General features: G+C 68.2%; 172 protein-coding genes, 1 tRNA gene and 4 pseudogenes. 125 read left to right on the top strand and 52 right to left on the bottom strand.

Going from position 1 to position 174,540, the window contains the following annotated elements; genetic code table 11:
* The coding region (locus tag ACSF8R_RS09885; protein WP_434811712.1) for a helix-turn-helix domain-containing protein at nucleotides 1–720 on the bottom strand (720 nt) is incomplete at its 3' end.
* On the opposite strand from ACSF8R_RS09885, the gene ACSF8R_RS09880 reads away from it, so the two are divergent.
* Nucleotides 617–2,242: a hypothetical protein gene (locus ACSF8R_RS09880; RefSeq protein WP_434811713.1), complete on the top strand. Its 1,626-nt coding sequence runs from the start codon at nucleotides 617–619 to the stop codon at nucleotides 2,240–2,242. The two genes, ACSF8R_RS09885 and ACSF8R_RS09880, sit on opposite strands and share 104 nt — an antisense overlap.
* A 105-nt stretch (nucleotides 2,243–2,347) precedes the next feature.
* A complete protein-coding gene (locus tag ACSF8R_RS09875) occupies nucleotides 2,348–3,598 on the top strand; it encodes an IS256 family transposase (protein ID WP_434811707.1) in 1,251 nt (416 codons plus the stop codon).
* Between the two features lie 420 nt (nucleotides 3,599–4,018).
* Here the strand turns inward: ACSF8R_RS09875 and ACSF8R_RS09870 are convergent, their stop codons facing one another.
* Entirely contained in the window at nucleotides 4,019–4,258 is a 240-nt protein-coding gene (locus ACSF8R_RS09870) for a TIR domain-containing protein (protein WP_434811706.1), read from the bottom strand.
* 14 nt (nucleotides 4,259–4,272) lie between these two features.
* Between ACSF8R_RS09870 and ACSF8R_RS09865 the strand changes: the two genes are divergently transcribed.
* The 3 genes and pseudogenes from ACSF8R_RS09865 to ACSF8R_RS09855 all read left to right on the top strand — a co-directional run bounded on the left by ACSF8R_RS09865 (nucleotide 4,273) and on the right by ACSF8R_RS09855 (nucleotide 5,510).
* Nucleotides 4,273–4,449 (top strand): 5-deoxy-glucuronate isomerase, encoded by a 177-nt coding sequence (locus ACSF8R_RS09865; RefSeq protein ID WP_434811711.1) that lies wholly within the window; start codon nucleotides 4,273–4,275, stop codon nucleotides 4,447–4,449.
* Nucleotides 4,450–4,490: 41 nt separating this feature from the next.
* Nucleotides 4,491–4,948: pseudogene (locus ACSF8R_RS09860) on the top strand (gluconokinase).
* A 137-nt stretch (nucleotides 4,949–5,085) separates the two neighbouring features.
* Nucleotides 5,086–5,510 (top strand): annotated as a pseudogene (locus tag ACSF8R_RS09855) (SDR family NAD(P)-dependent oxidoreductase).
* Between the two features lie 17 nt (nucleotides 5,511–5,527).
* Here ACSF8R_RS09855 and ACSF8R_RS09850 read toward each other — a convergent pair.
* On the bottom strand, nucleotides 5,528–5,845 hold the full coding sequence (locus ACSF8R_RS09850) for an ArsR/SmtB family transcription factor (protein WP_434811705.1): 318 nt from the start codon (nucleotides 5,843–5,845) through the stop codon (nucleotides 5,528–5,530).
* Between the two features lie 98 nt (nucleotides 5,846–5,943).
* On the opposite strand from ACSF8R_RS09850, the gene ACSF8R_RS09845 reads away from it, so the two are divergent.
* From ACSF8R_RS09845 to ACSF8R_RS09820, 6 genes are all read left to right on the top strand, one after another.
* Nucleotides 5,944–6,756, top strand: a complete 813-nt coding sequence (locus ACSF8R_RS09845; RefSeq protein ID WP_434811704.1) for a phytanoyl-CoA dioxygenase family protein — start codon at nucleotides 5,944–5,946, stop codon at nucleotides 6,754–6,756.
* Nucleotides 6,753–8,063, top strand: coding sequence for an ABC transporter substrate-binding protein (locus ACSF8R_RS09840; protein ID WP_434811703.1), 1,311 nt, complete (start codon nucleotides 6,753–6,755; stop codon nucleotides 8,061–8,063). The genes ACSF8R_RS09845 and ACSF8R_RS09840 overlap by 4 nt, the downstream gene beginning before the upstream one ends.
* A 152-nt stretch (nucleotides 8,064–8,215) precedes the next feature.
* The gene (locus ACSF8R_RS09835) at nucleotides 8,216–9,106 is read left to right on the top strand and encodes a carbohydrate ABC transporter permease (protein ID WP_434811702.1); all 891 of its coding nucleotides are present in this window, start codon (nucleotides 8,216–8,218) and stop codon (nucleotides 9,104–9,106) included.
* A complete protein-coding gene (locus ACSF8R_RS09830) occupies nucleotides 9,099–9,968 on the top strand; it encodes a carbohydrate ABC transporter permease (RefSeq protein ID WP_434811701.1) in 870 nt (289 codons plus the stop codon). Before ACSF8R_RS09835 ends, ACSF8R_RS09830 begins: the two co-directional genes overlap by 8 nt.
* 46 nt (nucleotides 9,969–10,014) lie before the next feature.
* Nucleotides 10,015–11,007 (top strand): Gfo/Idh/MocA family protein, encoded by a 993-nt coding sequence (locus tag ACSF8R_RS09825; protein WP_434811700.1) that lies wholly within the window; start codon nucleotides 10,015–10,017, stop codon nucleotides 11,005–11,007.
* 233 nt (nucleotides 11,008–11,240) lie between these two features.
* On the top strand, nucleotides 11,241–12,365 hold the full coding sequence (locus ACSF8R_RS09820) for an ROK family protein (RefSeq protein ID WP_434811699.1): 1,125 nt from the start codon (nucleotides 11,241–11,243) through the stop codon (nucleotides 12,363–12,365).
* Nucleotides 12,366–12,388: 23 nt separating this feature from the next.
* Here the strand turns inward: ACSF8R_RS09820 and ACSF8R_RS09815 are convergent, their stop codons facing one another.
* Complete coding sequence (locus tag ACSF8R_RS09815) at nucleotides 12,389–12,640, bottom strand: hypothetical protein (protein ID WP_434811698.1); 252 nt, start codon at nucleotides 12,638–12,640, stop codon at nucleotides 12,389–12,391.
* Between the two features lie 140 nt (nucleotides 12,641–12,780).
* Here ACSF8R_RS09815 and ACSF8R_RS09810 point away from each other — a divergent pair, with 140 nt between their 5' ends.
* The 9 genes from ACSF8R_RS09810 (at nucleotide 12,781) to ACSF8R_RS09770 (ending at nucleotide 22,683) form a co-directional block, all read left to right on the top strand.
* Nucleotides 12,781–13,125 (top strand): DUF1304 domain-containing protein, encoded by a 345-nt coding sequence (locus ACSF8R_RS09810; RefSeq protein ID WP_434811697.1) that lies wholly within the window; start codon nucleotides 12,781–12,783, stop codon nucleotides 13,123–13,125.
* Between the two features lie 261 nt (nucleotides 13,126–13,386).
* Nucleotides 13,387–14,418, top strand: coding sequence for a LacI family DNA-binding transcriptional regulator (locus ACSF8R_RS09805; protein WP_434811710.1), 1,032 nt, complete (start codon nucleotides 13,387–13,389; stop codon nucleotides 14,416–14,418).
* Between the two features lie 366 nt (nucleotides 14,419–14,784).
* A complete protein-coding gene (locus ACSF8R_RS09800; RefSeq protein WP_434811696.1) occupies nucleotides 14,785–15,609 on the top strand; it encodes a sugar phosphate isomerase/epimerase family protein in 825 nt (274 codons plus the stop codon).
* Nucleotides 15,610–15,642: 33 nt separating this feature from the next.
* Complete coding sequence (locus ACSF8R_RS09795) at nucleotides 15,643–16,800, top strand: substrate-binding domain-containing protein (protein WP_434811695.1); 1,158 nt, start codon at nucleotides 15,643–15,645, stop codon at nucleotides 16,798–16,800.
* Between the two features lie 89 nt (nucleotides 16,801–16,889).
* On the top strand, nucleotides 16,890–18,062 hold the full coding sequence (locus tag ACSF8R_RS09790; protein ID WP_434811694.1) for a Gfo/Idh/MocA family protein: 1,173 nt from the start codon (nucleotides 16,890–16,892) through the stop codon (nucleotides 18,060–18,062).
* A 19-nt stretch (nucleotides 18,063–18,081) separates the two neighbouring features.
* Nucleotides 18,082–19,593 carry a sugar ABC transporter ATP-binding protein gene (locus ACSF8R_RS09785; protein ID WP_434811693.1) on the top strand — a complete coding sequence of 504 codons (1,512 nt, stop codon included), beginning with the start codon at nucleotides 18,082–18,084 and terminating at the stop codon, nucleotides 19,591–19,593.
* Nucleotides 19,590–20,561 carry an ABC transporter permease gene (locus tag ACSF8R_RS09780; protein WP_434811692.1) on the top strand — a complete coding sequence of 324 codons (972 nt, stop codon included), beginning with the start codon at nucleotides 19,590–19,592 and terminating at the stop codon, nucleotides 20,559–20,561. The genes ACSF8R_RS09785 and ACSF8R_RS09780 overlap by 4 nt, the downstream gene beginning before the upstream one ends.
* A complete protein-coding gene (locus tag ACSF8R_RS09775; RefSeq protein WP_434811691.1) occupies nucleotides 20,561–21,673 on the top strand; it encodes a Gfo/Idh/MocA family protein in 1,113 nt (370 codons plus the stop codon). The genes ACSF8R_RS09780 and ACSF8R_RS09775 overlap by 1 nt, the downstream gene beginning before the upstream one ends.
* Nucleotides 21,670–22,683, top strand: coding sequence for a sugar phosphate isomerase/epimerase family protein (locus ACSF8R_RS09770; protein ID WP_434811690.1), 1,014 nt, complete (start codon nucleotides 21,670–21,672; stop codon nucleotides 22,681–22,683). The genes ACSF8R_RS09775 and ACSF8R_RS09770 overlap by 4 nt, the downstream gene beginning before the upstream one ends.
* Nucleotides 22,684–22,753: 70 nt before the next feature.
* Here the strand turns inward: ACSF8R_RS09770 and ACSF8R_RS09765 are convergent.
* A pseudogene (locus ACSF8R_RS09765) lies at nucleotides 22,754–22,929 on the bottom strand (transposase); the annotation flags it as partial.
* Nucleotides 22,930–22,935: 6 nt separating this feature from the next.
* Here ACSF8R_RS09765 and ACSF8R_RS09760 point away from each other — a divergent pair.
* A tRNA-OTHER gene (locus ACSF8R_RS09760) sits at nucleotides 22,936–23,020 on the top strand.
* A 214-nt stretch (nucleotides 23,021–23,234) separates the two neighbouring features.
* On the opposite strand, the gene ACSF8R_RS09755 is transcribed toward ACSF8R_RS09760, so the two are convergent.
* Entirely contained in the window at nucleotides 23,235–23,546 is a 312-nt protein-coding gene (locus ACSF8R_RS09755) for a putative quinol monooxygenase (protein WP_200116581.1), read from the bottom strand.
* 108 nt (nucleotides 23,547–23,654) lie between these two features.
* On the opposite strand from ACSF8R_RS09755, the gene ACSF8R_RS09750 reads away from it, so the two are divergent.
* Entirely contained in the window at nucleotides 23,655–24,596 is a 942-nt protein-coding gene (locus ACSF8R_RS09750) for a GlxA family transcriptional regulator (RefSeq protein WP_434811689.1), read from the top strand.
* A 552-nt stretch (nucleotides 24,597–25,148) separates the two neighbouring features.
* On the opposite strand, the gene ACSF8R_RS09745 is transcribed toward ACSF8R_RS09750, so the two are convergent.
* Nucleotides 25,149–25,349, bottom strand: a complete 201-nt coding sequence (locus tag ACSF8R_RS09745) for a hypothetical protein (protein ID WP_434811688.1) — start codon at nucleotides 25,347–25,349, stop codon at nucleotides 25,149–25,151.
* Nucleotides 25,350–25,516: 167 nt separating this feature from the next.
* Between ACSF8R_RS09745 and ACSF8R_RS09740 the strand changes: the two genes are divergently transcribed.
* The 3 genes from ACSF8R_RS09740 (at nucleotide 25,517) to ACSF8R_RS09730 (ending at nucleotide 27,390) form a co-directional block, all read left to right on the top strand.
* On the top strand, nucleotides 25,517–26,002 hold the full coding sequence (locus ACSF8R_RS09740; RefSeq protein ID WP_434811687.1) for an ASCH domain-containing protein: 486 nt from the start codon (nucleotides 25,517–25,519) through the stop codon (nucleotides 26,000–26,002).
* 148 nt (nucleotides 26,003–26,150) lie between these two features.
* On the top strand, nucleotides 26,151–27,035 hold the full coding sequence (locus ACSF8R_RS09735; protein WP_434811686.1) for an SDR family oxidoreductase: 885 nt from the start codon (nucleotides 26,151–26,153) through the stop codon (nucleotides 27,033–27,035).
* 82 nt (nucleotides 27,036–27,117) lie between these two features.
* A complete protein-coding gene (locus tag ACSF8R_RS09730) occupies nucleotides 27,118–27,390 on the top strand; it encodes a DUF7218 family protein (protein WP_434811685.1) in 273 nt (90 codons plus the stop codon).
* A gap of 12 nt (nucleotides 27,391–27,402) precedes the next feature.
* On the opposite strand, the gene ACSF8R_RS09725 is transcribed toward ACSF8R_RS09730, so the two are convergent.
* Nucleotides 27,403–27,846 carry a hypothetical protein gene (locus ACSF8R_RS09725; RefSeq protein WP_434811684.1) on the bottom strand — a complete coding sequence of 148 codons (444 nt, stop codon included), beginning with the start codon at nucleotides 27,844–27,846 and terminating at the stop codon, nucleotides 27,403–27,405.
* A 113-nt stretch (nucleotides 27,847–27,959) separates the two neighbouring features.
* Nucleotides 27,960–28,331, bottom strand: a pseudogene (locus ACSF8R_RS09720) (serine hydrolase); the annotation flags it as partial.
* Between the two features lie 283 nt (nucleotides 28,332–28,614).
* Between ACSF8R_RS09720 and ACSF8R_RS09715 the strand changes: the two are divergent.
* The 11 genes from ACSF8R_RS09715 (at nucleotide 28,615) to ACSF8R_RS09665 (ending at nucleotide 39,050) form a co-directional block, all read left to right on the top strand.
* Nucleotides 28,615–29,001 carry a type II secretion system protein gene (locus ACSF8R_RS09715; protein ID WP_434811683.1) on the top strand — a complete coding sequence of 129 codons (387 nt, stop codon included), beginning with the start codon at nucleotides 28,615–28,617 and terminating at the stop codon, nucleotides 28,999–29,001.
* Between the two features lie 92 nt (nucleotides 29,002–29,093).
* Nucleotides 29,094–29,522 carry a type IV pilus modification PilV family protein gene (locus ACSF8R_RS09710; protein WP_434811682.1) on the top strand — a complete coding sequence of 143 codons (429 nt, stop codon included), beginning with the start codon at nucleotides 29,094–29,096 and terminating at the stop codon, nucleotides 29,520–29,522.
* Nucleotides 29,519–30,049 (top strand): prepilin-type N-terminal cleavage/methylation domain-containing protein, encoded by a 531-nt coding sequence (locus ACSF8R_RS09705; RefSeq protein WP_434811681.1) that lies wholly within the window; start codon nucleotides 29,519–29,521, stop codon nucleotides 30,047–30,049. The genes ACSF8R_RS09710 and ACSF8R_RS09705 overlap by 4 nt, the downstream gene beginning before the upstream one ends.
* Nucleotides 30,040–31,617: a type IV pilus modification PilV family protein gene (locus tag ACSF8R_RS09700; RefSeq protein WP_434811680.1), complete on the top strand. Its 1,578-nt coding sequence runs from the start codon at nucleotides 30,040–30,042 to the stop codon at nucleotides 31,615–31,617. Before ACSF8R_RS09705 ends, ACSF8R_RS09700 begins: the two co-directional genes overlap by 10 nt.
* Nucleotides 31,614–32,447: a prepilin peptidase gene (locus ACSF8R_RS09695; protein WP_434811679.1), complete on the top strand. Its 834-nt coding sequence runs from the start codon at nucleotides 31,614–31,616 to the stop codon at nucleotides 32,445–32,447. The genes ACSF8R_RS09700 and ACSF8R_RS09695 overlap by 4 nt, the downstream gene beginning before the upstream one ends.
* Nucleotides 32,448–32,480: 33 nt before the next feature.
* Nucleotides 32,481–33,551, top strand: a complete 1,071-nt coding sequence (gene pilM, locus ACSF8R_RS09690; RefSeq protein WP_434811678.1) for a type IV pilus biogenesis protein PilM — start codon at nucleotides 32,481–32,483, stop codon at nucleotides 33,549–33,551.
* Nucleotides 33,551–34,189 (top strand): hypothetical protein, encoded by a 639-nt coding sequence (locus ACSF8R_RS09685; protein WP_434811677.1) that lies wholly within the window; start codon nucleotides 33,551–33,553, stop codon nucleotides 34,187–34,189. Before pilM ends, ACSF8R_RS09685 begins: the two co-directional genes overlap by 1 nt.
* Nucleotides 34,186–34,833 (top strand): hypothetical protein, encoded by a 648-nt coding sequence (locus tag ACSF8R_RS09680; protein ID WP_434811676.1) that lies wholly within the window; start codon nucleotides 34,186–34,188, stop codon nucleotides 34,831–34,833. The genes ACSF8R_RS09685 and ACSF8R_RS09680 overlap by 4 nt, the downstream gene beginning before the upstream one ends.
* 1 nt (nucleotide 34,834) lies before the next feature.
* The gene (locus ACSF8R_RS09675) at nucleotides 34,835–35,980 is read left to right on the top strand and encodes a type IV pilus twitching motility protein PilT (protein ID WP_434811675.1); all 1,146 of its coding nucleotides are present in this window, start codon (nucleotides 34,835–34,837) and stop codon (nucleotides 35,978–35,980) included.
* Nucleotides 35,980–37,215 carry a type II secretion system F family protein gene (locus ACSF8R_RS09670; RefSeq protein WP_434811674.1) on the top strand — a complete coding sequence of 412 codons (1,236 nt, stop codon included), beginning with the start codon at nucleotides 35,980–35,982 and terminating at the stop codon, nucleotides 37,213–37,215. Before ACSF8R_RS09675 ends, ACSF8R_RS09670 begins: the two co-directional genes overlap by 1 nt.
* Before the next feature lie 428 nt (nucleotides 37,216–37,643).
* A complete protein-coding gene (locus tag ACSF8R_RS09665) occupies nucleotides 37,644–39,050 on the top strand; it encodes a DUF222 domain-containing protein (protein WP_434811673.1) in 1,407 nt (468 codons plus the stop codon).
* 43 nt (nucleotides 39,051–39,093) lie between these two features.
* Here the strand turns inward: ACSF8R_RS09665 and ACSF8R_RS09660 are convergent, their stop codons facing one another.
* Nucleotides 39,094–40,764 (bottom strand): GspE/PulE family protein, encoded by a 1,671-nt coding sequence (locus tag ACSF8R_RS09660; protein WP_434811672.1) that lies wholly within the window; start codon nucleotides 40,762–40,764, stop codon nucleotides 39,094–39,096.
* Between the two features lie 104 nt (nucleotides 40,765–40,868).
* Between ACSF8R_RS09660 and ACSF8R_RS09655 the strand changes: the two genes are divergently transcribed.
* The 3 genes from ACSF8R_RS09655 to ACSF8R_RS09645 all read left to right on the top strand — a co-directional run bounded on the left by ACSF8R_RS09655 (nucleotide 40,869) and on the right by ACSF8R_RS09645 (nucleotide 45,454).
* Nucleotides 40,869–41,849, top strand: a complete 981-nt coding sequence (locus ACSF8R_RS09655) for a YihY/virulence factor BrkB family protein (RefSeq protein ID WP_434811671.1) — start codon at nucleotides 40,869–40,871, stop codon at nucleotides 41,847–41,849.
* A 179-nt stretch (nucleotides 41,850–42,028) separates the two neighbouring features.
* A complete protein-coding gene (locus ACSF8R_RS09650; RefSeq protein ID WP_434811709.1) occupies nucleotides 42,029–44,470 on the top strand; it encodes a glycogen/starch/alpha-glucan phosphorylase in 2,442 nt (813 codons plus the stop codon).
* Nucleotides 44,471–44,545: 75 nt separating this feature from the next.
* On the top strand, nucleotides 44,546–45,454 hold the full coding sequence (locus ACSF8R_RS09645; protein WP_434811670.1) for a sulfotransferase: 909 nt from the start codon (nucleotides 44,546–44,548) through the stop codon (nucleotides 45,452–45,454).
* A 20-nt stretch (nucleotides 45,455–45,474) separates the two neighbouring features.
* Here the strand turns inward: ACSF8R_RS09645 and ACSF8R_RS09640 are convergent, their stop codons facing one another.
* Nucleotides 45,475–46,206 carry a glutamine amidotransferase gene (locus ACSF8R_RS09640; protein WP_434811669.1) on the bottom strand — a complete coding sequence of 244 codons (732 nt, stop codon included), beginning with the start codon at nucleotides 46,204–46,206 and terminating at the stop codon, nucleotides 45,475–45,477.
* A gap of 132 nt (nucleotides 46,207–46,338) precedes the next feature.
* Between ACSF8R_RS09640 and ACSF8R_RS09635 the strand changes: the two genes are divergently transcribed.
* The 4 genes from ACSF8R_RS09635 to ACSF8R_RS09620 are packed head-to-tail and all read left to right on the top strand — an operon-like array spanning nucleotide 46,339 to nucleotide 49,712.
* Complete coding sequence (locus tag ACSF8R_RS09635) at nucleotides 46,339–47,259, top strand: NAD(P)-dependent oxidoreductase (protein ID WP_434811668.1); 921 nt, start codon at nucleotides 46,339–46,341, stop codon at nucleotides 47,257–47,259.
* Nucleotides 47,260–47,284: 25 nt separating this feature from the next.
* Complete coding sequence (locus tag ACSF8R_RS09630; protein WP_434811667.1) at nucleotides 47,285–48,802, top strand: CoA-acylating methylmalonate-semialdehyde dehydrogenase; 1,518 nt, start codon at nucleotides 47,285–47,287, stop codon at nucleotides 48,800–48,802.
* A 53-nt stretch (nucleotides 48,803–48,855) separates the two neighbouring features.
* The gene (locus ACSF8R_RS09625) at nucleotides 48,856–49,083 is read left to right on the top strand and encodes a response regulator (protein WP_434811666.1); all 228 of its coding nucleotides are present in this window, start codon (nucleotides 48,856–48,858) and stop codon (nucleotides 49,081–49,083) included.
* Nucleotides 49,080–49,712 (top strand): CYTH domain-containing protein, encoded by a 633-nt coding sequence (locus tag ACSF8R_RS09620; RefSeq protein WP_434811665.1) that lies wholly within the window; start codon nucleotides 49,080–49,082, stop codon nucleotides 49,710–49,712. Before ACSF8R_RS09625 ends, ACSF8R_RS09620 begins: the two co-directional genes overlap by 4 nt.
* Before the next feature lie 149 nt (nucleotides 49,713–49,861).
* On the opposite strand, the gene lpdA is transcribed toward ACSF8R_RS09620, so the two are convergent.
* A complete protein-coding gene (gene lpdA / locus ACSF8R_RS09615) occupies nucleotides 49,862–51,262 on the bottom strand; it encodes a dihydrolipoyl dehydrogenase (RefSeq protein ID WP_434811664.1) in 1,401 nt (466 codons plus the stop codon).
* Between the two features lie 9 nt (nucleotides 51,263–51,271).
* Nucleotides 51,272–51,829 (bottom strand): copper resistance CopC family protein, encoded by a 558-nt coding sequence (locus ACSF8R_RS09610; protein ID WP_434811663.1) that lies wholly within the window; start codon nucleotides 51,827–51,829, stop codon nucleotides 51,272–51,274.
* A 104-nt stretch (nucleotides 51,830–51,933) separates the two neighbouring features.
* On the opposite strand from ACSF8R_RS09610, the gene ACSF8R_RS09605 reads away from it, so the two are divergent.
* On the top strand, nucleotides 51,934–52,356 hold the full coding sequence (locus ACSF8R_RS09605) for a hypothetical protein (RefSeq protein ID WP_434811662.1): 423 nt from the start codon (nucleotides 51,934–51,936) through the stop codon (nucleotides 52,354–52,356).
* Nucleotides 52,357–52,375: 19 nt separating this feature from the next.
* On the opposite strand, the gene ACSF8R_RS09600 is transcribed toward ACSF8R_RS09605, so the two are convergent.
* Complete coding sequence (locus tag ACSF8R_RS09600; protein WP_434811661.1) at nucleotides 52,376–52,717, bottom strand: hypothetical protein; 342 nt, start codon at nucleotides 52,715–52,717, stop codon at nucleotides 52,376–52,378.
* A gap of 166 nt (nucleotides 52,718–52,883) precedes the next feature.
* Here ACSF8R_RS09600 and ACSF8R_RS09595 point away from each other — a divergent pair, with 166 nt between their 5' ends.
* From ACSF8R_RS09595 to ACSF8R_RS09585, 3 genes are all read left to right on the top strand, one after another.
* Complete coding sequence (locus ACSF8R_RS09595) at nucleotides 52,884–53,345, top strand: FHA domain-containing protein (protein ID WP_434811660.1); 462 nt, start codon at nucleotides 52,884–52,886, stop codon at nucleotides 53,343–53,345.
* On the top strand, nucleotides 53,342–54,028 hold the full coding sequence (gene ftsR / locus ACSF8R_RS09590; protein WP_434811659.1) for a transcriptional regulator FtsR: 687 nt from the start codon (nucleotides 53,342–53,344) through the stop codon (nucleotides 54,026–54,028). Before ACSF8R_RS09595 ends, ftsR begins: the two co-directional genes overlap by 4 nt.
* A gap of 122 nt (nucleotides 54,029–54,150) precedes the next feature.
* Complete coding sequence (locus ACSF8R_RS09585) at nucleotides 54,151–54,696, top strand: MerR family transcriptional regulator (protein WP_434811658.1); 546 nt, start codon at nucleotides 54,151–54,153, stop codon at nucleotides 54,694–54,696.
* A 51-nt stretch (nucleotides 54,697–54,747) separates the two neighbouring features.
* On the opposite strand, the gene ACSF8R_RS09580 is transcribed toward ACSF8R_RS09585, so the two are convergent.
* Nucleotides 54,748–55,557: a ParA family protein gene (locus ACSF8R_RS09580; protein ID WP_434811657.1), complete on the bottom strand. Its 810-nt coding sequence runs from the start codon at nucleotides 55,555–55,557 to the stop codon at nucleotides 54,748–54,750.
* A gap of 107 nt (nucleotides 55,558–55,664) precedes the next feature.
* Between ACSF8R_RS09580 and ACSF8R_RS09575 the strand changes: the two genes are divergently transcribed.
* From ACSF8R_RS09575 to def, 3 genes are all read left to right on the top strand, one after another.
* On the top strand, nucleotides 55,665–59,072 hold the full coding sequence (locus tag ACSF8R_RS09575) for a pyruvate carboxylase (protein WP_434811656.1): 3,408 nt from the start codon (nucleotides 55,665–55,667) through the stop codon (nucleotides 59,070–59,072).
* A gap of 96 nt (nucleotides 59,073–59,168) precedes the next feature.
* A complete protein-coding gene (locus tag ACSF8R_RS09570; protein ID WP_434811655.1) occupies nucleotides 59,169–60,530 on the top strand; it encodes a MinD/ParA family ATP-binding protein in 1,362 nt (453 codons plus the stop codon).
* Nucleotides 60,530–61,021, top strand: a complete 492-nt coding sequence (def, locus tag ACSF8R_RS09565) for a peptide deformylase (protein WP_434811654.1) — start codon at nucleotides 60,530–60,532, stop codon at nucleotides 61,019–61,021. The genes ACSF8R_RS09570 and def overlap by 1 nt, the downstream gene beginning before the upstream one ends.
* Before the next feature lie 117 nt (nucleotides 61,022–61,138).
* Here the strand turns inward: def and ACSF8R_RS09560 are convergent, their stop codons facing one another.
* Nucleotides 61,139–62,974 carry an AMP-dependent synthetase/ligase gene (locus ACSF8R_RS09560; protein ID WP_434811653.1) on the bottom strand — a complete coding sequence of 612 codons (1,836 nt, stop codon included), beginning with the start codon at nucleotides 62,972–62,974 and terminating at the stop codon, nucleotides 61,139–61,141.
* Nucleotides 62,975–63,132: 158 nt separating this feature from the next.
* On the opposite strand from ACSF8R_RS09560, the gene ACSF8R_RS09555 reads away from it, so the two are divergent.
* Genes ACSF8R_RS09555 through ACSF8R_RS09545 form a run of 3 tightly spaced genes read left to right on the top strand, consistent with a single transcriptional unit; the run spans nucleotide 63,133 to nucleotide 66,136 of the window.
* On the top strand, nucleotides 63,133–64,068 hold the full coding sequence (locus ACSF8R_RS09555) for an ROK family protein (protein WP_434811652.1): 936 nt from the start codon (nucleotides 63,133–63,135) through the stop codon (nucleotides 64,066–64,068).
* A 2-nt stretch (nucleotides 64,069–64,070) separates the two neighbouring features.
* The gene (locus tag ACSF8R_RS09550; protein WP_434811651.1) at nucleotides 64,071–64,751 is read left to right on the top strand and encodes a lysophospholipid acyltransferase family protein; all 681 of its coding nucleotides are present in this window, start codon (nucleotides 64,071–64,073) and stop codon (nucleotides 64,749–64,751) included.
* Nucleotides 64,752–64,801: 50 nt separating this feature from the next.
* Nucleotides 64,802–66,136 (top strand): class II 3-deoxy-7-phosphoheptulonate synthase, encoded by a 1,335-nt coding sequence (locus ACSF8R_RS09545; RefSeq protein WP_434811650.1) that lies wholly within the window; start codon nucleotides 64,802–64,804, stop codon nucleotides 66,134–66,136.
* A 121-nt stretch (nucleotides 66,137–66,257) separates the two neighbouring features.
* Here ACSF8R_RS09545 and pknB read toward each other — a convergent pair whose 3' ends face one another.
* Both pknB and ACSF8R_RS09535 read right to left on the bottom strand, forming a co-directional pair.
* The gene (gene pknB, locus ACSF8R_RS09540) at nucleotides 66,258–68,198 is read right to left on the bottom strand and encodes a Stk1 family PASTA domain-containing Ser/Thr kinase (protein WP_434811649.1); all 1,941 of its coding nucleotides are present in this window, start codon (nucleotides 68,196–68,198) and stop codon (nucleotides 66,258–66,260) included.
* A 60-nt stretch (nucleotides 68,199–68,258) separates the two neighbouring features.
* Nucleotides 68,259–69,449 (bottom strand): LysM peptidoglycan-binding domain-containing protein, encoded by a 1,191-nt coding sequence (locus tag ACSF8R_RS09535; RefSeq protein ID WP_434811648.1) that lies wholly within the window; start codon nucleotides 69,447–69,449, stop codon nucleotides 68,259–68,261.
* 152 nt (nucleotides 69,450–69,601) lie between these two features.
* Between ACSF8R_RS09535 and ACSF8R_RS09530 the strand changes: the two genes are divergently transcribed.
* Complete coding sequence (locus ACSF8R_RS09530; RefSeq protein WP_434811647.1) at nucleotides 69,602–69,937, top strand: Rv2175c family DNA-binding protein; 336 nt, start codon at nucleotides 69,602–69,604, stop codon at nucleotides 69,935–69,937.
* A 29-nt stretch (nucleotides 69,938–69,966) separates the two neighbouring features.
* Here ACSF8R_RS09530 and ACSF8R_RS09525 read toward each other — a convergent pair whose 3' ends face one another.
* Complete coding sequence (locus ACSF8R_RS09525) at nucleotides 69,967–71,055, bottom strand: polyprenyl synthetase family protein (RefSeq protein WP_434811646.1); 1,089 nt, start codon at nucleotides 71,053–71,055, stop codon at nucleotides 69,967–69,969.
* A 69-nt stretch (nucleotides 71,056–71,124) separates the two neighbouring features.
* Here ACSF8R_RS09525 and ACSF8R_RS09520 point away from each other — a divergent pair, with 69 nt between their 5' ends.
* The 21 genes from ACSF8R_RS09520 (at nucleotide 71,125) to ACSF8R_RS09420 (ending at nucleotide 90,660) form a co-directional block, all read left to right on the top strand.
* Nucleotides 71,125–71,499 carry a DUF3040 domain-containing protein gene (locus ACSF8R_RS09520; RefSeq protein WP_434811645.1) on the top strand — a complete coding sequence of 125 codons (375 nt, stop codon included), beginning with the start codon at nucleotides 71,125–71,127 and terminating at the stop codon, nucleotides 71,497–71,499.
* Between the two features lie 164 nt (nucleotides 71,500–71,663).
* Nucleotides 71,664–72,095: a division/cell wall cluster transcriptional repressor MraZ gene (mraZ, locus tag ACSF8R_RS09515; protein ID WP_434811644.1), complete on the top strand. Its 432-nt coding sequence runs from the start codon at nucleotides 71,664–71,666 to the stop codon at nucleotides 72,093–72,095.
* A gap of 100 nt (nucleotides 72,096–72,195) precedes the next feature.
* Nucleotides 72,196–73,155: a 16S rRNA (cytosine(1402)-N(4))-methyltransferase RsmH gene (gene rsmH, locus ACSF8R_RS09510; RefSeq protein WP_434811643.1), complete on the top strand. Its 960-nt coding sequence runs from the start codon at nucleotides 72,196–72,198 to the stop codon at nucleotides 73,153–73,155.
* The gene (locus ACSF8R_RS09505; RefSeq protein ID WP_434811642.1) at nucleotides 73,152–73,736 is read left to right on the top strand and encodes a hypothetical protein; all 585 of its coding nucleotides are present in this window, start codon (nucleotides 73,152–73,154) and stop codon (nucleotides 73,734–73,736) included. Before rsmH ends, ACSF8R_RS09505 begins: the two co-directional genes overlap by 4 nt.
* Before the next feature lie 5 nt (nucleotides 73,737–73,741).
* A complete protein-coding gene (locus ACSF8R_RS09500) occupies nucleotides 73,742–75,553 on the top strand; it encodes a peptidoglycan D,D-transpeptidase FtsI family protein (protein WP_434811641.1) in 1,812 nt (603 codons plus the stop codon).
* A gap of 46 nt (nucleotides 75,554–75,599) precedes the next feature.
* The gene (locus tag ACSF8R_RS09495) at nucleotides 75,600–77,012 is read left to right on the top strand and encodes a UDP-N-acetylmuramoyl-tripeptide--D-alanyl-D-alanine ligase (protein ID WP_434811640.1); all 1,413 of its coding nucleotides are present in this window, start codon (nucleotides 75,600–75,602) and stop codon (nucleotides 77,010–77,012) included.
* Entirely contained in the window at nucleotides 77,009–78,118 is a 1,110-nt protein-coding gene (mraY, locus tag ACSF8R_RS09490) for a phospho-N-acetylmuramoyl-pentapeptide-transferase (protein WP_434811639.1), read from the top strand. Before ACSF8R_RS09495 ends, mraY begins: the two co-directional genes overlap by 4 nt.
* Nucleotides 78,100–79,629 (top strand): UDP-N-acetylmuramoyl-L-alanine--D-glutamate ligase, encoded by a 1,530-nt coding sequence (gene murD / locus ACSF8R_RS09485; RefSeq protein WP_434811708.1) that lies wholly within the window; start codon nucleotides 78,100–78,102, stop codon nucleotides 79,627–79,629. Before mraY ends, murD begins: the two co-directional genes overlap by 19 nt.
* A 25-nt stretch (nucleotides 79,630–79,654) precedes the next feature.
* Entirely contained in the window at nucleotides 79,655–80,908 is a 1,254-nt protein-coding gene (gene ftsW / locus ACSF8R_RS09480; protein WP_434811638.1) for a putative lipid II flippase FtsW, read from the top strand.
* Between the two features lie 10 nt (nucleotides 80,909–80,918).
* Nucleotides 80,919–81,992: a UDP-N-acetylglucosamine--N-acetylmuramyl-(pentapeptide) pyrophosphoryl-undecaprenol N-acetylglucosamine transferase gene (locus ACSF8R_RS09475; protein ID WP_434811637.1), complete on the top strand. Its 1,074-nt coding sequence runs from the start codon at nucleotides 80,919–80,921 to the stop codon at nucleotides 81,990–81,992.
* A gap of 61 nt (nucleotides 81,993–82,053) precedes the next feature.
* On the top strand, nucleotides 82,054–83,454 hold the full coding sequence (gene murC / locus ACSF8R_RS09470) for a UDP-N-acetylmuramate--L-alanine ligase (protein ID WP_434811636.1): 1,401 nt from the start codon (nucleotides 82,054–82,056) through the stop codon (nucleotides 83,452–83,454).
* Between the two features lie 5 nt (nucleotides 83,455–83,459).
* Entirely contained in the window at nucleotides 83,460–84,485 is a 1,026-nt protein-coding gene (locus ACSF8R_RS09465) for an FtsQ-type POTRA domain-containing protein (protein ID WP_434811635.1), read from the top strand.
* A 177-nt stretch (nucleotides 84,486–84,662) separates the two neighbouring features.
* Nucleotides 84,663–85,805, top strand: a complete 1,143-nt coding sequence (gene ftsZ, locus ACSF8R_RS09460; RefSeq protein ID WP_434811634.1) for a cell division protein FtsZ — start codon at nucleotides 84,663–84,665, stop codon at nucleotides 85,803–85,805.
* Nucleotides 85,806–85,824: 19 nt separating this feature from the next.
* Complete coding sequence (locus ACSF8R_RS09455) at nucleotides 85,825–86,508, top strand: YggS family pyridoxal phosphate-dependent enzyme (protein ID WP_434811633.1); 684 nt, start codon at nucleotides 85,825–85,827, stop codon at nucleotides 86,506–86,508.
* A 32-nt stretch (nucleotides 86,509–86,540) separates the two neighbouring features.
* Entirely contained in the window at nucleotides 86,541–86,996 is a 456-nt protein-coding gene (locus ACSF8R_RS09450; protein WP_434811632.1) for a cell division protein SepF, read from the top strand.
* Between the two features lie 3 nt (nucleotides 86,997–86,999).
* Nucleotides 87,000–87,302, top strand: a complete 303-nt coding sequence (locus ACSF8R_RS09445) for a YggT family protein (protein WP_434811631.1) — start codon at nucleotides 87,000–87,002, stop codon at nucleotides 87,300–87,302.
* 109 nt (nucleotides 87,303–87,411) lie between these two features.
* Entirely contained in the window at nucleotides 87,412–88,050 is a 639-nt protein-coding gene (locus ACSF8R_RS09440; RefSeq protein WP_434811630.1) for a DivIVA domain-containing protein, read from the top strand.
* Between the two features lie 10 nt (nucleotides 88,051–88,060).
* Nucleotides 88,061–88,645, top strand: a complete 585-nt coding sequence (gene lspA / locus ACSF8R_RS09435; protein WP_434811629.1) for a signal peptidase II — start codon at nucleotides 88,061–88,063, stop codon at nucleotides 88,643–88,645.
* A 1-nt stretch (nucleotide 88,646) separates the two neighbouring features.
* Nucleotides 88,647–89,567 carry an RluA family pseudouridine synthase gene (locus ACSF8R_RS09430; protein ID WP_434811628.1) on the top strand — a complete coding sequence of 307 codons (921 nt, stop codon included), beginning with the start codon at nucleotides 88,647–88,649 and terminating at the stop codon, nucleotides 89,565–89,567.
* Nucleotides 89,568–89,638: 71 nt separating this feature from the next.
* On the top strand, nucleotides 89,639–90,217 hold the full coding sequence (locus ACSF8R_RS09425) for a GNAT family N-acetyltransferase (protein WP_434811627.1): 579 nt from the start codon (nucleotides 89,639–89,641) through the stop codon (nucleotides 90,215–90,217).
* Nucleotides 90,214–90,660 carry a DinB family protein gene (locus ACSF8R_RS09420; RefSeq protein WP_434811626.1) on the top strand — a complete coding sequence of 149 codons (447 nt, stop codon included), beginning with the start codon at nucleotides 90,214–90,216 and terminating at the stop codon, nucleotides 90,658–90,660. The genes ACSF8R_RS09425 and ACSF8R_RS09420 overlap by 4 nt, the downstream gene beginning before the upstream one ends.
* Nucleotides 90,661–90,666: 6 nt before the next feature.
* Here the strand turns inward: ACSF8R_RS09420 and ACSF8R_RS09415 are convergent, their stop codons facing one another.
* Nucleotides 90,667–91,140, bottom strand: a complete 474-nt coding sequence (locus ACSF8R_RS09415; protein ID WP_434811625.1) for an NUDIX hydrolase — start codon at nucleotides 91,138–91,140, stop codon at nucleotides 90,667–90,669.
* Nucleotides 91,141–91,252: 112 nt separating this feature from the next.
* Here ACSF8R_RS09415 and dnaE point away from each other — a divergent pair, with 112 nt between their 5' ends.
* From dnaE to ACSF8R_RS09390, 5 genes are all read left to right on the top strand, one after another.
* On the top strand, nucleotides 91,253–94,771 hold the full coding sequence (gene dnaE, locus ACSF8R_RS09410) for a DNA polymerase III subunit alpha (protein ID WP_434811624.1): 3,519 nt from the start codon (nucleotides 91,253–91,255) through the stop codon (nucleotides 94,769–94,771).
* Between the two features lie 68 nt (nucleotides 94,772–94,839).
* A complete protein-coding gene (locus ACSF8R_RS09405) occupies nucleotides 94,840–95,862 on the top strand; it encodes a hypothetical protein (protein WP_434811623.1) in 1,023 nt (340 codons plus the stop codon).
* Nucleotides 95,863–95,892: 30 nt separating this feature from the next.
* Nucleotides 95,893–97,194 (top strand): histidinol dehydrogenase, encoded by a 1,302-nt coding sequence (gene hisD / locus ACSF8R_RS09400; RefSeq protein WP_434811622.1) that lies wholly within the window; start codon nucleotides 95,893–95,895, stop codon nucleotides 97,192–97,194.
* Between the two features lie 11 nt (nucleotides 97,195–97,205).
* Nucleotides 97,206–97,676 (top strand): transcriptional regulator NrdR, encoded by a 471-nt coding sequence (nrdR, locus tag ACSF8R_RS09395; RefSeq protein ID WP_434811621.1) that lies wholly within the window; start codon nucleotides 97,206–97,208, stop codon nucleotides 97,674–97,676.
* A 57-nt stretch (nucleotides 97,677–97,733) separates the two neighbouring features.
* Nucleotides 97,734–98,759 carry a quinone-dependent dihydroorotate dehydrogenase gene (locus ACSF8R_RS09390; protein ID WP_434811620.1) on the top strand — a complete coding sequence of 342 codons (1,026 nt, stop codon included), beginning with the start codon at nucleotides 97,734–97,736 and terminating at the stop codon, nucleotides 98,757–98,759.
* Nucleotides 98,760–98,766: 7 nt separating this feature from the next.
* On the opposite strand, the gene ACSF8R_RS09385 is transcribed toward ACSF8R_RS09390, so the two are convergent.
* Complete coding sequence (locus tag ACSF8R_RS09385) at nucleotides 98,767–99,336, bottom strand: DUF3043 domain-containing protein (RefSeq protein ID WP_434811619.1); 570 nt, start codon at nucleotides 99,334–99,336, stop codon at nucleotides 98,767–98,769.
* A gap of 48 nt (nucleotides 99,337–99,384) precedes the next feature.
* On the opposite strand from ACSF8R_RS09385, the gene ACSF8R_RS09380 reads away from it, so the two are divergent.
* The 6 genes from ACSF8R_RS09380 to ACSF8R_RS09355 all read left to right on the top strand — a co-directional run bounded on the left by ACSF8R_RS09380 (nucleotide 99,385) and on the right by ACSF8R_RS09355 (nucleotide 105,263).
* Nucleotides 99,385–100,776, top strand: coding sequence for a dipeptidase (locus ACSF8R_RS09380; protein WP_434811618.1), 1,392 nt, complete (start codon nucleotides 99,385–99,387; stop codon nucleotides 100,774–100,776).
* A gap of 96 nt (nucleotides 100,777–100,872) precedes the next feature.
* Nucleotides 100,873–101,235, top strand: coding sequence for an iron-sulfur cluster insertion protein ErpA (gene erpA / locus ACSF8R_RS09375; RefSeq protein ID WP_434811617.1), 363 nt, complete (start codon nucleotides 100,873–100,875; stop codon nucleotides 101,233–101,235).
* 114 nt (nucleotides 101,236–101,349) lie between these two features.
* Nucleotides 101,350–102,249, top strand: a complete 900-nt coding sequence (gene ctaC / locus ACSF8R_RS09370) for an aa3-type cytochrome oxidase subunit II (RefSeq protein WP_434811616.1) — start codon at nucleotides 101,350–101,352, stop codon at nucleotides 102,247–102,249.
* Nucleotides 102,249–104,012, top strand: a complete 1,764-nt coding sequence (ctaD, locus tag ACSF8R_RS09365; RefSeq protein ID WP_434811615.1) for an aa3-type cytochrome oxidase subunit I — start codon at nucleotides 102,249–102,251, stop codon at nucleotides 104,010–104,012. The genes ctaC and ctaD overlap by 1 nt, the downstream gene beginning before the upstream one ends.
* A complete protein-coding gene (locus tag ACSF8R_RS09360) occupies nucleotides 104,013–104,447 on the top strand; it encodes a cytochrome c oxidase subunit 4 (protein WP_434811614.1) in 435 nt (144 codons plus the stop codon).
* Nucleotides 104,448–104,450: 3 nt separating this feature from the next.
* A complete protein-coding gene (locus ACSF8R_RS09355) occupies nucleotides 104,451–105,263 on the top strand; it encodes a PP2C family protein-serine/threonine phosphatase (protein ID WP_434811613.1) in 813 nt (270 codons plus the stop codon).
* A 49-nt stretch (nucleotides 105,264–105,312) separates the two neighbouring features.
* Here the strand turns inward: ACSF8R_RS09355 and ACSF8R_RS09350 are convergent, their stop codons facing one another.
* The 5 genes from ACSF8R_RS09350 to ctaE all read right to left on the bottom strand — a co-directional run bounded on the left by ACSF8R_RS09350 (nucleotide 105,313) and on the right by ctaE (nucleotide 110,214).
* Nucleotides 105,313–105,720, bottom strand: a complete 408-nt coding sequence (locus ACSF8R_RS09350) for a rhodanese-like domain-containing protein (RefSeq protein ID WP_434811612.1) — start codon at nucleotides 105,718–105,720, stop codon at nucleotides 105,313–105,315.
* An 83-nt stretch (nucleotides 105,721–105,803) separates the two neighbouring features.
* Nucleotides 105,804–107,630 carry a cytochrome bc1 complex cytochrome b subunit gene (qcrB, locus tag ACSF8R_RS09345; RefSeq protein WP_434811611.1) on the bottom strand — a complete coding sequence of 609 codons (1,827 nt, stop codon included), beginning with the start codon at nucleotides 107,628–107,630 and terminating at the stop codon, nucleotides 105,804–105,806.
* Nucleotides 107,627–108,706 carry a cytochrome bc1 complex Rieske iron-sulfur subunit gene (gene qcrA / locus ACSF8R_RS09340; protein ID WP_434811610.1) on the bottom strand — a complete coding sequence of 360 codons (1,080 nt, stop codon included), beginning with the start codon at nucleotides 108,704–108,706 and terminating at the stop codon, nucleotides 107,627–107,629. Before qcrA ends, qcrB begins: the two co-directional genes overlap by 4 nt.
* Before the next feature lie 36 nt (nucleotides 108,707–108,742).
* Nucleotides 108,743–109,546: a cytochrome bc1 complex diheme cytochrome c subunit gene (gene qcrC / locus ACSF8R_RS09335; protein ID WP_434811609.1), complete on the bottom strand. Its 804-nt coding sequence runs from the start codon at nucleotides 109,544–109,546 to the stop codon at nucleotides 108,743–108,745.
* Nucleotides 109,547–109,569: 23 nt separating this feature from the next.
* The gene (gene ctaE / locus ACSF8R_RS09330; protein ID WP_434811608.1) at nucleotides 109,570–110,214 is read right to left on the bottom strand and encodes an aa3-type cytochrome oxidase subunit III; all 645 of its coding nucleotides are present in this window, start codon (nucleotides 110,212–110,214) and stop codon (nucleotides 109,570–109,572) included.
* 121 nt (nucleotides 110,215–110,335) lie between these two features.
* Here ctaE and trpD point away from each other — a divergent pair, with 121 nt between their 5' ends.
* Entirely contained in the window at nucleotides 110,336–111,388 is a 1,053-nt protein-coding gene (gene trpD, locus ACSF8R_RS09325) for an anthranilate phosphoribosyltransferase (RefSeq protein ID WP_434811607.1), read from the top strand.
* Nucleotides 111,389–111,439: 51 nt separating this feature from the next.
* Nucleotides 111,440–112,429, top strand: coding sequence for a PHP domain-containing protein (locus tag ACSF8R_RS09320; RefSeq protein ID WP_434811605.1), 990 nt, complete (start codon nucleotides 111,440–111,442; stop codon nucleotides 112,427–112,429).
* A 6-nt stretch (nucleotides 112,430–112,435) separates the two neighbouring features.
* Here the strand turns inward: ACSF8R_RS09320 and ACSF8R_RS09315 are convergent, their stop codons facing one another.
* Complete coding sequence (locus ACSF8R_RS09315; protein WP_434811603.1) at nucleotides 112,436–113,353, bottom strand: 5'-3' exonuclease; 918 nt, start codon at nucleotides 113,351–113,353, stop codon at nucleotides 112,436–112,438.
* A 155-nt stretch (nucleotides 113,354–113,508) separates the two neighbouring features.
* On the opposite strand from ACSF8R_RS09315, the gene ACSF8R_RS09310 reads away from it, so the two are divergent.
* Nucleotides 113,509–113,937 (top strand): YchJ family protein, encoded by a 429-nt coding sequence (locus ACSF8R_RS09310; RefSeq protein WP_434811602.1) that lies wholly within the window; start codon nucleotides 113,509–113,511, stop codon nucleotides 113,935–113,937.
* Between the two features lie 2 nt (nucleotides 113,938–113,939).
* Here the strand turns inward: ACSF8R_RS09310 and ACSF8R_RS09305 are convergent, their stop codons facing one another.
* Nucleotides 113,940–114,155, bottom strand: a complete 216-nt coding sequence (locus tag ACSF8R_RS09305) for a DUF1653 domain-containing protein (RefSeq protein WP_434811600.1) — start codon at nucleotides 114,153–114,155, stop codon at nucleotides 113,940–113,942.
* A 181-nt stretch (nucleotides 114,156–114,336) separates the two neighbouring features.
* On the opposite strand from ACSF8R_RS09305, the gene rpsA reads away from it, so the two are divergent.
* Nucleotides 114,337–115,788: a 30S ribosomal protein S1 gene (gene rpsA / locus ACSF8R_RS09300; RefSeq protein ID WP_434811598.1), complete on the top strand. Its 1,452-nt coding sequence runs from the start codon at nucleotides 114,337–114,339 to the stop codon at nucleotides 115,786–115,788.
* A 118-nt stretch (nucleotides 115,789–115,906) separates the two neighbouring features.
* Nucleotides 115,907–116,521 carry a dephospho-CoA kinase gene (gene coaE / locus ACSF8R_RS09295; RefSeq protein WP_434811597.1) on the top strand — a complete coding sequence of 205 codons (615 nt, stop codon included), beginning with the start codon at nucleotides 115,907–115,909 and terminating at the stop codon, nucleotides 116,519–116,521.
* Between the two features lies 1 nt (nucleotide 116,522).
* Here the strand turns inward: coaE and ACSF8R_RS09290 are convergent, their stop codons facing one another.
* Complete coding sequence (locus ACSF8R_RS09290) at nucleotides 116,523–117,140, bottom strand: DUF4126 domain-containing protein (RefSeq protein WP_434811596.1); 618 nt, start codon at nucleotides 117,138–117,140, stop codon at nucleotides 116,523–116,525.
* Nucleotides 117,141–117,227: 87 nt separating this feature from the next.
* Between ACSF8R_RS09290 and uvrB the strand changes: the two genes are divergently transcribed.
* Nucleotides 117,228–119,297, top strand: a complete 2,070-nt coding sequence (uvrB, locus tag ACSF8R_RS09285; RefSeq protein ID WP_434811594.1) for an excinuclease ABC subunit UvrB — start codon at nucleotides 117,228–117,230, stop codon at nucleotides 119,295–119,297.
* 76 nt (nucleotides 119,298–119,373) lie between these two features.
* Here uvrB and ACSF8R_RS09280 read toward each other — a convergent pair whose 3' ends face one another.
* Nucleotides 119,374–119,604 carry a hypothetical protein gene (locus tag ACSF8R_RS09280; RefSeq protein ID WP_434811593.1) on the bottom strand — a complete coding sequence of 77 codons (231 nt, stop codon included), beginning with the start codon at nucleotides 119,602–119,604 and terminating at the stop codon, nucleotides 119,374–119,376.
* Nucleotides 119,605–119,638: 34 nt separating this feature from the next.
* Between ACSF8R_RS09280 and ACSF8R_RS09275 the strand changes: the two genes are divergently transcribed.
* The 11 genes from ACSF8R_RS09275 to ACSF8R_RS09225 all read left to right on the top strand — a co-directional run bounded on the left by ACSF8R_RS09275 (nucleotide 119,639) and on the right by ACSF8R_RS09225 (nucleotide 131,526).
* A complete protein-coding gene (locus ACSF8R_RS09275; protein ID WP_434811592.1) occupies nucleotides 119,639–120,079 on the top strand; it encodes a MarR family winged helix-turn-helix transcriptional regulator in 441 nt (146 codons plus the stop codon).
* Between the two features lie 69 nt (nucleotides 120,080–120,148).
* Complete coding sequence (gene uvrA, locus ACSF8R_RS09270) at nucleotides 120,149–123,037, top strand: excinuclease ABC subunit UvrA (protein WP_434811591.1); 2,889 nt, start codon at nucleotides 120,149–120,151, stop codon at nucleotides 123,035–123,037.
* Between the two features lies 1 nt (nucleotide 123,038).
* Nucleotides 123,039–124,970: an excinuclease ABC subunit UvrC gene (gene uvrC / locus ACSF8R_RS09265; RefSeq protein WP_434811590.1), complete on the top strand. Its 1,932-nt coding sequence runs from the start codon at nucleotides 123,039–123,041 to the stop codon at nucleotides 124,968–124,970.
* 28 nt (nucleotides 124,971–124,998) lie between these two features.
* Nucleotides 124,999–125,874, top strand: coding sequence for an RNase adapter RapZ (gene rapZ, locus ACSF8R_RS09260; RefSeq protein WP_434811589.1), 876 nt, complete (start codon nucleotides 124,999–125,001; stop codon nucleotides 125,872–125,874).
* A gap of 65 nt (nucleotides 125,875–125,939) precedes the next feature.
* Nucleotides 125,940–126,917, top strand: coding sequence for a DNA-binding protein WhiA (whiA, locus tag ACSF8R_RS09255; RefSeq protein ID WP_434811587.1), 978 nt, complete (start codon nucleotides 125,940–125,942; stop codon nucleotides 126,915–126,917).
* 118 nt (nucleotides 126,918–127,035) lie between these two features.
* Nucleotides 127,036–127,662: a superoxide dismutase gene (locus ACSF8R_RS09250; protein WP_434811585.1), complete on the top strand. Its 627-nt coding sequence runs from the start codon at nucleotides 127,036–127,038 to the stop codon at nucleotides 127,660–127,662.
* Between the two features lie 138 nt (nucleotides 127,663–127,800).
* On the top strand, nucleotides 127,801–128,811 hold the full coding sequence (gap, locus tag ACSF8R_RS09245) for a type I glyceraldehyde-3-phosphate dehydrogenase (RefSeq protein WP_434811584.1): 1,011 nt from the start codon (nucleotides 127,801–127,803) through the stop codon (nucleotides 128,809–128,811).
* Between the two features lie 5 nt (nucleotides 128,812–128,816).
* The gene (locus tag ACSF8R_RS09240; RefSeq protein WP_434811583.1) at nucleotides 128,817–130,034 is read left to right on the top strand and encodes a phosphoglycerate kinase; all 1,218 of its coding nucleotides are present in this window, start codon (nucleotides 128,817–128,819) and stop codon (nucleotides 130,032–130,034) included.
* Nucleotides 130,034–130,816 (top strand): triose-phosphate isomerase, encoded by a 783-nt coding sequence (gene tpiA / locus ACSF8R_RS09235; protein ID WP_434811582.1) that lies wholly within the window; start codon nucleotides 130,034–130,036, stop codon nucleotides 130,814–130,816. The genes ACSF8R_RS09240 and tpiA overlap by 1 nt, the downstream gene beginning before the upstream one ends.
* 105 nt (nucleotides 130,817–130,921) lie before the next feature.
* On the top strand, nucleotides 130,922–131,170 hold the full coding sequence (secG, locus tag ACSF8R_RS09230) for a preprotein translocase subunit SecG (RefSeq protein ID WP_215486355.1): 249 nt from the start codon (nucleotides 130,922–130,924) through the stop codon (nucleotides 131,168–131,170).
* The gene (locus ACSF8R_RS09225) at nucleotides 131,170–131,526 is read left to right on the top strand and encodes an RNA polymerase-binding protein RbpA (protein WP_434811581.1); all 357 of its coding nucleotides are present in this window, start codon (nucleotides 131,170–131,172) and stop codon (nucleotides 131,524–131,526) included. The genes secG and ACSF8R_RS09225 overlap by 1 nt, the downstream gene beginning before the upstream one ends.
* Before the next feature lie 60 nt (nucleotides 131,527–131,586).
* On the opposite strand, the gene pgl is transcribed toward ACSF8R_RS09225, so the two are convergent.
* From pgl to tkt, 6 genes are read right to left on the bottom strand one after another with little or no spacing between them, the layout of a single operon-like run.
* Complete coding sequence (gene pgl, locus ACSF8R_RS09220) at nucleotides 131,587–132,366, bottom strand: 6-phosphogluconolactonase (protein ID WP_434811580.1); 780 nt, start codon at nucleotides 132,364–132,366, stop codon at nucleotides 131,587–131,589.
* Between the two features lie 8 nt (nucleotides 132,367–132,374).
* Nucleotides 132,375–133,310, bottom strand: coding sequence for a glucose-6-phosphate dehydrogenase assembly protein OpcA (locus ACSF8R_RS09215; protein ID WP_434811579.1), 936 nt, complete (start codon nucleotides 133,308–133,310; stop codon nucleotides 132,375–132,377).
* The gene (gene zwf / locus ACSF8R_RS09210) at nucleotides 133,307–134,851 is read right to left on the bottom strand and encodes a glucose-6-phosphate dehydrogenase (protein ID WP_434811578.1); all 1,545 of its coding nucleotides are present in this window, start codon (nucleotides 134,849–134,851) and stop codon (nucleotides 133,307–133,309) included. Before zwf ends, ACSF8R_RS09215 begins: the two co-directional genes overlap by 4 nt.
* Nucleotides 134,852–134,881: 30 nt before the next feature.
* A complete protein-coding gene (locus tag ACSF8R_RS09205) occupies nucleotides 134,882–136,498 on the bottom strand; it encodes a glucose-6-phosphate isomerase (RefSeq protein WP_434811577.1) in 1,617 nt (538 codons plus the stop codon).
* On the bottom strand, nucleotides 136,495–137,616 hold the full coding sequence (gene tal, locus ACSF8R_RS09200; RefSeq protein ID WP_434811576.1) for a transaldolase: 1,122 nt from the start codon (nucleotides 137,614–137,616) through the stop codon (nucleotides 136,495–136,497). The genes ACSF8R_RS09205 and tal overlap by 4 nt, the downstream gene beginning before the upstream one ends.
* Entirely contained in the window at nucleotides 137,613–139,709 is a 2,097-nt protein-coding gene (gene tkt, locus ACSF8R_RS09195; protein WP_434811575.1) for a transketolase, read from the bottom strand. Before tkt ends, tal begins: the two co-directional genes overlap by 4 nt.
* A 317-nt stretch (nucleotides 139,710–140,026) precedes the next feature.
* Between tkt and ACSF8R_RS09190 the strand changes: the two genes are divergently transcribed.
* The 3 genes from ACSF8R_RS09190 to ACSF8R_RS09180 all read left to right on the top strand — a co-directional run bounded on the left by ACSF8R_RS09190 (nucleotide 140,027) and on the right by ACSF8R_RS09180 (nucleotide 142,017).
* Nucleotides 140,027–140,941: a heme o synthase gene (locus ACSF8R_RS09190; protein ID WP_434811574.1), complete on the top strand. Its 915-nt coding sequence runs from the start codon at nucleotides 140,027–140,029 to the stop codon at nucleotides 140,939–140,941.
* Nucleotides 140,942–141,174: 233 nt separating this feature from the next.
* Nucleotides 141,175–141,423 carry a hypothetical protein gene (locus tag ACSF8R_RS09185; protein ID WP_434811572.1) on the top strand — a complete coding sequence of 83 codons (249 nt, stop codon included), beginning with the start codon at nucleotides 141,175–141,177 and terminating at the stop codon, nucleotides 141,421–141,423.
* A gap of 3 nt (nucleotides 141,424–141,426) precedes the next feature.
* Nucleotides 141,427–142,017: an endonuclease domain-containing protein gene (locus ACSF8R_RS09180; RefSeq protein WP_434811571.1), complete on the top strand. Its 591-nt coding sequence runs from the start codon at nucleotides 141,427–141,429 to the stop codon at nucleotides 142,015–142,017.
* Nucleotides 142,018–142,103: 86 nt separating this feature from the next.
* On the opposite strand, the gene ACSF8R_RS09175 is transcribed toward ACSF8R_RS09180, so the two are convergent.
* Complete coding sequence (locus tag ACSF8R_RS09175; RefSeq protein WP_434811570.1) at nucleotides 142,104–142,556, bottom strand: dinucleotide-utilizing enzyme; 453 nt, start codon at nucleotides 142,554–142,556, stop codon at nucleotides 142,104–142,106.
* Between the two features lie 82 nt (nucleotides 142,557–142,638).
* Complete coding sequence (locus tag ACSF8R_RS09170) at nucleotides 142,639–143,619, bottom strand: COX15/CtaA family protein (protein WP_434811569.1); 981 nt, start codon at nucleotides 143,617–143,619, stop codon at nucleotides 142,639–142,641.
* A 257-nt stretch (nucleotides 143,620–143,876) separates the two neighbouring features.
* On the opposite strand from ACSF8R_RS09170, the gene sufB reads away from it, so the two are divergent.
* The 7 genes from sufB to ACSF8R_RS09135 all read left to right on the top strand — a co-directional run bounded on the left by sufB (nucleotide 143,877) and on the right by ACSF8R_RS09135 (nucleotide 150,585).
* Nucleotides 143,877–145,295: a Fe-S cluster assembly protein SufB gene (sufB, locus tag ACSF8R_RS09165; RefSeq protein WP_434811568.1), complete on the top strand. Its 1,419-nt coding sequence runs from the start codon at nucleotides 143,877–143,879 to the stop codon at nucleotides 145,293–145,295.
* Nucleotides 145,295–146,476: a Fe-S cluster assembly protein SufD gene (sufD, locus tag ACSF8R_RS09160; protein ID WP_434811566.1), complete on the top strand. Its 1,182-nt coding sequence runs from the start codon at nucleotides 145,295–145,297 to the stop codon at nucleotides 146,474–146,476. Before sufB ends, sufD begins: the two co-directional genes overlap by 1 nt.
* Nucleotides 146,473–146,802: a non-heme iron oxygenase ferredoxin subunit gene (locus tag ACSF8R_RS09155; protein WP_434811565.1), complete on the top strand. Its 330-nt coding sequence runs from the start codon at nucleotides 146,473–146,475 to the stop codon at nucleotides 146,800–146,802. The genes sufD and ACSF8R_RS09155 overlap by 4 nt, the downstream gene beginning before the upstream one ends.
* 18 nt (nucleotides 146,803–146,820) lie before the next feature.
* Nucleotides 146,821–147,600: a Fe-S cluster assembly ATPase SufC gene (sufC, locus tag ACSF8R_RS09150; RefSeq protein WP_434811563.1), complete on the top strand. Its 780-nt coding sequence runs from the start codon at nucleotides 146,821–146,823 to the stop codon at nucleotides 147,598–147,600.
* A 9-nt stretch (nucleotides 147,601–147,609) separates the two neighbouring features.
* Nucleotides 147,610–147,939, top strand: coding sequence for a metal-sulfur cluster assembly factor (locus ACSF8R_RS09145; protein ID WP_434811562.1), 330 nt, complete (start codon nucleotides 147,610–147,612; stop codon nucleotides 147,937–147,939).
* 142 nt (nucleotides 147,940–148,081) lie between these two features.
* A complete protein-coding gene (locus tag ACSF8R_RS09140; RefSeq protein WP_434811561.1) occupies nucleotides 148,082–149,242 on the top strand; it encodes a MalY/PatB family protein in 1,161 nt (386 codons plus the stop codon).
* The gene (locus ACSF8R_RS09135; RefSeq protein ID WP_434811560.1) at nucleotides 149,239–150,585 is read left to right on the top strand and encodes an MFS transporter; all 1,347 of its coding nucleotides are present in this window, start codon (nucleotides 149,239–149,241) and stop codon (nucleotides 150,583–150,585) included. Before ACSF8R_RS09140 ends, ACSF8R_RS09135 begins: the two co-directional genes overlap by 4 nt.
* A gap of 3 nt (nucleotides 150,586–150,588) precedes the next feature.
* On the opposite strand, the gene ACSF8R_RS09130 is transcribed toward ACSF8R_RS09135, so the two are convergent.
* The 5 genes from ACSF8R_RS09130 to ACSF8R_RS09110 are packed head-to-tail and all read right to left on the bottom strand — an operon-like array spanning nucleotide 150,589 to nucleotide 155,501.
* Entirely contained in the window at nucleotides 150,589–151,506 is a 918-nt protein-coding gene (locus ACSF8R_RS09130) for a siderophore-interacting protein (RefSeq protein WP_434811559.1), read from the bottom strand.
* Nucleotides 151,503–152,363, bottom strand: a complete 861-nt coding sequence (locus tag ACSF8R_RS09125; RefSeq protein ID WP_434811558.1) for an ABC transporter ATP-binding protein — start codon at nucleotides 152,361–152,363, stop codon at nucleotides 151,503–151,505. The genes ACSF8R_RS09130 and ACSF8R_RS09125 overlap by 4 nt, the downstream gene beginning before the upstream one ends.
* The gene (locus tag ACSF8R_RS09120) at nucleotides 152,360–153,409 is read right to left on the bottom strand and encodes a FecCD family ABC transporter permease (protein WP_434811557.1); all 1,050 of its coding nucleotides are present in this window, start codon (nucleotides 153,407–153,409) and stop codon (nucleotides 152,360–152,362) included. Before ACSF8R_RS09120 ends, ACSF8R_RS09125 begins: the two co-directional genes overlap by 4 nt.
* Nucleotides 153,406–154,464 carry a FecCD family ABC transporter permease gene (locus ACSF8R_RS09115; protein ID WP_434811556.1) on the bottom strand — a complete coding sequence of 353 codons (1,059 nt, stop codon included), beginning with the start codon at nucleotides 154,462–154,464 and terminating at the stop codon, nucleotides 153,406–153,408. Before ACSF8R_RS09115 ends, ACSF8R_RS09120 begins: the two co-directional genes overlap by 4 nt.
* Nucleotides 154,461–155,501, bottom strand: a complete 1,041-nt coding sequence (locus ACSF8R_RS09110; RefSeq protein ID WP_434811555.1) for an ABC transporter substrate-binding protein — start codon at nucleotides 155,499–155,501, stop codon at nucleotides 154,461–154,463. The genes ACSF8R_RS09115 and ACSF8R_RS09110 overlap by 4 nt, the downstream gene beginning before the upstream one ends.
* 184 nt (nucleotides 155,502–155,685) lie before the next feature.
* On the opposite strand from ACSF8R_RS09110, the gene ACSF8R_RS09105 reads away from it, so the two are divergent.
* Nucleotides 155,686–157,125: a sugar porter family MFS transporter gene (locus tag ACSF8R_RS09105; RefSeq protein WP_434811554.1), complete on the top strand. Its 1,440-nt coding sequence runs from the start codon at nucleotides 155,686–155,688 to the stop codon at nucleotides 157,123–157,125.
* A 109-nt stretch (nucleotides 157,126–157,234) separates the two neighbouring features.
* Entirely contained in the window at nucleotides 157,235–158,833 is a 1,599-nt protein-coding gene (locus ACSF8R_RS09100; protein ID WP_434811553.1) for an ABC-F family ATP-binding cassette domain-containing protein, read from the top strand.
* A 27-nt stretch (nucleotides 158,834–158,860) separates the two neighbouring features.
* On the opposite strand, the gene ACSF8R_RS09095 is transcribed toward ACSF8R_RS09100, so the two are convergent.
* From ACSF8R_RS09095 to ACSF8R_RS09080, 4 genes are read right to left on the bottom strand one after another with little or no spacing between them, the layout of a single operon-like run.
* Nucleotides 158,861–159,682, bottom strand: coding sequence for an SURF1 family cytochrome oxidase biogenesis protein (locus ACSF8R_RS09095; RefSeq protein WP_434811552.1), 822 nt, complete (start codon nucleotides 159,680–159,682; stop codon nucleotides 158,861–158,863).
* Nucleotides 159,679–159,882 carry a hypothetical protein gene (locus ACSF8R_RS09090; protein WP_434811551.1) on the bottom strand — a complete coding sequence of 68 codons (204 nt, stop codon included), beginning with the start codon at nucleotides 159,880–159,882 and terminating at the stop codon, nucleotides 159,679–159,681. Before ACSF8R_RS09090 ends, ACSF8R_RS09095 begins: the two co-directional genes overlap by 4 nt.
* Nucleotides 159,879–160,271 carry a DUF3099 domain-containing protein gene (locus tag ACSF8R_RS09085; protein WP_434811550.1) on the bottom strand — a complete coding sequence of 131 codons (393 nt, stop codon included), beginning with the start codon at nucleotides 160,269–160,271 and terminating at the stop codon, nucleotides 159,879–159,881. Before ACSF8R_RS09085 ends, ACSF8R_RS09090 begins: the two co-directional genes overlap by 4 nt.
* Nucleotides 160,272–160,311: 40 nt before the next feature.
* Complete coding sequence (locus ACSF8R_RS09080) at nucleotides 160,312–160,839, bottom strand: DUF4190 domain-containing protein (protein WP_434811549.1); 528 nt, start codon at nucleotides 160,837–160,839, stop codon at nucleotides 160,312–160,314.
* Nucleotides 160,840–160,945: 106 nt separating this feature from the next.
* Between ACSF8R_RS09080 and fabG the strand changes: the two genes are divergently transcribed.
* Complete coding sequence (gene fabG / locus ACSF8R_RS09075; RefSeq protein ID WP_434811548.1) at nucleotides 160,946–161,656, top strand: 3-oxoacyl-ACP reductase FabG; 711 nt, start codon at nucleotides 160,946–160,948, stop codon at nucleotides 161,654–161,656.
* Nucleotides 161,657–161,748: 92 nt separating this feature from the next.
* Here the strand turns inward: fabG and serB are convergent, their stop codons facing one another.
* Nucleotides 161,749–162,384, bottom strand: coding sequence for a phosphoserine phosphatase SerB (serB, locus tag ACSF8R_RS09070; protein ID WP_434811547.1), 636 nt, complete (start codon nucleotides 162,382–162,384; stop codon nucleotides 161,749–161,751).
* 21 nt (nucleotides 162,385–162,405) lie between these two features.
* Nucleotides 162,406–163,647, bottom strand: coding sequence for a glucose-1-phosphate adenylyltransferase (glgC, locus tag ACSF8R_RS09065; RefSeq protein WP_434811546.1), 1,242 nt, complete (start codon nucleotides 163,645–163,647; stop codon nucleotides 162,406–162,408).
* A 48-nt stretch (nucleotides 163,648–163,695) separates the two neighbouring features.
* Between glgC and glgA the strand changes: the two genes are divergently transcribed.
* From glgA to ACSF8R_RS09045, 4 genes are all read left to right on the top strand, one after another.
* On the top strand, nucleotides 163,696–164,883 hold the full coding sequence (glgA, locus tag ACSF8R_RS09060) for a glycogen synthase (protein WP_434811545.1): 1,188 nt from the start codon (nucleotides 163,696–163,698) through the stop codon (nucleotides 164,881–164,883).
* A 27-nt stretch (nucleotides 164,884–164,910) separates the two neighbouring features.
* The gene (locus tag ACSF8R_RS09055) at nucleotides 164,911–165,696 is read left to right on the top strand and encodes an ABC transporter ATP-binding protein (protein ID WP_434811544.1); all 786 of its coding nucleotides are present in this window, start codon (nucleotides 164,911–164,913) and stop codon (nucleotides 165,694–165,696) included.
* A gap of 110 nt (nucleotides 165,697–165,806) precedes the next feature.
* On the top strand, nucleotides 165,807–166,058 hold the full coding sequence (locus tag ACSF8R_RS09050; RefSeq protein ID WP_434811543.1) for a type B 50S ribosomal protein L31: 252 nt from the start codon (nucleotides 165,807–165,809) through the stop codon (nucleotides 166,056–166,058).
* 74 nt (nucleotides 166,059–166,132) lie between these two features.
* Complete coding sequence (locus tag ACSF8R_RS09045) at nucleotides 166,133–166,939, top strand: hypothetical protein (protein ID WP_434811542.1); 807 nt, start codon at nucleotides 166,133–166,135, stop codon at nucleotides 166,937–166,939.
* 6 nt (nucleotides 166,940–166,945) lie between these two features.
* Here the strand turns inward: ACSF8R_RS09045 and ACSF8R_RS09040 are convergent, their stop codons facing one another.
* Nucleotides 166,946–167,677 (bottom strand): 3'-5' exonuclease, encoded by a 732-nt coding sequence (locus ACSF8R_RS09040; RefSeq protein WP_434811541.1) that lies wholly within the window; start codon nucleotides 167,675–167,677, stop codon nucleotides 166,946–166,948.
* A 67-nt stretch (nucleotides 167,678–167,744) separates the two neighbouring features.
* On the opposite strand from ACSF8R_RS09040, the gene ACSF8R_RS09035 reads away from it, so the two are divergent.
* Entirely contained in the window at nucleotides 167,745–168,644 is a 900-nt protein-coding gene (locus tag ACSF8R_RS09035; protein WP_434811540.1) for an alpha/beta fold hydrolase, read from the top strand.
* On the opposite strand, the gene ACSF8R_RS09030 is transcribed toward ACSF8R_RS09035, so the two are convergent.
* Nucleotides 168,604–169,164 (bottom strand): CGNR zinc finger domain-containing protein, encoded by a 561-nt coding sequence (locus ACSF8R_RS09030; RefSeq protein ID WP_434811539.1) that lies wholly within the window; start codon nucleotides 169,162–169,164, stop codon nucleotides 168,604–168,606. The two genes, ACSF8R_RS09035 and ACSF8R_RS09030, sit on opposite strands and share 41 nt — an antisense overlap.
* A 112-nt stretch (nucleotides 169,165–169,276) precedes the next feature.
* Between ACSF8R_RS09030 and ACSF8R_RS09025 the strand changes: the two genes are divergently transcribed.
* Nucleotides 169,277–170,272, top strand: coding sequence for an EamA family transporter (locus ACSF8R_RS09025; RefSeq protein ID WP_434811538.1), 996 nt, complete (start codon nucleotides 169,277–169,279; stop codon nucleotides 170,270–170,272).
* Here the strand turns inward: ACSF8R_RS09025 and ACSF8R_RS09020 are convergent.
* Entirely contained in the window at nucleotides 170,220–170,693 is a 474-nt protein-coding gene (locus tag ACSF8R_RS09020; RefSeq protein ID WP_434811537.1) for an Lrp/AsnC family transcriptional regulator, read from the bottom strand. The genes ACSF8R_RS09025 and ACSF8R_RS09020 overlap by 53 nt on opposite strands.
* Before the next feature lie 180 nt (nucleotides 170,694–170,873).
* Here ACSF8R_RS09020 and pdhA point away from each other — a divergent pair, with 180 nt between their 5' ends.
* The 3 genes from pdhA to ACSF8R_RS09005 are packed head-to-tail and all read left to right on the top strand — an operon-like array spanning nucleotide 170,874 to nucleotide 174,378.
* Nucleotides 170,874–171,989: a pyruvate dehydrogenase (acetyl-transferring) E1 component subunit alpha gene (pdhA, locus tag ACSF8R_RS09015; RefSeq protein WP_434811536.1), complete on the top strand. Its 1,116-nt coding sequence runs from the start codon at nucleotides 170,874–170,876 to the stop codon at nucleotides 171,987–171,989.
* The gene (locus ACSF8R_RS09010) at nucleotides 171,986–172,996 is read left to right on the top strand and encodes an alpha-ketoacid dehydrogenase subunit beta (RefSeq protein ID WP_434811535.1); all 1,011 of its coding nucleotides are present in this window, start codon (nucleotides 171,986–171,988) and stop codon (nucleotides 172,994–172,996) included. The genes pdhA and ACSF8R_RS09010 overlap by 4 nt, the downstream gene beginning before the upstream one ends.
* Nucleotides 172,993–174,378: a dihydrolipoamide acetyltransferase family protein gene (locus ACSF8R_RS09005; protein WP_434811534.1), complete on the top strand. Its 1,386-nt coding sequence runs from the start codon at nucleotides 172,993–172,995 to the stop codon at nucleotides 174,376–174,378. The genes ACSF8R_RS09010 and ACSF8R_RS09005 overlap by 4 nt, the downstream gene beginning before the upstream one ends.
* Nucleotides 174,379–174,540: the final 162 nt, after the last annotated feature.

The following is a 174,540-nucleotide window of genomic DNA, read 5'->3' as shown; positions in this document are numbered from 1 at the left end:
GTAGGCGGGGCCGTTGTCGGACAACACTCGCTCGACGGTGACGCCCCTTTCAGCGAACCAAGCGACCGCGCGGCGCAGGACAGCGATCGCGGTGTCGGATCGTTCGTCGGCGTGCATCTCGACGTAGGCGACGCGGGAGTGGTCGTCGACGACGGTGTGGAGGTGGCCGATCCCGAGCCGTGGCTGATGGTCTTCGTTACGGTTCACGCCGTTCATCGCGTGCCGGTTCCGGGTGCCTTGCGCGCGGCCGAGGAAGCGGTGTCCGCCGCCGTCGGGGATGTTGCCGAACTTGGTGACGTCGACGTGGATCAGCGAGCCGGGATGGTCGTGCTCGTAGCGTCGGATCGGTTCCCCGGTGACCCGGTCGATCCGCGACAGCCGGTTGATCCGGCAGCGCACCAGAACGGCGTGAACGGTCGATGGCGCCAGGCCGAGCTCGCCGGCGATCTGGGCGGGCCCGAGCCGGCGCCGCCAGCGCGCTTTGACGATCCGCTTGACGACGGGCAACGGCGTCTTCGACGGCATTGAGCGCGGACGACTAGACCGGTCCTGCATCCCTGACACGCCCTCGGCGCGGAACCGGGCCGCCCACTTCCGGGCCGTGACGGTCGAGACCATGAACATCTTCGCCGCAACGGACGGCGGCCAGCCGTCATCGACGATCAGGCGCGCCAGCCGAAGACGAGCGCGCGGAGTCGGAGCAGCGTTAGCGTGGGACACGAAGGCCTCCTGGTTCGTGAAGCGGTTCCTTGAACAGCTCCACTTCACAACCGGAGGCCTTCGCCAGTCAGTAGCTCACGGACGTGTCGCCGAAACAACGTCCATGGACATCACACCTAGGGAGTCCGACTTACCGATCAGTCCAGAGATTGAGCGCGTATTCGACCTGATCCCTGAGGCCGGTGAGGGCTATCGCTGGTACGACTACCCCTACCGTTTCCTGTCATGGTTGCTGTTCGGCTGGAGACGGAGGCTGTTCCCGAATTCGGTGCGCACATGGCTCAATGACCGTCTAAATGATCTTCTTCAATTCAACGAACATGAGCGGCACAAGGTAATGGGCCGGGACTCTGTTCTGGAGAACCTGCTCGTTCCGCCTGATGAGCACGTCCGGGTCGGCGGACTGTGGGTCGTCGAGTTGTTCCCGCCCACCGAGTTGCCAGCGCTTGAGCGTGCGATGAAGCGCAACGGTTGGAGCAAACCAAGGGCAGTACCACCACACGAATCTGACAATCTCGCAACCCTCGAACGCTCGCGCTCGCAATGGGGCTCCAGGTGGTGGCGTCTGGCGGACGTGCTTCCTCCAAAGTCAAATCGGTTCTACTCGTTCCATGCCCACAAGATGCGGCTTCCCGAGTCCTTCGACATGGTCGAGATTCGCGCCGTCCAGATCGGCCAGGGGCTGACGGCGGCAGTCGCCTACTTCACGCCCACCGACGAAGCGAGGAAATCGCTCGACGCTGTTTGGCACGCCGCCCATGAGCCCATGCTTGTTTGGGAGAACGGTCGATTGATCCCACTCGACCGGAAGTACGCGGCAATCCGGCGGATTCAGGCTCAACGGCGAATGCTCCGCACGGAGGCACGTGATTGGCTGGCTGGGAAGCTGCCCGGGTCATTCGCGGCGAATAACGAGCAGCAGTTGGTGTTGGAACTGCTGCTTCTAGACGAATTCGATCCCACCACTGTTGTTTTCGCGGAGGGGAATGAACGGGACGTGCGGTTCGCAAGAGCGAACCAAATGGACGTGTACCGCGCCGTCGGGATCGACATTCACGACTTCGAAGAGATCAAAGCCAAATCCCTGCCCGGATTGATCCTGTCGCAACCGGACCGGCGGGGACGTGACATTCTGGCGGACGACCCAACATGGACTCTGTGGGGCAACACCGCGACAGTCGCTGCCGGGTTCGAAAGGGAGCGAGAATTGTTTGGAGGCACAGTAGCCGCGGTGGGCCACAAGGTCGATAACTTCTACGAACTCCTCCCGATGCTGGCGATCGTCGAGTACCTGGGTAACGCAGACGCGAGGTATGCCCGGCTTCGAGACCGTGCGAGCACACGCCATGGGAAGTTCAGAGGTCGCGCGCTCCGCAACCTTCGGCGAAGTTTCCTGACGCTCAGTCTCAACATCACGTCCATTCACCGCGACGTGAATGAGTTCTGGCAGTCGCATGGCCCAGTGGTGATTTCGGACTTTAGGATTCATGAATCGCGTCAGCGGAAGTTGAGTCCCGCATAGTGGTGTAGCGCACGGTGGCCCGGCTCGTCGTTCATGACGTGAGCGCGGTCACCGTGTGATCCTTCGAGAAAGCTCTCTACTTCTCACTCGAATGGAGTCATCACGATGACCGCTCCTCATATTGTCGACCCTGCCGGCCTGCTCGGCGAAGCCCTGGCGGATGCGTCGCCGGATCTGATGCGCAGTCTGCTGCAGACCATGATCAACGCGCTGCTGTCCGCCGACGCGGACGCGGTCGTCGGCGCCGAATGGGGGCAGCGAAGCCCCGACCGCACGACCCAGCGCAACGGGTACCGGCACCGCGACCTCGATACCCGGGTTGGGACGATCGACGTCGCGATCCCGAAGCTCCGGCAGGGGACGTACTTCCCGGAATGGCTGCTCGAGCGTCGCAAACGCGCCGAGACCGCGCTGATCACCGTCGTTGCGGACTGCTACCTCGCCGGCGTGAGCACGCGTCGCATGGACAAGCTGGTCAAGACCCTCGGGATCCACTCGCTGTCGAAGTCGCAGGTGTCGCGGATGGCGGCCGACCTCGACGAGCACGTCGACCAGTTCCGACACCGCCCGCTCGACGACGCCGGTCCGTTCACGTTCGTCGCCGCTGACGCGCTCACCATGAAGGTCCGTGAGGGCGGCCGCGTCATCAACGCCGTGGTGCTGGTCGCGACCGGCGTGAACGGCGACGGGCGCCGCGAGGTCCTCGGGCTCCGTGTCGCGACCAGCGAAACGGGCGCTGCATGGAACTCGTTCTTCGCCGACCTCGTCGCCCGCGGCCTCGGCGGGGTCCGCCTGGTCACCTCCGACGCGCACGCCGGGCTGGTGGAGGCCATCGCGGCGAATCTGCCCGGCGCGGTCTGGCAGCGCTGCCGCACCCACTACGCGGCCAACCTGATGTCGGTGACGCCGAAGACCATGTGGCCCGCGGTCAAAGCGATGCTGCACTCGGTCTACGACCAGCCCGACGCGAAGTCGGTGCACGCCCAGTTCGACCGGCTGCTGGACTACGTCGACGGGAAGCTCCCCGACGCGCACGAGCACCTCGACAACGCGAGGGCGGACATCCTCGCGTTCACCGGGTTCCCCGAGGGCCTCTGGCAGCAGATCTGGTCCAACAACCCCAACGAGCGCCTCAACCGGGAGATCCGTCGCCGCACTGACTCCGTCGGGATCTTCCCCAACCGGGACGCGATCATCCGCCTCGTCGGCGCCGTCCTCGCCGAGATCACCGACGAGTGGGCCGAAGGCCGCCGCTACCTCGGCCTCGAGATCCTCGCGAAGTCCCGCCTGACCCTCGTCGACAACACCGTCACGGAGGAGGTGAACACCGACAGCACCCTCGAGCTCACCGCCTGAACCATCAAATCGAAGGACACAGCGCTACACCACTACTCGGGACTTGACCTCAGCGGAAGACGTGGCGCCGGGCTCGTGGAGATCGCAAAAGCAAGCCTGTGAGGCTCGACGAGTCAATTAGGAAGCGGCTAGATCGGCAGATCACACGTCTTACCGAGGCCGACAGCGACTACAGGGACATCCTTTCGACCGTCGCCTCGTTGGGTGCATCTGCTGATGCGTTCAAGGTCGGGCGGTGGGCGCTGTGGGTCGCGATCGCCTCTCTGGCCGTTGCTACTGTAACCACGCTCGTGGCCGATGTCGGCTGCTCGAGTGTCCTGCAGCACCTGCTTATCTGGAACGATCCCGCGACGTGCGGTCCGTGAGATGAGTGCGGGTTTTCGTCGGGCACGCGTGGGGTCGGTAATTGGCCTGTTCGATTTAGCTGCGTCCGATGGCCGTCCAGTCGACGTCAATCTGTGCGTGGCTCATTTCGGCCGCGAGCTTGCCCTTCCAGGCGCCAGCTGAATCCAGGGGGATGTAGACGAGACCGGTAATGTCGCTCGGTAGCTCCACCCCCTCGTCGTAGAGGACTGCAACACGGCTACGTCCAATCAAGCCGATGAAGAATCCCAACTCGAACACGACGTTCTGCCTAGCTCGCGGTTTGTCGTCTTCCACATCGAGAAGACACGATCCTCGTGCCCTTCGGGTGGCACGGCCCCGTGCTCGCCGCCCCAGGCCACGCCCTGTACCAGCTGAACGCGATGGCCGGGCCGCACCGGCGAGCGTGGAAGGTCACCGACGATCCCGGCCAGGCGTGGGTGCGCGAGCTCTGGCCCGACCTCCCGGTCGACGAAAGGCTGCTGTGACCTCGGATGAGACGGCTGCCCCGCTCCGATCCGTTGTGGTGATGGGGGTGTCAGGGTCAGGGAAGTCGACGATCGGCGAGGCGCTCGCCGCGACGCTGCAGCTTTCGTTCGTCGACGCCGACGGCCTGCACCCGCCCGCCAACGTCCCGCTGATGGCGGCCGGGACCCCCTGCGGGACGAGGACCGGTGGCCGTGGCTTGACGCGGTCGGCGCGGTGCTCGCGCGGGCCCGTGGTCGTCGCCTGCTCCGCACTGCGGCGGGTCTATCGTGACCGGCTCCGCGAGTTCGCCCCGACGTCGCGTTCGTGCATCTCGACGGTCCCGCGGCGCTCCTCTCGTCGCGGGTCGCGCACCGGGTCGGTCACTTCATGCCGGCGGCGCTCCTGGAGTCGCAGCTGGCGACACTCGAACCGCCCGCTCCCGACGAGCACGCCCTCGTCTTCACGATCGCCGACTCTCCCGAGTCGATCGTCGAGGTCGCTGCCCGCGCCCTCGGCTGAGGGGCGACGGAGTCCGGCGCCGTCGCAGTGAAGTCCGTCTCCCACGTCACGCGATCCGGATGAACCTCGGGCCTTCATAGCCGTCTGTGGAGCGCTCCGAGTGGGATCGGGTGCTCGCGGTCAATGTGACCGGCGCGATGCTCGGCACTCAGGCGCTGCTGCCGTTCATGCGAGCGGGTTCGTCCATCGTCAACATCGGGTCCGCTGCCGGACTCACCGGGCACTACACGGCTGCGTACACGACCAGCAAGTGGGCGTTGCGAGGACTGACCCACGCCTGTGTGACAGAGCTCGGTCCCCGAGGCATCCGCGTGAACATCGTCCATCCCGGTACATCCGCACCGAGATGACCGCGAGCGCACCCGCTGCCTTCCGCCACGCCAACATGGCGGTCATCCCCCTTCACCGGGGTGGCGAGCCCGAGGACGTCGCCGGCGTGGTCGCCTTCCTCCTGTCGGATGCCGCCGCCTACGTCACGGGCGCCGAGTTCGGCGTCGACGGCGGCCAGTTCCTGTCGGGTGCGGCGACGTTCCTCTCGGACGCGGTGCGGCCGGTGCCGTGATCTCCGCCGCGCTCGACTCAGGCCTTCGTGAGCGCGCCGAGTCGTCCGAAAAGCAGATCGCGGAGTCGTGCGTCCTTCATACGGAAGAGGCGTACCCGCCCGTATAGGGTTCCGCGCACCAGGTCGAGCTCCTCGAAGTCGTCGAGACACTTCTGCACGTCGTGCGGAGCGAGTTCGAGAACGTCGGCCAGATGATTCACGGACACTTCATCGTCCCCGAGCGCGAGTAGCACTCGCAGGTTCCCGGTATCCCCGAGGGGCACGAACAACCGGGCGAGATGGGCCGCATACCTGGCCTCGGCGTACTCCCCGCACATGACACGTTCACCTTCCACGCCGTCAGTTTTGCATCATTTGACGAGTAAGTAAAGCAAGTGTATAAAGGCTTCAGACGACGCGCAGTCGCTCGTCGCCCTAGACAAGGAGGTACTAGATGAAGGTGACAACCACAGAGTGGGAAAACGGTCAGTTGGACCCCGAGAACCTGCTCCTGGCCCAGTTGAACCTGAAGATCAAGGGTTACGTCGTCATCGAGAACGTCTTCGGTGAGGCGCAACTGGAGGAGCTCAAGAGCCGCTTCCACGAACTGCTGTCGGACTACATCGCCCAGACGGATCCCAACCGCGGCGCCAGCCGGTACGGCATGCCTCTGCCCTTCGAAGCCCCGTTCGCCAGCACGACACTCGTCGCGAACCCGCTCCTGCTGCAGGTCATCAAGTCGATCCTCGGCGACGACGTGGTGTGCTCGTTCTTCGCCTCGGACACGGCGCTCTCGGGCTCGCAGTATCAGCAGGCTCACTCCGACGTCGAGCCGCTGTTCCCCTCCGACAACATCAGCCTTCCCCCCTTCTGCTACGTCGTGAACATTCCGCTGGTCGACTTCCGTCCCGACAACGGGCCGACGGAGATCTGGCCCTTCGGCACCCATCTCGTGGGCGACCCCGCGGTGATTCCCGTGCCCGACTTCACGCGCATCGAGGAGCTTCGGAATTCCCCCGTGGGCAAGTTCACCGAAGAGGAGATGCTCCCCCAGCAGGTGATCACGCCGGCCGGCTCCGTTGTGATCCGCGACATCCGCATGTGGCATCGTGGGACGCCGAATCGATCCAACGAGCCCCGGCCGATGATGGCGATGGTCTACAACCGTCCGTGGTACAACCACGGCGTGGTCGAGATCGACGAGAACGAGTTCCAGGAACTCCCCGCCGAGGTCAAGCAGGTCTTCCGCAAGGCGGTGCTGCGATGAGGTCTGCCTACGGGAGGCTGCGGCGGCCGGTCGCCGTGGCACTCGCCGCCGGAGTCGCGCTCTCCCTGACCGCCTGCGCCGGCGGAAGCGGCGGGAATGCCGACCGTGTGACGCTCGAGTGGTACGTGCAGCCGCTGAACTCGACGAACATCTGGCCCGACCTCGTCGCCGCTTTCAACAAGAGCCAGTCCGACATCGAGGTGAAACTGACCGTCGGACCCACCAACGTCGACACCGTCAGAGGCACGCTGTCCACCCAGATCGGCAGCGGTTCGTCTACCCCGGACGTGTATGAGGGAGACATCACCTGGCCCGCTCAGTTCGCGGAAGCCGGTCTCGCCGTCAACCTCACCGAGGTCTTCCCGGAGAGCTTCTGGGACCGATTCTCGCCCGGGTCGATTCAGTTCGCCCAGTACGAGGGCCAGTCGTACAGCGTGCCGTCATGGACCGAGGCGGCGTTCCTGTACTACCGCGAGGACCTGCTCGAAGAAGCGGGATTGCCCGTTCCCGAGACCTGGGAAGAGCTGATGGAGACCTCGAAGGCCATTCAGGAGAGCGGGGCGGTGAAGACCGGCTACACCTGGCAGGGCGCCGGCTACGAGGGCCTCACCTGCGTGTGGAACGAGCTGGTCGCCGACGCCGGCGGAAGCATCACCACCGCTGACTTCGACGCAGGAACCCTCGACACGGCGGAGTCGGAGCGGGCCCTCGACTTCCTGAAGGAGACGATCTCCAGCGGAGTGAGCCCGGAGGCGACGGTCACCTTCCAGGAGCCCGAAACCCTCAACGAGTTCACGGCCGGGAACGCATTGTTCATGAGGAACTGGTCTTACGCGTGGGCCATCACCCAGGACCCTGCTCAGTCGCAGGTGGTGGGCAAGGTGGGGATGGCGCCGCTACCGACCTTCGACGGACAGCCATACCCCGGCGCATCCACCAACGGAGGCGGGGGCATGTACATCAACCCCCACTCCGAGCACGTGGAGGAGGCGGCGGCGTTCCTCGACTGGTTGACCGACACCGAGGCGCAGAGCCTCTTCGCGTCGGTCGGGAAGGTGCTGCCGGCCAACCTCGACGCCCAGACTCCCGAAGCTCAAGAGCAGGTCGGCCCCGTGGGCACGGTCCTCGCGGAGCTGCAGCTGGTGGGGCGCCCCGTGGGTACGCCCGCCTACTCCGAAGTCTCGCGAGCGGTGTTCCAGAACATCAACGCCGCACTGACGGGTAACGCGAGCGTCGAAGACGCGCTCGCAACGGCGCAAGAGGAAGTCGACCGCGCTCTGAACTCCGGCCGTCACTCCGGAGACTGATCGGGTCGAGCGGGCGCGCACCCGGGCTGGCGACAGGTCAGGCCGGGTGCGCGCATCCGCACCAGCGACAAAACTTGTTGAACGATGGGGATCAATTGAGCCTTCGCACCACCACTTTCCATGAAACGGGGTTCCAACCCCGCCGGACTCGTATGACTCGCAGCGACCGCGCGCGGCGCACGGGGGCTCTCCTGACCGCCCCAGCTATCGCCGTTGTGGCGCTCGTCACGCTGGTTCCGATCGCATTCTCCGTATTCCTCAGCCTCTCCACGGTCAGACCGGGGGTGGAGGGCTTCGACTTCGAGTTCGTCGGTCTGGCGAACTACATGAACGCGATCGAGACGCCGGCGCTGTGGCAGGCATTCCTCTTCACGGGGACCTACACCGTTGTCAGCGTCACGGTGCAGATCGCTCTCGGGCTCGCTGTCGCTCTGGTGATCGACCGGATGACCCGGTGGGCCGGAATCACGCTGGCGATGTTGCTGGTGCCCTGGGCGATGATCACCGTCGTCTCGGCGCAGCTGTGGTCCTACATCTTCAACGGGGTCTACGGCATCGCGAACTACCTGCTGGAGCTGATCGGGGTCATCTCCGAACCTGTGACGTTCCTCGCGAGTCCGGTGGGGGCGTTCGTCGCTCTTCTCGTCGCCGACACCTGGAAGACCGTGCCCTTCGTGGCGCTGATACTTTTCGGCGGACTGCGGTCGATCGACAAGGAACTGTATTCAGCCGCGAAACTCGACGGGGCAGGGCCGGCGCGAATACTCGGGCAGATCACCATCCCGCTCCTGCGTCAGTCGATCATCACCGCTGTCGTCTTTCGAGTGCTGCAGGCGTTCGGCCTGTTTGATCTGCCCTTCGTCCTCACCAACGGGGGTCCCGGCACCTCCACGCAGTCCATCGCGATGCTGGCCTACAACGCGCTTTTCCAGGACCTCAACATCGGGTACGGCGCGGCCATCGCCTTCCTGATGACGCTGACGGTTGCTCTGTTCGCAGTCGTCTTCCTTCGGGCTTTCAAGGTGGATGAGTCACATGGATAACACTGTTCGACGTACCCAGGCGAAGGCACGGCCGTCGCAGACCCGTCCCCGGCTGCGGGCCGCCGACATCATCGGGGCCCTCATCGGAGCTGTCTTCCTGGCACCCGTGGTGTGGCTGACGGTCTCGGCATTCAAGCCCGTGAGCGAACTCGGCGCCTATCCGCCGTCGCTCTTGCCGATCCCCCCGACCTTGGCGAACTTCCAAGCCGCGTTCGTCGACGGCGACTTCGGAGCCTTCCTCGCGAACAGCCTCATCGTCTCGGTGTTGAGCACGGTGATCGTCGTCTGCCTCGGGGTGCCGGCCGCCTACGGTCTGTCTCGCACGAACATCCGGGGCAGTGCCAGGATCCTGACCGGCCTGCTGATCATCTCCGTCTTCCCGATCGTCGCTGTCATCCCTCCGCTCTACGTGATCTTGCGGGAGATGGGCTGGCTCAACAGCTACCAAGCGCTGATCGTGCCGTACGTCGCCTTCGGGCTGCCTCTGGCTATCTGGGTCGTACGGAACTCCCTCCTGCCGATCTCACAACAGATGGAGGAGGCTGCGGAGGTCGACGGCGCGTCCACGGTCCGCACGATCGTGCAGATCATCGTGCCGCAGGCGTTGCCCGGCATCTTCGTCGCGGCGGTGCTGACGTTCGTGTCGTGCTGGCAGGAGTTCCTGATGGCCCTGAGCTTCAACGCGAATGCGCAGTACCAGACCGCGCCGGTCGGTATCGCGCTGTTCGGAGGGGCCTTCCAACTCCCCTTCGGCACGATCTTCGCGGCCTCGATCGTGGCGCTGTTCCCGGTCTTCCTGCTGGTGATCGCCCTGCGCAAGTGGGTCGTCGACGGACTGAGCACGGGCGCCGTCAAGGGATGAGTGTCCTCTTCATGTCGAGTCATCCGGACTCGGAAAGGAATCGATGATGCACGGAGTCGGAATCGTCGGCGTCTGGCATGTCCATGTCGCTGACTATGTGGGTGAGATCCTCGAACGGGACGACGCGAAGATCATCGGGGTGTGGGACGCGGATGCTGCGGCAGCCGCACGTTTCGCGGAGCCGCTCGGCCTGCCCGTCGTCCCCGACCTCGAGACACTTCTCCTCGACGATCGTGTCGACGTCATCGTGGTCGACACGGCGACGAGTGAACACGTCGAGATCATCTCCCGGGCCCTCGAGGCCGGGAAGCATGTCTTCACCGAGAAGGTGCTCGCCATTTCCACCGACGATGCCATCCACCTGGAGACGCTCGCCGAACGCTGTGATCGAGTTCTCCAGGTGTCTTTCCAGCGTCTCTCGGAGCCGTGGGTCCCCACGATGGGCGCCATCATCGATGCCGGCATCCTCGGCACCCTCACGTCCTCCCGGATCCGGTATCAGCATGCGGGTGCGGTCGAGGGATGGCTCCCCAGCGGATTCTTCTCCCCCTCGGAGGCCGGTGGGGGAGCGGTGATCGATTTGGGGGTTCATGGTCTGTACCTGAGCCAGTTGCTGCACGGCAGCTACCCCGAGACCGTGACCTGCAGGACTTCCGATCTCGCGGGAGTAGGCGTCGAGGACAACGCGGTGGTGATTCTCGAATACGCGGGAGGCGCCTTCAGCGTCCTGGAGACCAGTCTGTCCTCCGCCCCGAACGACGCGAGGTGGGTGGAGGTGCACGGAACACGGGGAACCGCGATGGTGGATTCTCGCGACGGAGGTGTGTACGTCAAGACCGGCGCTGAGGACTGGGTGCGCCATCGCATGCGGGAGCCGAAGGAATCACCGCTGTCGCACTTCTTCGCGGCGATCGACGACGGCGCGGGCTACGAATGGAACCGATCCGAGTCGATCAGGCTGGTGAGCCTGGTTTCGGCCGCCTACGACTCAGAGCGTGAACGGAGCACGGTAGGGGTGATCGACCCGGTCCCGCGATGAAGGCTGGGTGCCGCTCTTAGGACGAACTGGTCCGGCCGATAGACTTTCCAGTCAGTCAGACGGTGCCCAGGCAGCCATTCCCTCGGGCAACTCGGACTGGGAGGGACGACGACGTGCGAAGCCAGCGCAGGCCGCCGATTGCGAGCCGTGACCTCGTGTTGCGTCTCATCCGTGCCCACGGGGCGCTTAGCAGAGTGGAGCTGGCGGCGGCCACCGGTCTCACCGTCGCGGCGATGACCAACATCGCCCGGTCTCTCCTCCTCGACGGGCTCATCGAGGAGGCGGGAAGTTCGGGGAACACCGGGGGAAAGCCGCGGACCCTCCTCAGGATCCGCGGCGACCATGGTTACGCCCTGGGCGTGTCGGTGGACCTTCACCATGTGAGGCTGGCCATTCTCGACTTCGCCGGTCGCGTTCTCGGCACGATGACCCCGGATGGCCCGTTCCGCACGGTCGACGAACTCGCCTCGACGCTGTCGTCCGCGACGGCGGAGATCACAGCGCGGCACTCGATCGACCGCGATGATCTGCTCGGCGTAGGGGTAGCCGGCCCGGGTCCCCAAGACCGGTCTGTCTATGAGCGTCCTCCTGGCCCCTACGCCGACCAGTGGCTCGATGACTCGGTCCCGACCGTCATCGGGAACACGCTGAATCTGCCGGTGCTCATGCTGAACGACGCGAACGCGGTCGCGATGGGCGAGTACGGCCTCAGCCTGGACACGCGATCTTCCGGCAACTTCGCGTGCATCTACATGGGCGAATCCGGTGTGGGATCGGGAATCTTCCTCGATGGGCAGCTCGTGCTCGGGAGCAATTCGTTCGCAGGCGCCGTCGCCCACGTCTCCATGGACGTGAGCGGGCCGGTCTGCTTCTGCGGCAGCAGAGGATGCCTTGAGCTGTACGGTTCCCCGCGCGCCGTGATCGAGGCGGTTCGCAGGTATGACCAGGAGCAGCACGATCCTCTGATCGGGGTCAGCGAGAGCGGCCCGCTCGCTCCCTCGGACATGGAATTGGTCTACGCTGCGGCGAGGAGCGGGCACCCGTTCGCGGTCGAGCACGTTCTGACGGTCGCCGACTACATCGCCTCCGCCGCTGCGACGATGGCCACCATCCTGGACCTGGACCTGATAATCCTGGCCGGAGACACGTTCGCGGGAATGGAAGAGGTCTACCTCGAGTCCATGCAGAAGATGGCCGACCGGATCCGGCAGGCGGGAGTACGCAGCCCGTTCGCCGTGCGGCCCACCGGACTGGCTTCGGGCAACTACGCCCCTGCAGTCGGAGCGGGCCTGGCGGTTCTCGAGCTTCCCCATCTCGCCGAAGCAGGCAAAGACGAAGTGTCGGTCGCCCGCCCGTAGGCGCGTCTTCGGCGGACCTGCTGTCAGGCTGAGCTCTCGTTCGTCTCGCTGGCGACGGTACTCAATTCGAGGATTCGCGCTTCGAGTGCGCGCAGGAGGGGTCCGCGTCTCGCTGTCTTCAGCATCTCGGTGATGTACGACTGCGCGAGCCTTGTCGCCACCAGGCCGGCGTAACCGCTGTCTTCGATCTCGATGACGAGGTGACTGACGGCGTCGACGTCGTCGGCGACCATCGCCCGGAGAAGTCGTGCCGCCAGAAGTTCTGGTCCATCCATCTCGGATCGCTCCTTTCGATCGGGGATTCTAGAAGTCGATGCGGCGCTCCTCAAGGGTGCGATCACGCCCGGGACAGGGCGGGGCCTCCCGCGCATCCGGCCCGACGACGTTACGGTCGTCATCGAGACAGCAGCCGCGCTTGCACGTCTACATCTTCGTCATGGAGTCCATCACCTGGACGTCGGCTCGCACGCGCGCCACCTTCGGCACGAGTGCGCAAGAAGCCGCGGCGACGAAGGAGATGGCCTTCAATCAGGGCTTCTACAACCTCTTCCTGGCGATCGTCGCAGGCGTCAGCATCGTGCTGTCAGCCACCGGATCCACCGCGGTCGGCGCCGCACTGATCTTCGCCGGAGCCGGATCGATGGTCGCGGCCACACTCGTGCTGTTCGTCTCCAGCCCTGACAAGCGCAGCGCCGCGCTCAAGCAGGGCGTCATCCCGGCGTTCGCGGTCATCGCCCTGCTCGGCGCACTGCGCCGCTGAGTTCGAGCAGACGTTCTATGCTGGCCAAACCACGACCACCGAGCTGGCGGGAATCAAAGAGCGCGAGTCTCCACCAGACTCAGGGCGCTTCACTCGGGCGTTTGACCCCCATCGCGTTCACGTCCATCATGAACACGACCGTCGCATGCGCCGCGTGACGACACCCTGTCGGCTATCCGTGCAGCAGTCGCAGGGCAGCTCGGCAGGTGGCAGGAGGAAGGGCGTGAAGTGGAAGCGCCAGCGAGACGAAAGGATACAAAGATGACATCTGCGTCTCCGTCGCGGCCGCGCAGGCCGAACATCACCGACGTCGCCCAGGTTGCCGGTGTTTCCTACCAGACCGTTTCGAGGGTGCTGAACAACGCCCCGGATGTCAGTGACGCCACGCGTGAGCGGATCCAGCAGATCATCAGCGATCTCGGGTACCGCCGTAGCAGGACGGCCACCGCGCTGTCCACGCGCCGGTCGACCGCCATAGGCATCCTCGCCGACGGGTCACCTCGGTTCGGACCGGTGGGGACTCTCATGGCTCTGGAGAAGGTCGCGACGCAGAAGGGCTATTTCACGACGGTGGTCACCGCCGAGGAGCCCTACAGTACTTCGGTTCCGAAGGCGCTGGACATTCTCGACGAGATCGGGGTCGACGGCATCATCGTCATCGCGCCGCTGCTCTCCACGGCTGCCGAAGTTCTGAAGGCGGCGATCAATGTTCCGGTCGAGATGATCGCTGCCGGCGCCTCCTCGACGCCGAATCTCTTCACCTACTCGGAGGACCAGGAGCTGGGTGCGCGGATGGCCACCCAGCACCTCATCGATCTGGGTCATACGGATATTGCGCACTTCGCCGGGTCCATGGACTGGTTCGATGGCCGTGTACGCAAACGCGGTTGGAAGAGTGCGCTGCGTGATGCCGGCCTTGCACCCGGATTGTGCCTAGAAGGAGATTGGAGTGCGGCATGGGCCTACCGGACGGGTCTCCGGCTGGTCGAGGAGGGGACGGTTCCCAGCGCCGTCTTCGCCGCCAGTGACCACACCGCGCTCGGGCTCATCCGCGCCTTGTCGGAATCCGGGATTCGCGTTCCCGAAGATGTGAGCGTCGTGGGGTACGACGATGTGGAGGGTTCGGAGTTCTTCCTGCCGCCGCTCACGACGGTGCGGCAGGATTTCACTGCTCTGGCTCACGCGAGCATCGAGGTGCTGCTCGGTGCCATCGAAGGCCGCGACGTGGACCGCGCGCCGAGCAGGCCGGTGCTCGTGCCCCGCCATAGCGCGGCACGCGCACACCGCGGCTGAAGGTAGTCGCCGCCAGGACAGGTGTTGCTGAGGGCGGGTTTGGCGGTCGCGGGCTTCTTCGCGATGCAGGCGCGCTGATGCGGCGTCCTCGGGGAGTCGTGCTTCCTGATCACCAACTCCGGCCCATACAGCGGCGCCCGCGGCCTTCTCGCATCACCGGCTTCGCAGCGTCGCGCAGCGAGGCACTCGCATCGTCGCGATGCCATCCAACCTGAGGCAACGAACACTAGCACGCGGAGGAATTTGAAAAGCAAACTGGGGTCTTGACAAATACCTCCGTGATCGGTCACGATGATGCCCAACCCCTTCCGTGACCGATCACGGAACCTGCGATGGTAGCGAGCCGGGGCTTACAGAGAGGTAAGAATGGTGAAGCTTGCGTACGAGGCGAACGCGTGGGGAGGAGTCGTCGGGACTGCTGGCGCCGTCACCGATGTCGGCTCGGGGTTCTACGAGACGCCCGGAGACGTTCGTGAGACCTTGCGTGCGATCGCGTCGGCCGGCTATACCGGCGTTGAGCTGTTCGACGGCAATCTGCTGCCGTTCGAGGACTCGATGAGCGACTTTGTGGGGGCCGTGGAGGCCGCCGGGCTCGAGGTGGCGGGGGTGTACAGCGGCGGTCACCTGATCTACCCCGACGCGCACGAGGACGAGCTGGCGCGCTTCGATCGGTCGATTCGCCTCGCTGCGGCTGCGGGCGCGCGCCACTACGTTCTGGGCGGCGGGGCTGTGCGCTCCAGCGGCCGGCGGGCTGCGGACTTCGAGGTGGCGGGCGCATTTCTCGACACGGTCGCCGAGCGCGCGGAGGCGGCCGGGCTCATCGTCAGCTACCACCCGCATCTGGGGAGCCTGGCGCAGTCACCCGAGCAGATCGACGCTCTATTCACGGCGACCTCGATCGGTGTGTGCGCCGACGTCGCGCATATCGCCGCCGGCGGCGGCGACCCTGTCGACTTCATCACCCGCTACGCGGCGCGCCTGAAGTACGTCCACCTCAAAGACGTCGACTTGTCGAGCAACGCGTTCCTGCCGCTCGGGGCGGGCGATCTGGACCTCCGCCGCATCATCGACGCCGTTGCACTCGTCGGATACGACGACTGGATCACCGTCGAACTGGACGGTTATCCGGGAGATCAGGCCGCGGCCGCGGAGCGCAGCCGGCAGTTCCTCAACATCCACCAACCCGACTGACCCCACCCCGTCCCATCCAAAGGAGTATGAGAGATGAAATTTCGAGTAGCAATCGCGCTGACCGCCGCGATCGGTCTTGTCGCCCTGGCCGGCTGCACCCCCGCCGGCGAGCAGACCACGTCCGAGGTCGACCCGGAGATCGCAGCCGAGATCGACGCCGCGCTGGCAGACATCACCGGCCAGGTGCTCAGCACCGGCCCGAATGGCGAGGAGCCGCAGTCGGTCGATGCCACGAAGGTGACCGATGAGCAGGCGGCGGAGATCGCTGACCTCGGGCTGACGGCGGCGATCGTGATGCACTACGGCGGCAACGACTGGGCTAACGCGCAGATCGCCGGACTGAACGCCGAGTTCGAACGGCTCGGCATCGAGGTCATCGCGACCACCGACGCCGACTTCGACCCGGCAACGCAGGTCTCGCAGATCGAGACCGTCCTTACGCAGAACCCCGACATCATCGTCTCGATCCCCACGGACCCGGTTGCCACCGCCGCTGCCTACCGGAAGGCCGCAGACCAGGGCGTGAAGCTGGTGTTCATGGACAACGTTCCCGACGGGTTCCAGGCCGGGACCGACTACGTCTCCATGGTGTCAGCGGACAACTACGGCAACGGGGTCACTTCGGCATACCTGCTCGCCCGTTCGCTGGGTGGCGAGGGCAAGATCGGCATCATCTACCACGAAGCCGACTTCTTCGTGACGAAGCAGCGGTACGAGGGGTTCAAGGACACCATCACCGGGGAGTTCCCGGACATCGAGATCGTCCAGGAGCAGGGGATCGCCGGTCCGGACTTCGCCGGTGACGCGCAAGGGGTCGCCAACGCGATGCTCACCAAGAACGCCGACCTAGATGGCATCTGGGCCGTCTGGGATGTCCCAGCCGAGGGCGTTATGGCTGCGGCCCGGGAGACCGGTCGCACCGACATCAAGATCGCCACGGAGGATCTGGGCACGAACGTCGCCATCGCACTGGCCAAGAATCAGATGATCGTCGGACTGGGCGCTCAGCTACCCTACGACCAGGGCGTCGCCGAGGCAGACCTCGCCGCGTTGAGCATGCTGGGCCAGGAAGTCCCCGCGTACGTCGCTCTCAGCTCCCTGCCTGTCGACCACGACAACGTCCTCGAGGCGTGGAAGACCGTGTACCACACTGATCCGCCCGCATCGGTGTCGGACGCGTACGTCGACTGACCCCAAACCACCCGGGTGGAGTCGACACATCGGCTCCACCCGGCACAAGGCCCCCCAACCGCGCGGGACCCCGCGCTCGAAAGGAAATCATGCAAGACCTCAACATCGCCATGATCGGCGGCGGATTCATGGGCAAGGCGCACTCTCTCGCCTACGCGGCGATGCCGATGTTCTTCTGGCCTGCCCCTGCCCGTCCGGTGAAAAAGGTCGTCGTCGACGTCACCGATGAGCTCGCCCGCTCGGCTGCCGAGCGATACTCGTGGGAGTCGTCATCATCGTCGTGGCGCGATGTCATCGAGGATCCGTCCATCGACGTGATCGACATCGCGACCCCCAACAACCTGCACGCCGAGATCGCCATCGCAGCGGCCGAGGCCGGCAAGCACATCATCTGCGAGAAGCCGCTCGCCCCCACGGCCGAAGAGGCAGGTCGCATGTATGAGGCGGCGAAGAAGGCAGGCGTGGTCACCGCGGTCGCCTTCAACTACCGTCGCACTCCGGCGGTTGCGCTCGCCAAGAAGTACATCGAGGAGGGCGCCATCGGCGAGATCCTCAACTTCCGAGGAACATACCTGCAGGACTGGAGCGCCGACCCGAACTCCCCGCTGAGCTGGCGGTTCCAGAAGGACATCGCCGGCTCCGGTGCCGTCGGGGATATCGGCTCCCATGTCGTGGATCTCGCCCGCTACCTCGTCGGGGACATCTCCGAGGTCACGTCGCTGGTTTCCACGTTCATCACCGACCGCCCGTTGCAGTCCAGCGGGTTCGACTCCCTGGGCGGTTCCATGAAGGCCGACGGACCCCGCGGCGCAGTCGATGTCGATGACGAGGCGATGTCGCTGATCCGCTTCCGCAACGGCGCGGTGGGTTCGATCGAAGCCACGCGCAACGCGTGGGGGCGCAACAACTTCATCACGTTCGAGATCCACGGAACCGAAGGCTCCCTCTTCTTCAACTACGAGAACCGTGATGAGCTGCAGGTGGCCTTCAAGAACGACCCCGCCGACCGCCGCGGCTTCCGCACGGTGTACTCCGGTCCGAACACGCCCTACGGCGATTCGCTCTGGCCCATCCCGGCGCTGGGGGTCGGCTACGGCGAGACGAAGATCATCGAGGCGCATGACTTCTTGAAGGCCGTGGTCGAAGGCGGCACTGTCGAGCCCAACTTCGCTGACGGCTACCAGACCGCGCTCGTCGATGAGGCGATCCTGGAGTCCGGCCGCACAGGCCAGTGGGTCAAGGTGCCCGATGTCGTCGCCTAAAGCCCCTGGGATGGGGGAAGTGCTCCCCGTCGCCCCGGCGGTCCGTATGCGCCAGATCGTCAAGAACTTTGGTCCGGTCGAGGTGCTGAAGTCCGTGGATATGGACATCGTTGCGGGGGAGGTGCATGCCCTCGCCGGCGAGAACGGCGCCGGGAAGTCGACGCTCATGAAGGTGCTGCAGGGCGTGCATCCCATCACCTCGGGCACCATCGAGGTCGATGGCGAGCCCGTCGATATCCGCAGCACTGCCGACGCGGAGCGAGCGGGCATCGGCATGGTCTTCCAGGAGTTCAGCCTCATCCCCTCGATGACGGTGGCTCAGAACATCTTCCTCAACCGTGAGATCAAGGGTGTCGGGGGACTGATCGACGACCGCGCTGCCGAGCGGACAACGAAGGAGCTCTTCGACGAGCTCGGCGTCCGCATTGACCCCAGCGTCCGTGTGGAGGACCTCGGCACCGCGTACTGGCAGCTGGTCGAGATCGCGAAGGCGCTGGCAAAGAACGCCAACGTCCTCGTCATGGACGAGCCGACAGCCAGTCTCGCCAAGCACGAGGTGGAGAACCTCTTCGAGCTGATCCACACCTTGAAGAGTCGCGGGATCGCCATCGTCTACATCTCTCACCGGATGGACGAGATCCGCCGCGTGGCCGACCGCATCACCGTACTCCGCGATGGTCGGGTCGTACTCGCCTCTCCGGTGGCGGAACGAACTGCCGCTGAGATCATCGAGGCCATCATCGGCCGCCGGCTCGCGTCCGAACTCGTGTACCGGGACCGAGGCGTGGACCCCGCCGCCCCGGTCCTGCTGGAAGCCAACGACATCGCCAGCAGCAGCGTCCTCGAATCCGTGAGCCTGACCATCCGCGCGGGCGAGATCGTGGGTCTTGCCGGCCTGATGGGGAGCGGACGCACCGAGTTCGCACGCGTGGTTGCGGGATTGGATCGGCCTACCCAGGGGTCGCTGAGCATCGATGGGAAACCGGTCCGCTTTCCCGACCCTCTCGCTGCCCAGGGCGCCGGCGTGGCCCTGATCCCCGAAGACCGACGCGATCAGGGACTGGTTCTCGAGCACTCGGTGTCCGACAACCTCACGCTGCCCGTCCTTCACCGGGTGAAGTCTGGAGCGCTCCTATCCCCTCGGAAAGTGCGCGAGCTCACCGACCTGCTGGTCGCCCGCTTCGCTGTGAAAGTCGCCGATCCTTACGCGCCCGTCAATCGGCTCTCGGGCGGCAACCAGCAGAAGGTGGTCGTGGCCAAATGGGTCAACACCGACCCGCGCATCCTGGTCATGGACGAGCCTACGGCCGGCGTGGACATTGGAACCAAGACGGAGATCCTCGACATCGTGCGGGACTTCGCCTCACAGGGCAACGCTGTCCTGTTCATCTCATCCGAACTACCCGAACTTCTCGCGGTCGCCGACCGCATCGTCGTCATCCGTCAGGGACGGTCCTACCGCGAACTCGTCCGCGCCGACGTCGAGAGCGAAGAACAGCTTCAACTCATTATCCAAGGAGAGGCAGCATGAGCAGCCCTGCAACGGCCACACGGCCATCCCTTGTCTCCCGCGCCCTGACCCACCTGGACTGGCGGAGCAACATCATCTACATCGCCTTCGCGGTGGTGCTCATCCTGTTCGCCATCTTCCTGGGCAACGACGGCTTCCTCTCGCCGAACAACATGCTCAACATCGTGCGGCAGACCGCAACGATCTCGATCATGGCGGTCGCGATGACATTTGTGATCGCGACCGCGGAGATCGACCTGAGCGTCGGTTCTGTGGCAGGGCTCGCGTCAGTGGTCACCGCCATGACGACCGCCCAGTTCGGTCTGGTGCCCGGCATCATCGCCGGCCTGCTCGCCGGAGCCGCGATCGGAGCGGTCAACGGCGGACTCGTGGCGCTTCTGAAGATCCCGTCGTTCCTTGTCACTCTCGGCATGCTCGGCCTTGCTGCGGGTGTCGCGCAGTGGATCACAGCGTCCGCGCCGCAGCCGATCAGCGACCGTCTGTACGTGCTGATCTTCGGTGGCGGCGACTTCGGCCCGGTTCCCGGTCTGCTCGTCTGGACAGTCGTTGCGGTCGCCGTCGGGTGGCTCGTGATGAACCGGACCGGCTTCGGCCGGAAGGTGCTCGCCACCGGCGGAAACCCCACCGCCGCGGCGTACACCGGAATCAACACAGCCCGCATCAAGTTCACCGTGCTCCTGATCTCCGGAATCGCGGCCGCGGTTGCCGGAATGCTCTATGCCGGCCGGCTGGAGTCAGGGCGGTTCCAGTGGGGACAGGGTGACGAGCTCACCGTCATCGCCGCCGTTATCCTCGGCGGAACCAGCCTGTTTGGCGGACGGGGTGCCATCATCGGAACCCTGTTCGGCTCACTGTTCATGGGCCTGGTCAACAACGGCCTGATCCTGGCGGGTCTGGATGTGGCGCAGCAGCAGGTCGTGCGCGGCGCCATCATCATCGCGGCCGTCGCCCTGTCGAGGAAGAAGTGATGGCTCCCCGGCCGCTCAAGAGCGGCATCATCGGAACCGGCTTCATGGGTGGCGTCCACACCCGCGCAGTGCGCTCGGCGGGGGGTGAGGTGGTCGCCTACGCCGGCCGGGACGTCGAGCATACCCGGTCCGCGGCGGCGGCGGCGAACGTCCCCCTCGCGCTCACCCCCACCGAACTGGTGCGCCACCCAGACGTCGACATCGTCCACATCTGCACGCCTAACTCCCAGCACGTGGAACTCGCCTTCGCAGCCATTGCAGCCGGCAAGCACGTCGTGTGCGAGAAGCCGTTGGCCACGACGGGGGACGACGCACTGCGCCTGGAGAAGGCGGCCGAGGCCGCCGACGTGGTCCACGCGGTGCCCTTCGTCTATAGGTTCTACCCGACCGTCCGTGAGGCGAGGGCGCGCATCGCCGCCTCAGGCGAGCGGATCTGGCTCGCTCACGGGCACTACCTGCAGGACTGGCTGTCGGATCAGTCCGCATACAACTGGCGGGTAGAGGACGGGGAGTCGCGGGCCTTCGCCGATATTGGCGTCCACTGGTGCGACTTGTTCGAGTTCGTGACAGGGCATCGCATCGTCCGCCTGCTCGCACATCAGTCCCGGCTGCACGACACCCGTACATCGAACGGACGCGACGTGCCCGTCTCCACAGAAGACGGCACGACGATGATGTTCCAGACCGACCGCGGCGCCAACGGCACGGTCGCGATCTCCCAGGCCAGCCCCGGACGCAAGAACCGTCTCTGGCTGTCGGTGGACGGCGCCGACCACAGCTACACGTTCGACCAGGAGAACCCGAGCGAGCTGTGGGTCGGCTCCACCAACGAGGTGGTCCTGCTCCCGAAGGGGTATGAGACGCTCACCGCGGACGTCGCCTCCTCATACGTGACAGTCCCCTCGGGCCATCCGCAGGGCTACCAGGATTGCTTCAGCCTCTTCATGCGCGACGTTCATCGCACCATCGAGGGGAAGGCCGTCGACGCCCTCCCGACCTTTGCCGACGGTGCTCGCGCCGCCCGCCTCACGGACGCGGTGATAGCCTCCGCTCAGTCCGGCGGCTGGATCGATGTGGCTGCAGAACGCGATTCGGAATCGAGCGCATCGTGACGGGCTCCGCGCACCCGGTAACCCTGTTCACGGGACAGTGGGCGGATCTGCCGTTCGAGGAGGTCGCCCGGCTGGCGGCAGCGTGGGGATACGACGGACTGGAGATCGCGGCATCCGGCGATCATCTGGATCTCCAGCGCGCCGACGAGGACGACGCGTACGCCGCGTCGCGGCTGGAAATCCTGGAGCGTCACGGGCTGAAAGTGTTCGCGATCTCGAACCACCTCGCCGGTCAAGCGGTGTGCGATGCACCGATCGACTTCCGCCACCAGGCGATTCTCCGCGGCTACGTGTGGGGCGACGGCGACGCGGAAGGAGTGCGGCAGCGCGCCGCCGAGGACATGAAGCGGTCCGCGCGCGTGGCGAGAAAGCTTGGCATAGACACTGTCGTCGGGTTCACTGGTTCGTCGATCTGGCCGTACCTGGCGATGTTCCCGCCGGTGCCGGCAGAGGTCATCGAGGCCGGCTTCGAGGACTTCGCAGACAGGTGGAACCCGATCCTCGACGTGTTCGACGCGGAGGGGGTGCGGTTCGCCCACGAGGTGCACCCGAGTGAGATCGCGTACGACTACTGGTCCAGCGTACGAGCGCTGGAAGCGATCGGGCACCGGGAGGCGTTCGGGTTCAACTGGGATCCGTCGCACATGATGTGGCAGAACATCGACCCCGTCGGATTCATCTGGGACTTCCAAGACCGGATCTACCACGTGGACTGCAAGGACACCCGGATGCGGCCGCGCAACGGCCGCGCCGGGGTGCTGGGCTCGCACCTACCGTGGGGTGATCCCCGCCGCGGATGGGACTTCGTCTCGACCGGGCATGGCGACGTGCCCTGGGAGGACTCCTTCCGCGCCCTGGACGCGATCGGCTACACCGGCCCGATCTCGATCGAGTGGGAGGACGCTGGCATGGACCGACTTCACGGCGCCGCAGAAGCCGTGACGTTCGTGCGGTCGAAGCTCTGGACGCGCCCCACCGAATCCTTCGATGCGGCGTTCTCGAACCAGTAGGAGCGCCGGCGCGATCGTTGCAGAACTGGCTCCGTCAAGCCGACGTCGAGGAAGGCAACCGTCCCGGTTAGTTGGTCAGGTTGCGGAACCCGAGTGCGGAGCCGCGCAGGTGTTCGAGCCGTCCGTTGACCGCCTCGGTCGGCCCGTTGCTGGTGCCGGGTCGTTCGAAGTAGGCGAGCACGTCAGCGGCTCGCTTCTTCAGGGTCCGGCCCAGGGTGTGAGCTCGGTGAGCACCTTGGGGACGCCGGGTCAGCGGCTCGTTCGCCCAGTGGGCGCATCAAGCGGTAGACGTAAAGTCGACGTGATGAGGTCGTCGGTTCGATTCCGACAGGCTGTTCGGTTCTGGTGGTCGCGCGATGCGCTGGCCTCACGGCTCTGCCCGACACTGACGTCGCTCTCCTCTGCGACGGACCCCCTCGCCGGCTGAGCGCTGGCGGCCGGCATCCTGTCCGTGTGCCGATAGGCCTCGCACCGCTGGGCAACGCAGCATGGCGTTGCGTCGCGACCTGGCGACGGCTCGGCGGGGCGCGATCGTCTCGTGCGTTGGCGGACTACGGGAGCTTGGACGCGAGGACGTCGGCCGCCAGGATCTCGGGTGCTGCGCTGAGGAGGTGCTGGTTGGCCATCAGGGCTGCGACGATGGCGCCGTTGGCGTGGGCGTCGCGAGCGGCCTCGTCGGGGAATGCATCGAAGATCCAGAAGGTGTCGGCGTGGGTCCTGACCGCGAACCAGACAATCGTTCCTACTTCTTCGTTGGCGAGTGCGACAGCGCCGGCGAGCAGATCGGCGAGCGCGTCGTGCTGTCCATCGGCCGCGACGATCTTGGCGACGAAGGCATACGGAAGTGATGCGCGTGTGGACATGAGGGACTCTCCTAGGTGTCGAGGTTTCTTGGTGAAGCGAGTTCAGCGTATGACGAGCGAGGGCCGGTGGGGAGTGGCGTATACGGCAGTATTGCTATTGTTTGCGTCATGCGTATCGGACTGATCGCGATCGACGGCTGCTTCGGTTCGGCTATCGCGTCGATCATCGACATCGTGCGGGTGGCCGACGGTGCCCGCGGCGATGTCGACTCGCGGATCGACCCGATCGAACTCGCCATCCTCGGACCGAAACGGCGAGTGACGACGACGGCATCGATGACCCTGTCGGTGGACCACCCGCTGTCGGAGTCCGGAGAGTTCGACGTGGTCGTCGTCCCTGCGCTTGGGACCCTGACGGCCGCCGCTACCAACGACGTCCTCCAGAGCCGAGATGCTCGTTCGGTCATCGCCTCGCTCGGGCGCCTCGACGAGGCGACCACCCGGATCGCCGCGGCGTGCACCGGCGTGTTCGCTGTCGCCGAGACCGGACGGATGCATCATCGGCGCGCGACGACCAGCTGGTTCCTGGGGCCGGAGTTCCTGAAGCGCTATCCGACCGTCGCCCTCGATCTCGACACCATGGTCGTGGTCGACGGGAACCTCGTCACCGCCGGTGCCGCGTTCGCCCACATCGACCTCGCGCTCTCACTCGTGCGATCGATCAGCCCCGACCTGGCCCAACATGTCGCCAAGCTCCTCATCATCGACGAGCGCCCGTCGCAGGCGGCCTTCGTCGCCTACGAACATCTCCGGCACGAGGACCCGATCGTCGTTGAGTTCGAACGCTTCGTGCGCGCCCGCCTGGACGAACCGTTCAACGTCACCTTCGTCGCGCAGTCGCTCGGCACCAGCCGGCGCACCCTCGAACGTCGAATCCGTGCGGCGCTCAACCTCACTCCGCTCGGCTTCGTCCAACGGCTTCGCATCGAACGAGCTCGGCACCTCTCAGCAACCACGGACCTCACCTCCGCCGAGATCGCGCTACGGGTCGGCTACGCGAACGCCGAGACTCTGCGCTCCCTCCTGCGTAGGGAGCGACGCCGTTCTTGACCTATCGCAATGCCTGTAGCCGGTGTGCTAGTGCTCGACTGGAACCACCTCTCAGCACGTCGCGGCGACGCTCCCGCGTCGCCCCTGGACGACACACTCAGCGCGACCGCAGCACAGGCCATGTGACGTGTCCCGGCTTCGCGGACGGTCGGGGTTGGGTGGCTGTGATGTCGCTGCGTTCTCGTCGAGAGGATCAGCAGACCCGATCAGAGCCGATTGGGATAAGACGCGAAGGCGGTCAGGTCAGGGCGGCCGAAGCCGGCCGGCGGTGGGGCGTCGGTCACGTCGAGGTCTTTCGGATGGATGGCGTAGGAACCTCCATCGTCGGGAGATCTCGGCGTCTATCTGCGGACCGACGCGCCCGGCCGACCTACACCCTCATCTGGGAAGAGCCATCAACGCGCTGCATGACGCGCATCACGACGACCCGACGTTCGGATACCGATACCTCACCGACGAAGCCCGCCGCGCGACGGCATCTTCGCCCAGCGGCGCCGGGTCGGTCGTGAAGACCGTCACGTGGTGTGCGTCGCGGCGGCAGAGGGCTCGAGATCAGTCCTGATCTTCTGCACCAGTCGCGAGGCGATCGGCCTCAGCGCTGTCGACGAGGTCGTCGTTGACGTCGGGATCGAGTCGCACGCCGTCATCGTCTTCGTCGTCGATGACGATGTCGGGGTCCGTGGTTGTCGGCTCTTCGACGGGCTCGTCGCCGGTCGGCGGGACGAGGGGCGGTTGCGGATTCATGGCGGTCATCATCGCTCCTTCGAGATGGGTGCGGTCGACGCTAGTCGCGCGAACGTCCCATGCCCACGGGGTTGACGCGGCTTGACCGTGGAGGTAGCAGCGTGGGAGGTGGATGGCGACCGCTGTGGCACGGCAGGATTGGTGGAGTGACATCTCCTGCGCTCTCATCTGCGGCCATGCCCCTCGACATCGCGGCGGCGGATCGGATGTGGGACGACTACCGGCGGGCGCATCCTGACGCCGTCGCCGCGTCGCGTGAGTACAGCGTCGAGCATTTCGGCGACTCGCCGCGACTGGCGGATGAACTCCTCGATGCCGTGACGTCGGGGCGCAAGCGGGCCACCGCCGAGCTGGTCGCCGACTTCATCGCGCGCGGGGACGAGGTGCCGCGCGTCGGGTCGCATTGGATCGCGTGCGACAGCAGCGGGGCGCCGCGCGTTGTCATCCGCAGCGTGGAGCTGCGTATCGGCCCGTTCGCATCCGCCGACGTGGCCTTCGCCGCGGACGAGGGGGAGGATGACGGGACCCTCGCGTCGTGGCAGCGGGAGCATCGTCGCTACTGGGAGCGCACCGCGGCGGCGCGCGGCGCAGTGTGGTCGGAGTCTGACGAGATCGTCTTCGAGCGGTTCGCGGTCGTCTGGCCGCCCGAGCACGCGGACTGATGGTTCACGGTGGGGGAGCCGCCCACTGTCAGGTTGTTCCCTCGCGAGGGATGCGCACCGTCGGGGTAGGACCGGTTTGTCAACCCCGTCTCTTCCCCGCCCTCAAGTCCGTATCGTCTGCCGTGACGCGATCACCTGAGGAGACGTGATGCCCGATTCGAAGCACGATCCGCGCAAGAGTCACCATGACGGAGGGTTCCCCGAGCAGACACAGCAGCAACCGGGACTCACCGGGAGCACCCGGCCCACGCCGGACCACGGTGAGGATTCGTACCGCGGGAGTGGGCGCCTCGCAGACCGGCGCGCCCTCATCACGGGCGGCGACTCGGGTATCGGGCGAGCCGTCGCGATCGCATTCGCGCGCGAAGGAGCCGATGTCGCCATTGCGCATCTGCCCGAAGAACAGGCGGATGCCGATGCGACGCTCGAGCAGGTGAACGATGCCGGCCGTCGCGGCGTTTCACTTGCCGGCGACATTCGTGAAGAGGCTTTCGCCGATTCGATCGTCGACGCCACGGTCACCGCCTTCGGCGGCCTCGACATCCTGGTCTTGAACGCCGCGTATCAGAAGGATCGCGATGGTCTGGAGCGGCTTGAGACCGAGGAGATGGACCGCGTGTTCCGCACCAACCTCTCTGCCATGATGTTCACCGCTCGTGCGGCGATCCCGCATCTGAACCCGGGCGCGTCGATCATCGTCACGTCGTCGATTCAGGCGTTCAATCCGTCGCCCGGGTTGATCGACTATGCGATGACGAAGGCCGCGCAGGTCGCGTTCGTGAAGGCGCTCGCGCAGGATCTCGGTGCACGCGGCATCCGCGTCAATGCTGTGGCACCCGGCCCGATCTGGACGCCGCTGATCCCTGCCACGGGATGGGATGCCGAGCGGTTGGCCTCCTTCGGGCAGGACACGCCACTCGGCCGCGCGGGTCAACCCGCTGAGCTCGCCGGCGCGTACGTCTACCTCGCATCCGGTGATGCCTCATACGTGTCGGGCGCTGTCATCCCTGTCACAGGCGGCAAGGGACTGTAGGGGGCGCGCCAGTGTGCAGGTTGTCAACCGCCTTGCCATGGCGACATGCGCAGCGTTGAGTGAGGACCGAAGGGAGATCACGATGCCACGTGGACAGAACGCGTCACTGAAGGATCCGGAGCTGTATGAGGAGTTGCGGAAGGACGGCGCCTCCAAGGAGAAGGCAGCTCGCATCTCGAATGCGACGGGCGGCACGAAGTCGGGGCGCTCAGACATCGGCCGCAAGGGAGGGGAAGCCGGCAGCTACGACGACTGGACGGTGCCCGAACTCAGGAAGCGTGCGAAGGAACTGGGCCTCACGGGCTACTCGAAGCAGCGCAAGCAAGAGCTCATCCGTTCGCTTCGCAACCACTGAGACGCCTTGAACTCAGGTTCGGTATTCGTCCGTCAGCACCCGGTACACGGCGCGTTCGAACGACTCGAACGCCTCGTTCGCTGCGCGGTCGAAGAAGGGCAGCAGCTGCGTGGCCCAGACGCCCGCGATGCCGGATGCCGGGTCGATCCAGTAGTGCACGTTGCCCAAGCCGGCCCATGAGACCGACCCGGCGCGACGCCTGCCGGGCACGTCGGCCTCGACGCGCAGGAACGTCGTCGCCCACGATGTGGGGATTCCGGGAAAGAACTCCGCGCGATGCGTGAGTGCAGGAATCGCCGATTCGAGTGGGCGCATCGGGATGCCGGGGTCGCTGCGTGCGCGCCGGACTGTCTCGGCGGTGAGGACGCGACCGTGGGTGCCGTTGCCGTCGCCCGACCAGACCTGCAGCAGACGCAGGACATCGGCGACCGTGCCGAACAGGCCTTGCCCGCCCATGTCGAGTTCCGGGTCGCCGATCGCCGGTGGCGGCGTCGCGCGGATGCTGCCGTCACCCGTCCGTCGGTGCAGCGTGGCGAAGCGGGCGTGGGCCGAAGCCAGTCGGTCGACGTGCCGTACGTCCAGCGCTCGCCGGGATCGTGCAGCAACGGGGTGCGCAGGCTGTCGCGCAGGGGAGTGCTCGACGTGGGCCGGGCGCGGGCACGTGCGGCGACGCGCTCGTCGAACATGTCGTAACCGAAGCCGGCGGTGTGATGCAGCAGCATCCGCGACGTGATGCGCCGAGCGGGCGGCCTGGTGCGGGGTTCGTCGGGGTCGCCCGGGTCGACGCTCGTCCCGCCGCGCCGACGTGTACGTCGTCGGCGCCCTCCAGGAGGCCCGCGATGACGAACGGGATGCCGCGGTCGACAGCGCGCACGACGTGGGCGTCGACGACGTCTTGGAGCGACTTCATGAGACCTCTCATGTGCAGATCGAGCGTGCACCGAAGCCTGCGGAGCAGAATTCTCGGGGTCCAGATTCCCCGGAATTCCGCGGTTGTCGGCAGGGAAAGAGATCTTTTATCACACCAATCTCAAGATTCTCATTGACAACAAGATGAGAGGTCTCTCATTATTGGTGACGGACCGGCAGACCGTGCCTCACGCGGAACGTCGGACCTGGTTCACGTCGAGCGGTTACCCGACCAAGGTCCCCCCGGACACATCACCCGAGACGCTGCTTCGTCGTGCGCTGAACCCATCCATTCCTCCCCAAGGAGCTGCACACATGCGCGCCACTTTCCGTAACTACATGGACGCCGTCAAGGCCCGTCGCGAGGAGAACGGCGACGCCGGCTTCTCGCTCATCGAGCTCATCGTCGTCGTCGTCATCCTCGGCATCCTCGCCGCGGTCGCGATTCCCGTCTTCCTCGGCCTGCAGGGCCAGGCGGAGCAGACGGCGCAGGACGCTGTCGCCGCCAACGCGGCCAGCCAGGCTGCAGCAGCCTTCGCTCAGGACGATGAGTACGCGCCTGCGACCGACGACTTTGCCAACCTCGCCGCTGACACCTACACGATCACTCCATCCGGCGACTCGATCGACAACTTCTGCATCACGGTCTCCGACGGCGCCGAGGAGGATTCGGAGTCGGGACCCGGCTGCACCCTTCCGTAAGCCACGGCTTTCAGCGGAGCCGGTCCGACCCGAACGGACCGGCTCCGCTTCCTTCACATCCCGCCCGACACCTCACTCCCCTGGAGGTGCACGTGCAGAAGCGTGCCGGCGATGACGGCTTCAGCCTCGTCGAGGTCATCATCGCCATGTTTCTCTTGATGGTCATCGCGGTGGCCGTCCTGCCGCTCATGATCGGTGCGACGCGCGCGAGCGTCGTCAACCGCGACGTCGTGTCGGCGACGACTTTCGCGAACTCGCAGTTGGCCCCCATCAAGGCGGCGTTCCCGACCGAGTCGACGTCGCCCACGAGCTGCGCCGCGCTGCGGACCCGTGCCGTGCCCGCGGCGAGCGCGGTCTCCGACCCCGCAGGCACCGGTCACACCGCGACGGTCGCCGTCGCCTCGTGCCCGAGCGGGGCGGCGTCGTACCCGACGACGGTCGTCGTGACCGTGACCGTCCGCGCCGCCGACGGTGACGTGCTCGTCACGTTGCCCACCCGCATCCCGGTGGCGAGCGCATGAGCGTCGTCCCGCACGACGACGAGGGGCTGACGCTCGTCGAGCTCATCGTCGTGATCGTCGTCTCCGCGCTCTTTCTGGGGCTCCTCGCCCTGATGTTCATCAACGGCATCACCGCGCAGGAGCGCGCGACGGCACGTGATCACGCGACGGGGGAGTCCAACGTCGTGAGCGCCACCTTGATGTCTTCTGTGCGCAACGCAGAGGACTTCCGCATCAGCGGTTCGGGCACGCGGGTCGATGCACGCGTCGTGACGGCCGACGACAGTCTCGTGTGCCGCGCGTGGGCTGTCGTCGGCGGTGACCTCCGCTACCGGGAGTCGACGACACAGATCGGGGCCGTCACGACGGCTTGGACGACGATCGCCACCGATGCCGTCGGCACGCTCGGCAGCGGCGCCGCCTTCGAACTCGCAGGCGCGAAGAACCTTCGCATCGGCTTCGAGATCTCCACCGGCGACGAGACGGTCGCCTTCCGTGACGGTGTGGCCGCCCAAGCCGAGACACAAGGAACACTCACATGCTGGTGAACATCGTGCGACGCCTCCGCGCCGATGGCGACGGTGGATCCGCCCTCGTCTCCGTGCTCGTGATCATGCTCGTGCTGAGCATCGGCGCCCTCTCCCTCGCCGCGATCGTCACCAACACCTCGGGCGTCGTCGTCGACAGCCGCAGCACGGCGCAGTCCCGTGCCGCCGCCGACGCGGGCCTCGCCGACGTGGTCGCAGGCCTCAAGCGCGGCGACCTGTCGTGCCCCGCTTCCGGTGTGACGCTCTCAGACAGCGACATCACAGTCGACGGCTCCGGATCGCCGGCGTACGACTACGCGGTCACGTGCGGCGCCGGGTTCGCGACCATCACCTCGTACTCCGAGGTCGACGGTGCGCGGACCGGCGTGCAGGCCGTGTACAGCTACAGCGAGGCGCCGGAAGGCGTCGGCGACATGGTCTTCTTCGGCACCGGGAACGTCACCTTCACGCACGAGGTCGATACCGCCGCCACGGGGCGCCTGCTGAACATCGTGGTGCCGCAGGCCTCGTTCACCTGCCAGAACCACATCCCCGCGAACATCACCGCGCGCGGCGACATCTCCGCCAATGGCGGCTGCACGATCGACGGGGCTGCCACCTCGGCGGCAGGCGTGCTCGACATGTGCTGCGGCACCGACACGATCAAGGGGAACGTCACGACGGGCGGCACCGGCACGAGCACAGTGCGCGGCACCCTCGGCGGCAGCCTCCACACCAACGGACGCATCACCTTCGGATGGGAGGGGAAGTCCGTCGCGGGCTCGGTGACGGCGAACGGCAACGTCTCGCTCGGCAACGTCCGCATCCAGGGCACGCTCACCATGCCGACAGCCAGCACCCTCAACACCCAGAGCGGTGTCGTCTCGGGTGGCGTCGTCCGAACCGCGACGGTGGCGGGCCCTGTTGCGCCGACGCTGCCCAGCTGGTTCGAGTACAAGTTCGCTGCCGCCGACTGGCCGGGCTTCACGATCGTGACGCTCGCTGCCTCCGGGAGCGGACCTGGTACGTGCGGGTACTTCAACAGCAGCCCCGGAACAGGGTGGACATCGCTCGCGTCGTACGCGAGCCCGACGATCATCGATGCCCGCAATTGCGGCACGTTCAGCAGCAACAACGGATCGAACCCGAACATCGCGATCAAAACCAATATCGTGCTGCTCGCGAAGGGGTTCGACCTCACGACGCTGCAGGTCAGGGGCGCGACCGGGCTCTCCGCCAAGCCCAAGCTGTGGGTCATGACCGAAGACCCGACGCCCGGTGACAGCAAGCCCACGTGCGGCTCAGGCTACGGCGCGCTGAAGATCAACGGCACCGTCATCGCGACGAGTGTCAAGGCGATCGCGTACTCGCCGTGCAAGATCGACGTCGCCGGTGGCGCCGGCGGCATCGACGACCAGTGGAACGGCACCTTCTACGGCGGTGGATGGAACTACGGTGGCGGCCTCACATTCACCGCCGACCCGATCGGTGTGCCCGGCATGGGCATCGACGAGTCGACCGGCGGCGGCGCGGCGGGGCTGGGGACACTCATCTCGCAGCGTGACGTCGCTTGGGAGGATGTGGGATGAGCACTCTCCCTCCCGGACTCTTCACCTTCGCACTGGTGTTCGCCGGCATCCTGGGCCTCGTCATCGGCTCGTTCCTCAACGTCGTGATCTACCGCGTGCCGGCCGGCATTCCGCTCACGCGCGAAAGTCGCTGCCCGCAGTGCGACACCAAGGTGCGCGCCTGGCAGAACATCCCGGTGCTGTCGTGGCTGCTGCTTCGTGGCCGGTGCGCCGGGTGCAAGGCGCCCATCTCGCCCCGCTACCCGCTGGTCGAACTCGCGACAGGTATCGCCTTCGTCGGGGTCGCGTGGTGGAGCATCGACGCCTGGGCCGGCATCGGGCCGATCGGCGCGTATGCCCTCACCGTCGCCTACCTCTACCTCGCAGCGATCAGCATCGCGCTGGCCCTCATCGACCTCGACGTCCGTCGCCTGCCGAACGCGATCGTGCTGCCGGCGTACCCCGTCATGCTGGGGCTCTTCCTCATCGCCAGCTTGTGCTGCGCGCAGTGGGACGCCATGCTGCGCGCCGTCGTCGGCGGCGCCGCCCTCTACACGTTCTACCTGCTGCTGCGGCTCATCCGCCCCGGCGGCATGGGCGGCGGCGACGTGAAGCTCGCGGGCGTGCTCGGCATCGCGCTCGGCTGGATCGGCTGGGGCGCGCTCATCGTCGGCGCGTTCGCCGGCTTCCTCGTCGGCGGCATCGTCGGCATCGCGCTCATGATCGGCCGCCGCGCCGGTCGCAAGAGCGCCATCCCCTTCGGGCCGTGGATGCTCGTCGGGGCCTGGATCGGCATCTTCGCGGGGCAGGACGTCTCGCGCTGGTACCTCGGCCTGCTCGGCGCCGCCTGAGCAGCCACGGACACACAAGAAAGGAGGACGGGCATGGCAAACACGATCGTCGGCCTGGAGATCACGGAGGAAGGCGTCCGCGCCGCCGAAGTGACCACCGGCCGCACTCCCACCCTCGTGGCCTTCGGCTCCGTCCCACTCCCACCCGAAGCCGCGAAGGATTCCGAGGTCATCGACCGGGATGCCATCGTCCTCGCGCTGCGACAGCTGTGGTCGCGCGCGGGCTTCAAGAGCAAGCACGTCGTGCTGGGCATCGGCAGTCGCCGCATCCTGGTGCGTGAGTACACCACCGCCTCGATGCGACCCGACCTGCTGCGGCAAGCGCTGCCGTTCCAGGTGCAGGACCTGCTGCCGGTGCCCGCCGACCAGGCCGTGCTCGACTTCTACGCCGTCAGCGAGGAGGCCGGGCGGCTGAGCGGCCTGCTCGTCGCGGCCGTCGCCGAGACGGTCGACGACCTCGTCGCAACCGTCGGCAAGGCCAAACTCACCGTCGACACGGTCGACCTTGCGCCCTTCGGCCTCGCCCGCGCCGTCGCGCGCGTCGCTGCGGCCGGCGAGACCGTCGCCGCGTTGCACCTGGGCGACCACACGAGCTATGTCGTCGTGATCCGCGACGGCATCCCGCAGTTCGTGCGCATCATCCCCATCGACATCGCGACCGACGCGGTCCGCACCCGCGAGACCGTGCAAGCGGCGGCCGCCGCGGCCGAGGGCGCCCTGCAGGAGGTACCGGTCATCGAGGAGTTGCTCGAGACCGTGCCGCCGACCGAGGCGCCAGCCCGCCGCCTTCGCGCGGCGGCCCGGGGGACGGCCCGCCCGACGGTCATGTCGGCCTCGGCCATCGCCGATCTTGTGACCCGACTGTCGGGCACCCTGCGCTTCTACACCGACCGCGCGGGCGACCAGCCGATCACGCGCGTGCTGCTCAGCGGTGCGGGTGTCGCGGTGCCGGGGGTCGTCGAGGCGCTCGCGGGCGGCATCCCGATCCCGGTCGATGCGCTCGACGTCGCGCGCATCGTCAAGACCAAGGGCGCGCTCGACAACCGCGACGACGAGCTCAATGCTGTCACCACGGTCGGCCTCGCCCTCGGGGAGGTGCGCTGATGGCCACCGCCGCCGTCTTCTCGCTCGGGGCCGCGCCCCGCGTCAATCTCATGCCGCGCGCCGAGACCGCGCGCCGCGAGCGCGCTTCGCTGATCCGACGATGGATGTGGGGAATCGTGAGCGCGCTGCTCGTCGTCGCGCTCGCCGCGGCAGGCACCTTCTTCCTTCAGGTCACTGCCGCGATGCGGCTGGCTGAGGAGAACGCTCGCACGAACGCGCTGCTCACGCAGGTCGCCGCGCTCACCGACGTGCGAGCGAAGCTGGACTTGGAGGGCGAGCTCGCCGACTTCCGCACCGCCGCGATGGGAACCGATCTCACGTGGGCCCAGCTGCTCGCCACCGTCGACAACGCACTGCCCGAAGATGTCAGTGTCACGGGTTTCAGCCTCGCTCCCGGTGGGCTGGCGCAGGGCGATGATCCTGCCCTCGAGGTGGGAGCCACCGGCACGCTCACGCTGTCGAGTGCATCGCCGGCCGAGATCGTCCCACTCGTCCGCGAGCTGCGCGGCATCGAAAGCGTGCTCGAGGTCGACGGATGGCAGAGCACCGCCGACGACGAATCGTACGAGTACGAGCTGCGCATCAGCTTCGACCAGTCGGTCTACACCGGCGCCTACGCAGCGGAGGTCACGGAATGAACAGCACGAAGCAGCTCATCAATCTGGCCGGACTCGTGCTGGTCGTCGCCATCGTGGTGGCGGGCATCGCGCTGGTCGCACTCCCGATGTACTCCCAATCGCAGACGATCGACGGGCAGACGCGCACGGTCGCCCAGACGAACGTCGTCTACGAGACGCAGGTCGCGCAGTTGTCAGCGGCGAACGACCGCATCGACGAGATCGATGCGAATCTGGCGGAGTTGCGACGTGAGATCGCGACAGCACCGCAGCTGGACGACGTCTTCGAGCTGATCAACGCGGCCGCCGAACGCACTGACGTGATGATCGACAGTGTCGCGGTCGCCGACCCCGAGGACTTCATCGCACGCACCACCGTGGTCGAAGAAGCCGCCGCGACGGCGGTCGCCGCCGAGACCGACGGTGACGGGGCGGACTCGGGCGAAGCCGGTGCGGCCGAGCCGCAGGCCGCTGCGGACGGCCCGAGTCTGCAGCGTCAGGTCATCATCACGATCGACGTCAAGACCGAGGATCCCGAGGCCGCGGCCCGCTTCATCGACGACCTCGGGCGCGGACCGCGGCTGCTCGCACCCATCGACGGCACGTACGTCGGCGGCGAGACCCTCACCGCGACCGTGCTCGCCTTCATCCGGACGGAGGGCTGAGATGGCCATCGCGAACGCCGCCCTGGCATCCATGCTCGCCGTCGCGGGCCGCTCGCGCGCCTCCGACGTGCACCTGACCGCGGGGCACCCGCCGTTCATGCGCGTCGACGGCGACCTCGCGCTCATTCCCGGGCATGAAGAGCCCACCAGCACGAACTGGCTCGAATCCGCCCTCGGCGACATGCTGTCGGGGGAGCAGGTGGCCGAGTTCCGTCAGAAGGGCGAGGTCGACCTCTCGTTCGAAGTGCCCGACGTGGCCCGCTTCCGTGTGAACGTGTTCCGTCAGCTGGGAGCCGTCGCAGTCGCGCTGCGATTCATCCCCGACAAGACGAAGAGCATCGAAGAGCTCGGTGTGCCCAGCGTCGCGCAAGAGCTCGTGCTCAAGCCGCGCGGACTCGTGCTCGTGACCGGTCCGACCGGGTCCGGAAAGTCGACGACCCTGAGCGCCATGATCGACATCGTCAACCGCACGCTGCCGGCCCACATCGTCACGGTCGAAGACCCTGTCGAGTTCCGTCACACCAGCAAACGCGCACTCATCCACCAGCGCGAGATCGGCAGCGACACCGCGTCGTTCTCAGAGGCGCTGCGCCGGGTGCTGCGTCAGGACCCTGACATCATCCTCATCGGTGAGCTCCGCGATCCCGAATCGATCTCGACGGCACTCACGGCCGCCGAGACCGGACACCTCGTCCTGTCGACGCTGCACACGCAGAGCGCTGCGAAGTCGATCAACCGTATCGTCGACGCGTTCCCGCCCGCCCAGCAGCCGCAGGTGCGCACGCAGCTCGGCGACACACTGCAGGGCATCATCACCCAGACGCTGCTGCCGATGGCGCAGAGCGAGGGCCGGGCGATCGCCACCGAGGTGCTCGTGAACACCCCCGCCATCGCCAACCTCATCCGCGAGGGCGAAGTCAGCCAGATCTACTCGATGATCCAGGCCGGCGGCGGGCTCGGCATGCACACGCTCGATCAGGACCTCAAGCGGCTGGTCGGCAACGGCACGATCTCGATGGCCGTCGCGAAGTCGATCGCGAACGATCCTCGCTCGCTCGACGAGGTGCGGGTGCGGCCGGTCGACTTGGATGCCGATGCGTGGAGCGCGCACGGCGCCGAACGCCAAGACGTGGGATGGGGGCACTGATGCCGCTCATCGAGGAGTACACCTACCGTGCGGTCGACGCGACCGGCGGTGGGATCGTCAAGGGCACGATCGAAGCGAGCAGCGAGTCGGCCGTCGCCGGCAAGCTCCGCGCGCAGGGATTGACGCCGCTCGAGGTCGCGCTGACGAGCAAGACCGGGCTCAACCGTGAGATCTCGATCCCCGGCTTCGAGAAGGGCGTCAAGGCCGACACGTTGGCCGTGTTCGCCAAGCAGATGGCGGGCCTCATCAACGCAGGCCTGCCGCTCATGCGCACGCTGTCGATCCTCATCGAGCAGGCCGAAGACAAGAAGCTGCAGGCCGCGCTCGTGCAGGTGCACGCTGCGGTCGAGTCGGGTTCGGCGCTGTCGGCCGCGTTCGCGAAGCACCCGCGGGTGTTCCCGCCGCTCATGGTCAGCATGGTGCGCGTCGGTGAGACCGGCGGCTTTCTCGGGCAGTCGTTGACCTCGGTCGCGGCGACCTACAAGGGTGAGGCCGAACTCAACAACAAGATCAAATCGGCCACGACCTATCCGCTCATTGTGCTCGTGATCGCGATCATCGGCGTCATCGCGATGGTCACCTTCATCGTGCCGATCTTCGCGGGCATGTTCACCAACCTCGGGTCGGAGCTGCCGCTGCCGACGCAGATCCTGGTGACGCTGTCGAACAACATGGTGTGGATCCTGCCCGTGCTGATCCTCGTCGGCATCATCGGGTGGCTCTGGTGGGTGCGCAACAAGAACGAAGAGAACGTCCGCAAGGTCGTCGACCCGCTCAAGCTCAAGCTGCCGGTGTTCGGTCCGCTCTCGACCAAGATCGCGGTCGCCCGCTTCACCCGCGGCCTGTCGATGATGCTGAAGGCCGGTGTGCCGCTCGTGCAGGCGCTCGGTATCGTCGGCGAAGCGTCGAACAACTTCGCGGTCGAGCAGGCGGTGCGTGAGGTGCAGGAGTCGGTCAAGCAGGGCAAGTCGTTCTCGGCACCCCTCGCGAAGGCCGACGTGTTCCCCTCGATGGTGGCGCAGATGGCATCAGTCGGCGAGGAATCGGGCACACTGCCCGACATGCTCGCAAGCATCGCCGACTTCTACGAAGGTGAGGTCGAGACGGCGACCGAGCAGCTCACGGCGTCGATCGAACCCATCCTCATCGTCGGCATCGGCATTCTGATCGGCGGCATGGTCGTGTCGCTCTACATGCCGATCTTCTCGATCTACGGCGAACTGGGCAACCAGTAGTCGCCGTTCTCAGACGGCAGGGCGTGAGGCAGGGGAGGCCTTGCGCCCTGCTCCGTTTCAGGGGCTCGAAAGGGCACGTGACCAGGCGACTTCGCGCTGCAGGGTGTCGGCCAGGACGGATGCCAGGGCATCCCGATTCGCCGGCTCGAAGCCGAGCTGCAGCCAGAACGGGCCGGAGCGCCTACTGAACAGCCACGCCCGCTCACATGCCGGCCGTCGGCGCTCGCTTCGTAGCCTGTGGTTCTGGTGATGGCCCCGTGGTCGTCGCGTTCGATCCAGATGTACACGTCGCCGGCATCCAGTCCGCGCAGCCGCGGTGTCCCTCCCGGTGGTCGAGTGCCGCGGCTTCGCCGCGGTGTATCGAGACCCAAACCCAGACTGTGGAAAGTTTCGAAGCAATGTCGGAGGTGAGGCGTAGTGTTTCGAACATGAAGACGCCAGCCGAGCATCTGCAGACCGCGGTCGACGCGGCCCGTGAGCTGTGGCCGGCCGACGGTGTCGCCGGGCTCGAGGGAGCCCGGCTCGTCGAGCTCAACGATGCGCTCGCTCGGGTGCGCCGACTCACCGACGCGGCCGCTGTGCAGGTCGCGGCCGAGATCTCGCGCCAGTCGCGTCCCGAACTCGGAGCGGACTCGCTCGCGAAGCAGCACGGATTCCGGAACGCGAACACGCTGCTGGCGACGACCCTGGGCACCACGAACGGAGAAGCGGCCCGGCTGGTGCAGGTCGGTGACGCGACCGCACCCCGCATGCAGTTCAGTGGTGAGGCCGCGCCGGCGAAGCATCCGCACGTGGCTGCCGGTGTCGGGACTGGAGATCTCTCGAGTGCCGCGGCCGCCGCGATCGTCGCAGTGCTCGACCGGGTGGAGCCCCGCGCCGGCCGGGCTGCGGTCGACGACGCCGAGCGAGTGCTCGTGAAGCAGGCGCCCGGATTGTCGCTGGACCAGCTCAGCAAGATCCTGGTCCGAGTCGAAGCGCACCTCGACCCTGACGGGGTCGCGCCCCGCGAGGACGACCTGCGCGCTGGGCGCGTCTTGCGTATGCGAGAAGACCGTGACGGGATGCTGCACCTGCACGGCACCCTGGACCCCGAAGCAGCAGCCCCGGTCCGCGCCGCCATCGAAGGCTACGTCACCGCCGAACTCGCCGCCCAGCGGGACCGCGGCCACACCGCCGGTGACGCATCGACCGGCACCGCCGACCCCGTCGACCGGCCTCTCGACGATCTTCCCGACGCACCACACCGCACCATCCCACGCCTGCAAGCCGATGCGCTCGTGGCGCTCTGCGAACACCTCCTCGGCTGCGACCGACGCGACATGCCCCTCCAGGGCGCGACCGTCGTGGTGCGGGTCTCGCTCGACGACCTTCGAGACGGCACCGGCCACGCCAGTATCGACGGCACCGCCGCACCCGTCTCCATCAGCACCGTCCGTCGCATGGCCGCCGACAAAGGCATCATCCCCTGCGTCCTCGGCGGTGACAGCGAGATCCTCGACTGGGGCCGCCAGAAGCGCCTCTTCACGCCCGCACAACGCCTCGCCCTCATCGAACGAGACGGCGGCTGCGCCTTCTGCGGTGCGCCACCCGGGCACGCGAAGGTGCACCACATCCAATGGTGGGCCAGAGACCGCGGGAGAACCGACCTGTCCAATGGCGTCCTGCTCTGCACAAGCTGCCACCACCGCATCCACGACAACGGTTGGGACATCCGTATCGACGGTCCCGGCACGAACGCACGCGTCTGGTTCATCCCGCCGCCATGGGTCGACAGCACCCGCACCCCGAGACTCGGCGCCAGACACCGATTCGACTACGCCCCCGCCGCCGCGTGAACCGGCGCAGCCGCGGTGTATCGAGACCCGGCTGGCGCCCGGCTCAGACCGCGACGCGCAACACCTCTTCGATCGTGGTGATGCCCTGCGCGACCTTGCTGAAGCCGTCTTCTCGCAGCGGCACCATGCCTTCTTCGATCGCCTTCGTGCGCAGCTCGGTACCGGTCGCGTGCCCGACGACCATCTGCTCGAGCGATTCGGAGACCGTCATCACTTCGTGCAGTGCGACGCGCCCGCGGTACCCCGTGCCCGAGCAAGCCGAGCAGCCGACGGCGCGGTACAGCACAGGCGGGTCGAGCGGGTTGTGCGGAAAGCCGATGCTCTCGAGTACATCGGCCGACTCGACGTACGACTCACGGCACTTCAGGCACAGTCGACGCGAGAGGCGCTGGGCGACGACCGCCGACAGTGCCGTGCCGACGAGGAACGGCTCGCAGCCGATCTCGGTGAGCCGTGTCAGAGCGCTCGGTGCGTCGTTGGTGTGAAGCGTCGAGAGCACGAGGTGACCGGTGAGGGCGGCCTCGATGGAGATCGTCGCGGTCTCCTGGTCGCGGATCTCACCGACGAGCACGACGTCGGGGTCCGACCGCAGAATCGAGCGCAGTGCCGCCTGAAAGGTCATGCCGGCGCGGGCGTTCACCTGCACCTGGTTGATGCCCGCCATGCGGTACTCGACCGGGTCTTCGACCGTGATGACGTTGATGCGCGGGTTCGCGACCGTGTTCAGTGCCGTGTACAGCGTCGTCGACTTGCCCGACCCGGTGGGGCCGGTGACGAGCACCATGCCGTGCGGGCGGCTGATCGCGCCGCGGAACCGCTGCTCGTTGATGAGCGAGAAACGCAGGTCCTGCATCGTGAGCGACTGCGCCGAACTGTCGAGGATTCGCATGACGATCTTTTCGCCCCACACCGTCGGCAGCGTCGCGAGGCGCAGGTCGATCTGACGCCCGTCGTGCTGCACCGACAGGCGGCCGTCCTGCGGCTTGCGCTTCTCGGCGATGTCGACCGCGGCCATGATCTTCAGACGCGAGATGACGCCGTCCTGAATTGCACGGTCGGCGCGCTGCATCTCGTGCAGCACCCCGTCGATGCGGTACCGCACCGCGAGGTGCTTCTCGCCGGGTTCGATGTGGATGTCGCTGGCGCGGTCGCTGATGGCCTGCGAGATCAGCAGGTTCACGAAGCGGACGATGGGCGCGTCGTCTGCGGTGTCTTCGAGTGACTCGGTGGCGCCGGGGCCGGCGTCGGCTGCCGCGATCTCACCGATCTGCTCCGACAGGTCGCTCAACTCTTCGTCGGAGCGCAAGAAGCGAGCGAAGGCGGCCTCCAACGCATCGGCCGCGACGACAGCCGGACGCACGTTGAGTTCGGTTGCCGTCGCGACGTCGTCGAGCGCGATGATGTCGCTCGGGTCAACCATGCCGACCGTGATGCTGCGGCGGCCGCGTTCGATGGGAATGAGGCGGTACCGACGGCACAGATTCGCGGGCACGGCGCTGACGGTCTCGGCGCTCAGGGTGAGTGCGGTGAGGTCGACGAACGTGTAGCCGGTCTGCTCGGCGACGCCCTCGGCGATCTGCGACTCGGTGACGAGTTGCATCGCAAGCAGCTGCGCGCGCAACTCCGGGCCGTCGCCCACTTGAGCGACGGCATCCCACATGTCTTGAGCACGAACCGCGCCGGTGCGGATCAATGTCTCCGCGAGTCCCTTCACGGCATATCCTCTCCCCGTGGGTATCCTATTCCGCCGCGACCGGTGGGGGGAATGGGAAGCGCGAGATTGTTGAGGCTGATGTGAATAAAGGTGTTCTCGGATCCGTGGTCGCCTGGATGCTGCGTCGCAGCCTGGTCCGGGCCTATTTCCGCTACTCGATGAACAAGGGCCCGATGCTCGCCGACAGCGTCACCTACCGCACCCTGTTCAGCGTCTTCGCCGGTGTGCTGCTCGGCTTCTCGATCGCCGCGATCTGGCTGACCGGCAACCCCACTGCCTGGCAGGCGCTCGTCGCCGCCGTCGACAGCGCCGTCCCCGGTCTCGTCGGCGACGACGGCCTCATCGACACGTCCGAGATCGCACCGATGGCCGGGTTGACCATCGCCGGTGCCGTCTCACTCCTCGGCCTCATCGGCGCCGCGATCGGCGCGATCGGGTCGCTGCGCCTCGCGATGCGGCAGATCGCCGGCATCGTCGGCGACGACACCCTCTTCATCTGGGTGCTGCTGCGCAACCTGCTGCTCGCCGTCACCGTCGGGGCGGGGCTGCTCGCCTCGGCCGGCGCGACCATGCTCGGCACGGCTGGCCTCGACCTCGTCGCGGGATGGCTCGGTGTCGCCGGCGACGATCCGCTCGTGACGGTCGCCGGTCGCGCGCTGGCGATCGTGGTGACCTTCGTGCTGGATGCCGTCATCATCGCGGCGCTGTTCCGGGTGCTCTCCGGTGTGCGGGCGAAGCCGAAGGCGCTGTGGTCGGGTGCCCTTGTCGGCGCCGTCGGCCTCACGGTGCTGCAGCAGTTGTCGGGCCTGTTCGTGGGCGGAGCGACCTCGAATCCGCTGCTCGCCACGTTCGGATCGCTCATCGCACTGCTCCTCTGGCTCAACCTGTCCGCTCAGGTCATCCTGATCGCGACGGCCTTCATCGTCACGAAGGTCGCCGAAGACGCCGACCGCGTACGCGAAACGCACGGCTCGACCACGATCGCGCAGCTGCGCGTGCACCGGGCGGAGGATGCCGTGGTGGCCGCATCCGCCGAACTGCGCACGGCGCAGGCCGCTGCCCGCAGCGAGCGCGGCGACGCCTGACAGACCCGCCGAACGCGGCGCGCTCTGTGAATACTGCGCAACGACTTGCTGGGAACGGTCACAGTCTGGGCCCTCGGCGGGGTACGGTTCATTCTGTGCTCGACAACAACGCCCCCGCGCTGCACCCGACCGGCGCGACCCACCCGGCAGGCGCCACCCACCCGCTCGCGATCGCCCCGGTGACCTCGCCGCCGCGCACGGTCGACGGATTCGTGCGGCAATTCCTCGAGAACCTCAACCTGGTCCGTGGCGTCCCGCTCTCGGCATCCAGCGACAACGATCGCTATCAAGCGCTCGCGCACACCGTGCGCGACTACCTGATGGCGCGCTGGCTCGAAGACCTGCGTCGCCAGCGCGAGGCGCAGGGCAAGGGCGTTTGCTATCTCTCGGCCGAATATCTGCTCGGCCGACAGCTCGACAACAACCTGCTGGCGACCGGACTCACCGAAATCGCGACCGAGGCGATGGCCTCGTGCGGCATCGACATCGACGAGCTGCGCGGCCACGAGGTCGAACCCGGCCTCGGCAACGGCGGTCTCGGGCGACTGGCCGCGTGCTTCATCGACTCCCTCGCGACGATGGGCGTGCCCAACATCGGCTACGGCATTCGCTACGAGTACGGCATCTTCCGTCAGACCTTCGTCGACGGCCAGCAGGTCGAGCAGCCTGACGCGTGGCTCGCGCTCGGTTCGCCGTGGGAGTTCCCGCACCCCGAGGCCGCACAGACGGTCTCGTTCGGCGGACACACCGAGACCTACGACGATGCAGGCGTCACCCGCACGCGGTGGGTGCCGGGCTGGAACGTGCAGGCCCTGCCCTACAACTACATGGTTCCCGGCTATCACAACGGGCGCGTGAACACCCTGCGCCTGTGGAGCGCACGCGCGACCGACGCCTTCGACCTGCGCATCTTCAACTCGGGCGACTATGCCGAGGCGGTGCGTGCGCAGACCTTCGCCGAGAACATCTCCAAGGTGCTCTACCCCGAAGACTCCACGCCGCAGGGCAAGGAGCTGCGCCTGCAGCAGCAGTACTTCTTCGTCGCGGCATCCATCAAGGACTTCCTCGACACCGTGCTGCCGAAGGACTTCGACCTCACCCGACTGCCCGAGCGCGTCATCTTCCAGCTCAACGACACCCACCCCGTGATCGGCGTGCCCGAGCTCATGCGCGTGCTCGTCGACGAGCGCGGGCTCGAGTGGGATGCCGCGTGGGACATCACGCGCGAATGCTTCGCGTACACGTGCCACACGCTGCTGCCCGAAGCCCTCGAGGAATGGCCCGTCGACCTGCTCGGTCGGCTGCTGCCGCGGCACCTCGAGATCATCTACCGCATCAACGACGACTTCCTCGACGAGGTGCGTGCCCGCTACGGCGACGACGAGATGCGCATCCGCAACATGTCGATCATCGCCGAGCACCCCGAGCGCAGCGTCCGCATGGCGTACCTCGCCACCGTCGCCGGCGCGAAGGTGAACGGCGTCGCCGAGCTGCACTCGCAGCTGCTGCGCGAGAAGGTGCTGCCCGCCTTCAACGAGTTCTTCCCCGGCAAGTTCACGAACGTCACCAACGGCGTGACCCCGCGTCGTTTCGTGCGGCTCGCGAACCCCGAGCTGAGCGAGCTCATCACGAGCGCCCTCGGCACCGGCTGGCTCACCGACCTCGAGCGGCTGCGTGAGCTCGAGGTGTACGCCGAAGATCCCGACTTCCGCACGGCGTTCGGCGAGATCAAGGCCGACAACAAGCGCCGACTGTCGGCGGTGCTCGCGGCGCGCGACGGCGTCGAGGTCAGTGACGGGCACATGCTCGACGTCATGGTCAAGCGCCTCCACGAGTACAAGCGTCAGATGCTGAAACTGCTGCACATCGTGACGCAGTACGAGGCGATCATCTCGGGCAAGGTGGCCGCAGCCGACGTGCAGCCGCGCACCTTCATCTTCGGTGCGAAGGCGGCGCCTGGCTATGCGATGGCCAAGCGCATCATCCACCTCATCAACGCGGTCGGGCAGGTCGTCAACAACGACCCGCGCGTCGAGGGCCGACTGAAGGTGATCTTTCCGCCCAACTACAACGTCACCCTCGCCGAGCGCGTGATTCCCGCCGCCGACCTGTCGGAGCAGATCTCGCTTGCAGGCAAGGAGGCGTCCGGCACCGGCAACATGAAGTTCGCCCTCAACGGTGCGCTCACCATCGGCACCGACGACGGCGCGAACGTCGAGATCCGCGAGCTCGTCGGCGACGACAACTTCTTCCTGTTCGGCATGAGTGAGCCCGAAGTCGAGGCGCTGTGGGCGCGCGGTTACAAGCCGGCTGAGTTCTACCAGCGCGACCCGCAGCTGCGCAGCGCGATCGACCTGATCGCGTCGGGTGCGTTCTCGGGAGGCGACCGCTCGGTCTTCGAGCCCGTCGTGTCGAACCTGCTCTACGACGATCGCTTCATGGTGCTGGCCGACTACGCGACCTACATCGGGGCGCAGGCGAAGGTGGATGCCGCGTACGCCGATCAGGACGCCTGGACGCGTTCCGCGATCCTCAACGTCGCCCGCTGCGGATTCTTCTCGTCCGACCGGTCGATGCGCGACTACATCGACCGCATCTGGCACACCCCGCCCGTCCTCTGACCTAGGTGGTGGGTTGCCGCGCTCCGAGTCCTAACCCACTACACTGATGCCTCAAACTGGGGATCGAGGAGGTCGATGTTGGGGACACGACACGAGAGGCCGGACCGAGCACCGATTCTGGTCACGGGTGTCCCACGCTCCGGAACAACGTGGCTCGCACGGCTTCTCGCGCAGGGCAACGGCCTGGCGCTTGCAGGCCGGGAGCCCATGAATCCCAGGCGCGGCCAGTACGCGCTCGGGGGCACGCTGTCGGGCTGGGCCCGCGTCACAAACCCTACGCCCGCACAGCAGCGCGCGCTCGCACTGGCGTATAGAGGGCTCAACCCGCTGACCTACAGTCGCTACGGCCACCGGCAGTGGGCGGCGCCATGGCCTAGGACGCGCGTCGTGATCAAAGATCCGTTTGCCATGTTGTCCGTGCCGGCAGTGATGGCAGCGACCGGTGCGCGTGCCGTGCTGCTCTATCGTCATCCCGGTGCGGTGCTGGCCAGCTACCGACGGATGGGCTGGTCGCCGGATCTGGCTGAACTCCGCGCGGTGCTCGCCAGCGTTGACGGGAGTGGGCTTCCCGAGCTTCCCGAGCCGGGCGAGGCGAACGAGGTGGAAGCGATGTGTGCGTTCTGGTCGGTGTTGCATGCGCTGACATTGCGCGATGTCGTCTCCGACGGCGTCACCTCCGATGGTGTCCACATTGTGTCGCACCATGAATTGGCCAGTGGGGGTACTCCCGCGGGGCGCACACTTGCCAGCAGGCTCGGTATCGGGTGGAACAGTGCGATGGCGGGTGAGTTGTCGCGGGAGTCCTCCACGGCGGCGGTTGCGACACAGCTACACAATTTCGACAGGTCGCCGGCCGAGGTCGCGGACGCATGGCGGGCGAACGTCTCGACTGACGAGGTAGAGATCCTCGAGCGCGTCGCAAAGCCGGTCTGGGATCGGCTCGAGTCCGCGCGCACCCGGTTGGGTGCGCTGAGGGAGGGGTGACTGCTGTCTCGCGGCGGTTCCTAGCGCGCGTACCGCTCGACGAAGCGGCGCAGGATGCTGCCGGTGTGCGTCACGGGCAGGCGCCGCACCGCCTCGAGGGTGAGGTGCTTCTCGTCGGCCGCGAAGTAGCCGTAGTCGGCGTAGGCGTGGATGCGCGTCGTGATGCCCTCGACATCCAGCTCGGGGTGGAATTGGGTCGCGTACACGTGCTGCCCGACGCGGAACATCTGCACGGGGCACGCGGCCGACGTCGCGAGCAGGGTCGCGGTCGGCGGGAGCACCGTGACGGCCTCCTTATGGCCCACGAACGCCGTGAACTGGTCCGGGAGCCCGGCCAGCAGCGGGTCATCGGCGCCGACGACGGTGCGGCTGACCTCGACGACGCTGATCGGCTCGGCGTGGGTCCGGTCGATCACCGCGCCCTGGTGCACACCGAGGGTGCCTATGCCGTAGCAGGCGCCGAGGAATGGAAAGTCCTCGGCGACGACCCGGTCGAGCAGTGCGCCGAACTCGGCTTCGACCCGGTGCTGCACCGCCGACTTCTTCTCATCCGGGTCGGACGCGTTGAACGGTCCGCCGCCGACGAAGATGCCGGAGTAGTCGTCGAGGTCGATCTCGGGCATGGGCCCTGCCTCGAGCCGCACCCGCACGAGGTCGCGCCGGTCCAACCCGCTGTAGCGGAGGAACAGCTCGTACTCCTCGTCGGCGGGCACGTCTTCGGCGCGGGTGGCCAGCAACAGGAACGGTTTCATCGCGTTGAAGTCTAAGTCGCGCGGGCGGTGTCGCCGTCCGGTCGCGGATGACGTCGCGCGCAACGCCGCATAGGCTGGGGGCGACGACCGCACACCCCGCGGTCGCGACAAGGACGTCGCAGGGAGAACCCCATGTCCACATACGCCTGGATCGGACTCGGCCACATGGGCGGGCCGATGACCGCCAACCTCACCGCAGCAGGTCACACCGTGCGCGGTGTCGACCTCGATGCGTCAGCCCGCGAGGCCGCAGCGGCGCACGGTGTCGAGATCGTCGACTCGATCGCCGCAGCGCTCGACGGCGCCGACGTGTGCATCACGTCACTGCCGAGACCAGAGCATGTGCGCGGCGTCTACGGCGGCGACGAGGGAGTGTTCGCGCTGGCGGATGCCGGTACCCTCCTCATGGACACCTCGACGGTCGACGTCGAGACGTCGCGCTGGTGCCACCGCGAGGCCGAGGCCCGCGGCCTCGCCTTCGTCGACGCCCCGATCTCGGGCGGCACGGCGGGTGCCGCGGCGCACACGCTCACGTTCATGCTGGGCGGGCACCCCGACGACCTCGCCCGCGCGCGTGCGTTCGCAGCGCCCATGGCCGCGACGATCGTCGACTGCGGCGACGCCGGCAGCGGCATCGCCGCGAAGCTCGTGAACAACATGATGCTGTTCATCGGCGTCATGGCCGTCGCCGAGGGCTCGCAGCTGGCGGAGCAGCTCGGCCTCGACCCCGCGGTCATGTACCAGGTCGCCGGCGCCTCGTCCGGCTCGTCGTGGCCGCTGAAGACCTGGTATCCGGTGCCCGGTGTCGTCGACACTGCCGCCGCGAACCGCAACTTCGACGCCACGTTCTCGGTCGACCTCGCCTTCAAGGACTGCGCCCTGGCCGTCGACGCCGGGCACGCCACCGGCGTGCATGTGCCCGCCGCCGAGCTCGCCCTCGGACAACTGCAGCAGCTCGTCGACGAGGGCCTCGGCGGCAAGGACTGCACCCTCGTCACCCGTTTCGCCACCCCCGACGGCACCCTGCGCGGCTACGAACCGCCCGCCGTCTGATCCCACATCCCACAAGGAGCCCCGCATGAGCACGACAACGACATCCACCGCCACCAGCTACGCGCAGATCCCGCACGTCATCGGCGGCCGCAAGGTCGCCGCCGACGGCCGCACCGGCCCGGTCTACAATCCGGCGACGGGGGAGCAGACTGGCGAGGTCGCCCTGGCATCCGCGGCCGTCGTGGCCGAAACCGCCCGCATCGCGGCCGAGGCGCAGGTGGCGTGGCGCGAGACCGGCCTCGTCAAGCGGCAGGCGATCATGTTCAAGCTGCGCGAAGTGATCGCGAACCGCGCCGACGAGCTCGCCGCGATCATCACCGCCGAGCACGGCAAGACCCACGCCGACGCGCTCGGCGAGGTCGCACGCGGACTGGAGAACGTCGAGTTCTGCACGAGCCTCATGCACCACCTCAAGGGCGAGTACGCCGAGCAGGTCGCCAGCGGCGTCGACGTGCACCAGGTGCGCCAGCCGATCGGCGTCGTCGCCTGCATCACCCCGTTCAACTTCCCGGCGATGGTGCCGCTGTGGATGGTCACCACCGCGATCGCCGCCGGCAACGCCGCGATCCTCAAGCCCAGCGAGCGCGACCCTTCGGCCGCGGTGTGGCTTGCGGAGCGGTTCGCTGAGGCGGGCGTGCCCGACGGTATCCTCAACATCGTCCACGGCGACCGCGAGGCCGTGGACGCGATCCTCGACGACCCGACCATCCGCGCCGTCTCGTTCGTCGGCTCGACGCCGGTTGCGCAGCACATCTACACGCGGGCTGCGGCCAACGGCAAGCGCGTGCAGGCCCTCGGCGGGGCGAAGAACCACATGGTCGTGATGCCCGACGCCGATGTGGATGCCGCGGCCGACGCCGCCGTCTCGGCAGCGTACGGGTCGGCGGGGGAGCGGTGCATGGCGATCTCGGTCGCCGCTGTGGTCGGCGAGGTCGCCGACGAGTTCGTCGCGAAGGTCGCCGAGCGCCTCGGCGGACTGACCGTCGGCGACGGCGCCGACCCAGCCACCGACATGGGCCCGCTCATCACGCCCGACGCGCTCGACCGCGTCACCGGATTCGTCGCCGGGGCCGAAGGCGAGGGGGCGACACTCGTCGTCGACGGCCGCGAGGTCACGGTCGACGGCGGTGGCTTCTTCATCGGCCCGTCGCTCGTCGACCACGCCACGCCCGGCATGCGCGTCTACGACGAAGAGATCTTCGGCCCGGTGCTGTCGGTCGTGCGCGTCGCCGACTACGACGAGGCCGTCGCCCTCATCAACGCGAGCCGGTACGCCAACGGGGTCGCCGTGTTCACGCGCGACGGCGGCACGGCGCGGCAGTTCGAATTCGACATCGAGGTGGGCATGGTCGGCGTGAACGTGCCGATCCCGGTCCCGGTGGGTGCGTTCTCGTTCGGCGGGTGGAAGGACTCGCTGTTCGGCGACACCCACATGTACGGCCCGGAGGCGTTCCAGTTCTACACGCGCCGCAAGGTCGTCACGACACGGTGGCCCGACCCGAGTGAGAGTCAGATCAGCCTCGGTTTCCCGACGCACCACTGACACCGACGGCGGCGGCCTGTGGTCAGGGCTAGGCTCAGGGCAGGAGGTCGACCATGGCCATTGCACGACTGCTCGGAGGTCCGCTCGACGGACAGGTTCTGCCGCTGGAGGACCCTGACCTGGAGCGCTACATCGCGCCCTATGGTGAGGGCCAGCTCGTCTACGAGCGCGACGGTGCGCTCGAGCACACCGGCGAGCACGACGGACCCACCGAGGCGACGTTCCGCTACGTCGAGGCCACCGAAGACATCAACCCGGACCCCGACGGCCGCGACGAGTGACCGCTGACGCGGAGCATTCGCTCGAGATCGAGCGCAAGTACGACGTCGACGACACCACACCGCTGCCCGACTGGTCGGCGCTGCCCGGTGTCGCCGCCGTCGACGCCGCGGAGGCGCGGGCACTCGACGCCCGCTACCTCGACACGGCCGACGGTGCGCTGGCGGCGTCGCTGACGGCGCTGCGCCGCCGCACCGGCGGCCCGGACGAGGGCTGGCACATCAAGCGCTCCACCCCCGAGGGTAAGCACGAATCCCGTTGGGCGCTCGGCGCCGCCGACGACGACGAGGCGCCGGTGCCGCCGGATGCCGTGGTCGCAGCGCTCGCGCACGTCGCCGCACCGCCGTTCGACGTGCTCGCCCGCATCCGCAACGCCCGCACCGCCTACGCGCTGCGCGACGCGGCCGGGGGACTGGTCGCCGAGTTCGTCGATGACCGTGTCACCGCGACCGACGTGCGCCGCGGCGTCGAGACGTCGTGGCGCGAATGGGAGCTCGAGCTCGGCCCCGCCGCACCCGCGGACGATGCGTCCCGCGCTGCCCTTTTCGCCGCTGCCGACGAGCTCGTGGCATCCGCCGGCGGCCGCCCCGCGGCATCCGGTTCGAAGCTCGCCCGCGCCCTCGGCCGGTAGCCTGCGTTTCGTCTCGCTCGCTCCGCTCGCTCGCTCAACGACCGGTCGTTGAGCGAGCGCAGCGAGACGAAACGCACCCACAACGCACTGACGCCGCCCCCGGCTTCGTTCGGGGCGGCGTCAGCAGTGTGGTCCAGGGTAGCGGAAACTCACATATTGATCATGTGTCCCGCGAGGCCGTGGAAGGCCTCCTGCAGCGCCTCCGACAGCGTCGGGTGGGTGTGCACGTTGCGGGCGGCCTCGAGTGCGGTGAGGTCCCACTTCTGCGCGAGGGTCAGCTCGGGCAGCAGTTCCGACACGTCGGGGCCGATCATGTGGGCGCCCAGCAGCTCGAGGTGCTCGGCGTCGGCGATGACCTTGACGAAGCCGACCGGCTCGCCCAGGCCGTTGGCCTTGCCGTTGGCGCTGAAGGGGAACTTCGCGACCTTGATCTCGTGGCCCTCGTCGATCGCCTGCTGCTCGGTGAGGCCGAACGAGGCGACCTGCGGCGAGCAGAAGGTGGCGCGGGGCATCATGCGGTAGTCGCCCAGCGTCTGGGTCTCGGCCTTGCCGATGGTCTCGGCGGCGACGACGGCCTGCGCCTCTGCGACGTGCGCCAGCTGCAGCTTCGCGGTCACGTCGCCGATGGCGTAGATGCCCTCGACGTTCGTCCGCATGTGGTCGTCGATCTCGATGGCGCCGCGGTCGGTGAGCTTCACGCCGGTCGCCTCGAGGCCGAAGCCTTCGACGCGCGGGGCGAAGCCGATCGACATGAGCACCTTGTCGGCCTCGATCGATCCCTTTTCGCCGCTCGCGTTGTTCGAGTAGTTGACGGTGACCTTCTCGCCCGAGTCGATGACCTGCTCGACCTTGGTGCCGGTGAGGATCTCGACGCCATACTTCTTGTACTGGCGGGCGATCTCCTTCGACACGTCGGGGTCCTCGTTGGGGAGGGCACGGTCGAGGAACTCGATGATGGTGACCTTGACGCCGTAGTTGCTCAGCACGAAGCCGAACTCCATGCCGATGGCGCCGGCGCCGACGATGACGATCGATTCGGGCAGGTCGCGGGTGAGGATCTGCTCCTCGTAGGTGACGACGTTCTCGCTCAGCTCGACGCCGGGCAGCAGGCGCACGGTGGAGCCGGTCGCGATGATCGCGTTGTCGAAGGTGACCTCTTCGCTCGAGCCGTCGGCCTTGGCGACGGTGATCGCCTTCGGGCCGGTGAAGGTGCCACGACCCTCGTATTCGGTCACCTTGTTCTTCTTCATCAAGAAGTGGATGCCCTTGACGTGGGTGTCGGCGACCTTGCGGCTGCGGTCGAACGCCGCGCCGAAGTCGAACTGCACGTCACCGCGGATGCCGAACAGCTCCGCCTTGTGGTTGAAGGTGTGCGCCAGGTCAGCATTCTTGAGCAGCGCCTTGGAGGGGATGCAGCCGACGTTGAGGCAGACACCGCCCCAGTACTTCTCTTCGATGATGGCGGTGGACAGACCCAGCTGTGCGGAACGGACAGCCGCGACATAGCCGCCGGGGCCGGCACCGAGGATGACGACGTCGTAGTGAGGCATGCCTCCAGCCTAGTCCTCGTCGGGGGCCCGGTTCCGTCCGGTGAAGACGACGATCGCGACGATGACCGCGGCCAGCAGGACCACGCCGCCGAGCACGAGCAGCAGCGTCGGATCGAACGCGCCGCCCGCGCCGTCCGTGGCCGCTTCTTCTTGCGCGCACGGTGTCGCGTCAGGCTCGTCACCGATCGTGAAGGAGTACGACTCCGAGATGGGGTGGCCGTCGCTCGAGACCACGCGCCACGTGACGGTGACGGGGCCGTCGGCGGCGGCCGTGAGCGCCTGTGTCACCCGCACACCGTCGACCACGGGTTCACCGTCGGTGACATCGGCGCACGCCGCGTCGACGACCTGCACGACCGTGCTGCCCTCGTCGTCCAGCAGGATGCCGCTGAAGGTCAGCACGATCTCGCTCGGCGTCTCGGCGACCGTGCTGTCGGCGGCAGGGTCCGTCCCGATCAGCTCATCGTGTGCGAACGCCGGTGTCGAGACCGAGACGAAGCCTGCGACGAGCAGCACGGCAAGGGAGGCCAGCACGCCTCGGCGGCGCGTGTGAATTCCTGATGACATCACCCGATCCAGCCTACCGAGGCCTGTCGCAACGGCCGCCCGAGGCCTAGCATGGCGACACGCGGGCGACCCGCCCGTCACCGACTGCGGAAGAAGGTCACGCGATGGACGCCATGATGATGAACGCCATGTCGAAGGACATGACGGTGATGGACGGCATGCCGGCGATGGACGAGGCGATGATGCAGACCATGCAGGCCTGCATGGACGCGTGTGCCGCGTGCGAGCAGGCGTGCACGATCTGCTCTGTGCAGATGATGGACGGTCACGGTATGGACTGCGCCCCGGCGTGCATGAACTGCGCCGACATGTGCCACGCCATGATGCGCACCATGATGCGGATGCAGGGCATGACGATGACCGCGATGACGGCGATGCTCGACGCCTGCATCGAGATGTGTCGCATGTGCATGGACGCGTGTGCGTCGCACGCCGACATGAGCCCCGTGTGCAAGATGTGCGCAGACGCCTGTCAGGCGTGCATCGACGCGTGCATGGCCATGAAGGGCGCGATGGCTGCGGCCTGACGCGCGAGCGCGGTGGTCGTCAGTCGATGACGGCGACGTTGAAGGTGCGCGTGCCGACCGAGACCGCGTGATAGCGCGGGTGGTACGCGACCGGCTCACCTGCGGCGACGTGCGCGGCGGCCGCGCCGTTCCAGACGTGGATGCGGTCACCGTCGAGCGTGTGCAGTTCGAGCGAGCCGTCGTGTCCGGGCGTCGCGATCGCGTCGACCCACTCGGAGGGCGTCGCAGCGATCAGCCGCGCCTGGATGAGGTGCACGGCGTGTCCGGGTGCGAACGACGAGCACGCGCTGCCGTGCACGCACATGCAGAGCGCGTCCTGACGCACCGGTGCGGGCGTGAGGCGATTCTGCGGCGTGGACACGGTGTGCTCCTGTCGGTTTCGGACGAACAGCGCCAGGCTAGGCGAGCCGATGCCGACACCGCGATCTCGTCGACACACAGGGTCACAGAAGTCGCCGCCGCCGGGTTCCGATTGCGATGTCGTCGGGCCGGTTCGATCAGTTAGGGTGATGTGGGAGGAGGCCACAGTGGAGGACAACGGTCGACGTGACGGCGAGGTCCGTCCGGATACGACACAGACGTTCGGGCACGACTCCGACCTGTCGTTCGTCCCGTTCGGGAGCGAACTGAGCGCAGTCGAGGCGGAGGCGATTTCAGCCCTGCCGACGCGATCGGCGCTGTTGCTGGTCCGCTCCGGGCCCACGGCGGGCGCGCGCTACCTGCTCGACACCGATGTGACGACCGTCGGCCGTCACCCCGAAGCCGACATCTTCTTCGACGATGTGACGGTCTCGCGCCGACACGCAGAGATCACCCGCACCGGCAACGTCTTCGAAATGGTCGATCAGCGCTCACTCAACGGCACGTATGTCAACGGCGAGCGGGTCGACCGCGCCGTGCTCGTCGACGGTGCCGAGGTGCGCATCGGCAAGTTCCGTCTGAACTTCTTCGTCTCGCCCCTCGACCGCAACCAGGTGACCGGCGCGTGACGCCCGCGGCATCACCCCGTGGTCGCTCGTCGGCCGCGGGTTACCTGAGCATCGGTCAGGTCTTGGCGCGCCTGACGCCCGAGTTCCCCTCGCTGACCTCCAGCAAGCTGCGCTTTCTCGAGGTGCAGGGCATCGTGACGCCGATGCGCACGGAGTCGGGCTACCGAAAGTTCTCCTCGGCCGACGTCGCACGGGTGCGCACCGCGCTCACCCTGCAGCGCGACCACTACCTGCCGCTCGCGCGCATCCGCGAGTACCTCGACGAGCACGGCGCCGACGGCGCGTCGGCGGCGGCTGTGCCGACGTCGATCGTGCAGACCGTGCGACGGTATCGCCGTGACGAGCTCACCAAGGCCGCTGACGCGAAGCCGTCGCTGCTGGGCGATGCCGTCTCGGCGGGCCTGCTGCCCGCAGCCGAGACATACGACGAGCGTGCGCTCGCGATGCTGCGTTCGCTCGCGGCGCTCGATGCCCATGGCATCCAGCCGCGCCACCTGCGCGGCGTTCGCCAGGCGGTCGAGCGCGAGATGGCGCTGATCGAAAGCGCCCTGGCGCCGCTGCTGCGTCGCACCGACTCGGGCGCTCGCGGCCGCGCAGGCGAGATCGCCGGCGAGCTCTCCCGTCGCGTCGACGAACTGCGCGCGGGCTTCGTGCAGGCGGCTTTGGAGCGGTTGGCCCCCTGATCTCGGCCGGCTCGATGCCGGTGCGACGCGACACGCCGACACCGCACGAGCCGATGTCGTTGCCGGAGGTCTCCGACTGCTCTAGCGTTGGAAGGACCCGATCTCACATGCAGGAGGCGAAGATGACGGCGCAGGACGCTCAAGGCGACCCGCAGTTCTCTGAGGCGCTCCTGTTCACGGACGGGCTTCCGCAGCGCGACGACGAGGTGGGCTACCGCGGTGCCGAAGCGGCACGAGCGGCAGGCATCACCTACCGCCAGCTCGACTACTGGGCACGCACCGAGTTGGTCGAGCCGACCGTTCGCGGGGCGAGCGGTTCAGGATCGCAGCGTCTCTACGGATTCCGCGACATCCTCGTGCTGAAGCTCGTGAAGCGTCTGCTCGACACCGGAATCTCGTTGCAGCAGATCCGTGTCGCCGTCGAGCAGCTGCGCGCCTCCGGCATCCGCGATCTCGCCGGCACGACGCTCATGAGCGATGGTGCGTCGGTCTACCTGTGCACGTCGAACGATGAGGTCATCGACCTGGTCAGCCGTGGGCAGGGCGTGTTCGGCATCGCCGTCGGCAAGGTGCTGCGCGAGGTCGAGACGACCCTCGTCGAGTTCGACGCGCAGGCGCCCGACGCCATGGACGAGCTGGCCGCTCGCCGCGCCGCGCGCACCGCCTGAGGCTCGGGCCTCGATACACCGCGGCTTCGCCGCGGCACTCGCCCACCGGGGTCAGGCGCGGGCTTCGCCGGCGACCGGGATGCGGCCGGTGCGCATGATGCGATCCAGCAGCGCGTCGAAGTCGCGCGCGAGCTCCTGAGCGGAGTCTCCGGGCCAGATGTGCAGCGGCTTGGCAGCGCCCTGCGCCTGCTGCAGCGACGTGCGCTCCGGCAGCTGCGGCGACAGCACGAGCGGGCCGAACATGTCGCGCAGTTCCTTGATGCGGAACTGGTGCTCGATCGACTGCGGGCGCACGCGGTTCACGACGATGCCCAGCGGCTGCAGGCGGGGGGAGAGGCCTCGGCGGATCTCCTCGATCGCGCGCAGCGCGCGGTCCGCGGCCGCGACCGAGAACAGTCCCGGTTCGGTGACGACGACGACACGGTCGGATGCCGCCCACGCGGTGCGCGTGAGGGCGTTCAGTGACGGGGCGCAGTCGATGAGCACAAGGTCGTACTCGGACTCGATCGTCGCGAGTGCCTCTTCGAGCTTCCAGACGTCGCGCACGCTCGGGTGCGGGCCGTCGAAATTGATGGCGGACGGGCTGCCGATCAGCACGTCGATCGTGCCGGGGTGGACCTTCGCCCACCCGCTGGAGGTGATCGCCTGACGGACGACCTTCTCCTTCGGATTCGCCAGCACGTCGGCGATGTTGAGGCGACCGGCAACTTGGATGTCCATGCCCGTCGACACGTCGGACTGCGGGTCGAGGTCGACGACGAGTGTCCGCACTCCACGGGAGAACGCCGCGGAGGCGAGGCCCAGAGTGACGGTCGTCTTGCCGACACCGCCCTTCAGAGAGCTGACCGAGAGTACGTGCACGAGGCACTACGTTACCGTCCCCTAGGCTGAGAGGACACTCAGGCACTCGCGGTGTCCCACTTGCAGTGTCGAGGACGCACGCCGTCACCCGAATCCGAGAGGTGAGCATGTTCCGCAAGATCCTGGTCGCGAACCGCGGCGAGATCGCAATCCGCGCCTTCCGAGCCGCCTATGAGCTCGGTGCGCGAACCGTCGCGGTGTACCCGTTCGAGGACCGCGGCTCGCTGCACCGGCAGAAGGCCGACGAAGCCTACGAGATCGGCGAGAAGGGGCACCCGGTTCGGGCCTACCTCGACGTCGCCGAGATCGTGCGGGTCGCGAAGGAATCCGGGGCGGATGCCATCTACCCCGGGTACGGGTTCCTCTCCGAGAATCCTGACCTCGCCGCCCAGGCCGCGGCGGCGGGCATCACCTTCATCGGCCCGCCCGCTCGCGCACTCGAGATGGCGGGTAATAAGGTCACAGCGAAGGAGCACGCCATCGCGGCCGGCGTTCCGGTGCTGCGCTCAACGCCGGCATCCGACGACGTCGACGCCCTCATCGGACAAGCCGACGACATCGGGTTCCCCATCTTCGTGAAGGCCGTCGCCGGCGGTGGCGGCCGAGGCATGCGACGTGTCGAGACGCCGGCAGAGCTCGCGCCCGCGCTGGCCGAGGCGATGCGCGAGGCCGGCAGCGCGTTCGGTGACGCGCGCGTGTTCCTCGAGCAGGCTGTGCAGCGGCCGCGGCACGTCGAGGTGCAGATCCTCGCCGACAAGACGGGCCACACGGTGCACCTGTTCGAGCGCGACTGTTCGGTGCAGCGACGCCACCAGAAGGTGATTGAGATCGCTCCGGCACCGAACCTCGACGACGAGGTCCGCAAGGCGCTTCACCGGCACGCGGTGGCGTTCGCCGAGTCGATCGGCTACGAGAACGCCGGCACGGTCGAGTTCTTGCTCGAGACCGCTGGGCCACGCACCGGCGAGGTCGTGTTCATTGAGATGAACCCCCGCATCCAGGTGGAGCACACGGTCACCGAGGAGGTCACCGACGTCGACCTCGTGCAGTCGCAGATGCGGATCGCCGCCGGCGCCACGCTCGACGAGCTCGGCCTGCGCCAGGAGGACATCCACCTGCGCGGCGCCGCCCTGCAGTGCCGCATCACCACCGAGGACCCCTCGCAGGGCTTCCGACCCGACACCGGGCGCATCACGACGTACCGGTCGCCCGGCGGCGCCGGCATCCGTCTCGACGGCGGCACGACAGCGGCCGGCTCGCAGATCAGCCCGCACTTCGATTCGATGCTCGCCAAGCTCACGTGCCGCGGTCGCGACTTCCCGGCCGCGGTCGCGCGCGCGCGCCGTGCCCTGGCCGAGTTCCGCATCCGCGGCGTCTCGACCAACATCCCGTTCCTGCGCGCCGTGCTCGACGACGACGCGTTCGGCGCCGGCGATGTGAGCACGTCGTTCATCGACGAGCGCCCAGAACTGCTCACGAGCCACCCGTCGCGTGACCGGGCGACCAAGCTGCTCAACTGGCTCGCCGACGTCACGGTGAACCGCCCCTACGGCGAGAAGCCGCTGTCGGTGTCGCCGGGCAGCAAGCTGCCGGCGATCGACTTGGCGGCGGAGCCTCCCGCAGGCGCCCTCGCCCGCCTGCGCGAACTGGGCCCCGAGGGGTTCGCGAAGTCGCTGCGTGAGCAGTCGGCACTCGCCGTCACCGAAACGACCTACCGCGACGCCCATCAGTCGCTGCTCGCGACCCGCGTGCGCACGCGTGACCTCGTCCGCGTCGGTCCGCACGTCTCACGCATGACGCCGCAGCTGCTCTCGGTCGAGGCATGGGGCGGTGCGACCTACGACGTGGCGCTGCGGTTCCTGGCCGAAGACCCGTGGGAGCGTCTCGCAGCCCTGCGGACGGCGATGCCGAACATCCCGATCCAGATGCTCCTGCGCGGCCGCAACACCGTGGGCTACACGCCGCGCCCCGTCGAGGTGACCGACGCGTTCGTCACCGAAGCTGCAGCCACCGGTGTCGACATCTTCCGCATCTTCGACGCGCTCAACGACGTCTCGCAGATGCGTCCCGCGATCGACGCGGTGCGCGCGACCGGCACCTCGGTCGCCGAAGTGGCCATGTGCTACACGTCGGATCTGCTCGACCCGAACGAGCAGCTGTACACGCTCGACTACTACCTGCGCATGGCCGAGCAGATCGTCGAGGCGGGGGCCCACATTCTCGCCATCAAGGACATGGCGGGCCTCGTGCGTCCCGCAGCGGCCGCGAAGCTCGTCACGGCCCTGCGTGAGAACTTCGACCTGCCGGTGCACCTGCACACGCACGACACCGCAGGCGGCCAGCTCGCGACGCTGCTCGCCGCGAGTGCCGCCGGTGTGGATGCCGTCGACGCCGCAGCCGCGCCGATGTCGGGCACCACCAGCCAGCCGTCCCTGACGGCGCTGGTGGCTGCCCTCGCGCACACCGATCGCGACACGGGGCTCGACCTGCAGTCCGTCAGCGACCTCGAGCCGTACTGGGAGGGCGTGCGCCAGCTGTACCGTCCCTTCGAGTCGGGTCTTCCCGCGCCGACCGGGCGCGTGTACCACCACGAGATCCCCGGCGGGCAGCTGTCGAACCTGCGCCAGCAGGCGATCGCGCTGGGCCTTGCGGACGACTTCGAGCTCATCGAAGACATGTACGCCGCGGCCGACCGCATCCTCGGTCGCATCCCGAAGGTCACGCCGTCCTCGAAAGTCGTCGGCGACCTCGCCCTCGCGCTCGTCGCGGTGCGAGCCGACCCTGCCGATTTCGAACAGAACCCGCAGAACTACGACATCCCAGACTCGGTCGTGGGATTCATGGCGGGCGAGCTGGGCGACCTGCCGGGCGGCTGGCCGGAGCCGTTCCGCAGCAAGGTGCTCGCGGGTCGTTCGGTCTCGATCGACATCCCGCCGCTGACCGACGACGAGCGCACCGGGCTCGCCGGCGACGCGGCTTCGCGCCGTCAAACGCTGAACCGGCTCATGTTCCCGGCACCGGCGCGAGAGTTCGAGAAGACGCGCGCGACGTACGGCGACCTGTCGACGCTCGGCACGCCCGACTACCTCTACGGGCTCAAGCCGGGGGAGGAGCACGTCGCCGAGATCGATCCCGGCGTGCAGCTCTACGTCGGTCTCGAAGCCATCGGCGAGGCGGATGCGAAGGGCATCCGCACCGTCATGACCACGCTCAACGGACAGTTGCGCCCGGTCTTCGTGCGAGACCGCAGCATCGCGGTGGAGACGAAGGCGGCGGAGAAGGCCGACACGTCGAAGCCGGGGCAGGTCGCGGCGCCGTTCTCGGGCGCGGTGACGCTCAAGGCTGCCGAGGGCGACAAGGTCAAGGCGGGTCAGCCGGTCGCGTCGATCGAAGCCATGAAGATGGAGGCGGCGATCACCGCACCCGTCGACGGCGTCGTGGAGCGGCTGGTGATCAGCGGGACGGCTCCGGTGGAAGCCGGTGACCTTTTGCTGGTCATTCGACCCGCCGAGTAGTCTGGAGCGTCGGACTCCCATCCGGGAACCGCTGGGCCGCGACGAACTGGGGCCGCGCCAGCGCGAGTCCGAGACAGACGTGGAGTGAGTGCAGTGATGTCCGACCGCAACGAGAACGCAGACGACGACCTCGAGAACGGGGTGCTCGACAGCGCCGGCAGCATCGATACGACGGGCATCGGCATCGTCGACGGCTCGACAGCGCAGGTCGATGTCGCCCTGCCCGTGCTGCACGACGAAGACGACGACTATGTCGACGACGTCGCCGAGGGCGAGGCGATCGACGCCGACGCGTTCGAGGAGGCCTCGCGGGCTCTTGCCGCGGGCGAAGCGGCCGGAGACGTCGTCGACGTCGAGCCCGAGCCGGCGCCCGATCCCGCGCCCGCACGGGTGCCCGCCGAGCCTGCGGCGACCGAGACGACGGCCGTCGCCATCCCGCACGAGCGGGTTCGTCCGCGCACCTCCGAGGTGCCGCTGCACTCGCGTCGGCTCGGTGATTTCGAGGCTGACCGAGAGACCAGCGACCTGCTGACGGCCGACCGCCTGCTCGACCCCGCCCGCGTCGTGCGCCCCGAGCCGGAGGGACCGTTCCAGCACTTCCTGTACACGATCTCGGGTCACCGCATCAACCTCGGCGACGGCAAGCGGGCGCGCGCCCGCAAGGACCTCGATCGGCGCATCGCGGCGCCGCTGCACGGTGGCGCGAAGTTCGTGCCGGTGCTCTCCCGCAAGGGCGGCGTCGGCAAGACGACGGTCACGACACTGCTCGGCATGGCCCTCGCCGATGCGCGCGACGACCGTGTCATCGCGATGGATGCCAATCCCGATCGCGGCACGCTGTCGGAGCGCGTCGGGCGCTCCAGCGGCAAGACCGTCCGTGACCTGGTGCGCTCTGCAGACCGCATCCGCGGGTTCAACGACATCTCGGCGATCGTCGCGCGCGACGAAACGCGCTTGGACGTGCTCGCGTCCGACAGTGACCCGCACGTGTCCGAGGCCTTCAGCGACGACGACTACCGACGCGTCGCCGAGATCGCGGCCCACTATTACTCCGTCGTGCTCACCGACACCGGCACCGGCATCGTGCACTCGGTGATGGGGGCGACGCTCGAGGCCGCCGACCAGCTCATCATCGTCGCAGGGCTGAGCGTCGACGAGGCGCGCCTCGCGTCCGAGACCCTGACGTGGCTGGAGTCCAACGGCTTCGCCGAGCAGGTACGCGGCGCGATCGTCGTACTCAACACGTCCCGCCCCGGCGCACAGTTGGTGCGCGCGAGCGAGCTGGAGGCGCATTTCACGACGCGCGTTCGTGCCGTTGTGCGCGTGCCGTACGACGCGCACATCGCCGCGGGCTCGGCAGTCTCGTTCCGCGACCTCCAGCCCGAGACCCGTCAGGCAGCGCGCGAGCTCGCCGCGACGGTGGTCGAAGGCCTGCGCGCCCTGAACCCGGTCGCCTGATGCCGGTCCGCCCCATTCGCCTGTACGGCGACCCGGTGCTTCGTGCGCCGAGCGCACCCATCGAGACCATCGACGACGGCATCCGAGCGCTCGTGCGCGACCTGCTCGACACGGTCGCAGAACCCGGGCGTGCCGGCGTCGCGGCGCCGCAGATCGGTGTCGGGCTGCGCGCGTTCAGCTACAACGTCGACGGCGAGATCGGCTACGTGCTCAATCCCGTGCTCGTCGAGGTCTCGGGCGAGGCGATGCCCACGGGTGAGGGATGCCTGTCGGTTCCCGGGCTCTGGCACGACGCTGTGCGGCATCCGCACGCGAAGGTCGTCGGCGTCGACCTCGACGGCCAGGAGGTCGTGCTCGAAGGCGATGGGCTGTTCGCCCAGGCGCTGCAGCATGAGACCGACCACCTCGACGGCATGGTCTATCTGCAGCGACTCACGCCCGAAGAGCGCCGCGTCGCGATGCGTGAAGTGCGCGAGTCGGACTGGTTCTGACGGGTCTCGATACACCCGCGGGTCTCGATACACCCGCGCTGCGCGCGGGCACTCGACCACCGGAAGCGACTGACCTCGGTGGTTGAGTGCCGCGGCGCAGCCGCGGTGTATCGAAACCTAGCCGCCGAGGGCGACGTTGGTGGTCGAGACCGGTACGTCGTAGATCTCGTCGATCGCGCCCTGGAAGTCCTTCAGGATGATGTTGCGCTTGATGCTCATCTTCGGGGTGAGGTGGCCGCTGGCCTCGGTCCACTCCGTGTCGAGGATCGTGAACTTGCGGATCGACTCGGCGCGCGAGACGCCCTTGTTGGCGCGGTCGACGGCGGTCTGCACCTCGGCGCGCACCTTGTCGTTGTTCGCCGCGTCGGTCAGCGACATGTTCTCGGGCAGGCCGTTGTTGGCCAGCCACGTCGGGAGCATCTCGGGGTCGAGGGTGACGAGTGCGGAGATGAACGGCTTCTGGTCGCCGACGACGACGACCTGACCGACGATCGGGTTGGCGCGGATGGGGTCTTCGAGCGCCGCGGGTGCGACGTTCTTGCCGCCCGCCGTGACGATGATCTCCTTCTTGCGACCCGTGATGGTCAAGAAGCCCTCGGCGTCGAACGAGCCGATGTCGCCGGTCTTGAACCAGCCGTCGTGGAAGGCCTCGGCGGTGGCCTCGGGGTTCTTCCAGTACTCCTTGAAGACGTTGATGCCCTTGACCTCGATCTCGCCGTCATCGGCCAGGCGCAGACCGACACCCGGGAGCGCGGGGCCGACGGTGCCGATCTTCGACTTGTTGGCGAGGTTCACCGTTGCGGGAGCGGTCGTCTCGGTCAGGCCGTAGCCCTCGAGGATGACGACGCCGAGGCTGTGGAAGAAGTGGCCGAGGCGTGCGCCGAGCGGTGCCGAGCCCGAGACCGCGTAGCGGACGTTGCCGCCCATGGCCTCGCGCAGCTTGCTGTAGACGAGCTTGTCGAACACCTTGAACTTCAGGTTCGTGAGGAATCCAGGCTTCGTGCCCTCTTCGAGCGCCTTCGAGTGCTCGATCGCCGTTGCGGCGGCGGCGCGGAAGATCTTGCCCTTGCCGCCCGCTTCAGCCTTCTGCTCGGCGGAGTTGTAGACCTTTTCGAACACGCGCGGGACGGCGAGCAGGAACGTGGGCTTGAACGAGCCGAGTGCGGGCAGCAGCTGCTTCGTGTCGGGCTGGTGGCCGGTGCGCACACCCGCGTGGATGGCGAGGATCGAGATGAAGCGGGCGAACACGTGCGCCGTCGTGATGAACAGCAGAGTCGAGGCACCCGGCATGCTCACGACCTCGTCGAGCGCCTTCGCGGAGTTGCGGGAGAGCTCGACGAAGTTGCTGTGCGTGAGCACGCATCCCTTCGGGCGTCCGGTCGAGCCGGACGTGTAGATGAGGGTGGCGATGTCCGAGCCCACCGCGATGTTGCGGCGACGCTCGATCTCTTCGTCGGTGACGTCGGCGCCCTTGGCACGCAGTGCGTCGAGGTCGCCCGACTGCATCGTCCAGGCCTCGCGGATGAGCGGCAGTTCGCCACGCACTTCGTCGACGCGGGCGGCATGCTCCGCCGATTCGGAGATGACGGCGATCGCGCCCGAGTCCGACAGGATCCAGTGGATCTGCGACGCGGAGCTCGTCTCGTACACCGGCACCATGACAGCGCCCGCGAAGAAGAGGGCGAAGTCGACGAGGGTCCAGTCGTAGGTCGTGCGGGCGATGAAGGCGACCTTGTCGCCGGGCTCGATGCCGGCGGCCGCGAAGCCCTTCGCGAGGGCGATCACTTCGGTCTGGAAGTCGGCGGCGGTGATGTCGCGCCAGCCGTCGCCGTCGGGCACACCGAACAGGGCGAGGGAGGGCGTCGCTTTCACGCGCTCGACGAGGAGGTCGGTCACGTTCGCCTCCGGGTCGGCGGGAACGATCGCGGGGACTTCGAACTGGGCGGCGCTCATGGGCGGCAACTCCTTCGGTACCGGTGCGGCGTCGGGATTGACGGGTTGGGATCGAGTGTAGACCGATGCGGAACCGAGTCCACAGTTCTGCGACGCACCCGTCCCGCGCAATAGACTTCACCGATGCCTGCGTGCCGTGCGCAGCTGAGGGGAGTGGCGTGCTCAACGTCGGAATCGACATCGGTGGAACCAAGATCGCAGGCGGCGTCGTCGCCGAAGACGGAACCATCGTCGAACAGACACGGGTGGCGACGCCCACCGATGCGAGCGAGCTCGCCGACACCGTCGCAGCCATGGTCGCCGACCTGGCGTCGCGCCACGAGGTGCACGCCGTCGGTGTCGCCGCGGCCGGCTTCATCGACGCCGCCCGCGCCGTCATCCTGCACGCGCCGAACATCGACTGGACCAACGAACCGCTGCGCGACGAACTCGAACGTCGCATCGGTCGCCCCGTGACGCTCGAGAACGACGCGAACGCGGCGGGATGGGCCGAGTACCGCTTCGGCGCAGGACGCGGTTCGCGCAACATGGTCATGCTGACCCTCGGCACGGGTGTCGGGGGAGCCGTCGTCACCGACGGTGAACTGCTCGTCGGCGGCAACGGCATCGGCGCTGAACTCGGGCACATCCGGTTCGTGCGCGGCGGCCGTCGCTGCGGCTGCGGACAGTACGGCTGCCTCGAGCAGTACGCGTCGGGCCGGGCCCTGCAGGTCGAAGCCGAGCAGATCGCCGCGACCGGCGGCATCGGTGCCGCACTGGATGCCGCCCGAAGCGAAGACGGTCGCATCCACGGCCCCGCCATCTCTCAGCTCGTGCTGGCCGATGACCCGGGCGCGCTCGAAGCGCTCGGCAAGGTCGCCACCGCGCTCGGTGAATCGTGCGGTGAGTTCCAGGCGATCCTCGACCCCGAACTGTTCGTCATCGGCGGCGGTGTCGCTGCCCTCGGCGATCGCCTGCTCGATCCCGTCAAGGCGGCCTACTCGACGTCGGTCCCCGGCTATGGCGAGCGTCCTGTGGCGACCTTCGCCATCGCCGAGCTCGTCAACGATGCCGGGCTCATCGGCGTCGCCGACCTCGCCGGAGGACGCGTCTGACGATGTTCTACTGGATCATGAAGTACATCGTCATCGGGCCCGTCCTGAAGGCGATCTTCCGGCCCTGGATCGTGGGGCGAAACAACGTGCCCGCGACCGGGGCCGCGATCCTGGCATCCAACCATCTGTCGGTGAGCGACTCCATCTTCCTGCCGCTGATGATCGACCGCCCGATGTCGTTCCTCGCCAAGAGCGACTACTTCACGGGCACGGGCATCAAGGGCTGGGCGACGCGAGTCTTCATGAAGGCGACGGGCCAGATTCCGATCGACCGCACCGGGGGCAGGGCATCGGAGGCGTCGCTGAACACCGGTCTGCAGGTGCTCGGCCGCGGTGACCTGCTCGGCATCTACCCCGAGGGCACCCGCAGCCCCGACGGCAAGCTGTACCGCGGACGCACGGGGCTCGCGCGCATGGCGCTCGAGGCGCACGTGCCCGTCATCCCCGTCGTGATGGTCGACACCGGCAAGATCATGCCCATCGGCCGCAGCATCCCGCGGGTCGGCAGGGTCGGCATGGTCATCGGCGAACCGCTCGACTTCTCGCGCTTTCAGGGCATGGAAGGCGACCGCTACATCCTGCGCTCGGTCACCGACGAGATCATGGTCGCCCTGCAGCGTCTGGGGGAGCAGGAGTACGACGACGTGTACGCGTCGACCGTCAAGGACCGCAAGCCCGCTTGAGTCGCCGTCATCCGGTCCGGGGCATCGGTTCGCGCGACTAGACTTGCCGGGTGCCGACCCCTCTCGACCTCGATTCGTGGCGTGCGCTTCCCATCAAGCAGCAGCCCTCCTGGACCGACCTCGACGCCGTAGCGGCTGTCTCCTCTGAGATCGCCTCGCTGCCGCCGCTGGTCTTCGCCGGCGAGGTCGACATGCTGCGCGACCGCCTGGCCCGTGCCGCGAGCGGCAACGCGTTCCTGCTGCAGGGCGGCGACTGCGCCGAGACGTTCGCCGGCGCCACCGCCGAGCAGATCCGCAACCGCATCAAGACGGTGCTGCAGATGGCGGTCGTCCTGACCTATGGCGCGTCGATGCCGGTCGTGAAGATGGGCCGCATGGCGGGCCAGTTCGCCAAGCCCCGTTCGTCCGACACGGAGACGCGTGGCGACGTGACGCTGCCGGCGTACCGCGGCGACATCGTCAACGGCTACGACTTCACCGAAGCGTCGCGCGCGGCCGACCCGCAGCGCCTGCTGAAGGGGTACCACACCGCGGCGTCGACGCTGAACCTCATCCGTGCGTTCACGCAGGGTGGGTTCGCCGACCTGCGCGAGGTGCACTCGTGGAACAAGGGCTTCGCGGGCAACCCCGCCAACGCCCGCTACGAGCGCCTCGCGACCGAGATCGACCGGGCCATCAAGTTCATGGAGGCCGCCGGCGCCAACTTCGACGAGCTGCGCGGCGTCGAGTTCTACACCGGCCACGAGGGTCTGCTCATGGACTATGAGCGCCCGATGACGCGCATCGACTCGCGCACGGCCACGCCGTACAACACGTCGGCGCACTTCCTGTGGATCGGGGAGCGCACCCGCGAGCTCGACGGTGCGCACGTCGACTACTTCTCGAAGATCCGCAACCCCATCGGGGTGAAGCTCGGTCCGTCCACGACGCCCGAGACGGCGCTGGCGCTGATCGACAAGCTCGACCCCGAGCGCGAGCCCGGCCGCCTGACGTTCATCACGCGCATGGGTGCCGGCAAGATCCGCGACGCACTGCCGCCGCTGCTGCAGGCCGTGAAGGATGCCGGCGCGACGCCGCTGTGGGTCACCGACCCCATGCACGGCAACGGCATCACGACGCCCAACGGCTACAAGACCCGTCGTTTCGACGACGTCGTCGACGAGGTGCGCGGCTTCTTCGAGGCCCACCGCGCCGTCGGCACGTTCCCCGGCGGCATCCACGTCGAGCTGACCGGAGACGACGTCACGGAGTGTCTGGGCGGCTCGGAGCAGATCGACGAGAACACCCTCGCGACCCGCTACGAGAGCCTCTGCGACCCGCGGCTGAACCACATGCAGAGCCTCGAGCTCGCATTCCTCGTCGCCGAAGAGCTCGAAAAGCTCTGACGCCCCGCGCCGGGGGTTTCGATACACCCGCGCTGCGCGCGGACACGCAACCGCCGGAGACGTCCCGCGGCGGATCCCGGTGGTCGAGTGCCGCGGCAACGCCGCGGTGTATCGAGACCGGTCAGAGCGATCCGGTGATCTCGATATTCACCGTCGTGCCGTGGGGCTGCCAGTCGCCGCCGCCTGGGTTCTGGCCCGTCACCTCGGTGAACTCATCGAGGAGTGCGTCCCAGAACGGCGCGTAAGAGAATGCGAAGCCAGCACCATCGAGCGTTGCCTTCGCTTCGTCGCGGGTCATGCCGACGACGTTCGGGATCTCGAAGAGCTGCGGCCCTTTGGAGATCACGAGGGTGACGGTGTCGCCCGGGCGGAAGTTGCCGCCGCCGTCGCGTTCGAGCATGCGGATGACGCGGCCCTGCTCGACCTCGCTGCTGTACTCCTCGGTGGTGGCGACCACCAGGTCGACACCCTCGAGCGTGCTCGTCGCACTGTCGACGGACTCACCGACGACGTCGGGGACGGGGCCGAGTGACAGGCGCAACTGCGCGGTCGAGCCCTGCAGCACGGTGCAGCCCTCGGTGCACTGAACCGGCTCTTCCCCTTCGGCCTGCGTCACATACACGCGCACGACGATGCCGTCGTCGAAGTCGGTGAAGTAGGTGGGCCGATCGACGACTTCGATATTGACGTCGGCGAGGGCCTGCGTGGCCTCGTCCTCAGTCATGCCCTGCATCTTGGGCAGGTCGGCCGATGCCGGGCCCAGCGAGACGATCACCTCGACCGAGCTGTCCTTCTCGACGCGGGTACCCGCTCCGGGGTCGGTGCCGATGACCTCGCCCTGCGGCACCTCGAGGCTGTAATCCTCGCCGGGCGCGGCTCGGAGCGACAGGGCTGAAAGCTCAGCGGCCGCCTCGTCGTAGGTCCCACCCGAGATGCTCGGCACCGCGATGAGTGAGCCGGGACCCGAGCCGAACCACCAGCCGGCGCCGCCGGAAGCGGTCGCCAGCAACAGCACGAGCAGCAGCAGCCAGCCGCCCTTGATCGCGCTGCGGCGGGTGCGAGCGCGCAGGCGCGTCGCGTTGTCGGCGGCCGGGGTGACGGTCGGGGCGGTGAACGTGCCGGGCAGCACCTTGGTGAGCTCGCCAGAATCGACGCCGTCGTCGACTGCGATCACGCCCGTGCCGACGGCGGCCGTGCGCACGACCTGCGGGAACACGCCGAGCTGCTTCTCGATCTCGCGCAGGCGGTCGAGCATGGCCTTCGCGTCCACGGGGCGCTCATCGGGTTCGCGCTCGGTGGCCCAGAGCACGAGCTCGTCGAGCGGCTCGGGGACGCCGGGGTTCTTCGCCGACGGGCGGGGGACCGAGTCCGTCGCGTGCTGGTAGGCGATCTGCATCGGCTGCTCGCCCTTGTAGGGCTGCTCGCCGACGAGCATCTCGTACAGCATGATGCCGAGCGCGTAGATGTCGCTGCGCGCATCCGCGGTGCCCCGGGTGACGAGTTCGGGGGCCAGATACGCGATGGTGCCGAGCAGCATCTGCCCGGTCGCCGTGTTCGCGCTCGTTGCGCGCGCCAGACCGAAGTCGCCGATCTTGATGCGGCCGTCTTCGGCGAGCAGCACGTTCTCGGGTTTGACGTCGCGGTGAACGATCCCGGCGCGGTGTGCGGCGGCGAGACCGGAGAGGACGGCATCCATGATCGTGATCGTCTGCGGGATCGACAGGCGACGCTGTTCGCGCAGCAGTTCTCGCATGGTGATGCCGGGCAGGTACTCCATGACGAGATACGCCATCTCGCCGTCCTGGCCCTGGTCGAACACGTTCACAACGTGCGGGTCGGCCAGGCGTGCCGCAGCGCGCGCCTCTTGGATGAAGCGCCCCTGAAAGACGGTGTCGTCGGAGAGGTGGCCGTGCATCACCTTGAGGGCCACGCGACGCTCGAGGCGAAGGTCGGTGGCCACGTATACGGTGGCCATGCCGCCGCGGGCAATGCGAGCACGCACGCGGTACCGACCGTCGACCAGACGGCCGATCAGCGGGTCGGTCTGCTGGCTCGTGCTCACGTGGAGATTCTACGGAGCGAGGGCCCCGACCCCGGGCAGCGGCTCACCCCTGCTCGCGGATCAGCCCAGGGCTGCGAGCCAGGAGTACGCCTTCTTCTCCCACTGGCCGTAGCGGTCGGGGTAGGCAGACACCTGCACCGCCTGGGCGGCGTCGGTGAAGTCCATCGACTGCCAGCCGGGGATGTCGAGCAGCCCGCGCGTGCGGTCGCCGTTGGGATCGTACGGGCCGCCGTAGAACGCTGCGGCCGCGCGGTGCGGATCCTGCACCTGTGCGTCGGTTCCCCAGCCCGCGCTCGGGCGCTGCTGGAAGAGTCCGAGCGAGTCACGGTCGCCCCAGTCGAGGTTGCGCATCCATGACTCGACCATCGCGGTGGCCAGGGCGATCGCGATGCCACGGTCCGAGACGCCGCGGTCGCGGCCCGCCTGGATGATGATCTGCGCGTTGCGGGTCTGCTCGGCGTCGAGGCCGGTCGCGTTCTTCGCGGGGATCGTGAGCTTCTGGCCGGGATAGATGATCGACGACGGCTGCAGGTCGTTGGCCGCGAGCAGGGTCGAGACGGCGATGCCGTTGGCGTTCGCGATGGCCCACATGGTGTCGCCGGCCTGCACGGTGTGCGTGCGCTTGGCGCTCGACGACGCCGCGGGTGCGGACGGTGCCGTCGACGACGCCGGCGTGGAGGTCGACGCGCCCGACACGGAGCCGGGGATGCTGAGCTTCTGGCCCGGGTGGATGAGCGACGAGGATGTCAGCTTGTTCGCCGACCGCAGTGCGGAGAGGGACACCTTCTTCTTCTGCGCGATCGCCCACAGCGTGTCACCCGAGCGCACCGTGTACGTCGAGGTGGATGCCGCAGGCGCCGTCTTCGAGGTCGTCGAAGCGCTCGTCGTCGAGCCGGTCGCCGACAGCCGCAGCTTCTGGCCGGGGAAGATCGTCGAGCTCCAACCGAGGTCGTTCCACGCGAGGACGTCTGCCGTGCGCAGGCCGTAGCGCGCCGCGATGCTGCTGACCGTGTCACCGGCGGCGACCGTGTGGGAGCGGGCGGCGGGCGCGGTCGCCGCGGCGCGAACGGTGGTGACGACCGGGGTGCGGGTCGCCGCGAGCGGCTGGATGCCGGGGCGCACCGACTCCCGCGGTGCCGCCTCTGCGGCCGGTGCGACCGTGAGTGACAGGGCGATGGACCCGACCACGGCGGCAGGCGCATAGGCGCGGATCCGGGTGGCGGATGTGGCAGCGGTGTGCTGACGGCTCAAGAGCGTCCCCCTCGTTTCGACCTCCGCCACCGTGTCACGGAAGTAAACAGGTGTCAACTGATGATAAAGGAGTGACGAATGAGACTTGTGTCATGTGGCCGCCCTGCGTCGTCGGGTTCTGAGCGGCCGTGCACGGGTGACATCATGGGAGCGTGACGAAGACTGCAACGGACTGGCTCACCCTCGCCGATGTCGTGGAGCGCACGGGGGAGTCCCTCGGGCGTGTGCGGCGTCTCCTTGACGAGCGCCAGCTCATCGGATCACGACGCAACGGCCCGTTCCAGATTCCGGCGGTCTTCCTCGTCGAGGACCACCCCCTCGGATCGCTGCGCGGCACCGTCATCGTGCTGCAAGACGCAGGATTCAGCGATGACGAAGCCATCGACTGGCTGCTCACGCCCGAGGAGTCCATCGGGCTCGCGCCGATCGAGGCGCTGCTGGCTGGACGCAAGAGCGAAGTCCGACGCGTCGCGCAGGCGCTCGCCTGACGCGTCTGCGCACCAGCGACGGCTCGCGACTAGGCCGCGCGCTTCGTCGCCGCCAGCGCCAGGTCTCGCAGGCGACCGACAGCCGAGGAGCCCAGCGGTGCGCCGCGCAGCGCGCGGTCGGCTTCGAGGGAGTACTCGGCGATGTGCGACTCGACCCGTGCGAGGGCGCCGGTGTCGATGATCGTCTGCTGCAGTGACGCGATCTGGCCGGCATCGAGCGCGGGGTCGCCGAGCAGTTCGTCGAGTACGCGCCGCGGGCCGGAGGGCAGTGCCTCGCGCGCGTACGCGATGAGCAGGGTGCGCTTTCCTTCGCGAAGGTCGTCGCCGCTGGGCTTGCCGGTGACCGCTTCGTCGCCGAACACCCCGAGCACGTCGTCGCGTAGCTGGAAGGCGAGGCCGATGGGGTGGCCGAACGCCGACAGTGCGTCGTGCTGTGCCGGCGTGGCACCGGCCAGTGCCGCACCGATCAGCAGCGGCTGCTGCACGCTGTACCGCGCGGACTTCAGTGAGGCGATGCGCAGCGCGCGCGCAGCCTGCTCGGCGTCGTCGGCGGTGAGGTAGGCGGCCTCCTCGGCGATGTCCAAGAACTGCCCCACCGTCACGTCGCGGCGCATGACGCCGTACGCGGTGCGGGCATCGGCGGCATACGTCGCGTCGCGCAGACCCTCTTCGAGCAGGTCGTCGCTCCACGCGACGAGCAGGTCGCCGAGCAGAACGGATGCCGCCCGTCCGAACGCCTCGGCATCGCCCGCCCATCCGGCGGCACGGTGAGCCGCCTCGAGTCGGCGGTGCGCGGAGGGGCGCCCGCGGCGGGTGTCGGAGTTGTCGATGAGATCGTCGTGGACGAGCGCGGCGGCCTGGAAGATCTCGAGCGCGGATGCCGCCGTCACGACGCTGTCGTCGGGAGTCGTGCCGCGCGCGGAATGCTCGGCGACGCTCTGCCACCCGGTGATGCAGAAGCGTGCGCGCAGCCGCTTGCCGCCCTGCAGGCAGGCGACTGCGTCGGCGACGAGTCCGGCCGCTTCGGCGCCCATGCCGGCGACGGCATCCGCCTGGGCTGAGGTGAACCTCTCCAGTCGCTGAGAAACGGCCTCGATCGGGTCTGCAGAGGGGGTCACGGGCCTAGCCTAGTTCTCGTACGCACGCGTACAATGAAGGACCGAACCACCGCCGACGAGGGGGCAAGCATGCCGCTGTCAGAACAGGAACAGCGTCTGCTCGACGAGATGGAACGCCATCTCATGCGCAATGACGCCGATGTCGTGAGTGCGCCCCGCGAAGGGCAGTCGCTCAGCTACCGCAACATCGTCTACGGCACGATCCTCGTCCTCGCCGGCATCGCCGGGCTGATCGTCGGCGTCTCGACGAGTCTGATCATCGTCGGCGTGCTCGCGTTCGTCGTGATGGTCGCGGGTGTCGTGCTCGCCGTCACGCCGACCAAGGGCGTCTCGGGCAGGGCGCGAGCGGCGTCGACGCCCACCCGCAAGACCGCTCCACCTTCCTCCACCTCGTTCATGGATCGCATGAACGATCGCTGGGACAAGCGCCAAGACGGGCGCTGACGCACCAGCGCTCCGCAGCCTTCCAGGGCACCGACCTCCGGGTCGGTGCCTTTTTTTCGTGCCCTGGGGGAGACCGGCCCAGAAATCGATAGTGAAGTGGAGGAAAGTGGAGTAAAGTGGCGACATCCTGAATCGGCCGGACGGGAAATGGGGTGGTGGGTCCGATGCTGTTGGGCACGCACACTCCCAAGCTCGACGACAAGGGCCGCGTCATCCTCCCGTCGAAGTTCCGCGACGACCTCGGCTCGAGCGTCGTCGTCACGCGCGGTCAGGACCGCTGCCTGTTCCTCTTCAGCGAGAAGGAGTTCGAGCGCCAGTACGAGAAGATCCGCGAAGCGCCGCTGACCAACAAGAACGCCCGCGGCTTTCAGCGCATGTTCCTGGCCGGGGCGAGCGCGGAGAAGACCGACAGCCAGAACCGCATCACCATTCCGCCCCACCTGCGCACGTACGCGAGCCTCGAGCGCGAACTCATCGTCACCGGAGTCGGCGACCACGCCGAGATCTGGAACGCCGACGCGTGGAACGCCTACGCCGCCGGACACGAAGACGTCTACTCCGACATGGAGGAGGAGGTGATCCCCGGCCTGTTCTGATCCTCGGCCGTGACTCCCAGCCGCACGCCCTGACACACTTCCCCGGTGCCAGGTCGGAGCGGATGGGGATCAGGGTCCCGGATCCCAAGCCCCGCTCATCATGAACCTCCGCGACATCCACACCCCCGTGCTGCTCGACCGCTGCGTCGAGCTGCTGGCGCCTGCGCTCACCCGCCCCGGCGCCGTGCTCGTCGACGCCACCGAAGGCATGGGCGGGCACTCCGAGGCGCTCCTGGAGCGTTTCGCCGACATCCACCTGATCGGGCTCGACCGCGACACCGACGCACTGCGCATCGCGGGGGAGCGGCTCGCCCGGTTCAGTGACCGCGTCACACTCGTGCACACCGTCTACGACGGCATCGACGCAGCCGTTCGCAGCACCGGTCGCGACAAGGTCGACGGCATCCTCTTCGACCTCGGCGTCTCATCACTGCAGCTCGACGAGGCCGAACGCGGATTCGCCTATTCGCAGGACGCGCCGCTGGACATGCGGATGGATCAGACCGCCGGCGTCACGGCGGCCGACATCCTCGCCACCTACGGCGAGGGCGACCTGCGGCGCATCTTCGAGCGATACGGCGAAGAGAAGCTCGCGGGGCGATACGCCCGCGCGATCCTCGAGGCCCGACGCAGCGAGCCGATCACACGGTCGGCGCGCCTCGTCGAGGTGCTCGTCGCCGCAACGCCGGCCGCCGTGCAGCGCGAGCGCAGCGGACACCCCGCCAAGCGCGTCTTCCAAGCGCTGCGCATCGAGGTCAATGCCGAACTGGCCGCCCTCGAAGACGCGATGCCCGCGGCGATGGGGTTGCTGCCCGTCGGCGGCCGCATCGTCGTCATGAGCTACCAGTCGCTCGAAGACCGGCTCGTCAAGCGGCTGTTCGCCGACGCGTCCGCATCGACCGCACCCGCCGGACTCCCGGTGGAGCTGCCGGAACACGCACCGCGCTTCCGGCTGCTGACCAAGGGGGCCGAACTGGCCTCCGAAGAAGAACGCGCGCGCAACCCGCGCGCCACACCCGTGCGGCTGCGTGCCGCCGAGCGGCTGAGGGAGACGGCATGAGCGCCACCGCGTGGAACACCATCCCGGCACGTCCCGGTCGCACGACCGACGTCGACCCCCGGCGCGGTCTGCGCGCCGTCGACCAGCCCGCGCGCGCTCGACGACCGCGACTGCTGTACGGCGTGATCGCGGTCTGCGGTGCGGTCGCGATCGGCGCAGCCCAGATGGGCCTGTCGATCCTCACGACGCAGAGCTCGTACGAGCTCGCCGCGCTGTCCTCGCAGCAGCGCGACCTCGACTGGCAGAAGCAGATGCTCGCCGATGAGGTCGCCGGTCTCAGTTCGCCGCAGTACCTCGCCGCCAACGCGTCGGCCCTCGGCATGGTGACGGGTCAGACACCGAACTACCTGCGCCTGAGCGACGGCGAGATCATCGGTGCCGGAGAAGCGGCATCCGGCTCGTCGGCCGTCAACGCGCTCAACAAGGCGGCCGTCGGCAACGCGCTCATCGCCGGTGTGCCGTTGGTCACCGACCCGAGCGCCAGCCTCGACGGTGCCGCGACCGTTGATGAGAGTCTCCTGACCAATACGGCGACACCCCCGCCGATCAGCGAGGGTCTTCCGACTCCCGACACACACTGAGAAGCATGACGACACGAGCAACCCGAAGCCAGCGTCGTCGAACGGTCGTCGCCCTGGCCGTCGTCCTCGTGGTGCTTGCCGCATTCGTCATCCGCCTCGTCGACATCCAGGTCGTCAACGCGAACGACCACATCTCCGACGCGCGCGCGATCGCGACCGAGAAGGTCGCCGAGCTCAACGGCACCCGAGGCGAGATCGTCGACACGACCGGATCGGTGCTCGCGACGAGCACGATGCTCTACGACGTGCAGGTCGACCCGCTGCTGGCCGCTGACGGCGTCGCGGTCACCGACGAGGACGGGGTCGCCGTCACCGGTGACGACGGGCAGCCGCTGCGCACGACCTGGAGCGAGGTGGCGACGCAGATCGCGGAGGTCACCGAGCAGAGCCCTCACGACGTCGAGGCGATCGTCACCGATGCCCTGGCAGAAGACGCCGCCTCGCGCTTCGCGTACATCAAGCGGTACGTCTCCACGGAGCAGTACCGGGCACTGGCTGAGCTCGACCTGCCGTTCCTCACGTTCCCGGAACACCCGTCCCGCACGTATCCGTCGGGCGCGGTCGCGGGGAACATCATCGGCTTCACCGGATCCGACGGGGACGCACTGGAGGGCCTCGAGGCGCTTCAGAACGACTGTCTCGCCGCGACCGACGGTCAAGTCACCTACCAGCGCGGTGCCGACGGTGTCATCATCCCCGGAACCGAGCAGACCACGGCGGCCGTCGACGGCGGCACGCTACAGCTCACCATCGACGCAGACCTGCAGTGGTACATGCAGCAGCTCATCGCCGAAGAGACGCAACGGCTCAACGCGGAGTGGGGCGGGATCGTCGTGCTCGAAGTCGCGACCGGAAAGATCCGCGCCCTCGCCGAAGCACCCACCGTCGACCCCAACGACGTCGGCGCCTCCGACCCCGAAGACCGCGCGTCGCGTCTGCTGCGCTACTCGTACGAACCGGGCTCGACGTTCAAGCCCGTCACGGCCGCCACCGCGATCGAACAGGCTGGGCTCACACCGAACTCGACCGTCGTCGCCCCCGACCGCATCGAGTTCCCCAACGGCGCCGTGATCAACGACTCCGAGAAGCACGCGACGCAGAACATGACCCTCACCGGGGGCCTCGTGAACTCGTCCAACACGGCGATGTCGCAGTTCGGCGCGCTCGTCGACCCCGAGACGCGCCTCGAGTACCTGCAGAAGTTCGGCGTCGGTGAGGGCACCGAGCTCGACTGGTCGGGCGAGCCCGACGGCACGTACATCCCGACCGACCAGTGGGACAACCAGACGTACTACACGACCACGTTCGGCCAGGCCTTCACGGTCACGGTGCCCCAAGTCGCGAGCGTCTACCAGACGATCGCGAACGGCGGCGTGCGCATGCCGCTGTCACTCGTCGAGTCGTGCACCAAGCCCGACGGGACGGTCGTCGAGATGGATGCCGGCGAACCCGAGCGCGTCATCGAGGAGGACACGGCCGAGACGGTGAGCCTCATGCTCGAGAACGTGTTCACGCAGGGCACGCTCGCCGAAGACATCGCGATCGACGGCTACCGGATGGCGGGCAAGACCGGAACGGCGCAGGTCTCCGACGGCAACGGCGGATACAAGAACGGTCTCTACTTCACGTCGCTGGTCGGCTACGCCCCCGCAGATGATCCGCAGTATGTTGTTCTGACGGTCTTCGACGAGCCCCGAAAGGTGCGGATGTCGTCGGCGAACCGCTCGGCGTTCAAGAAGGCCATGACGCAGGTGCTCAAGCACTACCGCATCATGCCGTCCGACTCCGAGACCCCGCTGCTCCCGGTGACCCGGTGAGCGAGAACGAGATGACGCGCGGGCACGCGCGAGAGGTATCCGCAGCATGATCCGCATGACGCTGGCCGAGGTGGCGCACGCCGTCGGCGGCACGCTCCACACCGCAGGCGAAGACACCGCCGAAACGGTCGTCGACGGCACCGTCGACACCGACTCCCGCGAGATCGGACCCGGCGACATCTTCGCCGCCAAGCCCGGAGAAGTCACCGACGGACACCGCTTCGTCCCCGACGTCGCCGCGGCCGGCGCGACGTTGGCGCTCGTCGAACGCGCGGTCGATGCGCCGATCAGCCAGATCGTCGTCGCCGACGTCGTCGCCGCTCTCGCCGACCTCGCGCGCGAGGTCGTGGGGAGGGTTCGTGCCCACGGCCGCCTCAAAATCGTCGGCATCACCGGATCCAACGGCAAGACGACCACCAAGAACCTGCTCGCGCGCATCCTGCAGGACGAAGGCGAGACCGTCGCGCCGCGGGCGTCGTACAACAACGAGGTCGGCGCGCCACTGACGATGCTGCGCGTGACCGACGACACCCGCTACCTGGTGAGTGAGTTCGGTGCCGCGGGCCCCGGACAGATCGCACGCCTCGCGGGCCTCGTCACACCCGACGTGGGGGTCGTGCTGATGGTCGGGCTCGCCCACGCGGGCGGGTTCGGCGGCGTCGAGGCGACCCTCAAGGCCAAGACCGAACTCGTCGAGGCGGTCCGCCCGGGCGGTGTCGCCGTACTCAACGCCGATGACCCGCGGGTCGCGACGATGGCCGCCGTCGCCGAAGCGCGCGGCGTCTCGGTCCGCTGGTTCGGCCGCGGCACCGCTGCCGAGGTGCGCGGAGACGATGTCGCGGTCACGGATGCCGGCACGACCGCGACCGTCGTCACGACCGAGGAGACCCTGCCGCTGCGACTGCGCGTGCTGGGCGAGCATCACGTCATGAACGCCCTCGCGGCGCTGACGGCGGCGCAGGTGCTCGGCGTGCCGCTCGCCGACGGCATCGCCCGATTGGAGACCGTCGAGATCGCCGAGCGGTGGCGCATGCAGCCGCTCGGGTCCGACCGCATCCGCATCATCAACGACGCGTACAACGCGAGCCCCGACTCGATGGCTGCGGCCCTTCGCACCCTCGCTCAGATCACCGGCCCCGGCCAGCGCAAGGTCGCCGTCCTCGGCGCGATGAGCGAACTGGGTGAGTATGCGGGGGAGGAGCACGATCGTGTCGGGCTGCTCGCCGTGCGTCTGAGGATCGAGCGGATCGTCGTCGTCGGCACCGAGGCGCGCCGGTTGTTCCTCGCTGCCGTCGGCGAAGGATCGTGGGACGGTGAGGCCGTCTTCTTCACGACGGCCGACGAGGCCTACGACTACCTTGTGGGCGAACTCCGCGACGGTGACCGTGTGCTCGTGAAGTCCTCCAACAGTGCCGGCCTCCGGCATCTGGGCGATCGTCTGGGAGAATCGTTCTCGTGAGATCACTCCTTGCCGCCGCGACGATCTCGCTCGCCTTCACCCTGTTCCTCACACCGCTGTTCATCCGGCTGTTCGAGAAGCTCGGCTGGGGGCAGGTCATCCGCACGCCCGAAGACCCCGCCAACCCGTCGCACGGCGCGAAGCGCGGCACGCCCACGATGGGCGGGCTCGTCTTCATCGCAGGAGCGATCACCGGCTATCTCGTCGGCACGTTCACGGGCGGGTCGCCCCCCACGATCTCCGGCATCCTCGTCATCTGGATGATGGTCGGCCTTGGCGCGATCGGCTTCATCGACGACTTCATGAAGGTGCGCCAGCAGCGCAGCCTCGGGCTGTCGGGGTGGCGCAAGATCGTCGGCCAGATCATCGTCGCGGTGCCCTTCGGCATCGTCGCGCTCAACTTTCCCAACGCGGTCGGAGAAACCCCCGGTTCGCCGTACATCTCGCTGTTCCGCGACATCTCCGCTCTGAGCTTCATGGCGCTGGGCGCCGTCGTCGGATGGATCCTCTACCTCGTGTGGACGTCCTTCCTCACCGTCGCCTGGTCGAACTCGACCAACGTGACCGACGGCCTGGACGGCCTCGCGACCGGCGCCGGCATCTTCACGATCTCCGCGTACAGCCTCGTCACGTTCTGGCAGTTCCAACAGCGGTGCACGAGCGGCGCGCTCGTGACGGCCTACCAGGCCGCCTGCTACGACACGCGCGACCCGATGGACCTCACGATCATCGCCGCTTCGTTCGTGGGCGCACTCGTCGGGTTCCTGTGGTGGAATGCGCCGAAGGCGAAGATCTTCATGGGCGACACCGGATCCATGGCCATCGGCGGCGTCATCGCCGCGATGTCGATCCTCTCGCGCACCGAGGTGCTCGCCGTCATCATCGCCGGCATCTTCATCATCGGGCCCGGGTCGGTGCTGCTGCAGCGCTACTACTTCAAGGCGACCGGCGGAAAGCGGCTGTTCCTCATGACGCCGTTCCACCACCACCTCGAGATGCGCGGCTGGCCCGAGGTCTCGATCGTCGTGCGCATGTGGATCATCGCGGGCATGCTCGCCGTCACCGGCGTCGGGCTGTTCTACGTGGCCTGGCTGGCGGCGCTGTGACCGGCGACGCGGGTGCGTCGCGCCTGGACGCCCTGACGAGTTGGCACAGCGACTGGAAGGGCCTGCGCGTCGTCGTGCTCGGCCTGTCCATGACCGGATTCTCGGTCGCCGACACGCTCGCCGAACTCGGCGCCGACGTGTTGGTGGCGACCGAGCGTGCCGACGAGGAGTACGCGACGCTCATCCCGGTCATCGGCGCGCGACTGCACGCGGGACCGCTCGACGCGGTACCGGATGCCGTCTCGGCCCACGACCCCGAGGTGATCATCGCGTCGCCCGGGTTCGCGCCGCATCATCCAGTGATCGCCTGGGCGAGGGAGCGCGGCATCCCGCTGTGGGGCGACATCGAACTCGCCTGGCGTGTGCGCGACAAGGTCGTGCGCGCTGACGGCACGCCTGCCGACTGGGTGCTCATCACCGGGACGAACGGCAAGACGACCACCACGAACCTGACAGCGTCCATGCTGGTCGCGGGCGGCCTGCGTGCAGCCCCCTGCGGCAACATCGGCGTTCCCGTGCTCGACGCCGTGCGCGACCCCGCCGGGTTCGACGTGCTCGTCGTCGAACTGTCGAGCCACCAGCTCTGGTACCTGAGCCTGCAGACCGGCCCCGAACCGCTCTCGCCCCACGCGAGTGTGTGCCTCAACCTCGCCGACGACCACCTGCAGTGGCACGGGTCGTTCCAGGCCTATCGGGATGCCAAGGCGTTCGTCTACAACCAGACCCGCGTCGCGTGCGTCTACAACAAGGCCGACGCCGCCACGCGCGAGATGGTCGAAGACGCCGACGTCGTCGAGGGGTGCCGGGCGATCGGCTTCGACCTCGGCACGCCAGGCCCGAGCGACCTGGGTGTCGTCGACGGCATCCTCGTCGACCGCGCATTCCACCCCGACCGCCACACGAGCGCGCTCGAGCTGTGCACCGCTGCCGACCTCGCCCAGCGGGGACTGGGCGCACCGCACATCGTGGCGAACATCCTGGCAGCCTCGGCCCTCGCCCGGTCGCTGGGCGTCGAGCCCATTGCGATCCGCGACGCCCTGCGCACCTTCCGACTCGACCCGCACCGCATCGAGGTCGTCGCCGTCGCGGGCGGCGTCACCTGGATCAACGATTCCAAGGCGACGAACCCGCACGCCGCGTCGTCGTCGCTGGTCGCGAACCCCGGCGCCGTCTGGGTCGTCGGCGGACTGCTGAAAGGCGTCGACGTGACCGACCTCGTCGCCGCACGCGGCGGCAGTGCCAAGGCGGTGATCGTGATCGGCGTCGACCGCACCGAGATCACGGCGGCGTTCGCGCGACACGCGCCGGCGGTGCCGCTGTTCGAGGTCGACGCGGCTGAAACTGAAGACGTCATGACACGGGTCGTCGAACTGGCGGCACAGGTCGCCGGCGATGGGGACACCGTGCTCCTGGCACCGGCGGCTGCATCGTTCGACCAGTTCGCGTCCTACACGGATCGCGGAGACAGGTTCGCAGCGGCCGTGAAGGAATGGATCGGCCGCACGCAGTAGCCGACGGAGAGGGCGGGAGGCGCCGGTGACGACGACACACGACCGCTCGCGCCCGACGGTTGCGCCCACCGCCATCTCCGACGCCTCGCGCGGGTTCACGGCGCGCGTGTCGCTCGGCCGCGTCCTGGCGCCGGTGCCGAGCGAGTTCCTGCTGATCGCGTCGACCGCGCTCATCCTCACCATCTTCGGACTCGTCATGGTGCTCTCCGCCACGATGGCGACGTCGCTCGCCGCGGGAGAGAGCCCGTTCGAGGTCGTCTTCAAGCAGGGCGTCTTCGCGCTCCTCGGCGTCCCGCTGATGTTCATCCTCAGCCGCATGCCGATCAGGTTCTGGAAGCGCGTCTCCTGGCTCGCGCTCATCGGCGGCGTCGCGCTGCAGCTGCTGGTGTTCGTTCCCGGCCTCGGGCAGGAGGCGAACGACGGCAACCGCAACTGGATCTCGATCGCCGGCATGCAGGCCCAGCCGTCAGAGTTCCTGAAGCTCGCGTTCGCGCTGTGGCTCGGCTACGTGCTCTACCGCAAGCAGACACTGCTGGGCGACTGGCGGCACGTGTTCATTCCCGTCGTCCCCGTCGGCCTCCTCGTCATCGGCTCGGTGCTCGCCGGACAGGACCTCGGCACAGCGATGATCCTCGTGCTGATCATGCTCGGCGCGCTGTTCTTCTCCGGCGTCAAGCTGCGCATCTTCGTGATTCCGCTCATCGCGGCAGTCGTCGCGGTCGCGGTGCTGGCCGTCACGAGCCCGAACCGCATGGCGCGCATCATGAGCTTCCTCGACGCCGACTGCCTCGCCGACTACGCCGATAAGTGCTACCAGCCGCTGCACGGCATCTGGGGCCTCGCCGGCGGCGGCATCTTCGGGCTCGGGCTCGGCAACTCGCGTGAGAAGTACTCGTGGCTGCCCGCGGCCGCACACGACTACATCTTCGCGATCGTCGGTGAAGAGCTCGGACTGATCGGCTGCGTTGTCGTGCTGGGGCTGTTCACGCTGTACGCCGTGGGTGCCTTCCACGTCATCCGCAAGACGCCAGACCCCTTCGTGCGCATCGTGGCCGGTGGCATCACGGTCTGGATCGTCGGGCAGGCACTCATCAACATCGGCGTCGTGCTGCGGGTGTTCCCCGTGCTCGGTGTGCCGCTGCCGTTCATGTCGCAGGGAGGCACCTCGCTGCTCTCGGTGCTGCTGGCCACCGGCGTGCTGCTGTCGCTCGCACGCTCACTGCCGCCGCGCACCGCGCCCGCGCCGGTCCGCCCCGAGCGGCCGGCGCGCGCCCGGTAGTCTCGATCCGGTGACGACGTACCTCCTCGCTGGCGGTGGCACCGCCGGGCATGTGAACCCGTTGCTGGCCGTCGCCGATGGACTGCGCGACCGCGATCCGGATGCCGACGTGCTCGTCCTCGGCACGCGCGAGGGCCTCGAGGCGCGACTGGTGCCCGCCCGCGGGTACGAGTTGCTGTTCGTCGACAAGGTGCCGTTCCCGCGCCGTCCGAACGGCGACGCCGCGCGCTTTCCGCTGCGCTTTGCCCGCGCGATCTCTCAGGTGCGCGCACACATCCGCGAACACGGCGTCGACGTCGTCGTCGGATTCGGCGGCTACGCCTCCGCGCCCGCGTATGTCGCGGCCCGGCGCGAAAAGGTGCCGTTCGTCGTGCACGAGGCCAACGCGAAGCCCGGCCTCGCGAACATCCTCGGGGCGCGCTGGGCCGCGGCATCCGGTGTCGCATTCGAGGGCACGCCGCTCAAGGGTGCGGCCGTCGTGGGGATGCCGCTTCGCCGCGAAGTCGTCGACCTCGACGCTGCGGCGCTGCGGGCCGAGGCGGCGGCCGCGTTCGGTCTCGACCCCGCGCGCCCCGTCCTCCTGGTGTTCGGCGGGTCGCTCGGCGCGCGACGCCTCAACGAAGCGCTCGCGGGCTCGTGGCGCGACGTCGTGGCGGCGGGGTGGCAGGTCCTGCATGCCGTCGGCGGCAACAACGACCTGCCGGCGTCCGCCGACGGCTACGTCGCCGTGCCGTACCTCGACCGCATGGAGTTGGCCTTCGCCCTGGCCGATGTCATCGTCTCGCGCTCGGGTGCCGCGACCGTGAGTGAGATCAGCGCCCTCGGCATTCCGGCCGTGTACGTGCCGTATGCGGTCGGCAACGGCGAGCAGGCGTTGAACGCCCGCTCGGCGGTTGCGGCGGGCGCGGCCCGGATCATCCCCGACGCGGAGTTCACCACCGAACGGGTGCGATCGGAGGTCGTGCCGCTGCTGGCCGATGCCGCAGCGCTCGGCAGGATGCGCGAGGCGGCGGCATCCGTCGGCACGCGCACCGGCACCGAGAACGTCATCGCGCTCATCGACACCGCGCTCGCGCGCGACTGACACGTCCCGCGCGCGGGTCGCTCAGCCCATGTGCGTGCGCGCGACCTAGACTTGTCGGGCCATGATCAGACCCGACCTCAGCACTCCCGTTCCCGAGCACATCGGCGCCGCCCACTTCATCGGGATCGGCGGTTCGGGCATGTCCGGTCTCGCCGGCATGTTCCTCGATCGCGGCATCCGCGTGTCGGGTTCGGACCGCGCCGACAGTGCCGCGATGCGCCGGGTCGAGGAGCGGGGCGCGACGGTGCACGTCGGGCATGACGCCGCGAATCTGCCCGCAGAGGTGGATGCCGTGGTCTTCACGGGCGCGATCTGGCCCGAGAACCCGGAGTATCTGCTGGCGATCGAGCGCGGCATCCCGGTCATCCATCGGTCGCAGGCATTGTCCTGGCTGATCGGCGGACGCCGTCTCGTCTCGGTCGCCGGTGCCCACGGCAAGACGACGTCGACGGGAATGATCGTCACGGCGCTGCGCGCGCTCGGCACCGAGCCCACGTTCGTCAATGGCGGCGTGATCGCCGACCTCGGTGTCTCGAGCGGCACCGGATCGAACGAGGTCTTCGTCATCGAGGCCGACGAGTCCGACGGCACCTTCTTGCTGTACGACACGTCGATCGCCCTGATCACGAATGTCGACCCCGATCACCTCGACCACTGGAAGTCGCGCGAGGCGTTCTACGACGGCTTCCGCACCTTCGCAGGGGGCGCTCGTGAAGCCGTCGTGATCTCGTCCGACGACCCCGGCGCGCGCGTCGTCGCCGAGGGGCTCGCCCACGAGCACGTGCTCAGCTTCGGCGAAGCAGCCGACGCCGACCTCCGCGTCACCGACATCGTCACCGAGGGGCCGGTGTCGTTCTCGCTCACGCACCGCGGCGAGACCGTTGCGGGACGCCTTGCCGTCCCCGGCGCGCACAACGCGATCAACGCGGCGGGAGCGGTCGGCGTGCTGCTCACGCTCGGGTACGACCTCGAGGGCGCTGTCCGCGCCGTCGAGGGCTTCGGCGGCACAGTCCGCCGGTTCGAGCTGCACGGCGTCGAGCGCGGTGTGAGCGTGTTCGACGACTACGCGCACCACCCGACCGAGGTCGCAGCGGCCCTCGCTGCGGCGCGCACCGTCGTGGGCGACGGGCGCATCATCGCGCTGCACCAGCCCCACACCTACTCGCGCACGCAGGAGATGTTCCGCGAGTTCGCCGAGGTCCTCGAGTCGCACGCCGACCACACCGTCGTGCTCGATGTGTACGGGGCACGTGAAGACCCGATTCCGGGTGTGACGGGCGAGCTCGTGAGCGGCGCGTTCGCGGACCCCGATCACGTGCACTTCGTCGCGGATTGGCAGGCTGCAGCCGACTACACCGCCTCGGTCGCCCGTGACGGCGACTACATCATCACCCTCGGCTGCGGCAACGTCTACCAGATCATCCCGCAGGTGCTGCAGGCGCTCGCAGGCGAGCAGGACTGAGTCCCGTGCGCCGGCCGAGCCCGCTGCCGCCTCCGGCCGAGTCTTCGGGTCGGGGCGGCGAAGACACCGAGGTCGACGACGTCGCCTCGCGCGTCGCGCCCCCGTGGCTGAAGTACCAGGCGCCGGCGCCAGATGAGCGGCCGGCCGACGAGGCCGCGCATGACGACGACCTGGCCGATGTGCTCCCGCTCGAATCGTCGCCGCGCGCGTCGACTGCGGAGCCGTCGACGTCGCCTGATGGGGCCGCGGGCGAGCTGCCAGGGGACGGCTTCGGCATCCGCGAGGTCTGGGCTGCCGCTCGGGCCCGCCGCCGTGCACTGCGGGCCGAGGTTCGTCGTTTCACGGCGCGCCAGCGACGACGCCGCAATCTGTGGATCGGCGCGGGCGTTGCGATCGTCGCGCTCGTGCTCGGCACGATCGGCGCTGCCTACAGTCCGCTGTTCGCCGTCGAGCGGGTGCGTGTGGTCGGGGCCGACGGCCTGGATGCCGCTGCCGTCGAGCAGGCGCTCGCAGGGCAGTTGGGCACGCCGCTGCCGCTGGTCGACTCGGGCGCCGTCAAAGATGTGCTGGTCGGGTTTCCACTCGTCGAGTCGTACACGCTCGAAGCGCGACCGCCGCACGAACTCGTGGTGCGCATCGTGGAGCGGACGCCGATCGGCGTGATCGAATCGTCGTCGGGCTCTACGCTCGTCGACGCTGCGGGCGTCGCGCTCTCGACGGCCGCGGAGGCGCCGGAAGGATACCCGACGCTCGACATCACCGGCGGCGTCGGCTCGAATGCCTTCCGCGCAGTCGGGCGCGTGTTCCGGTCGCTGCCGGTCGACATCCGCGAACAGGTCACCGCGATCACCGCGACGACACCCAACGACGTGACCCTGACCCTGGGTGAGACCGATACCGACATCGTGTGGGGCAATGCCGACGATTCGGCGGACAAGGCCCTGGCGCTCGAGAAGATCATGCAGGCGATCCCGCCTGCCGAGGTCTCCGTCTACGACGTCTCGTCGCCGAACGCCGTCGTCGTCTCCTGACGCCGGTCCGCGCGACGATTCCGGCGACACGATTCGCGACACGCCCACGGCATGGCGGGCATGGCGGATGCTGCCGCTTACCTTCGGGAGTGGGAATTGCATACCGGGCAATTCTTTAAACCTCTACTTGAGGTTCAAGGTTTAAACATCGTGGTTCGGGACGATACGGAGGCCGGCATGAGCCAGAACCAGAACTACCTCGCAGTGATCAAGGTGGTCGGCGTGGGCGGAGGCGGCGTCAACGCCGTCAACCGCATGATCGAACTGGGGCTGCGGGGTGTCGAGTTCATCGCGGTGAACACCGACGCCCAGGCGCTCCTGATGAGCGACGCGGACGTCAAGCTCGACGTGGGCCGTGAGCTCACGCGCGGGCTCGGCGCAGGCGCCGACCCGGAGGTCGGCCGTCGTGCCGCCGAAGACCACGCCGAAGAGATCGAGGAGGCGCTCGCGGGCGCCGACATGGTCTTCGTCACGGCCGGTGAGGGCGGCGGCACGGGCACCGGCGGTGCCCCCGTGGTCGCGCGGATCGCGAAGTCGATCGGTGCCCTGACCATCGGTGTCGTCACGAAGCCCTTCTCGTTCGAGGGGCGTCGCCGCCAGAGCCAGGCGGAGGCCGGCGTCGCCAAGCTCAAGGAAGAGGTCGACACCCTCATCGTGGTGCCCAACGACCGCCTCCTCGAGATCAGCGACCGCGGCATCTCGATGGTCGAGGCCTTCGCCACGGCAGACCAGGTGCTGCTGGCAGGTGTCCAGGGCATCACCGACCTCATCACGACGCCGGGTCTCATCAACCTCGACTTCGCCGACGTCAAGTCGGTCATGCAGGGTGCGGGCTCCGCGCTTATGGGCATCGGTTCCGCTCGCGGTGCCGACCGCGCGATCAAGGCCGCCGAGCTGGCGGTCGAATCGCCCCTGCTCGAAGCCTCGATCGAAGGCGCGCACGGCGTGCTGCTGTCGATCCAGGGTGGATCGAACCTCGGCATCTTCGAGATCAACGACGCCGCGCAGCTGGTGAAGGAGGCGGCGCACCCCGAGGCGAACATCATCTTCGGTACCGTCATCGACGACACGCTCGGCGACGAGGTGCGCGTGACGGTCATCGCCGCCGGGTTCGACGGCGGCGAGCCGCAGGTCAAGGTCGAGCCCATGCTCGCGAGCCGTCCTGCCACGCCCGTGCTGCCCTCGCTGCCCGCCGACGAGGCTGCTCGCGAGCGTGAGCCCGTCGAGGTCAAGGAGTCGGTGTCGGTCACCGCGGCGACCGAGTCCTACGACTCGGCGTTCGGCGACGACGACCTCGACATCCCCGACTTCCTCAAGTAGTCCGGTCAGGAGCGCTCAGTTGGGCCTCGCCGAGCGTCTCTCCGACGTCGACGCCCGCATCGCCGACGCGGTGCGGGCGTCGCGTCGCGCGCCCGAAGAGGTCACCCGGATCGTGGTGACGAAGTTCCATCCCGCGAGCATCGTCACCGACCTGCACGCACTCGGTGTGCGCGACGTCGGTGAGAACCGGCAGCAGGAGCTGCGGGCCAAGCGCGAGTCGCTGGCACCCTTGGAGGGGCTCCGCTGGCACTACATCGGGCAGGCGCAGACGAACAAGGCCCGCCACATCAGGCAGGATGCCGATGCTGTCCATTCGGTGGACCGCGTCCGCATCGCCGACGCCCTCGAGCGTGCCGGTGACGGTGCGCCCGTGCTCGACGTCCTGCTGCAGGTCAATCTCACGGACGACGAGCAGCGTGGCGGCGTCAGTCCCGCCGATGTCGAGCAACTCGCGACGCACGTCGCGGGGGAGTGCCCGACGTTGCGTCTGCGCGGTGTGATGGCCGTCGCGCCGCTCGACGAATCGCCGGCCTCGGCCTTCGCGCGTCTGGCGGATTGCGCCGCCACGGTGCGGGGGATCGTCCCCGGCGCCACCTGGATCTCCGCCGGAATGACCGGCGACTTCGCCGAGGCGATCGCGGCAGGTGCGACACACCTGCGGATCGGCTCGGCAATCACGGGTCCGCGCCCGATGCGCGGTTAACCTCGAAACGACACGAGCAAACGGAGGATGCGATGTCGAACCCGCTCAAGAAGACCATGGTCTACCTCGGCCTCGCTGATGAGGAAGAGGCGTACGAGACGCCCGCCGAGCAGACGCCCGCGCGCCGCGAGCGCCCCGTAGAGAAGGCCGCACCCGTGACCCCCATCCATCGTCCCGCCGTCGTCCGCCAGCCCAGCGCCGGCACCGTCAGCGAGATCGTCACGGTGCACCCGAAGCAGTACCGCGACGCGCAGATCATCGCCGAGAACTTCCGCGACGGCATCCCCGTGATCATCAACCTCTCGCAGATGAGCGACGCCGACGCGCGCCGCCTCATCGATTTCGCGAGCGGTCTGTCCCTCGGCCTGTACGGCCGCATCGAGCGGGTCACCAGCAAGGTCTTCCTGCTGTCGCCCGAGAACGTCGCCGTCTCCGGCGATGGAGCCGTCGCGCAGGCTGACCCCGAGGCGACGCCGTTCCCGCAGTAACCCGTGGCCATCCTGCAGACCGTCGCGGCGATCGCGAACGCCCTGCTGCTGATCTATGTGCTGCTGCTGCTCGCCCGGTTGATCCTGGAGTACATCCCCATGTTCAACCGCGAGTGGCGGCCGCGCGGGTTCGGCCTGGTCGCAGCCGAGATCGTGTACACGGTGACGGATCCTCCGATCAAATTCTTCCGTCGCCTCATCCCTCCGTTGCGCATCGGGCCGGTCGCCCTCGACCTGGGGTTTCCCCTCACGATGCTGCTGTGCTTCGTGCTGCTGTCGGTCGCGCGCACGATCATGCTGCTGTGACGCTCGCCTCGCGACCCTGACATCCGCCGACTATGCTGAGTGCCTACGGCCCGGCAACAGCGGGTCGCCACAATGGCCCGCGTCGTAAGCCCCGAAAGAGGACAACACCATGGCTTTGACCCCCGAAGACGTCGTCACCAAGCAGTTCCAGCACGTTCGCTTCAAGGAGGGGTTCGACCCGGACGAGGTCGACGACTTCCTGGACGAGATCGTCGTCGAGTGGCGCAAGACCATCGCTGAGAACGAGGAGCTGAAGGCGAAGCTCGCAGCCTACGAGTCGGGCGAGACCCCGGTCGCGGCCGCCGAACCCGTCGAGACGCCCGCGACCGAGACCGTCGAGGCCGTCGAGGTCGTCGAAGAGGTTCCGGCGCCCGTCGCCGCCGTCGAGGCTCCGGCCGTCGAGGCTCCCACCGCCGACGCACCGCCCGCTGCCGCATCGGCCGGAATCATCGAGCTGGCCCAGCGCCTCCACGACGAGCACGTCGCAGAGGGCAAGGCGATCAAGGACAAGCTCATCTCCGAGGCGGAGTCGAAGGCGGCGGCGATCGTTGCCGAGGCCGAAGGCCGCGCCCGCGACGAGCTTTCGCGGCTGGAGAGCGACCGTTCCACCCTCGAGACCCGCATCAGCGAGCTGCGCACCTTCGAGCGTGACTACCGCGCGCAGCTGCGCACGTTCATCGAGGACAAGCTGAAGGACCTCGACGTCGCGGGCACCTCGTCGGGCGCGACGCCGGTCTCGGCTTCCTGACACCGGGACGTTGACGCGCCCCCTGCGTTCTGCGGCGGCCGGCGCCATCATCGCGATCCTCGCGGTGCTGGTGCTGGCCGCCGATCAGTTCACGAAGTTCCTCGCCCTCGAACACCTGCCGCTGCGACAGTCGGTTCCCGTCATCGACGGCGTGCTCGAGTGGTATCTGACGTTCAACCCCGGCGCCGCCTTCTCCTTCGGTGAGGGTGTCACCTGGGTCTTCACGATCGTCCTGGCAGCCGCTGCGACCACGATCGTGGTGATCGCCTTCCGCGGCGTGCGGTCGCGGCTGTGGGCGGTCGCGCTCGGGCTGCTGCTGGGCGGCATCCTCGGCAACCTCACCGACCGACTGCTCCGCGACCCGGGTGCGTTGCAGGGGCACGTGGTCGACTTCATCAACACGCCCTGGATGTGGCTGTGGTTCAACCCGGCGATCTACAACATCGCCGACATCTTCATCGTGTCGATGATGATCTCGGTCGCGCTGCTCGTGCTGGTGGGGCTGCGACTGGACGGCACGCGCGAGCGACGCGATGACGGGCGGAGCGGCTCGGATGCCGAGGCCACCGCAACCGCCGAGCCCGAGGACCGCTGACGTGGACTCGCGAAGCCTTCCCGTCCCCGACGGCCTCGACGGCATCCGCGTCGACGCTGCGCTCGCCAAGATGCTGGGGTTCTCGCGAACCTTCGCGGCCGACGTCGCCGAGGCAGGCGGCGTGCGGGTCGACGGTCGAGTGCTCGCCAAGTCCGACAAACTGCGCGGTGGCGCGTGGCTCGAGGTCGAGTGGGAGGCCAAGCGGGAGCCTGAAGTGATTCCCGTCGCGGTGCCCGACCTCGGCATCGTGCACGAAGACGACGACATCGTCGTCGTTGACAAGCCGTCGGGGGTCGCCGCGCATCCGTCGCTCGGTTGGGAGGGCCCGACCGTTCTCGGTGCGCTCGCTGCGGCGGGATTCCGCATTGCGACGACCGGCGCCCCGGAGCGGCAGGGGGTCGTGCACCGGCTCGATGTCGGCACGAGCGGACTCATGGTCGTCGCGAAGAGCGAGCGCGCCTACACGGCGCTCAAGCGCGCGTTCAAGGAGCGTGAGGTCGACAAGATCTACCACGCGGTCGTGCAGGGGCATCCGGATCCGCTCGCCGGCACGATCGATGCGCCGATCGGGCGGCATCCCTCCCACTCGTGGAAGTTCGCCGTCACACCCGACGGCAAGGACTCCGTGACCCACTACGAGACGCTCGAAGCGTTCCCGGGCGCGTCGCTGCTGGAGATCCATCTCGAGACCGGACGCACCCACCAGATCCGGGTGCACATGGCGGCGCATCGGCATCCCTGCGTCGGTGATCCGCTGTACGGCGCCGATCCGACGCTCTCGGCACGTCTCGGCCTCATCCGGCAGTGGCTGCACGCGCATGAGCTCTCCTTCGCGCACCCCGTCACGACCGACTGGGTCACGTTCCGCTCCGAGTACCCGACCGATCTCGCGCACGCGCTCGAGGTGCTGCGCGCTTCGTAGGACACCGGTCGCCGAGCGAGCGAGCGCGACGAAACGCTCCGGGTGTCGCAGGCCCGTGGCACACTCGCGACATGGCCATCGACGTCCGTCCCGCGACATCCTTCGATGACATCGCCACGATGGTCGGCCCGAAGCAGCCCACCTCGAACGTCTGCTGGTGTCTGAGCTACCGCATCCCCGGCAAGGAGAACCTCGCGCTGCAGCGTGAGGCGCGAGGGGAGAAGGTGCGTGAGCTGCTCGAGACGGCAGGGCCGCCGGGCGTGCTCGCGTACGACGGCGACGAGGTGGTCGGCTGGGCAGCCGTGCACCCGCGCGAGGACACGACCTTCGCGACGAACCGCAAGATCCCGCACATCGGTGACGATGACACCGGCGTCTGGAGCGTGTGGTGCATCCGGGTGCGACCGGGGCACCGCGGCGAGGGCATCTCGCATGCGCTCCTCGAGGGGGCGGTCGCCTTCGCGAAGAAGTCCGGTGCACGCGCGATCGAGGGGTATCCCGTCGACAACGCGGGCGAGAAGGTCGACCTCACGATGGCGTACGTCGGTACCCGCGGACTGTTCGAGAAGGCCGGCTTCAAGCAGGCGGCCGACACCACGTCCGTGCTGAACGGGTTTTCGCGTGTGCTGATGCGATTGGAGCTCGCATGACCGACTTCAGCGCCCTGCTGACGGCGCGATTGCGCGCCGCGAACGGACTGTACCTCGACCTCATCGACGTCCTCACACCCGACCTGCTCACCGCGCGGCTGCCCGGCGTGCGGTCGGCTCCGATCTGGAACCAGTTCTGGTGCGTCGTCGGCGCCCGTGAGAGCTACGTGCGGTGGTCGCGGGCCGGTGCGTGGCAGGGATTTGCGTGCTCGCTGGAGCGCATCGAGGAGCCGGGCGAGATCCGAAGCGCCCTCGCGCGCTCGATGGACGAGGCGACCGCCTGGCTCCGTGGCCTCGCGCCCGACGACGAGGCGGGATGGGGCATCGCCGTCCACCTGCTCGAGCACGAGACGCAGCACCACGGTCAGCTCATCCGGTACCTCTACGGTGTGCCGCTGCCGATGCCGCAGTCCTGGATCGACGCCTACGCGCTCGACACGTGAGCGCGCTCAGCGCCCGCCGGCGAAGGTCGCGGGATCGTCCTCGGCGATGGCGAGGGCGATCTTGCGCACCGTCTCCTGCGCGACATCGGTGAGCTCGCCGAGGCCGTACCAGCCGACCTCGGTGAGTTCGCCGTCGACGGGGTGCGGGTCGCCCGAGACCCAGTCGCAGCGGAACACGAGGTCGAGATAGTCGACCTGGTCGCCGTTCGCGTAGGTCACGCGCGGCACTTGCTGCACGAGCGCCAATCGGGTCGCCTTCACGACGACGCCGGCCTCTTCGGCGCACTCCCGCACGGCGGCATCCGCCGGCTCTTCGCCGGGGTCGACGATGCCCGACACCGGCGCCCACGCCCCGTTGTCGGCGCGGCGCCCGAGCAGCAGCTTCTCGTCCTTGAACACGATCGCGGTGACGCCCACGAGGGGGAGCGGTGCGGTGCCGATCTTCTCGCGCAGCGCCAGGACGAACTCGGGTGTGGCCATGCACTCAGCCTAGATCCGCGAACCTTCACGTTCGACTCGAAGGTGAAGTGGATGCCGTCGAAGCCCGCCTCGGACGCCTGTCGATGTCGGAGCCCTTCGTAGACTCGAACCCGTGGCATCCGACTCCTTCGTACACCTGCACGTGCACAGCGAGTACTCGATGCTCGACGGTGCCGCCAAGATCGGCGCGATGACCCAGGCGGCCGCCGAGTACGGCATGCCGGCGATCGCGGTGACCGACCACGGCAACACGTTCGCGGCGTTCGAGTTCTACAACGCCGCCAACAACGCGGGTGTCAAGCCGATCATCGGACTCGAGGCGTACGTCACACCCGGCACGCATCGCAGCGACAAGTCCCGGGTCGCATGGGGCACGCCCGAGCAGAAGAGCGACGACGTGTCGGGGTCGGGCGCCTATACCCACATGACGATGTGGAGCCAGACCACCGAAGGCATGCACAACCTCTTCCGGCTCAGCTCGCTGTCGTCGATGGAGGGCTACTACTTCAAGCCGCGCATGGACCGTGAGCTGCTGCAGACCTACGGCAAGGGGCTCATCGCCACGACCGGGTGTCCGTCGGGCGAGGTGCAGACCAGGCTCCGGCTCGGCCAGTACGATGCGGCGCGCGCAGCGGCTGCGGAGTTCCAGGACATCTTCGGCAAGGAGAACTACTTCGCCGAGATCATGGACCACGGTCTGTCGATCGAGCGCCGGGTGATGACCGACCTGCTGCGGCTGTCGAAAGATCTGCAGATTCCGCTGGTCGCGACCAACGACTCGCACTACACGCACCAGCACGAGGCCGACGCGCACGCCGCGCTGCTGTGCGTGCAGTCCGGGTCGACGCTCGACGACCCGAACCGCTTCAAATTCGACGGCGACGGGTACTACGTCAAGACGGCGCAGGAGATGCGCCAGATCTTCAAGGACCACCCCGAGGCGTGCGACAACACGCTGCTGATCGCCGAACGCTGCCAGGTCGAGTTCAACACGGCCGCCAACTACATGCCGCGCTTCCCGGTGCCCGACGGCGAGACCGAAGACAGCTGGCTCGTGAAGGAGGTCGAGGCAGGACTGCACTACCGGTACCCCGGCGGCATCCCCGACAAGGTGCGCAAGCAGGCGGAGTACGAGACCGGCATCATCCTGCAGATGGGGTTCCCGGGCTACTTCCTCGTCGTCGCCGACTTCATCAACTGGGCCAAGGACAACGGCATCCGCGTAGGCCCCGGCCGTGGTTCGGGTGCCGGTTCCATGGTCGCCTACGCGATGCGGATCACCGACCTCGACCCGCTCGAGCACGGCCTCATCTTCGAGCGCTTCCTCAACCCCGACCGTGTCTCCATGCCCGACTTCGACGTCGACTTCGACGACCGTCGCCGCGGTGAGGTGATCGACTACGTCACCGAGAAGTACGGCTCGGAGCGCGTCGCGCAGATCGTCACGTACGGCACGATCAAGTCGAAGCAGGCGCTGAAAGATGCCGGGCGCGTCCTCGGCTTCCCGTTCAGCATGGGGGAGAAGCTCACCAAGGCGATGCCGCCGGCCGTCATGGGCAAGGACATGCCGCTGTCGGGCATGTACGACAAGGAGCACGCGCGCTTCAAAGAGGCGAGCGAGTTCCGTGCCCTCATCGACACCGACCCCGAGTGCAAGACCGTCTTCGACCGGGCGTTGGGACTGGAGGGCCTCAAGCGCCAGTGGGGTGTGCACGCCGCCGGCGTCATCATGTCGTCCGAGCCCCTGCTCGACATCATCCCGATCATGCGCCGCGAGCAGGACGGCCAGATCGTCACGCAGTTCGACTACCCGTCGTGCGAGGCGCTCGGGCTCATCAAGATGGACTTCCTGGGGCTGCGAAACCTCACGATCATCTCCGACGCGCTCGACAACATCCGCATGAACCGCGGCGAGGAACTCGACCTCGAGCACCTCGAACTCGACGACCGTGCCGCGTACGACCTGCTCGCCCGCGGTGACACGCTCGGCGTGTTCCAGCTCGACGGCGGTCCGATGCGATCGCTGCTGCGCCTCATGAAGCCCGACAACTTCGAAGACGTCTCGGCCGTCATCGCGCTGTACCGCCCCGGCCCGATGGGTGCGAACTCGCACATCAACTACGCGCTGCGCAAGAACGGCCAGCAGGACGTCACGCCGATCCACCCCGAGCTCGAGGAGCCGTTGCGCGAGATCCTCGACATCAGCTACGGCCTGATCATCTATCAAGAGCAGGTCATGGCGATCGCGCAGAAGGTGGCGGGGTTCTCGCTCGGTCAAGCAGACATCCTGCGCCGCGCGATGGGCAAGAAGAAGAAGTCGGAGCTCGACAAGCAGTACGAGGGCTTCGCGGGCGGTATGAAGGAGCGGGGCTACGGCGAGGCCGCGATCAAGGCGCTGTGGGACATCCTGCTGCCGTTCTCCGACTACGCGTTCAACAAAGCGCACTCCGCCGCATACGGCCTCGTGTCGTACTGGACGGCGTATCTGAAGGCGCACTATCCGGCCGAGTACATGGCGGCGCTGCTGACGAGTGTCGGCGACTCGAAAGACAAGATGGCGGTCTATCTCAACGAGTGCCGCCGCATGGGCATCAAGGTGCTGCCGCCGGATGTGAGGGAGTCGATCCGGTACTTCGCCGCCGTCGGCGAAGACATCCGCTTCGGCCTCGGCGCGGTTCGCAACGTCGGCACGAACGTCGTCGACGGGATCGTCGCCGCCCGTGAAGGCACGACCTTCGCGTCGTTCCACGACTTCCTGGGCAAGGTGCCGCTGCACGTCGCCAACAAGCGCACCGTCGAATCGCTCATCAAAGCGGGCGCGTTCGACTCGATGGGCGACACCCGACGGGCGCTGCTCGAAGTGCACGAGTCGGCGACCGAGGCCGCCGTCGACCGCAAGCGCAACGAGGCGCAGGGGGCGATCGGCTTCGACTTCGACAGCCTGTACGACGAGGCCGAAGAGGTCGTGCCCGCCAAGGTGCCGGCGCGCCCGGAGTGGACCAAGAAGGACAAGCTCGCCTTCGAACGCGAGATGCTCGGCCTGTACGTGTCGGACCACCCGCTGGCGGGGCTCGAGATCCCGCTCGCCAAGCACGCGTCGACGTCGATTCACGACCTCCTGGCCTCCGAAGACGTGCAGGACGGCGATCAGGTCACCGTGGCGGGGCTCGTCACGAGCGTGCAGCACCGCGTCGCCAAGCAGAGCGGCAACCCGTACGGCATGATCACCGTCGAGGACTTCGACGGCGAGGTGACGATCATGTTCATGGGCAAGACGTACACCGAGTTCCAGTCGATGCTCGTGGCCGACTCGATCCTCGTGGTACGAGGCCGCGTCTCGCGTCGCGATGACGGGCTCAATCTGCACGGGCAGACGGCCTTCGCGCCGGACCTCGGAGCCGTCGACGCGTCCGGCCCGCTCGTGCTGCTGCTGCCCGAGCATCGCGCGACCGAGTCGACGATCGAACAGCTCGCGGCGGTGCTGAACCGGCACAGCGGCAGCACCGAGGTGACCCTGAAACTGCATCGCGGCGGCACCGCGAAGGTGTTCGAGGTGCCGCGACCGGTCACGGTCACCGCCGACCTGTACGGCGAACTGAAGGGGCTGCTCGGCCCGCAGTGTCTGGGTTGACGCCCGCAACGAGCGACAAAGGTGCGGCGGGTAGGATCGCACATCAGCCACCGCTGGAAGGACCCATCGTGACCGACGACAAGACGACCCCCGACACCCCCGAAGATGCGCACGCACTCGGCGATGAGACGAGGGCGATCGTCACGCCCGAGCAGTCCACGATCGAGGGCCAGCCGGCCGCCGTGACCGCCTCGGAGCCGTCGGCTCCGGACGAGGTGGCCGACGTTGCCGCTGAAGACCCGCGCGCATCGGTCGCGGCGGACGAGCCCGTCGCTGTGGACGAACCGGATGCCGTCGTTGAGGATGCCGCCGCGCAGTACGGCATCGGTCCGTTCAGCGTCCGCGAGGTCGCGATCGGCGCCGTCTGGGTGGTGGCGTTCGTCGTCTCGTTCTTCCCGATCTACGGCCTGTTCGGCGAGGGCGGCACCTCTGTCTGGGCGCGCGGCATCGACTGGATGCTCACCATCGGCGCGCCGACGGTCGCGGTCTTCCTGCTCGCGCTGCGCCGCCTCTCTCCGCAGGGCATCCGACGTGTCGGGTCGCTCGGCATCGACCAGTTCGCATCCGTCGCCTTCAGCATCGCGTCGATCCTGTGGCTCGGGTTGCTCGTCGGCTCGTTCGTGACGGTCGGCGGGCGCTCCGTGATCCTCGCGACCTGGGTCGTGTGGGTCGAGTTCATCCTGATGCTCGCCGGCGTCATGCTGACCGTCTTCGCATCGCTGTTCCCGACCATCCGAGAAGACTTCCAGCACCGCACCGAGACGGTTGCGCACCGAAGCGCTCGCCCCGCGCGCCCGGTCGTCGCGCGCCCGACACCCGAGCCCGCCGCTCCGGCCGCTGCGACCACCATCGCAGAACCCGTCGTCGAACAGGCCGCGCAGGAGCCGGCGAGGGTCGCCGCGAGCCAGGCGTTCTGGGCGCTGGCACCGGAGGAGCGGACCGTCGTCGACGAGCAGGGCGCACCCCTGTTCACCATCGGGCCGCTCGCCTGGGCGCTCGTGATCGAGGAGCGCGGCGACGTATTCGTCGTGCGCCACGAGGACGGCCGGATCGGCTACCTGCACGACACGAGCGACGTCACCCGCGGCTGACGCGGTCGGCGCTGCCGATACCCTGGAAGCATGCTCCGCACGATCGACCTGAGGGGTCGTACCCTCAGCGCATCCGACCTGCTCGACGCCGTCCCGCGCGCCACCGCCGCGCGCGACGAGGCGCTGCACACGGCGGCGCGCATCGTGCATGACGTCGCCGAGCGGGGCGAGGCGTCACTGCGCGAGCAGGCGTCGCAGTTCGACGGCGTCGACGGGCACGACATCCGAGTGCCGCAGCACCACATCGACGAGGCCATTGCTGGCCTCGACGCAGACGTCCGCGCCGCGCTCGACGAAGCGATCCGCCGGGTTCGCATCGCGTCGGCCGCGCAGGTGCCGCCGCCGGTGCGCACCGAACTCGCGCCCGGCGCCGTCGTCGAGCAGGTGTGGCGTCCGGTGCAGCGCGTCGGTGTCTACGTGCCCGGCGGCAAGGCCGCCTATCCGTCGAGCGTCGTCATGAACGTCGTGCCCGCACAGGTCGCGGGCGTCGAGCAGGTTGCGCTGGCCTCACCGCCGCAACGCGATCACGACGGCCGGGTGCACCCGGTCATCCTGGCGGCGGCCGGGCTGCTCGGCGTCACCGAGGTCTACGCGATGGGCGGTGCGGGGGCCATCGGCGCCTACGCCTACGGCGTTCCGGGGCTGGGCCTTGACCGGGTCGACGTGATCTCGGGGCCGGGCAACAACTTCGTCGCCCTCGCCAAGCGCGTGGTCGCCGGTATGGTCGGCACCGATTCCGAGGCCGGCGCCACCGAGATCCTCATCGTCGCCGACGACTCGGCGCAACCGGCGCTCGTCGCCGCCGATCTGATCAGCCAGGCCGAGCACGACGAGCAGGCATCCGCCGTGCTCGTCACACCTTCGGTGGCCCTTGCCGACCGAGTGCTCGCCGAGATCGACGCGCGCGCGGGCGGCACGCTGCACGCCGACCGCATCGCGCAGGCGCTCGCGGGTCCGCAGTCGGCGATCGTCCTCGTCGACGACCTCGCGGCAGCGACGGCTTTCAGCAATGTGTACGCACCCGAGCACCTCGAACTGCACCTCACCGACCCGCGCGTCGACGACTTCGTCAACGCGGGCGCCGTCTTCGTGGGTGACCACGCGCCCGTCAGCCTCGGCGACTACCTCGCCGGCAGCAACCACGTGCTGCCCACCGGGGGACAGGCGCGCTACGCATCGGGGCTGTCGGCATCGACGTTCCTGCGTCCGCAGCAGGTCATCCGCTACGACCGCGCCGCGCTCGAGGCCGTCAAGGACGACATCGTCGCGCTCGCGACCGCGGAGGTGCTGCCCGCCCACGGCGAAGCGGTCACCGCGCGGTTCGAGGCGTAGGCTGGAGCGTCATGCACTGCCCCTTCTGCCGCCATTCCGACTCGCGCGTCATCGATTCGCGCACGAGTGACGACGGACTGAGCATTCGCCGCCGCAGGCAGTGTCCGGAGTGCGGCGGACGCTTCTCGACGATCGAGACGGCCAGCCTCAACGTCATCAAGCGTTCCGGCGTGATCGAGCCGTTCAGTCGCGAGAAGGTCATGTCGGGCGTCCGCAAGGCGTGTCAGGGGCGGCCGGTCACCGAGGGAGACCTCGCCGTGCTCGCCCAGGCGGTCGAAGAGGCCGTGCGGCAGACCGGATCGTCGCAGATCGACACGAACGAGATCGGCCTGGCCATCCTCCGTCCGCTGCGCCAGCTCGACGAGATCGCCTACCTGCGGTTCGCGAGCGTCTACCAGGCGTTCGAGACGCTCGACGATTTCGAGGCGTCGATCGCGCAGCTGCGTGCCGACCAGGAAGCGCGCACCGCGGCATCCGAGTGACCGCCGTGTGACGCTCGCGGCTCGGTACGGGTGTCGGGGCGCTCTACGCTGGAAGCGATGTACGACTTCGTCTTCCGCACCCTCTTCACCCGCATGGACCCCGAGACGGCCCACCACCTCGTGATGCGCGTCATCCGTGTGCTCGGTGTGCGCCCGATCGCGCCGATCGTCCGCGCCGTCACGCGACCGGATCCTCGGCTGCGCACCCGCGCGCTGGGCATCGAGTTCGACTCGCCGTTCGGTGTGGCGGCCGGGTTCGACAAGGATGCCGTCGGCGCCGCCGGACTGCACGCGCTCGGGTTCGGGCACGTCGAGGTCGGCACCGTCACCGCCATCCCGCAGGACGGCAACCCCCGACCGCGGCTGTTCCGCCTCGTCCCCGACCGGGCGATCATCAACCGGATGGGCTTCAACAACAAGGGAGCGTATGCCGCGGCATCCCGCCTCGCGCGGCTTCGCCGCCGTCGGTCGCGCCCCGTGCTGGGTGCGAACATCGGCAAGAGCCGAATCGTGGACGTCGCCGAGGCCACCGCGGACTACGTGACGAGCGCGAAGCTCGTGGCCCCCGTCGCCGACTACCTCGTCGTCAACGTCTCCTCGCCCAACACGCCGGGCCTGCGCGGACTGCAGGCCGTCGAGACGTTGCGCCCCCTGCTCGAGGCTGTGCGTGAGGCCGCGGGCGCCACGCCGCTGCTCGTGAAGATCGCCCCCGACCTGCCCGACGACGAGGTGTCGGCCATTGCGGCGCTCGCGGTCGACGCCGGCCTGGCCGGACTCATCGCCACGAACACGACGATCTCGCGCGAGGGGCTTCGAACCGACGCGGCCGTCGTCGAGGCTGCCGGGGCCGGTGGACTGTCCGGCGCACCGTTGAAGTCGCGGGCGCTCGAGGTGCTCCGCATCGTTCGTGCCTCGGTGCCCGACGGGTTCTGCGTCATCGCGGCGGGCGGTGTGGAGACCGCCGCCGACGTGCGCGAGCGCCTGGAGGCCGGCGCCGACCTCGTGCAGGGCTACTCCGCGTTCATCTATCGCGGTCCGCTCTGGGCGCGCCAGATCAACCGCGGGCTCGCCCGCGGAGCGTGATCCCCGGTCAGATCGGGCGACCGCCGCGGCGGACCTGCGGCTTCGGCAGGCGCATGAAGCGCATCTGGATGCTGCGCATCGCGGCGTACCAGCCGAGACCCTTCTCGACCCGCGTCTCGCCGAACTGCTCGCGGGCGGCCTTCTTGACGCGAACGCTCGTGATGATCATGTCGCCGATGACGAACAGGATGTACACCCACAGGCCGACGAACGCATAGAAGGTGACGGCGGTGTTCGGCACGAGGCTCAGCAGAATGACGACCACCATGAGCGGCATGACGAGCTCGCCCAGGTGCCATCCGCCGTCGACGAAGTCGCGCACGAACCGACGCTGCGGACCCTTGTCGCGCAGGGGCAGATAGCGCTCCTCGCCTGCCGCCATGCCGATGCGGGCCTTCTCGCGCTGCGCCGCGAGTTCGCTGCGCGCGCGCTTGCGCGCTTCCTTCGAGTCGCCCACGAGCGGACGCTTGCGAGCTGCCTCCTGCTCGGCGCGGGTCGGCGTCGGGCGGTTCTTTCCGGGCCCCGACGGCTGCTCGGCAGCAGCGTCGGGTGTGGAGGCGGCGGGGGTCTTGGCCACAGCGAGGTCCTCGGTTCGGGGATGGAGGTGCCACATAAGATTACCCGCATGAGCTCCGACCTGTCCCGCCCTGATGCCGTCCGTGAAGCCGCCCATGCCGCGGTCCCTGCCGCGCTGGCCGACCTCGGCACGTTGGTGCGCATCCCTTCGATCGCGTTCCCTGGCTTCGAACGGGCCGAGGTCGAGCGAAGCGCGGAGGCCGTGAAGGCCCTCGCAGAGGGGCTCGGCATCTTCGACCGCGTCGAGATCCGCACGGCCGCGACGTCGACGGGGGAGCAGGGCATGCCCGCCGTCCTCGCCACCCGCGCGGCCCGGAACGGCAAGCCCACCATCCTCCTGTACGCCCACCACGACGTGCAGCCGGTCGGTGACGAGTCGCTGTGGGAGTCGGCGCCCTTCGAGCCGACCGTGCGCGGCGGGCGCCTCTACGGGCGCGGTGCCGCCGACGACAAGGCCGGCATCATGGCGCATATCGGCTCGCTGCGGGCGGTCGTCGATGCCGTCGGCACCGACTTCGACCTCGGCGTCAACCTCTTCATCGAAGGCGAGGAGGAGGCAGGCTCGGCGTCCTTCGCACGGTTCCTCTCCGACAACGCGGACGCATTGCGTGCCGATGTCATCGTCGTGGCCGACTCGGGCAATTGGGATGCCGTGACCCCTGCGTTGACGGTGTCGCTGCGCGGGAACGCCAGGTTCACCATGAGCGTCACGACCCTCGAGCACGCCTCGCATTCCGGCATGTTCGGCGGTGCCGTCCCCGATGCCATGCTCGCGACCACGAAACTGCTCGCGACGCTGTGGGACGACGACGGTGCACCCGCGGTGAAGGGGCTGACCGAGCGCGATGCGCAGACTCCCGAGTACTCCGAGGAGACGCTTCGCAGCGAAGCGGGTCTGCCCGACGGTGTCAGCCCCGTCGGTCGCGGCACGATCCTCAGCCGCATCTGGAACAAGCCCTCGATCACGGTCACCGGCATCGACGCGCCCAGCGTCAAGAACGCGTCGAACACGCTCAGCCCGTCCGTCTCCGTGGTCATCAGCGCCCGTGTCGCCCCTGGCCAGTCGGCACAGGAGGCCTACGAGGCGATCGAGGCCCACTTGCGCGCGCACACTCCCTTCGGCGCACAGCTCGATTTCCATGACATCGAGACCGGCGACGCGTTCCTCGTCGACACGAGCGGCTGGGCGGTGTCCGAGGCCCGCGGCGCGCTCGCATCCGGGTACGGCGTCGAGCCGGTGGACATCGGTGTCGGCGGATCGATTCCCTTCATCGCCGACCTGGTTCGCGAGTTCCCCGAGGCGCAGATCCTCGTCACCGGCGTCGAGGACCCGCACGCGCGCGCGCACAGCCCGAACGAGTCGCTGCACCTCGACACCTTCCGCAATGCACTCGTGTCGGAGGCGCTGCTGCTGGAGCGACTCGACGCGCGGACGCGCTGAGCGCGGCCTGACCAGGTCGGGGGCGGCGTAGAATCGAGGCATCCTGCCGCCCCGGCTCCTGCAGAGCACCGGCGGCCCGAAACACGGGGAGGGTCCATGACCGATATCGCCAACGCCGAGACCACCGCGCCCGCCCACGGCGTCGCGCTCACCGACGACGCGGCCGCCAAGGTCAAGAGCCTGCTCGCCCAGGAGAACCGCGACGACCTGCGTCTGCGCGTCGCCGTGCAGCCCGGCGGCTGCTCCGGCCTCATCTATCAGCTCTACTTCGACGAGCGCTTCCTCGACGGCGACAAGGCCGTCGACTTCGACGGCGTCGAGGTGATCGTCGACGACATGTCGGTGCCCTATCTGGACGGCGCCACGATCGACTTCAAGGACACCATCTCGGAGCAGGGGTTCACGATCGACAACCCCAACGCGGCGGGCAGCTGCGCCTGCGGCGACAGCTTCCACTGATCGGGCCGGCACCCCTCCGAGAGTCGGGGACATCCTGGAGGGATGGCCTGAATCGGGTGAGAGGTTGCCCTAGACTGGCTTGAGTTCGACCTTCATGACCCCGAAAGGTGCACTGTGCGCGTCAAACGCCGTCTCCGCTGGGCCGTTATCCCGATCGGGATCGCCACCGCCGTCACACTGGCGGCGTGCACCCCGACCGAGCTGAACGGCTACCTCCCCGGCTTCACGGAGGATGGGACGCAGGCCACCGACAAGACCGAAATGGTGTCGGGGCTGTGGGTCAACTCGTGGATCGTGCTGCTCATCGTGGGCCTCATCACATGGGGCCTCATGGGCTTCGCTGCCATCGCCTACCGTCGCCGCAAGGGGCAGACGGGTCTGCCGGTGCAGATGCGCTACAACATGCCGATCGAGATCTTCTACACGATCGTGCCCCTCATCCTCATCGTCGGCTTCTTCGCCTTCACGGCGCGCGACCAGGCGATCCTGGAGACGCAGTACGAAGACCCCGACGTGTGCATCACCGCGATCGGCAAGCAGTGGGCGTGGGACTTCCAGTACACCGACAGTGACTGTGAGCAGGCAGACGACGCCGTCTGGACGATGGGTGTGCAGGCGCAGACCGACGAACGCGGTGACATCACCAGCGAGCTGCCCACGCTCGTGCTGCCGGTCGACAAGGAAGTGAAGATCAAGCTCGTCTCGCGAGACGTGATCCATTCCTTCTGGATCATCGACTTCCTGTACAAGAAGGACATGTACATCGGCAAGGACAACTACTGGTCCTTCACGCCGACCCGCGAGGGCACGTATGCCGGCAAGTGCGCCGAGCTGTGTGGCCAGTACCACTCGATGATGCTGTTCAACGTCGAGGTCGTCTCGGACGCCGAGTACCAGGACTATCTCGAGTCGCTGCGCGCTGCCGGACAGATCGGCGACATCAACGACGCGTATGACCGGCTGCAGAACCTGCCCGGCACCGGAGCGTCCACCGAATCCGAGGGAGATCAATGATGGCCACGACGGTTCCGCTGCAGGAGGACTCGCACGCGCGTCCGACGACCCTGCCGCCGCGTCAGGCCGCTCTGCTCAGCGCATCGCGTGTCGAGCAGAAGGGCAACATCGTCGTCAAGTGGCTGACCTCCACCGACCACAAGACGATCGGGTACATGTACCTCATCGCGTCGGTGCTCTTCTTCCTGCTCGGCGGCGTCATGGCGCTCATCATCCGCGCCGAGCTGTTCGAGCCGGGCATGCAGGTCGTCCCGACCAAGGAGCAGTACAACCAGCTGTTCACGATGCACGGCACGATCATGCTGCTGATGTTCGCGACACCGTTGTTCGCAGGATTCGCGAACGCGATCCTGCCGCTGCAGATCGGTGCGCCTGACGTCGCGTTCCCGCGCCTGAACGCCTTCGCGCTGTGGCTGTTCATCTTCGGCTCGCTCATCGCCGTCGGCGGCTTCCTGACCCCGCAGGGCGCGGCGGCCTTCGGCTGGTTCGCGTATCAGCCGCTCGCCAACGCGAGCTTCTCGCCCGGTGCCGGTGGCAACCTGTGGATGCTGGGCCTCGGTATGAGCGGTTTCGGCACGATCCTCGGTGCCGTGAACTTCATCACGACGATCATCACGATGCGTGCCCCCGGCATGACCATGTGGCGTCTGCCGATCTTCTCCTGGAACACGCTGGTCACCAGCATCCTGATCCTGATGGCCTTCCCGATCCTCGCCGCGGCGATCCTCGCCGCCGCCGCCGACCGTGTCCTGGGCGCGCACATCTACGATCCCGCCAACGGTGGCGTGCTCCTGTGGCAGCACCTGTTCTGGTTCTTCGGTCACCCCGAGGTGTACATCATCGCGCTGCCGTTCTTCGGCATCGTCTCGGAGATCTTCCCCGTCTTCAGCCGCAAACCGATCTTCGGGTACAAGACGCTCGTCTACGCGACGATCGCGATCGCCGCGCTGTCGGTGTCGGTGTGGGCTCACCACATGTACGTCACCGGTGCCGTCTTGCTGCCGTTCTTCTCACTCATGACGATGTTGATCGCCGTGCCGACGGGCGTGAAGATCTTCAACTGGATCGGCACGATGTGGCGGGGCTCTGTGACGTTCGAGACGCCGATGGTGTTCTCGCTCGGATTCCTCGTCTCGTTCGTCTTCGGTGGTCTGACGGGTGTCATCCTGGCGTCGCCGCCGCTGGACTTCGCGGTCTCGGACTCGTACTTCGTCGTCGCGCACTTCCACTACGTCGTGTTCGGTACCGTCGTGTTCGCCATGTTCGCGGGCTTCTACTTCTGGTGGCCCAAGTGGACCGGCAAGATGCTCAACGAGCGCCTCGGCATGGTGCACTTCTGGCTGCTGTTCATCGGCTTCCACATGACCTTCCTCATCCAGCACTGGCTGGGTGTGGACGGCATGGTCCGCCGCTACGCGGACTACTCCGCCGCTGACGGCTGGACGTGGCAGAACCAGGTCTCGACGATCGGCGCGATCATCCTCGGTGCCTCGATGATCCCGTTCTTCCTGAACGTGTGGATCACGGCTCGCAACGCACCGAAGGTGACCGTCAATGACCCGTGGGGGTACGGTGCATCGCTCGAGTGGGCCACGTCGTGCCCGCCGCCGCGCCACAACTTCACGTCCATCCCGCGCATCCGCAGCGAGCGTCCCGCGTTTGACTTGAATCACCCCGAGGCCGGCATCCCGGTCGGGGTCGGACCGGCGAAGGACGCTCCCGACGCCCCGGTCGTCGATCTTGCCGGCGGAGAGGTCAAGTAAGTGAAGACCAACATCAACCTCTGGTGGCTGCTGGCAGGGTTCTTCCTGCTCATGACCCTGGTGTACACGGTCTGGAACGTGATCGAGCACTCCGCGCTCCCGTGGTACAACGCCATCGAATGGGTCGGCTCGACCGCGTTGCTGTTCACCACCGCGATGTCTGTCATGATCGCGTTCTACGTCGACCGCGTGCACAAGGCGCAGGGCGGCGAGCTCCCCGAAGACGTCCTCACCGCCGACATCGACGACGGCGACCCCGAGATGGGCGAGTTCAGCCCCTGGTCGTGGTGGCCCCTCGTGCTCGCGTTCTCGGCGGCACTGGCAATTCTCGGCCTCGCCGTTGGACAGTTCCTGCTGCCGATCGGATTCGCGGTGTTCATCGTCGCGATCGTCGGCTGGGTCTACGAGTACTACCGCGGGTACTTCGCGCGCTGATCGATGGCCCTGCGCCTGCTGGCCGGCGTCTGCTCTGACGTCGGCGCGTTCCGAGACGTCAACCAGGACGCCGCGTTCGCGGCGCCGTGGGGCGGGGGTGTCGCCGACGGTGTCGGGGGCGGCCCGGCCGGCGACCTGGCGTCGGCTGCGCTTGTGCACCGCCTCGTGGCAGGTGGCGCGGAATGCGCCGACCCGGACGAGCTCGCCTCCCGCATCCGGATCGCGAACTGGGATCTGGCACAGCACGTCCGCAGGGATCCCGCACTGCGCGGCATGGCGACGACGTTCACCGGGGTGTGGTTCGACCGCTCGGGAGCGTTGCTGCTCGCACACACCGGCGACTCCCGCGCCTACCTGCTTCGTGACGGCCAACTCTCACGACAGACGCGAGACGACTCGTTCGTGCAGGCACTGGTCGATCAGGGTCTCATGACCGAAGCGGATGCTGCCGTGCACCCACGGCGCAACATCATCACGGCGTCGTTGCGCGGCGATGCGCTCGACCGTGTCAGCGTATCGCGGCGCGTCCCGGTGGTCGGGGACCGGTGGTTGCTGTGCTCAGACGGCATCAGCGACTACGTGCCCCACGACTTGCTGACCGCAGTGCTGGCGTCTGCAGGCACCGCGCAGGAGGCTGCTGAGCTCATCGTCGGCACGGCGCTGGAGGCAGCGACCCGAGACAACGCCACCGCGGTCGTCTGCGACGTCGTGGAGGTCGCGTCACCGGCGCCGTTCCGCGCGGACGACCTGCGATTCGCCGGCGCGGCGCTGGCCCGGTTCCACGAGGATCTCGAGGGGTTGACCTCGGCATCCTGAGCCGCATCGCGGTATTGGGATCCCGAGCCGGTTCGCGGGCACTGGGCGATCAGGCCCGCACGTGCATGACGAGTGGATCGAACGTGCGGGGGACCGGGCCGTCGACGTTCTCGGTCGGCTGCCCTTCACGCACCCAGTATTCGTACCCGCCGATCATCTCGCGGACGTCGTAGCCGAGCTTCGCGAACTCCACCGCGCCCTTCGCGCCCGCATTGCAGCCAGGGCTCCAGCAGTACACGACCACCGGCGTGTCCGTGGGGATCTCCTGCGGTGCGCGCGTGGCGATGTCGCGGTACGGCATGTGGACGGCCCCAGCGACGTGCCCCTGCTCCCACGCCTCGACGCTTCGCACGTCGACGAGGACGAACACCTCGCCGGCCTTCTGGGCGGCGTAGACGTCTGAGGCGTCGGTCTCGAAGCGGAGTTTGGCGGAGTAGTACGCGAGTGCATCGGTCATGACATCGACGCTACGCGAACGCAGAAGCGGCGAGGGAGACCTGAACGGTCACTCCTCGCCGCTTCTCTGCCAGCGACGGCTCGCTACTTCTTCTTGCCGCCCTTGTCGTCCTCGTCGGGGACGATCACGTTCGAGGGGCGGTTCGCCGTCTCGGTGTTGTGGCCGTCGTCGATGGGGTGGTGCGGGGCGTCCGGAACTCCGGCGCGCTCGTGCATGCCCTGGATCTCGGCATCTTCTTCAGCCGCGATGTGCTCGAGCGTGTGGTGCTGGTGCGCACGCGCGGCCTCGAGTTCGGTCTGGGTAAGGGGAGAGAGACGGTCCTCGAAGAACCAGCGCGACAGGGACGCACGCAGGTTCTCGTGCCACGGGATGCGGCCCTTGTCGTTGGGGCGCACCACGAGCGGGGCGTTGGTCTCGTAGTCGACCAGCTTGACGAGTTCATACTCGTCGACCGGCTGGTGCACCTCGATGTACTCGCCACCGGGCAGACGCACGATGCGGCCGGACTCGTAGCCGTGCAGCGCGATCTCGCGGTCCTTCTTCTGCAGCGCGATCGCGATGCGCTTGGTGACGAAGTACGCGATGATCGGGCCGACGATCAGCATCGCCTGCAGGCTGTGGATGACGCCCTCCATCGTGACCTGGAAGTGGGTCGCGATGATGTCCGACGAGGCTGCCGCCCAGAGCACGGCGTAGAAGGTGACGCCGGCCGCGCCGATGGCGGTGCGGGTCGGGGCGTTGCGGGGACGCTGCGCCAGGTGGTGCTCGCGCTTGTCGCCGGTGATCCACGCCTCGATGAAGGGGTAGAGCATGACGAGCACGATGAACAGGCCGAGGCCTCCCAGCGGCACGAGGATGTTGAACGACCAGGTGTGGTCGAACAGCACGAACTCCCAGTGCGGCGGCACGAGGCGCAGCGCGCCGTCGGCGAAGCCGATGTACCAGTCGGGCTGCGTGCCCGCCGAGACCGGCGACGGGTCGTAGGGGCCGTAGTTCCAGATCGGGTTGATCGTGAACAGCGAGGCGATCAGCACGATCACGCCGAAGGTGATGAAGAAGAAGCCACCCATCTTCGACATGTAGACCGGCATCATCGGGTAGCCCACCACGTTGTCGTTCGAGCGGCCGGGGCCGGCGAACTGGGTGTGCTTGTTGACGATCATGAGCATGAGGTGCACGGCTAGCAGCGCGACGAGGATCGCCGGCAGCAGCAGGATGTGCAGCGTGTACAGACGTCCGACGATCTCCGTGCCGGGGAACTCGCCGCCGAACAGCAGGAACGAGATCCACGTGCCGACCAGCGGGATGCCCTTGACCATGCCGTCGATGATGCGCAGGCCGTTGCCCGAGAGCAGGTCGTCGGGCAGCGAGTAGCCGGTGAAGCCCTCGGCCATCGCCAGGATGAACAGGATGAAGCCGATCACCCAGTTCAGCTCGCGGGGCTTGCGGAAGGCGCCGGTGAAGAACACGCGCAGCATGTGCACGCCGATGCCGGCGACGAACACGAGCGCCGCCCAGTGGTGGATCTGGCGCACCAGCAGGCCGCCGCGGATGTCGAACGAGATCCGCAGCGTCGACTCGAGGGCAGCCGACATCTCGACGCCGACCAACGGCGTGTACGCGCCCTCGTAGTGGGTCTCGACCATCGACGCCTGGAAGAAGAAGGTCAGGAAGGTGCCCGACAGCAGCACCACCACGAAGCTCCACAGCGCGATCTCGCCGAGCATGAACGACCAGTGGTCGGGGAAGATCTTACGCCCGAGCTCCTTGACCAGGCCCGAGATGCTGGTGCGCTCGTCGATGTAGTTCGCGGCGCCGGCGACGAAGCGCCCGCCCAGGGGCTTGTCGTTGCCGGGCTTCGCGTCGCGGGTGGTGTCCGCACCCTTATCGGTGACAGTCGCGGTGCTCAATGACGCTCCCAGAAGCTCGGGCCGACAGGTTCGGTGAAGTCGCTCTGCGCGATGAGGTAGCCCTCGTCGTCGACGGTGATCGGCAGCTGCGGCAGCGGACGCGCGGCCGGGCCGAAGATCACCGCGGCGCCGCGCTCGACGTCGAACTGCGACTGGTGGCAGGGGCAGAGCAGGTGGTGGGTCTGCTGCTCGTACAGCGCGACGGGGCACCCGACGTGCGTGCAGACCTTCGAGTAGGCCACGATGCCGTCGTACGACCAGCTCTTGCGGTCCTCTTCCTCCTGCAGCTGCTCGGGGAGCAGACGCATGAGCAGGACGATGGCCTTGGCCTTCTCCTCGAGGTAGCCGTCGTGGTGGCTCAGCTCGGCGAGGGGCTCGGGGATGACGTGCACCGCGGAACCGAGGGTCAGGTCGGCGGCGCGGATCGGCTCGCCGCTCGGATCGTGCGCCAGGCGCATCCCCTTCTCCCACATGGTGTGGCTGAGCAGGTAGACCGGGTCGCCCGCGTGCGGGTGGTCGGGGCTGCTCTGCGGCGCCAGGCCGCGGAAGAGGGTGATGCCGGGCAGGATCGAGGCGACCAGCGCGGCGATGAGCGAACCGCGGATGGCGGTGCGGCGGCCGAAGCCGGACTCCTCGTTCGCGTCGCGGAACGCCTGGACGGCTCCCTCACGCGTGGTGTCGCGCCCGCGCGTCGCGTGACGCGGCTCGATGAACTCCTTGTCGCTCATCACGGCCTTCGACCAGTGGATCGCGCCGACGCCGAGGGCGAACAGGGCGAGGGCGATCCCCAGACCGATGAAGAGGTTGTTGTGCCGGATGTCGACGATCTGGCCGCTCTCGATGGGGAACAGCATGTAGGCGGCGATCGCCCAGATGCTGCCGGCCAGCGACAGGTAGAACAGCGTGTAGACGGTGCGCACAGCGCGCGCCATGGCGGCCGGGTCCTTGTCGACGATGCGCTCCCGGTGGGGCGGGAGGCCCGGGTTCTGCACGGGGTCCGGCACGGCGACCGCGAGCCCGGGGGAGGGCTTCCACGAAGCCCTCTCGTGCTCGAGCGCGTTCTCCTCGTGTGCCATGGTGCTCCTTGCCTTGCGTCTTACGTCAGTGTGCGATCAGTTGGACTTCGCCGTGATCCACACGGTGAGGCCGATGAGCGATCCGATGCCGAAGATCCAGATGAACAGACCCTCCGAGACGGGGCCCAGCGAGCCGAGCGAGAAGCCGCCGGCAGACTCGTTCTCCTGGATCCACATCAGCGAGGAGATGATGTTGCGCTTCTCCTCGGTGGTGAGGGTCATGTCGTTGAAGACCGGCATGTTCTGCGGGCCGGTGACCATCGCCGCGTAGATGTGCAGCGGGCTGGTCTCGGTCAGTGCGGGGGCGTACTTGCCCTCGGTGAGCGCACCACCTGCGGCGGCCACGTTGTGGCACATGGCGCAGTTGATGCGGAACAGTTCGGCGCCCTCGGCGACGTCACCACCACCGTCGAGGATCTCGTCGGAGGGGTAGCTGGGGCCGGGGGAGGTCTCCTGCACCCAGGCGGCGATCGCTTCGATCTGCTCCTGGGTGAACTGGACGGGCTTGATCGGCGCCTGCGGACCCTGCATCTGCAGCGGCATGCGGCCGGTCGCCATCTGGAACTCGACCGACAACTCGCCGACGCCGTACAGCGACGGGCCGTCGTTCGTGCCCTCGAGGTTCAGCCCGTGACAGGTGGCGCAGTTGGCCTGAAAGAGCTTCTTGCCGTCTTCGACGGTGAGGCTCGAGGTGGCCGTGGTCGACGTGTCGGATGCCGCCATTGCGGCCGACGCTCCGGCGTAGACGCCGCCGGTGACCAGCAGTCCGATACCGATCAGGGCGGCGGCGGCCCACTTGCTGCGACGGCCGGCCTGTCGGCGTGCGGTCTTCGATGCCATGGAAGTGCTCAGCTCCGCTCTGATTACTTGACGAAGTAGATGACGACGAACAGGACGATCCAGACCACGTCGACGAAGTGCCAGTAATACGACACGACGATCGAGGACGTCATCTCCTTGCGTCCGAAGTTCTTGACGGCGTATGCGCGCCCGATCACGAGCAGGAAGGCGATGAGCCCGCCCGTCACGTGCAGGGCGTGGAAGCCGGTGGTGATGTAGAACGCCGACGCGTACGAGTCCGCGCTGATCGGCATGCCTTCGGCGACGAGCGTCGCGTACTCCCACACCTGACCCGAGACGAACACCGCGCCCATGACGAAGGTGAGCAGGAACCACTCGACCATGCCCCACTGGCGGAACTGCCAGATCGAGCCCTTGCGGTACGGCTGCAGGCGCTCGGCGGCGAAGACGCCGGCCTGCGCGGTGAACGACGAGAGCACCAGGATGCCGGTGTTGATCGCCGCGAACGGGATGTTCAGGAGTTCGGTGCGGTCGGCCCACAATTCAGGCGACGCGTTGCGCAGCGTGAAGTAGATGGCGAACAGGCCGGCGAAGAACATGACTTCGCTGCCCAGCCACACGATCGTGCCGACGGCGACCGGGTCGGGCCGCTTGACGGAACGCAAAGCCTGGGGATAGGTCGCAGGAGAGGTCGTCACGCACCCCATTATGGCTGATTTCGTCGCTCGGTTTTCGCATCCCTGAAGGTGATTCCCCTCCGAAGGGAGGTTAGGGCAACCTAAGAGGCAGCCGAGAATCCCGTCGGAGAGTGCCGATAGGATCGCCAGCATGGCTGAGCTGTTCTCCTGGCCCGGAATCCTTCAGAATCTCCTCGACCGGCGCGACCTCAGCGTCTCCGAGGCGACCTGGGCGATGCGGCGCATCATGTCGGGCGATGCGACCCCCTCGCAATTGGCGGGATTCCTCGTCGCACTGCGGGCCAAGGGGGAGACAGTCGACGAGATCGTGGGGTTCCGTGATGCGATCCTCGAAGCCGCCGTTCCGCTCCCTGTCCCCGCCGCGGTGCTCGACATCGTCGGCACCGGTGGCGACCGCTTCGGCACCGTGAACATCTCGTCGATGGCATCCATCGTCGCGTCGGCCACCGGCATCCCCGTCGTGAAGCACGGCAACAAGGCGGCCAGTTCGAAGTCGGGATCGTCGGATGTGCTGGCGGCGCTCGGCGTCGACCTCACGCTGTCCGGCGAGCGCGTGGCCGAGGTGCTGGCCGAAGCAGGGATCACCTTCGCGTTCGCGTCGGCCTTCCACCCCGGGTTCCGCCACGCCGGAGCGACCCGCGGCGAACTCGGCATTCCGACGGTGTTCAACTTCCTCGGACCGCTGTGCAACCCGGCGCGCGCCGAAGCGAACGCCGTCGGTGTCGCAAGCCTGGACCGTGTGCCGCTCATCACGGGCGTCTTCCGGACGCGAGGCGCAACGGCGCTCGTGTTCCGCGGCGACGACGGCCTCGACGAATTGACCACGACGGGGCACAGCAGGCTGTGGGAAGTGAGTCGGGGCGACGTGCACGAGCACGACATCGACCCCCGGGATCTCGGCATCCCGTTGGCTGAGATCGGTGACCTGCTCGGCGGCGACGCCGACCACAACGCCGCGGTCGTTCGTCGCGTGCTCGACGGCGAGGCGGGTCCCGTGCGCGACATCGTGCTGCTCAACGCCGCAGCCGGCATCGTCGCGTACCGGCTCTTCCAGGACGGCGCGGAGATGACCCGTCCGATGCTCGACCGGCTCGCTGAGGCGCGCGACGCCGCTGCGAGCGCGATCGACTCGGGCGCGGCTGCGGCGAAGCTCGACGCGTGGGTGGGCGCCACCGCCCGCTGATCCGGTCGCGCGCACCTCGCCTGAGTCGGGGCGCCGCCGTAGGGTCGACCCATGGATCCCCACGCCGCCCTCGTCGAGATCGCGACCCTGCTCGAACGGGAGCGCGCGTCGCGCTACCGCTCCAAGGCCTTCCGGGCCGCAGCTGACGCGATCGCGGGACTCGACGAAACCCATCTGCGCGACACGCCGGCGCTGCGTCGACTGAAAGGCGTCGGCGACTCGACGCTTGCGGTCATCCAGCAAGCCCTCGCCGGCGGGGTGCCCTCCTACCTCGCGGAGCTGCGTGGATCCGGCGAGTCGGTTGCACCCTCGGCGCTGCGCGGACTGCTGCGCGGCGACCTCCACGCGCACTCGGAGTGGTCGGACGGACTCACCTCGATCGACCTGATGGTCGACGCAGCCAAGGCGCTGGGGCACGAGTATCAGGCCCTCACCGACCATTCGCCGCGGCTGACGGTCGCGCGCGGGCTGTCTGCGGAGCGTCTGCGTGCGCAGCTGGACGTCGTCCGTGGCTTCCGCGACGACCACTTCACGCTGCTGACCGGCATCGAGGTCGACATCCTCGAAGACGGCTCGCTCGATCAGGAGGACGCCCTGCTCGGCGAGCTCGACGTCGTCGTCGCTTCGGCGCATTCGAAGCTGAGGATGGAGCGGGCGCCGATGACCCGCCGCCTCGTCGCAGCCGTCTCGAACCCGAGCGTGGATGTGCTCGGTCACGTCACCGGCCGGCTCGTCCAGGGTGAGCGCGGCACGCGACCGCAGTCCGAATTCGATCCGCAGGCCGTGTTCGCCGCATGCGCCGAGCACGGCGTGGCGGTCGAGATCAATTCGCGTCCCGAGCGACAGGACCCGCCCGACGAGCTCATCGCGATCGCCCTCGCAGAGGGATGCCTGTTCGCGATCGACTCCGATGCGCACGCGCCGGGGCAGCTCGCACTGCTCGATCACGGCGCGGCGCGCGCTGAAGCCGCCGGCATCCCGCCGGAGCGGATCGTCACGACGTGGCCGCTCGACCGCCTGCTGGCCTGGACCCGCGGCTGACGGCGGTCACACGCGCGCGCTGATCGCCTCCGCCGCGCGGGTCGCCGATGAGCCCAGCGACCACGCGGCCGCAAGGGCCTCGACCGCAGCCGGATCCGGCGCGGTCAGGCGGGTGTCGGGGGTGCCGAGATCGAGGTCGCGCACGACTTCGACGACCTTGGGTGCGACCGCGATGTAGTCGGCGGCGCCGAGCACCTTCGCGCGCACACCGGCGGACATGCCCTCGCCACGCTCTGCGGCCGCCACGATGCCCGCGAGGTCGCCGTGAGCGGCGAGCAGGGTCGCTGCGGTCTTCTCGCCCACGCCGGGCACGCCAGGCAGCCCGTCGGACGGGTCGCCGCGCAACGCCGCGAAGTCGGCGTACTGCGTGGGAAGGATCTTGTACTTCTCGACGACAACGGCGTCGGTGAGCAGTTCGAGATTGCTCATGCCGCGCCCGGTGTAGATGACCCGCACCCCGGTCGCGTCGTCGACGAGCTGGAAGAGGTCGCGGTCGCCGGTGACCACGTCAACCGGAATGGCCGCCTGCGTGGCGAGGCTGCCGATGATGTCGTCGGCTTCGTGTGCGGCGCGTCCGACGATGGGGATGCCGAGCACTTCGAGCGCCTCGCGGATCACCGGGATCTGCACCTCGAGCGGATCGGGCACTTCTTCCACGTCGGGTCCCGTCTCGACGACCTCGGCGACCCGGTGCGCCTTGTAGCTGGGGATGAGGTCGACACGCCACTGTGGCCGCCAATCGTCGTCCCAACACGCGACGACGTGCGTCGGCTCGAAGGTGGCGACGAGCTTCGCGATCATGTCGAGCAGGCCGCGCACCGCGTTGACGGGTCGCCCGTCGGGTGCTTTGACGGTATCGGGCACACCGTAGAACGCGCGAAAGTAGAGGCTGGCGGTGTCGAGGAGCATGAGTCGGTCGGCCACGGCACTCATCCTGGCACGCACGCGCGCTCCTTCGGCCCGGCTACACGGCAGCCGAGCGGCTGGGCCTTCTCGAAGCGATCCTCGCGCACGGCGGTGCGCGTCAGCCCAGTGCCCCGGGTCGCGTGGGGCCCCGTGTCGCGCGGCACAATGGACGCATGTCGTTCGGAGCCGCCGCATCCCGCCGAGGGCGCCGTCCCGCACCGGGAGCTGCCTGTCCGTGTGGATCGGACGCTGCGTTCGACGTCTGCTGCGGTCCCGTCCTCGACGGGCGTGTCGCGGCGACCGCCGAGGCGCTGATGCGTTCGCGGTACACGGCGTTCTCGCTCGGCGATGCTGCGCACCTCGAGGCCACCTGGTTCCCTGCGAACCGGCCGAAAGACCTCGTCCTCGACGGCGCGCACCACTGGGACGGACTGGAGATCTCATCCGTCAGCGGTGGCGGACCGGGGGATGCGACGGGCACCGTGACCTTCCGTGCGCGCTGGCACGACCTCGCGACCGGGGAGCGCGGCGTGCTGGATGAACGGAGCTTGTTCCTGCATCGCGCCGGTCGCTGGTGGTACGTCGCGCCCGCCGCCGAGTGAGGTCATTCGTCAGGGACGAATCGCGGGCCCAGGTGGCCGTCGCGCTCGACCGTCTCGTTCCACAGGGTCAGCGGGCGCACCCAGAGGCCGCCCTCGCCGTACAGCGCCCGGTACACGACCATCGCGTCTTCCGACTCGCTGTGCCTGGCGATGCCGACCACCTCGTAGCGTCCGCCCTTGAAGTGGCGGTAGATGCCCGGGGCGGGTTCATCGGTCATGGACTCACCGTACCGCCGCGCGATCCCGCGTTCTGATAACCTGGAGTGTCACTCGCGTGGCTCAATCGCCGTGCGTCCGTGACGAGCAATCCATCCACTTCGCTTCATCCGAGGCATCCGTTCGTCTTCGAGCGGTTCGGACGAGGCCCGAGTATCCAACCCAACAAGGACAACCCACTACATGACTACCGCAACGACCGCCCCGGCCACCAAGCAGGTCGCCATCAACGACATCGGATCTGCTGAGGACTTCCTGGCCGCGGTCGAGAAGACCCTGAAGTTCTTCAACGACGGAGACCTCATCGAAGGCACCGTCGTGAAGATCGACCGCGACGAGGTCCTCCTCGACGTCGGCTACAAGACCGAGGGTGTCATCCCCTCGCGTGAGCTCTCCATCAAGCACGACGTCGACCCGAACGAGGTCGTCAAGGTCGGCGACGAGGTCGAAGCCCTCGTTCTCCAGAAGGAGGACAAGGAAGGCCGTCTCATCCTGTCCAAGAAGCGCGCCCAGTACGAGCGCGCCTGGGGCGACGTCGAGAAGATCAAGGAGAACGACGGTGTCGTGACCGGTTCGGTCATCGAGGTCGTCAAGGGTGGACTCATCGTCGACATCGGCCTGCGCGGCTTCCTGCCCGCATCGCTCATCGAGCTGCGCCGCGTCCGCGACCTCACGCCGTACCTCGGCCAGGAGCTCGAAGCGAAGATCCTCGAACTCGACAAGAACCGCAACAACGTGGTGCTCTCGCGCCGCGCGCTGCTCGAGCAGACCCAGTCGGAGTCGCGCTCGAACTTCCTCAACAACCTGCACAAGGGTCAGGTCCGCAAGGGCACCGTCTCGTCGATCGTCAACTTCGGTGCGTTCGTCGACCTCGGTGGCGTCGATGGTCTCGTCCACGTGTCGGAGCTCTCGTGGAAGCACATCGAGCACGCATCCGAGGTCGTCGAGGTCGGGCAGGAGGTCACCGTCGAGATCCTCGAGGTCGACCTGGACCGCGAGCGCGTCTCGCTGTCGCTGAAGGCGACCCAGGAGGACCCGTGGCAGGTCTTCGCCCGTACGCACGCGATCGGTCAGGTCGCACCGGGCAAGGTCACCAAGCTCGTTCCGTTCGGTGCGTTCGTGCGCGTCGCAGACGGCATCGAGGGCCTCGTGCACATCTCCGAGCTGTCGGGCAAGCACGTCGAGCTCGCTGAGCAGGTCGTGTCGGTCGGCGAAGAGGTCTTCGTCAAGATCATCGACATCGACCTCGAGCGTCGCCGCATCTCGCTGTCGCTGAAGCAGGCCAACGAGTCGGTCGACCCCTACGGCACCGAGTTCGACCCGGCCCTCTACGGCATGGCGACCGAGTACGACGAGAACGGCGAGTACAAGTACCCCGAGGGCTTCGACCCCGAGTCGGGTGCTTGGAAGGACGGCTTCGACGAGCAGCGTCTGGCCTGGGAAGCCGAGTACGCGGCCGCGCAGGCTCGCTGGGAGGCCCACAAGGCTCAGGTCGCCAAGGCGATCGAGGCCGAGGCAGCCGCTCCCGCCGACCTGGGTGGTTCGTCGTTCACGTCCGACGCCCAGGGTGGCGCCGGCACGCTGGCCGACGACGAGGCTCTCGCCGCGCTGCGCGAGAAGCTGTCGGGCCGCTGAGCTCGCGAGCAATCGCCGCGTCACTGATTCACAGCTGACCGCTCACAGGGGTCGGGACCTTCGGGTTCCGGCCCCTGTGGCGTTCCCGGCGAGCGTCGCCGTGTGACAGGCTGGGCGCATGCCGCTTGTCGCACTGACCGGGGGGATCGCGTCGGGAAAGTCCACGATCGCCCACCGCCTCGCAGAGTACGGTGCCGTCGTCATCGACGCCGATCAGATCGTGCGCGACGTGCAGTCGCCTGGCGGGCCGGTGCTCGCCGAGATCGCCGAGCGATTCGGTGACGCGGTTCTCCGCGAAGACGGCAGTCTTGACCGTGCCGCGCTCGGAGCGCTCGTCTTCGGCGACGGGGATCGCCTGGCGCAGCTGAATGCGATCGTGCACCCGGCGGTTCGGGCCGAGTCGCAGCGGCGCTTCACCGCAGCCTTGGAAGCGGACGCCGACGCCGTCGTCGTCTACGACGTGCCCCTGCTCGTCGAAGCCCGCGTCGACGACCCATGGGATCTCATCGTCGTCGCACACGCACCGGCCGAGCTGCGCGCGCGCAGGCTGGTCGAGTTGCGCGGGCTGACCGAAGCAGCGGCGGCGGCGCGTCTGGCCTCGCAGACCCACGACGCGCAGCGGCTCGCGGTGGCCGACGTGGTGATCGACACTTCCGGTGATCTCGACGAGACGTTGGCGCAGACCGACGCGCTGTGGCGTCGCCTGGTCGCCCCGGGCGTCGTCGCCGACTGACTCAGGTCGTCGCGCGGGCCGCCGCCTTCGCGGCGCGACGTTCGGCCACGATGCGTCGGCGTCGTCGCAGCAACAGCACCGCGGCCACGACGAGTCCGACCAGCAGGATGCCGGCGACGACCGGCACCAGGATCGCGGTTGCCACCAGTGCGAACGCCGAGACGTCCTCGGCCGCGCTGATCGCCGGCGCCGCGAGGCCCGCGGTCGCGACGTTCGCCACCGGGCGCACGGTCGCTTTGACGGCGTGGACGGCGAGCGCGATCACGACGCCGACGACGATCGGCACCCAGCCGCCGTCGGCGAACAGGGTCGACGGGTCTTCGACTCGGACGGTCTCCGAGCTCGCGCCCGCGCCGAAGACGATGCCGCCCGCCGCGGGGCGGATGACCGTCTGGATCACGTCGTTGACGGAGTCGACGGCCGGGATCTTGTCGGCGACGATCTCGAGCACGAGAAGGATGCCGGTGATCCACAGTGCGATGTCGCTCGAGAGCCACGTCCATCCCGCGGGCAGGTCGACCACGCCCAGGAAGCGATCCGCGAGGCCGAGCAGGAACAGTGGCATCCAGGCGTTGAGGCCTGCCGCGGCGGCGAGTCCCGATCCGACGAGGAATTCCATGGCGCCCAGACTACGGTGCACCCGACCGCTGCGCCCTTGGCGGCGCTCGACCGCCCTGATGTCGTATGCCCCGCCTACGCTGGATGCATGCAGACCACGCGATCCGTGCGACCATTCGAGGTCATCAGCGAATATGCGCCCAGCGGCGACCAACCGCAGGCGATCGCAGACCTCGCGGCACGCATCAACGCCGGCGAGACCGATGTCGTGCTGCTGGGTGCGACGGGAACCGGAAAGTCGGCGACGACGGCATGGCTCGTCGAGCAGGTGCAGCGGCCGACCCTCGTGCTCGCCCACAACAAGACGCTCGCGGCGCAGTTGGCGAACGAGTTCCGCGACCTGATGCCCAACAACGCGGTCGAGTACTTCGTCAGCTACTACGACTACTACCAGCCCGAGGCATATGTGCCGCAGACGGACACCTTCATCGAGAAGGATTCGTCGGTCAACGCCGAGGTCGAGCGGCTCCGGCACTCCACGACGAACTCGCTCCTCAGCCGCCGCGACGTGGTCGTGGTCTCGACCGTCTCATGCATCTACGGGCTCGGCGCGCCCGAAGAGTACCTGCGGGCGATGGTGGCACTGCAGGTGGGGGAGCGGTACGACCGCGACGCGCTGATCCGCAAGTTCATCGCGATGCAGTACAACCGCAACGACGTCGACTTCTCGCGCGGCAACTTCCGGGTCCGCGGCGACACGATCGAGATCATCCCCGTCTATGAGGAGTATGCGGTCCGCATCGAGTTGTTCGGCGACGAGATCGAAGCGCTGTACATGCTGCATCCCCTCACGGGCGATGTCGTGCAGAAGCTCGACAGCGTGCCGATCTTCCCCGCATCCCACTATGTCGCGGGGACGGACACGGTGCAGCGGGCGATCGGCACGATCGAGACCGAACTCGCCGAGCGGCTCAAAGAACTCGAGGGGCAGGGGAAGCTGCTCGAGGCGCAGCGACTGCGTATGCGCACCACGTTCGACCTCGAGATGCTGCAGCAGCTCGGGTTCTGCTCGGGTATCGAGAACTACTCACGGCACCTCGACGGCCGCCAGGCGGGCGAGCCCCCGCACACACTGCTCGACTTCTTCCCCGACGACTTCCTGCTCGTCATCGACGAATCGCACGTCACCGTTCCGCAGATCGGTGCCATGTATGAGGGGGATGCATCCCGCAAGCGCACACTCGTCGACCATGGGTTCCGGCTGCCGAGCGCGATGGACAACCGTCCGCTCCGCTTCGACGAGTTCAAGCAGCGCATCGGGCAGACCGTCTACCTGTCGGCGACGCCTGGTCGCTACGAGATGGGCATCGCAGACGGCGTCGTCGAGCAGATCATCCGTCCCACCGGACTGGTCGACCCGCACATCATCGTCAAGCCGTCGAAGGGACAGATCGACGACCTGTTGGAAGAGATCCGCGTGCGCGTCGAGCGCGACGAGCGCGTCCTCGTGACGACCCTCACCAAGAAGATGGCGGAAGAGCTCACCGACTTCCTCGGTGAGCACGGCGTCCGGGTGCGCTACCTGCATTCCGATGTCGATACCCTTCGTCGCGTCGAACTGCTCACCGAGCTTCGCCAGGGCGTCTACGACGTGCTGGTCGGCATCAACCTGCTCCGCGAGGGACTCGACCTGCCCGAGGTGTCGCTCGTCGCGATCCTCGATGCCGACAAAGAAGGATTCCTGCGCTCGGGCACCTCGCTCATCCAGACGATCGGCCGTGCCGCCCGAAACGTCTCCGGCGAAGTCCACATGTATGCCGACACCATGACCGACTCCATGCGTGCCGCGATCGACGAGACCGAGCGGCGGCGTGAAAAGCAGATCGCCTACAACCTCGAGCATGGGATCGATCCGCAGCCGCTGCGCAAGAAGATCGCCGACATCACGGATGCGTTGGCGCGCGAAGCGAGCGACACCGCCGACCTGCTGTCGAAGAAGAACAAGAGCGGAAAGGGTAAGAGCCCCACGCCGCAGCTGCGACGCGAAGGCATCGCGGCCGAAGGCGCCAATCAGCTGGAAGCGACGATCGAAGACCTCTCGAAGCAGATGCTCTCGGCCGCGGCGGAGTTGAAGTTCGAGCTTGCAGCACGACTGCGAGACGAGGTGCAGGACCTGAAGAAGGAGCTGCGAGCGATGGAGCGTGCCGGACATGCCTGAGTCGGACGAGGAGGGCGCACAGCCCGCGATGGAGCAGTCGGCGCTCAGGCTCGACGCGGGTTGACGCGGCCAGGCATCAGGGGCAGTGCAGGAGCGGCTTCGGGCCGCTGCGGTCGACGGTGTGCGCCGACATCGGCGCACCGCACAGCGGGCACGCCCGTCCAGCTCGTTCGGGTTCGGGTTCGGTGTCGTAGGGGCCGACCGAGGCCGGCCCTGCCACGCGGATGAGCCGGGTGTTGAGGTAGGCGTACCAGCCGCCGGCTTCGCGCACGCGCTGTCGGAGCGGTGCGCGGTCATTGTGTGCCATGATCATTAGTGTACTAAGGAATGGGGGAGGACGGATGTCGAGCGACGAAGACCTGCTCAAGCTCGAGAGCCAACTGTGCTTCGCGATCGTGACGGCCGCGCGCAACGTGGTCTCGATCTACCGACCCGTGCTCGAGCCCCTCGGGCTCACACATCCGCAGTACCTCGTCATGCTCGCACTCTGGGAGCAGGCGCCGCGTTCGCTGTCAGAACTCGCCGACGAACTGGCGATGGAGCCGGCCACACTCTCGCCGCTCGTCAAACGACTCGAAGCGCAGGGGCGAGTCGTGCGCGCCCGCCGGGCCGACGACGAGCGCGTGCTCGACATCGGCTTGACCGACACCGGCCGCGCGCTGCGTGCACAGGCGGTCGCGGTGCCGGCGCAGATCATGGCGCGCGTCGGAATGGACCTCGGTCAGATCGAGGCCGTACGCGACGGGCTCGCACCGTTCGCGGGTCGCCGCTCGGGAGCGTGACTGCGCCGCTCGAGGGGTGCGCACCACCCGCGCGGAGCCGATGTCGGAGGGGCGACCTAGACTTGTCGGGTGCCCATCGTCCCTGTCGCCACGCCTTCGAAACTCAGCGTCCGCGGTGCCCGCGTCCACAACCTCAAGAACGTGGATCTCGACATTCCGCGCGACTCGCTCGTCGTGTTCACGGGCCTGTCGGGGTCCGGAAAGTCGAGCCTCGCGTTCGACACGATCTTCGCCGAAGGGCAGCGCAGGTACGTCGAGTCGCTGAGCGCCTACGCCCGCCAGTTCCTCGGTCAGGTCGACCGTCCCGACGTCGACTTCATCGAGGGACTGAGCCCCGCCGTCTCGATCGACCAGAAGTCGACCAACCGCAACCCCCGGTCCACCGTCGGCACGATCACTGAGATCCACGACTACATGCGTCTGCTGTGGGCGCGGATCGGCGTGCCCCACTGCCCCGAGTGCGGTGAGCAGATCCAGCGGCAGACCGTGCAGCAGATCGCCGACCAGCTCGCCGACCTGCCCGAGCGCACCCGCTACCAGATCGTCGCGCCCGTCGTGACACAGAAGAAGGGGGAGTTCGTCGACCTCTTCAAGGAGCTCTCGGCGAAGGGGTACGCACGTGCCGTCGTCGACGGTGACCTGATCCAGCTCGCCGAGCCCCCGACCCTGAAGAAGAGCTACAAGCACGACATCGCGGTCGTCGTCGACCGGCTCGTCGCGGCACCCGGCATGCTCTCGCGCATCACCGACTCCGTCGAGACGGCGCTGGGCCTCGCGGGCGGCATCCTGCAGGTCAATTTCGTCGACGAAGAGGGCGATGCCGCGTGGCAGAGCTTCTCCGAGAAGCTCGCCTGCCCCAACAACCACCCGCTGCAGCTGACCGAGATCGAACCGCGCACGTTCTCGTTCAACGCCCCCTTCGGTGCATGCCCGGCCTGTTCCGGCCTCGGCACACGCATGTCGGTCGACACCGAGTTGATGATCGGCGACGACGAACTGTCCATCAACGACGGTGTGCTGCTGCCGTGGACGACGCAGGGCAAGGGACTCTATCAGTACTACGAACGACTGCTGCAGGGGTTGGCCGACGACCTCGGCTTCTCGCTCGACACCCCCTGGCGCGACCTGCCCGACGACATCCAGAACGCCGTCCTGCGCGGCGAGAACTACAAGGTCACCGTCCGCTGGAAGAACAAGTACGGCCGTGAGATGCGGTATTCGTCCGGGTTCGAAGGCGTCGTGCCCTACATCGAGCGTCAGTACCTGCAGGCCGAGACCGACACGCAGCGCCAGCGCTGGGCCGAATATCTGCGCGAGGTGCCGTGTCCCGTCTGCGACGGCGCACGACTCAAGCCAGAAGTGCTCGCCGTGCTCGTCCACGGCAAGTCGATCGCCGACGCCTCGAGACTGAGCCTCGGTGAGGCGCAGCAGTACTTCGCGAAGCTCGAACTCACCGAACGCGAGGCGAGGATCGCCGCGGCAGTGCTCCGCGAGATCCGCGCGCGACTGGACTTCCTCATCCAAGTCGGTCTCAACTACCTGAGCCTCGGCCGTGCGGCCGCCACACTGTCGGGCGGCGAGGCGCAGCGCATCCGCCTCGCGACCCAGATCGGGTCGGGATTGACCGGGGTGCTCTATGTGCTCGACGAACCGTCGATCGGGCTGCACCAGCGCGACAACCGGCGCCTCATCGAGACGCTGCTCAAGCTCAAGAGCCTCGGCAACACGCTCATCGTCGTCGAACACGACGAAGAGACGATCCAGGCTGCCGACTGGATCGTCGACATCGGGCCGCGCGCCGGTGTCGACGGCGGTGGTGTCGTGCACTCCGGCCCGTTCGACGCGCTGCTGAGCGACGAGAACTCGCTGACCGGCGACTATCTCTCGGGGCGCAGGGCGATCGCGACGCCGAAGAAGCGCCGCAAGATCGACAAGAAGCGCATGGTCAGCGTCGTCGGCGCGCGCGAGAACAACCTCAAGAACGTGACCGCCGACTTCCCCCTCGGGGTGCTCACCGCCGTCACCGGCGTGAGCGGGTCGGGTAAGTCGTCGCTGGTCAACGGCATCCTCTACGAAGTGCTCGCCACGCGCCTCAACGGTGCCCGACGGGTCGCCGGCAAGCACACGCGGGTGACCGGCCTCGACAACCTCGACAAGGTCGTGCACGTCGACCAGGCGCCGATCGGCCGCACACCGCGATCGAACCCCGCCACCTACACGGGCGTGTTCGACCGCATCCGCACCCTCTTCAGCGAGACGCCCGAGGCGAAAGCGCGCGGCTACCAGCCGGGGCGGTTCAGCTTCAACGTCAAGGGCGGTCGCTGTGAAGCGTGCTCGGGTGACGGCACGATCAAGATCGAGATGAACTTCTTGCCCGACGTCTACGTCGACTGCGAGGTGTGCCACGGCAAGCGGTACAACCGCGACACCCTCTCCGTGCACTACAAGGGCAAGAACATCGCTGAGGTCCTCGAGATGCCGATCGCCGAGGCGGCCGACTTCTTCGAGCCGATCCAGGCCATCCACCGGTACCTGCGCACCCTCGTCGACGTCGGTCTCGGCTACGTGCGGCTCGGGCAGTCGGCGACGACGCTCTCAGGTGGCGAGGCGCAGCGCGTGAAGCTCGCGACCGAGCTGCAGCGGCGTTCGAACGGCCGCAGCATCTACGTGCTCGACGAGCCGACGACCGGGTTGCACTTCGAAGACGTGCAGCGACTGCTCGAAGTCCTGAACGGCCTGGTCGACAAGGGCAACACGGTCATCGTCATCGAGCACAACCTCGACGTCATCAAGTCATCGGACTGGATCATCGACCTCGGACCGGAGGGCGGCTCCGGCGGTGGCGAGATCGTCGCGACCGGCACGCCAGAACAGGTCGCCCGCGTCGAGGGCAGCCACACTGCGACCTTCCTCGCTGAGATCCTCGAAGGAGCGACCCCGGCGCGCAAGGCGGGCTGACGTGGCCTCGCAACTGCCGTACAAGCCGAAGCCGGGGGAGATCCCGACCAACCCAGGGGTCTACCGCTTCCGGGATGTCGATGGCCGGGTGCTCTACGTCGGCAAGGCGAAGAACCTCCGGTCGCGACTGTCGAACTACTTCGCGCCGCTGCACACCCTGCATGAGCGCACGCGGCGCATGGTCACGACGGCGGCATCCGTCGAATGGACCGTGGTCGCCACCGACGTGGACTCGCTGCAGCTCGAGTACATGTGGATCCAGGAGTTCTCGCCGCCGTTCAACGTGCGCTACAAAGACGACAAGTCCTACCCGTACATGGCGATCACGCTCGGCGATGAAGCCCCGCGCGTCATCGTGACGCGTAACAAGCGCATCCGCGGAGCGAAGTACTTCGGCCCGTACCCGAAGGTGTGGGCGGTGCACGACACGATCGACCTCATGATCAAGGTGTTCCCGATCCGCACCTGCAGTGACTCGTCGTACAAGAAGGCGATGGCCACCGGACGCCCGTGCTTCCCGGGGCAGATCGGACGTTGCGGCGGGCCGTGTTCGATGAAGGTGACGGTCGAGGAGCACCGGGCGATCGTCGACGACTTCGTCGCGTTCATGGCCGGTGGCGACCAGCGCTTCGCGCGCGACCTGACGAAGCGAATGAACGAGTCGTCGGCGGCCATGGACTACGAGTCGGCCGCGATGTACCGCGACAAGCTCCAGGCCATCGATGCCGTGCTCAGCCGCAGTGCACTCGTGCTCGCCGAAGACACGGATGCCGACCTGTTCGGCATCGCCGAAGACGAACTGTCGGCGGCAGTGCAGCACTTCGTCGTGCGGGGCGGCCGCGTGCGAGGCGTGCGGGCGACGACGATCGACAAGGAGCTCGACATCTCCGGCGCCGAACTTGTCGATCAGGTGCTGCAGCGCACCTACGGCGACGCAGACGCGGCCGATATCCCGCGCCGGGTGCTCGTGCCCGCGCTGCCCGACGACGCCGACGAGCTCGCCCAGTGGCTGCGAGACCGCAGAGGTCGACCCGTCGAGATCCAGGTCGCTCAGCGGGGCAAGAAGGCTGAACTCATGAAGACGGCGCACCTGAACGCCCAACAAGCGCTCATGCTCCACAAGACGCGCCGCACCAGCGACTACACGGCGCGGACCCAGGCCCTGAACGACCTGCAGGAGGCCCTCGGACTCGACGAGGCGCCACTTCGCATCGAGTGCTTCGACGTGTCGCACCTGTCCGGCACGAATGTCGTCGCGTCGATGGTCGTCTTCGAAGACGGACTGCCCCGCAAGGACCAGTACCGCTCGTTCGGCGTCGCCGAGACGACCGATGACACCGATTCGATGTACCAGGTGCTCACCCGTCGGCTCGCCTACCTCGATCGGCCCGACGAGGAGACCGACGGTGCGGGCATCGCCGACCCGCTCGCAGACGGCGGTGAAGCGCCCGTGGTCACCGATCGCCGCAAGCCGCGGTTCGCGTACCGGCCACAGTTGCTCGTCGTCGACGGCGGTCGCCCGCAGGTGGAGGCCGCGGCGCGTGCCCTGGCCGATGCCGGGCACACCGAGATCGCCTTGTGCGGCATCGCGAAGCGGCTCGAAGAGGTGTGGCTTCCGGGCGACGAGTATCCGGTGATCCTGCCGCGCACGTCAGAAGCGCTGTACCTGCTGCAGCGCCTGCGCGACGAGGCGCATCGGTTCGCCATCACGCACCAGCGCAAGAAACGCAAGCGCGATATCTCGTCGGTGCTCGCCGAGATCCCGGGTCTCGGACCATCGCGCATCAAGGCGCTGCTACGGCATTTCGGATCGGTCGCGAAGCTCAAGAACGCCGACGAGTCGCAGATCGCCGAAGTGCCCGGTATCGGACCGGCCCTCGCGGCGACGGTGCGGGAGCGACTCGCCGCACGGGACGCCGTCGCCAGTCGATAGGCTGGAGCGGCGAGGACGGGGAGGATCTGTGAACGACCAGAAGCCGACCGGTGAGGTACTCATCGTGACCGGCATGTCGGGTGCCGGCCGCACCACGGCAGCGAACGCGCTCGAGGACCTCGGATGGTACGTCGTCGACAATCTGCCGCCGCAGATGCTCGGTCCCCTGCTCGAGCTGACGGAGCTCGCGGCCGGCGCGCTCCCGAAGATCGCCGCGGTCGTCGATGTGCGTGGGCGCGACCTGTTCGGGCAGCTCCCGGCCGTGACCCGATCGCTGCGCGACGCCCGCACGCTGCGCACCTTGTTCCTCGATGCGTCGGACGATGTGCTGGTGCGACGATTCGAGTCGGTGCGCAGGCCGCACCCCTTGCAAGGGGACGGCACGATCATCGACGGCATCGAGCGGGAACGCGAACGCGTGTCAGCCGTTCGCGAGAGCGCCGATGTCGTGATCGACACGAGCACGCTCAACATCCACCAACTCGCCAACCGCATCGTCGATGAGTTCAGCGAGAGCGGCGCGGCGCGCCACACCCTCACCGTCATGAGCTTCGGCTTCAAGTACGGCCTGCCCACCGACGTCGATCTCGTCGCAGACATGCGCTTCCTGCCGAATCCGTTTTGGATTCCCGAACTGAAGGCGCTGACGGGGGAGGACCCGGAGGTGCGGGAGTACGTGCTCACGCGGCCCGGGGCGGTGGAGTTCATCGACGCGTATGCGAAGGCGCTCGAGCCGGTGCTCGCGGGGTACCAGCGCGAGAACAAGCGGCATTCCGTCGTCGCTGTCGGGTGCACGGGCGGCAAGCATCGGTCGGTCGTGACAGTCCGTGAACTGGCGGATCGACTGTCGGGGACGTCCGGAGTAGAGGTGAAGGTGAAACATCGCGACCTCGGTCGCGAGTAGGCTGGAACATCGTCCCTCCACCGAGGGCCCGATCTCGACCCCCCCTGAATCGCAGAAGGATCGCCGTGCCGCTGACCGCTGACGTGAAGACCGAATTGGCGGCCGTCCGCGACCCTCGTCCCACCGCTCGCGTGGCTGAGCTCACCGCGGTCCTCCGCTTCGCCGGCGGACTGCACTCGATCGCCGGACGTGTCGCGGTCGAGGCCGAGGTCGACAGCGACGTGCTGGCCCGCCGGGTGGCCCGGGACCTCATGGAGATCTACGGCGTGCGTCCCGAGCTGGCGCGCGTGCAGGCGTCGGGTGGACGCGCAGGCGGCCACTTCGCCGTCCGCGTGATCGACGGCGGTGAGACGCTCGCCCGTCAGACGGGGCTGCTCGACCAGCGTCGACGTCCCGTGCGCGGCCTGCCGAACCGGCTGACGACCGGAAACCGGGGCGACCTGGCTGCGATCTGGCGTGGTGCATTCCTCGCCGCGGGTTCGCTGAGCGAGCCGGGTCGATCTGCCGCGCTCGAGATCTCCTGCCCGTCCGCCGAAGCGGGCATGGCGCTCGTCGGCGCGGCGCACCGCCTCGGGATCTCCGCGAAGGCTCGTGAGGTGCGTGGCGTGCCCCGCGTCGTCGTGCGCGACGGCGAAGCCATCCGCCAGACGCTCGCCGAGATGGGAGCTGCGAAGACCGCGTCGGCGTGGGAGGAGATGCGCCAGCGCCGCGAAGTGCGCGCCGGGGTGAACCGTCTGGTGAACTTCGACGACGCGAACCTGCGCCGTTCGGCGCAGGCGGCCGTCGCCGCGTGCGCACGCGTGGAGCGCGCACTCGAGATCCTCGGCGACGAGGTGCCCGACCACCTCAAGCAGGCCGGCGACCTCCGTCTGGCACACCGTGATGCAAGCCTCGATGAGCTCGGGCACCACGCCGACCCGCCACTGACGAAGGATGCCGTCGCGGGGCGCATCCGTCGCCTGCTGGCCATGGCCGACAAGAAGGCTGCCGCCGAGGGCCTGCCAGATACCGAATCGGCAGTGCCCGCCGGACTCGAGGACTGACTCGTCACACCGCGTTACCTGCGGGAAGCTTCCCCGTGCGGCTCGCGTTGCCAGTCAATAGGATGGGATCTGTCCGTCCCCGCACGCACCGTGTGCGGCCTTGACAGGAAGTGAGAACATGGCGACCTATACGCTGCCCGACCTCCCCTACGATTTCGCGGCCCTCGAGCCCCACATCTCGGGCAAGATCATGGAGCTGCACCACGACAAGCACCACCAGGCGTACGTGACGGGTGCGAACACCGCCCTCGACCAGCTCGCCGAGGCGCGCGAGAGCGGCAACCTCGCGAACGTCAACAAGCTCGAGAAGGACCTCGCGTTCAACCTCGGCGGCCACGTCAACCACTCGATCTTCTGGACCAACCTGGCCCCGGCGAACGACGGTGGCGGCGGTGAGCCCGAGGGCGAGCTGCGTGCAGCCATCGACGAGTTCTTCGGCGGGTTCGACAAGTTCCAGGCGCACTTCACCGCCACGGCCATGGGCATTCAGGGTTCCGGTTGGTCGGTCCTCAGCTGGGACTCGATCGGACAGCGTCTGATCATCCAGCAGCTGTTCGACCAGCAGGCCAACGCCGCGCAGGGCACCGTCCCGCTGTTCCAGCTCGACATGTGGGAGCACGCCTTCTACCTCGACTACCTCAACGTGAAGGCCGACTACGTCAAGGCGGCGTGGAACATCGCCAACTGGCAGAACGTCGCTCAGCGCTTCGAAACAGCCCGCGAGAAGACGGCGGGTCTGCTGTAGGGTGACACACAGGTGAGGATGCCGGGTTCCTCCTCGGCGACGGGGCGGGAGTCGGCATCCTCCTCTTTTCACGCACACCGCGTGCGGGTGCGCATCGCAGCGATCGCACCCACGCAAACCAGAAATACGGGAGACAACGTGTCTGTCAAGATCGGAATCAACGGCTTCGGCCGCATCGGACGTAACTTCCTCCGCGCGGCGCTTGAGCAGGGCGCGGACCTCGACATCGTCGCGGTGAACGACCTCACCGACAACAAGACCCTCGCCCACCTGCTCAAGTACGACTCCGTCGGTGGCGTGCTCGCCGCCGACGTCAGCTACGACGACGACAGCATCACGGTCAACGGCAAGGAGATCAAGGCGTTCGCCGAGCGCGACCCCGCCAACCTGCCCTGGGGTGAGCTGGGCGTGGACATCGTGATCGAGTCGACCGGCTTCTTCACCAAGGCCGACCTCGCGAAGAAGCACATCGAGGCGGGCGCCAAGAAGGTCGTCATCTCGGCACCCGGCACGGGCGTCGACGGCACGTTCGTCATGGGTGTGAACGAAGACACCTACGACTCGGCCACGCAGCACATCATCTCGAACGCGTCGTGCACGACGAACTGCCTCGCGCCCCTCGCGAAGGTGTTCAACGATGCCTTCGGCATCGACCGAGGCTTCATGATGACCGCGCACGCGTACACCGCGGACCAGAACCTGCAGGACGGGCCGCACGGCGACCTGCGCCGTGCACGTGCGGCCGCGATCAACATCGTGCCCGCCTCGACCGGTGCTGCGAAGGCGATCGGCGAAGTGCTGCCCGAGCTCAACGGCAAGCTGTCGGGCTCCTCCTACCGCGTTCCGGTCCCGACCGGCTCGATCGTGGACCTGACGCTCATCACCGAGCGTGACGACCTGACCGTCGACGAGGTCAACGCGGCCTACGAGGCGGCAGCCGCGGACGGTCGTCTTGCCGGCTACCTGCAGTACAACGCCGACCAGATCGTCTCGAGCGACATCGTGCACAACCCGCACTCGTCGATCTTCGACTCGACGCTGACCAACGTCAGCGGCAACCTCGTCAAGGTGTCGAGCTGGTACGACAACGAGTGGGGCTACTCGAACCGTCTGGTCGACCTCACCGAGCTGGTCGCCGAAAAGCTCTGACGATCATGGCTCTGCGCACCCTCGAATCGTTGGGTTCGCTGGCCGGAAAGCGTGTCATCGTCCGTGTCGACTTCAACGTCCCCCTGCGGGATGGAGTCATCACGGACGATGGCCGCGTCCGGGCGGCGCTTCCCACGCTGAATCACCTCATCAATCAGGGTGCGCGGGTCATCGCCTGCTCGCACCTGGGCCGTCCCGACGGCGCTCCCGACGACAAGTACAGCCTCGCCCCTGTGGCGCAGCGTCTGTCGGAGCTGCTGGGCAAGCCCGTCGCGTTCGCGCGTGACACCGTGGGCGCCTCGGCGACCGACGCGGTCGCAGCGCTCGAAGACGGCGACGTCGCAGTCATCGAGAACCTCCGTTTCAACGCGGGCGAAACCGCGAAGGACGACGCCGCTCGTCGTGCGTTCGCCGAGGAGCTCGCGCAGCTCGGAGACGTGCTCGTCTCGGACGGCTTCGGCGTCGTGCACCGCAAGCAGGCGTCGGTCTACGACCTCGCTGAGCTGCTGTCGTCGGCCGCGGGGCTGCTCATCGAGAAGGAGGTCGACGTGCTCGACCGCCTGACCGAGAAGCCCGAGCGTCCCTACGCCGTCGTGCTCGGCGGATCGAAGGTGAGCGACAAGCTGGGTGTCATCGAGCACCTCCTGCCGCGCGCCGACAAGATCCTCGTCGGCGGCGGCATGCTGTTCACGTTCCTCGCCGCGCAGGGCCAGAAGGTCGGCACGTCGCTGCTCGAGGCCGACCAGATCGACACCGTCAAGGGGTATATCGCGACGGCCGCCGAGCGCGGGGTCGAGCTGATCCTCCCCGTGGACGCCGTCATGGCATCCGGGTTCGCGGCCGACGCCGACCACGTCGTCGCGGCTTCGGACGCACTGGAGGACACCCCCTTCGGTGCCGGCGGCATGGGCCTGGACATCGGGCCCGAGACGTCGAAGATCTTCGCCGACGCGATCGCCTCGTCGAAGACGGTGTTCTGGAACGGCCCGATGGGCGTCTTCGAGATGCCGGCGTTCGCCGCCGGCACGAAGGCCGTCGCGCAGGCACTCACCGAGGTCGACGGACTGTCTGTCGTCGGCGGTGGCGACTCGGCTGCGGCCGTTCGACAGCTGGGCTTCGCAGACGACCGGTTCGGGCACATCTCGACCGGTGGTGGCGCGAGCCTGGAATTCCTGGAGGGCAAGAAGCTCCCCGGGCTGGAGATCTTGGGATGGGAGGGCTGATGGCGCGCACACCGCTCATCGCCGGCAACTGGAAGATGAACCTCGACCACCTGCAGGCGGTCGCGTTCGTGCAGAAGCTGCACTGGACGCTGAAGGATGCCAAGCACGAGGACGGATCCGTCGAGGTCGCCGTCTTCCCGCCGTTCACCGACATCCGTACGGTGCAGACGCTGCTCGATGCCGACAAGATCCCGTTCGCGCTGGGCGCGCAGGATCTGTCGGCACAGGACAGCGGTGCCTACACGGGTGAGGTCTCGGGCGCGTTCCTCAGCAAGCTCGACTGCGGCTACGTCATCATCGGTCACTCCGAGCGTCGTCAGTACCACGGTGAGACCGACGAGGTCGTCGCGGCGAAGGTGCAGGCCGCGCTGCGGCACGGCATCGTGCCGGTGATCTGCGTGGGTGAGACGCTGGAGCAGCGTGAGGAGTCCGGTCCCACCGCCGTATCCGTCGAGCAGCTGCGGGTCGCACTCGCGGGTCTGCCCGCCGACGCCGATGTCGTCATCGCGTACGAGCCGGTCTGGGCGATCGGCACCGGCCAGGTCGCCTCGCCCGAGCAGGCTGAAGAGGTCTGCGGCGCGCTGCGCGCCGTGATCGGCGAGGTGCTCGGCGCCGATGCGGCCGAGCGCACCCGCATCCTCTACGGCGGCTCGGTCAAGGCCGCCAACATCGCCGCCTTCATGCGCGAGCCCGACGTGGACGGTGCGCTCGTGGGTGGTGCGAGCCTGCTCGTCGACGAGTTCGCGGCGATCATCCGCTACCAGAAGCACGTCGGGGTCTGACCTCGTTCCTCGCTCGGCGGCCGGTCGACGGTCGCCGAGCGAGGATGCCCGGTATACTCGACCCTTGTGCGCCCCGACGGGGCACCCGAAAGGCTTTCAACGACTGTGGACATTCTCGAGTTCGTGCTCCAGGTGCTGCTGGGCATCACCAGCCTCCTGCTGACCCTCCTGATCCTCCTGCACAAGGGCCGCGGTGGCGGTCTGTCCGACATGTTCGGCGGTGGCATGAGCTCCGCCATGGGCTCGTCGGGTCTCGCGGAACGCAACCTCAACCGGTTCACCGTCGTGCTCGCACTCGTCTGGTTCGTCGCGATCGTCGCGCTGGGCCTCATCACGAAGTTCCAGGGGATCTGATGGCTGCCGGAGGAAACGCGATCCGAGGCACCCGTGTCGGTGCCGGCCCGATGGGCGAACAGGACCACGGGCACCACGCCGACCGCGTCGCCGTGTCGTACTGGGATGCGCTCGGCAACGAGACCGTGCGGTACTTCGCCGCCGGCATCCCCGACGAAGAGATCCCCGAGACGATCGACTCGCCGCACTCCGGTCTCCCCGCGGGTCGCGACAAGGCCAACCCTCCCGCCGTCGCGAAGACGGAGCCCTACAAGACGCACCTCGCCTACGTGAAGGAGCGTCGCACCGACGAGGAAGCCGCCGAGCTCCTCGACGACGCGTTGCGTCAACTGCGCGAGCGCCGCGGCCAGGGCTGAGCCCCGCCGCACGCGGAGTTCGCGACAGACTGCGGCGTTGCGGCCGCGGCCCGCGCGGAGTCAGTAGTCCTGGTCGATGAGTTCGTCTGGCACTTCGCTGGCGGCAGCCTCGTCGACGAACAGGATCGTGCGTTTGCGGCCCTTGGCGCCCGCTGCGGGCACCTGGTCGTAGCTCGCACCGGCGAGCACGAGGCCGAGAGCCGAGGCCTTGTCGGTGCCGCTGAGCACCATCCAGACGCGCTTGGACGCGTTGATCACCGGGCGGGTGAGGCTCACGCGCTCCGGCGGCGGCTTGGGGGAGTCGCGCACGGCGACGGCCGCGCGATCGGTGATCTGGATCTCGCCGCGATCGGGGAACAGCGACGCGATGTGGCCGTCGGGTCCGACACCGAGAAAGCACACGTCGAACGCCGGCCACGACTGCTCACCCGAGCCGAATCGCGCCAGCTCGGCGGCGTACTGCTCGGCCGCCTCATCGAGGGTGACACCGTCGTCCGAGGCTGCCATCGTGTGCACGTTGGCCTCGGGGATGTCGATGTGGTCGAGCAGTCCGCGCCGGGCGCCGGTCTCGTTGCGTTCGGCGTCGCCGCGCGGCAGGAACCGCTCGTCACCCCACCACACATGCACGCGCGACCAGTCAAGGCCCGCGCGGGCTTCGCTGCGACCGGCGGCTTCGAGCACGGCCGTACCGCTCGTACCGCCGGTCAGGGCGACGTGGACGGTCTTGCCGTCGGCGAGACGCTTGGCGACCCGGTCCAGGAACCGCTCGGCAACGGCATCCGCCATCGACTGCTTGTCGGGGCTGATGACGACCCGCTTCTCCGTCCAGAACTCGGCCACAGTTGCTCCTAGGTCGTGGGCGGGCCGAGCAGTTCCCAACCCTCCGTGATCACTCGACCATACAGGAGGTCCGGATCCAGTCTGCGCAGCTCCTCCGCGAGGCATTCGCGCAGCGACCGACGCGGCAGCACGATGTCGTGCGAGGGCTGGCCCGGCTGAGTGAGCGTCGCGTCGATGTCGTTGCTGCGCTCGAGGTGCACCTCACCCGATGCGCGCGTCAGGATGACCTTCTGGATGCCGTGATCCCACTCCTGCTTCGGTGCGTAGCGCCACACGACGGGCACGTCGAGCTTGAGGCGCAACCAGGCAGCGAGCAGTCCCGTCGAGGGCGAACTGCCGGCGCCGACCACCTCGACGCCGGTGACCTCTTCGTACGGAGGCTGGTCGAGCACGGCGGCCAACTGTTCGCGCCAGTGCGTGAGTCGCGTCCAGGCGAGGTCGGTGTCTCCCGGCTGGTAGCGGGGGCCGAGGGCCGCGAGTCGGTTGCTCACGAACGGCTTCGTCGACGCATCCGTGATGCGCCGCTGGGCCATGCGGCCGATCTCGGACTGAGCCGGCTCTGCCGGCGGATCCTCCGGCCACCACGCCACGACCGGCGCATCGGGCAGCAGCAGCCCCGTGATGAGGCTTTCCTCGTTCTCGGCGGCGGCACCGTAGGCACGCAGCACGATCACTTCGCTCGCGCCGGCGTCGCCACCGACGCGGATCTCCGCGTCGAGCAGCGGCGCGTCGCCGTCGGGATAGGTCTCGAGCACGATGACGCGCATCGGGTGCTCACGAGACGCGTCGTTCGCCGCGTCGATCGCGGCTTCGTCCACGCGCCCCTTGGAGCGGATGACGAGGGTCAGCACGCGGCCGAGGGCCACCGCGCCGCCCTCTTCGCGCACGCTCACGAGGGAGCGTGCGATCTTCGACACAGTGGTGTCGGGCAGGTCGACGATCACGGGCGCCTCCAGACGCGGCCGTCACGGGCCAGAAGTTCATCGGCGGACGAAGGACCCCACGAACCGGGGGAGTACTGCTCGAGCGGACCGCCCTCTGCGGCCCAGAACTGCTCGATCGGGTCGAGGATCTTCCACGAGAGCTCGACCTCTTCGTGCCGCGGGAACAGCGGCGGGTCGCCGAGCAGCACATCGAGGATGAGACGCTCGTATGCCTCGGGGCTCGACTCGGTGAAGGCGTGGCCGTACCCGAAGTCCATCGTGACGTCGCGCACCTCGGTGGTCGCGCCCGGCACCTTCGACCCGAACCGGATTGTGACGCCCTCGTCGGGCTGCACGCGGATCACGAGCGCGTTCTGGCCGAGTTCGCGGGTCTGGTTCCGCAGGAAGAGGTGCTGCGGTGCGCGCTTGAAGACGACCGCGATCTCGGTGACGCGTCGCCCGAGGCGCTTGCCGGTGCGCAGGTAGAACGGGACGCCCGCCCAGCGGCGCGTCGCGATCTCGAGCTTGACCGCGGCGTACGTCTCGGTCGTCGACTCGGGGTTCATGCCGTCTTCGTCGAGGAAGCCGGTGACCTTCTCGCCGCCCTGCATGCCGCCGGCGTACTGGCCGCGGGCCGTCGCGTTCGCGAGGTCGTCGGGCACGTGGACGGCGGCCAGCACCTTCTCCTTCTCGGCGCGGAGGTCCTTCGCATCCAGCGAGATCGGCTCCTCCATCGCCGTGAGGGCGAGTAGCTGCAGCAGGTGATTCTGGATGACGTCGCGGGCGGCGCCGATACCGTCGTAGTATCCGGCCCGGCCGCCGACGCCGATGTCTTCGGCCATCGTGATCTGCACGTGGTCGACGTAGTTCGCGTTCCAGATCGGCTCGTACAGCTCGTTGGCGAAGCGCAGCGCGAGGATATTCTGCACCGTCTCCTTGCCGAGGTAGTGGTCGATGCGGAAGATCGAGTCGGCCGGGAACGCGACCTCGAGCGCCGCGTTCAGCTCACGCGCGGTCTGCAGGTCGCTGCCGAACGGCTTCTCGATCACGACGCGGCGCCAGCTGTCGTCGTCCTTCTCGTCGACGAGCCCGGAGTCCTTGAGCTGACGGGCGACGATCGGGAAGTCCTTGGGCGGGATCGACAGGTAGAACGCGTGGTTGCCCATCGTGCCGCGCTCCGTGTCGAGGCGTTCGACGGTCTGACGCAGGCGTGCGAACGCGTCGGGGTCACCGAACTCGCCCGAGACGAAGCGGATGCCCTGCAGCAGCTGCTTCCACGTCTCTTCGCGGAACGGGGTGCGCGCGTGCTGGCGGACGGCGTCGTGGACGACCTTCGCGAAGTCCTGGTCCTCCCAGTCGCGTCGGGCAAAGCCCACCAGCGCGAAGCCGGGTGGCAGCAGGCCACGGTTGGCCAGGTCGTACACGGCCGGCATGAGCTTCTTGCGGGACAGGTCGCCGGTGACGCCGAAGATCACGAGGGCGCTGGGCCCTGCGATCCTGTTCAGGCGCCGGTCTTCTGGGTCGCGCAGCGGGTTCTGGCCGCGCGAGATCTCGGCAGTCATCGGGGGAGTGGCTCCTCTGGTGGGGCGGGACTACTGTGCTGCTTCGAACAGCGAGAGCACGTCGGCCTGCCGGTCGGTCAGCGTCAGGGTGACGACGGGGCGGCCGTGTGCGGCGAGCACCTGGGCGTCGCCTGCGGCCTGGGCGCGGATGAGCTCACCGAAGGTGAACGGGCGCCCCGGGATCTCGAGGTCGACCTCGGTCGACTCGAGGATCTGCACGAACACGCCTTCTGCGGGCCCGCCCTTGTGGTACTGGCCGGTCGAGTGCAGGAAGCGCGGGCCCCATCCGAACGTCGTCGGGCGACCGGAATCGGCGGCGACCAGTTCGCGGAGTCCCGCCAGCTGCGGCAGTTCGTTGCGGTCGACGTAGGCCTGCAGGGCGACGTAGCCGGTGTCGGTGAGCTGCGCCCAAAGCGCATCGAAGACCGATTCGATCGTGCCGCCGGCCGCCAGTGCGGGGTCGGTCACGCGGACCTCGATCCCGTCCTGCACGAAGGCGGGGGCGCCGAGTTCGGGTCGGGCCTCGAGCAGGCCGCGTGCGGCATCCTTTGCCGATTCCACATCGGGCTGGTCGAACGGGTTGATGCCGAGCATCCGACCCGCGATCGCGGTCGCATACTCCCACACGACGAACTGCGCACCGAGCGAACCGCTCACCAGCACTTCGTCGGGGTGCTGCTCGATGAGCTGGAAGTGCACGGCGTCGTCGACGATGCGCACGATCTGCACGTCGGTCTGGGGGCGGTCGGCCTCGGGCGAGACCGGCAGCAGCACGACCGGCAGGATGCCGGTGCCGCCCTTGCCGGTGGACTCGGCCACCAGCTGCTCGATCCAGTCGGGCAGCCCCTCGATGTGGGTGCCGTCGGTGATGAGTCCGAGCTTGTCGCGTCGAGGGTCGCCACCGGCGATCGCCGCGGCCAAGACGATGGCGGGATTGCGGGGGTCGTCGATCGCGACCTCGAGCATCGTCGCTTCGGCTTCGTCGAGCAGTTCGGCGATGTCGACACCCGCGAGGCCCGTCGGCACGAGGCCGAACGCGGTGAGCGCCGAGTAGCGTCCGCCGACCGTCGGGTCGGCGTGGAAGACGCGATAGCCGGCCTCCTGCGAAGCGACATCGAGCGGCGATCCGGGATCGGTGACGACGATGATGCGTTCGGCGGGGTCGATCCCGAGGTCGCGCCAAGCCGCCTCGAAGGCGCGCTTGGCGGAGTCGGTCTCGACCGTCGATCCGGACTTGGAGGCGACGACGAGAACCGTCTCACGCAGTCCGGCGTCGGCGTCGCCGTCGATCGCGGCGAGCACCTGCCCGGGCGCGGTCGAATCGAGGATCACGAGCGGCACGCCGGCCGTCTGCGCGATGACCTCGGGTGCGAGCGAGGAGCCGCCCATGCCCGCCAGCACCACGCGTGTGATGCCGGCGGCCGCGAGCTCGGCGCGCAGTGCCGTGATCTGTGCGACCAGCGGTCGCGACACCGAGACGGCCTCGACCCAGCCGAGGCGCTTTGCCGCCTCCGGCTCGGCCTCGGGGCCCCACAGGCCCGCGTCACCCGCCGTCAGGCTGCTGGCGACGAGGCTGTCGACGAGCGTCGGAACCGTGTGACGGACGACGTCGGCGATGTGCCCCGAGACGTGGATCTCGAAACTCACCGGGATGCCTCGGGAGCGGCGGCAAGCGCCTCGGTCACGGTGTTCTGCAGGTCGTGCCACGAGACGATGAACTTCTCGACGCCTTCGTCTTCGAGCACCTGGGTGACGTCGGCGAAGTCGACGCCGACGTCGGCGAGTCCGTCGATGACGGCGTGCGCGTCTGCGTAGTTGCCGGTGATGGTGTCGCCGGTGACGACGCCGTGGTCGAAGGTGGCCTCGAGGGTCTTCTCGGGCATCGTGTTGACGGTGCCCGGCGCGACGAGTTCGGTGACGTAGAGGGTGTCGGGCAGAGCCGGGTCCTTGACGCCGGTCGAGGCCCACAGCGGGCGCTGGACGTTGGCGCCGGCGCCGGTGAGGGCAGTGGCGCGGTCGCTGCCGAACGCCTGCTCGAACAGCTCGTACGCGAGACGCGCGTTGGCGACGCCGGCCTTGCTCTTCAGCGCCGCGGCCGCCTCGGTGCCGATCGCGGCGAGGCGCTTGTCGACCTCGGTGTCCACGCGCGACACGAAGAACGATGCGACCGAGTGGATGCCGGAGAGGTCGATGCCGGCATCCTTCGCCTGCTCGAGTCCGGCGAGGTAGGCCTCGATGACCTCGGCGTAGCGCTCAAGCGAGAAGATGAGGGTGACGTTGACCGAGATCCCCGCGCCGATGACTGCGGTGATGGCGGGCAGGCCCGCCTTGGTCGCCGGGATCTTGATGAGCGCGTTGGGGCGGTCGACGGTCGCCCACAGCTTCTTCGCCTCTTCGACGGTCGCGTCGGTGTCGTGCGCGAGGTCGGGGGAGACTTCGATCGACACGCGGCCGTCGAGACCGTTCGTGGCGTCGAACACCGGGCGGAACACGTCGGCCGCTGCGGCGACGTCTTCGGTGGTGAGGGCGAAGATCGCGGCATCCGCGTCGGCGCCGGTTGCGGCGAGCTTGGCGATCTCGCCCGCGTAGTCGGCGCTGCCACCGCCGATGGCGGCCTGGAAGATCGACGGGTTCGTTGTCACACCGGTGACGTTGCGGGTCGCGATGAGGTCGGCGAGGTTGCCGGTCGTGATCCGCGAGCGCGAGAGGTCGTCGAGCCAGATGCTGACGCCCGCTTCGGAGAGGGCGTGGGTCGGGGTGGTCATGCGTTCTCCTTGACGGTTGCGCGAGCCGCTTCCACGACCGCGTCGGCGGTGACGCCGAACTTCTCGAACAGGGTCTTGTAATCGGCCGAGGCGCCGAAGTGGTCGATGCCGACGCTGCGGCCGGTGTCGCCCACGATCGTGCGCCACAGCGGTGTCGCGGCGGCCTCGACCGAGACGCGCGCCTTCACGGCGGACGGCAGGACTGCTTCGCGGTAGTCGGCGTCCTGCTCGGCGAACCACTCGAGCGACGGCGCCGACACGACGCGCGCGTTGACGCCCTCGGCGGCGAGCGTCTCGCGGGCGGCGACGGCCAGCTGCACCTCGGAGCCGGTCGCCACGATGATCACGTCGGGCGTGCCGCCGGGGGCTTCGGCGAGCACGTAGGCGCCCTTCGCGGTGCCGTCGGCCGAGGCGAACACGTCGCCCGACGCTGCGCCGTCGCCGCGCTCGAACACGGGGATGTTCTGGCGGGTGAGCGCGATGCCGGCGGGGCCCGCCTGGCGGCGGAGGATCTCGAGCCACGCGTGCGCGGTCTCGTTCGCGTCCGCGGGCCGCACGACCGTGAAGTTCGGAATGAGGCGCAGCGACGCGAGCTGCTCGATCGGCTGGTGGGTCGGCCCGTCCTCGCCGAGGGCCACCGAGTCGTGCGTCCAGACGTAGATGCTCGGGATGTTCATGAGGGCGGCCAGACGGACCGCGGGGCGCATGTAGTCGCTGAAGATCAGGAAGGTGCCGCCGAACGCGCGCGTCTTGCCGTGCAGCACGATGCCGTTGACGATCGCACCCATCGCGTGCTCGCGGATGCCGAAGTGCAGGACGCGGCCGTAGGGGTCACCCGACCATTCCTCGGTCGACCAGTCGGCGGGGATGAAGCTCTTCGCGCTCTTGATGGTCGTGAGGTTCGATTCGGCGAGGTCGGCCGAGCCGCCCCACAGCTCGGGCATGACCTCGGCGATGGCGTTGATGACCTGGCCCGATGCGGCGCGTGTCGAGACGTCCTTGCCGGACTGGAACACCGGCAGCGCGTCTTCGATGCCGTCCGGCAGCGCGCCGGACTCGAGGCGGTCGAGCAGCTGCTTGCGCTCGGGGTTCGCCGCCGCCCACGCGTCGAACGACTCCTGCCATGCGGCGCGCTGCGATGCGGCGCGCTCGGCGAGTCCGCGGGTGTGCGCGAGGACGTCGTCGGGCACCTGGAAGGTCTGCTCGGGGTCCCAGCCCAGCACCGACTTCGTCGCCGCGAGCTCTTCCGCGCCGAGCGCGGAGCCGTGGATCTTGCCGGTGTTCTGCTTGCTGGGCGCGGGCCAGCCGATGATCGTCTTCAAGACGATGAGCGACGGCTTCGAGGTCTCCGCCTTGGCCGCTTCGAGGGCCGCGAAGAGCTCGAGTGCGTCTTCGCTGTACTCGCCGGTGCGCTTCCAGTCGACGGTCTGCACGTGCCAGCCGTAGGCCTCGTAGCGCGCCGCGACGTCTTCCGTGAACGCGACGTCGGTGTCGTCCTCGATCGAGATCTGGTTCGCGTCGTAGATCGCGATGAGGTTGCCGAGCTGCTGGTGCCCGGCGAGGCTCGAGGCCTCGCTCGTGACGCCCTCCTGCAGGTCGCCGTCCGAGGCGATCACGAAGACGTGGTGGTCGAACGGGCTCTGCCCGGGCGCCGCCTCGGGATCGAACAGGCCGCGCTCGTAGCGTGCCGCGTACGCGAAGCCCACCGAGGACGCCAGGCCCTGCCCGAGCGGGCCCGTGGTGATCTCGACGCCCTTGGTGTGGCCGTACTCGGGGTGGCCGGGCGTCAGCGAGCCCCAGGTGCGAAGCGCCTTGAGGTCGTCGAGCTCGAGGCCGAATCCGCCGAGGTACAGCTGGACGTACTGCGTGAGCGACGAGTGCCCGGCCGAGAGGATGAAGCGGTCACGGCCGAGCCAGTCGGTGTCGGCCGGGTCGTGGCGCATGACCTTCTGGTACAGCAGATACGCAGCGGGCGCGAGGCTCATTGCAGTGCCGGGGTGGCCGTTGCCGACCTTCTCGACGGCATCCGCCGCCAACACCCGCGCGGTGTCCACCGCGCGCCGATCGATCTCTTCCCATGCCAGCTCTGACACCTGGTCGCCTTTCGTCGGGGGAGCGCCTCACAGTCGAGCCGAACCGCGGCCATCGGGACCGAGACCCACGGTGTGCGGCGCTGGGCGCGCGTGTGGGTTCAGCATATCGAAGGGGGGTGCGGGCCAGACGGCCGGAAGCTGTTGTGTGACGCAGTCTTGCTGAATGCCCGGTCGCCGATGTGTCGCCATCGTGACGCGTGGGAGTCTATTCGCTCACCGCTGCCTTTCGGCGGGTGTGAGGCGCCGGAAGGGCGCGGGCGGTGGCATAGACTGGCGGAGGAATCTCGGCGGCGATAGTGGGGGCGATGGACATCACGATGACGCGCGGTACCGCGGCACCCGTGAACCGCGGCTCGATCGGCCGCACGATTCGTGCGTATGTGACGTTGACCAAGCCCCGCGTGCTCGAGCTGCTGCTGGTGACCACCGTCCCGGTCATGCTGCTCGCCGAGGGCGGGATGCCGTCGCTGTGGCTCGTGCTGGCGACCGTCATCGGTGGTTCGTTGAGCGCGGGGTCTGCGGCGACGTTCAACATGTACATCGACCGTGATATCGACGCGCACATGCAGCGCACCGAGAACCGCCCGCTCGTGACGGGTGAGGTGTCGCCGCGCGGCGCGCTCGTGTTCGCGTGGGTCCTCGCCGTCGCCTCCACGGTGTGGCTGGCTGCCACCACGAACTGGTTGGCCGCGGCCCTCAGCGTCACCGCGATCTTCTTCTACGTCGTGATCTACACGATCATCCTCAAGCGCCGCACCGAGCAGAACATCGTGTGGGGCGGCATCGCGGGCTGCTTCCCGGTGCTCATCGGCTGGACCGCCGTCACGGGGTCGCTCTCGTGGACGCCGTTCATCCTGTTCTTGCTCGTGTTCCTGTGGACGCCACCGCACTACTGGCCGCTGTCGATGAAGTACAAGGCCGACTACGACGAGGCCGACGTGCCGATGCTGGGCGCGACCCGCAACGGCTCACAGGTGGGCCTGCAGGTCATCTTGTACGCGTGGGCGACCGTCGCGTCGTCGCTGCTGCTCATCCCGGTCGCGCCGATGGGGCTCGTCTACACGGTGTCGGCGGTCGTGTTCGGGGGCTGGTTCATCTACGAGTCGCACGTGCTCTACACCCGCGCCGTGCGCGGTGAGCAGATGAAGCCGATGCGCGTGTTCCACGCATCCATCACCTACCTGACGCTGCTGTTCGTGGCGATCGCGGTCGATCCGCTGCTGCCGATCTGATCTCGCGGCCCCGCGCGCAGCGCGCGGCAGGCCCGGCCGCCGCGACGCCCGGCACACCTTCGGAGTTCTGCAGTTCCTCGGACACTTTGACGTCCGCGCGTCCGAAGTTGTCGTGATCTCCGTAATTGCGCCCGCCCTCGTTGCCTCCTCCACAGGGCAGGCTGGATGCCACACCTTCCACAGATCGCGACGATCCCTTCTCCGGGCTGACGCCTCCCGGCCAGGCTGGGCACATGACTGAGGTTCGCCGCATCGACCTGCTGGCCGCCGTCGCTGCCCGAGACGGGGTCGCGCGGGCGTCGTCGCTGTCTCGCGCCGGCCACTCCCGGCATCGCATCGCGCAGGCAATCGAGGCAGGGGATCTCGTCCGGGTTCGCCGCGACTGGGTGGCGGCACCGGATGCGGATGCCGAACTGATCGCCGCGGCCCGCGCGGGGGTGGTGCTGTCCTGCATCACGTGGGCGCGACGGGCGGGGCTCTGAGTGTTGGCCGAAGATCGCTGCCACGTCGCCGCGGATCCGGGGGCTGCGGGAGGCAAGCCGCCCGCGGCGAAGGTCCACTGGTCCAAGCCGCTCGCGCTCCGGCATCCTGATGCCCTCGTCGACGCTGCGCCCAATGCGCTCGTCCTCCTGGCCAGGTGCCAGCCGTTCGAGGCGGCGCTCGCGGCGTGGGACTCGGCGGTGCGCAAAGGGATTGCGGTCCCCGATCAATTCGCGCGTCTGCCGTTGCCGCCCGCTGCGCGAGACGTCCTGGCATCCGTCTCGTCCTTCGCGGACTCGGGACTCGAGACGATCTTCCGCGTGCGATTGCGATGGATGCGGGTGCGCATCCTCACGCAGATCTGGATCGCCGGCCGTCCCGTGGACTTCTTGATCGGCGAGCGACTCGTGGTGCAACTCGACGGCGGTCACCATGTCGATGCGCAGCGCGCGGGCGACATCGCGCACGACGCGCAGCTGAAGCTGCTGGGCTATCACGTGATGCGCTTCACGTACGCGCAGATCATCGGTGATTGGCCGGCCGTGCAGGACACCATCATGCGAGCGGTTGCGCAGCGTCTCCATCTCGCCGCGTGATGCGGCACAACTGCGGAGATCTGCACGTCTGCGGAACGAACCGGGCGAGGGGCTCCGAAGTTGTGCAGATCTCCGCAGTTCGCAGGTCAGCGGGCGGCTGCCGGCTCGGCGGTGCGCTCGTCGGCGTCAGCGCTCGCATCCGCCTCGGCGGCAGCTTCGGCGTTCGCCTGGTAGCCCAGGTCCGAACGGTAGCCGTTGTCGTCGCTCGTCGCCTCCTCGGCAGTCGGCTCCTCGTCGACGTCGTCGGCCCACGCGGGCGGTTCGACGACGGCCGGTGCTGCGGCGGGCACGAGCGCGCGTGCGGCGCCGAGGGTCAGCGCCAGCAGCAGGCCGATGGCGCCGGCACCGATCAGCACGGTGCCGAGGACTGCCCACATCTGCCCCACGTACACGTCGACAGTGGTCGCCGTGCCGTCGGTGAGTCCCACCGTCATCGTGCCGAGCTTGTCGATCAGCAGCGACGCGCCGCCGGCTGCGCTCGCGAGCGAGGCGACGATCAGCAGCCAGTAGGGGATGCTCGTAGTGAGTCGTTTGCGCATGGTGCTCCTTCCGGGGTGGCATGCCGCAATGGCGGCACGGCCCCACTGTCGCGCGGCAACCCGTGCGGGAGCGATGCGGACCCTATGCGTCGCCTGTGCGCGACCCGACGACCAGCGGTTCGGTTGCTTCGGCGGTTGCGAAGGTCGCGACGGGCGCCTTGAGATGCATGACGACGGCGGTCATCGCGGCGACGAGGGTGACCGCGAGCACCATGTGGATGTTGACGAGCGCGATCGGCAGTCCGGTGCGGGCCTGCCACAGGCCGACGGCGATCTGCACGAGCTCGACACCGAGTAGCAGCAGCGTCCAGCGGCGAAGCCCGAGGTGCGCCGGTGTGCGCCATGCGCCCACGACGAGCGCGATGGTCAACGCGACGGTGACGTACGCGGGCCAACTGTGCACGTGCTGCCAGAAGACGGGGTCGAGTCCGTTGCGGGCTGCGGCTTCATCGCCGGCATGGGGGCCGGCGCCGGTGAGCAGGATACCGACGACAACCGTCACGAAGACCGCCGCGCTCGTGATGTGGGTGAGGATCGCGAACGGCTTCGCCACTGCACGTCGCCGGGGACCCGGCTCCGCATACACGCGCGCCACGAGCACGGCGGCGAGCGCGACGAGGCCCGCCGAGATGAGGAAGTGCACGCCGACCACGCTCGGGTGCAGGTGCACCCAGACGGTGATGCCGCCGACGACGGCCTGCAGGATGATGCCCAGACCGATTGCGAACGAGATGCGCGCGAGGTCGACCCGACGCGGACGCACGCGCAGCACGGAGAGGTACATGAGCAGTGCGACGACGATGAGGACACCCGTGAGGGTGCGGTTGCCGAATTCGATCAGGCCGTGGATGCCGAGCTCTTTCGTGGGGACGAGTGAGTCGGCGGTGCAGTACGGCCAGGTCTCGCACCCCATCCCGGAGCCGGTGAGTCGCACGAGACCGCCCGTGCCCACGATGCCGATGTTGACCACGAGCGACAGCCATGCCATGGCGCGCACCCAGCGGGTGATCGTCGTCGGCATGAGGAATGCGCGCACGGGATGGGCGGCCGGGTCTTCGGGCATGGGGATGTCGCCTCCAGCGGACAGCGCGGGGTGTGGGTCGGTCACAGGCGCGCCCGGTGGGGCCGGTGCCTGTAGACTTGCGGGGTGGAGACGCAGGGCGTCAGTCCAACGTCCCCCCAAAAGTCTAAGCGTCGCCGCAGTCCGTAGGCGACGGCACAGGAACGGCCCTGGAAGCGGCATCCCACCCCCCGCATACTCCCGAGGGGAAGGGAATGCCGGGACGGATGACACCGTTGCGGCCTTGAAGGAGGAAAGCCATGTCGGATGTGCTCATCGACCGACCGGAACTCGACGGTCTGGGGGTGTACGAGTTCGGTTGGCACGACCCCGATGCCGCCGGTGCGAGCGCGAAGCGAGGGCTCAGTGAAGCCGTCGTGCGCGACATCTCCGCACTGAAGGCCGAGCCCGAGTGGATGCTGAAGACCCGTCTCAAGGGACTCCAGCTGTTCGGCCGCAAGCCGATGCCCACGTGGGGCGCCGATCTGTCGGACATCGACTTCGACAACATCAAGTACTTCGTGCGCTCGACCGAGAAGCAGGCGCAGTCGTGGGAGGACCTCCCCGAAGACATCCGCAACACGTACGAGAAGCTCGGCATCCCCGAGGCGGAGCGCCAGCGGCTCGTCGCCGGCGTTGCCGCGCAGTACGAGTCGGAGGTCGTCTACCACCAGATCCGCGAGGACCTGGAGGAGCAGGGTGTCATCTTCATGGACACCGACACGGCGCTGCGCGAGCACCCCGAGTTCTTCGAGGAGTACTTCGGCACCGTCATTCCGGCCGGCGACAACAAGTTCGCGGCGCTGAACACCGCCGTCTGGTCGGGTGGCTCGTTCGTGTACGTGCCGAAGGGCGTGCACGTCGAGATCCCGCTGCAGGCTTACTTCCGCATCAACACGGAGAACATGGGCCAGTTCGAGCGGACCCTGATCATCGCCGACGAAGACAGCTACGTGCACTACATCGAGGGCTGCACGGCGCCGATCTACAAGAGCGACTCGCTGCACTCGGCCGTCGTCGAGATCATCGTGAAGAAGAACGCCCGCGTTCGCTACACGACGATCCAGAACTGGTCGAACAACGTCTACAACCTCGTCACCAAGCGCGCCGTCGCCCACGAGGGCGCGACGATGGAATGGGTCGACGGCAACATCGGCTCCAAGGTGACGATGAAGTACCCGTCGATCTTCCTCATGGGCGAGCACGCCAAGGGTGAGACGCTTTCGGTCGCCTTCGCGGGCCCCGGCCAGCACCAGGACGCCGGCGCGAAGATGATCCACATGGCGCCGTACACGCAGTCCTCGATCGTCTCCAAGTCGATCGCACGCGGCGGCGGCCGTGCCGGCTACCGCGGTGAAGTGCGGGTGGATGCCAATGCGCACCACTCCGCGAACACCGTGCGCTGTGATGCGCTGCTGGTCGACACGATCTCGCGATCCGACACCTATCCCGCGATCGACATCCGCGTCGACGACGTACAGCTCGGCCACGAGGCCACGGTCTCGAAGGTCAGCGAAGAGCAGCTGTTCTACCTCATGAGCCGCGGACTTCCCGAGGACGAGGCGATGGCGATGATCGTCCGCGGCTTCATCGAGCCGATCGCGCGCGAACTGCCCATGGAGTACGCCCTCGAACTCAACAAGCTCATCGAGATGGGCATGGAAGGATCCGTCGGCTGATGACGACAGCGACCCAGGCCCCCGCATCCGCGAAGGGCCACATCGACCCTGCCGCCGCGTTCGTGCCGGTCCAGACCCGCTCCGAGCGGCCGACGTCGTTCGACGTCGCCGACTTCGGCGTCCCGACCGGGCGCGAGGTGAACTGGAAGCACACGCCGATCGACCGCGTCCGGCCGCTGCTGGTCGACGAGCCCGGCGCCCACGGCGTCGTCGCCGTCGAGGTCAGCGCCCCCGCGGGCGTCGAGCAGCGCCGGCTCGCCGTCGGCGAGGCGCCCCGCGGCGAGGTGTTCCGCCCCGAGGACGTCGCGGCCGCGATCGCGTGGACGCAGGAGGCCGACGCGCCTCTCATCCGCATCCCGGCGGGCGTCGAGCTCGATAAGCCGATCGTCGTCCGCCTGACCGGAACCGGCGGCGTCGCCCACGCGCACGTCGTCATCGAGGCGCAGGCGCACGCCCGCGGGACGGTCGTCCTCCGCCACGAGGGCACCGCCCAGCAGGCGCAGAACGTCGAGATCATCGCCCGCGACGGCTCGGCCCTCACCGTCATCTCGCTGCAGCGCTGGGACGACGACGCGGTGCACCTCGCGTCGCACCAGGCGCGCGTCGACCGCGACGCGTCGCTCACCCACATCGTCGTCACCCTCGGCGGCGGCGTCGTGCGGGTGAACCCGTCGGTCGAACTCGCCGGCGCCGGCTCCGAGGGGAAGCTCTTCGGTCTGTCGTTCGCCGACGCCGGGCAGCACTTCGAGAGCCAGGTGTACCTCCACCACAAGGGCCCGCACACCACCGGTGACGTGCTCTACAAGGGGGCGCTGCAGGGGGAGAGCGCTCGCAGCGTGTGGATCGGCGACGTGCTCATCGGCCCCGATGCCGTCGCGACCGACTCGTACGAGGCCAACCGCAACCTGGTGCTGACCGACGGCGCTCGCGCGGACTCGATCCCGAACCTCGAGATCCAGACCGGTGACATCCAGGGTGCCGGGCACGCCAGCGCGACCGGCCGCTTCGACGACGAACAGCTCTTCTATCTGCAGGCCCGCGGCATCGCCGAAGACGAGGCCCGCCGCATGGTCGTCCTCGGCTTCCTCAGCGAGATCGTGCAGAAGATCGGCATCCCCGACCTCGAGGAAGAGCTGACCACGGCGATCATCGCCGAACTGGCCGAAGGGGCCTCCGCGTGAGCGCGCAAAAGGTGCTCAGCCTCAGCGAGCTGACGCAGGACACTGCGGTGCGTGTCGAGGTTGACGGTGTGCCGATGGCCGTCGTGCTCGACGGCAACGGCGAGGTGCACGCCATCGGTGACCTGTGCACCCACGGCGACATCTCACTCTCCGACGGGTTCGTCGAGGGTGAGACGTTGGAATGCTGGGCGCACGGCTCTGCCTTCTCGCTGCGCACCGGACGCCCACTCAACCTGCCGGCCTACGAGCCGGTGCCCGTTTATGTCGTCACGATCGACGGGGACGATGTGCTCATCGACCCGACCGTGACCAAAGAAGTGAACTGACGAAGGAAAGACGCACACATGGCTGTTCTGGAGATCCGCGACCTGCACGTCACGGTCGAGACCGAGGCGGGGGAGACCCCCATCCTCAACGGTGTGACCCTCACCATCAGTACCGGGCAGACGCACGCGATCATGGGCCCCAACGGCTCGGGCAAGTCGACGCTCGCCTACACGATCGCCGGTCACCCGAAGTACACGGTCACGAGCGGTTCTATCACGCTCGATGGTGAAGACGTGCTCGAGATGTCGGTCGACGAGCGTGCCCGCGCGGGCCTGTTCCTCGCGATGCAGTATCCGGTCGAGATCCCGGGCGTCACAGTGACCAACTTCCTGCGCACCGCGAAGACCGCCATCGACGGCGAGGCCCCCGGCATCCGCACCTGGACCAAGGATGTCAAGGGCGCGATGGCGAACCTGCGCATGGACGGCAAGTTCGCCCAGCGCAACGTCAACGAGGGCTTCTCGGGCGGCGAGAAGAAGCGTCACGAGATCCTGCAACTCGAGCTGCTCAAGCCGGCCATTGCAGTCCTCGACGAGACCGACTCCGGTCTTGACGTCGACGCGCTGAAGATCGTCTCGGAGGGCGTGAACCGCGCGAAGGCCGAGACCGACCTTGGCGTGCTGCTCATCACGCACTACACGCGCATCCTTCGCTACATCAAGCCCGACTTCGTGCACGTCATGGTCGCGGGGCGCATCGCGGAAGAGGGCGGCCCCGAGTTGGCGGATCGCCTCGAGAACGAGGGCTACGACCGCTACCTCGTGGCGGCCGAGCCGGCTGCCGACGCCGAGGTCTAGGATCGACGCATGACCGCGACCCTCACACCCGAGAAGTACGACGAGGTCACCGAGGCCCTCAAGGACGTCATGGATCCCGAGCTCGGGATCAACGTGGTCGATCTCGGTCTCATCTATGACCTCAGCTGGGATGAGGAGAACGACGCGCTCGTCATCCACATGACCCTGACGTCGGCCGGCTGCCCGCTGACCGACGTGCTCGAGGAGCAGACGGCGCAGTCCCTGGACGAGGTCGTCGACCGGTTCCGCATCAACTGGGTGTGGATGCCGCCGTGGGGCCCCGAGCGGATCACCGACGACGGGCGCGACATGATGCGCGCGCTCGGCTTCGCCATTTGACGCGACCCGGAGCAATGCCGCACGGCGGCGTTGATGCGGGTCGAGTCAAGGTTGAGCGAGCGCAGCGAGTCGAAACCCCGCCGCCGTGACGGCGCGTGTCGGCTTCACGCCGTGCGTGCGCTGCCGTCGGTAGGCTCGAACGGTGAGCATCGCACCACTCGACGCCCTTCCGCTGGAGACGCTTCGGCGCCGTTCGAGCACGAAGTGGCGCACCTACCCCGAGCACGTCATCCCGATGTTCGTCGCTGAGACGGACTTTCCGCTCGCACCGCCGATCACGGCCGCGTTGCGTGAGGCCGTCGAGATCGGCGATACGGGGTACACGCCGCCCGAGCCGGGGCTGCGCGCCGGATTCGTCGAGTTCGCGAAGCGGCGCTTCGGCTGGGAGCTCGAGCCCCGTCGCGTGCGCAGCACGGGTGACGTCATGATGGGCGTCGTCGAACTACTGCGGGCGACGATCGCGCCGGGTGACCGGGTCATCATCACGCCGCCCGTGTATCCGCCGTTCTCGATGTGCATTCCCGAGGCCGGCGGCGTCGTGGAGTCGGTGCCGCTCGTCGACACCGGCGAGTCGTGGCAGCTCGACCTCGACGGCATCGAAGCGGCACTGGCGGCAGGGGCGCGCGCTGTGCTGCTGTGCAATCCGCACAACCCCACCGGCACCGCGCACTCCCGCGAGTCGCTCGCTCGACTCGCGGCGATTGCGAAGGCGCACGACGCGGTCATCGTCAGCGACGAGATCCACGCGCCGCTCGTGCACCCCGGCACGGTGTTCACGCCGTTCCTCACGGCGTCGCCGGATGCCGCGGCTGTCGGGTATGCGGTGACGAGCGCTTCGAAGGCGTTCAACCTGGCCGGGCTCAAGTGCGCCCTGATGGTGACGGCGGATGACCGCACCACGGCGGTCGTGGAGGGGCTCGACCCGGAGGTGGAGTGGCGAACCGGGCTGTTCGGGGCGTTGGCCGGTGTGGCCGCGTTCGACGAGGCCTCCGACGCGTGGCTCGACGCGCTGCTCGCGACCCTCGACGGCAACCGCCGACTGCTCGCGGACCTGCTCGCCGAGCACCTGCCGCTCGCGCGCTACCGCATGCCCGACGCCGGCTTCCTCGCGTGGATCGATCTGTCGGCGTACGGATGGGGAGATGACCCCGCGGAGTCGATCCTGCGTGGCGCGGACGTCGCGCTGCACCACGGCCCGCACTTCGGTGATGAGGGGCGAGGGTACGTGCGCCTGAACTTCGGATGCGACAGCGACCTCGTGAGGGAGGCCGTGCAGCGGATCGGCTCGCTCGCCCGCTCGTGACCATCGCACCGACCGGAGTCTGGCGCCCGCCCTTCGGTTGGGTGACCGCCGGCGCGGTCGCCATGGTGTTCCTCGCAGCGACGCAAGCCCTCGCGGTCACGACCGTCATGCCGGCCGTGAGCGAAGAGCTCGACGGTGCCGGGCTGTACGCCGTTGCCTTCTCGGGTGTGCTCGCGGCGAGCGTGGTCGGCATGGTCGTGGTCGGCGTGTGGTGCGACCGCGCAGAGCCGGCACATGCCCTGACGCTCTCGGTCGCCCTCTTCGTCTTGGGGCTCGTCGTCGCCGGGGCCGCTCCAGACATGACCACGCTCGTGGTGGGCCGGCTCATCCAGGGGCTCGGAACCGGTGGGCAGACCGTCGCCCTGTATGTCGTCGTCGCACGGGTGTACCCGTCCGAACTGCACGGCAGGGTGATGGCGGCGTTCTCAGCAGCCTGGGTCGTGCCCTCGCTCGTCGGCCCTGCGGTGGCGGGAGCGGTCACCGAGTATCTGCACTGGCGCTGGGTGTTCTTCGGCGTCGCCGCGCTCGCGGTCATCGCGTTCACGATCGTGTATCTGCGGCTGCACGGCACCCCGCTGCGGGCCTCCGAGGTCGACACCGGCCCGTACGCCGTGCGGGTGTTGTGCTCGGTGGTGGTCGCGGTCGGTGCTGTCGGGCTGAGCCTCGCAGGCGAGTTCGGTGCGCTCGCGCCGCTCGTCGCCGGAGCCTCGCTGGTGATCGTGGTCATCGCCGTCCGGCCGCTGCTGCCACCGGGAACGCTGACGGTGCGACGGGGCCTGCCGAGTGTCGTCCTGATGCGCGCGCTCATCGCCGGCGCCCTGTTCGGTGCCGAGATCTACGTGCCGTACCTGCTGGTGGACCGATACGGGTTCAGTACGACCTTCGCCGGTTTCGGGCTCACGGCCGCGGCGCTGCTGTGGGCGGCAGGCGCTGAGGTGCAGGGGCGGTTCGGCGATCATCTCGGCAGCACTCGGATCGCCGTCATAGGCGTGTCGTTGTTGACTGCGGCCACGGTGCTGGCGTTCATCACCGCAGCGCTGGGTCTGCCCCCGGCCGTCGTGATCGGCGGCTGGTCGCTCGCCGGCGCGGGAATGGGCCTCATGTACCCGCGGCTGACGGTGCTGACCCTCGCGTACTCGACACCGCAGAATCAGGGGTTCAACTCCGCAGCGCTGTCGATCAGCGACGCGGCGGGCGCCGCCGCCGCGATCGCCGCGATGGGTGTCGCCTTCGTCGCCCTCACCGGTTCTGGGGCGGCGTTCCCGGCCGTCTTCCTGCTCGCCGCGGCGCTCGCGCTGCTCGCGCTCGTGCCGGGGCTCCGCCTCAGCCGGGTGAGCGGCTGACGCTCAGGCGTTCTCGGCGCGGCCCAGTCGCCAGTAGCCCATGAACGCGACGGCGCGTCGGTCGACGCCGAGCTCGGACACCAGGTGGCGGCGCAGCGCCTTGATCGCCCCCGCCTCGCCGGCGAGCCACGAATACAGCGGTGCGCTCTTGAGTGCGGCGCCGCCCTTCGCGGTGCGCGGCACCTCCCACAGGATGCCCTCGTCGATGTCGACTTCTTCGACGTCCGCGCCGCGACCGGCCGGCGCGAGGGATGCCGCGGCATCCTGCACGGCCGACACGAGGTGCCGGTGGCGGTCGGCGTCGTCGACGCGCGCGGCGACACGGAACTCGAATCCGGGATGGCGCGGCAGATAGCCGGCGTCATCGATGTGCGGCACTTCGAGCACGACCACGCCGCGCGCGTCGGCGGGCAGCTGCTCGAGGATGACCGCGATCGCCGGCGCCGCGGTCTCGTCACCGGCCAACAGGATCTGCTCGGAGCGCGCCGGCGGCACGAAATCGATGCCGTAGCTCACGCCGGTGTGCGCCGTCGTGGGCGCCCAGATCAGCAACTCGTCACCGATCGCGGCACGCTCGATCCATGCCGACGCCGGGCCGAGCACATCATGCGAGACCATGTCGATGTCGACTTCGCCCACGTCGTGGCGCACGGCGCGGGTTGTGTAGGTGCGGAACGGCGGGCGCGCGGCGTCCGGCAGCTCACGCCACGCGGTGTACCAGTCGTCGTCGGTGGGCATCGCGTCGACGCCGACCGATGAGGTCGGGAAGACGACCTTGATGCGCTGATCGAATCCGGGGTCGCCGAACTCGTGCAGGTCATCACCGGTGAATGTGAAGCGGCGGAAGCTCGGGGTGAGGTCGGTGATGGCGCTCACGCGGGCACGGAAGAATCCGCTCGTGCGGACGGCGGTTTCGGTCATCGCGGGTCCTCCTGGAGGGCGTCGGTGGAGTCGGCCGGGTCGCTCGGTTCGGGGGTCGGGAGCACCCGGTGGCGGCCTCGCGGCAGCACCAGTGGCGTGCCCGAGACGGGGTCGGTGATCACATGGCACTCGAGGGCGAACACATCGCGGATCAGTGCGGCATCCATGACGTCGGCCGGGGCGCCCTGCGCGACGATGCGGCCCTGGCGGAGCGCGACGATGTGGTCGGCGTAGCGGGCGGCGAGATTCATGTCGTGCAGCACCATCACGACGGTCGTGCCGCGGTCTTGGTTGAGGTCGCGGATGAGGTCGAGCACCTCCACTTGGTGCGACACGTCGAGGAACGTCGTCGGCTCGTCCAATAACAGGATGTCGGTCTCCTGCGCGAGTGCCATCGCTATCCAGACCCGCTGGCGCTGGCCGCCGGACAGTTCGTCGACGGGACGGTCTGCGAGTTCGGTCGTGCCGGTCGCTGCCAGCGACTGCGTGACGACCTCGTAGTCGTGTTCGCTCCACCGGGCCAGCAGCTTCTGATGCGGGTGGCGGCCGCGACCGACGAGATCTGCCACCGCAATCCCTTCCGGGGCGACCGGAGACTGCGGAAGCAGCCCCAGCATCCGCGCCACCTCCTTCGACGGGCGACTGTGCAGGTCTTTGCCGTCAAGGATGATCCGCCCTCCCTGGGCGGGGATCAGACGGGCCAGCGCACGCAGCAGTGTGGATTTTCCGCAGCCATTGGCGCCGATGATCGCTGTGACGGCACCGGGAGCGACAGCGAGATCGAGGGTGTCGACGACGGTGCGGTCACCGTACGCAAGGGTCAGCTGTTCTGCGAGCAGCGAGCGGGAGTCGGTCATAGCGATCCTCCGGTGCGGTTCGTTCTGATCAACAGCGCGATCAGGTAGGGGGCGCCGAGGATGCCGGTGATGACACCCACGGGGTAGACGGTGGGCAAGGCGTACTGCCCGACGAGATCCGCGGCGAGGACCAGGACGGCCCCGACCAGACCTGCGGGCACGAGCGGGGAGCTGCCGGCACCGACCAGGCGCGCGGCGATGGGGCCGGCCATGAACGCGACGAAGGCGATCGGGCCGGCAGCCGCGGTGGCGAAGGCGAGGAGCGCCACTGCGCCGAGAATGAGCGCGAGTCGGGTGCGGTCGACCTTCACGCCGAGCGCTGCCGCAACGTCGTCGCCGATGCGCAGCGCGTGCAGACTGCGGGACTGCAGTGCGAGCAGCGGCACCAGCACGACGGCGGCGAGGGCGAGCGGCGTGAGTGATTCCGCGGATGCGCTGTTGAGGCTGCCGGTGAGCCAGCGCATCGCGGACTGCAGATCCCACGCGGCGGCGCGGGAGAGCGCATAGGTGACGATCGACTGCAGCATCGCGGCCAGGCCGATGCCGATCAGGATGAGTCGGGTTCCCGCGAATCCCCCTCGGATCGACAGGAGGTAGATCGCAAGCGCTGTGGCCAGGGCACCGCCCAGCGCCAGTGCGGACAGTGCGAGCCCGCTGACGGAGAAGAACACGATGCCGATGACGGCCGCAGCACTCGCGCCGAAGCTGACTCCGATGATGTCGGGGGAGGCGAGCGGGTTGCGCAGCAGCGTCTGGAAGGTCGCCCCTGCCATTCCGAATGCGACACCGACCAGGACCGCCATCGCTGCTCGCGGCAGGCGGCGGTCCGCGATGGAGAACGACGCGCCAGGCACCTGCTCGCCCAGCAGCACTCTGATGATGACATCGGGCCCGTAGAAGGTCGATCCGACCATGATGCTCGTGGCGAACAGCGCGGCGACGACTGCGGCCAGGACGATGACCACGACCGTCCGGCGGCGCGCGCGGCGACGGCGACCGGCGATGACGGCCTGGACGTCGGGAGCAGTGGAGCTGACGGCGGTCACAGTTCACGCACCCGCTGGCGTCGGACGATCCAGATGAAGAACGGCGCGCCGATGAGCGCCGCGACGATCCCGACCTCGACGTCGGCAGAGGGCAGCACGAGGCGGCCGATCACGTCGGCGATCACGAGCAGTCCGGCACCGGCGATGGCCGATGCCGGCAGCAGCCAGCGGTGGTCGGTGCCGATCGTGAGGCGGCACACGTGCGGCACGATAAGCCCGATGAAAGCGATGGGTCCGGCGATTGCGGTCGCCGCGCCGCACAGGATCACGGCGCCGATCGTGGCGACGACACGGGTGCGCCCGACGTGCTCGCCGAGGCTCGCGGCGAGGTCGTCGCCGAGCGCGAGGGAGTTCATCCCGCGGGCCATCGCGAACACGACGAGCGCTCCGACCACGAGAACCGGAGTGAGCAGGCTGATGCGATCCCACGTGGCTCCGCCGACGCCGCCGATCTGCCAGAAGCGGAACTGCTCGAGCAGGTCGACGCGGGGGAGGAGGACGGCGCTGATAAGGGATTGCAGCGCGGCGGTGGTCGCGGCCCCCGCCAATGCGAGTTTGAGGGGTGTGGCCCCGCCGCTGCCGAGCGAACCGACACTGTAGACGAAGACCGCGGTGACGGCCGCGCCCGCGATTGCGACGACCATCGTCGGGTACGCGCCGCTCAGCCCGAAGAAGGCCAAGCTGCCGACCACAGCCAGGGAGGCGCCACTGGTGATGCCGAAGATGCCGGGGTCGGCGAGCGGGTTCCGCGTGACCGCCTGGAAGGTGGTGCCAGCAAGCCCCAGCGCCGCTCCGACGAGCAGTCCGAGCGCTGTACGCGGGATGCGGGCGGCGACGGCGGCTTCAGAGATGCCGCTCGTGTCTCCGGAGAGCCCGCGGAGGATCTCCTCGAAGGTGACGTCGCGCACGCCGAACGCGAACGACGCGAGACACGCGGCCGCGACGACCACCAGGGCCGCCGCGAGCCACGCGAGACGCACCGCTGCCGGACGCTTCAATGCCGCACGTGCGGCATCGGCATCCGGCAGCGGTGCGCGGAGCGTGGTCTCGCTCAATCGGTGCCGTCGAGCGCACCGGCCAGCAGCGCAAAGTAGTCGTCGATCGCCCACTCGATGGACAGCGGCGACGGGTTGGCGGAAGCGGCGAGCGGCGTGCTGTTCTCGAGGATGGCGATGCGTCCCTCGGCGACCGCGGGGATCTTCGAGAGCAGCGGGTCGGCCTGCATCGTTGCGATGAGTGTGCCCTCGGGGTCGCCGTAGGTGACGAAGATGTCGACATCGTCGAAACGGTCGGCCTGCTCAGTGCTCACGCTGACGTAGAACGCCTCCGTGGCGGCGGATTCCTCTTCCACGATCGCGGGGAGCGGCATGCCGAGGTCTGCGAGGAAACCGGGACGGGTGTCGTGGCTCGTGTAGAAATCGATCTTGCTGAGATCGGTCTCGTCGATCCACGAGAACATCGCGGTCGATTCTGCGAGTTCTGGCTGTGCGGCCAGCGCGGTGTCCACGACCTCTTCCAGGTGGGTGACGAGCTCTTCGCCTTCATCGGCCAGCCCCATCGCGGTGGCGTTGATGCGGATCATGTCCTGGTAGGACGTGCCCCACGCGACATCGGGGTACGCGACGACCGGCGCGATCTTCGACAGGGTGTCGTAGTCCTCCTGCGTGAGCCCCGAGTAGGCGGCGAGGATGACGTCGGGCTGCGTGTCGGCGATCTGGTCGAACGGCAGGCCGTCGGTCTCGTCGAAGAGCACGGGCGTCTCGGCACCCAGCTCCTCGAGCTTGTCCTCGACCCAGGGCAGGACGCCGTCGCCGTCGTCGTCACCCCAGGTCGCCTTGCTCATGCCGACCGGGACCACGCCGAGCGCGAGCGGGACTTCGTGGTTGCCCCATGCGACGGTGGCGACGCGTCCGGGCTGGCTGGTGATCTCGGTCTCGCCATAGGCGTGCTCGATCGTGATCGGGAAGGTCGCGTCCGAGGCGGGCGCGTCGGTGGTGTCGTCGGTGGCGGCGGGCGTCGAGGTGGCGCAGCCGGCCAGGAGCAGCAGGAGCGAGGCCGCGGCGAGGCCAGCGGCGAGGCGAGTGCGGGGCACGGGTTCTCCAAAGGGGATTTGCTAAGGGTCGCCTAACCTTACCTCTCGGGGTCGTGCGTGCAAATTCTCGCGTCACATTTCGGCGGGGTGCCGCAGCGCGTCGCAAATTGCCTGGCGCGCGCCCTCCCGGCCGGGAGTATCGTCGCACGGACAGCAGAACCGGAACACCGCAGAGGAGCGCGCCATGGCACGGGATACGACATCGAGGGTCAATCCGAGAGTGATCGGGATCGCCGCAGCCGCGGCGCTCGGCGGATTCTTGTTCGGGTTCGACACGGCGGTCATCAACGGTGCCGTCGACGCGCTCGCCGGTGAGTTCGCGTTGGATGCCGCACTGAAGGGCTTCTCGGTCTCCTCCGCACTGCTGGGCTGCGCCGTCGGCGCGTGGTTCGCCGGACAGCTCGCCAACCGGTGGGGGCGCATCCCCGTGATGCTCGTGGCGGCGGCGCTCTTCCTCATCTCGGCGATCGGTTCCGGACTCGCGATCGGCGTCGTCGACCTGATCGTGTGGCGTGTGGTCGGCGGCTTGGGTGTCGGTGCGGCATCCGTCATCGTCCCCGCCTATATCGCCGAGGTGTCGCCGGCCCGGGTGCGGGGCATGCTCGGGTCGATGCAGCAGCTCGCGATCGTGACGGGCATCTTCGCGGCGCTGTTGTCGAACGCGCTCCTGGCAGGGATCTCCGGCGGTGCCGCAGAAGTCCTGTGGTGGGGGCTGCCGGCATGGCGGTGGATGTTCATGCTCGAGGCGATCCCCGCGCTCGTGTACGGGTTGATGGCGCTGCGGCTGCCGGAGTCACCGCGATTCCTCGTCGCGCGCGGCGATGTCGACAAGGCCTCGCAGGTGCTGCTCGATTTCAGCGGCGAACCCGACGTGAATCTGCGGATCGAGCAGATCCGCGTCTCGCTGGAGCGCGAGGACCGCGAGTCGCTGAAAGACCTGCGGGGGCACGTGCTCGGACTCAAGCCCATCGTGTGGGTCGGCATCCTGCTGTCGGTGTTCCAACAGTTCGTCGGCATCAACGTGATCTTCTACTACTCGACGACGCTGTGGCGTTCGGTGGGCTTCGACGAGTCCGCCGCGCTGCTGACGAGCGTCATCACCTCGATCACCAACATCGTCGTGACGATCGTTGCGATTCTGCTCGTCGATCGGATCGGGCGGCGCATCATGCTGCTGGTCGGGTCGGTCGTCATGGCGGTCTCCCTCGGCACGATGGCGCTCGCGTTCTCGTTCGCCGAACTCGTCACCGAGGACGGTGTGACCTCCGCAACGCTCGAGGCCCCGTGGTCGGTCATCGCGCTCATCGCCGCGAACCTGTTCGTCGTCGGATTCGGTGCCACCTGGGGGCCGCTGGTCTGGGTGCTGCTGGGGGAGATGTTCCCCAACCGCATCCGTGCCAGCGCGCTCGCCGTCGCGGCCGCGGCGCAATGGATCGCGAACTTCGCCATCTCGACGACGTTCCCGGTCTTCAGCGACATCAGCCTCACCTTCGCATACGGCTTCTACGCGTTCTTCGCGGCCCTGTCGTTCTTCTTCGTGCTGTGGAAGGTGCCCGAGACGAAGGGCGTCGAGTTGGAGGACATGACCGACGAGGTGCCGCACCGCGAGCGCAAGCGCGGGTAGGCGCTCGCCGGCGTCTGGAAGGTCACGCAGGCCGGGCGGGCTGCGGGCCGGTAGACTCGGATGCTGGCCGGTCGGCCGCATCCCAACTCTGAACGAACGGACGTCTGCTGTGCTCGCCGTGCACGACCTCGAGATCCGCGTGGGCGCACGCGTGCTCATGTCGGAGGTATCGTTCCGCGTCTCACCAGGCGACAAGATCGGGCTCGTCGGACGCAACGGCGCCGGCAAGACCACCCTCACCAAGGTGCTCGCCGGTGACCTGCTGCCCAGCGAGGGCGGCGTCGACCGTTCTGGAGAACTCGGCTACCTCCCGCAGGATCCTCGTTCGGGCGACCCCGAGATGCTCGCACGCACCCGCATCCTGGATGCCAGGGGCCTGGGCACGCTCGCCCTACAGATGCACGAGGCGTCGCACCAGATGGGTGACGATGACGCCGATGTCGCGGCGAAGGCCATGCGCCGCTACGGCAACCTGACCGAGCGGTTCGAAGCACTCGGCGGGTACGCGGCCGAAGCCGAAGCCGCCTCGATCGCGCACAACCTCTCGCTGCCCGACCGCATCCTCGACCAGCCGCTGAAAACCCTCTCCGGCGGTCAGCGCCGCCGCATCGAACTGGCCCGCATCCTGTTCTCGGACGCGCAGACGATGATCCTCGACGAGCCCACCAACCACCTCGACGCCGACAGCGTCGTGTGGCTGCGCGAGTTCCTCAAGGGCTACAAGGGCGGGCTCATCGTCATCAGCCACGATGTCGAGCTCGTGGGCGAAACGGTCAACCGCGTCTTCTACCTCGACGCGAACCGCCAGGTCATCGACGTCTACAACATGAACTGGAAGAACTACCTGCGTCAGCGGGTGGCCGATGAGGAGCGCCGCAAGAAGGAGCGCGCCAACATCGAGAAGAAGGCGACGGCCCTGCAGCTGCAGGCCGCCCGCTTCGGTGCGAAGGCCTCGAAGGCCGCCGCCGCGCACCAGATGGTCGCCCGCGCCGAGAAGATGCTCTCCGGGCTGGAGGACGTGCGTCAGGAGGACCGCGTCGCCAAACTCCGCTTCCCCAAGCCCGCGGCGTGCGGCAAGACGCCGCTCATGGCCTCCGGCCTGTCGAAGTCGTACGGGTCGCTGGAGATCTTCACCGACGTCGACCTTGCGATCGACCGCGGCTCGAAGGTCGTCGTCCTCGGCCTCAACGGCGCCGGAAAGACGACGCTCCTGCGCATCCTCGCGGGCGTCGACAAGGCCGACACCGGGATCATCGAGCCCGGTCACGGCCTGAAGATCGGGTACTACGCGCAGGAGCACGAGAACCTCGACGTCAGCCGGTCCGTGCTCGACAACATGATGTCGGCCGCGCCCGACATCAACGCGACCGAGGCGCGAAAGGTGCTCGGCTCGTTCCTGTTCACGGGCGACGACGTCCTCAAGCCCGCGGGCGTGTTGTCGGGCGGCGAGAAGACGCGCTTGTCACTCGCAACCCTCGTCGTGTCGTCGGCCAACATGCTGCTGCTCGACGAGCCGACCAACAACCTCGACCCGGCATCCCGCGAAGAGATCCTCGGTGCCCTCGCGCACTACGAAGGCGCCGTCGTGCTCGTCTCGCACGACGAGGGCGCCGTCGAGGCGCTCAACCCCGAGCGGGTGCTCATCCTGCCCGACGGTGTCGAAGACATCTGGGGGCGCGACTACATCGACCTGATCACTCTCGCGTGACGCGGTCAGGCACGCTGGCCTGAACCGTCACCGGACGCTGTCGAGCAGCTCATCCTCTTCCTGCATGTCGCGATCTCGGCGGCGCTTGGGTTCGCTCGGAGCGCGGCCCTCGGCCTCTTCGCGGCGGTGCCGACGTTCGGTGCGGATCATGTACCAGACGAACCCGAATCCCATGACGGCGAACAGGATCCACTGGATCGCATACGACAAGTGTGAACCGGGGTCATCCGACGGGCGGTCCAGCGCCTGCGGGCGCTCGGCAGGTGCCGGCTGTTCCGCGACCATCAACCCGTACAGCCCCGTCAGGGTCGTCGGCTCCTCGATGGTCTCGGCGATGGTCGGCACGTGGATCGTCGGAACCTGTCCGTCGGGCGCCGATCGGCCCGAGGACGGCAACGGCTCCGTCTCACGCAGCCGCACGACGACCGTCGTGGTGCCCTCGGGGGCTGCCGGGATCACATCCGGTTCAGGCTGCTCCTTGCCGGGAGCCACCCAACCCCGGTCGACGATCACGACGCGGCCGTCTTCGAGACGGAACGGCACGAGCACCTCGAAGGCGCTCGTGCCACCGTGCGGGCGGTTGCGCACGAGCAGTTGGTCGGCGTGGAGGTAGGTGCCGACGAGCTCGACCTGGCGCCATTCGTCTTCGGGGCTGAGCGCCCCGTCTGCCGTCACGAGCTCATCGAGCGGGGCGGCATCGGCGTCGTAGTTCGCGGCGATGAGCGCAAGTTCGGCATTGCGTTCGGCTGACCGTGAGAACTGCCAATTCGACAAGAACCCGCACGCGACCGCGAACACGATCGCGAATGCGACGTACCCGGCCCACCGGGCGATGCGATTGCCGCTCACGAGGCGGCCGCCGGATCGAACGGTTCGACCGTGACGGGAAAGTCCCGTGCGGCCAGGTAGTCGCGCAGATAGTCGACGTGCGCATCGCAGGCCGTCCAGATCTTGCGGCGATCGGCGCTGTGGATGCGAGGGTTGCGCCACACCACCTGCCACGTCGCGATGTCACGGCATCCGGCGCGCGAGCAGACGACACCGGTCATGCGTCGCCCTGCCGCGGTGCGTCGGGTGTTTCGGGCGCGGGACGCGACTGCGATTCCGGCTTCGTCTCGGTGATGCGGATGACGGATTCTGGCTCGGGTGCGTCGGCGGGGGGCGCGGATGCCTCGATCTCACGCCCTGGGGGGACTGCCCGCACCGGGCGCGAATCGGACCCGACGTTGGCGACGACGACGGCGATGTAGGGGAGCAGGATGGCGCCGACCGCGAGGATGCCGGTGTGCCAGCCATACGGGGTGATGACGACCATGAGCACGAAACAGCCGACGCGCACGCTCATCATGATGAAGTACTTCGTCATGCGCGCGTGCGCGTCGTCCCGCGGTGCGCGGGGAATCGAGGTCGCCGACTGCGGCGAGGAGGAGTGCTTCACGGTCACTCCAGCCTACGCTCGCAGGCGGCTCACGTCGGCGTCAGTAGCTGTACGAGCCCGAGCCCTGCGACACGGCCCATGCCATGAGCGAGAACCAGGCGATGATGCCGATGACCTGCAGCCCGATGCCGACCCAGCCGACGATGACACCGGCGAGGGCCATGCCGCGGCCGTTCTCACCCGTGCGCTTGATCTGACCGAGGGAGATGTGCCCCATGATGGCGCCGGCGATCGGGCCGATGACGGGCAGGATCAGGACGAACCCGACGATCGATGCGATCATCGAGACGATGGCGAGCACGTTCGTCTTCGGGCCGCTCTGGTACGCGCCGTACGCGCCGGGTGCTGCACCGTAGGCGGGCGCGGCGCCGTAGGCGGGTGCCGCCTGCGGGTACCCGGGCGCCTGGTACGACGGCGGGGTCGCTGCGGGTGCGGCCGAGCCGGGGTATGCCGGAGCGGCGTACCCCGGGGCGGCGGGTGCTGCCGGCGGTGCGGGCGGCATCACGCCGGAATCCGCGGCGGGCTGAGAGTCGGGCGTTCCCGACGGGGTGGTGTTCGGATCGCTCATGAGCGTCCCCCTTTCCAAACTCGTATGACGCCAGCCTATCGTCGGTGCGCTCGGCGACCCGACTAGGCTGAACGGGTTCTCAGCACGTCATTCGAGGAGTTCCACCATGTCCAGTGATCGCGTCGTCCTCGTCACCGGCGGCAACCGCGGCATCGGCCGTGCCATCGCGGAGCGCTTCGTCGCAGCCGGGTACCGCGTCGCCGTGACCGCCCGCTCCGGTGAGGGCCCCGAGGGCACCCTGACGGTTCGAGCCGACGTGACCGACGCGGCATCGCTCGACGTGGCCTTCACCGAAGTCGAGCAGCAACTCGGTGCGCCAACGATCGTCGTGGCCAACGCAGGCATCACGAAAGACACCCTGCTGCTGCGCATGACGGAGGAGGACTTCGACTCGGTCGTCTCGACGAACCTCGGCGGCACGTTCCGCGTCGTCAAGCGTGCCTCGAAGGGCATGCTCAAGGCCAAGTGGGGTCGCGTCATCCTCATCTCGAGCGTCGTCGGCCTCTACGGCTCTGCGGGGCAGATCAATTACTCGTCCTCGAAGGCGGCGCTCGTCGGGTTCGCACGCTCGCTCACGCGTGAACTCGGCGGCCGCGGCATCACGGCGAATGTGGTGGCGCCCGGTTTCATCGAGACCGACATGACCGCTGAGCTTCCCGAAGCGACGCAGGCCGACTACAAGAAGAACATTCCGGCGGGCCGTTTCGCGACGGCAGACGAGGTCGCCGGAGTCGTGACCTGGCTCGCGGGTGAGGATGCCGCGTACATCTCCGGCGCCGTCATCCCGGTCGACGGCGGCCTCGGCATGGGGCACTGAGCGCGCGTTTCGTCTCGCTACGCTCGCTCAACGACCGGGGAACGCTCGGTCATCGACCGGTGCGCGCCACCGCGTCGTTGAGAGGCGTCGGATCAGGGGAGGAGCGGGATCACTTCTGCCAAGTCGATCGGGCCGATCACCACGTCTGCCTGCGCACGCACCGCCGGCTTCGCGTTGAACGCGATGCCGAGGCCGGCCGCAGCCATCATGCGAAGGTCGTTCGCGCCGTCGCCGATCGCGATCGTGCGCGCGATCGGCACACCGTTCGCGCCCGCCCACTCGCGGAGCGCCGCTGCTTTGCCCTCGGCATCCACGATCGGTCCGTCGACGACGCCCGTCAGGATGCCGCCGGCGACCGCAAGTCGGTTCGCGCGCCACACGTCGATGCCGAGATCGGGGGCGACGGTGTCGAGGATCTCGTGGAAGCCGCCGGAAACGACTGCTGCGACGCCGCCGCGCGCATGGATCGCCTCGATGAGCTCGCGCACGCCCGGGGTCGGTTCGATCCGGGAACGGACCCGCTCGAACGCTGAGACCGGCACCCCGGCGAGCGCCTCGACACGCGAACGCAGACTCGTCGCGAAATCGACCTCGCCGCGCATCGCGGCTTCGGTGGCCGCAGCCACCTCGGCGCCGCGGCCCGCCTCGTCGGCGATCAGTTCGATGACCTCGTTGCGGATGAGCGTGGAATCGGCGTCGAACACGACGAGAAAGCGGGCGTCAGGCACCCCACCACGCTAGCGTGCCGCTCAGGCGGTGACGTGCACGCCCTTCGCCACCACCGTGATGCCGGTGTCGGTCACCGTGAACCCCCGTGCGAGGTCGCGCTCACGGTCGACACCGACCGTCGCGCCCGGTTCGAGCGTGACGTTCTTGTCGAGGATGGCCCGATGCACTCGGGCACCCGCGCCGACGTTGACGTAGTCGAACAGTACGGAGTCGGTGATCGTCGATCCGCCGCCCGACAGCGTCCACGGCCCGACCACGCTGCGTTCCAGGTGCGTGCCCGACAGCACAGAGCCGAGCGAGACGATCGAGTCGATCGCGTTGCCCATGCGGCCCACGCCGTCGCGCACGAACTTCGCGGGCGGCGAGTTGACGGCCTGCGAGTGGATCGGCCAGTCCATGTTGTACAGGTTGAAGATGGGCAGCGTCGAGATGAGGTCCATGTGGGCGTCGAAGAACGACTCGATCGTGCCCACGTCGCGCCAGTAGTCCTTGTCGCGCGCGGTCGATCCCGGCACGTCGTTCGCCTTGAAGTCGTAGACGGCCGCTTCGCCGCGGTTCACGAAATAGGGAATGATGTCGCCGCCCATGTCGTGGTTGCTCGCTGGCAGTTCGCCGTCGGATTCCACCGCTTCGATGAGGGCATCGGTGTTGAAGATGTAGTTGCCCATCGACGCGAGCACTTCGTTCGGGTTGTCGGGCAGTCCTGTCGGGTTCTGCGGCTTCTCAAGGAACTCGCGGATCGACGTGCCGTCTTCGGGGTCGACGTCGATGACGCCGAACTGGTTCGCGAGTCCGATCGGCTGACGGATGCCGGCGACGGTCGCACGTGCGCCCGATTCGATGTGGGCCTGCAGCATCTGGTCGAAGTCCATGCGGTAGACGTGATCGGCGCCGATCACCATCACGATGTCGGGCTTCTCGTCGTGGATCAGGTTGAGGGACTGCAGGATCGCATCGGCCGAACCCGAGAACCATCGCTTTCCCAGTCGCTGCTGCGCCGGTACCGACGCGACGTACGAGTTCAGCAGCGCCGACATACGCCAGGTCTGCGAGACGTGACGGTCGAGGCTGTGCGACTTGTACTGCGTGAGCACGACGATCTGGCGAAGACCCGAATTGATCAGGTTCGATATCGCGAAGTCGATCAGCCGATACTGCCCGCCGAACGGCACTGCAGGTTTGGCCCGATCGACCGTGAGGGGCATGAGTCGCTTGCCCTCGCCGCCGGCGAGGATGATTCCGAAGACCTTCGGGGCTGGCATGTTCCCCACACTAGGCCCCGATCCGTCGTCTGTACTAGGTTTCGAACCATGCGAGTGGACATCGTCACCAAGGAATATCCGCCGGAGATCTACGGGGGAGCGGGCGTGCACGCCACCGAGCTCGTGAAGGCGCTCCGGGAGCGCATCGAGGTGCAGGTCCGCGCTTTCGGCGCTGGGCGTGACGAGGCCGATACAGCGTCGTACGGCGTGCCCGCCGAGCTGTCGACGGCGAATGCCGCCATCCAGACCCTCGGCACAGACCTCGAGATCGTCGGTGACGTCGCCGGCGCCGACGTTGTGCATTCGCACACCTGGTACGCCAACTTCGCAGGGCACCTTGCGGGGCTCCTCCACGGCATCCCGCACGTCGTGACAGCCCATTCGCTCGAGCCGTTGCGGCCGTGGAAGGCCGAGCAGCTCGGCGGCGGCTACGCCGTCTCGAGCTACATCGAGAAGACCGCGTATGAAGGCGCCGCAGCGGTCGTCGCCGTCAGCGAGGGGATGCGGAAGGACATCCTGCGCAGCTATCCCTCCCTCGACCCCGACAAGGTGCGGGTCATCTACAACGGCATCGACATCGACTCGTGGCGCCCCGTCGACGACCCTGCCCTGCTCGCCGCCCACGGCATCGACCCCACCCGGCCCTCGGTCGTGTTCGTGGGTCGCATCACGCGGCAGAAGGGGCTGCCGTACTTCTTGCGTGCTGCCGAACTGCTGCCGCCTGAGGTGCAGATCGTGCTGTGCGCGGGCGCGCCCGACACTCCGCAGATCATGGCCGAGGTGCAAGAGCTCGTGCGCGGGCTGCAGCGCCAGCGCGAGGGCGTCGTGTGGATCGAGGAGTTCTTGCAGCGCGATCAGCTGTGCGCGATCCTCACGGCTGCGACGACGTTCGTGTGCCCCTCGATCTACGAGCCGCTCGGCATCGTGAACCTCGAGGCCATGGCGTGCGGTGCGGCCGTCGTGGGCACCGCCACGGGTGGCATTCCCGAAGTCGTCGTCGACGGCGTCACGGGGCGCCTCGTGCCCATCGAGCAAGTGCAGGACGGCACCGGCACCCCCACCGACCCTGACCGATTCGTCGCCGATCTCGCCGCGACGCTCACCGAGGTCGTCGCCGATCCGGACCGTGCCCGCGCCTACGGCGAGGCCGGGCGCGAGCGGGCGGCACAGGCGTTCAGTTGGGCGGCGATCGCCGACGCCACGGTGCAGCTCTACCGCGAGGTGACCGGCAACTGACCTCGCCCTGCAGATAGGCTGGACGACATGCCGCAGGTCCTCGAGTTCGCCGACGTCGTCGTCCGCCGCAACGCCCGCAACATCGTCGATGAGGTCTCGTGGACCGTCAGCGACGATCAGCGCTGGGTCATCCTGGGGCCCAACGGAGCGGGAAAGACCACCGTGCTGCAGCTCGCGGCCACGCTGATGCACCCGACCTCGGGGATCGTCGGCATCCTCGATGAGGTCATGGGGCACACCGACGTGTTCGAGCTGCGCCCGCGCATCGGCTTCGCCTCGTCCGCGATGGCCAAACGCGTGCCGCAGGACGAGACCGTGCTCGATGTCGTGCTGACGGCCGCGTACTCGGTGCTCGGCCGTTGGAACGAGGACTACGAGTCCATCGACGAGCGCCGCGCGCGTCGCGTGCTGGCCGAATGGCACCTCGACGATCTTGCAGATCGCACGTTCGGGACCCTGTCGGACGGTGAGCAGAAGCGTGTGCAGATCGCGCGCGCCGTCATGACCGACCCCGAAGTGCTGCTGCTCGACGAGCCCACCGCGAGCCTCGACCTCGGTGCCCGCGAGCAGCTGCTCTCGCTCCTCGGCGGCTACGCACAGGAGCCGACGACGCCGGCGATGATCATGGTCACCCACCACGTCGAAGAGATCCCCGTCGGCTTCACCCACGTGCTGCTGCTGCGCGACGGCAAGGTCGTCGCGCAGGGGCCGATCGCCGAGACCCTGACGGCAGAGGCGCTCACCGAGACCTTCGGGGTGCCGATCGCACTCAGCGAAGACGGCGGCCGCTTCGCCGCGCGTGCCGCCTCCTGACGAGGTTTCCGACTGCCCCGCGAGCCTGATAGAATCGCTCTTTGGTGCGCTCCGCACCGCAGACTTCAATCCCTCCTGGCAAAAACCAGGGCATCAGGCGAAGGACCATCATGCGAACTGACATCCACCCCGAGTACAACGCGGTCGTCTTCCGCGACCTCGGCTCCGGCGAGACCTTCCTGACCCGGTCGACGGTCACCAGCGAGAAGACGATCGAGCTCGACGGCGTCACCTACCCCGTCATCGACGTCGAGATCTCATCGGCTTCGCACCCGTTCTACACGGGCAAGCAGCGCATCATGGACTCGGCCGGTCGCGTCGAGAAGTTCAACCAGCGCTTCAAGAACTTCGGCAGCAAGTAAGCAGCCGTCCTCGAAGGCCCCGCTCCGGCGGGGCCTTCGTCGTCCCCACGCGTGCGACGTGCGATGCTGGGCGCGTGGGTGAGAACGAACTGCAGGCGCTCCGGGCCCGTGCGTACGGTCCTGGCGGTGCGCCACTGACGGATGCCGACGTCGAACGCCTCGCCCGACTCGAGCGTTCGCGCGGAGGCGAGGGGCCTCGTCCGCTGCCGGCGACGGCGAATGACGCGACCTCACGTGACGATGGGTCGCGCGAGCCCACTGCGCCGACCCCGGCGGGCGAGTCGGCCGCGCGAAACCGCACGGTGACACGCGTCGCGCTCATCACGCTCGCGGCGCTCGTGCCGGCCGCGGCCCTCGGCGGCTACTTCCTCGGCGCGTTCGTCCAGCCACAGGCCTCGGATGCCGCACCTACGCCGACGATCACGTACGACACGTCGACGTCGAACAGCGAGGGCGCGCTGCTGCAGACGTCCGGCAGTTCGGGCGCCGCGACGGCGGCCAGCGAGGACCGTCTCCTCGATGCGCAGCCGGGATGGGATGACGCGCCGCGACTCCTCGCCGCGACCGGTGAAACCGTCGTGTGGGCGGGGACGAAGGCTCGTGGTGCGCAGACGTGCCTCGCGATCGATGTCCGTGAGGCTGGTCCGATGATCGTGTGCGGCGCGACCGACGAGGTCGAGGAGAACGGGCTGAGCGCGGAGTTCAGCATAGCCCCGGTCGTCGTCGTGTCGGACGAAGTGGAATCGGAGACGGAGGGGGCTGAGACGGAGTACATCGTCGATGAGGCTGACGGTCCGTGGGCCGCGGTCTCGGTCTTCGCGAATCCATACACGGGCGTCATGTCGATCTCCGTCGAGGACGCCGACGAACCTCTGCAATGACGGGTGTCAGCGGATCGGCCAGCTGCCGTCCACGGTGTCATCGGGATCGAGCCGACCGACGCTGATGAAGTACTCGGTGAGGCTTGCGGCCTGCGCGCGTGCCCAGCCGATCTGGCGGGTGTGCAGCTCGTGCGCGGTGGGCGGCACCGGAAAGCGCGCGGCGATCGCCTGCGCCACCCGACCGGCGGCGATCGCGTCGGCAGACGCGTCGTGCGCGCCGTCCAGCGCGACCGCGTAATGCGCCGCGACCACCTCGAGGGTGCGCTTGCCGCGCCGGTAGCGATCGAATGCCTTGTCCATGACGAGCGGGTCGATCACCGGCGACGGATCCGCGATCGGGGTCACACCGTGCCGCAACGCCTCGTACTTGAGCAACGAGAAGTCGTACGGGGCGTTGTATGCCACGACCGGGATGCCGGCGTCGAACAGCTGCTCGAGCGCCTGGACGACTTCGGCGACGACGTCCGCCGCGGGACGGCCATGCTCGCGGGCGTGCGCGGTGGTGATGCCGTGCACGGCGGTGGCGCCCTCGGGGATCTCGACGCCGGGGTCGGCGAGCCAGTCGCCCGTGCGGTGGATGACGCCACCAGTGCCGAGCAGTCCGACGTGCGCCGTCACGATGCGATCCGTCGTCACGTCGATGCCGGTGGTCTCGAGGTCGAAGACGCCGACGACGCGCGACCACGCCGGTGCCTCGGGGTGCCAGAGCGGCAGCGTCTCGGCGACCCACGTGTCCATGCCTTCGACGTTATGCGGGGCCGCCGACATCACGGCCGAGGCCACGCCGTGCTCGTACACTCGAAGGGTGACCGCGCCGAACCCGTATGCAGGACTGCTCGAGGCGATCCCCGTCGTCCGTCGTGAGGTCGAGGTGTTCGGATCGACGACGGCGTACTGGGTCTACGGCGACGACGACGCCGAGCAGACCGTGCTGGCGGTGCACGGCTTCCGCGGTGAGCACCACGGCCTCGAGCCGGTCGTCGCGCACCTCGACGGCATCCGCATCATCTCGCCCGATCTTCCCGGATTCGGTGAGACCCCGCCGCTGCCTGGCACGCGCCACACTGTGCAGGCGTACGCCGACTGGCTCACCGCGTTCGCCGCAGCGGTCGCCCCCGGCGCCGACATACTCGGGCACTCGTTCGGCTCGATCGTCGTTTCGGCCGCGGTCGCCGCAGGGCTGCCCGCTCCTCGCGTCGTGCTCGTCAATCCCATCGGCGCGCCGGCGCTCGAGGGACCGCGCGGCATCCTCACGCGCCTCGCCGTCTTCTACTACTGGGCTGGTGCGCGGCTGCCGCGTCGACTCGGCGACGCGCTGCTGCGCAGCCGACTCATCGTGCGCGTCATGAGCGTGTCGATGGCGAAGACGCGTGACCGCGATCTTCGTGCGTTCATCCACGACCAGCACGACACCTACTTCTCGCGCTTCGCCGACCGCGACGTGCTGCACGACGCGTTCGTGGCGTCGGTGTCGAACGACGTGCGCGCCTTCGCTCCGCAGATCGCGCAGCCGACGCTGCTCGTGGCCGCCGAGAAGGACGACATCACCCCCATCGAGGCCGAGCGTCACCTGCAGACGCTCTTTCCCGACGCCGAGCTCGTCGAGATCGCAGGCGTCGGTCACCTGATCCACTACGAGACGCCACAGCCGGCGGCGACCGCGATCAGGCGGTTTCTTCGGACTTCCGCTTCCGATAGGCGATGACGTTCATGCGATTGCCGCAGTTGCCGGTGTCGCAGTAGCGCTTCGATCCGTTCTTGGAGAAGTCGACGTAGACGGCTCCGCAGTCGTCTGCCTCACAGCGACGCACGCGGTCCCACGCGTCTGCGCGGATGACGTCGACGAACGCCATCGCGGCCTCCACGAGGATGCGCATCGACAGGTCGGCCTCGCTGTCGGTCGCGTGGATGTGCCAGTCGTAGTCGTCGTGGATGACCAGCTGGGGGAGTGCTTCGCCGTCGCGCAGCATCGTGTTGACGAGCGGGACCGCATCGTCGCGCTCGACGTCCCACAGCTGCCGCAGGCGCACCCGAATCTCGCGGACGGCGGCGACTTCGGCGTCGTCCCGGCGCATGCGACCGGTGTACGGGAACTCCTGCAGCCAGGCCTGGAGATCGGCGGGAGAGGCCATGCCGTCGGCCCCGTCGAAGTCGATGCCGGGGAGGGTGTTCACGAGCGAGGCGGCGGCACGCAGCGAGAGCTCCGTGTCACGACCGAAAACCATATTGACTCCTGACGGTGGCGGGCAGTACTCTCAGCTTAGCTGTCACGAGTGTATGCATACTTGACTCCTGACAGATCATCCCCTGAGCAGCACTCGAGCACGAGGACCGCCGATGTCGCACACCGCCGCCATCCCGACCATCGCCGCGCCCGTCTCCCGCGTCGCGACGGCGGGAATCGTGATGGCGGTCGTCTCCGCGTTCGCGTTCGCATCGAGCGGCCCGCTCGTGAAGCCGCTGCTGGAAGCCGGGTGGTCACTGTCGGCCGTGCTCACGGTACGCATGGGCCTGTCGGGGCTCATCCTTTCACCGGCGCTCGTGCGAGCCGCGATCCGGCAGCGCGGGTTCCTGCGCCGTCACTGGCTCGCCCTCCTCGCGTTCGGGCTCATCCCGGTGGCCGGTTGCCAGCTCTTCTTCTTCTCGGCGATGCAGCGGATGCCGGTGGCTGTCGCGCTGCTCATCCAGTACCTCGCGCCGGTGTTCCTCGTCGCGTTCGTGTGGATGCGCACCAGACGCGTGCCGTCGCGGCTCGTGCTCGGTGGCTCGGGCATCGCTGTCGCCGGTCTCGTCCTCGTCGTCGACATCGGCGGTGCGCGGTTCGACCTGTTGGGGACGCTGCTGGCCCTGGCTGCGGCGTTGTGCGTGTGCGTCTACTTCGTCATGTCGGAGCGGACAGGTGACACGCTGCCGCCGCTCGCCCTCGCCGCCGGCGGCCTGCTGGTCGGCGCCGCGACGATGGCACTGCTCGGCGCTACCGGCATCATCCCGTTCGTCGTCCTCGACACGACGGTCACGTTCCAGGGCGCGACCGTCCCGGCATGGCTGCCGCTGGTATGGGTCGGCGCCGTCGGCACGACGCTCGGCTACGCGCTGGGGGTCATGGCGGTGCCCCGGATCGGCTCACGCCTCGCGTCGTTCATCGGCCTGAGCGAAGTGCTGTTCGCGCTGCTGTTCGGCTGGCTGCTGCTGGCTGAGACGCCGGCGCCGATTCAGGCGGTCGGTGGTGCGCTCATCCTCGCGGGTGTGCTGCTGATCCGTCGTGATGCGGACCGGCCGATCACCGCTCCCGTCGAGCCTCTTCCAGGAGCGGTCGCACCCGATATCCGATGACTTCGCCCATCACGAGCGACGTCTCGGTGCGCTCGACGCCGTCGATCGAGAGGATGCGGGCGTCGATGTCGAACAGGTGCTTCGTGTCGCGCGCCGCGACGCGCACCATCAGGTCGACCTGACCGCTGAGTCCGTGCGCCTGGACGACTTCGGGAACCCGGGAGAGCTCTTCGGTGATGCGGGGGAGGTCGGCCTGGCGCACGAGGACGGCGATCATCGCCTCGATCGGGTAGCCCAGCGCCTGCGGCGCCATCGCCCGCTCGAACGACAGGAAGACTCCGGAGCGCTCGAGCTTGCCCATGCGTGCCTGCACCGTGTTGCGCGACATGCCGAGGCGTTCGGCGAGTGCGACGACGGTCGCGCGTGGGTCATCGGCGAGCGCGTTCAGCAGTTCGAGATCGACGTGATCAAGGGGGCCCATAGTGCGAAACATTAGCACGGTGATTCGGGCTGATCTGCGCAACATGCTCAAGACGACCTCGAATGCTTGAGCGAGGTGCGACACGCGCGTAGCCTCGTGGCATCCCGGCGACGATGCCGGGTGCACGGAGCCGGCCCCGATCATCCACAAGACGACGGGCCGCGATCTGGAGGGACGACGATGACGCACACCCTGACCCCGGCCGCCGATCAGGCGACCGACATCGATGACCTCGCCCGGCTGCTGACGCCGGACGGCGAGCGGATTTCAGACCCCGACCTCGACCGCTGGATCGAGGGGATCGATGCCGACACGCTGCGCGGCCTGTACCGCGACATGGCGATCGCCCGGCGTGCCGACGCGGAGGGCATCGCGCTGCAGCGCCAGGGCCAGCTCGGCCTCTGGGCGCCGGCACAGGGGCAGGAAGCCGTGCAGATCGGCACCGCCCGCGCCTGCCGCGACGACGACTTCCTCTTCCCCAGCTACCGAGAGGTGGGGGTCGTCATCACGCGCGGCGCGAAACCCGCCGACACCGTGATGGCGTGGCGCGGCGAAGAACTGTCGACCTACGACCCGTACGACCTCAACATGGCCGGGATGCAGATCATCATCGGCGCGCAGTCGCTGCACGCGACCGGCTACGCCATGGGCATCCAGCGTGACGGCGGCGACCAGGTCGCGGTCGCCTACTTCGGCGACGGCGCGACCAGCCAGGGCGATGTCAACGAGGCGATGGTGTTCTCATCGTCGTTCCGCAGCCCCGTCGTGTTCGTCTGCTCGAACAACCAGTGGGCGATCTCGGAGCCGGTCACCGTGCAGGCCAAGTTCCCGATCGCCGGCCGGGCGCCCGGCTTCGGCATCCCGAGTCTGCGCGTCGACGGCAACGACGTGCTGGCGTGCCTGGCGGCGATGCGCTGGGCCCTCGACAACGCACGCCGTGGGCGCGGACCGGTCTTCATCGAAGCCGTCACCTACCGCATGGGACCCCACACCACGTCGGATGACCCCACCCGCTACCGCTCCAAGGACGAGGTCGAGTCGTGGAAGCGCCGCGACCCCATCACGCGCCTCGAGGCCTACCTGCGCGCGCAGGAGCTGCTCGACGACGACTTCGTCGCGCAGGTGCAGGCCGATGCCGACCGCTACACCGCGGGCATGCGCGAGGCGGCGCTCGGCGCGGTGACACGCGCGCCGCTCACCGTGCTCGACAACGTCTACGCCGAGCCGCACCGCGGGCTGGACGAGCAGCGCACCCGGTTCGCGGCGTACCTCGACGGGTTCGAGGCGGCGTCATGAGCACGATGACGATGGGTAAGGCGCTCGGCGCGGGACTGCACCGGGCGATGGCCGATGACGACAAGGTGCTCGTCATGGGGGAGGACATCGGCAAGCTCGGCGGCGTCTTCCGCATCACCGACGGCCTGCTCGACACGTACGGCGCGCAGCGGGTCATCGACACGCCGCTGGCCGAATCAGGCATCGTGGGCACGGCAGTCGGACTCGCGTACCGCGGGTTCCGGCCGGTCGTCGAGATCCAGTTCGACGGGTTCGTGTACCCGGCTTTCGACCAGATCGTCTGCCAGGTCGCGAAGCTGCATTACCGCACCCGCGGCAACGTGAAGATGCCGATCACGATCCGCATCCCGTGGGCAGGTGGCGTCGGCGCGGCTGAGCACCACTCCGAATCGCCCGAGGCCTACTTCGTGCACACCGCCGGGCTGCGGGTCGTGGCGGTCTCCAACCCGCAGGACGCCTACACGATGCTGCGCCAGGCGATCGCGTGCGACGACCCGGTGGTCTTCTTCGAACCCAAGCGGCTGTACCACTCGAAGGGTGAGGTGGACCTCGACGTCGACATCGCCGACGCGCCGCCGATGGGCCTTGCCCGCGTCGCCCGCGAGGGCACCGATGTGACGCTGCTGACCTACGGCGCACAGGTCGGGGTCGCGCTGGATGCCGCGACGGCAGCCGAGGACGACGGCATCTCGATCGAGGTCGTCGACCTCCGCTCGCTGTCGCCGGTCGACTACGACACCGTCACCGCGTCGGTCCGCAAGACCGGGCGCGTCGTCGTGACCCACGAGGCCGCCCGCGAGGCCGGTGTCGGCGCTGAACTCGTCTCGAGCATCACCGAGAAGTGCTTCTACCACCTCGAGTCGCCTCCCGAGCGCGTCACCGGGCACGACATCCCGTATCCGCCGGCGAAGCTCGAAAAGCACCACCTGCCCGACCTCGACCGCATCCTGGATGCCGTCGACCGGGTCATGGATCGCCCGCACAGCCTGTCGGGGGTGGACCTGTGATCGTCGAGTTCCGCCTGCCCGACCTTGGTGAGGGTCTTCCCGAGGCAGAGATCGTGCAATGGATGGTCGCCGAGGGCGACACCGTCACCCTGAACCAGACCATCGCCGAGGTCGAGACCGCCAAGGCCATCGTCGAGCTGCCTTCTCCGCACGCGGGAACCGTGTCGAAGCTGCGTCACGCGGCCGGTGATGTCGTCGAGGTCGGCGACGTGCTGATCGCTTTCGACGTCGCAGGTGAGGCGGGGCCCGAGGATGCGCCGGCAGTCGACGCCGCCGGCGCGGTGGCCCCCGAGGAGACTGAGGACGAAGAGAAGGCGCAGCCGAACCTCGTCGGCTACGGGGCGGCGCCCCGTGCTGCCGGCCGGCCGCAGCGTCGCGCGCGGCAAGGTGCGCGTGCGCCCGTATCCGACACGGCCGTCCTCGAAGCGGCACCGCACGACGCGGTCGCGCCCGCAGTCGCAGACGATGGGAGGTTCGAGCGTCCGCGTTCGACGCCGCCGGTCCGAAAGCTCGCGAAAGACCTCGGCGTCGACATTTCGCTCGTCGAGCCGACCGGCCCGACCGGGCTCGTCACGCGCGACGACGTCGAGTCGTACGCGCAGCGGGTGGGGGCGGCGCCCCGCCCCGAAGCGCCCGCAACGGACCGCCCTGCCGCGCCGACCACGGTGCCTGTCGCCGGGGAGCGCGAGACCCGCATTCCGATCCGCGGGGTCCGCAAGCACACCGCGGACGCGATGGTGCGCAGTGCCTTCACCGCGCCGCACGTGACGACGTTCCACACGGTCGACGTCACCGCGACGATGGAGCTCGTCGAGGAGCTGCGTGCGGATCGACGGCTCGAAGGCCACCGGATCGGCGTGATGGCCGTCGTCGCGAAGGCGGTCTGCGGCGCGCTGCTGCGGCATCCCGAGCTCAATTCTCGCTGGGATGACGCGGCCGGCGAGATCGTGCAGCACCGCTTCGTGAACCTCGGCATCGCTGCGGCCACCGATCGTGGCCTCGTCGTGCCGAACGTGAAGGATGCCGACGCGATGACGCTCGTCGAACTCGCCGACGCCCTCGGAGCCCTCGCCGCCACCGCTCGCGCGGGCAAGGCGTCGATGGCGGACCTCACCGGCGGCACGTTCTCGATCACGAACTTCGGTGTCTTCGGCATCGACTCGGGCACGCCGATCCTGAACCCGGGGGAGGCCGGCATTCTCGGCCTCGGCGGCGTGAACCGTAGGCCCTGGGAGTACCGCGGCGAGCTGGCCCTGCGCCAGGTGATGACCCTCAGCCTGTCGTTCGACCACCGCCTGGTCGACGGCGAGCAGGGCGCAAAGTTCCTGCGCGACGTTTCCGATGTGCTCGAGCAGCCAGGGCGGGCGATGCTTCTGCGCTGACGGTCTCTCGGTCGTTGAGCGAGGAGCGCAGCGACGTGACGAAACGTCAGGTCGTCCCGACCCACTCGTGAGCACTGAGCGCAGCCGTGAGACGAGGCATCAGGCGGCGTCCGGGAGTGTCAGCGTGTAGCGGGCGCGTCCGGCGCGTCGTGGGGTTTGGGT

This window comes from Microbacterium sp. bgisy189 (assembly GCF_965345345.1).
Lineage (GTDB): Bacteria > Actinomycetota > Actinomycetes > Actinomycetales > Microbacteriaceae > Microbacterium.
Note: the sequence above shows the minus strand (reverse complement) of the source record. Positions and strands in the feature narration are given on the sequence as shown.

What these genes read in the sequence shown, in the direction of transcription:
- ACSF8R_RS09880 (WP_434811713.1), top strand. Translation starts at nt 617, where the DNA reads ATGAACATCTTCGCCGCAACGGACGGCGGCCAGCCGTCATCGACGATC.
- ACSF8R_RS09875 (WP_434811707.1), top strand. Translation starts at nt 2,348, where the DNA reads ATGACCGCTCCTCATATTGTCGACCCTGCCGGCCTGCTCGGCGAAGCC.
- ACSF8R_RS09845 (WP_434811704.1), top strand. Translation starts at nt 5,944, where the DNA reads ATGAAGGTGACAACCACAGAGTGGGAAAACGGTCAGTTGGACCCCGAG.
- ACSF8R_RS09840 (WP_434811703.1), top strand. Translation starts at nt 6,753, where the DNA reads ATGAGGTCTGCCTACGGGAGGCTGCGGCGGCCGGTCGCCGTGGCACTC.
- ACSF8R_RS09835 (WP_434811702.1), top strand. Translation starts at nt 8,216, where the DNA reads ATGACTCGCAGCGACCGCGCGCGGCGCACGGGGGCTCTCCTGACCGCC.
- ACSF8R_RS09830 (WP_434811701.1), top strand. Translation starts at nt 9,099, where the DNA reads ATGGATAACACTGTTCGACGTACCCAGGCGAAGGCACGGCCGTCGCAG.
- ACSF8R_RS09825 (WP_434811700.1), top strand. Translation starts at nt 10,015, where the DNA reads ATGCACGGAGTCGGAATCGTCGGCGTCTGGCATGTCCATGTCGCTGAC.
- ACSF8R_RS09820 (WP_434811699.1), top strand. Translation starts at nt 11,241, where the DNA reads ATGACCAACATCGCCCGGTCTCTCCTCCTCGACGGGCTCATCGAGGAG.
- ACSF8R_RS09815 (WP_434811698.1), bottom strand. Translation starts at nt 12,640, where the DNA reads ATGGATGGACCAGAACTTCTGGCGGCACGACTTCTCCGGGCGATGGTC.
- ACSF8R_RS09805 (WP_434811710.1), top strand. Translation starts at nt 13,387, where the DNA reads ATGACATCTGCGTCTCCGTCGCGGCCGCGCAGGCCGAACATCACCGAC.
- ACSF8R_RS09800 (WP_434811696.1), top strand. Translation starts at nt 14,785, where the DNA reads ATGGTGAAGCTTGCGTACGAGGCGAACGCGTGGGGAGGAGTCGTCGGG.
- ACSF8R_RS09795 (WP_434811695.1), top strand. Translation starts at nt 15,643, where the DNA reads ATGAAATTTCGAGTAGCAATCGCGCTGACCGCCGCGATCGGTCTTGTC.
- ACSF8R_RS09790 (WP_434811694.1), top strand. Translation starts at nt 16,890, where the DNA reads ATGCAAGACCTCAACATCGCCATGATCGGCGGCGGATTCATGGGCAAG.
- ACSF8R_RS09780 (WP_434811692.1), top strand. Translation starts at nt 19,590, where the DNA reads ATGAGCAGCCCTGCAACGGCCACACGGCCATCCCTTGTCTCCCGCGCC.
- ACSF8R_RS09775 (WP_434811691.1), top strand. Translation starts at nt 20,561, where the DNA reads ATGGCTCCCCGGCCGCTCAAGAGCGGCATCATCGGAACCGGCTTCATG.
- ACSF8R_RS09755 (WP_200116581.1), bottom strand. Translation starts at nt 23,546, where the DNA reads ATGTCCACACGCGCATCACTTCCGTATGCCTTCGTCGCCAAGATCGTC.
- ACSF8R_RS09750 (WP_434811689.1), top strand. Translation starts at nt 23,655, where the DNA reads ATGCGTATCGGACTGATCGCGATCGACGGCTGCTTCGGTTCGGCTATC.
- ACSF8R_RS09745 (WP_434811688.1), bottom strand. Translation starts at nt 25,349, where the DNA reads ATGACCGCCATGAATCCGCAACCGCCCCTCGTCCCGCCGACCGGCGAC.
- ACSF8R_RS09740 (WP_434811687.1), top strand. Translation starts at nt 25,517, where the DNA reads ATGCCCCTCGACATCGCGGCGGCGGATCGGATGTGGGACGACTACCGG.
- ACSF8R_RS09735 (WP_434811686.1), top strand. Translation starts at nt 26,151, where the DNA reads ATGCCCGATTCGAAGCACGATCCGCGCAAGAGTCACCATGACGGAGGG.
- ACSF8R_RS09730 (WP_434811685.1), top strand. Translation starts at nt 27,118, where the DNA reads ATGCCACGTGGACAGAACGCGTCACTGAAGGATCCGGAGCTGTATGAG.
- ACSF8R_RS09725 (WP_434811684.1), bottom strand. Translation starts at nt 27,846, where the DNA reads ATGGGCGGGCAAGGCCTGTTCGGCACGGTCGCCGATGTCCTGCGTCTG.
- ACSF8R_RS09715 (WP_434811683.1), top strand. Translation starts at nt 28,615, where the DNA reads ATGCGCGCCACTTTCCGTAACTACATGGACGCCGTCAAGGCCCGTCGC.
- ACSF8R_RS09705 (WP_434811681.1), top strand. Translation starts at nt 29,519, where the DNA reads ATGAGCGTCGTCCCGCACGACGACGAGGGGCTGACGCTCGTCGAGCTC.
- ACSF8R_RS09700 (WP_434811680.1), top strand. Translation starts at nt 30,040, where the DNA reads ATGCTGGTGAACATCGTGCGACGCCTCCGCGCCGATGGCGACGGTGGA.
- ACSF8R_RS09695 (WP_434811679.1), top strand. Translation starts at nt 31,614, where the DNA reads ATGAGCACTCTCCCTCCCGGACTCTTCACCTTCGCACTGGTGTTCGCC.
- pilM (WP_434811678.1), top strand. Translation starts at nt 32,481, where the DNA reads ATGGCAAACACGATCGTCGGCCTGGAGATCACGGAGGAAGGCGTCCGC.
- ACSF8R_RS09685 (WP_434811677.1), top strand. Translation starts at nt 33,551, where the DNA reads ATGGCCACCGCCGCCGTCTTCTCGCTCGGGGCCGCGCCCCGCGTCAAT.
- ACSF8R_RS09680 (WP_434811676.1), top strand. Translation starts at nt 34,186, where the DNA reads ATGAACAGCACGAAGCAGCTCATCAATCTGGCCGGACTCGTGCTGGTC.
- ACSF8R_RS09675 (WP_434811675.1), top strand. Translation starts at nt 34,835, where the DNA reads ATGGCCATCGCGAACGCCGCCCTGGCATCCATGCTCGCCGTCGCGGGC.
- ACSF8R_RS09670 (WP_434811674.1), top strand. Translation starts at nt 35,980, where the DNA reads ATGCCGCTCATCGAGGAGTACACCTACCGTGCGGTCGACGCGACCGGC.
- ACSF8R_RS09665 (WP_434811673.1), top strand. Translation starts at nt 37,644, where the DNA reads ATGAAGACGCCAGCCGAGCATCTGCAGACCGCGGTCGACGCGGCCCGT.
- ACSF8R_RS09645 (WP_434811670.1), top strand. Translation starts at nt 44,546, where the DNA reads ATGTTGGGGACACGACACGAGAGGCCGGACCGAGCACCGATTCTGGTC.
- ACSF8R_RS09640 (WP_434811669.1), bottom strand. Translation starts at nt 46,206, where the DNA reads ATGAAACCGTTCCTGTTGCTGGCCACCCGCGCCGAAGACGTGCCCGCC.
- ACSF8R_RS09635 (WP_434811668.1), top strand. Translation starts at nt 46,339, where the DNA reads ATGTCCACATACGCCTGGATCGGACTCGGCCACATGGGCGGGCCGATG.
- ACSF8R_RS09630 (WP_434811667.1), top strand. Translation starts at nt 47,285, where the DNA reads ATGAGCACGACAACGACATCCACCGCCACCAGCTACGCGCAGATCCCG.
- ACSF8R_RS09625 (WP_434811666.1), top strand. Translation starts at nt 48,856, where the DNA reads ATGGCCATTGCACGACTGCTCGGAGGTCCGCTCGACGGACAGGTTCTG.
- lpdA (WP_434811664.1), bottom strand. Translation starts at nt 51,262, where the DNA reads ATGCCTCACTACGACGTCGTCATCCTCGGTGCCGGCCCCGGCGGCTAT.
- ACSF8R_RS09610 (WP_434811663.1), bottom strand. Translation starts at nt 51,829, where the DNA reads ATGTCATCAGGAATTCACACGCGCCGCCGAGGCGTGCTGGCCTCCCTT.
- ACSF8R_RS09605 (WP_434811662.1), top strand. Translation starts at nt 51,934, where the DNA reads ATGGACGCCATGATGATGAACGCCATGTCGAAGGACATGACGGTGATG.
- ACSF8R_RS09585 (WP_434811658.1), top strand. Translation starts at nt 54,151, where the DNA reads ATGACGGCGCAGGACGCTCAAGGCGACCCGCAGTTCTCTGAGGCGCTC.
- ACSF8R_RS09575 (WP_434811656.1), top strand. Translation starts at nt 55,665, where the DNA reads ATGTTCCGCAAGATCCTGGTCGCGAACCGCGGCGAGATCGCAATCCGC.
- ACSF8R_RS09570 (WP_434811655.1), top strand. Translation starts at nt 59,169, where the DNA reads ATGTCCGACCGCAACGAGAACGCAGACGACGACCTCGAGAACGGGGTG.
- def (WP_434811654.1), top strand. Translation starts at nt 60,530, where the DNA reads ATGCCGGTCCGCCCCATTCGCCTGTACGGCGACCCGGTGCTTCGTGCG.
- ACSF8R_RS09560 (WP_434811653.1), bottom strand. Translation starts at nt 62,974, where the DNA reads ATGAGCGCCGCCCAGTTCGAAGTCCCCGCGATCGTTCCCGCCGACCCG.
- ACSF8R_RS09550 (WP_434811651.1), top strand. Translation starts at nt 64,071, where the DNA reads ATGTTCTACTGGATCATGAAGTACATCGTCATCGGGCCCGTCCTGAAG.
- ACSF8R_RS09520 (WP_434811645.1), top strand. Translation starts at nt 71,125, where the DNA reads ATGCCGCTGTCAGAACAGGAACAGCGTCTGCTCGACGAGATGGAACGC.
- mraZ (WP_434811644.1), top strand. Translation starts at nt 71,664, where the DNA reads ATGCTGTTGGGCACGCACACTCCCAAGCTCGACGACAAGGGCCGCGTC.
- rsmH (WP_434811643.1), top strand. Translation starts at nt 72,196, where the DNA reads ATGAACCTCCGCGACATCCACACCCCCGTGCTGCTCGACCGCTGCGTC.
- ACSF8R_RS09505 (WP_434811642.1), top strand. Translation starts at nt 73,152, where the DNA reads ATGAGCGCCACCGCGTGGAACACCATCCCGGCACGTCCCGGTCGCACG.
- ACSF8R_RS09500 (WP_434811641.1), top strand. Translation starts at nt 73,742, where the DNA reads ATGACGACACGAGCAACCCGAAGCCAGCGTCGTCGAACGGTCGTCGCC.
- ACSF8R_RS09495 (WP_434811640.1), top strand. Translation starts at nt 75,600, where the DNA reads ATGATCCGCATGACGCTGGCCGAGGTGGCGCACGCCGTCGGCGGCACG.
- murC (WP_434811636.1), top strand. Translation starts at nt 82,054, where the DNA reads ATGATCAGACCCGACCTCAGCACTCCCGTTCCCGAGCACATCGGCGCC.
- ftsZ (WP_434811634.1), top strand. Translation starts at nt 84,663, where the DNA reads ATGAGCCAGAACCAGAACTACCTCGCAGTGATCAAGGTGGTCGGCGTG.
- ACSF8R_RS09450 (WP_434811632.1), top strand. Translation starts at nt 86,541, where the DNA reads ATGTCGAACCCGCTCAAGAAGACCATGGTCTACCTCGGCCTCGCTGAT.
- ACSF8R_RS09440 (WP_434811630.1), top strand. Translation starts at nt 87,412, where the DNA reads ATGGCTTTGACCCCCGAAGACGTCGTCACCAAGCAGTTCCAGCACGTT.
- ACSF8R_RS09425 (WP_434811627.1), top strand. Translation starts at nt 89,639, where the DNA reads ATGGCCATCGACGTCCGTCCCGCGACATCCTTCGATGACATCGCCACG.
- ACSF8R_RS09420 (WP_434811626.1), top strand. Translation starts at nt 90,214, where the DNA reads ATGACCGACTTCAGCGCCCTGCTGACGGCGCGATTGCGCGCCGCGAAC.
- ACSF8R_RS09415 (WP_434811625.1), bottom strand. Translation starts at nt 91,140, where the DNA reads ATGGCCACACCCGAGTTCGTCCTGGCGCTGCGCGAGAAGATCGGCACC.
- hisD (WP_434811622.1), top strand. Translation starts at nt 95,893, where the DNA reads ATGCTCCGCACGATCGACCTGAGGGGTCGTACCCTCAGCGCATCCGAC.
- nrdR (WP_434811621.1), top strand. Translation starts at nt 97,206, where the DNA reads ATGCACTGCCCCTTCTGCCGCCATTCCGACTCGCGCGTCATCGATTCG.
- ACSF8R_RS09390 (WP_434811620.1), top strand. Translation starts at nt 97,734, where the DNA reads ATGTACGACTTCGTCTTCCGCACCCTCTTCACCCGCATGGACCCCGAG.
- ACSF8R_RS09380 (WP_434811618.1), top strand. Translation starts at nt 99,385, where the DNA reads ATGAGCTCCGACCTGTCCCGCCCTGATGCCGTCCGTGAAGCCGCCCAT.
- erpA (WP_434811617.1), top strand. Translation starts at nt 100,873, where the DNA reads ATGACCGATATCGCCAACGCCGAGACCACCGCGCCCGCCCACGGCGTC.
- ctaD (WP_434811615.1), top strand. Translation starts at nt 102,249, where the DNA reads ATGGCCACGACGGTTCCGCTGCAGGAGGACTCGCACGCGCGTCCGACG.
- ACSF8R_RS09355 (WP_434811613.1), top strand. Translation starts at nt 104,451, where the DNA reads ATGGCCCTGCGCCTGCTGGCCGGCGTCTGCTCTGACGTCGGCGCGTTC.
- ACSF8R_RS09350 (WP_434811612.1), bottom strand. Translation starts at nt 105,720, where the DNA reads ATGACCGATGCACTCGCGTACTACTCCGCCAAACTCCGCTTCGAGACC.
- qcrA (WP_434811610.1), bottom strand. Translation starts at nt 108,706, where the DNA reads ATGGCACACGAGGAGAACGCGCTCGAGCACGAGAGGGCTTCGTGGAAG.
- qcrC (WP_434811609.1), bottom strand. Translation starts at nt 109,546, where the DNA reads ATGGCATCGAAGACCGCACGCCGACAGGCCGGCCGTCGCAGCAAGTGG.
- ctaE (WP_434811608.1), bottom strand. Translation starts at nt 110,214, where the DNA reads ATGGGGTGCGTGACGACCTCTCCTGCGACCTATCCCCAGGCTTTGCGT.
- trpD (WP_434811607.1), top strand. Translation starts at nt 110,336, where the DNA reads ATGGCTGAGCTGTTCTCCTGGCCCGGAATCCTTCAGAATCTCCTCGAC.
- ACSF8R_RS09320 (WP_434811605.1), top strand. Translation starts at nt 111,440, where the DNA reads ATGGATCCCCACGCCGCCCTCGTCGAGATCGCGACCCTGCTCGAACGG.
- ACSF8R_RS09310 (WP_434811602.1), top strand. Translation starts at nt 113,509, where the DNA reads ATGTCGTTCGGAGCCGCCGCATCCCGCCGAGGGCGCCGTCCCGCACCG.
- ACSF8R_RS09305 (WP_434811600.1), bottom strand. Translation starts at nt 114,155, where the DNA reads ATGACCGATGAACCCGCCCCGGGCATCTACCGCCACTTCAAGGGCGGA.
- rpsA (WP_434811598.1), top strand. Translation starts at nt 114,337, where the DNA reads ATGACTACCGCAACGACCGCCCCGGCCACCAAGCAGGTCGCCATCAAC.
- coaE (WP_434811597.1), top strand. Translation starts at nt 115,907, where the DNA reads ATGCCGCTTGTCGCACTGACCGGGGGGATCGCGTCGGGAAAGTCCACG.
- ACSF8R_RS09290 (WP_434811596.1), bottom strand. Translation starts at nt 117,140, where the DNA reads ATGGAATTCCTCGTCGGATCGGGACTCGCCGCCGCGGCAGGCCTCAAC.
- uvrB (WP_434811594.1), top strand. Translation starts at nt 117,228, where the DNA reads ATGCAGACCACGCGATCCGTGCGACCATTCGAGGTCATCAGCGAATAT.
- ACSF8R_RS09280 (WP_434811593.1), bottom strand. Translation starts at nt 119,604, where the DNA reads ATGGCACACAATGACCGCGCACCGCTCCGACAGCGCGTGCGCGAAGCC.
- ACSF8R_RS09275 (WP_434811592.1), top strand. Translation starts at nt 119,639, where the DNA reads ATGTCGAGCGACGAAGACCTGCTCAAGCTCGAGAGCCAACTGTGCTTC.
- ACSF8R_RS09250 (WP_434811585.1), top strand. Translation starts at nt 127,036, where the DNA reads ATGGCGACCTATACGCTGCCCGACCTCCCCTACGATTTCGCGGCCCTC.
- ACSF8R_RS09240 (WP_434811583.1), top strand. Translation starts at nt 128,817, where the DNA reads ATGGCTCTGCGCACCCTCGAATCGTTGGGTTCGCTGGCCGGAAAGCGT.
- tpiA (WP_434811582.1), top strand. Translation starts at nt 130,034, where the DNA reads ATGGCGCGCACACCGCTCATCGCCGGCAACTGGAAGATGAACCTCGAC.
- ACSF8R_RS09225 (WP_434811581.1), top strand. Translation starts at nt 131,170, where the DNA reads ATGGCTGCCGGAGGAAACGCGATCCGAGGCACCCGTGTCGGTGCCGGC.
- zwf (WP_434811578.1), bottom strand. Translation starts at nt 134,851, where the DNA reads ATGACTGCCGAGATCTCGCGCGGCCAGAACCCGCTGCGCGACCCAGAA.
- tal (WP_434811576.1), bottom strand. Translation starts at nt 137,616, where the DNA reads ATGACCACCCCGACCCACGCCCTCTCCGAAGCGGGCGTCAGCATCTGG.
- ACSF8R_RS09190 (WP_434811574.1), top strand. Translation starts at nt 140,027, where the DNA reads ATGACGCGCGGTACCGCGGCACCCGTGAACCGCGGCTCGATCGGCCGC.
- ACSF8R_RS09185 (WP_434811572.1), top strand. Translation starts at nt 141,175, where the DNA reads ATGACTGAGGTTCGCCGCATCGACCTGCTGGCCGCCGTCGCTGCCCGA.
- ACSF8R_RS09175 (WP_434811570.1), bottom strand. Translation starts at nt 142,556, where the DNA reads ATGCGCAAACGACTCACTACGAGCATCCCCTACTGGCTGCTGATCGTC.
- ACSF8R_RS09170 (WP_434811569.1), bottom strand. Translation starts at nt 143,619, where the DNA reads ATGCCCGAAGACCCGGCCGCCCATCCCGTGCGCGCATTCCTCATGCCG.
- sufB (WP_434811568.1), top strand. Translation starts at nt 143,877, where the DNA reads ATGTCGGATGTGCTCATCGACCGACCGGAACTCGACGGTCTGGGGGTG.
- sufD (WP_434811566.1), top strand. Translation starts at nt 145,295, where the DNA reads ATGACGACAGCGACCCAGGCCCCCGCATCCGCGAAGGGCCACATCGAC.
- sufC (WP_434811563.1), top strand. Translation starts at nt 146,821, where the DNA reads ATGGCTGTTCTGGAGATCCGCGACCTGCACGTCACGGTCGAGACCGAG.
- ACSF8R_RS09145 (WP_434811562.1), top strand. Translation starts at nt 147,610, where the DNA reads ATGACCGCGACCCTCACACCCGAGAAGTACGACGAGGTCACCGAGGCC.
- ACSF8R_RS09130 (WP_434811559.1), bottom strand. Translation starts at nt 151,506, where the DNA reads ATGACCGAAACCGCCGTCCGCACGAGCGGATTCTTCCGTGCCCGCGTG.
- ACSF8R_RS09125 (WP_434811558.1), bottom strand. Translation starts at nt 152,363, where the DNA reads ATGACCGACTCCCGCTCGCTGCTCGCAGAACAGCTGACCCTTGCGTAC.
- ACSF8R_RS09105 (WP_434811554.1), top strand. Translation starts at nt 155,686, where the DNA reads ATGGCACGGGATACGACATCGAGGGTCAATCCGAGAGTGATCGGGATC.
- ACSF8R_RS09090 (WP_434811551.1), bottom strand. Translation starts at nt 159,882, where the DNA reads ATGACCGGTGTCGTCTGCTCGCGCGCCGGATGCCGTGACATCGCGACG.
- ACSF8R_RS09080 (WP_434811549.1), bottom strand. Translation starts at nt 160,839, where the DNA reads ATGAGCGATCCGAACACCACCCCGTCGGGAACGCCCGACTCTCAGCCC.
- fabG (WP_434811548.1), top strand. Translation starts at nt 160,946, where the DNA reads ATGTCCAGTGATCGCGTCGTCCTCGTCACCGGCGGCAACCGCGGCATC.
- glgC (WP_434811546.1), bottom strand. Translation starts at nt 163,647, where the DNA reads ATGCCAGCCCCGAAGGTCTTCGGAATCATCCTCGCCGGCGGCGAGGGC.
- glgA (WP_434811545.1), top strand. Translation starts at nt 163,696, where the DNA reads ATGCGAGTGGACATCGTCACCAAGGAATATCCGCCGGAGATCTACGGG.
- ACSF8R_RS09055 (WP_434811544.1), top strand. Translation starts at nt 164,911, where the DNA reads ATGCCGCAGGTCCTCGAGTTCGCCGACGTCGTCGTCCGCCGCAACGCC.
- ACSF8R_RS09050 (WP_434811543.1), top strand. Translation starts at nt 165,807, where the DNA reads ATGCGAACTGACATCCACCCCGAGTACAACGCGGTCGTCTTCCGCGAC.
- ACSF8R_RS09040 (WP_434811541.1), bottom strand. Translation starts at nt 167,677, where the DNA reads ATGGACACGTGGGTCGCCGAGACGCTGCCGCTCTGGCACCCCGAGGCA.
- ACSF8R_RS09030 (WP_434811539.1), bottom strand. Translation starts at nt 169,164, where the DNA reads ATGGTTTTCGGTCGTGACACGGAGCTCTCGCTGCGTGCCGCCGCCTCG.
- ACSF8R_RS09025 (WP_434811538.1), top strand. Translation starts at nt 169,277, where the DNA reads ATGTCGCACACCGCCGCCATCCCGACCATCGCCGCGCCCGTCTCCCGC.
- ACSF8R_RS09020 (WP_434811537.1), bottom strand. Translation starts at nt 170,693, where the DNA reads ATGGGCCCCCTTGATCACGTCGATCTCGAACTGCTGAACGCGCTCGCC.
- pdhA (WP_434811536.1), top strand. Translation starts at nt 170,874, where the DNA reads ATGACGCACACCCTGACCCCGGCCGCCGATCAGGCGACCGACATCGAT.
- ACSF8R_RS09010 (WP_434811535.1), top strand. Translation starts at nt 171,986, where the DNA reads ATGAGCACGATGACGATGGGTAAGGCGCTCGGCGCGGGACTGCACCGG.